188 protein-coding genes, 4 tRNA genes and 3 pseudogenes (1 of these 195 only partly in view) are annotated in these 189,422 nt (G+C 71.3%); 55 read left to right on the plus strand and 140 right to left on the minus strand.

Features of this window, described 5'->3' with window-relative positions; translation table 11 throughout:
• From rplQ to rfbB, 37 genes are all read right to left on the minus strand, one after another.
• Positions 1-216: the 5' end (the start) of a 50S ribosomal protein L17 gene (gene rplQ, locus ACWDAK_RS00965; protein WP_344634801.1), read on the minus strand. Its footprint begins 255 nt before the window's first position; 216 of the gene's 471 nt are visible here — the first part of the coding sequence; the start codon lies at positions 214-216; its stop codon lies beyond the left edge, outside the window.
• 125 nt (positions 217-341) lie between these two features.
• The gene (locus ACWDAK_RS00970; RefSeq protein ID WP_030263446.1) at positions 342-1,364 is read right to left on the minus strand and encodes a DNA-directed RNA polymerase subunit alpha; all 1,023 of its coding nucleotides are present in this window, start codon (positions 1,362-1,364) and stop codon (positions 342-344) included.
• 121 nt (positions 1,365-1,485) lie between these two features.
• A complete protein-coding gene (rpsK, locus tag ACWDAK_RS00975) occupies positions 1,486-1,893 on the minus strand; it encodes a 30S ribosomal protein S11 (protein ID WP_014136257.1) in 408 nt (135 codons plus the stop codon).
• A 72-nt stretch (positions 1,894-1,965) separates the two neighbouring features.
• The gene (gene rpsM / locus ACWDAK_RS00980) at positions 1,966-2,346 is read right to left on the minus strand and encodes a 30S ribosomal protein S13 (protein ID WP_344634802.1); all 381 of its coding nucleotides are present in this window, start codon (positions 2,344-2,346) and stop codon (positions 1,966-1,968) included.
• A 173-nt stretch (positions 2,347-2,519) separates the two neighbouring features.
• Positions 2,520-2,633: a 50S ribosomal protein L36 gene (gene rpmJ / locus ACWDAK_RS00985; RefSeq protein ID WP_003956441.1), complete on the minus strand. Its 114-nt coding sequence runs from the start codon at positions 2,631-2,633 to the stop codon at positions 2,520-2,522.
• Positions 2,634-2,668: 35 nt separating this feature from the next.
• Entirely contained in the window at positions 2,669-2,890 is a 222-nt protein-coding gene (infA, locus tag ACWDAK_RS00990; protein WP_003956442.1) for a translation initiation factor IF-1, read from the minus strand.
• Between the two features lie 171 nt (positions 2,891-3,061).
• Positions 3,062-3,487: a large conductance mechanosensitive channel protein MscL gene (gene mscL / locus ACWDAK_RS00995; protein WP_344634803.1), complete on the minus strand. Its 426-nt coding sequence runs from the start codon at positions 3,485-3,487 to the stop codon at positions 3,062-3,064.
• 108 nt (positions 3,488-3,595) lie between these two features.
• Positions 3,596-4,435 (minus strand): type I methionyl aminopeptidase, encoded by an 840-nt coding sequence (gene map / locus ACWDAK_RS01000; RefSeq protein ID WP_344634804.1) that lies wholly within the window; start codon positions 4,433-4,435, stop codon positions 3,596-3,598.
• Positions 4,436-4,568: 133 nt separating this feature from the next.
• Positions 4,569-5,228, minus strand: a complete 660-nt coding sequence (locus tag ACWDAK_RS01005; RefSeq protein ID WP_344634805.1) for an adenylate kinase — start codon at positions 5,226-5,228, stop codon at positions 4,569-4,571.
• A complete protein-coding gene (gene secY, locus ACWDAK_RS01010) occupies positions 5,228-6,535 on the minus strand; it encodes a preprotein translocase subunit SecY (RefSeq protein ID WP_344634806.1) in 1,308 nt (435 codons plus the stop codon). Before secY ends, ACWDAK_RS01005 begins: the two co-directional genes overlap by 1 nt.
• A 267-nt stretch (positions 6,536-6,802) precedes the next feature.
• The gene (gene rplO / locus ACWDAK_RS01015) at positions 6,803-7,255 is read right to left on the minus strand and encodes a 50S ribosomal protein L15 (RefSeq protein ID WP_344634807.1); all 453 of its coding nucleotides are present in this window, start codon (positions 7,253-7,255) and stop codon (positions 6,803-6,805) included.
• A 1-nt stretch (position 7,256) separates the two neighbouring features.
• Entirely contained in the window at positions 7,257-7,439 is a 183-nt protein-coding gene (rpmD, locus tag ACWDAK_RS01020; RefSeq protein ID WP_030300409.1) for a 50S ribosomal protein L30, read from the minus strand.
• Positions 7,439-8,059, minus strand: a complete 621-nt coding sequence (gene rpsE / locus ACWDAK_RS01025) for a 30S ribosomal protein S5 (RefSeq protein ID WP_045305885.1) — start codon at positions 8,057-8,059, stop codon at positions 7,439-7,441. Before rpsE ends, rpmD begins: the two co-directional genes overlap by 1 nt.
• Positions 8,060-8,107: 48 nt before the next feature.
• The gene (gene rplR / locus ACWDAK_RS01030) at positions 8,108-8,491 is read right to left on the minus strand and encodes a 50S ribosomal protein L18 (RefSeq protein WP_344634808.1); all 384 of its coding nucleotides are present in this window, start codon (positions 8,489-8,491) and stop codon (positions 8,108-8,110) included.
• Between the two features lie 3 nt (positions 8,492-8,494).
• On the minus strand, positions 8,495-9,034 hold the full coding sequence (gene rplF, locus ACWDAK_RS01035; RefSeq protein WP_344634809.1) for a 50S ribosomal protein L6: 540 nt from the start codon (positions 9,032-9,034) through the stop codon (positions 8,495-8,497).
• 22 nt (positions 9,035-9,056) lie between these two features.
• Positions 9,057-9,464, minus strand: coding sequence for a 30S ribosomal protein S8 (rpsH, locus tag ACWDAK_RS01040; RefSeq protein ID WP_344634810.1), 408 nt, complete (start codon positions 9,462-9,464; stop codon positions 9,057-9,059).
• A 267-nt stretch (positions 9,465-9,731) separates the two neighbouring features.
• Positions 9,732-9,917, minus strand: a complete 186-nt coding sequence (locus ACWDAK_RS01045; protein ID WP_344634811.1) for a type Z 30S ribosomal protein S14 — start codon at positions 9,915-9,917, stop codon at positions 9,732-9,734.
• A 4-nt stretch (positions 9,918-9,921) separates the two neighbouring features.
• Positions 9,922-10,491, minus strand: a complete 570-nt coding sequence (rplE, locus tag ACWDAK_RS01050) for a 50S ribosomal protein L5 (RefSeq protein WP_344634812.1) — start codon at positions 10,489-10,491, stop codon at positions 9,922-9,924.
• Positions 10,491-10,802 carry a 50S ribosomal protein L24 gene (gene rplX / locus ACWDAK_RS01055; RefSeq protein ID WP_344635089.1) on the minus strand — a complete coding sequence of 104 codons (312 nt, stop codon included), beginning with the start codon at positions 10,800-10,802 and terminating at the stop codon, positions 10,491-10,493. Before rplX ends, rplE begins: the two co-directional genes overlap by 1 nt.
• A gap of 15 nt (positions 10,803-10,817) precedes the next feature.
• Entirely contained in the window at positions 10,818-11,189 is a 372-nt protein-coding gene (gene rplN / locus ACWDAK_RS01060; protein ID WP_030232481.1) for a 50S ribosomal protein L14, read from the minus strand.
• 100 nt (positions 11,190-11,289) lie between these two features.
• Entirely contained in the window at positions 11,290-11,562 is a 273-nt protein-coding gene (rpsQ, locus tag ACWDAK_RS01065) for a 30S ribosomal protein S17 (RefSeq protein WP_014136278.1), read from the minus strand.
• On the minus strand, positions 11,562-11,786 hold the full coding sequence (gene rpmC, locus ACWDAK_RS01070; protein ID WP_045305889.1) for a 50S ribosomal protein L29: 225 nt from the start codon (positions 11,784-11,786) through the stop codon (positions 11,562-11,564). Before rpmC ends, rpsQ begins: the two co-directional genes overlap by 1 nt.
• Entirely contained in the window at positions 11,786-12,205 is a 420-nt protein-coding gene (gene rplP / locus ACWDAK_RS01075; protein ID WP_344634813.1) for a 50S ribosomal protein L16, read from the minus strand. The genes rpmC and rplP overlap by 1 nt, the downstream gene beginning before the upstream one ends.
• Positions 12,206-12,209: 4 nt before the next feature.
• Positions 12,210-13,031 carry a 30S ribosomal protein S3 gene (gene rpsC / locus ACWDAK_RS01080; RefSeq protein ID WP_344634814.1) on the minus strand — a complete coding sequence of 274 codons (822 nt, stop codon included), beginning with the start codon at positions 13,029-13,031 and terminating at the stop codon, positions 12,210-12,212.
• Positions 13,031-13,378 (minus strand): 50S ribosomal protein L22, encoded by a 348-nt coding sequence (gene rplV, locus ACWDAK_RS01085; protein ID WP_030232471.1) that lies wholly within the window; start codon positions 13,376-13,378, stop codon positions 13,031-13,033. The genes rpsC and rplV overlap by 1 nt, the downstream gene beginning before the upstream one ends.
• 69 nt (positions 13,379-13,447) lie before the next feature.
• The gene (rpsS, locus tag ACWDAK_RS01090) at positions 13,448-13,729 is read right to left on the minus strand and encodes a 30S ribosomal protein S19 (protein WP_110670521.1); all 282 of its coding nucleotides are present in this window, start codon (positions 13,727-13,729) and stop codon (positions 13,448-13,450) included.
• Positions 13,730-13,740: 11 nt separating this feature from the next.
• Positions 13,741-14,577 carry a 50S ribosomal protein L2 gene (rplB, locus tag ACWDAK_RS01095; protein ID WP_344634815.1) on the minus strand — a complete coding sequence of 279 codons (837 nt, stop codon included), beginning with the start codon at positions 14,575-14,577 and terminating at the stop codon, positions 13,741-13,743.
• Between the two features lie 43 nt (positions 14,578-14,620).
• Complete coding sequence (gene rplW / locus ACWDAK_RS01100) at positions 14,621-14,941, minus strand: 50S ribosomal protein L23 (RefSeq protein ID WP_344634816.1); 321 nt, start codon at positions 14,939-14,941, stop codon at positions 14,621-14,623.
• The gene (gene rplD / locus ACWDAK_RS01105) at positions 14,941-15,618 is read right to left on the minus strand and encodes a 50S ribosomal protein L4 (protein WP_344634817.1); all 678 of its coding nucleotides are present in this window, start codon (positions 15,616-15,618) and stop codon (positions 14,941-14,943) included. Before rplD ends, rplW begins: the two co-directional genes overlap by 1 nt.
• 4 nt (positions 15,619-15,622) lie before the next feature.
• Positions 15,623-16,270 carry a 50S ribosomal protein L3 gene (rplC, locus tag ACWDAK_RS01110; RefSeq protein WP_344634818.1) on the minus strand — a complete coding sequence of 216 codons (648 nt, stop codon included), beginning with the start codon at positions 16,268-16,270 and terminating at the stop codon, positions 15,623-15,625.
• A gap of 14 nt (positions 16,271-16,284) precedes the next feature.
• Positions 16,285-16,593, minus strand: a complete 309-nt coding sequence (gene rpsJ, locus ACWDAK_RS01115; protein ID WP_012785157.1) for a 30S ribosomal protein S10 — start codon at positions 16,591-16,593, stop codon at positions 16,285-16,287.
• 475 nt (positions 16,594-17,068) lie between these two features.
• The gene (locus ACWDAK_RS01120; protein WP_427392818.1) at positions 17,069-18,364 is read right to left on the minus strand and encodes a hypothetical protein; all 1,296 of its coding nucleotides are present in this window, start codon (positions 18,362-18,364) and stop codon (positions 17,069-17,071) included.
• A gap of 57 nt (positions 18,365-18,421) precedes the next feature.
• Positions 18,422-19,306 (minus strand): glycosyltransferase family 2 protein, encoded by an 885-nt coding sequence (locus ACWDAK_RS01125; RefSeq protein WP_344634820.1) that lies wholly within the window; start codon positions 19,304-19,306, stop codon positions 18,422-18,424.
• Complete coding sequence (locus tag ACWDAK_RS01130) at positions 19,307-20,110, minus strand: glycosyltransferase family 2 protein (RefSeq protein ID WP_427392817.1); 804 nt, start codon at positions 20,108-20,110, stop codon at positions 19,307-19,309.
• Complete coding sequence (locus ACWDAK_RS01135; protein WP_344634822.1) at positions 20,107-20,472, minus strand: DUF2304 domain-containing protein; 366 nt, start codon at positions 20,470-20,472, stop codon at positions 20,107-20,109. The genes ACWDAK_RS01130 and ACWDAK_RS01135 overlap by 4 nt, the downstream gene beginning before the upstream one ends.
• A 159-nt stretch (positions 20,473-20,631) precedes the next feature.
• Positions 20,632-21,495, minus strand: a complete 864-nt coding sequence (gene rfbD / locus ACWDAK_RS01140) for a dTDP-4-dehydrorhamnose reductase (RefSeq protein WP_344634823.1) — start codon at positions 21,493-21,495, stop codon at positions 20,632-20,634.
• Positions 21,492-22,475, minus strand: a complete 984-nt coding sequence (gene rfbB / locus ACWDAK_RS01145) for a dTDP-glucose 4,6-dehydratase (protein WP_344634824.1) — start codon at positions 22,473-22,475, stop codon at positions 21,492-21,494. The genes rfbD and rfbB overlap by 4 nt, the downstream gene beginning before the upstream one ends.
• Positions 22,476-22,571: 96 nt before the next feature.
• On the opposite strand from rfbB, the gene rfbA reads away from it, so the two are divergent.
• Together rfbA and rfbC are read left to right on the plus strand one after the other, a co-directional pair.
• Entirely contained in the window at positions 22,572-23,447 is an 876-nt protein-coding gene (gene rfbA, locus ACWDAK_RS01150; RefSeq protein WP_344634825.1) for a glucose-1-phosphate thymidylyltransferase RfbA, read from the plus strand.
• Positions 23,444-24,034 (plus strand): dTDP-4-dehydrorhamnose 3,5-epimerase, encoded by a 591-nt coding sequence (rfbC, locus tag ACWDAK_RS01155; protein WP_344634826.1) that lies wholly within the window; start codon positions 23,444-23,446, stop codon positions 24,032-24,034. Before rfbA ends, rfbC begins: the two co-directional genes overlap by 4 nt.
• A gap of 100 nt (positions 24,035-24,134) precedes the next feature.
• Here the strand turns inward: rfbC and tuf are convergent, their stop codons facing one another.
• From tuf to ACWDAK_RS01180, 5 genes are all read right to left on the minus strand, one after another.
• Positions 24,135-25,328, minus strand: a complete 1,194-nt coding sequence (tuf, locus tag ACWDAK_RS01160) for an elongation factor Tu (RefSeq protein ID WP_344634827.1) — start codon at positions 25,326-25,328, stop codon at positions 24,135-24,137.
• Between the two features lie 234 nt (positions 25,329-25,562).
• On the minus strand, positions 25,563-27,668 hold the full coding sequence (gene fusA / locus ACWDAK_RS01165) for an elongation factor G (RefSeq protein WP_344634828.1): 2,106 nt from the start codon (positions 27,666-27,668) through the stop codon (positions 25,563-25,565).
• A gap of 39 nt (positions 27,669-27,707) precedes the next feature.
• On the minus strand, positions 27,708-28,178 hold the full coding sequence (gene rpsG, locus ACWDAK_RS01170) for a 30S ribosomal protein S7 (protein ID WP_344634829.1): 471 nt from the start codon (positions 28,176-28,178) through the stop codon (positions 27,708-27,710).
• A gap of 2 nt (positions 28,179-28,180) precedes the next feature.
• Positions 28,181-28,552: a 30S ribosomal protein S12 gene (gene rpsL, locus ACWDAK_RS01175; RefSeq protein ID WP_014144289.1), complete on the minus strand. Its 372-nt coding sequence runs from the start codon at positions 28,550-28,552 to the stop codon at positions 28,181-28,183.
• A 379-nt stretch (positions 28,553-28,931) separates the two neighbouring features.
• A complete protein-coding gene (locus tag ACWDAK_RS01180) occupies positions 28,932-29,600 on the minus strand; it encodes a DUF1707 and DUF4190 domain-containing protein (protein ID WP_344634830.1) in 669 nt (222 codons plus the stop codon).
• Between the two features lie 296 nt (positions 29,601-29,896).
• On the opposite strand from ACWDAK_RS01180, the pseudogene ACWDAK_RS01185 reads away from it, so the two are divergent.
• A pseudogene (locus ACWDAK_RS01185) lies at positions 29,897-30,055 on the plus strand (ATP-binding cassette domain-containing protein); the annotation flags it as partial.
• Positions 30,056-30,216: 161 nt separating this feature from the next.
• Positions 30,217-31,500, plus strand: coding sequence for a DUF2786 domain-containing protein (locus ACWDAK_RS01190; RefSeq protein ID WP_427392872.1), 1,284 nt, complete (start codon positions 30,217-30,219; stop codon positions 31,498-31,500).
• An 87-nt stretch (positions 31,501-31,587) separates the two neighbouring features.
• On the opposite strand, the gene ACWDAK_RS01195 is transcribed toward ACWDAK_RS01190, so the two are convergent.
• The 18 genes from ACWDAK_RS01195 to ACWDAK_RS01280 form a co-directional block, all read right to left on the minus strand.
• Positions 31,588-32,592, minus strand: coding sequence for an ADP-ribosylglycohydrolase family protein (locus ACWDAK_RS01195; RefSeq protein ID WP_344635090.1), 1,005 nt, complete (start codon positions 32,590-32,592; stop codon positions 31,588-31,590).
• A gap of 12 nt (positions 32,593-32,604) precedes the next feature.
• Positions 32,605-33,813, minus strand: coding sequence for a cytochrome P450 (locus ACWDAK_RS01200; RefSeq protein WP_427392816.1), 1,209 nt, complete (start codon positions 33,811-33,813; stop codon positions 32,605-32,607).
• A 102-nt stretch (positions 33,814-33,915) separates the two neighbouring features.
• Positions 33,916-34,596, minus strand: a complete 681-nt coding sequence (locus tag ACWDAK_RS01205; protein WP_344634833.1) for a response regulator transcription factor — start codon at positions 34,594-34,596, stop codon at positions 33,916-33,918.
• Positions 34,597-34,645: 49 nt separating this feature from the next.
• Positions 34,646-35,863, minus strand: a complete 1,218-nt coding sequence (locus ACWDAK_RS01210) for a sensor histidine kinase (protein ID WP_344634834.1) — start codon at positions 35,861-35,863, stop codon at positions 34,646-34,648.
• Between the two features lie 97 nt (positions 35,864-35,960).
• A complete protein-coding gene (locus ACWDAK_RS01215; RefSeq protein ID WP_344634835.1) occupies positions 35,961-36,635 on the minus strand; it encodes a DUF4097 family beta strand repeat-containing protein in 675 nt (224 codons plus the stop codon).
• A gap of 236 nt (positions 36,636-36,871) precedes the next feature.
• Entirely contained in the window at positions 36,872-37,633 is a 762-nt protein-coding gene (locus ACWDAK_RS01220) for an SIR2 family NAD-dependent protein deacylase (protein WP_344634836.1), read from the minus strand.
• 98 nt (positions 37,634-37,731) lie between these two features.
• Positions 37,732-39,177: a WGR domain-containing protein gene (locus ACWDAK_RS01225; RefSeq protein WP_344634837.1), complete on the minus strand. Its 1,446-nt coding sequence runs from the start codon at positions 39,175-39,177 to the stop codon at positions 37,732-37,734.
• Between the two features lie 148 nt (positions 39,178-39,325).
• Positions 39,326-43,231 (minus strand): DNA-directed RNA polymerase subunit beta', encoded by a 3,906-nt coding sequence (locus ACWDAK_RS01230; RefSeq protein WP_344634838.1) that lies wholly within the window; start codon positions 43,229-43,231, stop codon positions 39,326-39,328.
• Between the two features lie 114 nt (positions 43,232-43,345).
• Positions 43,346-46,822, minus strand: coding sequence for a DNA-directed RNA polymerase subunit beta (rpoB, locus tag ACWDAK_RS01235; RefSeq protein ID WP_344634839.1), 3,477 nt, complete (start codon positions 46,820-46,822; stop codon positions 43,346-43,348).
• A 736-nt stretch (positions 46,823-47,558) separates the two neighbouring features.
• Positions 47,559-47,942: a 50S ribosomal protein L7/L12 gene (rplL, locus tag ACWDAK_RS01240; protein ID WP_344634840.1), complete on the minus strand. Its 384-nt coding sequence runs from the start codon at positions 47,940-47,942 to the stop codon at positions 47,559-47,561.
• Positions 47,943-48,054: 112 nt separating this feature from the next.
• On the minus strand, positions 48,055-48,618 hold the full coding sequence (gene rplJ / locus ACWDAK_RS01245; RefSeq protein ID WP_344634841.1) for a 50S ribosomal protein L10: 564 nt from the start codon (positions 48,616-48,618) through the stop codon (positions 48,055-48,057).
• A gap of 357 nt (positions 48,619-48,975) precedes the next feature.
• Positions 48,976-49,794, minus strand: coding sequence for a hypothetical protein (locus ACWDAK_RS01250; RefSeq protein ID WP_427392814.1), 819 nt, complete (start codon positions 49,792-49,794; stop codon positions 48,976-48,978).
• 31 nt (positions 49,795-49,825) lie between these two features.
• The gene (locus tag ACWDAK_RS01255) at positions 49,826-50,731 is read right to left on the minus strand and encodes a hypothetical protein (RefSeq protein ID WP_427392813.1); all 906 of its coding nucleotides are present in this window, start codon (positions 50,729-50,731) and stop codon (positions 49,826-49,828) included.
• 168 nt (positions 50,732-50,899) lie between these two features.
• A complete protein-coding gene (rplA, locus tag ACWDAK_RS01260) occupies positions 50,900-51,622 on the minus strand; it encodes a 50S ribosomal protein L1 (RefSeq protein ID WP_344634844.1) in 723 nt (240 codons plus the stop codon).
• Positions 51,623-51,734: 112 nt separating this feature from the next.
• Positions 51,735-52,169: a 50S ribosomal protein L11 gene (gene rplK, locus ACWDAK_RS01265; RefSeq protein ID WP_207809812.1), complete on the minus strand. Its 435-nt coding sequence runs from the start codon at positions 52,167-52,169 to the stop codon at positions 51,735-51,737.
• Between the two features lie 159 nt (positions 52,170-52,328).
• A complete protein-coding gene (gene nusG / locus ACWDAK_RS01270) occupies positions 52,329-53,180 on the minus strand; it encodes a transcription termination/antitermination protein NusG (RefSeq protein ID WP_344634845.1) in 852 nt (283 codons plus the stop codon).
• A gap of 207 nt (positions 53,181-53,387) precedes the next feature.
• Entirely contained in the window at positions 53,388-53,729 is a 342-nt protein-coding gene (gene secE, locus ACWDAK_RS01275; protein WP_344634846.1) for a preprotein translocase subunit SecE, read from the minus strand.
• 149 nt (positions 53,730-53,878) lie between these two features.
• Positions 53,879-53,951, minus strand: a tRNA-Trp gene (locus tag ACWDAK_RS01280).
• 260 nt (positions 53,952-54,211) lie between these two features.
• Here ACWDAK_RS01280 and ACWDAK_RS01285 point away from each other — a divergent pair.
• Positions 54,212-55,450, plus strand: a complete 1,239-nt coding sequence (locus ACWDAK_RS01285) for a pyridoxal phosphate-dependent aminotransferase (protein WP_344634847.1) — start codon at positions 54,212-54,214, stop codon at positions 55,448-55,450.
• Positions 55,451-55,541: 91 nt separating this feature from the next.
• Positions 55,542-56,561, plus strand: a complete 1,020-nt coding sequence (locus ACWDAK_RS01290; RefSeq protein WP_344634848.1) for an adenosine deaminase — start codon at positions 55,542-55,544, stop codon at positions 56,559-56,561.
• 34 nt (positions 56,562-56,595) lie between these two features.
• On the opposite strand, the gene ACWDAK_RS01295 is transcribed toward ACWDAK_RS01290, so the two are convergent.
• From ACWDAK_RS01295 to ACWDAK_RS01320, 6 genes are all read right to left on the minus strand, one after another.
• A complete protein-coding gene (locus ACWDAK_RS01295) occupies positions 56,596-57,636 on the minus strand; it encodes a UDP-N-acetylmuramate dehydrogenase (RefSeq protein WP_344634849.1) in 1,041 nt (346 codons plus the stop codon).
• Between the two features lie 199 nt (positions 57,637-57,835).
• Positions 57,836-58,258, minus strand: coding sequence for a MaoC family dehydratase (locus tag ACWDAK_RS01300; RefSeq protein WP_344634850.1), 423 nt, complete (start codon positions 58,256-58,258; stop codon positions 57,836-57,838).
• 5 nt (positions 58,259-58,263) lie between these two features.
• Positions 58,264-58,722, minus strand: a complete 459-nt coding sequence (locus ACWDAK_RS01305) for a MaoC family dehydratase N-terminal domain-containing protein (protein WP_344634851.1) — start codon at positions 58,720-58,722, stop codon at positions 58,264-58,266.
• 149 nt (positions 58,723-58,871) lie between these two features.
• The gene (gene rpmG, locus ACWDAK_RS01310; protein WP_006604855.1) at positions 58,872-59,036 is read right to left on the minus strand and encodes a 50S ribosomal protein L33; all 165 of its coding nucleotides are present in this window, start codon (positions 59,034-59,036) and stop codon (positions 58,872-58,874) included.
• A gap of 82 nt (positions 59,037-59,118) precedes the next feature.
• A tRNA-Met gene (locus ACWDAK_RS01315) sits at positions 59,119-59,191 on the minus strand.
• 43 nt (positions 59,192-59,234) lie between these two features.
• Positions 59,235-59,307, minus strand: a tRNA-Thr gene (locus ACWDAK_RS01320).
• A gap of 255 nt (positions 59,308-59,562) precedes the next feature.
• Between ACWDAK_RS01320 and ACWDAK_RS01325 the strand changes: the two genes are divergently transcribed.
• Complete coding sequence (locus tag ACWDAK_RS01325; protein WP_344634852.1) at positions 59,563-60,858, plus strand: amidohydrolase family protein; 1,296 nt, start codon at positions 59,563-59,565, stop codon at positions 60,856-60,858.
• Positions 60,859-61,236: 378 nt separating this feature from the next.
• Here ACWDAK_RS01325 and ACWDAK_RS01330 read toward each other — a convergent pair whose 3' ends face one another.
• The 4 genes from ACWDAK_RS01330 to ACWDAK_RS01345 all read right to left on the minus strand — a co-directional run bounded on the left by ACWDAK_RS01330 (position 61,237) and on the right by ACWDAK_RS01345 (position 66,750).
• On the minus strand, positions 61,237-63,231 hold the full coding sequence (locus ACWDAK_RS01330) for an APC family permease (RefSeq protein WP_427392871.1): 1,995 nt from the start codon (positions 63,229-63,231) through the stop codon (positions 61,237-61,239).
• Positions 63,232-63,540: 309 nt separating this feature from the next.
• On the minus strand, positions 63,541-65,412 hold the full coding sequence (locus tag ACWDAK_RS01335) for an APC family permease (RefSeq protein WP_344634853.1): 1,872 nt from the start codon (positions 65,410-65,412) through the stop codon (positions 63,541-63,543).
• A gap of 338 nt (positions 65,413-65,750) precedes the next feature.
• The gene (locus tag ACWDAK_RS01340) at positions 65,751-66,161 is read right to left on the minus strand and encodes a hypothetical protein (RefSeq protein ID WP_344634854.1); all 411 of its coding nucleotides are present in this window, start codon (positions 66,159-66,161) and stop codon (positions 65,751-65,753) included.
• Positions 66,162-66,171: 10 nt separating this feature from the next.
• Positions 66,172-66,750, minus strand: coding sequence for a universal stress protein (locus ACWDAK_RS01345; protein WP_344634855.1), 579 nt, complete (start codon positions 66,748-66,750; stop codon positions 66,172-66,174).
• A 426-nt stretch (positions 66,751-67,176) separates the two neighbouring features.
• On the opposite strand from ACWDAK_RS01345, the gene ACWDAK_RS01350 reads away from it, so the two are divergent.
• Positions 67,177-67,776 carry a superoxide dismutase gene (locus tag ACWDAK_RS01350; protein WP_344634856.1) on the plus strand — a complete coding sequence of 200 codons (600 nt, stop codon included), beginning with the start codon at positions 67,177-67,179 and terminating at the stop codon, positions 67,774-67,776.
• Between the two features lie 144 nt (positions 67,777-67,920).
• Here ACWDAK_RS01350 and ACWDAK_RS01355 read toward each other — a convergent pair.
• Positions 67,921-68,001 (minus strand) — tRNA-Tyr (locus ACWDAK_RS01355).
• A 236-nt stretch (positions 68,002-68,237) separates the two neighbouring features.
• Here ACWDAK_RS01355 and ACWDAK_RS01360 point away from each other — a divergent pair.
• Both ACWDAK_RS01360 and ACWDAK_RS01365 read left to right on the plus strand, forming a co-directional pair.
• Entirely contained in the window at positions 68,238-68,726 is a 489-nt protein-coding gene (locus tag ACWDAK_RS01360; RefSeq protein WP_344634857.1) for a YajQ family cyclic di-GMP-binding protein, read from the plus strand.
• A 98-nt stretch (positions 68,727-68,824) separates the two neighbouring features.
• Positions 68,825-69,139, plus strand: a pseudogene (locus ACWDAK_RS01365) (response regulator); the annotation flags it as partial.
• A 19-nt stretch (positions 69,140-69,158) separates the two neighbouring features.
• On the opposite strand, the gene ACWDAK_RS01370 reads toward ACWDAK_RS01365, so the two are convergent.
• Positions 69,159-69,632, minus strand: a complete 474-nt coding sequence (locus ACWDAK_RS01370; RefSeq protein ID WP_344635112.1) for a hypothetical protein — start codon at positions 69,630-69,632, stop codon at positions 69,159-69,161.
• Between the two features lie 166 nt (positions 69,633-69,798).
• Between ACWDAK_RS01370 and mug the strand changes: the two genes are divergently transcribed.
• Entirely contained in the window at positions 69,799-70,359 is a 561-nt protein-coding gene (gene mug / locus ACWDAK_RS01375) for a G/U mismatch-specific DNA glycosylase (protein WP_344634858.1), read from the plus strand.
• Between the two features lie 80 nt (positions 70,360-70,439).
• Here the strand turns inward: mug and ACWDAK_RS01380 are convergent, their stop codons facing one another.
• The 3 genes from ACWDAK_RS01380 to ACWDAK_RS01390 form a co-directional block, all read right to left on the minus strand.
• Positions 70,440-71,342, minus strand: a complete 903-nt coding sequence (locus ACWDAK_RS01380) for a phytoene/squalene synthase family protein (RefSeq protein WP_427392812.1) — start codon at positions 71,340-71,342, stop codon at positions 70,440-70,442.
• An 86-nt stretch (positions 71,343-71,428) separates the two neighbouring features.
• Positions 71,429-71,830, minus strand: a complete 402-nt coding sequence (locus ACWDAK_RS01385; protein ID WP_344634860.1) for a YccF domain-containing protein — start codon at positions 71,828-71,830, stop codon at positions 71,429-71,431.
• 147 nt (positions 71,831-71,977) lie between these two features.
• Positions 71,978-72,385 carry a BlaI/MecI/CopY family transcriptional regulator gene (locus tag ACWDAK_RS01390; RefSeq protein ID WP_344634861.1) on the minus strand — a complete coding sequence of 136 codons (408 nt, stop codon included), beginning with the start codon at positions 72,383-72,385 and terminating at the stop codon, positions 71,978-71,980.
• A gap of 370 nt (positions 72,386-72,755) precedes the next feature.
• Here ACWDAK_RS01390 and ACWDAK_RS01395 point away from each other — a divergent pair, with 370 nt between their 5' ends.
• The 5 genes from ACWDAK_RS01395 (at position 72,756) to ACWDAK_RS01415 (ending at position 76,829) form a co-directional block, all read left to right on the plus strand.
• Positions 72,756-74,321 (plus strand): LCP family protein, encoded by a 1,566-nt coding sequence (locus tag ACWDAK_RS01395; protein ID WP_427392811.1) that lies wholly within the window; start codon positions 72,756-72,758, stop codon positions 74,319-74,321.
• 219 nt (positions 74,322-74,540) lie between these two features.
• Complete coding sequence (locus ACWDAK_RS01400) at positions 74,541-75,116, plus strand: TerD family protein (RefSeq protein WP_344634863.1); 576 nt, start codon at positions 74,541-74,543, stop codon at positions 75,114-75,116.
• 65 nt (positions 75,117-75,181) lie between these two features.
• A complete protein-coding gene (locus tag ACWDAK_RS01405; protein ID WP_344634864.1) occupies positions 75,182-75,802 on the plus strand; it encodes a hypothetical protein in 621 nt (206 codons plus the stop codon).
• 64 nt (positions 75,803-75,866) lie between these two features.
• On the plus strand, positions 75,867-76,226 hold the full coding sequence (locus ACWDAK_RS01410; RefSeq protein ID WP_344634865.1) for a hypothetical protein: 360 nt from the start codon (positions 75,867-75,869) through the stop codon (positions 76,224-76,226).
• Between the two features lie 150 nt (positions 76,227-76,376).
• Positions 76,377-76,829, plus strand: coding sequence for a DUF7144 family membrane protein (locus ACWDAK_RS01415; protein ID WP_344634866.1), 453 nt, complete (start codon positions 76,377-76,379; stop codon positions 76,827-76,829).
• Positions 76,830-76,874: 45 nt separating this feature from the next.
• Here the strand turns inward: ACWDAK_RS01415 and htpX are convergent, their stop codons facing one another.
• The 11 genes from htpX to ACWDAK_RS01470 all read right to left on the minus strand — a co-directional run bounded on the left by htpX (position 76,875) and on the right by ACWDAK_RS01470 (position 87,926).
• A complete protein-coding gene (gene htpX, locus ACWDAK_RS01420) occupies positions 76,875-77,738 on the minus strand; it encodes a zinc metalloprotease HtpX (protein WP_344634867.1) in 864 nt (287 codons plus the stop codon).
• Between the two features lie 218 nt (positions 77,739-77,956).
• The gene (locus tag ACWDAK_RS01425) at positions 77,957-79,504 is read right to left on the minus strand and encodes an NADH-quinone oxidoreductase subunit N (protein ID WP_427392810.1); all 1,548 of its coding nucleotides are present in this window, start codon (positions 79,502-79,504) and stop codon (positions 77,957-77,959) included.
• 51 nt (positions 79,505-79,555) lie between these two features.
• On the minus strand, positions 79,556-81,127 hold the full coding sequence (locus tag ACWDAK_RS01430; RefSeq protein ID WP_427392809.1) for a complex I subunit 4 family protein: 1,572 nt from the start codon (positions 81,125-81,127) through the stop codon (positions 79,556-79,558).
• Positions 81,128-81,179: 52 nt separating this feature from the next.
• Positions 81,180-83,195 (minus strand): NADH-quinone oxidoreductase subunit 5 family protein, encoded by a 2,016-nt coding sequence (locus tag ACWDAK_RS01435; RefSeq protein ID WP_427392808.1) that lies wholly within the window; start codon positions 83,193-83,195, stop codon positions 81,180-81,182.
• Positions 83,192-83,560 (minus strand): NADH-quinone oxidoreductase subunit NuoK, encoded by a 369-nt coding sequence (nuoK, locus tag ACWDAK_RS01440; protein ID WP_344634870.1) that lies wholly within the window; start codon positions 83,558-83,560, stop codon positions 83,192-83,194. Before nuoK ends, ACWDAK_RS01435 begins: the two co-directional genes overlap by 4 nt.
• Before the next feature lie 6 nt (positions 83,561-83,566).
• Complete coding sequence (locus tag ACWDAK_RS01445) at positions 83,567-84,259, minus strand: NADH-quinone oxidoreductase subunit J family protein (protein ID WP_344634871.1); 693 nt, start codon at positions 84,257-84,259, stop codon at positions 83,567-83,569.
• Positions 84,256-84,810, minus strand: coding sequence for a NuoI/complex I 23 kDa subunit family protein (locus ACWDAK_RS01450; protein WP_344634872.1), 555 nt, complete (start codon positions 84,808-84,810; stop codon positions 84,256-84,258). The genes ACWDAK_RS01445 and ACWDAK_RS01450 overlap by 4 nt, the downstream gene beginning before the upstream one ends.
• On the minus strand, positions 84,810-85,763 hold the full coding sequence (locus ACWDAK_RS01455; RefSeq protein WP_344635093.1) for a complex I subunit 1/NuoH family protein: 954 nt from the start codon (positions 85,761-85,763) through the stop codon (positions 84,810-84,812). The genes ACWDAK_RS01450 and ACWDAK_RS01455 overlap by 1 nt, the downstream gene beginning before the upstream one ends.
• Positions 85,764-85,765: 2 nt before the next feature.
• On the minus strand, positions 85,766-86,881 hold the full coding sequence (locus tag ACWDAK_RS01460; protein WP_344634873.1) for an NADH-quinone oxidoreductase subunit C: 1,116 nt from the start codon (positions 86,879-86,881) through the stop codon (positions 85,766-85,768).
• Positions 86,878-87,459 (minus strand): NADH-quinone oxidoreductase subunit B, encoded by a 582-nt coding sequence (locus ACWDAK_RS01465; RefSeq protein WP_344635094.1) that lies wholly within the window; start codon positions 87,457-87,459, stop codon positions 86,878-86,880. Before ACWDAK_RS01465 ends, ACWDAK_RS01460 begins: the two co-directional genes overlap by 4 nt.
• A gap of 59 nt (positions 87,460-87,518) precedes the next feature.
• Positions 87,519-87,926: an NADH-quinone oxidoreductase subunit A gene (locus ACWDAK_RS01470; RefSeq protein ID WP_344634874.1), complete on the minus strand. Its 408-nt coding sequence runs from the start codon at positions 87,924-87,926 to the stop codon at positions 87,519-87,521.
• A 310-nt stretch (positions 87,927-88,236) separates the two neighbouring features.
• Between ACWDAK_RS01470 and ACWDAK_RS01475 the strand changes: the two genes are divergently transcribed.
• Complete coding sequence (locus ACWDAK_RS01475) at positions 88,237-89,436, plus strand: sensor histidine kinase (RefSeq protein WP_344634875.1); 1,200 nt, start codon at positions 88,237-88,239, stop codon at positions 89,434-89,436.
• A gap of 111 nt (positions 89,437-89,547) precedes the next feature.
• On the opposite strand, the gene ACWDAK_RS01480 is transcribed toward ACWDAK_RS01475, so the two are convergent.
• From ACWDAK_RS01480 to ACWDAK_RS01495, 4 genes are all read right to left on the minus strand, one after another.
• Positions 89,548-90,681: a S1C family serine protease gene (locus ACWDAK_RS01480; protein ID WP_344634876.1), complete on the minus strand. Its 1,134-nt coding sequence runs from the start codon at positions 90,679-90,681 to the stop codon at positions 89,548-89,550.
• Positions 90,682-90,869: 188 nt separating this feature from the next.
• The gene (locus tag ACWDAK_RS01485) at positions 90,870-92,012 is read right to left on the minus strand and encodes a glycosyltransferase family 4 protein (protein ID WP_344634877.1); all 1,143 of its coding nucleotides are present in this window, start codon (positions 92,010-92,012) and stop codon (positions 90,870-90,872) included.
• Complete coding sequence (locus ACWDAK_RS01490; RefSeq protein WP_427392807.1) at positions 92,009-94,915, minus strand: bifunctional glycosyltransferase/CDP-glycerol:glycerophosphate glycerophosphotransferase; 2,907 nt, start codon at positions 94,913-94,915, stop codon at positions 92,009-92,011. Before ACWDAK_RS01490 ends, ACWDAK_RS01485 begins: the two co-directional genes overlap by 4 nt.
• 252 nt (positions 94,916-95,167) lie before the next feature.
• A complete protein-coding gene (locus tag ACWDAK_RS01495) occupies positions 95,168-96,790 on the minus strand; it encodes a glycosyltransferase family 2 protein (RefSeq protein WP_344634879.1) in 1,623 nt (540 codons plus the stop codon).
• A gap of 208 nt (positions 96,791-96,998) precedes the next feature.
• Between ACWDAK_RS01495 and galE the strand changes: the two genes are divergently transcribed.
• Entirely contained in the window at positions 96,999-97,982 is a 984-nt protein-coding gene (gene galE / locus ACWDAK_RS01500; RefSeq protein ID WP_344634880.1) for a UDP-glucose 4-epimerase GalE, read from the plus strand.
• 49 nt (positions 97,983-98,031) lie between these two features.
• On the opposite strand, the gene ACWDAK_RS01505 is transcribed toward galE, so the two are convergent.
• Positions 98,032-100,314: an outer membrane protein assembly factor BamB family protein gene (locus ACWDAK_RS01505; protein WP_427392806.1), complete on the minus strand. Its 2,283-nt coding sequence runs from the start codon at positions 100,312-100,314 to the stop codon at positions 98,032-98,034.
• A gap of 338 nt (positions 100,315-100,652) precedes the next feature.
• Between ACWDAK_RS01505 and ACWDAK_RS01510 the strand changes: the two genes are divergently transcribed.
• On the plus strand, positions 100,653-101,294 hold the full coding sequence (locus tag ACWDAK_RS01510; protein ID WP_344634882.1) for a TetR family transcriptional regulator: 642 nt from the start codon (positions 100,653-100,655) through the stop codon (positions 101,292-101,294).
• Positions 101,295-101,474: 180 nt separating this feature from the next.
• On the opposite strand, the gene ACWDAK_RS01515 is transcribed toward ACWDAK_RS01510, so the two are convergent.
• From ACWDAK_RS01515 to ACWDAK_RS01540, 6 genes are all read right to left on the minus strand, one after another.
• Positions 101,475-102,416, minus strand: coding sequence for a beta-ketoacyl-ACP synthase III (locus ACWDAK_RS01515; protein ID WP_427392805.1), 942 nt, complete (start codon positions 102,414-102,416; stop codon positions 101,475-101,477).
• Between the two features lie 105 nt (positions 102,417-102,521).
• Positions 102,522-103,445: a L,D-transpeptidase family protein gene (locus ACWDAK_RS01520; protein ID WP_427392804.1), complete on the minus strand. Its 924-nt coding sequence runs from the start codon at positions 103,443-103,445 to the stop codon at positions 102,522-102,524.
• Positions 103,446-103,592: 147 nt separating this feature from the next.
• Positions 103,593-104,756 (minus strand): aminofutalosine synthase MqnE, encoded by a 1,164-nt coding sequence (gene mqnE / locus ACWDAK_RS01525; protein WP_344634885.1) that lies wholly within the window; start codon positions 104,754-104,756, stop codon positions 103,593-103,595.
• A 61-nt stretch (positions 104,757-104,817) separates the two neighbouring features.
• A complete protein-coding gene (locus tag ACWDAK_RS01530; protein ID WP_344634886.1) occupies positions 104,818-105,780 on the minus strand; it encodes a threonine ammonia-lyase in 963 nt (320 codons plus the stop codon).
• A 16-nt stretch (positions 105,781-105,796) separates the two neighbouring features.
• Complete coding sequence (locus ACWDAK_RS01535; RefSeq protein WP_344634887.1) at positions 105,797-106,258, minus strand: Lrp/AsnC family transcriptional regulator; 462 nt, start codon at positions 106,256-106,258, stop codon at positions 105,797-105,799.
• Positions 106,259-106,416: 158 nt separating this feature from the next.
• A complete protein-coding gene (locus ACWDAK_RS01540) occupies positions 106,417-107,058 on the minus strand; it encodes a UbiX family flavin prenyltransferase (protein WP_344634888.1) in 642 nt (213 codons plus the stop codon).
• Between the two features lie 104 nt (positions 107,059-107,162).
• On the opposite strand from ACWDAK_RS01540, the gene ACWDAK_RS01545 reads away from it, so the two are divergent.
• Positions 107,163-107,903, plus strand: coding sequence for a cyclase family protein (locus ACWDAK_RS01545; RefSeq protein ID WP_427392803.1), 741 nt, complete (start codon positions 107,163-107,165; stop codon positions 107,901-107,903).
• 89 nt (positions 107,904-107,992) lie between these two features.
• Here the strand turns inward: ACWDAK_RS01545 and ACWDAK_RS01550 are convergent, their stop codons facing one another.
• The 3 genes from ACWDAK_RS01550 to ACWDAK_RS01560 form a co-directional block, all read right to left on the minus strand.
• Positions 107,993-108,370: a VOC family protein gene (locus ACWDAK_RS01550; RefSeq protein ID WP_344634890.1), complete on the minus strand. Its 378-nt coding sequence runs from the start codon at positions 108,368-108,370 to the stop codon at positions 107,993-107,995.
• Between the two features lie 79 nt (positions 108,371-108,449).
• Entirely contained in the window at positions 108,450-109,352 is a 903-nt protein-coding gene (gene mqnP, locus ACWDAK_RS01555; RefSeq protein ID WP_425557531.1) for a menaquinone biosynthesis prenyltransferase MqnP, read from the minus strand.
• 67 nt (positions 109,353-109,419) lie between these two features.
• A complete protein-coding gene (locus tag ACWDAK_RS01560; protein WP_427392802.1) occupies positions 109,420-110,871 on the minus strand; it encodes a menaquinone biosynthesis decarboxylase in 1,452 nt (483 codons plus the stop codon).
• Between the two features lie 79 nt (positions 110,872-110,950).
• Here ACWDAK_RS01560 and ACWDAK_RS01565 point away from each other — a divergent pair, with 79 nt between their 5' ends.
• The 3 genes from ACWDAK_RS01565 (at position 110,951) to ACWDAK_RS01575 (ending at position 113,742) form a co-directional block, all read left to right on the plus strand.
• Entirely contained in the window at positions 110,951-111,352 is a 402-nt protein-coding gene (locus ACWDAK_RS01565; protein ID WP_344634893.1) for a PLD nuclease N-terminal domain-containing protein, read from the plus strand.
• 513 nt (positions 111,353-111,865) lie between these two features.
• Positions 111,866-113,467, plus strand: a complete 1,602-nt coding sequence (locus tag ACWDAK_RS01570) for an acyl-CoA carboxylase subunit beta (protein ID WP_344634894.1) — start codon at positions 111,866-111,868, stop codon at positions 113,465-113,467.
• A 62-nt stretch (positions 113,468-113,529) separates the two neighbouring features.
• The gene (locus ACWDAK_RS01575; RefSeq protein WP_344634895.1) at positions 113,530-113,742 is read left to right on the plus strand and encodes an acyl-CoA carboxylase subunit epsilon; all 213 of its coding nucleotides are present in this window, start codon (positions 113,530-113,532) and stop codon (positions 113,740-113,742) included.
• Between the two features lie 111 nt (positions 113,743-113,853).
• On the opposite strand, the gene ACWDAK_RS01580 is transcribed toward ACWDAK_RS01575, so the two are convergent.
• The 7 genes from ACWDAK_RS01580 to hemL form a co-directional block, all read right to left on the minus strand.
• Positions 113,854-114,204 carry a hypothetical protein gene (locus ACWDAK_RS01580; protein WP_344634896.1) on the minus strand — a complete coding sequence of 117 codons (351 nt, stop codon included), beginning with the start codon at positions 114,202-114,204 and terminating at the stop codon, positions 113,854-113,856.
• 164 nt (positions 114,205-114,368) lie between these two features.
• Positions 114,369-115,508: a c-type cytochrome biogenesis protein CcsB gene (gene ccsB / locus ACWDAK_RS01585; RefSeq protein ID WP_344634897.1), complete on the minus strand. Its 1,140-nt coding sequence runs from the start codon at positions 115,506-115,508 to the stop codon at positions 114,369-114,371.
• 3 nt (positions 115,509-115,511) lie between these two features.
• Positions 115,512-117,341, minus strand: a complete 1,830-nt coding sequence (locus tag ACWDAK_RS01590; RefSeq protein WP_427394658.1) for a cytochrome c biogenesis protein ResB — start codon at positions 117,339-117,341, stop codon at positions 115,512-115,514.
• A 3-nt stretch (positions 117,342-117,344) separates the two neighbouring features.
• Complete coding sequence (locus tag ACWDAK_RS01595; protein ID WP_344634899.1) at positions 117,345-118,145, minus strand: cytochrome c biogenesis CcdA family protein; 801 nt, start codon at positions 118,143-118,145, stop codon at positions 117,345-117,347.
• Positions 118,142-118,741 (minus strand): TlpA family protein disulfide reductase, encoded by a 600-nt coding sequence (locus ACWDAK_RS01600; RefSeq protein ID WP_344634900.1) that lies wholly within the window; start codon positions 118,739-118,741, stop codon positions 118,142-118,144. The genes ACWDAK_RS01595 and ACWDAK_RS01600 overlap by 4 nt, the downstream gene beginning before the upstream one ends.
• Before the next feature lie 145 nt (positions 118,742-118,886).
• Positions 118,887-119,534, minus strand: coding sequence for a histidine phosphatase family protein (locus tag ACWDAK_RS01605; protein ID WP_344635095.1), 648 nt, complete (start codon positions 119,532-119,534; stop codon positions 118,887-118,889).
• Between the two features lie 26 nt (positions 119,535-119,560).
• Complete coding sequence (hemL, locus tag ACWDAK_RS01610) at positions 119,561-120,895, minus strand: glutamate-1-semialdehyde 2,1-aminomutase (RefSeq protein WP_427394659.1); 1,335 nt, start codon at positions 120,893-120,895, stop codon at positions 119,561-119,563.
• 431 nt (positions 120,896-121,326) lie between these two features.
• Between hemL and ACWDAK_RS01615 the strand changes: the two genes are divergently transcribed.
• On the plus strand, positions 121,327-121,935 hold the full coding sequence (locus tag ACWDAK_RS01615) for a hypothetical protein (protein ID WP_425557532.1): 609 nt from the start codon (positions 121,327-121,329) through the stop codon (positions 121,933-121,935).
• 50 nt (positions 121,936-121,985) lie between these two features.
• Here ACWDAK_RS01615 and ACWDAK_RS01620 read toward each other — a convergent pair whose 3' ends face one another.
• The gene (locus ACWDAK_RS01620; RefSeq protein WP_427394657.1) at positions 121,986-122,501 is read right to left on the minus strand and encodes a GNAT family N-acetyltransferase; all 516 of its coding nucleotides are present in this window, start codon (positions 122,499-122,501) and stop codon (positions 121,986-121,988) included.
• Between the two features lie 224 nt (positions 122,502-122,725).
• Here ACWDAK_RS01620 and ACWDAK_RS01625 point away from each other — a divergent pair, with 224 nt between their 5' ends.
• Both ACWDAK_RS01625 and ACWDAK_RS01630 read left to right on the plus strand, forming a co-directional pair.
• Positions 122,726-124,930, plus strand: a complete 2,205-nt coding sequence (locus tag ACWDAK_RS01625) for an FUSC family protein (protein ID WP_344634902.1) — start codon at positions 122,726-122,728, stop codon at positions 124,928-124,930.
• Between the two features lie 45 nt (positions 124,931-124,975).
• Positions 124,976-125,866 carry a DMT family transporter gene (locus ACWDAK_RS01630; RefSeq protein ID WP_344634903.1) on the plus strand — a complete coding sequence of 297 codons (891 nt, stop codon included), beginning with the start codon at positions 124,976-124,978 and terminating at the stop codon, positions 125,864-125,866.
• Between the two features lie 36 nt (positions 125,867-125,902).
• Here ACWDAK_RS01630 and ACWDAK_RS01635 read toward each other — a convergent pair whose 3' ends face one another.
• The 3 genes from ACWDAK_RS01635 to lysA are packed head-to-tail and all read right to left on the minus strand — an operon-like array spanning position 125,903 to position 128,245.
• Positions 125,903-126,181 (minus strand): acylphosphatase, encoded by a 279-nt coding sequence (locus ACWDAK_RS01635; protein WP_344634904.1) that lies wholly within the window; start codon positions 126,179-126,181, stop codon positions 125,903-125,905.
• Entirely contained in the window at positions 126,178-126,957 is a 780-nt protein-coding gene (locus ACWDAK_RS01640) for a DUF72 domain-containing protein (protein WP_344634905.1), read from the minus strand. Before ACWDAK_RS01640 ends, ACWDAK_RS01635 begins: the two co-directional genes overlap by 4 nt.
• 19 nt (positions 126,958-126,976) lie before the next feature.
• On the minus strand, positions 126,977-128,245 hold the full coding sequence (lysA, locus tag ACWDAK_RS01645) for a diaminopimelate decarboxylase (RefSeq protein WP_344634906.1): 1,269 nt from the start codon (positions 128,243-128,245) through the stop codon (positions 126,977-126,979).
• Between the two features lie 395 nt (positions 128,246-128,640).
• Here lysA and ACWDAK_RS01650 point away from each other — a divergent pair, with 395 nt between their 5' ends.
• Positions 128,641-129,216: a DUF4291 domain-containing protein gene (locus ACWDAK_RS01650; protein ID WP_427394656.1), complete on the plus strand. Its 576-nt coding sequence runs from the start codon at positions 128,641-128,643 to the stop codon at positions 129,214-129,216.
• 175 nt (positions 129,217-129,391) lie between these two features.
• On the opposite strand, the gene ACWDAK_RS01655 is transcribed toward ACWDAK_RS01650, so the two are convergent.
• Positions 129,392-131,047 carry an RICIN domain-containing protein gene (locus ACWDAK_RS01655; protein ID WP_427394655.1) on the minus strand — a complete coding sequence of 552 codons (1,656 nt, stop codon included), beginning with the start codon at positions 131,045-131,047 and terminating at the stop codon, positions 129,392-129,394.
• A 328-nt stretch (positions 131,048-131,375) separates the two neighbouring features.
• Positions 131,376-131,615, minus strand: a complete 240-nt coding sequence (locus ACWDAK_RS01660; protein ID WP_344634909.1) for a chaplin — start codon at positions 131,613-131,615, stop codon at positions 131,376-131,378.
• Positions 131,616-132,159: 544 nt separating this feature from the next.
• On the opposite strand from ACWDAK_RS01660, the gene ACWDAK_RS01665 reads away from it, so the two are divergent.
• The 3 genes from ACWDAK_RS01665 to ACWDAK_RS01675 all read left to right on the plus strand — a co-directional run bounded on the left by ACWDAK_RS01665 (position 132,160) and on the right by ACWDAK_RS01675 (position 133,301).
• The gene (locus ACWDAK_RS01665) at positions 132,160-132,402 is read left to right on the plus strand and encodes a chaplin (protein WP_344634910.1); all 243 of its coding nucleotides are present in this window, start codon (positions 132,160-132,162) and stop codon (positions 132,400-132,402) included.
• Between the two features lie 95 nt (positions 132,403-132,497).
• Complete coding sequence (locus ACWDAK_RS01670; protein ID WP_344634911.1) at positions 132,498-132,785, plus strand: chaplin; 288 nt, start codon at positions 132,498-132,500, stop codon at positions 132,783-132,785.
• Positions 132,786-132,911: 126 nt separating this feature from the next.
• Positions 132,912-133,301 (plus strand): hypothetical protein, encoded by a 390-nt coding sequence (locus tag ACWDAK_RS01675; RefSeq protein ID WP_344634912.1) that lies wholly within the window; start codon positions 132,912-132,914, stop codon positions 133,299-133,301.
• Between the two features lie 71 nt (positions 133,302-133,372).
• Here the strand turns inward: ACWDAK_RS01675 and ACWDAK_RS01680 are convergent, their stop codons facing one another.
• A complete protein-coding gene (locus tag ACWDAK_RS01680; RefSeq protein ID WP_427394654.1) occupies positions 133,373-134,038 on the minus strand; it encodes a hypothetical protein in 666 nt (221 codons plus the stop codon).
• A 327-nt stretch (positions 134,039-134,365) separates the two neighbouring features.
• Here ACWDAK_RS01680 and ACWDAK_RS01685 point away from each other — a divergent pair, with 327 nt between their 5' ends.
• Together ACWDAK_RS01685 and ACWDAK_RS01690 are read left to right on the plus strand one after the other, a co-directional pair.
• Positions 134,366-134,710, plus strand: coding sequence for a rodlet layer protein (locus tag ACWDAK_RS01685; protein ID WP_344634914.1), 345 nt, complete (start codon positions 134,366-134,368; stop codon positions 134,708-134,710).
• Positions 134,711-134,823: 113 nt separating this feature from the next.
• Positions 134,824-135,171, plus strand: coding sequence for a rodlet layer protein (locus ACWDAK_RS01690; RefSeq protein ID WP_344634915.1), 348 nt, complete (start codon positions 134,824-134,826; stop codon positions 135,169-135,171).
• Positions 135,172-135,477: 306 nt separating this feature from the next.
• Here ACWDAK_RS01690 and hemB read toward each other — a convergent pair whose 3' ends face one another.
• The 6 genes from hemB to ACWDAK_RS01720 all read right to left on the minus strand — a co-directional run bounded on the left by hemB (position 135,478) and on the right by ACWDAK_RS01720 (position 142,379).
• The gene (gene hemB / locus ACWDAK_RS01695) at positions 135,478-136,458 is read right to left on the minus strand and encodes a porphobilinogen synthase (protein WP_344634916.1); all 981 of its coding nucleotides are present in this window, start codon (positions 136,456-136,458) and stop codon (positions 135,478-135,480) included.
• Between the two features lie 78 nt (positions 136,459-136,536).
• Positions 136,537-138,183: a bifunctional uroporphyrinogen-III C-methyltransferase/uroporphyrinogen-III synthase gene (locus ACWDAK_RS01700; protein ID WP_427394653.1), complete on the minus strand. Its 1,647-nt coding sequence runs from the start codon at positions 138,181-138,183 to the stop codon at positions 136,537-136,539.
• Entirely contained in the window at positions 138,183-139,178 is a 996-nt protein-coding gene (gene hemC / locus ACWDAK_RS01705) for a hydroxymethylbilane synthase (protein WP_344634918.1), read from the minus strand. The genes ACWDAK_RS01700 and hemC overlap by 1 nt, the downstream gene beginning before the upstream one ends.
• A gap of 40 nt (positions 139,179-139,218) precedes the next feature.
• Positions 139,219-140,721: a glutamyl-tRNA reductase gene (locus ACWDAK_RS01710; RefSeq protein WP_344634919.1), complete on the minus strand. Its 1,503-nt coding sequence runs from the start codon at positions 140,719-140,721 to the stop codon at positions 139,219-139,221.
• Positions 140,722-140,785: 64 nt separating this feature from the next.
• Positions 140,786-141,673, minus strand: a complete 888-nt coding sequence (locus tag ACWDAK_RS01715; protein WP_344634920.1) for a redox-sensing transcriptional repressor Rex — start codon at positions 141,671-141,673, stop codon at positions 140,786-140,788.
• Between the two features lie 421 nt (positions 141,674-142,094).
• Complete coding sequence (locus ACWDAK_RS01720) at positions 142,095-142,379, minus strand: glutaredoxin family protein (RefSeq protein WP_344634921.1); 285 nt, start codon at positions 142,377-142,379, stop codon at positions 142,095-142,097.
• Positions 142,380-142,488: 109 nt separating this feature from the next.
• On the opposite strand from ACWDAK_RS01720, the gene ACWDAK_RS01725 reads away from it, so the two are divergent.
• The 3 genes from ACWDAK_RS01725 to ACWDAK_RS01735 all read left to right on the plus strand — a co-directional run bounded on the left by ACWDAK_RS01725 (position 142,489) and on the right by ACWDAK_RS01735 (position 146,458).
• On the plus strand, positions 142,489-143,442 hold the full coding sequence (locus ACWDAK_RS01725; RefSeq protein WP_344634922.1) for an HAD family hydrolase: 954 nt from the start codon (positions 142,489-142,491) through the stop codon (positions 143,440-143,442).
• 747 nt (positions 143,443-144,189) lie between these two features.
• Positions 144,190-144,954 (plus strand): ECF subfamily RNA polymerase sigma factor, BldN family, encoded by a 765-nt coding sequence (locus ACWDAK_RS01730; protein ID WP_344635098.1) that lies wholly within the window; start codon positions 144,190-144,192, stop codon positions 144,952-144,954.
• A 250-nt stretch (positions 144,955-145,204) separates the two neighbouring features.
• A complete protein-coding gene (locus ACWDAK_RS01735; RefSeq protein ID WP_344634923.1) occupies positions 145,205-146,458 on the plus strand; it encodes a DUF5667 domain-containing protein in 1,254 nt (417 codons plus the stop codon).
• Positions 146,459-146,571: 113 nt separating this feature from the next.
• Here ACWDAK_RS01735 and ACWDAK_RS01740 read toward each other — a convergent pair whose 3' ends face one another.
• The 8 genes from ACWDAK_RS01740 to proC all read right to left on the minus strand — a co-directional run bounded on the left by ACWDAK_RS01740 (position 146,572) and on the right by proC (position 154,140).
• Positions 146,572-147,591: a lysophospholipid acyltransferase family protein gene (locus tag ACWDAK_RS01740; RefSeq protein ID WP_427394652.1), complete on the minus strand. Its 1,020-nt coding sequence runs from the start codon at positions 147,589-147,591 to the stop codon at positions 146,572-146,574.
• Between the two features lie 7 nt (positions 147,592-147,598).
• Positions 147,599-148,648, minus strand: a complete 1,050-nt coding sequence (locus tag ACWDAK_RS01745) for an NAD-dependent epimerase/dehydratase family protein (RefSeq protein ID WP_344634925.1) — start codon at positions 148,646-148,648, stop codon at positions 147,599-147,601.
• Positions 148,649-148,850: 202 nt separating this feature from the next.
• Entirely contained in the window at positions 148,851-148,967 is a 117-nt protein-coding gene (locus tag ACWDAK_RS01750) for a 30S ribosomal protein bS22 (protein ID WP_425311139.1), read from the minus strand.
• 102 nt (positions 148,968-149,069) lie between these two features.
• The gene (locus ACWDAK_RS01755; RefSeq protein WP_344634926.1) at positions 149,070-149,279 is read right to left on the minus strand and encodes a helix-turn-helix domain-containing protein; all 210 of its coding nucleotides are present in this window, start codon (positions 149,277-149,279) and stop codon (positions 149,070-149,072) included.
• A gap of 668 nt (positions 149,280-149,947) precedes the next feature.
• Complete coding sequence (locus ACWDAK_RS01760) at positions 149,948-151,147, minus strand: acetoin utilization protein AcuC (RefSeq protein WP_344634927.1); 1,200 nt, start codon at positions 151,145-151,147, stop codon at positions 149,948-149,950.
• A gap of 70 nt (positions 151,148-151,217) precedes the next feature.
• Entirely contained in the window at positions 151,218-152,438 is a 1,221-nt protein-coding gene (locus ACWDAK_RS01765; RefSeq protein ID WP_427394651.1) for an MFS transporter, read from the minus strand.
• 155 nt (positions 152,439-152,593) lie between these two features.
• The gene (locus tag ACWDAK_RS01770; protein ID WP_344634929.1) at positions 152,594-153,250 is read right to left on the minus strand and encodes an HAD family hydrolase; all 657 of its coding nucleotides are present in this window, start codon (positions 153,248-153,250) and stop codon (positions 152,594-152,596) included.
• 68 nt (positions 153,251-153,318) lie between these two features.
• Positions 153,319-154,140, minus strand: coding sequence for a pyrroline-5-carboxylate reductase (gene proC / locus ACWDAK_RS01775; protein WP_344634930.1), 822 nt, complete (start codon positions 154,138-154,140; stop codon positions 153,319-153,321).
• Between the two features lie 433 nt (positions 154,141-154,573).
• On the opposite strand from proC, the gene ACWDAK_RS01780 reads away from it, so the two are divergent.
• The 3 genes from ACWDAK_RS01780 to ACWDAK_RS01790 all read left to right on the plus strand — a co-directional run bounded on the left by ACWDAK_RS01780 (position 154,574) and on the right by ACWDAK_RS01790 (position 156,137).
• Entirely contained in the window at positions 154,574-154,960 is a 387-nt protein-coding gene (locus tag ACWDAK_RS01780) for a VOC family protein (RefSeq protein WP_344634931.1), read from the plus strand.
• Positions 154,961-155,112: 152 nt separating this feature from the next.
• A complete protein-coding gene (locus ACWDAK_RS01785; protein ID WP_344634933.1) occupies positions 155,113-155,562 on the plus strand; it encodes a hypothetical protein in 450 nt (149 codons plus the stop codon).
• Positions 155,563-155,714: 152 nt separating this feature from the next.
• Positions 155,715-156,137, plus strand: a complete 423-nt coding sequence (locus tag ACWDAK_RS01790) for an SCO2583/SCO2584 N-terminal domain-containing protein (protein ID WP_344634934.1) — start codon at positions 155,715-155,717, stop codon at positions 156,135-156,137.
• A gap of 29 nt (positions 156,138-156,166) precedes the next feature.
• On the opposite strand, the gene ACWDAK_RS01795 is transcribed toward ACWDAK_RS01790, so the two are convergent.
• The 9 genes from ACWDAK_RS01795 to ACWDAK_RS01835 all read right to left on the minus strand — a co-directional run bounded on the left by ACWDAK_RS01795 (position 156,167) and on the right by ACWDAK_RS01835 (position 168,137).
• Positions 156,167-156,712, minus strand: coding sequence for a hypothetical protein (locus ACWDAK_RS01795; RefSeq protein WP_344634935.1), 546 nt, complete (start codon positions 156,710-156,712; stop codon positions 156,167-156,169).
• A gap of 170 nt (positions 156,713-156,882) precedes the next feature.
• On the minus strand, positions 156,883-158,727 hold the full coding sequence (gene ilvD, locus ACWDAK_RS01800; RefSeq protein WP_427394650.1) for a dihydroxy-acid dehydratase: 1,845 nt from the start codon (positions 158,725-158,727) through the stop codon (positions 156,883-156,885).
• Between the two features lie 144 nt (positions 158,728-158,871).
• A complete protein-coding gene (locus ACWDAK_RS01805) occupies positions 158,872-159,654 on the minus strand; it encodes a class I SAM-dependent methyltransferase (RefSeq protein WP_344634937.1) in 783 nt (260 codons plus the stop codon).
• Positions 159,651-160,415 carry a class I SAM-dependent methyltransferase gene (locus ACWDAK_RS01810; RefSeq protein WP_344634938.1) on the minus strand — a complete coding sequence of 255 codons (765 nt, stop codon included), beginning with the start codon at positions 160,413-160,415 and terminating at the stop codon, positions 159,651-159,653. Before ACWDAK_RS01810 ends, ACWDAK_RS01805 begins: the two co-directional genes overlap by 4 nt.
• Before the next feature lie 31 nt (positions 160,416-160,446).
• Complete coding sequence (locus tag ACWDAK_RS01815) at positions 160,447-161,250, minus strand: sugar phosphate isomerase/epimerase family protein (protein ID WP_344635099.1); 804 nt, start codon at positions 161,248-161,250, stop codon at positions 160,447-160,449.
• Between the two features lie 743 nt (positions 161,251-161,993).
• Positions 161,994-162,950 (minus strand): Ppx/GppA phosphatase family protein, encoded by a 957-nt coding sequence (locus ACWDAK_RS01820; RefSeq protein ID WP_344634939.1) that lies wholly within the window; start codon positions 162,948-162,950, stop codon positions 161,994-161,996.
• 290 nt (positions 162,951-163,240) lie between these two features.
• Complete coding sequence (locus ACWDAK_RS01825; protein WP_427394649.1) at positions 163,241-164,554, minus strand: SUKH-4 family immunity protein; 1,314 nt, start codon at positions 164,552-164,554, stop codon at positions 163,241-163,243.
• Positions 164,551-167,631: a toxin glutamine deamidase domain-containing protein gene (locus ACWDAK_RS01830; RefSeq protein WP_427394648.1), complete on the minus strand. Its 3,081-nt coding sequence runs from the start codon at positions 167,629-167,631 to the stop codon at positions 164,551-164,553. Before ACWDAK_RS01830 ends, ACWDAK_RS01825 begins: the two co-directional genes overlap by 4 nt.
• Positions 167,632-167,777: 146 nt before the next feature.
• Positions 167,778-168,137 carry a WXG100 family type VII secretion target gene (locus ACWDAK_RS01835; protein WP_344634942.1) on the minus strand — a complete coding sequence of 120 codons (360 nt, stop codon included), beginning with the start codon at positions 168,135-168,137 and terminating at the stop codon, positions 167,778-167,780.
• A 187-nt stretch (positions 168,138-168,324) separates the two neighbouring features.
• On the opposite strand from ACWDAK_RS01835, the gene ACWDAK_RS01840 reads away from it, so the two are divergent.
• Entirely contained in the window at positions 168,325-169,251 is a 927-nt protein-coding gene (locus ACWDAK_RS01840; RefSeq protein WP_427394647.1) for a hypothetical protein, read from the plus strand.
• 134 nt (positions 169,252-169,385) lie between these two features.
• On the opposite strand, the gene ACWDAK_RS01845 is transcribed toward ACWDAK_RS01840, so the two are convergent.
• The gene (locus tag ACWDAK_RS01845; RefSeq protein ID WP_427394646.1) at positions 169,386-170,549 is read right to left on the minus strand and encodes an NADH-quinone oxidoreductase subunit D; all 1,164 of its coding nucleotides are present in this window, start codon (positions 170,547-170,549) and stop codon (positions 169,386-169,388) included.
• Positions 170,550-170,559: 10 nt separating this feature from the next.
• Entirely contained in the window at positions 170,560-171,567 is a 1,008-nt protein-coding gene (locus ACWDAK_RS01850; protein ID WP_427394645.1) for an SAM-dependent methyltransferase, read from the minus strand.
• A gap of 105 nt (positions 171,568-171,672) precedes the next feature.
• On the opposite strand from ACWDAK_RS01850, the gene ACWDAK_RS01855 reads away from it, so the two are divergent.
• The 15 genes and pseudogenes from ACWDAK_RS01855 (at position 171,673) to ACWDAK_RS01925 (ending at position 185,777) form a co-directional block, all read left to right on the plus strand.
• Positions 171,673-172,860 carry a sensor histidine kinase gene (locus tag ACWDAK_RS01855; protein ID WP_344634945.1) on the plus strand — a complete coding sequence of 396 codons (1,188 nt, stop codon included), beginning with the start codon at positions 171,673-171,675 and terminating at the stop codon, positions 172,858-172,860.
• 61 nt (positions 172,861-172,921) lie between these two features.
• A complete protein-coding gene (locus ACWDAK_RS01860) occupies positions 172,922-173,611 on the plus strand; it encodes a response regulator transcription factor (protein WP_344634946.1) in 690 nt (229 codons plus the stop codon).
• A gap of 157 nt (positions 173,612-173,768) precedes the next feature.
• Entirely contained in the window at positions 173,769-174,683 is a 915-nt protein-coding gene (locus tag ACWDAK_RS01865; RefSeq protein WP_344635101.1) for a Rossmann-like and DUF2520 domain-containing protein, read from the plus strand.
• On the plus strand, positions 174,683-175,591 hold the full coding sequence (panC, locus tag ACWDAK_RS01870) for a pantoate--beta-alanine ligase (protein ID WP_344634947.1): 909 nt from the start codon (positions 174,683-174,685) through the stop codon (positions 175,589-175,591). The genes ACWDAK_RS01865 and panC overlap by 1 nt, the downstream gene beginning before the upstream one ends.
• A gap of 94 nt (positions 175,592-175,685) precedes the next feature.
• Complete coding sequence (gene panD, locus ACWDAK_RS01875) at positions 175,686-176,159, plus strand: aspartate 1-decarboxylase (protein ID WP_344634948.1); 474 nt, start codon at positions 175,686-175,688, stop codon at positions 176,157-176,159.
• Between the two features lie 17 nt (positions 176,160-176,176).
• The gene (locus ACWDAK_RS01880) at positions 176,177-177,853 is read left to right on the plus strand and encodes an L-aspartate oxidase (protein WP_427394644.1); all 1,677 of its coding nucleotides are present in this window, start codon (positions 176,177-176,179) and stop codon (positions 177,851-177,853) included.
• 126 nt (positions 177,854-177,979) lie between these two features.
• Positions 177,980-178,948 carry a carboxylating nicotinate-nucleotide diphosphorylase gene (gene nadC, locus ACWDAK_RS01885; protein WP_344634950.1) on the plus strand — a complete coding sequence of 323 codons (969 nt, stop codon included), beginning with the start codon at positions 177,980-177,982 and terminating at the stop codon, positions 178,946-178,948.
• Between the two features lie 27 nt (positions 178,949-178,975).
• Positions 178,976-179,764 carry a type III pantothenate kinase gene (locus ACWDAK_RS01890; protein WP_344634951.1) on the plus strand — a complete coding sequence of 263 codons (789 nt, stop codon included), beginning with the start codon at positions 178,976-178,978 and terminating at the stop codon, positions 179,762-179,764.
• Between the two features lie 177 nt (positions 179,765-179,941).
• Complete coding sequence (locus ACWDAK_RS01895; protein WP_344634952.1) at positions 179,942-180,727, plus strand: hypothetical protein; 786 nt, start codon at positions 179,942-179,944, stop codon at positions 180,725-180,727.
• 216 nt (positions 180,728-180,943) lie between these two features.
• The gene (locus ACWDAK_RS01900; protein WP_427394643.1) at positions 180,944-182,374 is read left to right on the plus strand and encodes a hypothetical protein; all 1,431 of its coding nucleotides are present in this window, start codon (positions 180,944-180,946) and stop codon (positions 182,372-182,374) included.
• Positions 182,375-182,473: 99 nt separating this feature from the next.
• A pseudogene (lysX, locus tag ACWDAK_RS01905) lies at positions 182,474-184,039 on the plus strand (bifunctional lysylphosphatidylglycerol synthetase/lysine--tRNA ligase LysX); the annotation flags it as partial.
• Between the two features lie 5 nt (positions 184,040-184,044).
• On the plus strand, positions 184,045-184,221 hold the full coding sequence (locus ACWDAK_RS01910) for a hypothetical protein (RefSeq protein WP_344634955.1): 177 nt from the start codon (positions 184,045-184,047) through the stop codon (positions 184,219-184,221).
• 101 nt (positions 184,222-184,322) lie between these two features.
• Complete coding sequence (locus ACWDAK_RS01915; protein ID WP_344634956.1) at positions 184,323-184,763, plus strand: BlaI/MecI/CopY family transcriptional regulator; 441 nt, start codon at positions 184,323-184,325, stop codon at positions 184,761-184,763.
• Between the two features lie 9 nt (positions 184,764-184,772).
• The gene (locus ACWDAK_RS01920) at positions 184,773-185,309 is read left to right on the plus strand and encodes an amino-acid N-acetyltransferase (protein WP_344634957.1); all 537 of its coding nucleotides are present in this window, start codon (positions 184,773-184,775) and stop codon (positions 185,307-185,309) included.
• 114 nt (positions 185,310-185,423) lie between these two features.
• Positions 185,424-185,777 carry a histone-like nucleoid-structuring protein Lsr2 gene (locus ACWDAK_RS01925; RefSeq protein WP_344634958.1) on the plus strand — a complete coding sequence of 118 codons (354 nt, stop codon included), beginning with the start codon at positions 185,424-185,426 and terminating at the stop codon, positions 185,775-185,777.
• An 86-nt stretch (positions 185,778-185,863) separates the two neighbouring features.
• Here ACWDAK_RS01925 and ACWDAK_RS01930 read toward each other — a convergent pair whose 3' ends face one another.
• Positions 185,864-186,169, minus strand: coding sequence for a hypothetical protein (locus ACWDAK_RS01930; protein WP_427394642.1), 306 nt, complete (start codon positions 186,167-186,169; stop codon positions 185,864-185,866).
• A gap of 600 nt (positions 186,170-186,769) precedes the next feature.
• Here ACWDAK_RS01930 and ACWDAK_RS01935 point away from each other — a divergent pair.
• Positions 186,770-189,286: an ATP-dependent Clp protease ATP-binding subunit gene (locus ACWDAK_RS01935; protein WP_344634960.1), complete on the plus strand. Its 2,517-nt coding sequence runs from the start codon at positions 186,770-186,772 to the stop codon at positions 189,284-189,286.
• Positions 189,287-189,422: the final 136 nt, after the last annotated feature.

A 189,422-nucleotide genomic window follows, 5' to 3' on the forward strand; every position in this document is an offset into this window, starting at 1 on the left:
GTCGGTGATGGTCTTGCGGACCAGACGACGGTTGTGCAGGTCACCCTTCTTGGCCTTGGTGATCAGCTTCTCCGCCAGCGGGCGCAGGCGACGGGCCTTGGCCTCGGTGGTGGTGATGCGGCCGTACTGGAACAGCTCACGGGCCAGACCGGCGAGCAGCAGCGGCTCGTGGTGCGGGCCGCCGCCGAGGCGGGCACCCTTGGTGGGACGCGGCATGGAATTTCTCCTCGAATCTCCGACTGCGGCCGTACCAGGTACCGCAGCGGGCGTACGGGCACGGTGCCCGTACGACTTGCATGGAGCAGGGGCGACTCACGGGGAGCCGCCCCCACGACAAACTCTTAGTACTGCTCGGTCTCCGCGTAACCCTGGTCGTCCAGGTCGTCGGCGCCGAAGGCGTCGGCGGCAGCGGTCGGGTCGAACCCGGGCGGGCTGTCCTTGAGGGCCAGGCCCATGCCGGCCAGCTTCGCCTTGACCTCGTCGATCGACTTCGCACCGAAGTTGCGGATGTCGAGCAGGTCGGCCTCGGAGCGGGCGACGAGCTCACCCACGGTGTGGATGCCCTCACGCTTGAGGCAGTTGTAGGAGCGGACGGTGAGCTCCAGCTCCTCGATCGGCAGCGCCAGGTCGGCGGCCAGGGCGGCGTCCGTCGGGGACGGGCCCATGTCGATGCCCTCGGCGTCGATGTTCAGCTCGCGGGCGAGACCGAACAGCTCGACCAGGGTCTTACCGGCCGAGGCCATGGCGTCACGCGGGCGCATGGCGGGCTTGGTCTCGACGTCGACGATCAGCTTGTCGAAGTCGGTCCGCTGCTCGACACGGGTGGCCTCGACCTTGTAGGTGACCTTCAGCACCGGGCTGTAGATCGAGTCGACCGGGATGCGGCCGATCTCCTGGCCGGAAGCCTTGTTCTGCACGGCGGAGACGTAGCCGCGACCGCGCTCGACGGTCAGCTCCATCTCCAGCTTGCCCTTGCCGTTCAGGGTGGCGAGGACCAGCTCGGGGTTGTGCACCTCGACACCGGCCGGCGGCGCGATGTCGGCGGCGGTGACCACACCCGGACCCTGCTTGCGCAGGTACATCACGACCGGCTCGTCGTGCTCCGAGGAGACGACCAGCTGCTTGATGTTGAGGATGAGGTCGGTGACGTCCTCCTTGACGCCCGGCACGGTGGTGAACTCGTGCAGGACACCGTCGATCCGGATGCTGGTGACGGCGGCACCGGGGATCGAGGAGAGGAGCGTACGGCGGAGCGAGTTGCCGAGGGTGTAGCCGAAGCCCGGCTCCAGCGGCTCGATCACGAACCGCGAGCGGAATTCGTCGACGACCTCTTCGGTCAGCGAGGGACGCTGAGCGATCAGCATGAGAGGTGTTCCTCCAGTTGTCTTCGGCACCCACTATTTGATGCCGACAGGACCAAGAGTACGGGGTCCTGTGCGAGACAGGACCCCGTACCAGGTTCAGCGCGTGCCCGAAGGCGCTGCGTCAGACGCGGCGGCGCTTCGGCGGACGGCAGCCGTTGTGCGGGGTGGGGGTGACGTCCTGGATGGAGCCGACCTCCAGGCCGGTGGCCTGGAGCGAACGGATCGCGGTCTCGCGGCCGGAGCCCGGCCCCTTGACGAAGACGTCAACCTTGCGCATGCCGTGCTCCTGCGCGCGACGGGCAGCGGCCTCGGCGGCCATCTGCGCGGCGAACGGGGTGGACTTGCGCGAGCCCTTGAAGCCGACGTGGCCGGCGGAGGCCCAGGAGATCACGTTGCCCGACGGGTCGGTGATCGAAACGATGGTGTTGTTGAACGTGCTCTTGATGTGCGCGTGGCCGTGAGCGACGTTCTTCTTTTCCTTGCGGCGGATCTTCTTCGCGCCGGCAGCCTGACGACCCTTGGGGGGCATAAGTCTGTTCTCCTACTGAGGTGGTCGGTCCGCTAACCCGCGGGCCGGAGGGATGTCCGGTTGACGGGCGGACTACTTCTTGCCCGGCTTCTTCTTGCCGGCAATCGCGCGACGCGGGCCCTTGCGGGTACGCGCGTTGGTGTGGGTGCGCTGACCGCGGACCGGCAGGCCACGGCGGTGACGCAGACCCTCGTAGCAGCCGATCTCGACCTTGCGGCGGATGTCGGCGGCCACCGCACGGCGGAGGTCACCCTCGACCTCGAAGTTCGCGTCGATGAACTTCTGCAGCTTGACGAGGTCTTCCTCGGTGATGTCGCGGACGCGGACGTCCGGGTTCACACCGGTCTCGACCAGCGTCTGCTGGGCGCGGGTGCGGCCGATGCCGTAGACGTAGGTGAGGGCGATCTCGATCCGCTTCTCGCGGGGGAGATCAACGCCGGAAAGGCGTGCCATTGATGGCTCCTGTGGTTCTTCAGAGGTCTGACGTGCCGCCTACTCCGACACCTCACGGTGAGGGAGCCCCGGCCTCTGACCGGGGGTGGCAGTCCAGCCTGCGGCTGGATCGGACGGCCCGCTTATGACGTTTTCGCGTCGCGCGAAGTACTACGAGAAATGCTGGGGAGAGATCAGCCCTGGCGCTGCTTGTGGCGCAGGTTGTCGCAGATCACCATGACCCGGCCGTGACGGCGGATCACCTTGCACTTGTCGCAGATCTTCTTGACGCTCGGCTTGACCTTCATGGTTCAGGTTCTCCGGGTCTAGATCTGACAGTTGCTTACTTGTACCGGTACACGATCCGGCCGCGGGTCAGGTCATAGGGGCTGAGCTCCACCACGACCCGGTCGTCCGGGAGGATGCGGATGTAGTGCATACGCATCTTGCCGCTGATGTGCGCGAGGACCTTGTGACCGTTCTGCAGCTCGACCTTGAACATGGCGTTCGGAAGAGACTCGATCACGGTGCCCTCGATCTCAATGGCGCCTTGCTTCTTTGCCATGAACTGCGAGATCCACCTTCCGGGCCGGCTACCGCATGCGGCACGCTCGTGCGAGCCTGGGTCCACCCCACCCCTGCCAGAGGCTGAGCCCTGTGGGAAGAGGACGTGCCGAAGCACGCTACGAGTGAGCCGACGCACCATCGTAAACCAAGCACCGCGCCAAGGCGAAATTCACCACTGGGCGGCGGCCGCCGACGGCTCCACGTGAGCGGTGCAGGCCGAGCAGCGGCGGGCCGCCGCGGGGATCTCGGTCAGGCACTCCGGGCAGGGGCGCACGGCGGGCTTCGGCTTCTTGGGAAGGTAGCGGGCGGTCGCCCTGCTCACCGGGAGCACCACGAAGAAGTACAGCACCGCGGCCGTCATCAAGAAGGCGATCAGCACATTGAGGAACTGGCCGTACGGGAAGGTGACACCCGCCACGGTGAACCGGTAGCTGCTGAAGTCACCGGCCGCACCGACCACCACACCCACCAGCGGGGTGAGGAAGGCCGAGACGAAGCCGTTCACCACCGCGGTGAAGGCCGCACCGATCACGACACCGACCGCCATGTCGACCACGTTGCCGCGCATCATGAAGTCGCGGAAGCCCTTGAGCACCGATCTCCCCTTCGTCCTGTTGTCCAGACCAAGCCTGGGAGCCTATCAGCGCCAAATAGGACAAAGGGCCCGGTGGTCGGAACCGCCGGGCCCTGACCGGGTCTCAGCTCAGCCGAGCGGGTCCGGAGCGGCGGTGACGCCGAGCTTCGCCAGGGCGGCCTTGCCGCCGTCGAAGGCGGTGAGGACCAGCGGCCCCTGCTCGGTGATCGCCACCGAGTGCTCCCAGTGCGCGGCCCAGGTGCCGTCGTTGGTGACGACCGTCCAGTCGTCCTCCAGCACCGAGGTGTGCGGGGTGCCGAGCGAGACCATCGGCTCGATCGCCAGCACCGTGCCCGGGACCAGCTTGACGCCCTTGCCCCGGCGGCCCTCGACGTAGTTCAGCACGTGCGGCTCCATGTGCATCGCGGAACCGATGCCGTGGCCGCCGTACCCCTCGGTGATGCCCCACTTGCCCTTCGGGGGCAGCGGCTGACGGCGGATGAAGCCCTCGATCGCCTTGGAGACGTCGACCAGGCGGTTCCCCTTCTTCATCTGGGCCACACCGGCCCACATCGAGCCCTCGGTGACCTGGCTGAGCATCGCGACCTCGGGACGGACCTCGCCGACCGGCACCGTGATGGCCGCGTCGCCGTGCCAGCCGTCCACGATCGCACCGCAGTCGATCGAGATCAGGTCGCCCTCCATCAGCACCCGGTCACCGGGGATGCCGTGGACCACCTCGTCGTTGACCGAGGCGCAGATCACACCGGGGAACCAAAGACCGCCGTGGTGGGCGCGGAAGTTGGAGGTGGCACCGTGCGAGGTGATGACCTTGTCCGCGATGTCGTTGAGCTCGCCCGTGGTGATGCCGGGGGCGACCGCCTCCCGGCAGGCCTTGAGCGCCTCGGCGACGACCAGCCCGGCCGTCCGCATCTTCGCGATCTGCTCGGGGGTCTTGATCTCCACCATCTGGTCACGCCTTCCACTGTTCGTCGCGCGCCCGGTCCTTGCCGGGCGGCCGTGCACTCATACCACCGTACGACGCCGTACGGCCGCGGTTCCCCACCAGGGGCTCCGCGGCCGTACGGACCGTTGCGAACGGTCAGCCGTTCTTCTTCTGCTCCAGGGCGGCGACCGCGCGCTCGGTCACCTCGTCCACCTTGCCCAGCGCCGAGATGGTCACCAGGAGGCCCTGGTCCGCGTAGTAGCCGATGATCGGCTCGGTCTTGGAGTGGTACTCCTCCAGGCGGACCCGGACGGCCTCCTCGGTGTCGTCCGAGCGCTGGTAGAGCTCGCCACCGCACTCGTCGCACACGCCCTCGACGGCCGGCGCGTTGTAGGCCACGTGGAACACGTGGGCGCCGTCCTTGCGGCACAGCCGGCGGCCGGCGATCCGCTTGACGACCTCGTCCTCGGGGACCTCCAGGTCGAGCACGCCGTCCAGCGCGATGCCCTGCTCGGTCAGGAACTCGTCCAGCGCCTTGGCCTGGCCCAGGTTCCGCGGGAAGCCGTCCAGCAGGAAGCCGTCGGCGGCGTCCGGCTGCAGCATCCGGTCCTTGGCCATGCCGATGGTGACCTCGTCCGGCACGAGCCGGCCCTCGTCCATGTACGCCTTGGCCTCGAGCCCCAGCGGGGTGCCCTGGCTGATGTTGGCGCGGAACAGGTCACCGGTGGAGATGTGGGGGATGGACAGGGTCTTGGCGAGCACGTGCGCCTGAGTACCCTTCCCGGCCCCGGGAGGTCCGACGAGGACGATACGCATCAGCGGAGGAACCCTTCGTAATTACGCTGCTGGAGCTGGCTCTCGATCTGCTTGACAGTTTCGAGTCCGACGCCGACGACGATGAGGACGCTGGTGCCGCCGAACGGGAAGTTGGTCTGCTGTCCGAAGGCGACCAGGGCGATCATCGGGATCAACGCGATCAGGCCCAGGTAGAGCGCACCCGGCCACGTGATACGGGTCAGCACGTAGTTAAGGTACTCGGCCGTCGGACGGCCGGCCCGGATACCCGGGATGAACCCACCATACTTCTTCATGTTGTCGGCAACTTCTTCGGGGTTGAAGGAGATGGCGACGTAGAAGAAGGCGAAGAACACGATCAGTACGAAGTACGTGACCATGTAGATCGGGTGGTCACCCTTGACGAAGTTCGTCCGGATCCAGGTCGCCCAACCCGCCTGGCTGTTGGTCAGCTGGACCACCAGCGCCGGAATGTAGAGCAGCGACGAGGCGAAGATGACCGGGATGACACCAGCCTGGTTCACCTTCAACGGGATGTAGGTCGAGGTGCCGCCGAAAGCCCGGCGGCCGATCATTCGCTTGGCGTACTGAACCGGAATCCGGCGCTGGGCCTGCTCGACGAAGATCACCAGGACCACGACGACGATGCCCACGGCGATGACGCTGAAGAACTCGCCCCAGCCGCCGAACAGCTTGCCCGACTGCTTGATCGCCCACATCGAGCCCGGGAAACCGGCCGCGATGGAAGTGAAGATCAGGATGGACATGCCGTTGCCGATACCACGGTCGGTGATCAGCTCACCCAGCCACATGATCACGGTGGTGCCGGCGGCCATGGTGATGACCATGACGGCGATCCGGAAGACCGACTGGTCCGGCACGATCTGGTTGGCGAGCGGGCAGCCCGGGAAAAGCGCGCCGCTGGAGGCCGTCGCCACGATGCCGGTGCCCTGCAGCACGGCCAGCGCGATGGTCAGGTAGCGGGTGTACTGGGTGATCTTCGCGGTGCCGGCCTGGCCCTCCTTCTTCAGCGCCTCGAGCCGCGGGATCACCACGGTGAGGAGCTGGAGGATGATGCTGGCCGTGATGTACGGCATGATGCCGAGCGCGAAGATCGTCAGCTGGAGCAGAGCTCCACCGCTGAAGAGGTTGACCAGGCCGAACAGACCCGAGGTGGTCTGCTTGTAGCACTGGTTGACCGCGACGAAGTTGACGCCCGGCACGGGGATGTGTGCGCCCAGCCGGAACAGCACCATGATGCCCAGCGTGAACAGCAGCTTTTTGCGCAGGTCGGGCGTCTGGAACGCCCGCGCGAACGCACTGAGCACGGTGCCTCCTGCGCCTCCCGCGCGCTGTCGGCGGGAGGGTCGGTCCTGATGGGGGGAGATGAACAATCCCCTCGGCGGCTGGCGCAGGCAAAGCTCGCGCCAGCGTACAAGGGAACTCCACGGACTCTAACAGTGTGTGGCCACTCGGAAAAAGCAGATGTGGCCGCTCCCCTACTTATGGGGTACGGGATGCCCGTATTTGACACACAAAGAGAACGGGCCCGGTACCTCCCTTTCGGGAGGTACCGGGCCCGTGAGTCACCGGTCTCAGATGAGCTCGGTCACGGTGCCGCCCGCGGCGGCGATCTTCTCGGCGGCCGAGGCGGAGACGGCGTCGACCGTCACCTGCAGCGCCACGGAGATCTCGCCCTGGCCCAGGACCTTGACGAGCTCGTTCTTGCGAACGGCGCCCTTCTCGACCAGGCCGGCGACGGTGACCTCGCCACCCTGCGGGTAGAGCTCGGCCAGCTTGTCCAGGTTCACGACCTGGAACTGCTTGTGGGCCGGGTTCTTGAAGCCCTTCAGCTTCGGCAGGCGCATGTGGAGCGGCATCTGGCCACCCTCGAAGCGCTGCGGAACCTGGTAGCGGGCCTTGGTGCCCTTGGTACCACGACCGGCGGTCTTACCCTTGGAGCCTTCACCACGACCGACACGGATCTTGTCGGTCTTGGCACCCGGGGCGGGACGCAGGTTGTGGATCTTGATCGGCGAGTCCGCCATGTCAGTCCACCTCCTCGACCGTGACGAGGTGACGCACGGTCTGGGCCATCCCGCGGATCTCGGGACGGTCCTCCTTGACGACCACATCGTGCATGCGCTTCAGACCCAGCGAGCGCAGCGTCTCGCGGTGGTTCTGCTTGCTGCCGATGTAGGACTTGGTCTGCGTGATCTTCAGGCGAGCCATCAGGCGCTCACCCCGGCAGCACGAGCCCGCAGCAGAGCGGCGGGAGCGACGTCCTCCAGCGGCAGGCCACGACGGGCGGCGATCTCCTCGGGGCGGACGAGGCCCTTCAGAGCAGCCACGGTGGCGTGCACGATGTTGATCGCGTTGTCCGAGCCGAGCGACTTCGACAGGATGTCGTGAACGCCGGCGCACTCCAGGACGGCACGCACCGGACCACCGGCGATAACACCGGTACCGGGGGACGCCGGCTTCAGCAGCACGACGCCGGCGGCCTTCTCGCCCTGGATGGGGTGCGGGATGGTGCCCTGGATGCGGGGAACCTTGAAGAAGTTCTTCTTGGCCTCCTCAACGCCCTTGGCGATGGCGGCCGGAACCTCCTTCGCCTTCCCGTAACCGACACCCACGGTGCCGTCACCGTCGCCCACCACGACCAGCGCGGTGAAGCTGAAGCGACGACCACCCTTGACAACCTTGGCGACACGGTTGATCGCGACGACGCGCTCGACGTAAGCGGTCTTCTCGACAACCTGGGCAGCGCCCCGGTCGTCACGCTTACGGTCGCGCCGCTCGCCGCCGGTGCCGCCGCCGGCGCCGCTGCCGCGGCGCTGGGGTCCAGCCATTGGAATTACCTCTCTCGTTTACGTCCGTCGACAGAGCCGACGAGCGGCTTAGAAGTCGAGCCCGGCCTCACGGGCCGCGTCCGCCAGGGCGGCGATGCGGCCGGCGTACCGGTTGCCCGCGCGGTCGAAGACGACCGCCTCGATGCCGGCGGCCTTGGCGCGCTCGGCGACCAGGCTCCCGACCTTCTTGGCCAGCTCGGTCTTGTCGCCCTCGGTGCCCTTGATGGACACGTCGAGGGTGGACGCCGACGCCAGGGTGTGACCCTTGGCGTCGTCGATGACCTGGGCGACCATGTGGCGGTTCGAGCGCGTCACAACGAGGCGCGGACGCACCTCGGTGCCGACGACGCGCTTGCGAACGCGGATCGCGCGGCGCTTGCGAGCGGCGCTCTTGTAGGCGTTACCCTTGCCGATCTTGACAGAGACGCTCATCGCTTACTTACCACTCTTTCCGACCTTGCGGCGGATGACCTCGCCCGCGTACTTGACGCCCTTGGCCTTGTACGGGTCGGGCTTGCGCAGCTTGCGGATCTTGGCAGCGACCTCGCCGACCTTCTGCTTGTCGATGCCGTCCACGTGGAACTTGGTGGGCGACTCGACGACGAAGGAGATGCCCTCCGGGGCCTCGACCAGGATCGGGTGGCTGTAGCCGAGCGAGAACTCCATGTTGGAGCCCTTCGCCGCGACACGGTAACCAACACCGCTGATCTCCAGCGACTTGCGGTAGCCCGCGGTCACGCCGGTGATCATGTTCGCCACCAGCGTGCGGGTCAGGCCGTGCAGGGCCTTCGACATACGCTCGTCGTTCGGGCGGGTGACGAGCACAGTGCCGTCCTCGCCCTTGCCGATCTCGATCGGCGCGGCGACGACGTGGGTGAGGGAGCCCTTGGGGCCCTTCACCGAGACCGTCTGGCCATCGATGGTGACGTCCACGCCGGCGGGAACCGGGATGGGCAGCCGTCCAATGCGCGACATTGCTGTACCTCCGTTTCCCGAATTACCAGACGTAGGCGAGAACTTCTCCGCCTACGCCCTTCTTGGCAGCCTGCTTGTCGGTCAGGAGGCCGGACGACGTGGAGATGATCGCCACGCCCAGGCCGCCGAGAACCTTCGGCAGGTTGGTGGACTTTGCGTAAACACGCAGACCCGGCTTGCTGATGCGCTTGATGCCGGCGATGGAGCGCTCACGGTTGGGGCCGAACTTGAGCTCGACGGTCAGCTTCTTGCCGACCTCGCCCTCCGCGGGCTCCTCAACCTTGTAGGAGGAGATGTAACCCTCCTGCTGCAGGATCTCGGCGACGTGCGCCTTGATCTTGCTCGACGGCATCACGACGGTGTCGTGGTACGCCGAGTTCGCGTTACGCAGACGCGTGAGCATGTCTGCGATCGGGTCGGTCATGGTCATGGTGGCCTCAGGCCTCTCTCGCCGTGGTTTCTCCGCACCAGGTCCCCCTCCCGCACTCGGTGGGAGTGCGGGAGGGGCACAAGCGCAGGGGACCTGCGACGTAGTAAGACTGGGTTGCGAGCCCTCACAAGAGAGCCGCGAGCATCCATGGGGAATGCCGCGGCAGGGGGCCCGACCCCACCACCTTACGGGATTCCTAACGGAAGCCCAAAAGTGGGAGGCCGGGCACCTCTGCTTCGCCTAATGCCCAGAGCTAACGGCAGTTGATTACCAGGAGCTCTTGGTCACGCCCGGCAGCTCGCCGCGGTGGGCCATCTCACGGAGGCACACACGGCACAGGCCGAACTTGCGGTACACCGAGTGCGGGCGGCCGCAGCGCTGGCAGCGGGTGTAGGCCCGGACAGCGAACTTCGGCTTGCGCTCGGACTTAGCGATCAGGGACTTCTTCGCCATTGGCTCACGCCTCCTTGAACGGGAAGCCCAGAGCGCGCAGCAGCGCCCGGCCCTCGTCGTCGGTCTGAGCGGTGGTCACGACGGTGATGTCCATACCGCGCTGACGGTCGACCTTGTCCTGGTCGATCTCGTGGAACATAACCTGCTCGGTCAGACCGAAGGTGTAGTTGCCACGGCCGTCGAACTGCTTGGGGGAGAGACCGCGGAAGTCACGGATACGCGGCAGAGCCAGCGAAACCAGACGGTCCAGGAACTCCCACATGCGGTCACCACGGAGGGTGACGTGGGTGCCGATCGGCTGGCCCTCGCGCAGCTTGAACTGCGCGATGGACTTGCGAGCCTTGGTCACGGCCGGCTTCTGACCGGTGATCGCGGTCAGGTCGCGGATCGCGCCCTCGATCAGCTTGCTGTCACGGGCAGCCTCGCCGACACCCATGTTGACCACGACCTTGACCAGGCCGGGGGTCAGCATGACGTTCTCGTACTTGAACTGCTCCTGCAGCTGACCCTTGATCTCGGAGTTGTAACGCTCCTTGAGACGCGGGGTCACCTTCTCAACAGTCGTCTCAGACATCAGATGTCCTCACCGGTTCGCTTGGCAACACGGATCTTGTTGCCCTCGTCGTCGAAGCGGTACCCAACGCGGGTGACGACCTTCTTGCCGTCCTTCTCCACGACCAGCTGGACGTTGGAGACGTGCACCGGGGCCTCGACGGTGACGATGCCACCCTGAGTGCCCGGGCCCGGCTTGGTGTGCTTCTTGACCCGGTTCACACCCTCGACCAGGACCTTCTGCTCAGCCGGCATGGCCTTGATGACCTTACCCTGCTTGCCCTTGTCCTTGCCGGTGATGACCTGAACCAGGTCACCCTTCTTGATCTTCATGCTGTTCGCCATGGGTTAGAGCACCTCCGGCGCCAGCGAGATGATCTTCATGAACTTCTTGTCACGCAGCTCGCGGCCCACGGGGCCGAAGATGCGGGTACCACGGGGGTCACCCTCGGTGTTCTTGAGGACGACGGCGGCGTTCTCGTCGAACCGGATGTAGGAACCGTCCGGACGACGGCGCTCCTTCACGGTGCGGACGACGACGCACTTGACGACGTCACCCTTCTTCACCGAACCACCGGGGATCGCGTCCTTGACGGTCGCGACGATGACGTCCCCGATACCGGCGTAGCGGCGACCGGAGCCACCGAGAACGCGGATGCAGAGGATCTCCTTGGCACCCGTGTTGTCGGCGACACGCAGTCGCGACTCCTGCTGGATCACAGTTACTCCTGATCGTCAACGAGAGTTGACGGGCCGGCCGCTGCTCACACCGGCGTCCCTGGGGACCCGTTGCACATACGGCCGTACCGCATCGACTTCGTTACTTGGCCTTCTCGAGGATCTCGACGACGCGCCAGCGCTTCGTCGCGGACAGCGGGCGGGTCTCCATCAGGAGAACCCGGTCGCCCACGCCGCACGCGTTCTGCTCGTCGTGCGCCTTCAGCTTGTTCGTACGGCGGATGACCTTGCCGTACAGAGCGTGCTTGACGCGGTCCTCGACGGCGACGACGACGGTCTTGTCCATCTTGTCGCTGACGACGAGACCCTCACGGGTCTTGCGGAAACCGCGCGTCTCGTTGGTGTTCTCAGTCATCAGGCGTTCTCCACCGTCTCGATGCCCAGCTCGCGCTCGCGCATCAGGGTGTAGATCCGCGCGATGTCCTTACGGACGAGCTTGAGCCGTCCGTGGTTGTCGAGCTGCCCGGTCGCCGCCTGGAAGCGGAGGTTGAACAGCTCCTCCTTGGCCTCGCGCAGCTTGGCAACGAGGGCCTCGTTGTCCAGCTCGCGCAGCTCAGCAGCCTTGGTGCCGGCCGACATCAGCTCTCACCGTCCTCGCGCCGGACGATCCGGCACTTCATCGGCAGCTTGTGCGCGGCGCGGGTGAGCGCCTCGCGAGCCACCTTCTCGTTCGGGTACGACAGCTCGAACATGACCCGACCCGGGTGCACGTTCGCGATCCACCACTCCGGCGAACCCTTACCGGAACCCATGCGGGTCTCGGCCGGCTTCTTGGTGAGCGGGCGGTCCGGGTAGATGTTGATCCAGACCTTGCCACCACGACGGATGTGACGGGTGATCGCGATACGAGCGGACTCGATCTGACGGTTCGTCACGTAAGCCGGGGTCACAGCCTGGATGCCGTACTGGCCGAACGCCAGCTCGGTGCCACCCTTGGCGGCGCCACCACGCTTGGGGTGGTGCTGCTTGCGGTGCTTGACCCTACGAGGGATCAGCATGGGGTCAGGCCTCCGTTCCGGTGTTCTCGGCAGCCGGCGCCTCGGTCACCTGGGCCGGAGCCTCGGTGGCGGCGGGACGACGACCGCGGCCACCGCGCTCGCCACCACGGCGCTCGCCACCGCGGGCGGGACGACCACCCTCGGGACGGGCCGGGCGGTTGCCCGAGCGGGCAGCGGCGTTCTCAGCGCGGACCTCGGCGATGTTCTTGACGTCGCCCTTGTAGATCCAGACCTTCACGCCGATACGGCCGAAGGTGGTCTTGGCCTCGAAGAAGCCGTAGTCGACGTTCGCACGCAGGGTGTGCAGCGGCACGCGACCCTCGCGGTAGAACTCCGAACGGCTCATCTCGGCGCCGCCGAGACGACCGGAGCACTGGACCTTGATGCCCTTGGCGCCGGACTTCATGGTGCCCTGCATCGACTTGCGCATGGCACGACGGAAGGAGACGCGGGAGGACAGCTGCTCCGCGACGCCCTGAGCCACGAGCTGGGCGTCCAGCTCGGGGTTCTTGACCTCGAGGATGTTCAGCTGGACCTGCTTGCCGGTCAGCTTCTCGAGGTCGCCGCGGATGCGGTCGGCCTCGGTGCCACGGCGACCGATGACGATGCCGGGGCGGGCGGTGTGGATGTCAACGCGGACGCGGTCGCGGGTGCGCTCGATCTCGACCTTGGAGATGCCGGCGCGCTCCATGCCCTTCGTCATCATGCGACGAATGGCGACGTCTTCCTTGACGTAGTCCTTGTACAGCTTGTCGGCGTACCAGCGGGACTTGAAGTCCGTGCTGATGCCGAGGCGGAACCCGTGCGGGTTAACCTTCTGGCCCATTACCGGGTCCCTTCCTTGCTGCTGACGACCACGGTGATGTGGCTGGTCCGCTTGCGGATCCGGTAGGCACGGCCCTGGGCGCGCGGACGGAACCGCTTCAGGGTCGGGCCCTCGTCAACGTACGCCTCAGAGATGTAGAGGTCGTCCACGTTGGAGTGGTTGTAGTTGTGCGCGGCGTTGGCAATGGCGCTGTCCAGCACCTTGCCGACCGGCACGGTGGCGGCCTGCGGAGCGAAACGCAGGACGGCCTGGGCCTCCGTGGCGTTCAGGCCACGGATGAGGTCCACCACGCGGCGGGCCTTCATGGGCGTGACGCGGATGTACCGCGCCTGGGCCCTGGCTTCCATGGTTGTCCCCTTAATGGAGTAAGTCACTTAGTCGTTCTGGCGCTCAAGCTCGAAGCTTGAAGTGTCGGACTAGCGACGCTTCGACTTGCGGTCTTCCTTCACGTGCCCCTTGAAGGTGCGCGTGGGAGCGAACTCGCCGAGCTTGTGGCCGACCATCGACTCGGTGACGAACACCGGGACGTGCTTGCGGCCATCGTGAACCGCGATCGTGTGACCGAGCATGCTCGGGGAGATCACGGAACGACGGGACCAGGTCTTGATGACGTTCTGGGTACCGGCTTCGTTCTGAGCGTCCACCTTCTTGATGAGGTGGCCGTCGATGAAGGGGCCCTTCTTAAGACTGCGCGGCATCTGACCTGCTCCTAGCGCTTCTTGTTGGTCTTGCGGCGGCGCACGATGAGAGCGTCCGACGCCTTCTTCGGGCGACGGGTACGACCCTCCTTCTGGCCCCACGGCGAGACCGGGTGGCGACCACCAGAGGTCTTACCCTCACCACCACCGTGCGGGTGGTCGATCGGGTTCATGGCGACACCACGCACGGTCGGGCGGACGCCCTTCCAGCGCATACGGCCGGCCTTGCCCCAGTTGATGTTCGACTGCTCGGCGTTGCCGACCTCGCCGACGGTGGCGCGGCAGCGCGCGTCGACCAGGCGGATCTCGCCGGAGGGCATGCGCAGGTGCGCCATGCGACCCTCACGGGCGAGCAGCTGGATGCCGGAACCGGCGGAGCGGGCCATCTTGGCACCGCCACCGGGACGCAGCTCCACCGCGTGGATGGTGGTACCGACCGGGATGTTGCGCAGCGGCAGGTTGTTGCCGGGCTTGATGTCGGCAGCCGGACCGTTCTCGATCCGGTCGCCCTGAGCAACACCGCGCGGGGCGATGATGTAGCGCTTCTCGCCGTCCGCGTAGTGCAGGAGCGCGATGCGCGCGGTGCGGTTCGGGTCGTACTCGATGTGAGCGACCTTCGCCGGCACGCCGTCCTTGTCGTGACGACGGAAGTCGATCACGCGGTAGGCGCGCTTGTGACCGCCACCCTGGTGGCGAACGGTGACACGACCGGTGTTGTTACGGCCGCCCTTGCTGTGCAGCGGGCGAACCAGCGACTTCTCCGGAGTGGACCGCGTGATTTCGACAAAGTCGGCCACGCTGGAGCCACGACGGCCCGGCGTAGTCGGCTTGTACTTGCGGATGCCCATTGGCTTCTCTCGTCCTCGTCCTTATCGACGATCACGTTCTCCGTCAGGCGGAGACCGGACCACCGAAGATGTCGATGCGGTTGCCCTCGGCCAGGGTCACGATGGCGCGCTTGGTGTCCTTGCGCTTGCCGAAACCGGTGCGCGAGCGCTTGCGCTTGCCCTGCCGGTTGATCGTGTTGACCGCCTCGACCTTGACCGAGAAGACCGCCTCGACGGCCTGCTTGATCTGGGTCTTGTTGGCGCCCGGCGACACGATGAACGTGTACTTGTTCTCGTCGAGGAGCGCGTAGCTCTTCTCGGAGATGACCGGCTTCACCAGGACGTCACGGGGGTCCGTGTACGTCTTGCTCGTAACGTCGCTCATCAGGCGGCGCTCCCTTCGAGCTCGCCCTCAGCGGCAACGGCCTTGGCGGACGCGGCCGGACCGGCCACGAAGCGCTCGAAGGCGGCCTGGGTGAAGACCACATCGTCGGAGACGAGCACGTCGTAGGTGTTCAGCTGACCGGCGTCCAGGATGTGGACGTTCGGCAGGTTGCGAGCGGACTTGAGGCCCAGCTCGTCCTCGCGCTCGACGACCAGGAGGACGTTCTTGCGCTCGGTGATCTTGCCGAACAGGCCCTTGGCGGCCTTGGTCGACGGCGCCTCGGTCGCGGTCACGGCGGTGATCACGTGGATGCGCTCGTGGCGGGCCCGGTCGGTGAGCGCACCGCGCAGAGCGGCGGCGATCATCTTCTTCGGGGTCCGCTGCGAGTAGTCACGCGGCACGGGACCGTGCACGACGCCACCACCGGCGAACTGCGGCGCGCGGGTCGAGCCCTGACGGGCGCGGCCGGTGCCCTTCTGGCGGTACGGCTTCTTGCCGCCACCACGGACCTCGCCACGGTTCTTGACCTTGTGAGTGCCCTGACGGGCCGCAGCGAGCTGCGCCACGACGACCTGGTGCATCAGCGGAACGCTGACCTTGGCGTCGAAGATCTCGGCGGGCAGCTCGATGCTGCCGGCCTTGTCGCCGTTCGGCGACAGGATGTCAATGGTGCTCATTTCCTCACAGCCCCTTCGCCGCGGTGCGGACGAGGACGAGGCCGCCGTTCGGACCCGGGATTGCGCCCTTGATGAGCAGCAGGCCCTTCTCCGCGTCGACCGCGTGCACGGTCAGGTTCTGGGTGGTCACACGCTCGTGGCCCATCCGACCAGCCATGCGCAGGCCCTTGAACACGCGGCCCGGGGTGGCGCAGCCACCGATGGAACCGGGCGAGCGGTGCTTGCGCTGGGTGCCGTGACCGGCGCCGAGGCCCTTGAAGTTGTGACGCTTCATGACACCGGCGAAGCCCTTGCCCTTGGAGGTGCCGGTCACGTCGACCTTGACACCCGCCTCGAACAGCTCAGCGGTGATCTCCTGGCCCAGGGTGTACTCGGAGGCGTCCGAGGTACGCAGCTCGACCAGGTGGCGGCGCGGGGTGACACCGGCCTTGGCGAAGTGGCCCGCGAGGGGCTTGTTCACCTTGCGGGGGTCGATCTCGCCGAAGCCGATCTGGACGGCGTCGTAGCCGGCCGGGCTGTCGGCGGTGTGGACCTGGGTCACGACATTGGGCCCGGCCTTGACGACGGTCACCGGGACGACCCGGTTGTTCTCGTCCCAGACCTGGGTCATGCCGAGCTTCTCGCCCAGGATGCCCTTAATCTGCTTAGCCATCTTCGGTGCGCCTCTCAGAGCTTGATCTCGATGTCGACGCCGGCCGGCAGGTCGAGACGCATCAGCGAGTCAACCGTCTTCGGCGTGGGGTCGAGGATGTCGATCAGACGCTTGTGAGTACGCATCTCGAAGTGCTCGCGCGAGTCCTTGTACTTGTGCGGCGAGCGGATGACGCAGTACACGTTCTTCTCAGTGGGCAGCGGCACCGGGCCCGCGACCTGCGCACCAGTACGAATCACCGTCTCGACGATCTTCTTCGCCGAGGAGTCGATGACCTCGTGGTCGTAGGCCTTGAGCCGGATGCGGATCTTCTGTCCCGCCATGGCTACTCAGTAGTCCTTTGTGTCGTCTGCTGCTTCCACGACCGGATTCGTCCGGGTGGACTGGTCCGGCGGCACCTCCGGGTGGCTGCTTCTCCGACCCACGCGGTCGGGCGTGTCGCCCTTCCGCTTGCAAAAAACCGGACAAGATGCCTTCTTGTTCGGATTTCGCTCTCGATCGGTGAGGCCTTGCACCCACCAGGCGCCGGGTCGAGGCCCCGCCCACGCTTCCCGGAAGATTCCCGTACTTTCGCCCCGCAGCTGCCGCGGTGTCGCTTACACACCACTGCATTCACATACCGCACGTGAACACATGAACGGCCATCACGGGAACGACGAGTACATGGGACTCGCTTCCGGTCCTCCCGGCGGGAGGCGCGCAGCATCGGCACTCAACCGAGCAACTTGGACATACTGCCACAGGAGTGCACCGGAACGCCAATCGGGGTCCGGAAGAGTACCCAGGCGGCACAGGCCGTCAAACCGCGTCGAGCGTCCGGGGTGCCTCACCAGCCCGCTCCGGCGCCCCGGGGCGGCGGAGCAGGCCCAGCAGCATCCCGGCGACGGTGGCGGCCGTCCCGGCGGCGTACGCCAGGCAGACCAGGGTGGCCAGTCCGCCAGGGAGCAGGGTGACTGCGACCAGGACGGCGGTGCCCAGGGCCCAGCAGGCGAGCTGGACGCGGTGCCGGTGCAACACGATCAGGCCCTGGCCGAGCACCATCGCCAGCAGGTAGCAGAACGTGCCCAGCGCCAGCCAGAGGAAGTCCGCCCTGGTCAGCACGGACGGGGCGGCGAACAGCAGCCGGATCAGCCAGGGGCCGAGCGCGAGCGCGGGCAGGCCCAGGGCGAGCGCGAGCAGGGCGACCGCCAGGGCGGCCCGGCGCAGCAACGCGGTGAAGGCGGCGTGCTGCCCCTGCGCGGCCCAGGAGGCCAGCCCGGAGAGCAGGGAGGCCTGCAGTGCGCCGAAGACGAAGATCGGGACCCGGGCCAGCACCAGGGCGCTGAGCAGGGCGGCGATCAGGTCGACGTCGGCCGCGTCCAGTAGCTGCACGCTGACCACCGCGGCGCTGACCATCCACTGCGCGAGCAGCGTCGAGCAGATCAACAGGCCGAGACCGCCCAGGAGGCGGGACCAGCCGATCGGCGGCCCCGGCCGGGCCGCGCGGACGGTGACCGGCAGGGTGGCGAGCAGGGCGAGCAGCGGCGCAGCCGTCAGGACCAGGCTGAACGCGAGCGCGGAGTGCGGCCCGGCGACGGCGAGGCCGACGGCGAGCAGCACTCTCAGCGACCCGTCGAGGCCGAGCTGGGTTCCGTACGCGCCGAAGCGGCCGAGACCGGCCAGGATGCCCCTGGTCAGGTAGCAGCAGGCCATCGCGGCGAAGGCGGCGCCGAGGGCCGCGAGCAGGGCGCGGTCGCCGTGGAAGAGCAGGCCGGCCAGCGGCCGGGCGGCTGCGGCCATCAGACCGAGCACGGGGACGAGTACACCGGTGGTGAGCAGCGCCGCGCGGCGCAGCACCGGCCCCGCGCCCTGCCCGCGCACCGCGCGGGCGGCGACGATCCGGGTGAGCTCCTGCTCGATCGGGAAGAACAGGCCGATGCCGACCGACATGAGAATGGTCCAGAGCACCGAGACGCCTGCCATGTCCCGGGTGGGCAGGCTGTGCCCGGCGAGGGCGAGGTGCAGGTAGGAGGCCCCGCCGAGCACCACTGTGCCGGCGGCCACGGCCTGGGTTCCCGGCGGCAGCGCGCCGCGCAGCGCGACAGCCCGACTCATCCGCGACTCCACCGCAACTCCCTTGCTGTCAGCGGCTGTTGAGAAGCTCACGAGCTGTCACCGGAAGACGTGCCGGAGCATCGCCGCCGCCCCCGGGGCGCCGGCGTGGCGGGTGGCGGCGGGCAGCAGGGTGAGGGCGTGCAGGCGGGAGGAGAGGTGGCGGCGGGAGACCCGGGCGGCGTGCGGCCAGCCGAAGGCGGTGAGCCGGTCGGCGGTCTCCCGGAAGAAGCGCTTGGCCTCCTCGAAGCGGCACCCGGTGTAGGCGGTGGCCGAGGACTCGCTGGCCGCGTGCCGCCGGTACTTGAAGCAGACCTCCGGGGTGACGGCCAGGCGCTCCCCCGCCACCAGCAGGTCGATCACCAGCGCGAGGTCCTGGATCACCCCGAGGTCGGGGCGGAAGCCGAAGCGCCGCACGGCCTCGGTCCGCCAGCAGACGGACGGGAAGTAGAGCCAGTTGCCGCGCAGCAGGCTGACGGCCAGCGGCTCGCCGTCGAGCACGGCGCGCTCGGGCCCCCTGGGGGCGTACAGCAGTCGCTTGGTGCGGTCGGCGAGGGTGTCGTACGGGAGTCCGTCGCTGCCGATCACCTGGACGCCCGGCTGGATCATCGCGGCCCCGGGCTGCCGCTCGGCGGCCCGGCGGACGACGGAGAGGTAGTCGGGGTGCATCAGGTCATCGCTGCCCATCAGCACCAGGTACTCGTACTCGGCCAGCTCGACGCAGCGGTTGAAGTTGCCGGTGACGCCGAGGTTCCGCTCGTTCCGGTAGTACCGGACCCGGGGGTCGGCGAGGCGTTCGAACCACCCGGGGACATCCGGTTCCCGGCCGTCGTCCACCACGGTGAGCCGCCAGTCGTCGCCGTCCTGGGCGAGCACGCTTCGGACGGCGTCCTGCATCAGGGCGACGTCGCCGTAGTAGGGCAGGGTGATCTCGAAGCGCGGCACTCAGCCCTCCGTGGCCAGTGAGCGGCGGGCCGACTGTTCCGCCAGGTAGGCCTCGTAGGCCGGGGAGCCGGGCGCAAGCTCCCTGAGCTCGGCGGGCATCCGCCGGATCACCGCGAGCAGCAGCACCAGACCCGCGCGGACCAGGTAGATCATCGCCTTCACCGGCGAAGCGCTCGGCCGTCCGGCGGCACGGGCCCGCATGGCCACCGGTACCTGGCAGACCGCGAAGCCGCAGCGGGCCGCGCCGACCAGGCTCTCCACGGTGTCGCCGAGGTACTCCACGGGGTACCAGCGCGCGAAGAACTCGATCATCGGTCGGTTGCAGGCGCGGAATCCGGAGGTGGTGTCGGTGAGGCGGGTGCGGGTGAGCCTGGAGAGGATCAGCGAGAGCAGTGCCATCGCCCACCGCCTCGGGCCGTGCACCCGGTACTCGCCCTCGCCGCAGAACCGGGCGCCGATCACCAGGTCGGCCTCGTCGAGCCGGGCCAGCAGGGCGGGGACGTAGGACGGGTCGTGCTGGCCGTCCGCGTCCACCTGGACCGCGACGTCGTAGCCGTGCTCGCGGGCGTACCGGTAGCCGAGCCGCATCGCACCGCCGACCCCGAGGTTGAACGGCAGCCGGGCGACCGCCGAGCCGGCCGCGGCGGCGACCTCGGCGGTCCGGTCGGTGGAGCCGTCGTCCACCACCAGGGTTTCCACGTACGGCAGTTGCTGCTTGATCTCGCCGAGTACGGCCAAGAGCGCGTCGGCCTCGTTCCAGGCCGGGAGGATGAGCAGGACGCGCCGGCCGTCGGGGGTGGTCATCGGGTGTCCCCCTCGCCACCGGGCCCGGGGAGCTCGGTGAGCCGGGAGCGGATCAGCGCGATGTCCTCCGCCAGCGTGCGGGTCCTGGCCTCCAGTCGGCTGGCCTCCCAGCTGAGGTGGAGGCTGACCAGCAGCACCAGGACGAACCCGGCGAACAGCACCAGGCTCACCCCCGAGGCCACTCCGACACTGCGGGCGGTGGAGTCCAGCAGCGACGGGAAGAAGCCGAGCGGGGCCACCACCAGGCCGATGCAGAGCCAGATCGCCGCGTACTTCTCGCGCAGCTGCTGCCTGCGGAGGAGCTCCAGGATGTAGGCCAGCACCACGATTCCGGTGATCGAGGTGACGGTCGAGAGTTGCACAGCGGTTGACGCCTTCCGTGGCCAGGGCGGTCCCTGCCAGGAGAACGGCGGCCGTCACCGCGGGGTGACGCGGCGAACGGGTGAAACCGCCGGGAGCCCCGCGAAGGCACCCGCGGTCCTTCGCAGTGGGCTCCCCGCACCCCGGAGCCAGCCCCTGAGCTAGCCCTTGAACGCTCCGAAGGCCGCCTGCTCCATCGCCTCGGTCAGCGAGTCGCGCCAGTGCGGCAGCGGGGGCAGCCCGGCCGCCGACCAGCGGGCGTGACCGAGGACGCTGTAGCCCGGCCGGGCGGCCGGGCGGCGGAACGCGGCCGAGTCCGTCGGACGCACCCGCTCGGGATCCAGCCCGGCCAGTTCGAACGCGGCGCGGGCCAGCTCGAACCAGCTGGCCCGCCCCGAGGCGGTGCCGTGGTAGACCCCGGGCGGAGCACTCCGCGAACGACCCAACTCGGCCAGCCGAAGTGCGAGTTGGTAGGACCAGGTGGGCTGCCCGTACTGGTCGTCGACGACCTGGACGGTCTCCTGCCGGGCGGCCAGCGAGAGCATCGTGGCGACGAAGTTCCGCCCGTGCTCCCCGTACAGCCAGGCGGTCCGCACGATGTACCCGGCCTCGGGCAGCAGCCGGGCGACCGCGTGCTCCCCCACCAGCTTGCTGCGCCCGTACGCGTTGACCGGCCCGGTCGCCGCGTCCTCGGTGTACGGCCGCGAGGCGTCACCCGGCAGTACGTAGTCCGTCGACACCTGCAGCAGCCGCGCCCCCCTCTCCGCGCAAGCCCGGGCCAGATGTCCGACCGCCGTACCGTTCACGGCGGTTGCCGCGTCCTCCGCGCTCTCGGCGCCGTCCACGTCCGTCCACGCAGCGCAGTTGACCACCACGTCGTGCCCCGCCACAGCGGCCCGGACCGCCTCGGCGTCGGTGATGTCGAGCGCGGCCCGGTCGGGCGCGGTGACCTGCTCCCCGGACAGCACGTCCAGCAGATCCCGGCCGAGCATCCCGCCCGCGCCGGTCACCAGCCAGCGGGTCACGCCGTCACCGCGGGCCCCAGGCCCGCCTTGAGCGGCTCCCACCAGGCCCGGTTCTCCCGGTACCAGTCGATGGTCGCGGCCAGCCCGTCGGCGAAGGAGACCTGCGGCTCGTACCCCAGCTCAGCACGGATCTTGCTGATGTCCAGCGAGTAGCGCAGGTCGTGCCCCTTGCGGTCGGGCACCCGCTCGACCATGTCCCAACCGCAACCGACCGCCTCCAGCAGCAGGCCGGTCAGCTCCTTGTTGGTGACCTCGGTGCCGCCGCCGATGTTGTAGACCTCGCCCGCCCGGCCGCCGCGCAGGACCAGGTCGATACCCCGGCAGTGGTCCGAAACGTGCAGCCAGTCACGGATGTTGGTGCCTTCGCCGTACAGCGGCACCTTCTGACCGTCGATCAGATTGGTGGTGAACAGCGGGATGACCTTCTCCGGGAACTGGTAGTGCCCGTAGTTGTTGGAGCAGCGGGTGACCACCACGTCCATGCCGTGGGTCCGGTGGTAGGCCAGCGCCAGCAGGTCGCTGCCCGCCTTCGAGGCGGAGTAGGGGGAGTTGGGGGCCAGCGGCCACTCCTCCGTCCAGGAGCCCTGGAGGATCGAGCCGTAGACCTCGTCGGTGGAGACGTGCACGAAGCGCGCCACTCCGTGCTTCCTTGCGGCGTCCAGCAGGACTTGAGTCCCAGTCACATTGGTCCGCACGAACGGGCCGGCTCCGGCGATCGACCGGTCCACATGGGACTCGGCCGCGAAGTGCACCACCGCGTCATGACCGGGCATCACCGAGTCGACCAGCTCGGGGTCGCAGATGTCGCCCCTGACGAAGGTGTAGCCCGGATGGCCGGCGACCGGGGCCAGATTGGCCTCCACGCCCGAGTAGGTGAGCTTGTCGAGGACGGTGATCCTGACCCCACCGTCCGCGCCGAGCTGCGACCGGACGAACTCCGAACCGATGAACCCGGCACCGCCGGTTACGAGGATGCGCATAGTGCGTGCAGCTTACCTCCCGGTACGGAGCGGCCCGGGGAAGATCGGCGAAATCAAGCCGGGACTCTTCGGTCCCGAACGCATAATCTGCCTCACATGCGAGGAATTCTCCTGGCGGGGGGCACCGGCTCACGGCTGTGGCCGCTCACCCGCGCGGTTTCGAAACAACTCCTGCCGGTGTTCGACAAGCCGATGATCTACTACCCGCTCTCCACCCTGGTGATGGCGGGGATCACCGAGATACTGATCGTCACCACCCCGCAGGACCAGGCCCAGTTCCGCCGACTGCTCGGCGACGGCTCCCAGTTCGGGCTGAGACTGGAGTACGCCGTCCAGGAGCGCCCGGAGGGGATCGCCCAGGCATTCGTCCTGGGCGCGGAGTTCATCGGCGACGAGTCGGTGGGCCTGATCCTGGGCGACAACATCTTCCACGGCACCGGGCTCGGCACCCGGCTGGCCGACCACACCGACCTCACCGGCGGGCTGGTCTTCGCCTACCCGGTCGCCGACCCGCGCGCCTACGGCGTGATCGAGTTCGACCAGGACGGGCAGGCGATCTCCATCGAGGAGAAGCCCGAGTTCCCCAAGTCCCGCTACGCCGTGCCAGGACTGTACTTCTACGACAACCGGGTGGTGGAGATCGCCCGGGGCCTGCACCCCAGCGCACGCGGCGAGTTGGAGATCACCGCGGTCAACGAGGCCTATCTCAAGGCCGGCGAACTGCACGTCACCAAGCTCGACCGGGGCACCGCCTGGCTGGACACCGGCACCTTCGTCTCGCTGATGCAGGCCTCCGACTTCGTCCAGGTGATCGAGGAACGGCAGGGCATGAAGATCGGCTGCCTGGAGGAGACCGCCTGGCGCGCCGGACTGATCGACGACGACCAGCTCCGCACGCTGGCCGAGCCACTGCTCAAGAGCGGGTACGGCCGGTACCTGCTCGATCTGCTCGACGAGGAGAGTTCCCAGTGAAATTCCGCGAGTTGGCCATCGAAGGCGCCTTCGAGGTCACTCCGCAGCTGCACGGCGACCCGCGCGGCCTGTTCACCGAGTGGTACCGCTTCGACCGGCTGGCCGAGGTGGTCGGGCACCCGCTGCGGCTCGCCCAGGCCAACCTCTCGGTCTCGGCCCGCGGGGTGGTGCGCGGTGTCCACTTCGCCGACGTGCCGCCGGGGCAGGCCAAGTACGTGACCTGCGTCCGGGGCGCGGTGCTGGACGTGGTGGTGGACCTGCGGGTCGGCTCCCCCACCTTCGGCCGGTGGGAGGGGGTGCGGCTGGACGACGTGGACCGCCGCGCCGTCTACCTCTCCGAGGGACTCGGCCACGGCTTCTGTGCGCTGACCGACGATGCCACGCTCAGCTACCTCTGCTCCGAGACCTACAACCCGACCGGCGAGCACGGCGTCCATCCGCTCGACCCCGAGCTGGCGATCGAGTGGCCGGCCGGGGCGCCGCAGCTCTCCGCCAAGGACGAGACCGCGCCCAGCCTCGCCGAGGCGCTGGCGAGCGGACTGCTCCCCTCGTACGAGCACTGCAGGGCCTACACCCGGAGCCGCTAGGGCAGGCCCCGGGGAAAGCGAGAGGGCCCTCCCCGTCCTGGCGGACGGGGAGGGCCCTCTCGTATGAGCCTGCGGTGCAGAGCTCAGGTCAGAGCATCAATTACTTGATGATCTTGGTGACCTGGCCGGCGCCGACGGTGCGGCCACCCTCGCGGATGGCGAACTTGAGGCCCTCCTCCATGGCGATCGGCTGGATCAGCTGAACCGTCATGGCGGTGTTGTCGCCCGGCATGACCATCTCGGTGCCCTCGGGGAGGGTCACAACGCCGGTCACGTCCGTGGTACGGAAGTAGAACTGCGGGCGGTAGTTGTTGAAGAACGGGGTGTGGCGGCCACCCTCGTCCTTCGACAGGATGTAGGCCTGGGCCTCGAACTCGGTGTGCGGGGTGACCGAACCCGGCTTGATGATGACCTGGCCGCGCTCGACGTCCTCGCGCTTGATGCCGCGGAGCAGCAGACCGACGTTCTCACCGGCCTGGCCCTCGTCGAGCAGCTTGCGGAACATCTCGATGCCGGTGACCGTGGTGGTGGTCTTGGCTTCCTTGATGCCGATGATGTCGACGGTCTCGTTGACCTTCAGGACACCACGCTCGATGCGGCCGGTGACGACGGTGCCACGACCGGTGATCGTGAAGACGTCCTCGATCGGCATCAGGAAGGGCTGGTCGACGGCGCGCTCCGGCTCCGGGATGTTCTCGTCGACAGCCTTCATCAGGCCGAGGAGCTTCTCGCCCCACTCCTTGTCGCCCTCCAGCGCCTTCAGCGCGGAGACGCGGACGACCGGCAGGTCGTCGCCCGGGAACTCGTACTCGGAGAGCAGCTCACGGACCTCGAGCTCGACGAGCTCCAGGATCTCCTCGTCGTCGACCATGTCGGCCTTGTTCAGGGCGACGACGATGTAGGGGACGCCGACCTGGCGGGCCAGGAGGACGTGCTCCTTGGTCTGCGGCATCGGGCCGTCGGTGGCGGCGACGACGAGGATCGCACCGTCCATCTGGGCCGCACCGGTGATCATGTTCTTGATGTAGTCCGCGTGACCCGGGCAGTCAACGTGGGCGTAGTGACGCGCCTCGGTCTGGTACTCGACGTGCGCGATCGAGATGGTGATACCGCGCTGACGCTCCTCCGGCGCCTTGTCGATCTGGTCGAACGGCGTGAAGGGGTTGATCTCCGGGTACGCGTCGTGCAGCACCTTGGTGATGGCCGCGGTCAGCGTGGTCTTGCCGTGGTCAATGTGACCGATGGTGCCGATGTTGACGTGCGGCTTCGTCCGCTCGAACTTCGCCTTCGCCACTTCAGTCCTCCTGAGGACAGTTCTGTACGCCGTACGACGTCAGTTGGTCTGGATCGGGTTTGGGAACGGGGCGCTGGTCGCGCCCCATGCCGTCCCGCGGGTGGGGTGCCGGAGGGCCTGGAGGGATCTGGGCAGATCCCTCCAGGTTTGCCTCCTAATAGCCTAAGGGGTCTGATTCGTCCCGAAAGACGGGACTAGTCGGACCTTTGGCAAGGACTCGGCTTGCGCCGGTCCTTACTCGCCCTTGGCCTTGGCGATGATGTCGTCCGCCACGTTCCGCGGAACCTCGGCGTACGAGTCGAACTGCATCGAGTAGCTTGCGCGACCAGAGGTCTTGCTGCGCAGGTCACCGACGTAGCCGAACATCTCGGACAGCGGAACCAGCGCCGAAACGACGCGGGCACCGTGACGCTCGTCCATCGACCGGATCTGGCCACGACGAGAGTTGATGTCGCCGATCACGTCGCCCATGTAGTCCTCGGGGGTGGTGACCTCGACGGCCATCATCGGCTCGAGCAGAGCCGGGCCGGCCTTCTTGGCACCTTCCTTGAACGCCATGGAACCGGCGATCTTGAACGCGAGCTCGGAGGAGTCGACGTCGTGCGAGGCACCGTCGAGCAGGGTCACGCGGACACCCTGGAGCGGGTAGCCGGCGAGCACACCGAACTCCATGGCCTCCTGGCAGCCGGCGTCGACCGAGGGGATGTACTCCTTCGGCACGCGGCCACCGGTGACCTTGTTGACGAACTCGTAGCCCTCGCCGCTCTCCAGAGGCTCGATCGCAATCTGGATCTTGGCGAACTGGCCGGAGCCACCGGTCTGCTTCTTGTGCGTGTAGTCGATGCGCTCGACGGTCTTGCGGATCGTCTCGCGGTACGCGACCTGCGGCTTGCCGACGTTGGCCTCGACCTTGAACTCACGCTTCATACGGTCGACCAGCACCTCGAGGTGCAGCTCGCCCATACCCGCGATGATGGTCTGGCCGGTCTCCTCGTCCGTGTTGACCTGGAAGGACGGGTCCTCCTCGGCGAGACGCTGGATGGCGACACCCAGCTTCTCCTGGTCACCCTTGGACTTGGGCTCGATCGCGACGCGGATAACCGGGGCCGGGAAGTCCATGGACTCCAGGATGACCGGGTTCTTCTCGTCGGACAGCGTCTCACCGGTGGTGGTCTGCTTCAGGCCCATGACGGCGATGATGTCGCCGGCGCCGACCGAGTCGATCTCCTCACGCTTGTTCGCGTGCATGCGGTAGATCTTGCCGATGCGCTCCTTCTTGCCCTTGACGGAGTTCAGCACCGAGGTGCCGGACTCCAGGCGACCGGAGTACACGCGGACGAAGGTCAGCTTGCCCAGGTGCGGGTCAGACATGATCTTGAACGCGAGGGCGGCCAGCGGCTCGTCGTCGGAGGCCTTGCGGGCGATCTCCACCGACTCGTCGCCGGGCTTGTGGCCCTTGATGGACTCGATGTCCAGCGGCGACGGCAGGAACTTCACGACGGCGTCGAGCAGGGGCTGAACGCCCTTGTTCTTGAACGCGGTGCCGCAGAAGATCGGGGTGAAGTCCGAGTTCAGCGTGCCCTGGCGGATCGCGGCGATCAGCAGCTCCTCGGGGATGTCCTCGCCCTCGAGGGCGAGCTCCATCACCTCGTCGCTGATGTTCGACACGGTGTCGATCAGCGCCTCGCGGTACTCGGCGGCCTGCTCGGCCAGCTCGGCCGGGATGTCGACGACGTCGTACATCTCGCCCTTGGTGGCCTCGGGCGACCAGACCAGAGCCTTCATCTTCACCAGGTCGACGACGCCGACGAAGTCGGACTCCGCGCCGATCGGGAGCTGCATGACCAGCGGGGTGGCGCCGAGGCGGTCCACGATGGTCTGGACGCAGAAGAAGAAGTTCGCGCCCGTGCGGTCCAGCTTGTTGATGAAGCAGATGCGCGGGACGCCGTAGCGGTCAGCCTGCCGCCACACGGTCTCGGACTGCGGCTCGACACCGGCGACACCGTCGAACACCGTCACGGCACCGTCGAGGACGCGCAGCGAACGCTCCACCTCGACGGTGAAGTCGACGTGACCCGGGGTGTCGATGATGTTGATGGTGTGGTCGCTGCCGTCCAGCGTCCAGTGGCAGGTCGTCGCGGCCGACGTGATCGTGATGCCGCGCTCCTGCTCCTGCTCCATCCAGTCCATGGTGGCAGCGCCATCGTGGACCTCACCGATCTTGTACGAGACACCGGTGTAGAACAGGATCCGCTCGGTGGTGGTGGTCTTGCCCGCGTCGATGTGCGCCATGATCCCGATGTTGCGGACCTTGGCGAGGTCAAGGGAGGTTGCAGCCATGGTGGCTCGTTCTCTCTCTGTCTAGTGACGGGGTACGGACTACCAGCGGTAGTGCGCGAAGGCCTTGTTGGACTCGGCCATCTTGTGGGTGTCCTCGCGACGCTTGACCGAGGCGCCCAGACCGTTGCTGGCGTCCAGGATCTCGTTCAGCAGACGCTCGGTCATGGTCTTCTCGCGACGGGCGCGCGAGTAGCCGACCAGCCAGCGCAGCGCCAGGGTGTTGGCGCGGCCCGGGCGGACCTCGACCGGCACCTGGTAGGTGGCGCCACCGACACGGCGGGACTTGACCTCGAGGGTCGGCTTGACGTTCTCCAGAGCGCGCTTCAGCGCGACCACCGGGTCAGCACCGGTCTTCTCGCGGACGCCCTCGAGGGCGCCGTACACGATCCGCTCGGCGGTGGAGCGCTTGCCGTGCAGCAGGATCTTGTTGACCAGCGAGGTCACCAGCGGGGAGCCGTAAACCGGGTCGACGATGACCGGGCGCTTCGGGGCGGGGCCCTTACGAGGCATTCTTACTTCTCCTTCTTGGCGCCGTAGCGGCTGCGGGCCTGCTTGCGGTTCTTGACACCCTGGGTGTCGAGGGAACCGCGGATGATCTTGTAGCGGACACCAGGAAGGTCCTTCACACGTCCACCGCGGACCAGCACGATGGAGTGCTCCTGCAGGTTGTGGCCCTCGCCCGGGATGTAAGCGGTGACCTCGATCCCGCTGGTGAGGCGCACACGGGCGACCTTACGGAGAGCCGAGTTCGGCTTCTTCGGGGTGGTCGTGTACACACGCGTGCAGACACCGCGGCGCTGAGGGGAGCCCTTCAGTGCGGGAGTCTTGTTCTTCTCGACCTTGTCCTGCCGGCCCTTTCGGACCAGCTGCTGGATCGTAGGCACCGTTTCTCCGTTTTCTGTGTGCCAAGGCTGCGTCAAACTAACCTGCGGTGATCCCAACCCGCCGACCCACGCGGTCGGGCGTGTTGAGCCTCTTTGATGGAGGAATCGCGGAATCCCATGATGCTGATGTGCAGCGACGGCGCTCGCGCGAACAGAGCGTGTTGCGACGCTCCGGTGTCGGCGCGGCGGCCGGTGTGCATGCACGCACAAGGACCCGGGGACACCCCAGGCACAGGGTCAGAGCGTACCTAGCGCATCGGCGCCGGTCAAAACAAATGCAACGCCGCAGCTCAGCCCTGAACGGGCCGATACACCCGCTCGGCGTAACCTGGCTCTGCCGTCATACCACAGATGGGCGAACGCCGCGAGCCGCGACTTCTCAGGCCGGGTGGGAGCTGCCGGCCGCGGCGACCAGGACCGCGAGGATCATCGCCAGCCAGCCGGCGGTCACCAGCCAGCCGAGCACCAGGCCGACCGTGGCCATCCCGTCGCCCTGCTCACCGCGGCGGCGCAGCTGCGCCCGGGCGACATGGCCGGTCACCACGGCCGGGACCGCAGTCGTCCCCATGGTCGGGATGGCGAGCAGCCCGAGCACCATCGAGGTGACCGCCAGCGGGTTGGCGCGCGGCTTGGGCGGTACCAGGTTCGGCGGCGCCAGGAAGGTGGGCGGCACGGCGGGGCCGGAGACCTGCGCCGGGGCCACGAACGGCCCGGACGGCAGGTCGGCCACCAGCCGGCTCAGCTCCCCGTACGTCTTCGCCCGGTTCGCCGCCTCGAAGCGCTGCCCGTACTCCTCGGCGTCCAGCCGCCCCTCCGCGTAGGCCGCCTTCAGCACGTCCACCGTGCGCTCGCGGTCGGTGTGCGCGGCACGCATCGCGGCCTGCGCGGTGTGCGCGGCCTGCGGTCCGTCCGGATACCCGGCGGGTACGGGCGGTACGGCGGGCTGCCAGCCGTGGGAGAGCCTGGACGGGGGCCCGGACGGCGAGGGCCGCTGCCCGGCGAAGGGCCCGTCGGCCGACTGCTCCATCTGCCACGGCTCCCCGGCCATCCGGCCACCTCCCGACACCCGGCGCGCTTGTCACCGCGCGCTGTCACCGCGCACTGCTCCGTCACTGAGCCAGACGAACCGGAGCGCGTACTAGTTGCCGATCTGCGGGCCCAATGTGGAGGAGGGTCCCGGAATACCACTCATTCGGCCTAGAAACGCCCGATTCGCAGGCTCTCTGGGCCAGTTATCCCGAAAGTGAGAGGCTGACGGCACCCACATACCCATGCACCGCAGGAGCCCTCGCGATACAGGCGTCCGCCCTGGAGTAAGCGCCGTCCGATCCGCCCGTCTCCGCGGTGAGCATCCGCGGTCCGTGGAAGACCTTCGGCCATCAGGCCGCGGCGGCCGACCTCGACCTCGAACTGCCGGCCGGCTCCTTCATCGGCCTGGTCGGCCCCAACGGCGCGGGCAGGACCACCATGCTGTCGATGGTCACCGGGCTGCTCCGCCCGGACCCTCGGTCCACGTCGCCGTCGAGCGCGGAGCACCCCCGCCGGGGTCCCGGGGCCCGTGGCCCGCCCCGCCCCGCCGGCGGTCCGGCATCATGGGTCGGAGGTTCGGACTAGACAGAGGCAGGGACACCGTGGGCAGGCGCAAGGGCGAGCGGGGTCCCGGCATGGACGGCCTGGTGGAGCAGGCCGCCCACCAGGTGATCGGCGCCCCCGAGGAGGAGCTCGATCTGGCGCTGGACACCGGGGCCTCGCTGCTGGCGGCTTCGGCCGAGCAGTGGCCCGAGGTCAGCCGGGCGGTGCTGGTGTTCGCGGAGCGTACGGTCGCGCGGGCCTGGGCCGGCGGCTGGCGTCCGGCGGATCTGGCCCGGGTGGTGCGGCGCCGGCTCGGCCCGGTGCACCAAGCGCTGGCGGTGGACCTGGTCGCCGCCGAGGGGCGCCGGCACCCGGCCGCCACCCTGGACCGCCGCTGGCAGGAGCAGCTGCACGAGCTGTCCACCGAGGTCTGGTGGGAGGGGGACGACCGATTCCTGGCCGACTTCGCCCAGCGCCACCGGCTGGACCGGTTCGCCCTGGCCACGGCCGTGCTGGAGCTGCTGCGGACCTGGAGCCACCTGCCGCCGATCGCACCGGTCGGGCCCGTCCCGGGTGCCGCGCCGCAGCGAGGGGCCGGGGCGGGGCGGGGTGAGTCGAGGATGCTCTCGCGGATCCGGGCGCTGCTGGCGAAGGCGGAGTCCACGGAGTACCCCGAGGAGGCCGAGGCGCTGACCGCCAAGGCGCAGCAGCTGATGGCCCAGCACAGCATCGACGAGGCCCTGCTGGCGGCCGCGCGCCCGGCCGAGGACGCCCCGGCGGCGCTGCGGATCGGGGTGGACAACCCGTACGAGGGCCCCAAGACGATGCTGCTGGACGCCGTCGCGGCGGCGAACCGGTGCCGCGTGGTGTGGGCCAAGGAATTCGGCTTCTGCACCGTCGTCGGCTTCGATCCGGACCTGGACTCGGTCGAGTTGCTGTACACCTCGCTCCTGGTGCAGGCGACCTCCGCCATGCAGCCCCGCCAGACCGGCCGCTCCCGCCACCCGGGCACGGCCGACGGCGGCCGGCACCCGGAGAGCGCCTCCCGTACGAAGTCCTTCCGGCAGTCGTTCCTGGTCGCGTACGCCGCCCGGATCCGGGAGCGGCTGACGGCCGCGACCGAGCAGACCACCAGTGACGCGGCCGCCGGCCGGCACCTGCGCGAGGACGGCAGCTGCGAGCAGCTGGTGCCGGACGAGCGGCTGCTGCCCGCGCTCGCCGCCCGCGAGGAGGCGGTGGACGACACGGTGGGCCGGATGTTCCCCAAGCTGACCTCCCAGCGGGTACGGGTCAGCGACGGCGAGGGCTGGGCGGCCGGCCGCGCCGCCGCCGACCGCGCCTCGCTGCACGGCCGCGCGGGTGCCATCCCGCGCTGAGCCGCCACCTGGACGCGGCCGGTCCGGCTTCTGCCGACCCAAGGCCCGTGCGCCGGCCCGCCTCGGCCGGGGCGGGTCAGGAGCGGGTCAGCAGCGGTCCCAGAGCGAGCCGAGGGCGAGCAGTTCGTCGCGGTACTCGATGCGCTCGGTCCACTCCGACGGCCAGGCCGGATCACCGTGGCGGGCACCGGCGAAGGCGCCGGTGAGACAGGCGATGGAGTCCGAGTCACCGGAGCTGTAGGCGGCCCGGCGGACGGCGGCCACCGGGTCGTCGGGGAATAGCAGGAAGCACAACAGGCCGGTGGCGAAGGCCTCCTCGGCGATCCAGCCCTCACCCGTGATCTCGCACGGATCGGTGTCGTACGACGGCCTGGCCAACGCGGCGTCGAGGCGGTCGAGGACGAACAGGCACTCGTCCCAGCCGCGCGCCGTGAAGTGCTCCGGCGTGGGGTCATGGGCCAGCGCGGCGAGGTCGCCGAGCCACCGCTCGCGGTAGCGGGTACGGTTCGCGTGCGCGTACTGCCGAAGCAGGGCGGGGAGTTCACCCGGCTCGGTGCCCTCGGCGAGCAACCGCACGGTGCGCGCGGTGAGGTCGCTCGCGGCCAGTGCGGTGGGGTGGCCGTGGGTGAGCGCGGACTGCAGCTGCGCGGCACCGGAGCGCTGCTCGTCGCTCAGCCCGGGGATCAGCCCGATCGGGGCGACCCGCATGTTGGCGCCGCAGCCCTTGGAGCGGACCTCGCTGGCCTCCTGCCAGCGCAGCGCCGGCTTGCTCAGGCGCCAGCAGGCCGCAAGGCAGGTCTGGCCGGGCGCGCGGTTGTTCTCCTCCGAGCGGTACCACGCCGCGAACTCGGCCCGCACCGGCGGCTCCAGGCTCGCCGGGGTGAGCGGGCCCGCGGCCAGTGCGGTCTGCAGACCCCGGGCCAGGGCGAGCGTCATCTGGGTGTCGTCGGTTACCAACGCGGGCTCGGGCAGGGGGAGTTCACGCCAGTCCCGGCACCAGGCGGCGATGTGCTCGATCTCGTCGAACTCCGTCCGGTGTCCCAGGGCGTCGCCGATCGCGAGACCCAGCAGTGCTCCCGTCGCCCGGCCCATGCCCGTCACCCCTCACACCTCGACGATCAGCTCCCGCAACCCCCGGATGACGTACCCGGGCCGCCACTCGGGCTCGCGGACCAGCCGCAGCCCGGGCGCCCGGCGCAGCAGCGCACCGTAGGACTCGGTGAGCTCCAGTCTGGCGAGCGGAGCGCCGAGACAGAAATGAATTCCCGCGCCGAAGGTGATGTGCGGGTTGTCGGTGCGGCCCAGGTCGAGGCGGTCGGGGCCGGTGAAGCGGGCCGGGTCGCGGTTGGCCGAGCCGAACAGCAGGGCCACCTCGGCACCGCGCGGGACGGTCACCCCGGCGACCTCGATGTCCTCCAGCACCCAGCGTTCGAACATCTGCAGCGGGGTGTCGTAGCGCATCAACTCCTCGACGGCGGTGGGCAGCAGTTCGTCCACCGCGCCGCGCAGCCGGGCGAGTTCACCGGGATTGCGCAGCAGCGCCAGCCAGCCGTTCCCGGTGGTGTTGACGGTGGCCTCGTGCCCGGCGTTCAGCAGCAGGACGCAGGTCGAGACCATCTCCTGCTCGCTCAGCGCGTCGGAGCCGTCGGCGACCTGGACCAGTGCGCTGATCAGGTCCTCGCCCGGTGCGGCCCGCCGCTCGGCGATCAGCTTGCGCAGGTACTCGGAGAACTCGACGCTCGCCCGCACCGCCCGCTCGGCCGCCCCGGCCGAGGGGTTGAGCTCGAACATCCCGGTGATGTCGGCCGACCAGGGCCGCAGCAGGTGCCGGTCGTTCCCGGGGACGCCCAGCATCTCGGCGATCACCGCGACCGGCAGCGGTTCGGCGACCTTGGCGATCAGGTCGCCGCCGCCGTCCGCCAGCAGTCCGCCGACCAGTTCGTCCGCGAGCCGGGCCACTGTGGGCCGCAGCGACTCCACCATCCGTGGGGTGAATGCCTTGGACACCAGCCGCCGGATCCGGGTGTGGTCCGGAGCCTCCAGGTCGAGCAGTCCGTGGTCGTTGAGGGTGTGGAAGGGTTCCAGCGCGGGGTCGGGCGCCGGGCGGCCGAACTCCTCGTGGCTGTAGCGGTGGGTGTGGGTGCGGCCCAGGCGGCGGTCCCGCAGCAGCGCGCTGACGTCCTGGTACCGGGAGATCAGCCACTGGCCACTGGGCTCGTAGTAGCTGACCGGAGCCTGCTCGCGCAGCACCGCGTACGCCTCGTAGGGGTGCGCCACGAACTCGGCGGACCACGGGTCGAACTGAGCAGTCATGATCACTCCTGCCGGTCGGGGGGGCCATCGTATTCAGGCCCGGGCCGGCCGCGGGAGGGTGGCTCCTCGCCCGGGCCGTCCCCTCGGCACGCCGGACAGGCCCTACGCCTCCCCCGCCACCACCGCCCCCGCCTCGTAGGCGAAGACCACCGCGTGCACCCGGTCGCGGAGCCGGAGCTTGCTCAGCACATTGCTGACGTGCGTCTTCACCGTGTGCTCGCTGACCACCAGTTCGGCCGCGATCTCGGCGTTGGACAGGCCCCGGGCGAGCAGCCGCAGCGTCTCCTGCTCGCGGACGGTCAGCTGGTCGAGCAGCTTGGAGGGCTCGCGCACCGAGGCCGCCGGCCCGGCCGGCCTGCGGGCGGTGAACTCGCCGATCAGCCGGCGCGTCACGGATGGCGCCAGCAGCGCCTCGCCGGAGGCCACCATCCGCACGCCGTGCGCGAGGTCGTCCCGGCGGACGTCCTTGAGCAGGAAGCCGCTGGCCCCCGCGTAGAGGGCGTCGTAGACGTAGTCGTCGATGTCGAAGGTGGTCAGCATGATCACCTTGGTTCCGGGGAACTCGGCGCAGACCCGGCGGGCGGCCTCCAGGCCGTCCATGACGGGCATCCGGACGTCCAGCAGCAGCACGTCGGGGCGGTGCTCCCGGACCGCCTCGACGGCCTGGGCGCCGTCCGCGGCCTCGGCGACCACCTCGATGTCCGGCTGGGCGTCCAGGATCATGCCGAACCCCGCCCGCACCAGCTCCTGGTCGTCGGCGACCACCACTCGTATCGCATCCATGCTCACAACTCCCCTCTCCCGGCCGGGCCGTACGGTACCCGGCCGGCCCTCACCGTACGGCCCCGCCCAGCGGCAGTTCCGCGCTGACCAGGAACCCCCGGCCCGCCGGCCCCGGGCCGGCCGTCGCGCTGCCGCCGCAGGCCGCGGCGCGCTCGCGGATACCGAGCAGCCCGCGCCCGCCCGACCAGCCGTCCGCCGACCCGCCCCGGCCGGTCCGCTCTCCGGCGGCCGCGCCGTTCCCGTTGTCGGACACCTCGATCTCCAGGGTCCGGGCGACCTGGGCGACCCGGATCACCGCGCGGTCCGCCCCGGAGTGCTTGACCACGTTGGTCAGCGCCTCCTGGACGATCCGGTACGCCGCCGCCTCGACGTCGGCCGGCACCGGACGTTCCGGCGCGGCCAGCTCCAGCTCCACCTGGATGCCCGACTGCCGCACCCGCTCGACCACGGCCGGCAGTTCGGCCAGCCTGGGCTGCGGGGCGAGTTCGGGGCCCGCGCCCTCCTCCTTGAGCACCCCGAGCACCCGGCGCAGCTGCACCATCGCGTCGCGCCCGGAGTCGGCGATGGTGTCGAAGGTCCGGATCGCCCGCTCCGGGTCCCGGTGCACCATCAGCGGGCCCGCCTCTGCCTGGATGACCATCAGCGAGACCGCGTGAGCCAGGATGTCGTGCATCTCGCGGGCGATCCTGGCGCGCTCCTCGGCCACCGCGCGGGCGGCCTCGCTCGCGGTCTGCAGGCCCAGCTGATGGGCGCGTTCGGCCTCCGACCTGGCCAGCGCGCGCCAGTCGCGGACCAGCGCGCCGAAGACGAAGCTACCGATCGACATGATCAGGCTGAACAGCATGCCGTTCGGCGAGTGGGTGCCGATGATGTTGGCGGCCACGGTGACCACCAGCAGCGGCCAGCGCTGCCAGTCCCGGCCCCGGTCGGCCAGGCTGTACATCGCGAGCACGGCGGAGATCGAGACCTGCGGCGTCGCCGAGTGCGCGACGTAGGACAGCACCAGCGCCGGCAGCCCGGTGAGCAGGTAGACACTGCCCGGATGGCTGCGCCGCCAGGGCAGGGCGAGGCTGTTGGAGACCGCCAGCAGATAGACCCACCAGGGCCAACCCTTGTTGTCGTAGACCACCGCCCAGGCCGAGACCAGGGCCGAGAACACCGTCAGTGCGATGTCCAGCGCGATCGGGTCGATCCGGCCGAAGCGGCCGCCGTGCCATCGCTGCCCGAGCGCGATGATCCGCGCCTGCGCCCGCGTGATCCGCTCCACGTCCGTTCCTCCCCCGAAGCTCTCCGGGGGATGATCTTGCCTTAACCGCAGGAGCAACGCGCCGCCCGGGAGCCGCCCCCGGCCCCCACCGGGGTGTTCACGCATTGCCGATCCGGACATCGCCGGTGTTGGTGGTGGCGACGATGCTGTGGGCGGCGCCCGGCTGCTGGGCGATCCGCTGGTCGACCGTGCCGGTGTCGCTCGTGGCGGTGACGGCGTACGGGTCCCCGGTGGGCACCTTCACGGTCACGTTGCCGGTGCTGGTGGTGGCCTTGAGCGTGTGCGGCTGGGTGGTGAAGACGGTCGAGACGTCGCCGGTGCTGGTGCTCAGGCTGGCCCGGTCGCTGCTCATCCGCTTGGCGTCGATGCCGCCCGTACCGGTCTGTGCCTCGACCTCGCCGCTCAGACCGGAGAGGTGCACGTTGCCGGTGCCGTCCTTCACCCGCACCCGGGTGCCGGCCGGGACCTCCACCTCGTACCCGATGCCGCAGTCGCCGTCCGGGCACTTGTAGCTCAGGGTGAGCGTGCCGGCGGAGGTGCTGTGCTCGGCGGCGGGCGCGGTGGAGCGGTAGGTCTGGTGCTCCGTCACCCGGACCCCGGTGCCGCCGCCGACCACCCGGATGTCCCCGGTACCACCCTCGATCACCAGGGAGTTCACGGTCTCCGGAACCTCGTAGCCCACGGTCCTGGTCTGGTCGTCCTGGAAGCAGCCGGACATCCCGCCCACGATCGCGACGGTGATGGCGGTGTAGGCCAGCACTCGAAAGGACACCCGGTTCATCGCAGTTCTCCCCGCTCGGCCGTTCGAACCGGCCTCCCCGATCCGACAGGTAGAAGACTGCCCGAGCACCCCCGCCCTCCGGATCGCCCGGCCGAGCGGTCTGTCCGACTCCCCCGCCAGGGGGATCACCCCCCTCGCCCGGGCGAGCCCGGACCCACGCCTGCGCGGAATCCCCCGCGTGCTCCCCCGTACGAGGGAGCACCTCCCCCTGGCGAGCGGGCCCGGCCTCACCCCTCCCCGGAATCCCCCGCGAACTCCCCCGCGATGATCCGCCGAACCAGCGCCGGCAGTGCGAGTGAGATGGGCTCCCGGATCACCTCGTGCGCCACCGGGTCGTACGGCGTGGGCTCACCGTTGACGATCACCAGCCGGGCCCCGGCCTCCAGCGCCAGCTGCGGCAGGGCGGCCACCGGATGCACCTGCAACAGCGTCCCGACCGCCACGAACAGATCGCACGCCTTGGCGATCGCCTCCGCCTGGTCCAGCACCACCGGGTCCAGCGCCTCGCCGAACATCACGGTGCACGGCTTGAGCACGCCCCCGCACTCCTCGCACACCGGATCCGGCTCCCCCGCCGCCACCCGCTCCAGCGCCCGCGCCATCGGACCGCGCACCCGGCACCTGACGCACTGCACCCGCTGCGCCGTCCCGTGCAGTTCCAGCACCTTCCGCTCGGGCAGTCCCGAACGCTGGTGCAGCCCGTCCACGTTCTGCGTCAACACCCGCACCGGCAGCCCGCTGCGCTCCAGCGCCACCAGCGCCAGGTGCCCGGCGTTCGGCTCAGCCCCGAGGGCCCCGACGTCCCGCCGCATCAACCAGGACCGGCGCCGCACCTCGGGATCGGCCAGGTACGGCCCGATCGTCACCAACTCCTGTGCCTTAGGGTCGCGTTGCCACAGCCCCTTGGGCCCCCGGTAGTCCGGAATCCCCGAGTCGGTCGAGATCCCCGCCCCCGTCAACACCGCGATCAGCGGCCGCTTCGCTCCCATGCCCGGACGGTACGGGCCGCCGCCCGTCCCACGCCACCGAAAATCCGAGCCGTCACGGGGCCGGGCGAAGCCCCCGGGAGCTCGGCTCCCGGGCCGCCTCACAGCAGGCGCTTGATCTCGCCCCTGGCCCGGTAGAACCCGCCCGACGCCGACTCCAGCACCTCGGCCACCAGGTACCGTGCCCCCGGCACCCGGATGTCCTTGGGGAACTGCACCCGCCGGGACGGGTCGAAGCCCGCCGAGAGCACCCGGACCCTCATCCGGCCGCCCTCCTGCACGCACTCGACCTCGACACCCGCGCCGGCCGCCACCGTGCTCACCGTCTCCAGCGCCGCGCCGGCCCGGACCGGCTCCCAGCCCGTCGCCTTGATGTCGGCCGTCTTGGGCAGCTCCCCGCCCTCGGCGGCACGCACGGCGCTCTCACTCGCGTCGATGCAGGCCAACGAGCCGTCCGTGGTCACGATGTAGAGCCGCCCGGCCCGGTACTGCATGCTGTACGCCGAGCCGCATCCGGTGCCCAGCTTCCACAGCCGGGTGCCGTCCGCCGCGAAGCAGTACACCGAGGAGTGGTTGTCGCCGGCGAAGACGTACCGCCCGTCGGGCGAGGTGGCGCAGGAGAACACCGCCGCGTCGCAGCGGTACCGGGCGGCCTCCGCCCCGTCCGCCTTGGCGAGCCGGTGGACCCAGCCCTTCCCGGTGCCGGCGAAGACCTCGTCCCGCTCCTGCCAGCCGAAGAGGACCGCGCCCTCCGTCCGCACGTGCCATACCCGCTCGCCGCCGCGGGCCGCGTAGCGCGACACGCCGGCCGTGTGGCCGTGGAAGACGCCGTCCTGGTCGCAGCGCACCATCCAGCCGGAACTGCCGGGGGCGGAGCGCCGCCACTGGAACTCGTCCTCGTGGTCCACGGTGGTGATCCCGCCCTGGGCGTCGGAGACACCGAGCACCCCGTCGTGGATGTCCATCCAGTAGATGTCGACGTCGGCGGCGATCTCGTACGCCACCCTGGGCACCTTCCCGCCCAGGTCGTAGACCCGGCCGTCGTCACAGCCCGCGTAGATCCAGTAGTCGTCGGCGACGATGCACTTCACCCCGTCCGGCAGACCGTAGCGGCCGGTCACCTCGCCGTCGTGGGTGAGGGTGTAGACGTCGCCGGCCTGGTTGCCCACCCAGGCGTGCTCCTCGCCGACGAAGATCCCGAACGCGGCGGCACCCGACCTGAACCGCCACAGCACCGGCGCCTGACGAGCCGTCGACCGGCTGCTGACGATCTCCCGCCGGGTCACCGCCCGGTGCTGCCGCACCCCGCGCACCGCCGGCGCGTACCCCTTGCGGACCTTCTCCCCCACCTTCTTGGCAGCGGCCGCCGCGGCCTTCTCCGCCGACGGGTACGTGGTCGCCTTCGCCTGCCCGCCGTCCCCGATCCGGCCGTACGTGACCGTCACCTCGGCCCCGACCAGCCGTACCTCGTAGAACTTGTGCGCACCGCTCCCCTCCTCGGAGAGCTCCAGGTAGGTGACCTGCTCGTCAACGGCGGCAGTGGACATGGAACGGCCCTTCGGACGGTCGAAAACCTGTTGGCACCAAGCTAGTTGCCGCCACTGACAACCGATCAGGCCCGCCACCGGACCAGAAACGCCGCAGGGCGGCCACCCCGTGAGGGGTGACCGCCCTGCGGCGTTGCGGAAACGACCGTCAGCCGGTGTACGGGCCGTAGTCGTAGTCGTCCAGCGGAACCGCCTGGCCGGAGCCGGCGCCGAAGGGCGACATGTCGTAGTCGTCGTAGCCGACGGCCGAGTACATGGCGGCCTTGGCCTCCTCGGTCGGCTCGACCCGGATGTTGCGGTAGCGGGGCAGACCCGTACCGGCCGGGATGAGCTTACCGAGGATGACGTTCTCCTTGAGGCCCAGCAGCGGGTCCGACTTGGCGTGGATCGCCGCGTCGGTGAGGACCCGGGTCGTCTCCTGGAAGGAGGCGGCCGACAGCCAGGACTCGGTGGCCAGCGAGGCCTTGGTGATACCCATCAGCTGCGGACGACCGGAGGCGGGGTGGCCGCCCTCGGAGACCACGCGGCGGTTCTCCTGCTCGAAGCGGCCGCGCTCGACGAGCTCGCCCGGAAGCAGCTCGGCGTCGCCCGACTCGATGATCGTCACGCGGCGGAGCATCTGCCGGATGATGATCTCGATGTGCTTGTCGTGGATCGACACACCCTGCGAGTTGTAGACCTTCTGGACCTCGGCGACCAGGTGGACCTGGACGGCGCGCTGGCCCATGATGCGCAGGACGTCGTGCGGGTTGGTCGCACCGACGGTCAGCTTCTGGCCGACCTCGACCGCCTCGCCCTCGCTCACCAGGAGCTTGACACGCTTGGAGACCGGGTAGGCGATCTCGTCGGTGCCGTCGTCCGGGGTGATGACGATCTTGCGGGTCTTCTCGGTGTCCTCGATGCGGACCCGGCCCTGCGCCTCCGAGATCGGGGCCACACCCTTGGGGGTACGGGCCTCGAAGAGCTCGACGACACGCGGCAGACCCTGGGTGATGTCGTCACCCGCCACACCACCGGTGTGGAAGGTACGCATGGTCAGCTGGGTACCGGGCTCACCGATGGACTGGGCGGCGATGATGCCGACCGCCTCACCGATGTCGACCAGCTTGCCGGTGGCCAGCGAGCGGCCGTAGCAGTGGGCACAGGTACCCACGGCCGACTCACAGGTCAGGATCGAGCGGACCTTGACCTCGGCGATGCCGTGGCGGATCAGCTCGTCGATCAGGACGTCACCGAGGTCGGTGTTGGCGGTGGCGACGAGCTTGCCGTCCACCGTGATGTCCTCGGCCAGCATGCGGGCGTAGACGCTGGTCTCGACGTCGTCGGCCTTGCGCAGCACGCCGTCCGCGCCGACCGAACCGATCGACAGCTTCAGGCCGCGCTCGGTACCGCAGTCCTCCTCGCGAATGATGACGTCCTGGGAGACGTCGACCAGACGACGGGTGAGGTAACCGGAGTCGGCGGTACGCAGGGCGGTGTCCGCGAGACCCTTACGGGCACCGTGGGTGGAGATGAAGTACTCCAGCACGGACAGACCCTCACGGAACGACGCCTTGATCGGCCGCGGGATGGTCTCGTTCTTCGCGTTCGACACCAGACCACGCATACCGGCGATCTGGCGCATCTGCATCATGTTTCCTCGAGCACCCGAGTCCACCATCATGAAGATGGGGTTGGTCTTCGGGAAGTTCGCGGCCATGGCCTCGGCGACCTCGTTGGTCGCCCGGGTCCAGATGCCGATGAGCTCGCTCTTGCGCTCGTCGTTGGTGATCAGACCGCGCTCGTACTGACGCTGGACCTTCTCCGCCTGCGCCTCGTAGCCCTCCAGGATCTGGGGCTTGCTCGGCGGGACGATGACGTCCGAGATCGAGACGGTGACACCGGAACGGGTCGACCAGTAGAAGCCGGCCGCCTTCAGGTTGTCGAGCGTCGCGGCGACGACGACCTTCGGGTAGCGCTCGGCCAGGTCGTTGACGATGGCCGACAGCTGCTTCTTGCCGACCTCGTAGTCGACGAACGGGTAGTCCTCGGGCAGCAGCTCGTTGAAGAGCGCGCGGCCCAGGGTCGTGGTGAGCCGGAAGGACTCGCCCTCGGTCCAGCTCGCCGGCTGACCGTCGGTCCACTCGGGGTCGACCGGCGCCGTCCAGCCGCGCGGCGGCACGGTGCCGACCGGCAGACGCAGGTCGATCGAGGCCTGGACGTCCAGCTCGCGGGCGTCGAAGGCCATGATCGCCTCGGCGGTGGACGAGAAGGAGCGGCCGGCGCCCTTCACGTTCTCGCGGTCCGAGGTGAGGAAGAACAGACCCAGCACCATGTCCTGGGTCGGCATGGTGACGGGGCGACCGTCGGCCGGCTTCAGGATGTTGTTCGAGGACAGCATCAGGATGCGGGCCTCGGCCTGCGCCTCCGCGGAGAGCGGCAGGTGGACGGCCATCTGGTCACCGTCGAAGTCCGCGTTGAACGCGGTGCAGACGAGCGGGTGGATCTGGATGGCCTTGCCCTCGACCAGCTGCGGCTCGAAGGCCTGGATGCCGAGGCGGTGCAGGGTGGGCGCACGGTTCAGCAGAACCGGGTGCTCGGCGATGACCTCTTCGAGGACGTCCCACACGACCGGACGGGCACGCTCGACCATGCGCTTGGCCGACTTGATGTTCTGCGCGTGGTTCAGGTCGACCAGGCGCTTCATCACGAACGGCTTGAAGAGCTCCAGCGCCATGGCCTTGGGCAGACCGCACTGGTGCAGCTTGAGCTGCGGGCCGACGACGATGACCGAACGGGCCGAGTAGTCGACTCGCTTGCCGAGCAGGTTCTGGCGGAAGCGACCCTGCTTGCCCTTCAGCATGTCGGAGAGCGACTTCAGCGGACGGTTGCCGGGGCCCGTGACCGGGCGGCCGCGGCGGCCGTTGTCGAAGAGCGCGTCGACGGCCTCCTGGAGCATGCGCTTCTCGTTGTTCACGATGATCTCGGGCGCGCCGAGGTCGAGAAGCCGCTTCAGGCGGTTGTTGCGGTTGATCACACGGCGGTACAGGTCGTTCAGGTCGGAGGTCGCGAAGCGGCCACCGTCCAGCTGCACCATCGGACGCAGGTCCGGCGGGATCACCGGGACGCAGTCCAGCACCATGCCGTTGGGCTTGTTGCTGGTCTGCAGGAAGGCGGAGACGACCTTGAGGCGCTTGAGCGCACGGGTCTTCTTCTGGCCCTTGCCGGTACGGATGATCTCGCGGAGGCGCTCGGCCTCCTCCGACAGGTCGAAGGTCTCCAGGCGGTCCTTGAGGGCCGCCGCACCCATCGAGCCGGAGAAGTAGGTGCCGAAGCGGTCGCGCAGCTCGCGGTAGAGCAGCTCGTCGCCCTCGAGGTCCTGGACCTTGAGGTTCTTGAAGCGGGCCCAGACCTCGTCGAGGCGGTCGATCTCGCGCTGCGCACGGTCGCGCAGCTGCTTCATCTCGCGCTCGGCGCCCTCGCGCACCTTGCGGCGGACGTCGGCCTTGGCGCCCTCGGCCTCCAGCTCCGCCAGGTCGGTCTCGGCCTTCTTGGCGCGGGCCTCCAGGTCGGCGTCGCGGCGGTTCTCGATCTGCTGGCGCTCGACGGAGACGTGCGCCTCCAGCGACGGCAGGTCGCGCTGACGGCGCTCGTCGTCAACCCAGGTGATCATGTAGGCGGCGAAGTAGATGACCTTCTCGAGGTCCTTCGGCGCCAGGTCCAGCAGGTAGCCCAGACGGGACGGGACACCCTTGAAGTACCAGATGTGGGTGACCGGGGCGGCCAGCTCGATGTGGCCCATCCGCTCACGGCGCACCTTGGCGCGGGTAACCTCGACGCCACAGCGCTCGCAGATGATGCCCTTGAAGCGGACGCGCTTGTACTTACCGCAGTAGCACTCCCAGTCCCGGGTGGGGCCGAAGATCTTCTCGCAGAAGAGGCCGTCCTTTTCGGGCTTCAGGGTGCGGTAGTTGATGGTCTCCGGCTTCTTGACCTCGCCGTGCGACCACTGGCGGATGTCGTCGGCCGTGGCCAGGCCAATGCGGAGCTCGTCGAAGAAGTTGACGTCAAGCACTGGTCGTCAAGCCCTCTTTCGTAAGTCGAGGTTGATCTGTGGTCTGAGGGGGCCTGGGGGCGGGCCGGCCCGGGCAGCTTCTAGATGTCGCTGGCCGGGCCGGCCCAACCTCCGTCAGACCTCTTCGACGCTGCTCGGCTCGCGCCGGGACAGGTCGATGCCGAGCTCCTCGGCAGCGCGGAACACGTCTTCGTCGGAGTCCCGCATCTCGATGGACTGGCCGTCCGAGGACAGCACCTCCACGTTGAGGCAGAGCGACTGCATTTCCTTGATGAGCACCTTGAAGGACTCGGGAATGCCGGGCTCGGGGATGTTCTCGCCCTTGACGATGGCCTCGTAGACCTTGACTCGGCCGAGGACGTCGTCGGACTTGATGGTGAGCAGCTCCTGCAGCGCGTACGCGGCACCGTACGCTTCCAGGGCCCACACCTCCATCTCACCGAAGCGCTGACCACCGAACTGCGCCTTACCACCCAGCGGCTGCTGGGTGATCATCGAGTACGGACCGGTCGAGCGGGCGTGCAGCTTGTCGTCGACCAGGTGGTGCAGCTTGAGGATGTACATGTAGCCGACCGAGATCGGCATCGGGAACGGCTCGCCGGAGCGGCCGTCGAACAGCCGGGCCTTACCGGTGGAGTTCACCAGGCGCTCACCGTCACGGGTGAGGGTGGTGTTGTCCAGCAGGCCGGTGATCTCGTCCTCGCGGGCGCCGTCGAAGACCGGGGTGGCGAGGTTGGTGCCACCCACGACCGTGTCGGCGCCGATCGCCTGCAGGCGCTTGGCCCACTCGTCGGCGAGGCCGGAGACGTCCCAGCCCTGCTTGGCGAGCCACCCGAGGTGGATCTCCAGGACCTGTCCCGGGTTCATTCGGGACGGGACACCCAGCGGGTTGAGGATGATGTCGACCGGGGTGCCGTCCTCGAGGAACGGCATGTCCTCGACCGGGAGGATCTTGGAGATGACACCCTTGTTGCCGTGGCGGCCGGCGAGCTTGTCACCGTTGGTGATCTTGCGCTTCTGCGCCACGTAGACGCGGACCAGCTGGTTCACGCCCGGGGGCAGCTCGTCGCCCTCTTCGCGGTCGAAGACGCGGACGCCGATGACCTTGCCGGACTCACCGTGCGGCACCTTCAGCGAGGTGTCGCGGACCTCACGGGCCTTCTCACCGAAGATCGCGCGGAGCAGGCGCTCCTCGGGGGTCAGCTCGGTCTCACCCTTCGGGGTGACCTTGCCGACCAGGATGTCGCCGGTGACGACATCCGCACCGATCCGGATGATGCCGCGCTCGTCGAGGTCGGCGAGGACCTCCTCGGAGACGTTCGGGATGTCCCGGGTGATCTCCTCGGGGCCCAGCTTGGTGTCACGGGCGTCGACCTCGTGCTCCTCGATGTGGATCGAGGAGAGGACGTCGTCCTGCACGAGGCGCTGCGACAGGATGATCGCGTCCTCGTAGTTGTGGCCCTCCCACGACATGAACGCCACGAGGAGGTTCTTGCCGAGCGCCATCTCGCCCTCGTCCGTGCAGGGGCCGTCGGCCAGAACCTGGCCGGCCTCCACGCGGGAGCCCTCGTCCACGAGCACCTTCTGGTTGAAGGAGGTGCCCTGGTTGGAGCGGGTGAACTTGGCGGCGCGGTACGTGGTGTAGGTGCCGTCGTCGTTGGCCACCGTGACGTAGTCGGCGGAGACCTCCTGGACCACACCGGCCTTCTCGGCGGTGATCACGTCGGCGGCGTCGACCGCGCAGCGGTACTCCATGCCGGTACCGACCAGCGGAGCCTCGCTCTTCAGCAGCGGCACCGCCTGGCGCATCATGTTCGAGCCCATGAGCGCGCGGTTGGCGTCGTCGTGCTCGAGGAACGGGATCATGGCGGTCGCGACCGACACCATCTGGCGCGGCGAGACGTCCATGTAGTCGATCTCGGAGCCCGGGATGTAGTCGATCTCACCGCCACGGCGGCGGACCAGGACGCGCGGCTCGGCGAAGTGCAGGTCGTTCGTCAGCGGGGCGTTGGCCTGCGCGATGACGAAGCGGTCCTCCTCGTCGGCCGTCAGGTAGTCGACCTGCTCGGTGACGACACCGTCGACGACCTTGCGGTACGGGGTCTCGATGAAGCCGAAGGCGTTCACCCGGCCGTACGAGGCCAGCGAGCCGATCAGACCGATGTTCGGGCCTTCAGGGGTCTCGATGGGGCACATGCGGCCGTAGTGCGAGGGGTGCACGTCACGGACCTCGAAGCCGGCGCGCTCACGGGAGAGACCACCGGGACCGAGGGCGGACAGACGGCGCTTGTGGGTCAGGCCCGACAGCGGGTTCGTCTGGTCCATGAACTGCGACAGCTGGCTGGTGCCGAAGAACTCCTTGATGGAGGCGACGACCGGCCGGATGTTGATCAGGGTCTGCGGCGTGATCGCCTCGACGTCCTGGGTGGTCATGCGCTCGCGCACGACGCGCTCCATACGGGCGAGACCCGTACGGACCTGGTTCTGGATCAGCTCGCCGACGTTGCGCAGGCGACGGTTGCCGAAGTGGTCGATGTCGTCGACCTCGACCACGATGTCGCGGCCCTCGTCGTCACGCCAGTCGACCTCGCCGGCGTGCAGCTTGACCAGGTACTTGATGGTGTTGATGATGTCCGGCTCGGTGAGCACGCCCGAGTCCAGCGACTCGGCGTTGCCCAGCTTCCGGTTGACCTTGTAGCGGCCGACCTTGGCGAGGTCGTAGCGCTTCGGGTTGAAGTACAGGTTCTCCAGCAGCGTCTGCGCGGCCTCACGCGTCGGCGGCTCGCCCGGGCGCAGCTTGCGGTAGATGTCGAGGAGTGCGTCGTCCTGGCCCTGGGTGTGGTCCTTCTCCAGGGTGGCGCGCATCGACTCGTACTCGCCGAACTCCTCGAGGATCATCTCGTTGGTCCAGCCGAGCGCCTTGAGCAGGACGGTGACCGACTGCTTGCGCTTGCGGTCGATGCGGACACCGACCATGTCGCGCTTGTCGATCTCCATCTCCAGCCAGGCACCGCGGGAGGGGATGATCTTGGCGGAGTAGATGTCCTTGTCGGACACCTTGTCCAGCGTCGAGTCGAAGTACACGCCGGGGGAACGGACCAGCTGCGACACGACGACGCGCTCGGTGCCGTTGATCACGAACGTGCCCTTGTGGGTCATGAGCGGGAAGTCGCCCATGAAGACCGTCTGAGACTTGATCTCACCGGTCTCGTTGTTGGTGAACTCGGCGGTGACGAAGAGCGGAGCCGCGAAGGTGAAGTCGCGGTCCTTGCACTCGTCAATGGAGTTCTTCGGCGGCTCGAAACGGTGGTCGCGGAAGGTCAGCGACATCGACCCGCTGAAGTCCTCGATCGGGGAGATCTCCTCGAAGATCTCCTCCAGTCCGGACTTGGTGGGGACGTCCTGACCACTCTCCAGCGCCGCCTCGACCCGGGCCTTCCAGGCCGCGTTGCCGAGCAGCCAGTCAAAGCTCTCGGTCTGCAGGGCCAGGAGGTTCGGGACCTCAAGGGGCTCCTTGATCTTCGCGAACGAGACGCGGAGCGGGGCGGTGGATGCGGCGGAATTGTTCGAGGCGTTGCGCGAGGCGGCCAAGAGGGGGGTCCTTCCGAGGGCTCGGAGCTCACTACGCGCGTACCAGCCGGGCCTGGAAAGGCTTGGAACCACCTCCGGCGCCGAGGGTCCCAGCCGGGAATAAATCCCAGGTCAGAGCCGCTTTGCGGAGGCGGTGCCAGACCCCTTCAGGGGAACGCAGACTCCGGGCGACGAGTCACGGAGCAGCTAACAGGCAGCGCAAAGGGACAGTGTAGCCAAAAGGCACACTGCTGACAAGCCCTGATTCGGAGACCGAATCGGACGCTCCCTCCGGTAGCCGTCCACCGGCCCGACCCCGCCCCGGGAGCCGTGCCGCAGGGCGGCGCCTGCCTCGCACAACCTTGGCCCGGACTACGCCGGGCCACCGCACCTCACATGCAGTCACTTCCCGTCGGGGCCACTGAATATGCATTCAGGGCGCTCCGACTTGGAGCGTGCTCTCCATGCTGGGCGCGCGCCTTGAGAATCGCGCGCCCGGTGCCGTTCGTCAAGGCCCGCGCCGGAGCGTGGACCTCGCACCACCCATCGTTCGACACCGCCGGGACGTTACAGAACCCGTGGTGGCGGCCGTCTGCGATGACAGCGATCACCATACCGGTCCACACCGACAGTAGCCGAGTGCGTGCCGTTCCGGGGCTGCCAGCGCCCGCCTGGAGGCCGGAACGAAACAGGCCGGGCCGACCACCCACAAGGGTGATCGGCCCGGCCCGTGAGCCCCCTCAGAGGGGGCGCGGGGTCACTTGACGACGACCTTGGCGCCGGCACCCTCGAGGGCAGCCTTGGCCTTCTCGGCAACGTCCTTGGCAACCTTCTCCAGGACAACCGCGTTGGCGGTGTCAACGAGGTCCTTGGCCTCCTTCAGGCCGAGGGAGGTCAGGGTGCGCACCTCCTTGATGACCTGGATCTTCTTGTCGCCAGCGCCCTCGAGGATGACGTCGAACTCGTCCTTCTCCTCGACGGCCTCGACCGGGGCGCCCGGGACACCGGCGGCGGCAACGGCGACCGGAGCAGCAGCGGTGACGTCGAACTTGTCCTCGAAGGCCTTCACGAACTCGGAGAGCTCGATGAGGGTCATCTCCTCGAACTGCGCGAGCAGCTCGTCCTGGGTCAGCTTCGCCATGATGGCGTCCTTCCACTAAATCGGCAGGTGGTGCCGGATGTACGGGGTTGGCGGGCGCGGGCCCGCTGCGAGGGCGTAGACCGCCCCACGCCCCAGCGGGGCGTGGTGCGCCTTACTCGGCGGCGGCGTCCTCGGCGGCGGGAGCCGGCGTACCGGCACCGCCCTGCTCGACCTTGTCGCGCAGCGCGTCCACGGTGCGGACGAGCTTCGACGGCAGGGCCTGGAAGACCGCGGCAGCCTGGGACGGCTTGGCCTTCAGGGCACCCGCCAGCTTGGCGAGCAGCACCTCGCGGGACTCGAGGTCCGCGAGCTTCTTGATCTCATCGGCGGACAGCGCCTTGCCATCAAGGACACCGCCCTTGATGATCAGAGCGGGGTTCTCCTTGGCGAAGTCACGCAGAGCCTTCGCCGACTCCACCGGGTCACCGGTGATGAAGGCGACAGCCGTCGGACCAGCGAACTGGTCGTCGAGCTCGGTGATCCCGGCCTCGTTGGCAGCGATCTTGGTCAGCGTGTTCTTCACCACGGCGTACTGGGCGTTCTCACCCAGCGAGCGACGCAGAGTCTTCATCTGCTTCACCGTGAGACCGCGGTACTCGGTCAGCACGGCCGCGTTGGACGCACGGAACTTGTCCGTGATCACCGCGACATCAGCCGCCTTGTCAGGCCTTGCCATGGGCTTACGCCTCCTTCCGTGATGTCGAAGTCGGGCCGACCGTGAAGTCGACCATTCAACGCCGCGAACCGGCTGGCCGGGAAGGAAGCCCTGCAGAAACAGTGAGAGCCCCAGTGCGCAGTCGCACGGGGCTCAGTACAGACCTCGACGACCGCACGGCAACGCATGCGGACGGAAGTCCAAGCTCCAGACACTCCTGCGCGGGCCGTCCGCGAAAACGCGGATCCTTCGGTTGCGCCGCTCCCTCGCGGAAACAGTGCAACAACCAGCGGTCTTTGGCAGGGACTACCGTACTCGACCGCCCGAAAACCACCAAATCGATGGTGGTGCCGCCGCGCCTCGGGCGCTGCCGTCCGACTACGGCGCCAGCGGCGGCAGGCTCTTCGTCCCGGCGTCCGCGGTGTCGCCGTCCGCCGGGGCCTGCACCGAGAGCGCGCCGCCGAACTCGCTGTACCGGACGGTGTCGTCGACCGGGCCGGCGGGACCGGTCCCGGTGCGGTGCACCTCGGCCAGCTGGTCCTTGTCGTTCAGCAGCAGGTCGAGCACCAAAGGGCCGGGCCCGAGCGCCGCCCTGAGCGCCGCCCGCCGGTCGGCGCTCAGCTGGGTCTGGGCGGCGGTGTACGCGTCCGCGGTCAGGCTCACCCGGTAGTGCTGGAACGTTCCGTCGGCGGTCTGCTGCTCGCCCACCAGGGCCGGGTCCGGGGCCGCCACCGCCGCGGTGAGCGCCACCATCGGGTTGAGCCGGTCCACCATGGCGGAGTACGGGACCTCGCGCCGGCTGGCCGGGCCGGGGGCGGTGGCGAACTTCTCCCAGTGCCGGCCGCCCAGCCGGGCCGCGGTGGCCGGGTCGCCGCCCAGGTAGGCGGTGGTGTCCAGCACTATCACCCGCTCCGGGGCGCCGAGCCGGTCGAGCACCAGGACGGTCTTCGGCGCCCAGAACAGCATTCCGGTCGCGCTCTGCGTCCCCAGCCGGTAGCTGAACTTCGCCCGGCGGGCGGTGTCCATCTGAAGTTTCGCGGAGAGCAGTACCCCGTGCGGCGAGCGGTCGGTGGGCGTGGCGGACGGGCTGGCGGCCGTGGCGGGCGGCGAGGACTTCCCGTCCCCGCCGCCGCTGCCGCACCCGGCCAGCAGGCAGGCGGCCAGCACCGCGATCGCCGCCCGCCGCGCCACGCTCATCCCCGTACTCCTCCGCTTCCCGGTGATCCGGTCAGTTCTTCAGCATGTCCGCGAAGTCCATGACCTCGCTGTCGGCGGGTGCCTTGGCCTGCGGGGCGCTGCCGATCTCGGTGTACTTGAAGGTCTGCGGGCCGTCGAGGCCGATGCCCGTGTTGGTGGTGGTCTGCTGGAGCAGCTCGCCCTTGCCGTTGATCCAGAAGTCGACCGTGGAGTTGTCGCCGTCCTTCTTCAACTGGTCGGTCACCAGCTGCCGCTGGCCGTCCGGGATCGGCAGCAGCTTGGCCAGCTGCTCGATCGGGGCCTCGCTGCGGTAGTGGACGGTGTCCACCCCGTCCACCTTCTCCTCGCCGACCCGGCTCAGCTTGCCCGCGTCGGCGTTGGCGGACAGCTGGGCGGCGGGCTGGAGCGCCACCAGCACCGCCGCGATCGAACCGTAGTCCTCGGCACCGCCGGCCTTGCCGCCGCCGGCCGACCCGGGGGCCAGCTTCAGCCACTTCTTGCCGTCCATCAGCGCGGCCGTCTCGGCGTCCAGGCTGGTGTAGAGCCCGCTGCCGACCGCGAGCATCCGCCTCTCCCCGCCCTTGTCCTTCAGCGACAGCTCCAGGGCGGGGGCGTCCCGGTTCCACGAGTACGAGCCGGAGCCGCCGTCCCCGGTGGCCCGGGTCAGCCTGGCGCCGCGGGCCTTCTCCATGACCGCGGCCGAGGCCAGCAGGGCCGCCTTCGGATCCGCCTTCGCATCGGGCTTCGGCGCCCCCGCCGCGCTGCCGCCGCCCGAGGCGGCCCCGCCGCCGCCCGGGGCGGCGGAGGAGGGCGTGGCTCCGGCGGACGCGGCGGCGTCCTTGGCGGTGTCGCCGCTGCCGCCACTGCTGCAGGCGGTCAGCCCGCCGAGCAGGAGCGCGGTCGCGGCAACGGCTGAGGCAAGGCGCGGGGTGCGCACAGGAGTCCCCCCTCATATGTCGTGCTCATCAGATTTTCTCGGACTCTAATCGATCGCCCCGAGGCCTGGACAAGGGGTACGACGACGGGCCCGCACCCCCGAGGGGGTACGGGCCCGTCGTACGGACTTCAGTCGCGCCCAGGACGCGGTCGCAGTGCGAGCTCAGGCTCAGACGGCGGCCGGGTCCTCCTCGACCATGAGGTTGCGGGTGCGGTTCGGGTCCACCTGGACACCGGGGCCCATGGTGGTCGAGAACGCGATCTTCTTGATGTAGCGGCCCTTGGCGGCGGCCGGCTTGGCCCGCAGGACCTCCTCGAGGGCGGCGGCGTAGTTCTCGACCAGCTGCTCGTCGGTGAAGGAGGCCTTACCGATGATCAGGTGCAGGTTCGAGTGCTTGTCGACGCGGAACTCGATCTTGCCGCCCTTGATCTCGTTCACGGCCTTGGCCACGTCCGGGGTCACGGTGCCGGTCTTCGGGTTCGGCATCAGGCCACGGGGGCCGAGGACGCGACCGAGGCGGCCGACCTTGCCCATGAGGTCCGGGGTGGCGACGACGGCGTCGAAGTCCAGACGGCCCTTGGCGACCTCGTCGATCAGCTCGTCCGAGCCGACGATGTCGGCGCCCGCAGCACGCGCGGCCTCGGCACGCTCGCCGGTCGCGAAGACCAGGACCCGAGCGGTCTTACCGGTGCCGTGCGGGAGGATGACGGTGCTGCGGACCATCTGGTCGGCCTTGCGCGGGTCGACACCCAGGCGCATGGCGACCTCGACGGTGCCGTCGAACTTGGTGGTGGAGGTCTCCCGGGCGAGGCGGACGGCCTCGAGCGGGGCGTAGATCCGGCTGCGGTCGACCTTGGCGTCCGCGGCCTTGAGAGCCTTGCTGCGCTTCACTGCTTCTCCTGAAGGTTGGGCCCCTCCTGCCGATAGGCGGGCCAGGAGGGTGGAGGAGTCGTGGTGTCAACGGGCCGCGCTGGCCCTACCACGGGGGGAACGACTAGGACTTTCAGCCCTCGACGGTGATGCCCATCGACCGGGCGGTGCCGGCGATGATCTTCTCCGCCGCGTCCAGGTCGTTGGCGTTCAGGTCGGGCATCTTGGTGGTGGCGATCTCGCGGACCTGGGCGCTGGTGAGCTTGGCGACCTTGGTCTTGTGCGGCTCGCTGGAGCCCTTGTCGATGCCCGCGGCCTTCAGGATGAGGCGGGCGGCCGGCGGCGTCTTCGTGATGAAGGTGAAGGAGCGGTCCTCGTAGACCGTGATCTCCACCGGCACGATCATGCCGCGCTGCGACTCGGTCGCGGCGTTGTAGGCCTTGCAGAACTCCATGATGTTGACGCCGTGCTGACCCAGCGCCGGGCCGACCGGCGGGGCCGGGTTGGCCGCACCAGCGTTGATCTGGAGCTTGATAAGCCCCGTGACCTTCTTCTTCTTGGGAGGCATGTCTCTCCGGGTCCTTCCGAGAGGTGGTTGCTGGTGTGTACGGGCCGGGGCGACACCCGGCCGGGAGTACACACATCGGACCAGGCTAACGCGGATGCGCCGCCTGGCCAAAACGGGTCCGGGGCAGAGCCGAAGCCCCGCCCCGGACCCGAAGACCTGTTAGTTCTTCTGGATCTGGTCGAAGGACAGCTCGACCGGGGTCTCCCGGCCGAAGATCTCGACCAGGCCCTTGACCTTCTTCGAGTCGGGGTTGATCTCGTTGATGGTCGCCTGCAGGGTCGCGAACGGGCCGTCGGTGACGGTGACCGAGTCACCGACCTCGAAGTCCAGCACCTGGACCTCGACCGGGCGGACCGGCGAGGCCTTGCCGGCCTCCTTGGCCGCCTTGCGCTCCACGTCGGGGGCGAGCATCTTGACGACCTCGTCCAGGGTCAGCGGGTACGGGTCGTACGCGTTGCCGACGAAGCCGGTGACACCCGGGGTGTTGCGGACGACGCCCCAGGACTCGGGGGTCAGGTCCATGCGCACCAGGACGTAGCCGGGGAGCTTGTTCTGGCGGATGGTCTTGCGGTCGCCGTTCTTGATCTGGACGACCTCCTCCTGCGGCACCTCGGCCTGGAAGATGTACTCCTCGACGTTCAGCGAGACCGCGCGCTGCTCCAGGTTCTGCTTGACCCGGTTCTCGTAGCCCGCGTAGGTGTGGATGACGTACCACTCGCCCGGCATGAACCGCAGCTCCTCGCGGAACTTGGCGACCGGGTCGACCTCGGCGGTCTCGACCTCGACCTCGGCTACGGCCTCGGCGAACGCCTCGTCCGCCGCAGCCTCGTCCGCGGACACCTCGTGCATCGCGGCGCTCTCGGCCGGCACGCCCGCCTCGGACTCGTCCGCAGCCTCGACCTCGTCCGCATCGGCGTCCGCCGCGTCGAGGATCTGCTCGGCAGCCTCGTCAGCCTCGGCGGCGGCGGCCGCGTCCAGCTCGGCGGCGTCGTACAGGGGGGACTCAGACACGGTGGCTGCTTCTTTCCTGGGATGTGGAGATGGAACGGCTCCGGAGCCACCCGGCGCCCTCGCGGGCCCGTGTGGATGAAGTCTCGGATACCTCAACAGTACCGAGTCAACGGTAGCGGGCTCCTGCGGTCGGCGCCGACAGCTCGACCCGGGCACCCAGCGCGATGGCGGGTGACCCGGGTCGGAGGTGGTTCGGGGAGGTGCGGATCAGCCGAAGATCCAGAAGGAGAGCTTTCCGAAGCCGGTGTCGAGGCCGTACACCAGGCCCATGATCACGACCACGAAGGTCACCACGACGCTGGTGTACTGGATCAGGTCGTTCCGGCTCGGCCAGACGACCTTGCGCAGCTCGGCGATGATCTGCCGGTAGAACAGCCCCATCCGGGCGAACACGCCCTTCTTGGCCCGCTTGCCGGACTTCTCGCCACCGGCCGCCTTGTTGGCCCGCTTGCGCTCACGCCGCGAGAGCGCCTTGTCCTCGGCGGCCGCGGTCTCGTTCGCGGGGTTGCCGCTCTCAGGCGTTGCGGTGGAGCCCGTGGTCTCGGTCACTCGTCCTCACCTGAATTCGGATCCTGCCGAACCTCGCTTGCGTGCCTGTGCAACACGGGCGATCCGGCGAAAGCAGTGCTGATCGGGGCCCTCTCCGCATCAAGCCCGCTCGCTCTGCGGAGCGAACGGGCTTACGTCGGATCAAGCAGCAGGGCAAGAGGGACTCGAACCCCCAACCGCCGGTTTTGGAGACCGGTGCTCTACCAATTGAGCTATTGCCCTACGGTGCCTCGCGGCTCCGGAGATGTCCCCAACCTACCGCATCCGGACCGCTGCGTGCTGTACGCCTCGGCGGATCCGCAGTTCGGGAGCCATCGAGCGATGAGTGTACGGGTTCTTCGGCGATTGGTCGAACCCCTTCCCCGCCACCCCCTCCGAAGCCCCGTCAGACGGCTCCCCCGCGGCGCACACATCGTGGACGGAGCGGTACGCATGCTGGAACCGCCGTGCCCGGCCCCCGCCGACTCTGCCACGATGCTGGTATGAGCGCTTCCACCCCCGCCACCATTCGTCCCGCAGACCGCCGCGTCTCCGCCCGCATCGGCGCCATCGCCGAGTCCGCGACCCTCGCGGTGGACGCCAAGGCCAAGGCCCTCAAGGCGGCCGGCCGCCCCGTGATCGGCTTCGGCGCGGGCGAGCCCGACTTCCCGACCCCCGACTACATCGTCGAGGCCGCCGTCGCCGCCTGCCAGGACCCGAAGAACCACCGCTACACCCCGGCCGGCGGCCTGCCCGAGCTGAAGGCCGCGATCGCCGCCAAGACGCTGCGCGACTCCGGCTACCAGGTGGAGGCCTCGCAGGTCCTGGTCACCAACGGCGGCAAGCAGGCGATCTACAACGCCTTCGCCGCCATCCTGGACCCGGGCGACGAGGTGATCGTCCCGGCGCCGTACTGGACCACCTACCCGGAGTCGATCCGGCTCGCCGGCGGTGTCCCGGTCGAGGTCGTCGCGGACGAGACCACCGGCTACAAGGTCTCGGTGGAGCAGCTGGAGGCCGCCCGCACCGAGAACACCAAGGTGGTGCTGTTCGTCTCGCCGTCCAACCCGACCGGCGCGGTCTACACCGAGGCCGAGGCCCGGGCGATCGGCGAGTGGGCGCTGGAGCACGGCCTGTGGGTGCTCACCGACGAGATCTACGAGCACCTGGTCTACGGCGGCGCGAAGTTCACCTCGCTGCCCGCGCTGCTGCCCGCCCTGCGCGACAAGTGCATCGTGGTCAACGGCGTGGCCAAGACCTACGCCATGACCGGCTGGCGGGTGGGCTGGCTGATCGGCCCCCAGGACGTGGTCAACGCCGCCGCCAACCTGCAGTCGCACGCCACCTCCAACGTCTCCAACGTGGCCCAGCGCGCCGCCCTGGCCGCCGTCTCCGGCGACCTGGACGCCGTCGCCGAGATGCGCACCGCCTTCGACCGCCGCCGCCAGACCATCGTCCGGATGCTCAACGAGATCGACGGTGTGTTCTGCCCCGAGCCGCAGGGCGCCTTCTACGCCTACCCGTCCGTCAAGGGCCTGCTGGGCAAGGAGATCCGCGGCAAGCGCCCGCAGACCTCCGCCGAGCTGGCCGCGCTGATCCTCGACGAGGCCGAGGTCGCGGTCGTCCCCGGCGAGGCCTTCGGGACCCCGGGCTACCTGCGGCTGTCCTACGCACTCGGCGACGCCGACCTGGTCGAGGGCGTCAGCCGGATGCAGAAGCTGCTGGGTGAGGCCCGCGACTGACGGTCCCTCGCGCGTGGCGCCCCCTTCACCCCTTCGAAGGACCTGAAGGGGGCGCTTCCCGTTCCCGCCCTCGATGCGGCAGGATTCGTGAATGGATCCCCTGCGCGACGTACGGGCGCTTCCCAAGGCCCACCTGCACCTGCACTTCACCGGCTCGATGCGGCCCGCGACCCTGCTGGAACTGGCCGCCAAACACCGCGTCCGCCTGCCCGAAGCGCTGAGCTCGGGCCGGCCGCCGAAGCTGCGGGCCACCGACGAGCGCGGCTGGTTCCGCTTCCAGCGGCTGTACGACACCGCCCGCTCGGTGCTGCGCGAGGAGGAGGACATCCGGCGGCTGGTCCTGGAGACCGCGGAGGACGAGCGCCGGGACGGCTCCCGCTGGCTGGAGATCCAGGTCGACCCGACCTCGTACGCCCCGCGCCTCGGCGGCCTGATCCCGGCCCTGGAACTGATCCTGGACGCCGTCAAGGACGCCTCCGAGCGGACCGGGGTGGGAATCCGGGTGCTGGTCGCCGCGAACCGGATGAAGTCGCCGATGGACGCCCGTACCCTCGCCCGGCTGGCCGTCCGATACGCCGACCGGGGCGTGGTCGGCTTCGGCCTCTCCAACGACGAACGGCGCGGTCTGGCAAGGGACTTCGACCGGGCCTTCGCGATCGCCCGCAAGGCCGGGCTGCTGGCCGCCCCGCACGGCGGCGAGCTCGCCGGACCCGAGTCCGTCCGGGACTGCCTGGACGACCTGGGCGCCGGCCGGATCGGCCACGGCGTCCGGTCGGCCGAGGACCCCCGGCTGGTGCAGCGCCTGGCCGACCGCCAGATCACCTGCGAGGTCTGCCCCGCCTCCAACGTCGCGCTCGGCGTCTACGAGCACGCCGAGCAGGTCCCGCTGCGACGGCTCTTCGACGCCGGCGTCCCGCTCGCCCTCGGCGCCGACGACCCCCTGCTGTTCGGCTCCCGCCTGGCCGACCAGTACGAACTGGCCCGCACCGCCCATGGTTTCACCGACCAGGAGCTCGCCGAGCTGGCCCGCCAGTCCGTCCGCGGCTCGCGCGCTCCCGATGACGTCCAGAAGGTGCTGCTTGCCGACATCGACGCCTGGCTGACCCAGTAGCGGCCGGCGGCCGTGCCGGCCGCCGGAGCACCCGCTACAGGCTCACACCCACCATCACCGGCTCGTTGACCAGCTCCACGCCGAAGGCGTCCCGCACGCCGTCCCGGATCGCCCGCGCCAGCGCCAGCAGGTCCTCGGTGGTCGCGCCGCCCCGGTTGGTCAGCGCCAGGGTGTGCTTGGTGGACAGGGTGGCCGGCCCGCTGCCCCAACCCTTGCCGAAGCCGGCCTGGTCGATCAGCCAGGCGGCGGAGGTCTTGGTGCAGCCGTCCGGCGCGGGGTAGGCGGGGGCGGTGCGCCCGTCGAGCCGGGCCCGGAACGCGGCGAGCTGATCGGCCGTCAGGATCGGGTTGGTGAAGAAGGAGCCGGCCGACCAGGTGTCGTGGTCCGCCGGGTCCAGCACCATGCCCTTGCCCGCCCGCAGCCGCAGCACCGCCTCGTACGCCGTCCGCAGGTCGACCCGCTGCTCGGCCTCGACCCCCAGGGTCTTCGCCACCTCGGCGTACTTCACCGGCGAGGACTGCCCGGCGGCGTCCTCCAGGGCGAACCGCACCCGGAGCACCACGTAGCGGTCGGGCTGCTCCTTGAAACGGCTGTGCCGGTAGGAGAAGGCGCACTCGGCGCCGCTCAGCGTGACCGTCTCACCGGCCGCGCGGTCGTACGCGACGACCTCGGTGATGCTGCTGGCCACCTCCTGGCCGTACGCGCCGACGTTCTGCACCGGGGTGGCCCCGGCCGAGCCGGGGATGCCGGCCAGGAACTCGATGCCCGCCAGCCCCTTGTCGACGGTACGGGCCACGGCGTCCGCCCAGACCTCGCCGGCGGCGAGCTCCAGGGTGGCGCCGTCCAGCTCGAAGCCGCCGGTGGCGATCCGCAGCACGGTGCCGTCGAACCCGGCGTCCCCGATCACCAGGTTGGAGCCGCCGCCGATGACCAGCAGCGGCTCACCGGCTTCGTCGGCCTCCCGGACGGTGGCGATGACCTCGGCGTCGGTGGTGGCGGTGACCAGACGGCGGGCCGGGCCGCCGAGCCGGAGGGTGGTCAGCGGGGCGAGCGGGGCGTCGTGTTCTACAAGCACGCGCTCCAGACTACGGGGTGCCCCCGGGCTGCTCGCCCGGCCTCCGCCCGTCCGGACGCGGAGCCCGGACGGTGGCACAGCCGCCCGCCGCGGCGGGTGCGGCACCGCTCGGCCGCGGCTCGGTGGCGGTGGGCACGCCGGACGGCACCGGGGCCCGGGGAGGCGGTGCAGCGTCCCCGGGCCCCGGCCTGCGCCCCGGTCAGCCGAGCTGGACCACGGCCCGGGACATCCCGAGCACCTTCTGGCCGCCGCTGGTCGCCACCAGGTCGACCCGCACCCGCCGGTCGTCCAGCAGGGCCGCGACCTTGCCGGTGACCTCGATCACCGCGCCGACGCCGTCGTTGGGCACCGGCACCGGCCGGGTGAACCGCACGCCGTACTCGACCACCGCGCCCGGGTCGCCGACCCAGTCGGTGATCACCCGGGCGGCCTCGGCCATGGTGAACATGCCGTGCGCGATGACGTCGGGCAGGCCGACCTCCAGCGCGAACTTCTCGTTCCAGTGGATCGGGTTGAAGTCGCCCGAGGCGCCCGCGTAGCGGACCAGGGTGGCCCGGGTGACCGGGAAGGACCGGGCCGGCAGCTCGGTGCCGACCGCGACCTCGTCGAAGCTGATCGCCATGGCTGCTACTCCCCCGCCTCGTCCGCGGCCCGCGCCACCAGCGTCATGAACGCGGTGACCACGTGCTCGCCACTGTCGTCGTGCACCTCGCCGCGGACCGACAGGACGTCGTTGCCCGCCAGCGACTTGATCGAGTCGATGGTCACGGTGACCGCCAGCCGGTCACCGGCCCGCACCGGGCGGGTGTAGGCGAACTTCTGGTCGCCGTGGACCACCCGGGAGAAGTCCAGACCCAGCTCCGGATCGTTGACCACCTGCGCCGCGGCCTGGTACGTGATCACGAACGGGAAGGTCGGCGGGGCGATCACGTCCGGGTAGCCGAGCGCCTTGGCCGCCTCGGGGTCGGTGTAAGCCGGGTTGGCGTCGCCGATCGCGACGGCGAACTCGCGGATCTTCTCCCGGCCGACCTCGTACGGCGGGGTGGGCGGGTACGTCCGCCCGATGAACGAGGGGTCGAGCGCCATGGGCAACTCCTCCGACTACTGATCAGAACTTTTCACGACCTGTGGGGGCCGTGCGGGAGCAACGCAAAAAGCTCCAGGCCGCGCCCCTTGCGGGATGCGGCCTGGAGCCAAGAGCCTTTGTCACACAGGCCCGACGACGCCCTGCTGGGTCAGCGGGTCTCGCGGTGCGCGGTGTGCGAGTTGCAACGGGGGCAGTGCTTCTTCATCTCAAGACGGTCCGGGTCGTTGCGCCGGTTCTTCTTGGTGATGTAGTTCCGCTCCTTGCACTCCACGCAGGCCAGCGTGATCTTCGGGCGGACGTCGGTGGCAGCCACGGGAGTGCCTTCCTTGGACAACGAATAAGAACACAACAAGAGTAGCCGATCGGGAGTTCGATCTCCCGATCGACTACGCGGGTAGCGGTGACCGGACTTGAACCGGTGACACAGCGATTATGAGCCGCTTGCTCTACCAACTGAGCTACACCGCTTAGATGATCAGATCTCACACCGAGGCGTGAGTCCTCTCACCAGAGCCCCCAAACGGAATCGAACCGTTGACCTTCTCCTTACCATGGAGACGCTCTACCGACTGAGCTATAGGGGCGAACGAGGAAGACATTACACGGTTCCGGGCCAGAGGTGAAATCCGCATCCGACACGGAAGATCCCAGGTCGACGCTCCGGACGGACGCTTCGATCCCAGACTCGCATTCGAGCGCCGCCTGGGAACCCACGGCCCGACCCGATACGACTTTTGCCCGCCTCCGAGCGCCCCGGCGCCACTCCCCATAGGCTCGACCCCCAGTGATCTTGCGGCTCGCGGGGCGCCCTGGGCCGCCGGACAGCGAGGAGCCGGCCGATGAGCGCTGACAGCACACCCGCCGACGGCCCCGGGGCCGGGCGGGCCGGTCAGCCGCCCTCCTCCCCCCGCCCCGGGCCCGAGGGACCGCTCAGCCACGGCCCGGTCCTGCTGCTCACCGGCGCCAAGCTGGCCGACGGCCGGGTCGTGGACGTGCGGATCAGCGGCGACCGGATCCAGGCCGTCGGCACCAGCGGCAGCCTCGGCCCGCTCCCCGCCCTCCCGGGCGCCCCGACCGCCACCACCGGCGCCCGGATCGACCTGGGTGGCTATGTGCTCCTGCCCGCCCCGGCCGAGGCGCACGCCCACCACGACGCCGCCTTCTCCGCCGCGCCGACCGCCCCGCCCCCCGAGGGATCGGCGGCCCTGGTCCGCCGGGTCACCGAGGCCGCCCTCACCTCGCTCGGCTACGGCGCGACCGCGCAGCGCACCCACGTCCGGATCGGCGACGTCCACGGCCTGCGCCGGTTGGAGGCCGTCCTCGCCGCCCGGCAGGCCCTGCGCGGGCTCGCCGAACTCCAGACGGTCGCCATGCCCCGGCTGCTCACCGGCCTCGCCGGGGCCGACGGACGCGCCCAACTGCGCGAGGCCCTCAGGCTCGGCGCCACCGCCGCCGGGGGCTGCCCCGACCTCGACCCCGACCCCGTCGGCTACGTCCAGGTGCTGCTGGAGGCCGCCCGCGAGGCCGACTGCCCGGTCGACCTGCACACCGCCGCCGCCGACACCGCCCAACTCGCCCGGATCACGGGCCTGTTGGCCCCCCTGCGGCCACGGGTCGCGCTCGGTCCGTGCAGCGCGCTGACACCCGGCGCGTCCACCGTGCTGGCCGCCGGCGGCATCCGGCTGGTCTGTCTGCCGCAGAACGGCTGCTGCTCCGGGCTCGAAGGCCCGCCGACCGGACTGCGCCCTTCACTGGTACGGGAGTTGACCGATGCCCGGATCCCGCTCACGGCCGGCAGCGGCGCCCTGCGCGACCTCAGCAATCCGGTCGGCCGGGCCGACCCGCTGGAGTCCGCGTACCTGCTCGCGGCGGGTGGCACGCTCGATGCCCAGGCCGCGTACGAGGCGGTCAGCAACCAGGCCAGGATCACCCTCGGGCTGCCTCCGGTACGGGTGGACGCGGGCTTCCCCGCCGAGCTGCTCGCGGTGCGCGGCGACAGCGTCGCCGGGGCGCTGGCCGGTGGGCACAGCCGTCTCGTGGTGCACTGCGGACGGATCGTCAGCCGCACCAGCGCGGTCCGCGAGTTCGCGGACACCGTGGCCCTCGCGCTGCCCCGCCAGTGCGGCCCCGGCTGACCGCCGGCACCGGGAGACGGCTGTGCCCACCGGCCAGCGCCCCGGCGCGCGCACGGCTCCTCACGCCGCCGGAATGCGCCCTGGAGGCGCCGGCCCGGGCAGCCGCCGTACGCGTGACTCGTCTCCCCGGTACGGCGGCGCCCTCAACTGCCCGAACGGGCATCGCGGCCGGTGGGCCCCCACGCCCACCGCGCGGCCGGCTGCGGCACCCCCACGGAGCAGCGCCGGCTCTCGGCCACGAGGCTATCCGCCGACAGGGCCCGCCACCGGCCGCGCTGACGCGCTCTTGGCGGGCAACGGCCCGCTCTTGACGCATCGTTGACGAACGAAGCCCCGACCGCTCACGCGGTCGGGGCTTCGCGGGCCCTGCGCCGCGCCTCAGGCGTTCTCGGGGGCCGGGAGCTCCTCGTGCTCGGACCGCACCGACGGCTCGCCGCGGCGGACCGCGCCGGGGGCGCGGCGGGTCGGGTGGTAGGCCCGCCCGGCCGAGGTGAGCTGCCACGGGACGCTGATCACCATCACACCGGGGGTGAACAGCAGCCGGCTCTTCAGCCACAGCGCCGACTGGTTGTGCAGCACGTGCTCCCACCAGTGGCCGACCACGTACTCGGGGATGAAGACCGCGACGGCGTCCCTGGGGGTGGTGCGGCGGATCGAGCGGACGTACGCGACGACCGGCTTGGTGACCTCGCGGTACGGGGAGTCCAGCGCCTTCAGCGGGACCTCGATCCCGTACTCCTCCCACTTGGCCTCCAGCTCCTCGGTGTCGTCCTTGTCGACGGCCACCGTCACGGCCTCCAGCACGTCCGGGCGGAACGCCTCGGCGTAACCGAGGGCGCGCAGCGTGGGCCGGTGCAGCTTGGAGACCAGGACGATGCCGTGGACCTTGGACGGACGGACCGCCTCCTCGCGGGGGTCGTCCACGGCCAGCTCCTCGGCGACCGAGTCGTAGTGCTTGCGGATGCCGCGCATCATCGCGAACAGCACGAGCGCCGCCACCACGGCGAGCCAGGCGCCCTCGGTGAACTTGGTGGCCATAACGATCACCAGCACCAGGCCGGTGGTGAGCGCGCCGAAGGCGTTGATCACCCGGGAGCGCTGCGCCGAGCCGCGCACCGAGGGGTCGGTCTCCCCGTCCAGGACCTTGTTCCAGTGCCGGACCATGCCGATCTGGGACAGCGTGAAGGAGGTGAACACACCCAGGATGTACAGGTGGATCAGGTTGTTGACGTTCGCCTTGTAGGCCCACAGCAGCGCGATGTTGACCACGGCCAGTGCGATGATGCCGTTCGAGAAGGCCAGCCGGTCGCCCCGGGTGTGCATCTGCCGGGGCAGGTAGCTGTGCTGGGCGAGGATCGAGCCGAGCAGCGGGAAGCCGTTGAAGGCGGTGTTCGCGGCCAGGACCAGGACCAGCGCGGTGGCCGCCTGGATCACGTAGAACAGGATGCTGTGGTCGCCGCCGAAGACCGCGGCGGCCAGCTGGGCGATCACGGTCGGCTGGGAGTAGCTGTGGCAGTCGCCGACGTACCCGATCAGCTGGCAGCTGTCGTCGGTCTTGTGCACCTTGGCGACCAGTGCCAGCACGGTGACGCCGACGAACATCAGCACGGCGATCAAGCCCATCGCGCTCATGGTCCGGGCGGCGTTCCTGGCCTTCGGCTCGCGGAAGGCCGGCACGCCGTTGGAGATCGCCTCGACCCCGGTCAGCGCGGTACAGCCGGAGGCGAAGGCGCGCAGGCCGAGCATCAGCAGACCGATGCCCTTGAGGGTGTCGTTGTGGTCGATCGGCGCGATGCCGTACTGGGCGCTGGCGGCCACCGGGGCGTGCCCGAAGGCCATCTTGATCACGCCGGTCACGATCATCAGCAGGATGCCGCCGATGAACAGGTACGTCGGCGCGGCGAAGGCCTTGCCCGACTCCCGCACTCCGCGCAGGTTCATCGCGGCGAGCAGCGCCACGAAGGCGACGGCCATCGGGACCCGGTAGTCGTCGATGCCCGGGAACGCCGAGATGACGTTGTCCACGCCGGAGGCCACCGACACCGCGACGGTCATCACGTAGTCGACCAGCAGTGCCGCCGCCACCACCAGGCCCGGCTTGGCCCCGAGGTTCCTGGTCACCACCTCGTACGAGCCGCCGCCCCCCGGATAGGCGTGCACCACCTGGCGGTAGGACATCACCACGACCGCCATCAGCGCGACCACGGCCGCCGCGATCCACGGGGTCAGGTACAGGAACGCGGTGCCACCGACGGTGAGCACCAGCAGGATCTCCTCGGTGGCGTAGGCCACCGAGGAGAGCGGGTCGGAAGCGAAGATCGGCAGGGCGAGGCGCTTGGGCAGCAGCGTCTCGCCCAGTTCCTCGCTGCGCATGGCCTTACCGATCACAAGGCGCTTGAGCGCCTGGGGCACGTTGAACACAGCAGCGAGCGTAAGACGCTCTAACGAGGTCTTAATGGGCCCATACGACCCCCGACACGCCACCCACTCACCCGGCTGGAGCAGCGTTTACCCAGGTCGGAGTAGTTGGCGCGAGCGTCTCGCGCCGGGCCCGCAGTGGTCTGCGGGCCCGGCGTTAAGGGTCCGTCAAGATGTCGAGCTGTAATCGGGATATGGGGCAACGGTTACCTTTCAGCCGGTTCACAGCCCGTTCACAGCCCGTTTCCAGCTACGCCGCCCGCGCTACATCCGAAGCCGCAGCCGGCAGACCGCGGCGTCGGTCCGGCGGCGCAGCGCCCGGTCGATCACCGCGCCGCGCTGGTTCTGCAGCGCGCGCTGCCAGAACTTGGCGGGCTCGACCTCGGGGATCAACACGGTGATCCGCTCGTAGGAGCGTTCGACGCTGAGCTCGTTGACGTACGCCGCCAGCGGAGCGCCGAGCCTGCGGTGCGCGTCCGGCACCTCGACCAGCGGGACGCCCGGCTCCCACAGCTCCCAGTCGCGGCGCAGCGCCTCGGCGGCCTGCCTGTCCTCGGCGTCCGGGCTGGTGTGCACCACGGTGACGGCCATGACCTCGTCGCCGAGCGAGACCGCGGCCGTCAGGGCGTCCCTGGTCAGCCGGGAGATCGCGGTGACCGGGACGAGGACCAGCGAGCGCTGCCGGGTCACCGGGCCCGGCAGGCGGCCCAGCTCCAGCCGCTCGCCGATCCGGTCGTAGCTGCGGTGCACCAGCTCGAACAGCGCGACCAGCAGCGGCAGCGCGAGGCAGATGCCCCAGGCGCCCTCGGTGAACTTGGTGCCGGTGACCACGACGGTGGCGGTGCCGGTGAGCACCGCGCCGAAGCCGTTGAGCAGGGCCTTGCCGCGCCAGCCGGACCCGCGCTCGCCCTTCCAGTGCCTGACCATGCCCACCTGGCAGATGGTGAAGCCGACGAAGACGCCGATGGAGAAGAGCGGCACCAGGCTGTTGACGTCACCGCCGGAGCCGACCAGCAGCACCGCCGAGGCCAGCGAGAGGAAGAGCACGCCGTGCCGGTGCACCTGGTGGTCGGCGCGCAGCGCGAAGACGTGCGGCAGGTTGTTGTCCCGGGCCAGCAGGTGCATCAGCACGGGCAGTCCGCCGAAGGAGGTGTTGGCGGCCAGTCCCAGCAGGATCACGGTGGAGAACTGCACCAGGTAGAAGCCGAAGCCGTGGCCGAGCGAGGCGTCCGCCAACTGGGCGAGCACGGTGACGCCCTCGACCGGCTGGAGGTGGAACCGGCCGATCAGTACGGCCAGGCCGATCAGCATCACGCCGAGCAGCGCGCCGAGCGCGACCTCGGTGTGCTGGGCGCGTCTGACCCTGGGCGTACGGAACGACGGGACGGCGTTGGCCACCGCCTCGACGCCGGTCAGCGCCGAGCAGCCGGCCGCGAAGGCCTTGAGCAGCAGCAGCGCGCCGACCGTGGTGGCGTTGTCCGCCAGGGAGGAGGCGTGCCCGGCAGCGGCCGCGGTGCTGGCGGGCGCGGACCGGAACAGTCCGGCCACGATGATCGCCAGGATGGAGAGCACGAAGACGGCCGTCGGGGCCATGAACCACCGGGCCGACTCGGCGACCCCACGCAGGTTCACCGCGGTGACCAGGGCCAGTACGCCCAGGCAGAGCCAGACCCGCTGGTCGTACAGCTCGGGCACGGCGGAGGTCAGCGCGGCGACGCCGGCGGTGACGGAGACCGCCACGTTCAGGATGTAGTCGATGACCAGCGAGGCGGCCGCGGTCAGCGCGGCCCGACGGCCGAGGTGCGCCTTGGCGACCGCGTACGAGCCACCGCCGTCCGGGAAGGCGGCGATCACCTGCCGGTAGGAGGCCACCAGCACGGCCAGCAGCACGGCGATGGCGACGGTGACCGGAAGCGTGAACCCGAGGCCGTACGCCCCCGCGGCGGCCAGCACCAGCACGATCGACTCGGGACCGTACGCCACCGAGGCCATCGCGTCCAGCGACAGGGCTGCCAGGCCGCCGAGGACGGTCAGCTTGTCGCGGGAGTGCGCGTCCTCGTGCGGGGCGCCGGTATCAGGTGGCTCCTCATCCACGGCGAGGAAACCCGCCGGGCGCTCCATGTCGGTGCCGGGCATCGGCCTGACCTCCATTGTTCGGTGTGCTCCGATCGTGGCCGGGGCCGGGGCGCGGACAGCTTCTCCTGACGCCTTCTTGACGCTCCGACCGGGCGAACTGACGCGGTGTTGACGGCGTGTCCGCTCGCGCGCCGGCGGCGCGCCTCGACGCGCGAGCGGACGTGCCGTCAGGGGCGCGGTGCGCAAGGAGTGGGCGGGGCGCAGGACGGGGGAGCCGGACGGGCGCCTGCGCCGGGCCGGAGCGGAGCACAGCAGAGCGGAGCTCGTCCAAGTTCGAGGAGGCGAGCGGGAGGCCCCGCCTCGGCGCACCCCCGAGGCTTCCGCTCGCCCCGCCGGACCTACACGGGCGGGGCGAGCCGGGTGACGCGTATCCGGCGCCGCGGGAGGGCGGCCGGGAGCGAGCCGGCCAGGGCGGCGGCGGTGAGGAGCGCGAAGCGGGCCGGTTCGACCCCCAGGCCCGCCCAGCCGAGCTCGGCGAAGCGGTGGACGACGAAGCCGTCGTAGAACAGCCAGCCGGCTCCGGCGATCATCGGCGCTGCCAGCGGGCGCGAGACCGTACCGAGTACGCCGCAGAGCACGGCGTACGCGCCCAGCGCGAACCAGCTCGGCCGCAACTCCCCCACCCCGGCGAGCGTCCCGGCCAGTGCGGCACCGCCGACAAGCCCGAGCGCCATCGACATGTCCGGCGCCAGCCGGAAGGTGACCGGACGGTACCAGTGGCTACCGGGCCTGGCCCGGTACAACCGCACGGCACGCCCCTCAGCGCCGGAAGGCGAGTTCGAGGTCCTCGACCGTTTCGGGCGTCCGCGGGTGCCAGAGCGCACGGAGGTCGCCGAGGCCGCGGAGCGGCCAGTACCGACGGTGCTCCAGTTCGCGCTGGAGCTCGGGCCTGGGCACCGCGAGCACCGGGCAGGTGGCGTGCCGCAGGCAGTACCGGGCGACCGAGGGGCGCAACCGGCTGCCGTGTCCGGCGCCGATCACCAGGACGTCGCCCGGCCGGTCCGCCAACCGCACCAGGGCGAAACCGGGTTCACTGCGGACGACCTCGGACTGGAAGCGCGCCCCGAGGTCGGCAGGCGCACCGCCGAAGGCCTCGTCCAACGCGGTGCGCAGCCGGTCGACCGCGGCGGCCCGGACGGCCGAGAGCAGCGGTGGACAGGGCGAGCGCCGGTACCCGTGCTCCCCGCCCGGCGGCTCCCAGACCAGGACGGCGAGCACCTCGGCATCGGTGCGGCGGGCTTCGGCGACGGCCTGGTGCAGCGCGGCCAGGCTGCCCAGAGATCCGCTGACGCCGACCACCAGACGGCGCTGCGCGCCGTACTCCCGGCTGTGCTCCATCTCCGCCCTCCACTCGCTCCGGCCCGGCCTTCCGGCTCGGTCCCTCCCAGCGAAGCAGCGGCGACGGGCGGCGCGATCGCCCTTGACGAAGCCCTGACGGGGCGGCGGGGGATCCCTACGCGGCCCTGACGGGGCGTGGACGGATCGGCGTCGACGGCGGACCCCGGGGAGCGCGCACCGGGTGCGGGGGCGAGCGGCCGGGTGTCCCGGCGGGCGCCGGTTGGGAAGACGATCAGCTCTGGCGAAGGCCCCCGGCAGTACTCCGGAACGATCTTCAGCGGGGAGGCTGACTGGCCGCCCACCCCCCGGAGCAACACTGTGCTGCCATTCAGATGCAATTGCAAGCCATACGCAATAGTGTTGCCCGGGCACGGCGAACACCTGTGCAGCACAGCTGAACCACAGCGACTAGGAGCTCTCTCAACCATGGCTCAGTACACGCTCCCCGACCTTCCGTACGACTACTCCGCGCTGGAGCGCGCGATGTCGGCGGAGATCCTCGAACTGCACCACTCCAAGCACCACGCCGCCTACGTCAAGGGCGCCAACGACACCGTCGAGCAGCTCGCCGAGGCCCGCGACAAGGAGCAGTTCGGCGGCCTGGTCGGCCTGCAGAAGACGCTCGCCTTCCACCTCTCCGGCCACGTCCTGCACTCGCTCTTCTGGCAGAACCTCTCCCCCGAGGGCGGCGACCGCCCCGACGGCGCCCTCGCCGACGCCATCACCGAGCACTTCGGCAGCTTCGAGGCCTTCCAGAAGCAACTCACCACCGCCACCGTCGGCGTCCAGGGCTCCGGCTGGGGCATCCTCTCCTGGGAACCGCTCGGCCAGCGCCTGATCGTCGAGCAGGTCTACGACCACCACGGCAACGTCGGCCAGGGCACCACCCCGCTGCTCGCCTTCGACGCCTGGGAGCACGCGTACTACCTGCAGTACCGGAACGTCCGCCCGGACTACGTCACCCGCCTCTGGGACGTCGTCAACTGGCAGGACGTCTCCGCCCGCTTCGCCGCGACCCAGGCCTGACCCTCCCCGGCCGGGAGCCGCCACCCGGCGCGGCCCCGGCCCCGAGCACCTGCCGCGACGGCCTTCACGACGGCACGACGCGGCACGACGAAAAACGGCCCCTGATCTGCGTTTCCGCAGATCAGGGGCCGTTTCTCTATCCTGTGGCTGGTGCAGGGTTCGAACCTGCGTAGCTTGCGCGACAGATTTACAGTCTGCTCCCTTTGGCCGCTCGGGCAACCAGCCAGGATTTTGGCCTCCCGGGGTTTGCCCCGTTCGACTTGGTAAACCATACCTGATGGATGGGGGTGGTTCGCCACTCGGTAGGCGGCCGCCGGGAACCCGGCGGACCCGGAAGCGATCCCGGGCACCGCGTGGCTGTCGCGGGCGGGCGGGTACGGCGCTGGATAGGCTTGGGCGGCACCTGCTCCGTGCGGGCGGGGGCGGACCGTGAAGCCAGAGCATCAAGGAGACCAACACACATGGCCGACTCCAGTTTCGACATCGTCTCGAAGGTCGAGTGGCAGGAGGTCGACAACGCGATCAACCAGACCTCCCGCGAGATCGCCACCCGCTTCGACTTCAAGAACGTCGGCGGCGAGATCAGCCGGTCGGGCGAGAAGATCGAGATGAAGGCCAACGGCGAGGAGCGGGTCAAGGCCATCCTGGACGTGCTCCAGAGCAAGTTCATCAAGCGCGGGCTCTCGCTCAAGGCGCTGGACGCGGGCGACCCGCAGCTCTCCGGCAAGGAGTACAAGATCTTCGCGAACGTGAAGGAGGGCATCTCCCAGGACGATGCCAAGAAGGTCGCGAAGATCATCCGCGATGAGGGCCCCAAGGGGGTCAAGGCTCAGGTTCAGGGCGACGAGCTGCGGGTCACCTCGAAGAGCCGGGACGACCTGCAGGCGGTCCAGGCGCTGCTCAAGGGCAAGGACCTCGACTTCGCGATCCAGTTCGTGAACTACCGCTAAACAGGCCCTGGGCCTGCGAAAACGCTGGTTTTCGCAGGCCAGGGCACACGAGGGCGCAGTGCTGACCACAGCCTGCGCCCTCGGTGTTGCCCACCCTCTTGCGGCCGGGCGCCGGGCACGGCACGCTCCTGCTCGCGGACGACCAAGCCATTGTCCGCGGCGGCCTGCGGCTCACCCTGGAGGACCGGGACGACATCACCGTGGTCGGCGAGGTCGCCGACGGCGCCGAGGCGGTGGACCTGGCCCGGCGGCTACGCCCGGACGCGTGCCTGGTCGACATCCGGACACCGGGACCGGACGGCATCGGGGCCACCCGCGCCCCGGCCGGGCCCGGGGTGGCCGCCCCGCTGCGGGTGGTGATCGTCACCACCTTCGACCTCGACGAGTACGTCTACGGGGCGCTGCACGCCGGGTGGACCGCCGCCGGCCGGGTCAGCGCTCCAGCCAGCCCTCCGTGTGCCGGTGCCTGCCGAGGCCGACCGCCTCGAACTCGTCCTCCCCGTACGGGCGGTGGGCGCCGAGGCGGCGCAGCACCTGGGATATCGGACTGCCTTCGGCCGGGAAGGACTCACCGACCGCGACACCGACCGGGCCGAGTGCGATCTTCCCGTCCAGCCAGACCGCGCCCTGCTGGCTACCCCGGCCACCGAAGTAGTCGGCCTCGACATAGGCGATCGGGCCGGCCTTGGACCACGCGTTCAGCCTGCGTTCGAACCCCCGGGGGAAGAAGGTGAAGCCCGCCACCACCGCGCCCTCGTGCTGGTCGAGAGAGTCGAGGAGTTCGGCGGTCAGCGGGATCAGGGCCAGCTCCTGCTGCAGCTGCACAGCCCGCGCGAGCCGGACCTCCGCGGCCACCACATTGGCCAGTTCGACCGAGGCGATCAGCGCTCTGAGTTCGTACGACACTCAGTCATTCTGCGCTACTTATGGCATACCGGGCCACAGGAATATTCGAACTGACTATTTATTAGATCTTCTGCCAAGTTCCGGCCGGGTCAGGACGGCCGGAACCGAGTCCCGGGAATGCGGGACCGCTTGGCGGTGCCGGGTCCCGGCCCGGCAGACTGACCGGATGACCAAGCCGATCCGCCCCACCCCCGAGCAGCTCGCCGCCGCCCAGGGCACCACCATCCCGGACGTCACCGCTCCCGGACTGCGGGTGCTGTTCTGCGGGATCAACCCCGGTCTCTGGTCGGGCGCCACCGGTCACCACTTCGCCCGTCCCGGCAACCGGTTCTGGCCGGCGCTGCACCGCTCGGGATTCACCCCGCGCCAGTTCCGGCCGGACGAACAGCGGGAGTTGCTCGCACTCGGCCTGGGCATCACCAACGTCGTCGCGCGCACCACGGCCAAGGCGGACGAACTGACCGCCGAGGAGTACCGGCAGGGCGGCGCGGGGTTGGTGGAACGGGTGGAACGCCTGCGGCCCCGGGTACTGGCCGTGCTGGGGATCGGCGCGTACCGGACCGCCTTCGGCAGGCCGCGCACCCGGATCGGCCGGCAGCCGGAGCGGATCGGCGACACCGAGGTGTGGGTACTGCCCAACCCCAGTGGCCTGAACGCCCACTACACACTGGACGGGCTGGCGGCGGAGTTCCGCGCGCTGCGCGAGGCACTGCCGCCCGCCGACTGACGCCCCGCGACGGGGAGTTCGGCCGACCGGGGTGCCCAGTACGGGGCACGGACGGGCGGGCGAATGCGGGGTGCCGACGCTCACCGGGAGGTTCGCCGCGCCCGCGCCAGCACCCGCAGCGGCGCCACCACCCCGTACCCCACGTCCCGTCGGAGCGCCCCCGCCCCCGCGCGCTCGACCGCACGCAACTGGCACTCCATCAACTCGATCATCGCTCGCCCCACCGGCCGCAGTCCGGGCGCGCTGAGCCCGACCACGTCCCGCGCCGCGTCCAGCGCCGTTCCCGCCTGCCCGCGCAGCTCGGCCAGCAGCGCCCGCACCGCGCCGCTGTCCACGCCCTGCTCCAGTTCGGCCCGGGTGACCTTGTGCCGGTCCAGCTGATCGCGCGGGATGCAGAGCCGGCCCTCCCGCAGGTCCCCGGCGAGGTCGGCCAGGAAGTCCACCCGTTGCGCCGCGTCCACGAACCGCCGCCAACCGGCCGCCTCCTGCGCGCCCGGCCCGCCCTGGTACTGCAGCCCGGCGAAGACCAGCAGCCCCGGGCAGGCGTAGTCGTCCAGGTACGCCTGGTAGTCACCCTCGGTGCCGAAGCCGGCGAAGGACGCCTCGACGGCGGCCGCCCCGTCCAGGAAGGCCGACACCCAGGAGGTCGGCAGCCCCCGCTCGGCCACCGCGTGCGCGTATGCCGTCAGCACCGGCTCCGTGCTGTGCCCGCAGGACAGCGCCCGCATCGTGCGCTCGCTCAACTCCCGGAGGTTTCCGGCCCGTTGTTCGACTGGGCCGCTCTCGGCCACGTCGTCCACCAGGTTCATGAACGCCAACCCGGCCACCAGGTGCGGCACCAGCGCGGGTTCCGCCAGCAACCGCAGTGCCAGGTAAGGGGCCTGTTCCCGTCGCACCACCCGCCGGGCGGCGGCGGTGTAGACCGCGCGCACCGGCGCCTCGGTGATGCCAGCGGCCGTCAGCGTACGGCGCCAGGTGGGCACGACGGCGTCTTCTTCCTTCGGTGGAACGGGGCGCCCCACCGTACCGAACCCGCTCCGGGCGGCCCCGGTGCCCCCGGCCCGCCGCCTCAGCGCCCGCCGAAGCGCTCGTCGGTGGAGACCACCTCGCGCCCGAGCGGCATCAGCGAGATCGGGATCAGCTTCAGGTTGGCCCAGCCGAACGGGATCCCGATGATCGACAGGAACAGCGGGATGCTGGTCACCAGGTGCCCGATCGCCAGCCACCAGCCCGCGAAGACGAACCAGATCACATTGCCGATGAACGACCCCGCCCCGGCGTCGGGCCGCTCCACCGTCGTCCGCCCGAACGGCCACAGCACGTACCCGGCTATCCGGAAGCTGGCGATGCCGAACGGAATGGTCACGACGAGCACGAAGCAGACGATCCCGGCGACGGCATAGCCGATGGCCATCCAGATCCCGCAGAAGACCAGCCAGAGCACATTGAGCACGAAATCGATGAGCTTCACACCGTCCAGCTTCCCACGTGGCGCCCCGCCGAAGCGCCCGCCCGGCCGCGCACACCACGGGCCCGCGACACCCGCCGAGCGCCCCACGGGCCCGAACGAGCCGTCAACGGCCGTGCGACGCACAGGAGTGCGGGCGGTTCGCCCCGCTCAGCCGGTGCCGTCCTCCGCGGCACTGTCGAGCAGGGCCCTCAGCAGGTCCTCGTCGTGCGGGAGGAGGGCACTAACGAAGCTGGCCAGCACCGCGTCGCGATCGTCCTCGCCGTCGAGCACCCTGCGCATCCGCAGCGCGGCGAGTCCGGCGGCGTCGGCGGAGGCGAGCCAGCGGTAGGAACGCCCGGACCTGGTGCGGGAGACGGCGTCCTTGGCGTGCAGCCGGGAGAGGATGGTCATCACCGTGGTGTAGGCGAGGTCCCCGTCGAGGCGTTCCTGGACCCAGCTCGCGGTCGCGGGGCCCGGCGCCTCGCGCAGGACGGCGAGCACCTGGGCCTCCAGTTCGCCCTGCCCCCGACGGCGCACCCTGGGGTCCCTCGCCGGTGCGTTCAGCTCCTCGTCCATGGCGATGACCTCATCCCTCCGCCGCCGCGGCGCCGCCGGGCGGGGCGCGGCCTTCATCCTACTGAGCGGGCTCGGACCATGAGTCGACCCGGAGCCCGGGCGGGCGGCCCCGGAGCCCGGCGCGCGGTGGGGCCGGGGCTGCCCGCTGCGGCACCCGACGCCGGGTCACACCCCTTGGCGGAACCGGCAGGGGTGACTTCACCGTGTCGGCTTTGTATGCTTCGCTCGTCTTCTACACCACTGTAGAAGACAATCGGGGGGCCCATCGTCGAGCCTGCCCGCCACCCTCGCCCGTCCGCACCGCGCCGGCCACGCCTGCGCGCCGCCCGCGCGGCGATTCACTCCGCACCCGCCGCGAAAGGTTGCGCGCATGACCGGCTCGGATTCGCGTACGCCTCCACGCAGCCGACCCGCCCCCGAGGGCCGTCCCGGGATACCCGACGGCCCGGCCCCGAAGCCACGGCGCGGCAAGAAGAAGATCGCCCTGTGGGCCGGCGCCGCGACGCTCTCGCTGGTGATCCTCGGCACCGCCGGGGTCTACTACCGGCTGAACGCCAACATCAACACCTTCGACGGCGGCGGCCTCAGCGCGGACCGCCCGCCGGCGGCCGCCCCGGACGCCAACGGCAACACCCCGGTGAACGTGCTGCTGATCGGTTCGGACTCGCGCGACGGCGGCAACAAGGACCTCGGCGGCGGCGGGGACATCGGAGCCCGCTCGGACACCACGATCCTGTTGCACGTCTACGCCGACCACAAGCACGCGGTGGGCGTCTCGATCCCGCGCGACTCGCTGGTGGACATCCCGCCGTGCAAGGCGGACGGGAAGTGGACGGCACCGCAGACCAACGCCATGTTCAACAGCGCCTTCGCGGTGGGCGACACCGCGCAGGGCAACCCGGCCTGCACCCAGAACACCATCGAGAAGCTGACCGGCCTGCGGATGGACCACACCGTGGTGGTGAACTTCACCGGGTTCGCGGCGATGACCAGCGCGGTCGGCGGGGTGAACGTCTGCGTCCCGAGCGACGTCTACGAGGGCGACCTCAACCCCAACCTGGGCCACAAGGGCAAGCAGATCTTCGCCAAGGGTCCGCAGAAGGTGTCGGGTCAGCAGGCACTGGACTACGTACGGGTGCGGCACGGCATCGGCGACGGCTCGGACATCGGCCGGATGCAGCGTCAGCAGGCTTTCCTCTCCTCGCTGGCCAAGACCGTGAAGAGCCAGGGGATGAACCCGACCACCCTGCTCCCGCTCGCCGACGCGGCCACCAAGTCGCTGACCGTGGACCCGGGGCTCGGCTCGGCGGACAAGCTGCTCGCCTTCGCGATGTCACTGAAGGACATCGACCTGAAGAACATCAAGTTCCTCACCGCCCCGTGGAGATACAACGGCGCCCGGGTCTCGCTGGTGCACCCCGACATCGACCAGCTCTGGGCGGCGCTGAAGGCCGACCGCACGCTCGACGGCCAGGACGCCGGCGGCGGCGCGTCGAGTTCTCCCGGCCCCGGGGGCACCCCCACCGCATCGCCCGCGGCCGCCGCGCCCGCCGCGAAGGGCACGGGGATCGCGGTCGCCGTCTACAACGGCACCACCGCACCGGGTCTGAGCACCAAGGCCGCGAGCCTGCTGGAGGGGGCCGACTTCACGGTCACCGGCAAGGCCAACGCCGCCGACCGGGACCACGCCACCACCACGGTCGAGTACGGCAGCGGCGAGAAGGACGGGGCGCAGACGGTGGCCCGGCTCTTCCCCGGTTCCCGGCTGGAGGCGGTCGGCCGCCCGGGCATCAGCCTGGTCCTCGGCCAGGACTTCGCCTCCTCGGACGGCGGGGACAAGAGCGCCGCCGTTCCGCCCGGACCGCTGCCGACCAGCGTCAGCGACGCGGCCCGCTCCGCCGACGACGACCCGTGCAGCAAGCTGTCGTACGGCTGACGCCCGCCGCCTGGTCGAGGCCCGCCGTGCGGCCTGCCGGGCGCCTCCGACCAGGGCCGACACCGCCCCAAGGTCCGGCAAAACAATTCTCCCGTCGTTGCATTCTCGCTATCTCTACACTGATGTAGATTCATTGACCAGGTCGGCCGTTCCAGGACCGGCCGCACCGCCGAGGTCCGCGCCTGCCGGACCGAGGCCAGGAACTCCAGGAGGGGCATCATGGGAGTCACGCTCTCCAAGGGCGGCAACGTCTCGCTGACCAAGGAGGCCCCGGGCCTGACGGCCGTCATCGTCGGCCTCGGCTGGGAGGTCCGCTCCACCACCGGCGCCGACTTCGACCTCGACGCCAGTGCGCTGCTCTGCACCGAGGCCGGCCGGGTGCTCAGCGACCAGCACTTCGTCTTCTTCAACAACCTGCGCAGCCCCGAAGGTTCGGTCGAGCACAGCGGCGACAACCTCACCGGCGGCGGCGGTGGCGACGACGAGCAGATCAAGGTCGACCTGACGGCCATTCCGGCCGGGGTCGCCAAGGTCGTCTTCCCGGTCTCCATCTACGACGCCGACACCCGCGGGCAGAACTTCGGCCAGGTCCGCAACGCCTTCATCCGCGTGATCGACCAGGCCACCGGCAGCGAGATCGCCCGCTACGACCTGACCGAGGACGCCTCCACCGAGACCGCGATGGTCTTCGGCGAGCTGTACCGCCTCGGCGCCGACTGGAAGTTCCGCGCCATCGGCCAGGGTTACGCCTCCGGCCTGCGCGGCATCGCCCTGGACTACGGCGTCAACGTCTGAGCTGCCCGGCGGGCCAGGACAGGCCGACGGTCACTCCCTTCACCTCCATGACTTCGGGGGAACGCATGGACCGACTCAACCGCCCGCCACAGCTGAGCAACCTGTCCCAGCAGGACCGGGCCGACTTCGAACTGGCCCTCCGCCAGGCCCTGGCCCGACCGGAGATCCGGGACGCGCTGCAACGGAACCCGGACCTCTGCCCAGAGCAGCTCCAGGCCCTCGCCCGGACGGCGACCGGCGAGATCGCGGCCGCCGCCGCCGACGAGTACCTGGAGTACCTCCGGGTGCGCGGCGCGGCTGGAAGCCCCGCCTACGACTCCCCGCGCAGCATCGACCAGGACTGGGCGGGTGGCCTGATGGGCGTACTCGCCGTCCTGGTCCCCCTGCTCACCGGCACCGCCGCGGCGATCCTGCTGCTCCTCGGGTACGCGCTGGGACTGGCCAAGTCCCAGCGCCACCTGGCCGACTCGCTGCTCACCGCGGGCTGGGCGACCGCCGTGGTCGCCGGCATCTGCGTCATCGGCGGAGTCGTCGGACTGCTCACCACCGCGGCCCGGCGCCGGGCCGCCCAGTCGGACACCCCGGCGGCGGGCCGACCCGAGGAGCTCAAGCGGGCCCGCGAGGCCTGGCGGACCGCTCTGCTGGAACGTGGACTGCTGCCCTACCTCCACCTCCGTCTCCAGTAGCCTCGGGCCGGACCGGCCGGAGAGCCGGTCCACCGACGCGTACGAAGGACCTGAGGAAGAGATCGTGAACATACGCCGCATCGCAGGGGCCGTGCCCGCTCTGCTGCTGGCCGCACTGCTGCTGGGCCAGCAGACCGCGGCCCAGGCCGCCCCCGTGACGGTCCGTACGGTGGCCGCCGCGCCCGCCACGCCCGCCGCCGCCGGGGACACCGCCCGGACCCAGGCGCCGACCCAGGCCCAGGAGCAGCAGCGGACCCGGCAGCTCGCCGCCGGAAAGGACACCAGGACCACCAAGAAGAAGGGCGGCTTCTTCAAGAAGCTCGGGATCGCGGTGATCGTGGTGATCCTGCTGATCGTCCTCTTCGCGATCGGCCTGATCGTCGCCATCGTGTTCGCGCTCAAGCGGATCTTCCGTCGACGATAGCCGTCGGCGGCCGGCCCGGCCACTCCGGTCGTCCGGGTCTCCCGGGCCGCTCCGGCCCGACGAGTTGCGAGGTCGCGGACGCCTCCTACGCTGCAACTGACGGACGCCTCACCGAATGTCGAAGCGTCCCGCAGCCGCAGGGAGGCAGCCATGTCCCAGGCTTCTGGTCCGCTCCACAACCCGTCGGGCCCCGTCCCGGCCGCGCACCAGCCCCGGCTGGACAGCCCGGAGGCCGTCGCCAGCGTGGTGCTGTTCGCCGGCGTGTTGATGCTGGTCAACGGGGTGTTGGGGATCCTCCAGGGCATCGTCGCGCTGTCCAGGAACAGCATCTACGTGACCAGCCCGCACTACACCTTCGAGTTCAACCTCACCGCGTGGGGCTGGATCCACATCGTGTGGGGCCTGGCCATCGCCGCGATCGGCTACGGCGTGGTCAAGGGCGCCGCCTGGGCCCGGGTGCTCGCCATCCTGGTGGTCGCCGTCGGCCTGGCACTGAACTTCATCTTCCTGCCGTACTACCCGCTCTGGTCCCTGGTGATCATCGCGATCGACGGCTTCATCCTCTGGGCGCTGTGCACGTACCACTCGCAAACCGCCGACTGATCCGCGGTCGCGGTGCCCCGCGACCGCGTGCCCGGCGGTGGCCGATCAGCGGTGGTAGCCGGCCAGCTGCTCCAGCCGGGCGACCCGCTCGGCCATCGGCGGGTGGGTGGAGAACAGCCGGGTACCGGCCTCGCCCAGGCGGAACGGGCTGGCGATCATCATGTGGCTGGCCGTCTGGAGCTGCGGCTCCGGCGGCAGCGGCGCCCGCTGGGTGCCGATCTCCAGCTTGCGCAGGGCACTGGCCAGGGCGAGCGGGTCGCCCGTGATCCTGGCGCCGTCCGCATCGGCCTGGTACTCGCGGGAGCGGCTGACGGCCAGCTGGATCAGGGTGGCGGCGAGCGGGCCGAGGATCATGATGAGCAGCAGCCCGATCAGCCCGGGCCCCTCGTCGTCCTCGTCCCGCCCGAACGGGATCAGCCAGGCGAAGTTCACCAGGAACATGATCACGGAGGCCAGTGCCCCGGCCACCGAGGAGATCAGGATGTCCCGGTTGTAGACATGGCTGAGCTCATGGCCGAGCACCCCGCGCAGCTCCCGCTCGTCCAGCAGCTGCAGAATGCCGTCGGTGCAGCAGACCGCCGCGTTGCGCGGGTTGCGGCCGGTGGCGAAGGCGTTCGGCGCCGGGGTCGGCGAGATGTACAGCCGGGGCATCGGCTGGCGGGCCGAGGTGGAGAGCTCGCGGACGATCCGGTACAGCTGCGGCGCCTCGATCTCGCTCACCGGGCGGGCCCGCATCGCGCGCAGGGCCAGCTTGTCGCTGTTCCAGTACGCGTACGCGTTGGTGCCGAGGGCGACCAGCAGGGCGACCACGAAGCCGGTGCGCCCGAAGAAGCTGCCGATCACCAGGATCAGCGCGGACAGGCCGCCGAGCAGCGCGGCCGTTCTCAATCCGTTGTGCCGGCGGTGCACGGCAGGCCCTCCAAATGGTGCGGTGGGAAGCCTTCGGTTCACATCCCTCTGCCCGATCAACGGCGGAACGCGCCGACTTCGTTCCCTTGTGCACTCCGCCCCACCAGGATCGGGGCGGGGCCGCGGAGGCTTCCGCCTGCCGGTACGGCGGAGGGCGCGGGCACCCGTGCGGTGCCTCGCGCCCTCCGATGGGCCTCCCCGGTCCGGCCGGGTGCGGCTCAGAACAGGCTGCCGCCCGCGACCTGGAGGACCAGTTGCGGGGCCACCGAGAGCACGGCCGCCACGACCGCGGTCACGCCCAGGGTGGCCGCCAGCGGGGTCGGAAGGCGGCCGTCGGTGACCACCCGCTCCGCCGGGGCGAACAGCTTCGCGGTCCACAGCAGGTAGTAGTACAGCGCGATCACGACGTTGACCGCCATCACCACGGCCAGCCAGCCCAGGCCCGCGTCCACGGCCGCCCGGAAGACCACCACCTTGCCGAACAGGCCGACCACGCCCGGCGGCAGACCGGCCAGGCAGAGCAGGAAGAAGGCCATCGCGAGCGCCGTCCAGCGGCGCCGGGCGAACAGGCCCGCGTAGTCGTCCAGCCGGCTGCCGGCGCTGCGGCTGACGGCGGCGACCACGGCGAAGGCACCGAGGTTCACCACGCCGTAGATCAGCGCGTACGCGGCGGTGGCCCCGATCGGCTGGTCCGTGCCCGCGTAGCCGGCGGCCGCCAGCGGGACCAGCAGGTAGCCGGCCTGGCCGATCGAGGACCAGGCGAGCAGCCGGACGGCGCTGTGCGCGGTGTTCCCGCGCTGGCGCAGCGCGGCCACGTTGCCCGCCGTCATGGTCAGCGCGGCGAGCACGGCCAGCGCCAGGCCCCAGGTGTGGCCGTACGGGCGGAAGGCGATGGTGGTGGCCAGGACCAGGCCGGAGAGGCCGGCCGCCTTGCCGACCACGGACAGGTATCCGGCGACCGGGACCGGGGCGCCGGTGTAGGTGTCGGGCAGCCAGAAGTGGAACGGGACGGCGGCCACCTTGAAGGCGAAGCCGACCAGGGTGAGCGCGGCGCCCGCCTCCGCGAGCGGCTTCAGCTGCGCCGGGGCGTGGCCCAGGCCGTCGGCGACGGCGGCCAGGTGCAGGCTGCCGGTGGCGGCGTAGACGAAGCTGATGCCGAGCAGCATCACGGCCGTCGCGGTGACCGAGGAGAGGAAGAACTTCAGCGCGGCCTCGGCGCCCCGGCCGTCCCGGCGCAGGGCGACCAGCGCGAAGGCGGGCAGCGAGGCCACCTCAAGCGCGATGACCAGCGTCGCCAGGTCGCGGGAGGCGGGCAGCAGGGCGGCGCCGGCGGCGCTGCTGAGCAGCAGGAACCAGTACTCGCCGCCCGGGAGCCGCTCCTCGTCCACGGTGTGGACGGACAGCAGGGCCGCGATCAGCGCACCGCCGAGTGCCAGCAGCTGGAAGACCAGCGCGAAGTGGTCGGCGACGTAGGAGCACAGCGGATTGTCGGTGGCGCCAGCTACGTTCCGCAGGCAGAAGGTCGACCGGGTGTTACCGCGCGCCAGTGGGAGGAGTGCGATGAGGGCGAGGGCGAGTCCGCCGGCGGTGAGCCGGCCGAGGGCCTTCTTCTTCCCCGCCGGGAGGAAGAGGTCCGCGAGCAGCACGCCGATCGCGGCCAGGGCGGCGATCAGCGGGGGCGCGATCGCGAGCCAGTCGATCGACTGCACGAGCATGCCCGGGTTGGCGACGGCCAGCGAGGTCACATCAGGCGCGGACAGGGTCATGGCGGGCTGCCCCAGGAGGAGGTGAGAGCCGAGCGGGGTACCGGGCATCGGTCAGCCACCCCCGAGGAGGTGCTTGACCGCGGGGTCGGACAGGCTCAGCAGGAGGGCCGGCCAGAGCCCGGCCACCACGGTGAGCGCGGCGAGCGGGGTCCAGCTGACGGCCTCGTACGGGCGGATGTCGGGGATCTCGGCGACCACGGCGGGCTGCTTGGGGTCACCCATGCAGACGCGTCTGACCACGACCAGCAGATACGCGGCGGTGAGGAGGGTGCCGAGTCCGGCGATCACCATGTAGGTCACGAAGGCGGGGCGCGAGAGCCCGGCGGCCGGATCGAAGGCGCCGAACATCGCGAGCAGCTCGCCCCAGAAGCCCGCCAGCCCGGGGAGGCCGAGGCTGGCGACGGAGGCGAAGGCGAGCAGCGCGCCGATGCGCGGTGCCCGACCGTAGAGGGCGGCGCCGGTGGCACCCGAGATGGTGTCCAGGTCGGCCGTGCCGTAGCGGTCCTTGACGGCGCCGACCAGGAAGAACAGCAGGCCGGTGATCAGGCCGTGGGCGATGTTGGCGAACAGCGCGCCGTTGACGCCCGTCGGGGTGAGGGAGGCGATGCCCAGCAGCACGAAGCCCATGTGGCCGACGGAGGAGTAGGCGATCAGACGCTTGAGGTCGCCCTTGGCGCCGGAATCGGCGGTGGGCGACGGGAGGGCCAGAGCGAGGCAGGCCAACGAGCCGTAGACGATGCCGACGGCCGCCAACGCGCCCAGGTAGGGGGCGAAGGTGGCGGTGCCGTCCGGCACGATCGGGAGTAGGACGCGGACCAGGCCGTACGTACCCATCTTCAGCAGCACACCGGCGAGCAGCACCGAGCCGACGGTGGGGGCCGAGGTGTGCGCGTCCGGGAGCCAGCTGTGCAGCGGCCAGGCGGGGGCCTTCACCGCCAGGCCGGCCAGGATGGCCAGCGCGGCGATCACCTGGGTGGTGTGGCTGAGCCCCTTGCCGTGGGCGGCGGCAAGCTCGGTCATGTCGAACGTGCCCGCCTGGGTGCCGACCAGCAGGAAGCCGAGCAGCATCACGGCCGAGCCGAGCAGCGTGTAGAGGATGAACCGGTTGGCGGACATCACCCGCTGCCCGTTCCCCCACCGGGCGATCAGGAAGTACATCGGGATCAGCACGATCTCGAAGGCCAGGAAGAACAGCACCAGGTCGAGCACCGCGAAGGTGGCCAGCATGCCGACTTCGAGGAGCAGCAGCAGCCCGGTGAAGGAGCGGGCGCTCGGGGTGCCCTCCCCGTCCGGCAGCCGCTTGGTCGAGTACACCGCGCACAGGAAGGTGAGCAGGGCGGTCAGCACGATCAGCGGCAGCGAGATGCCGTCCACCCCGAGGTGGAAGCGGACTCCGATGGCCGGGATCCAGCGCAGGTCGGTGACGGCCTGCATCCGGCTCGGCGCGCCGCGGTCGAAGCCGGTCGCGAGCACGACGGTGAGCAGCAGGACGACGCCGGTGACGGCCGTACCGAGCCGGAGTGCGCGCCGGTCGGCGGCTGCGGGGTCCGCGCCGAGCGGCGCGAGGGTGGCGGCGGCGCCGAGCAGGGGCAGCAGCAGGAGGGCGATGAGGACTGCGTTCATCGGGGGCTCCAAGGACATGCTGCGGCGGACGGGCGGGAGGGGGGTGTACGGGTCATGTGCCGACCGCCACCAGGACGGCGAGCAGGACGACACCGGCGAGCAGGGCACTCACGTAGGCCTGCGCGTTGCCGTTCTGCGCCCGCCGGACCAGCCAGCCGAGCAGATTGGCGCCGCCGCCCGTGCCGCGGACGTAGGTCTCGATGACCTCGCGGTCCAGGAAGCGGACCAGCTGCGCGGCCGCGGTCGTCGGGCGGACGAACAGCGCGCTGTAGAGCCGGTCCACGTGGAATCCGTGCTGCGCGGGGCCGAAGAGCGGGCCGAGCAGGGTCCGACCGGGGTCGGCGGCGGCGCCAGCCGCCGCCTGGCCGGCCGGTACCGTACGGGCGGCCGCCGCGGCGCGGGCGGTGCCCGAGCGCCAGGCCGCGTACGCGACCAGGATCCCGGCCAGGGCGAGCGCGGTACCGATCACCGCGGTGCCGGTTGAGGGCCGCAGCGAGCCGCCGTCCAGCAGGCTCGGCAGCCAGTCGGGGCGCAGTCCGGCGACGCCGAATCCCATGGTGGGGACGGCGAGCACCCACAGCGGCCAGCGCATGGCGTGCGGTTCGAGCTGCGTCCCGGCCTCGTCGATCTCGGGCGAGTACGGCGCGCCCTCGGCGTGCCCGTTCGCCTGCCCCGGCTCCGGGGCGGCCGGGGCGGCCGTCGCCTGCGCGTGGAATGCGACCAGCCAGAGCCTCGTCGCGTACGCCGCGGTGAGCAGTGCGGTGAACGCACCGGACACCAGCACGATCCAGCCGCCGGCGGCGGGCACCGCTGAGGCGGGCCCGAGTCCGTTGGTGATCGCCTCGCCGGTCGCGGCGTGCTCGGCGGCGGTGAGCACCGCCTCCTTGCTGAAGAAGCCGCTGAAGGGCGGCAGTCCGACCAGGGCGACCAGGGCGATGCCCATCGTCCAGTAGGCGTCGGGGACGCGCCTGCGCAGGTCCGGCATCCGGGACATGGCGGAGATGGAGTTGGTGTGCGCGGCGTGGATCACCACGCCGGCGGTGAGGAACAGCAGGGCCTTGAAGGCGCCGTGGCTGATCAGGTGGAACACGGCCGCGTCGCGGTCGCCGCTGGCCAGCGCACCGGCCATGTAGCCGAGCTGGCCTACGGTCGAGTAGGCGAGCACCCGCTTGAGGTCGTCCTGGGCGAGCGCGCACAGCGCGGACCCGACCATGGTGACGGCCGCCATCACCGAGAGCACCAGCAGCGCGGCGCCGGAGAGCAGGAAGACCGGCAGCAGCCGGGCGACCAGGTAGATGCCGGCGGCGACCATGGTGGCGGCGTGGATCAGCGCGGAGACCGGAGTCGGACCGGCCATCGCATCGGGGAGCCAGGTGTGCAGGGGGAACTGCGCGCTCTTGCCGGCGACCCCGGCGAGCAGCAGCAGCGCGATCAGGGTCGGGTGGCCGAGCCTGCCGCCGGCCGCCGCCTCCAGCACCCCGCTGATCCGGAAGGTACCGGCGTCCGACCCCAGCAGGAGGATCCCGAACAGGAAGGGGATGTCACCGAGCTTGGTGACCAGGAACGCCTTGAGCGAGGCCGAGCGGGCGTCGGCGCTCTCCCAGTGGTGGCCGATCAGGAAGTACGAGCAGATGCCCATGATCTCCCAGCCGACCAGCAGCACCACCAGGTCGCCGGAGTACACGACCAGGAACATCGCGGCGGTGAAGAGTGAGACCAGCGCCGCGTACGAGGGGTAGCGCGGGTCGTCCTTCAGGTAGGCCGTGGAGTAGACCTGCACACAGGTCGCGACCAGGCCGACCAGCAGGGAGATCAGCGAGCTGAAGCCGTCCAGGTGGATGGCGAGCGAGATGTCGGGGCCGCCGGTCGGGGTGAGCCGGGTGGCGGCGTCCAGGCTCTGGCCACCGCCCAGCTGGAGGGCGACGACCAGGGCGAGCACGGCCGAGGCGGCCACCGGGAGGATGGCCAGCGGCCGGGCGAAGCCGGGGGCGCGGCGGCCGGTGGCCAGGGTCGCGGCGGCGCCGAGCGCGGGCAGCGCGGGGACCAGGGCGGGGAGGGCGAGGTTCATGCGGCGGCCCTGTCGTTCGGCACGGCGGCCTCCGCAGCGGCCTCGGCGGCGTCCTCGTTCGGGTCACCGAGCGCGGTGAGCCGGTCGATGTCCGCCGTGCCCCTGTTCCGGAAGACCAGCAGGACGATGGCGAGGCCGAGGCCGATCTCGGCGGCGGCGACGGTGATGATGAAGAGCGTGAGCGCCTGCCCGGCGTGCAGCGAGTCACGCAGCCAGGCATCGAAGGCGACCAGGTTCAGGTTGACGGCGTTGAGCATCAGCTCGACGGACATCAGCACCAGGATGGCGTTCCGCCGGGCGAGCACGCCGTAGACGCCGACGCTGAACAGCAGCGCGGCGAGGACGACTGGGTACACGAGGTGCATCGGCGGTCAGTTCTCCTGCGCAGGGGTCGTCGGGGCGGCGGCGCCCGCACTGCCGGCCCGGGCGGCGGTCGCACTCGCGCGGCCGTTGGTACCGGCCGGCTTGCCCGCGCGCAGCTTCCCGGCGCGCGGCTTCGGCAACCGTCCGCCGCCGTCGCGGGAGAGCACGATAGCGCCGATCAGCGCGGCCAGCAGCAGCACGGACAGTGCCTCGAAGGGCAGCACCCAGTGCCGGAACAGGTAGACACCGGTCACCTTGGCGCTGCCACCGCCGGCCCCGAGGTCCAGCCAGGAGGTCCGGAAGGCGTCCACGACCAGGGTGACCAGGGTGCCCGCGGCAGCCAGGGCCACGCCGAGCGCCACCCAGCGGTTGCCGGAGTTCGCGTCGGGCGAGCGGCCGATCGGCGCCTTGGTGAGCATCAGTCCGAAGAGCACCAGCACGATCACCGAGCCGAGGTAGATCAGCACCTGGACCCAGGCGATGAACTCGGCCGTCAGCAGCAGGAACTCGATCGCCAAGCCGCCGAGCGCGACGACCAGCCAGAGCGCGGCGTGCACCAGCTGCCTGGTGGTCACCGAGATGACGGCGGAGCCGAGCACGGCGATGCCGACCAGCAGGAAGACGACCTCCACACCGGTCGGGGAGAGGAAGGAGCGGGCGGCCGGGTCCAGCGGACCCGCCGCGGCGAGCAGGGCGGTCACTCGGCCCCACCCCCGGCGGCCTCGGCGGCGGCCGCGGCCGCCAGCTTGTCGGCGGCCTTGCGGGCCATGGCGATCTCCTTGGGCTCCTCGGCCCCCGGGTCGAGCGCGGGCGGCGGCGGCACCGTCCACATCCACTCCCGCAGCCGGTCCCGCTCGTGGGTCAGCTCCAGGATGTCGGTCTCCGCGTACTCGAACTCCGGCGACCAGAAGAGCGCGTCGAACGGGCAGACCTCGATGCAGATGCCGCAGTACATGCAGAGCGAGAAGTCGATCGCGAAGCGGTCCAGCACGTTGCGGGTGCGGGCGCGGGCGTTCGGGTCGGCCGCGGGCAGCGTCTCCTTGTGGGAGTCGATGTAGATGCACCAGTCGGGGCACTCACGGGCGCAGAGCATGCAGACCGTGCAGTTCTCCTCCAGCAGCGCGATCACACCGCGGGTACGCGGGGGCAGCTCGGGCTGCACGTCCGGGTACTGCGCGGTGATCGACCGCTTGGTCATCGTCCGCAGGGTGACGGCCAGGCCCTTGGCCAGGCCACTGCCTGGAATGTTCATCAGGAGATCGCCACCTTGACGACGCCGGTGATGGCCAGCTGGAGCAGCGCGAGCGGGATCAGGCAGGTCCAGGCGAAGCGCATCAGCTGGTCCTCGCGCAGCCGGGGGTAGGTGACCCGGAGCCAGATCACCACGAAGGCCAGTGCGAAGGTCTTGAGCAGGGTCCACAGCCAGCCGAGGCTCTCCGGCAGCGGGCCGTGCCAGCCGCCGAGGAAGAGCACCGTGGTCAGTGCGCAGATCACCAGGATGCCCGCGAACTCGGAGAGCAGGAAGAACGCGAAGCGCAGCCCGGTGTACTCGGTGTACGCGCCGAAGATGATCTCCGAGTCGGCCACCGGCATGTCGAACGGCGGACGCTGCAGCTCGGCCAGCCCGGCCGTGAAGAAGACGAACGCGCCGATCAGCTGCCACGGCACCCACCACCAGTGGAAGGCGTCCACGATGCCCGGCAGCGAGAGCGTGCCCGCCGCCATCGCCACCGAGGCGGCGGCGAGCAGCATCGGCAGCTCGTACGACATCAGCTGGGCGGCCGTCCGCAGACCACCGAGCAGCGAGAACTTGTTGGCGGACGCCCAGCCGGCCATCAGCGAGCCGAGCACGCCGATGCCCATCACGGCCAGGACGAAGAACAGGCCGGCGTCCACCGCCTGGCCGACGAAGCCGTTCGGTCCGACCGGGACCAGCAGCAGCACGATCAGGTACGGCAGCAGGGCGACGACCGGCGCCGCCTGGAAGACCCGGCGGTCCGCGTCGAGCGGTACCACGTCCTCCTTCTGCGCGAACTTGACGCCGTCGGCGACCAGCTGCGCCCAGCCGTGGAAGCCGCCCGCGTACATCGGGCCGAGCCGCCCCTGCATGTGGGCCATCACCTTGTGCTCGGTCTGGCCGATGATCAGCGGGAAGACCAGGAAGACGATCAGGACCGCGACGCAGCGCAGCAGCGTGTCGAGCAGGTTCACGTGCTGTCTCCGTTCTGGGCGGGCTTCCCGGTGGGGTTCTCGGCGGGCTGCTTGCCGGGGGTCTCGGCAGGGGCCTGGGCGGCGCTCTCGGCGGGCGCGCCCGCTTCGTCACCGGCGGGCGTCTCATCCCCGGCCTGCGACGCCTTCGGCGGAGCCTCCCCGGCGGGCTCGGGTCCGGTGGCGGGCACCGGGGAGTGCCAGGGCGCGTCCGAGGACTGGGTACGGGCCACAGCCGGTCGTGCGGGCGCCTCCTGCTTCGGTGCCGACGCACTCCCGGCGGCCTCGGCACTCTCGGCGCCGCCGGCCGCTTGGCTCACCGACCCCTCGCTCACGCTACGCGTCCGACGCACCCGAACCGGCGGCGCCGCGCTCTCGGCGGCCTCCGCACCCTCCGCCGCCTGGCTCACCGAACCCTCGCTGATGCTGCGGGTCCGCCGCGGCCGGTCGGCCCGCGCGGCGGGTCCGCCCTCTGCACCGGCTCCGGCCGCCGCCGCGCGCGGCCCACGGGCGGCGCGAGCCGGACGCTCGGCGGCAGGCGGCAGGGTGCCCTTGAGCGGGCCCCACTCGTTGGGGTCGGGCACACCGGCGGGCTGCATCTTGCGCCGGGCCGGACCACCGCCGTGGTCGCTCTCCCCCGGTTCCTTGGCGCCGGGCCAGTCCTTGGCGACCCGGGCCGCCAGCACGAACTCCTTGCGCAGCGGGTGGCCCTCGAAGCCGTCCGGTAGCAGCAGGGTGGCCAGGTGCGGGTGGCCCGTGAAGTCGATGCCGAACATCTCGTGGGTCTCCCGCTCGTGCCAGGCGGCACCGGCGTAGACCCCGACGGCGCTAGGCAGCGCGGCGGCGGCGCGCGGGATTCGGGTCCGCAGCACCAGGTGCCGTACCCCGGGCGCACCGGGCGCGGCGAGGTGGGCGGCCACCGAGAAGCCCTCGGACAGCTCGTCCACCGCGCTCAGCCAGTCGAAGAAGCCGAGCCCGAGCACGTCCCGGGCGCTGGTGAGCGCCTCGATCCAGTGCTCGGCCGGGACGTCCACGGTCAGCAGCTCGTACGCCTCGGCGGCGGTGGCCCACTCGCCGAACGCGGCCGCCACCTCTTCGGCGCTGCGCGGGATCACTGCTCGCCCCCCGGGGTCTGCGCGGGCGCGGGGACCAGCGGACGGCGCAGCGCGGAGGCGGGCGCCGCGTACCGTGCGGGCAGCGACTCGGCGGCGATCTTCTCCTGCAGCTTGAGGATGCCCTGGAGCAGCGCCTCGGGCCGCGGCGGGCAGCCGGGCACGTAGACGTCTACCGGGATGATCTGGTCCACGCCCTTGGTGACGGAGTACGAGTCCCAGTACGGGCCGCCCGAGTTGGAACAGGCACCGAAGGAGATCACGTACTTGGGCTCGGGCATCTGCTCGTACAGGCGCTTGACGGCCGGGGCCATCTTGTCGGTCACCGTGCCCGAAACGATCATCAAATCGGCCTGGCGCGGGCCCGGCGCGAACGGAATGACACCCATCCGGATGAAGTCGTGCTTGGCCATCGACGCCGCGATGAACTCGATCGCGCAGCAGGCGAGACCGAAGTTGAAGCACCAGAGGCTGTAGCGGCGCCCCCAGTTGAGCACCACCTTGACCGGGTCCGGGGCGAGCCGGGCCAGCGGGCCGAGCCGGCGTGGCTCGACCGCGCCCGGACGCGCCGGGTCGGGCATGCCGAGCACGATCGGCCCGTCGGCGGAGCCGTGCGAGTGGTTGTGCGTCACGTTGCGGGTCACGTCCATTCCAGAACGCCCTTCCTCCAGGCGTAGAGCAGCCCGATTGCGAGGAAACCGATGAAGACGAACATCTCCACCAGGGTCGTCATACCGAACCCAGCGGCGGCGAAGACCGTCGCCCAGGGGAAGAGGTAGATCGCATCGACTGCGAAGATCACGTACAGGAAGGCGTAGATGTAGTACCGGACCTGGGTGTGCGCCCAGTCCGCGCCGACCGGATCGACGCCGCACTCGTAGGTGAGCAGCTTCTCCGGCGAGTACACCACCGGCCGCAGCAGCCGGTTGGCGGTGAAGGACACCGTGACGAAGAGCACGCCGACGACGGCCAGCAGGCCCACCGCGGCATACGCGTCGAAGTAGCCGCCGCCCACGGCGGGGTCGGCAGCAGCCAGCGGCCCCTCCATACTTCTTCGCCTCCAGATCGGCCGCGGCCCCACCGTTCCCGGCGGGCTCTCCCGGCCTCATTTTTACGCGCACATAACCATCGCTACGGCGCGAGTCTAAGCGCAGCGGTGTACTCTCCCCACACCCTGCCCGACCTTCAAGACGTCCGGTGGACAAGTAGCGGGAGTACGCCTCCTCCCGGCCCGGCCGCGTCAGGCCTGCCCGGGGGTGGGGATAACCCCCTGCCTCGGACGCCGATCACCCCCATGGCCCAGGGCTGCGCCGACCCGGAATGCTGGAGCCCGACAGTCCACCGAGAGGGCCAAGACCATGAACGACGCACCGCCGGGCCGACGGCCGGCCGCTCCGCCGCTGTACGGGGCGACGATGTGGCGCCAGGTGCAGCACCTGCTGCTCAACCTACCGCTCGGCGTCGGTGCCTTCGTCTTCACCGTAGTGACGCTGGCCGCCGGCCTGGGGCTCTCGATCACCGTGATCGGAATGCCGCTGCTGGCCGGCGGGCTGGCCGGCTGCCGGGCGCTCGGCTCGCTGGCCCGCCGCCGGGCGCGGACCGGGCTCGGCCTCGACCTGCCCGATCCGGGGCCGGTGGTGGTCTCCCGGCCGGGCCGGGCGGGCTGGGTGATCGCCGTCCTGACCGACTGGCTGAACTGGCGCTGTGCACTCTACGCGTTCCTGCTGCTGCCCTGGGGCGTGCTCAGCTTCGCCCTGACCCTGGTCCTGCTGATCGTCGGCTGGCCGGTGCTGCCCTGGGCGATGCGCTTCCTCGGCACGGTGGACGGGATGCTGATCGGCAGCCTGCTCGCCCCCGGCGCGCTCACCGAGCGGGTGAAGGAGTTGGAGGAGGACCGGGGCGCGGTGGTCGACACCGCCGCCGCCGACCTGCGCCGGATCGAGCGGGACCTGCACGACGGCGCGCAGGCCCGGTTGGTCGCCCTCGCCATGGACCTGGGCCTGGCCAAGGAGAAGCTGGCCGACTCGGTCGAGGACTCGGATGCCGAGGGCGTCCAGGCCGCCGCGAAGATGGTGGGCGCCGCGCACGGCGAGGTGAAGCTGGCCCTCCAGGAGCTGCGCGACCTCGCCCGGGGGATCCACCCGGCCGTGCTGACCGACCGCGGCCTGGATGCCGCGCTCTCCGCGGTCGCCGCCCGCTGCACCGTCCCCGGCGGGGTCAGGGTGAACGTGGACCTGTCCCGACCGGACGGCACCGTGCAGCGGCCGGACTCGGCGGTGGAGGGGATCGCGTACTTCACGGTCAGCGAACTGCTGACCAACATCTCCAAGCACTCCGGCGCCCGCACCGCCTCGGTGGAGGCCTGGCGGGCCGGCGACCGGCTGATGGTGGTGGTCCAGGATGACGGCACGGGCGGTGCGGCCGCCTACCCGGGCAGCGGCCTGGCCGGTCTGGGCGAGCGGGTCGGCGCGGTGGACGGGGTCTTCGTGGTGGACAGCCCGCCGGGCGGACCGACCGAGGTCACGGTCGAACTCCCGTGGCGGACCAGGTCCCGCTGACCCGGTACGGACACGGCCGGGCCCGGCGGCCGCCACCCTTGCGCGGTGCGGCCGCCGGGCCCGGGGCCGTGGCGGGGGCTCGGCTCCCGACGGCCCTCGGGGCCGTCGGGCTCAGGACTCCAGGGTGCCGAGGGTGACGTCGGCGGTCTTGCGCTGGCCGTCCCGGACGAAGGTGACGGTGACCTTGCCGCCCGGCTGGAGCGAGGCCAGCGCGGTGGTCAGCGCGCCGAGCGAGTTGATGTCGGTGTCGCCCAGCTTGGTGATCACGTCGCCCACCTGCAGCCCCGCCGCGGCGGCCGGGCCGCCCTGGGTGGTGCTGACCACCACCGCGCCGGCCGGCTGGAATTTGGAGTTGAAGTACGTCCGGGCGGTGATGCCGAGGGCGGCCCGGCCCGAGTTGGTGACCTTGCCCTGCTTGATCAGCTGGTCGGCGATGTTGGTGACGGTGGCGGCCGGGATGGCGAAGCCGATCCCCTGGGCGGCGCCGCCGTTGGTCTCCTGGTCCACCGCGGCCAGGGTGTTGATCCCGATCACCTGGCTGTTCAGGTTGACCAGCGCGCCGCCGCTGTTGCCCGGGTTGATGGCGGCCGAGGTCTGCACCATGTTCCCGATGGTGGCTCCCGGGGCCCCCGGACTCCTCGGCTCGGTGACGGTCCGGCCGGTGGCCGAGACGATCCCCTGGGTGACGCTGGAGGAGAGCCCGAGCGGGCTGCCCATGGCCAGGGTGATCTGGCCGACCTCGACCTTGGTGCTGTCCCCGAAGGCGGCCGGCCTGAGGCCGTCCGGCGGGCTGGCCAGCCTGATCACCGCGAGATCGGACTCCGGGTAGCTGGCGACCAGGGTGGCGTCCAACGTCTTGGTGCTGTTGGCCAGGCTGACGGCGAAGGTCTGGGCGGCGCCGACCACATGGGCATTGGTGACGATGTTGCCCTTGGTGTCGTACACGATCCCGGAGCCCAGACCGTTCGGGGTGGTGATCTGCACCACCGAGGGCAGCACGTTGGAGATGACCCGCTGGTAGTCCTCCTGCAGCTGCAACCCGCCGTTGCCGGGGGGGATGGCGGAGCCCGAGGGGCTGGGCGAGGCGGTGGAGGTGGAGGCGGTCGAGGAGGACGAGGGGCCGCTGGTGCAGCCGCTCACCAGCAGGCCGGCCAGCGTGAGGGCGGCCCCGGGGAGCAGCAGCCTCGGACCGTTGGGCCGGGGGCCTGCCGGGATCGGGCGGGTGGGTTCCTTCTTGGGGTGCACCTTGAGCTGCCTCCGGTTCCGGACACGGTGAGACCTCGGCAAACAGCCGACACTTTGTCAGGATTCCACCGGTATGTCCGTTTACCTGTGCGACGCGCCAACACCCCGGCGCCGATGGGAGCGGGGAGGGACCCCCCGGGGGTGCGGGGAAGCGGCCCTGCCGCACGGCTCCCCGCACCCGGGCGGCCCTATGCGTCCAGGAGGTCGAAGAGCTGCTCCCAGCGCGCCGTCACCTGCTCCGGCGAGTAGCGGACGATCGCCTCGCGCGCCTTCTTCGCCATGGTGTCGCGCAGCTCCCGGTCGTCCATCAGACGACCGAGCTGCCTGGCCAGGGCGGTGGTGTTGCCGGTCGGCGCGAGCAGGCCGTCCTCGCCGTCCCGGATGATCTCGCGGACGCCCGGCGCGCAGTCGAACGACACGCACGGCACGCCGCAGGCCATCGCCTCCATCAGCGAGATCGGGAAGCCCTCGCCGCGCGAGGACATGGCGAACACCGCGGCCCCGGCCAGCGCGCCCGGCACGTCGTCGGTCCGTCCGGGGAGCTCCACCGAGCCGTCCAGGCCGAGCTCGGTGCACCGGGCCCGCAGCGCCTCCTCCTCCTCGCCCAGGCCGTAGATCTTCAACTGCCAGCCGGGCCGCCGCTCGACCGCCAGGGCCCAGGCCTCCAGCAGCAGGTCGTAGCCCTTCTCCTGAGCCAGTCGCCCGATGCTGACCACGGTCTTCGTGGCCGGCTGCACCGTCTCGGGCAGCGGGAAGGGCAGCGGGTTGGGGATGCCGCAGGTGCTGTTCATGCCGTCGCGGATCCAGGCGTCGGCGTCCTCCTCGGTGAGCGCCACCAGCCGGTCCACGTCCGCGTAGTAGCGCTTGACCCGGCCGTACCGGGAGGTGGCCCGGCAGGTCTCGTACGACTCATGGGTCATGCCGATCACCAGCAGGCCCTTGAGGTCGGCCTGCGCCACCCACTCCATCGCCCAGACCTGGGTGACGATCACCACCGCACCCGGGCCCGCGTCCTGGAACATCCGGCTCATCCGGGCGGCCGCCTCGCGCACCCCGGCCACCCGCTTCGCCTCCCGGCGGCGGGCCCCGACGTCCAGCTGCTGCCAGGGGTAGCGCGGGGTCCAGGCGGACGCCGGGCGCTCCTGGTACAGGGTGGTCATGCCGTACGACAGGTCGTCACCGAAGTCCTTGTGCAGGACGGCGGGCGCGATGCCGACCAGCTGCACCCGGTGACCCCTGGCGCTGAGCAGCTCGGCCATCCGGTGCGACCAGCTGGAGACGCCGCCCAGCTCGTCCACGCTGTTGCTGACGATGAAGATGTCGCGGCTCATCGACCGGCCTCCTGCTCAGTCCCGTCGGCTGCGCCGAACATCAGATCGGCGATCCTCGCCGCCGCGTCGCCCCGGTCGTACTCGCCGTACTCGGCCACGAACCGCTGCCTGGCCTCGGTGTACTCCTTGCCGACCAGGTCCAGGTCGCCGAGCGCCTCGTAGAGCTCCCCGGCGTCGCGCAACACCGGGCCGGGCGCCTCCCCCAGCAGGTCGAAGTACGTGCCGCGGAGGTCGTCGGCGTACTCCTCCCAGTCGTAGGCGAAGAACAGCATCGGCCGGTCCAGCAGCGCGTAGTCGAACATCAGCGAGGAGTAGTCGGTGATCAGCGCGTCCGCCATCAGGTAGAGCGGGGTGACCTCCTGGATGTCGGAGACGTCGATCACCTTGCCGGCCACCGAGGGCGGCAGCACCACCCGGTTGAGGTAGTGGCAGCGCACCAGCAGGGTCATCCGGTCGCCGAAGCGCTCGACGAACTCCTCCACGTCAAAGGGGAGTTCGAAGGTCCGCACCCGCCCGGAGGCGTCCGCTCGGAAGGTCGGCGCGTACAGCACCACCGGCTTGGTCAGGTCGATCCCGAGCTCGCCGGCCAGCTGACGGTCCTTGGCCGCACCCTCGTCGCGCAGGACGTCGTTGCGCGGGTAGCCGGCCCGCAGCAGCCGGTCCTCGCCGATCCGGTACGCGGGCGCCAGGGTCCGCACGTCGTGCTCGGAGCGGACCACGAAGTGGTCGAAGCGGTTCAGCCCTGCCAGGTACAGGGCCTGCTGCTCGGGGGTCTGCCGCTTGAGCGAGGCCAGGTCGAAGCCCATCTTCTTGAGCGCCGAGCCGTGCCAGGTCTGGATGTAGGTGGTCTCGGGCCGCTTGCGCAGCCGGTACGGGAAGCCCTGGTTGTCCACCCAGAACTCGGCCTGGGCGAGCGCCCGCAGGTACTGCCAGGACCAGCGCTTGACCAGCGTGGCACCCGACGGGAAGCCCGCCGCACTGCCCGCGTACGACCAGACGGCCTTCATCGGCGCGCCGCGCCGCAGCAGCTCTTCGTAGATCGCCCGCGGGTTGTCGCTGTACTGCTTGCCCTGGTGGCTCTCGAACACCACCTGGCCCTTGACCACCGGCAGCCGGTGCAGCAGCTGGTGGTAGACCTTCAGCTTGGTGTCGCCGTTGTTCAGCTGCCGCTTGAGCCTGAGCGCACCGCGCAGGGTGCGCCGGGCGCGGTCCATCGCGGTGTTGGCGACCGGACCCGCCTCGCCGCGCACGGCGCGCTCGATCAGGTCGGTGCCGCGGCGGGCCAGGCCGCCCTCGGCGGCCAGCTCGAAGGCCAGGTGGCCGCGGACCGAGCGGTGCGGCTCCATGCGGTCGCCGGTCAGGCGGGTGAGCCGGGGCCGGACCGCCGGGGTGGGCGGCGCCGCCAGGTCCAGGTCCCCGACGGTGAGCCGGGTGGTGGTGCGCTCGCCGTTCACCGTGAACACGCAGCGGACGTCCCAGACGTCGTCCAGCACACCGAGCGGCCGCAGTGCCTTGGTCAGGTCGGCGGTCGCGGACCAGACGATGCCGTCGGCGTCGTGCCGGACCTCGCGGACCGGGAAGGCGAACTTGGACTTGATCGTCTTGCGGCGGGCGGTGAACTCCAGCTTGGCGGAGATCTTCGCGTCGGCCGCGATCCGGCCGAGCGGGTTGACGACCCGGCCGGCCAGCTCGACGCCGCCCGGGCCGACGGCGTAGCGGGTGAGCTGGTTGCGCAGGAAGAGCTGGCCGAGCGCCTTGGAGTGGTAGCCGTGGGCGGTGACCTCCAGCACCCGGCGGCCCTCGGGGTCGTCCAGGTGCTCGCCGCACCAGAAGATCCGCCCGTCCCGCTCCACCAGCGGGCTGGAGAGCTTGTCCCGGTTGAGCAGGGTGTCGATGGCCGGGAGCAGGTTCTCCCAGTCGTCCCGGGTGAGCAGGTAGGCGCAGATCCGCTGGATGAAGGGGCTCTCCGCGACCGCCTCCGGGTCCAGACCGGCCAGGTAGCCGCGGGCGTGCCCGGCGAACTCCTGGCGGAAGTCCTCCGGCAGGAACGGCAGGTCACGCAGGTGCAGCACCAGGTCGTGCTTGAGGAACTTCAGGTCCTTGCGGTACTTGAGCTCGGCCATGTCGCGGTCGGCGAGCATCACGTCGATCCGGCGGTGGATCTCCAGCCGGTCGGTGAAGTTGCGGATCTCGTGGCGCCGGTTGGAGAGCGAGGCACCGCCCTTGTCCTTGGCCTGCGGCCACTGGTCCCAGTAGTAGACCCGGTTGGGGATCAGGGTGATCCGCTCGGCGGCCAGGTACGCCTGCGCCGAGAAGAGCAGGTCCTCGTAGAGGATGCCGAGCGGGAACTGAAGCCCGGTGCGGGTCAGGAAGCTCCGCCGGTAGGCCTTGTTGGTCGAGAGGGTGTCCCAGACCAGCAGGTCGGGCAGCTCGGACACGGAGTCCAGGGTCCGGGTGCGCGAGTAGATCCAGGGGTACCAGCGGTCGGTCTTGCCGTTCCGGTTGCCCACGAAGCGGCGCACGCTCAGGCCCGAGACCAGCTCCGCACCGGTCCGCTCCCCCGCCTCGTAGAGGTTGCGGCAGGCGTGGTCGTCCAGCTCGTCGTCGCTGTCCAGGAACATCACGTACTCGCCCCGGACCTCGGTCATGCCGAGGTTGCGCGGGCCGCCGCAGCCGCCGCTGTTCTCCGGCAGGCGCAGCGCCCGGACCTGCCCGGGGTACTCGGCCGCGAGCCGCTGGGCGACCGAGAAGCTGTCGTCGGTGGAGCAGTCGTCCACGATCAGTGCCTCGACACCGCGCAGCGACTGGCGCAGTACGGAGGCGACCGCCCGCGGCAGCCGGTCCGCGTCGTTGTAGACGATCACGATGACGCTGACCAGCGGCTTCGCCTGGCTGGAGGGCATGGAGCGAGGGTCCTTGTCGTCGGTGAGCTCAGCTCCCGGCAGCGCCGGGACCTCGGGCGTTTGTCGCCCCGGCGGCGGACCACCGGGCGATGTCCGCTTGGCAGGACATAGCGGATCGCGGTAACGGAATCCCATAAATTCTGCCATCCGCCGGACCCACCCCCGGCCACCGGTCACCGGCTGCCCGGCCCGGCCCGGACGGCGGCGGGCCCGGACACGAGCGCGCTCCCGCAGGTCTCGGACCGACCCGTCTCAGCCCCGACGGGCCAGCGCCCGGCGCAGCCGGCTGCGGACGACCTCCCAGCCGCCGCGGACGCCGTCGGCGACCCGCAGGCCCAGCTCGCCGTTCCCGGTCTCGTACACCTGCACCAGGGCGATCCTCAGCGGCGGGCGGAAGACCACGTGCCGCTTGGCCGGCGTCGCCGAACGGACCGCGGTGATGGCGCCGCTGCCGTCGGCGTAGCGCACCTTGACCCGCATCGCCCAGGCGGTCATCTCGCCGACGTCCCGCAGCTCGAAGGCGTCCACCGAGGTGGTGGCGATCCAGCCGTCCTCGGGGTGCTCGGTCAGCTGCAGCGGGTGGCGCAGGGTCAGCGGCGGCCCGACCCGGGTGCGCAGCTCCAGGGTGGCGCCGACCGGCTCGGCGGCGGAGACCAGCCCGTACGCGTCGTGCACCCGCAACCGTACGGCGCACGAGGAGGCGAGCCTGACGACGCCGTCCACGGCCAGCGGGAGCTGGGCCGGTGGCAGCTCGGTGAGGCCGGTCAGCGGCACTCCGGCGGCCAGCTCCGGACGGCCCTCTGCGTCGACCGGGTACGGCGGGGCGAGCCTGGGCGGGTTGGCGGCGAGCTCACCCATCCGGCGCAGCTCGGCGCCGGTCACCGGCTCGGGACGGGCCAGCAGCAGTTCGGCGACCCAACGGCCCGCCGGGGTGGCGGCGGCCAGCGCGGCGGGCTCGAAGGAGCTCAGGTGGGCCCGGGCGATCTGCCACCACTCGGCCCGGTAGGAGGGGGGCTTGTGGCGGAGCTCACGGACGTACATCCGCAGGTCGTGGTCGACGAACTTGGTCCGGGCCGCCCGGGCCAGTTCGGGCTGGTCGGAGTCGAGCAGGATCCGGACCACCTCGGTGTGCGCGTCCACCCGGTCCTGCCAGTTGCGGACCTCGTCCCGGCGGAGCGAGATCGACTGCCGCCCGGCGGCCCGGCGGACGTGCCAGAGGTACACGGTGTCGGGGATCGCGACCAGCCTCGGCCGGGCGGCGTAGAGCAGGGCGGTGAAGACGAAGTCCTCGTAGTGCACCGCGCCCTCGGCGAAGCGCACCTGGTGGCGGTCGAGGAAGTCGCGCTCGTAGAGCTTGTTGACGCAGAGCGTGTCACGCAGGAACTCGGGCCGGCCGCCGATGCCGTCGTAGCGCTCGGGCGGGGCGCCGTCGGCCGGGAACAGGTCGCGCTGCCAGGGCGAGTCGGTGCCCGCGGGCAACTCGCGGCGGACGCAGACGCCGGCGACCACCTCGGCCTGCTCGGCGACGGCGGTGTCCAGCAGGGTGCGGGCGGCGTCGGGGGGCAGCACGTCGTCGCTGTCCAGCAGCATCACGTACCGCTCGCGCGCGGCGTTCAGGCCCTGGTTGCGCGGGGTGCCGCAGCCGCCGCTGTTCTCGGTCCTGGTGATCACCCGCACCCGGCCGTCCGCGGCCGCCAGCCGGGCCAGCCGTTCCGGAGTGGCGTCGGTGGAGGCGTCGTCGACCACGACGACCTCGCCGACCGCGTCACCCTGGGAGAGCGCGGACCGCACGGCGGTGGCGATCCGCTCGGCGTCGTTGAAGACGATCACCACAACGCTGACCCGAGGAGGTTCGCCGAAATTGCTACTGGCCATTCGGGCCCCTACCCCCTCCATCACAGCCATTATCCGCGTCACTCAGGGGAAGGGACGGGCCGCCCGGTGATCCCAGTAATCGCTTGCGATCGTACCGGACCGTCCATGTCAGCCGTCCGATTCCCCCGAGGTGCCCGACGCGCCAGGCCCGCCGCCCGGTTCGCTCGTGGCCGGTCCAGCCGCCGCCACCTGGCATAGGATTCCCGCCATGACATGGTTGATCACCGGCGGAGCCGGCTACATCGGCGGACATGTGGTGCACCAACTGGTCGCAGCCGGCGAGCGGGTCGTGGTTCTGGACGACCTGAGCAGCGGCTCCCGTGACCGGCTGCCCGAAGGCGTGCCCCTGGTGACCGGCTCGGTCCTGGACCGGGCGGTCCTCGACGAGGCGCTCCGCGCCCACCAGGTCACCGGGGTGCTGCACATCGCCGCGAAGAAGCAGGTCGGCGAGTCGGTGGCCGAGCCGCTGCACTACTACCACGAGAACGTGGAGGGCCTGCGCACCGTCCTGGCCGCCGCGGTCGCCGCCGGTGTGAAGAAGGTGCTGTTCTCCTCCTCCGCCGCCGTGTACGGCATGCCGGACGTGGACCTGGTCACCGAGGACACGCCCTGCGCCCCGATCAACCCGTACGGCGAGACCAAGCTGGTCGGCGAGTGGCTGCTGAACGCCTCCGCCCAGGCGTACGGCCTCTCCACGGTGTCGCTGCGCTACTTCAACGTCGCGGGCGCGGCCTCGCCGGTGCTGGCCGACGACGGGGTCACCAACCTGGTCCCGATGGTCTTCCAGCGGCTCACGGACGGGCTGCCGCCGCTGATCTTCGGTGCCGACTACCCGACTCCGGACGGCACCTGCATCCGCGACTTCATCCACGTCTCGGACATCGCCTCCGCCCACGTCGCGGCCGTGAAGCGGCTCGACGCGGCCGACGGGCCGGTCTCGCTGACCCTCAACATCGGGCGCGGCGAGGGTGTGTCGGTCAGCGAGATGCTCGCCGTGATCGCCCGCGTCACCGGGCGGGACATCGCCCCCGAGGTCACCCCGCGCCGTCCGGGTGACCCGGCCCGGGTGGTCGCCGCCGCCGACCTGATCCGCAAGGAGCTCGGCTGGAGCGCCGAGCACGACGTCGAGGCCATGGTCGCCTCCGCCTGGGAGGGCTGGCTCACCCGCCACCCGGAGGCCCGCCGGGGCTGAGCCCGGCAACCGCCCGGCCCGGGCGCGGGACCCCCGCGCCCCGGCCGGCTCACCCCTGCGGGACGGCGGTGCCGTAGAAGGCGTCGAGGGCGTAGACGCAGCGGTCCTTGCTGCCGACGAAGACCCTGCCGCCGACGGCCACCGGGGAGCCGGTCAGTTCGCCCTTGGTGCCCAGCTGCCAGCGCAGGCGTCCGGAGGCCAGGTCCAGGGTGTGCAGCGAGTGGTCCCGGCTGCCGAGGTGGACCAGGCCGTCCGCCGCGGCCGGGGAGCCGACGATCTCGCCCCTGGCGGTGTAGCGCCAGCGCTCCCGCCCGGAGGCGGTGTCGAAGGCGTGCAGCGTGTTCCCGGCCCCGACCAGGGCGGTGCCGTCGGCGACCACCACCGGCTCGGCCCCCTGCCGGCTGCCGGTCCGGCCGCGCCAGCGCTCCAGCCCGGTGGCGGCGTCCAGCGCGTACACGGTGCCCAGGTAGTCGGCGACGTACACCGAGCCGCCGTCCAGCGCGGGCGGGGTGAAGAGCACCACGGCCGCGTCGAACCGCCAGTGCTCGCGGCCGCTGGCGGCGTCCAGCGCGTGCACCCGGTGCCCGGCCGTGACGAACAGCACCCCGCCGCGCTCCACCGGCCTGGACGGCACGTCCTCGCCGACCGGCACCGACCAGCGCTCCCCGCCGCCGCGCGGGTCGGCGCAGTGCAGTCGCCCGCCACCGTGGTAGTACACGGCACCGGCCACCAGTGCGGGGCCGGACTGCGGGCTCTCGTAGTCCTGCTGGGCGTCGTCGGCGCGCCACAGCTCGGCGCCGGTGGCCGCCGAGCGCAGCTGCACCCCGCCGCCCCTGATGCCGCAGCAGAGCACCCCGTCGGCGGCGTCCAGCGAGTAGACCCAGCCGTCCAGCGCGTGGCGCCAGCGCTCGGTGCCGTCGGCGACGTCCACGGTGTACAGGTGGGGGCCGTCGGCGGCGTGGACCCGGCCCGAGTCCACGGTGAGCGCCCAGGCCACGTCACGGGTCTTGTAGCGGCGCTGCCCGGAGCCGATGTCCAGGGCGTGCACCTCGAAGCTGGAGACGAACAGGGTGCCGTCGGCGACCAGCGGGGTGCCCCAGACGTCGTTGGACATCCGGAACCGCCAGGGCCGCCAGCGGGCGGCCTGCGGCGGGACGGCGCGGCGCACCCAGTCCGTACCGGCCGCCGCCCCCTCGGCCGGAGGCGTCAGGTCGGCCCGCGGGCCCGGCCCTATCCGTACGGCCGCGCCGGAGAGCTGCACCTCGGCCGAGCCCTGGCCGACCGGCGTGCGGCGGCGGGCGGCCAGCTTCTCGGTGGCCAGCTCCTCGTCGAGGACGCCGCTGCGGGCGGGCGGCACCACGGGCGCGGCGGGAGGGGCGGCCGGCGGCGCGGCCGGCCGCGGCGGCACCACAGGGGCCGGCGGCGGGGTCGGTGCGGCCGGGCGGCGGCCGCGCTTGTGTTCGATCAGGGCGATGGCGCTGGCCGGCAGCCAGTCCCCCGCCTCGCCGGAGGCGTCGTCCCGGGAGAACAGGTGCGGAGCCAGCTCGGACTGGATCTGAGCGGGCGTCGGCCGGTGCTCGGGCGCGGGCCGCATGCAGGCCCGGACCAGATCCATCAGCTCGACCGGCAACCCGGAGAGGTCCGGCTGGTCGCGCAGCAGCTGAAACACCGTCTCGACGGGGTTGCCGCCCCGGTAGGGCGGGTGGCCGGTGGCGCAGAAGACCAGCAGCGATCCGAGCGAGAAGACGTCGCTGGCACCGGTCACGCTGCGGCTGTCCCTGGCCTGCTCGGGAGACATGTAGGCGGGGGTGCCGACGGCCACGTTGGTCATGGTGAGCCGGGCGCTGGAGACCCCGGCGGCGATCCCGAAGTCGATCACGCGCGGGCCGTCCTCGACCACCAGCACGTTGGACGGCTTGAGGTCGCGGTGCACCAGGCCGGCGGTGTGGATCGACTGCAGCGCCTCGGCGATCCCGGCGATCAGCCAGCGGACGGCGTCCACCGGCAGCGGCCCGCACTCGGTGACCAGGTCCTCCAGCGAGGGCGCGGGCACGTACGCGGTGGCCAGCCACGGCACCGGAGCGTCCGCGTCCGCGTCCACCACGGCCGCCGTGTAGAAGCCGCCGACCGTCTTGGCGGCGGCGATCTCGCGGGCGAAGCGGACCCGGAACAGCTCGTCCTCGGCCAGTTCGCCCCGGACGGTCTTGATGGCCACCCGCCGCCCGGACGCCGACCGCGCCAGGTAGACCAGGCCCATTCCGCCCGCACCGAGCCGCCCCAGCACCTCGAAGGGCCCGATCCGCCTCGGATCGTGCGCCGTCAGCTGGTCCACTCCGCTGCCTCCTCCCCGTCTGCGGCGACCCTGGCCGGGCCGCCGCCCCGATTCTCCAATGCCCGCGCCGCCGGATCCAATCTCCCCCGCCAGGGACACGCCCGGGCCACCGTGACCCGGCCACCGCCCGGAGCCCACGCTGACGATCACTCTGCGCAACCCGATCACCCCTCAGCCAACCTTCCGTCACGCTGTGGGGTCATCAGCACACGGGGGGGCTTCGGATGCGCTCGGAATATCACTCCGAGCGCCCTGATGAACGCCGCGAACCACCCCCGGGCGGAGTAATAGTCGCATCACCGAATCGCGACAAGATCGTGCCACGGTAAGCTGACGGCATGACAGGACAAGTTCGCACCGTCGACGGTCGCGTCGCCGGGCGACGTGGACAGGAGACGCGGCAGAAGCTGCTCGACTGCCTCCGCGAGATGCTCAGCACGTCGCCTTACCGGGACGTCAAGGTCATCGACGTCGCCCGTATGGCGGGTACCTCCCCCGCGACCTTCTACCAGTACTTCCCGGATGTCGAGGGCGCAGTCCTCGAGATCGCCGAGGAAATGGCCGAGGACAGCGCCGGGCTCAAAGAGCTCGTCGACGTAAAGTCCTGGGCGGGAAAGCCCGGTTACACCGCTTCGGAAGAACTGGTGGACGGATTCCTCGCCTTCTGGCGCAAGAACGACGCCATTCTCCGAGTCGTTACTCTCGGTGCAGCCGAGGGGGACAAGCGGTTCTTCAAGATCCGCATGAAGGTCCTCAACTCGGTGGCGTCGGCCCTGACCGAGGCCGTGAAGGTGAACCAGGCCAAGACCGACAAAACGGTCGATCCGGCAGCCATCGCCGGCGCCCTGGTCTCGCTGCTTGCCTCGGCAGCGGAGCATTCCAAGGCATTCACCTCTTGGGGCGTCAAGGTCAAGGACCTCAAGCCGAATCTGGCTCTGCAGGTCTACCTGGGCGTCACCGGTAAGAAGCCGCCCAAGTAGTAACAAGCATCTGTCCCACCATCCACTCAGCGCGCAGCTCCGGCCTCCTGTCCGGGGTGCGTCGGACGGCGGTTGTGTCCTCGGGGGAGGTTCGCCGACGTGCCGCGACGCGCTGGAGACCACTGTGGGGCGGCCGGAATCGACTGATTCCGGCCGCCCCACAGCCGTGTCCGGGGCCCGTTACGGGCAGCGCACGACCTGCCCCGCGTAGGCGAGACCGCCGCCGAAGCCGAAGAGCAGCACCGGATCGCCCGAGTGCAGCTCACCGCGCTCCACCAGCTTGCTCAGCGCCAGCGGGATGGAGGCCGCCGAGGTGTTGCCGGAATCCACCACGTCGCGGGCGATCACCGCGTCGTGCGCCCCCAGCTTGTTCGCGATGGCGTCGATGATCCTCAGGTTGGCCTGGTGCGCGACGAAGCCCTTCAGCTCGGACGGGTCCAGACCGGCCTTCAGGCAGGTCTCCCGGGCCAGCGGAGCGATCTTCGTGGTGGCCCAGCGGAAGACCGCCTGGCCCTGCTGGCTGATGGTCGGGTCCCAGCCGGTGATCACCACCGCGTCGGTCTTCTCCGGCTCGGTGCCCCAGACCACCGGGCCGATCCCGGCCTGCTCGTCGGGGACCGCCTCGACCAGGGCCGCGCCCGCGCCGTCACCGAAGATCACGCAGGTGGTGCGGTCGGTCCAGTCGATGGTGTCCGACATCCGCTCGGCCCCGATCACCAGCGCCCGCCGCGCCGCCCCGGCCCGGATCGCGTGGTCGGCGGTCGCCAGCGCGTACGAGAAGCCCGAGCAGACCGTGTTGATGTCGTACGCGGCCGGCGCGGTCATGCCCAGCCGGGCGGCGACCGAGGCCGCCGTGAACGGGCTGCGCTCCACGGCGGTGCAGGTGGCCACCACCACCAGGTCGACCTCGGCGGCCTGCCGGCCGCCGTTCGCCAGTGCCTTCTGGGCCGCCTCGGTGGCGAGGTCGACCAGGGTCTCCTCGACCGCGATGTGCCGGGTGCGGATGCCCACCCGGCTGCGGATCCACTCATCGTCGGTATCGACCAGCTTCGACAGGTCCTCGTTGGTGAGGACCTTCGGCGGCTGGTAGTGGCCGAGCGAAATGATTCTGGAGCTGGTCATATTGCCACTCAACCCGGTTACCGACCGGTCAGGTGCTCACGCCCGGGTACAACGTCCCAGGCCGGAACCTGTAGGGGCCGTACAACGCCCCTTGCGGCACAAGGGTCAGGTGGCCAGGGTCGCGGCGTCCGCCATGGCGATCATCGGATGCGCCGCCGGGTCCAGGGTCTTGAGCAGCTCGATCATCTGGTCCTCGGGCAGCGAGACGCAGCCGTGGGTGGGACCGCCGTGGTCCACGTGCAGCCAGATGCCACCGCCCTTGGACTTGCCGTCGGGGAAGCGGTTGTCGAGCGGCGAGACGCCCTGCACCCGGTTGTAGTTGATCGCCACCACGTAGTCGAAGGACCCGGCCAGTTGCTCGCCCTTGAAGCCGGTGCCGCCGACCACGAAGTGCGAGTCCTGGTCGTACGGGAGCTTGGCTCCCGGGTCGGGCATCCGGCCGCCGGCATCGGACAGCGAGAAGACCCCGATCGGGCTGTGCAGGTCGTCCGCGTGCTTGTCGGTGGTCCAGCCCTTGTACGCGTTGTGGCCCTGCCAGGCGGCGCCGGGCTTCCAGCGGTTGTCGGGCGTGCGGGTCCACAGGGTGACCGTGGTGTCGGAGGAGTTGCGGTCCTTGCCGGAGGCCACCACCAGCTGGCGGGTCTGTGCCGGGATCTTCGCGCTGAAGCTCGGGCCCAGGCCCGGTATGGCCGCGTAGGTGCCGTCGGCTCGGTCCGAGCGGTTGGCCGCGGCCGAGTCGCTGCGGATCGCCTGCGCGGCGTTGACACCGGCCGACGCCGGGTCAGCCTCCGGCTTCTCGGGTGCCGCCGCGGACGGGTGCGCGGAACTCCCGGCGCTCTGGCCCACCGTGAACCAGCCCGCGGTGGCCGCCAGCAGCACCGCCGTACCGCCCATCAGCGCCTTGCCCCGGCGCTTGCGCGGCTTGCGCCGGTGCCCTCTCGGGCGGCGCGCCTCACCTCCGTCGCCGTGGACTGCCGGGGGCTGGACCTCGGCGTAGGGCTGGACGGTGACACGATGGGAACCGGACATGCTGACGATCCTTCCAAAGCCAGCGGGGTGATCGGAACCCGTGGCGTGTGGTGAGCCTGTGAGCATCGGCACACCGCGAGTGCGCCGGATGCCGTGGCCGAAGACGCCGCGCGCCCCGGGACGGTTGGGGGGTGCGCGGCGCTGTGATCAGAGTCGCATCGCCTGCGGCGTCTCCCGACGCTGCAGGTCAGGGCCGTCGTACTCGCGGATGACCTCGTAGCGGGTGTTGCGCTCGACCGGGCGGAAACCAGCGTCCCGGATCAGGCCGAGCAGGTCCTCGCGGCCGAGCTTGTTCGGGGTGCCGAAGTTGTCCGCGTCGTGGGTGATCTTGTACTCGACCACCGAGCCGTCCATGTCGTCCGCGCCGTGGCTGAGCGCCAGCTGGGCGGTGGCGATGCCGTGCATCACCCAGAAGACCTTGACGTGCGGGACGTTGTCGAACAGCAGCCGGGAGACCGCGAAGGTCTTCAGCGCCTCGGCGCCGGTGGCCATCTCGGTCCGCTCCATCAGCCGGTTGCGGACCACGCCGTCCTTGGAGTCGTGGAAGTCGTGCTGGTAGCGCAGCGGGATGAAGACCTGGAAGCCGCCGGTCTCGTCCTGCAGCTCACGCAGCCGCAGCACGTGGTCGACCCGGTGGCGCGGCTCCTCGATGTGCCCGTACAGCATGGTGCACGGGGTCTTCAGGCCCTTGGAGTGCGCCAGGCGGTGGATCCGCGACCAGTCCTCCCAGTGGGTGTCGTGGTCGACGATGTGCTGACGGACCTCCCAGTCGAAGATCTCGGCGCCGCCGCCGGTCAGCGACTCCAGGCCGGCGTCGATCAGTTCGTCCAGGATCTCGGCTGCCGACAGGCCGCTGATCTTCTCGAACCAGTGGATCTCGGTGGCCGTGAACGCCTTCAGCGAGACGTTCGGCAGCGCCGCCTTCAGCTCGCGCAGGCTGCGCGGGTAGTACCGCCAGGGCAGCGTCGGGTGCAGGCCGTTGACGATGTGCAGCTCGGTGAGGGAGTCCACCTCCATGGCCTTGGCCAGGCGGACGGCCTCCTCGATCCGCATGGTGTACGCGTCCTTCTCGCCCGGCTTGCGCTGGAACGAGCAGTACGCGCAGGAGGCGGAGCACACGTTCGTCATGTTGAGGTGGCGGTTGACGTTGAAGTGGACGACGTCGCCGTTCTTCTCCGTCCGCACATGGTGGGCGAGACCGCCGAGCCAGGCCAGATCGTCGCTCTCGTAGAGCGCGATGCCGTCCTCGCGGGTCAGCCGCTCACCCGCGTAGACCTTCGCCTCCAGCTCGCGCTTGAGCCCTGCGTCCATGCGGTGACCCGCCTCCTCGATCCGACTGACCGCAACACACGGTCTGTTTACCGGAACGAGACTACGCCTGGAGCAGCTCGGCCAGGAGCCTGGGTTCGACGTTGCCGCCGCTCACCACCGCCGCGAACACCCGGCCGGCCAGCTCATCGGCCCGGTGGAAGTACCCGGCCGCCGCCACCGCGCCCGAGGGCTCGGCGACCAGCCGGCCCCGGCGCGCCAGCAGGGCCACCGTGTCGCGGATCTCCTGCTCGGAGACCGTCACGATGTCGTCCACGTACGCCTGGAGGTGCTCGAACGGCAGCTCACCGACCGAGGGCGTGCGCAGCCCGTCCGCGATCGTCCGGTAGGTGTCGGCCACCGGCCAGGCCGTCAGCCGGCCGCTGCGCAGGCTCGCCTGAGCGTCCGCCGCCAGCTCCGGCTCGACGCCGATCACCCTGACGCCCGGGCAGGTCAGCTTGATCGCCGCCGCCGCACCGGAGATCAGGCCGCCGCCGCTGACCGGGACCAGCACGGTGTCCAGCTGGTCCGGGGCGTCCTCCGCGATCTCCAGGCCGACCGTGCCCTGACCGGCGATGATGTGGGGATCGTCGTACGGCGGCACCCAGACGTAGCCGTGCTCGTCCGCCAGCTCACCGACGAAGGTGTCCCGCTCGCCCGGGGCGACCAGGATCACCTCGGCGCCGAACGACCGGGTGTTCTCGACCTTCACCGCGGGCGAGGTGTCCGGCATCACGATCACGGCCTTGAGGCCGAGCAGCCGCGCCGCGTAGGCCACCGCCTGGGCGTGGTTCCCACTCGACTGGGCGACCACGCCGCGGGCCCGCTCGGCGTCGCTCAGCGCGGCCAGCCGGTTGTAGGCGCCACGGATCTTGAACGCCCCGGTGGGCTGCAGGTTCTCCGGCTTGAGCCAGAGGGTGCGAGCACCGTCGGCGGCCCATGGGCACGGGATCAACGGAGTCCGTACCGCCACTGCGGCGATCCGCTGCTGCGCGGCGCGCAGCTCCTCCAGGCCGACCAGTGCCATGGGCCCCTCCCCGTCCCTAGTCCAAGGCGTCCAGCGGGAGTTCGCTCACCCGGTTCTCCCACTTGGTGGAGAGTACAACCGTGGTCCTGGTGCGGGCTACGCCCTTCGTGCCGGAGAGCCGCTTGACCACCGACTCCAGGCCCTCCACGTCCGGCACCCGGACCTTGAGCATGTACGAGTCGTCACCCGCGATGAACCAGCAGTCCTCGACCTCGGCGAGGTCCTTCAGCCGGTGCGCGACGTCCTCGTGGTCCGCCGCGTCGGTGAGTTGAAGGCCGATCAGCGCGGTGACCCCGAAACCCAGCGAGGCCGGGTTGACCGTGGCCCGGTAGCCGGTGATCACACCGGCCTGCTCCAGCCGGTTGATGCGGTCCGTCACGCTCGGGCCCGACAGGCCCACCAGGCGTCCCAGCTCGGCGTACGAAGCCCGGCCGTTCTCCCTCAGCGCCTGGATGAGCTGTCTGTCAACCGTGTCCATATATCCGCCCGCGTCCTTCCGAACCGCTACAGACCCACAGATCATTATCCGGAATCAAAGGCGCCGTGCGCGGATCAACCCGGATATCGCAAAGAACATACTCTCCCGGGCTGCGAGGCTTTACTCGCCCTTGCCGCTGAGGCCCAAAGGCCCCGGGATCACGCCGTCTTGCCGCCGGACCCGAGCTCGCCCTCCCAGCGCCGGTACAGCCCGTGCCGCACCCCGACCGCGTCCAGCACCCGGCCCGCCACGAAGTCCACCAGCTCACGGGCGGTCGAACCGCCCGCGTAGAAGCCCGGCGAGGCGGGGAGCACCACGGCGCCCTGGGCGTCCAGCTCCACCAGGTGCTTCAACGTCACCCCATCGAGTGGCGTCTCGCGGACGCAGACGACCAGCGGGCGGCGCTCCTTCAGGGTCACCGCGGCGGCCCGCTGCAGCAGGTCCTTGCTCAGCCCGAGCGCGATCCCGGCCACCGCGCCGGTGGTCGCCGGCACCACCAGCATCCCCTTCGCCGGGTAGGAGCCGCTGGACGGGCCGGCCGCGAAGTCGCCCGCCGACCAGTAGCGGACGTCGCTCAGGTCCTCGACGCCGGTCCACGCCGCCAGGTCCTCCTGCCAGTGCGCGTCGCGGAAGGACACCCCGGTCTCGTCCAGGATGGTCAGCCGGGCCGCCCGGCTCACCACCAGGTCCACCGCCTCGCCCGCCGCCAGCAGCGCCCGGATCACCGAGGCCGCGTACGGCGTTCCCGACGCGCCCGAGACTCCGACCACCCACGGCTGACGTGCGCTCTGCTGCTCCATGACTCCGCACCATAACCCCGCCCCCTCGGGGCGGAGGGGCGACCCCGGAAACCCGGGAAGCCCCGCGCCGCCCGGGCCTCGCCCGGCTGCGCGAAGATGGGTGCATGGCGCCGACGTTGATCGACCTCACACATCCGGTCACCACGGGCATGCCCGTCTACCCCGGGGATCCGGAGGTCGAACTGCGGCCCGCGCTCACCACCTCCACCGCCGGGGTCAACGTGCTTGGCCTGCACCTGGGTTCGCAGTCGGGCACGCATGTGGACGCCCCGTACCACGTGGACGTCACCTGGCCCACCCTGGACGGGCTGCCGCTGGAGCTGTTCACCGGGCCGGCCGTGCTCGCCGACCTTCGCGGGCTCGCTCCGCGCACCGGCGTGACACCCCAACTGCTCGCACCGGCACTGGAGTTCGCCGCCCCTGGGACGATCCTGCTGCTCGCCACCGGCTGGCCGAGGCACTGGGGCACCGACGGCTACCTCGCCCACCCCTGGCTCACGCCCGAAGCGGCGGAGGCGATCGTCGCGGCAGGCGTCCGCACCGTCGGCGTGGACGCCCTGAGCATCGACCCCACCCCCGACCCGGGCCCGGGCGATGTCGCCGTCGCCGCACTGCTCGCCGATCTCTCCGACGAGCACGACCCCGCCGCCGAGCCCGCCACGCTGGCCGCGCACCGGATCCTGCTCGGCTCCCCCGGCGGAGCGGTGATCGCCGAGAACCTCACCGACCTGACCCCGCTGCTCGACGCGCAGGCGGCGGGCCGCCCGATCGAGCTCTCGCTGTTCCCGCTCCGCCTGGTCGCCGCCGACGGCGCTCCGATCCGCGCGGTCGCCCGGCTGGGTTGATCCACCCCGGGCTGACCAACCCGCTGGGCACCGCCCGTCGCCGACCCGGACGCCGGTGTGAGCCCCGAAGGGCCCGCAGCGGTGCCGGCCTAGGAGACGGCGCGCTGGAGGAGGCAGAAGGGGTGCCCAGCCGGGTCCAGGTAGACCCGCCAGCCCGTCTCGACGTCCTTGAGTTCCGCGCCGAGAGCCAGCACCCGTTCCTCGGCCTCGGCCAGGTCCTCCACCTCGATGTCCAGGTGGAGCTGCTGCGGGTGGGCCGGGTCCGGCCACATCGGCGGGCGGTAGTCCTCGACGCGCTGGAAGCCCAGCACCATCCCGTCGGGCAGGTGGACGGTCGACCACTCGTCGTCCACCGACCACCTCGGGTCGGGGCGGCCGATCTCGCCGCCCAGCAGGGTGCCGTAGAAGTGCGCCAGCCCGGCCGGGTAGTGGCAGTCGAGCACCACGCACTGCAACTTGCCGATCATCGTTCCTCCTCGCCGACCGCACCTGCCCCTCTGCTCGGCAGCATAGGCACTGCCCGCGACAGGTGCGGCCGGAACGGAGTCAGCCGCCCAGACCCCGGATGACCAGGTCGAGCAGGGCGAACACGAAGAGCGAGATGCCGACGAAGCCGTTGGTGCTGAAGAAGGCCCGGTTGAGCCGGGAGAGGTCGCCGGGCCTGACGATGGTGTGCTCGTAGACGAAGGCGCCGGCCACCACCGCCAGGCCGGTCCACATGGCCGGGCCGGCATGGGTGCGGACGGCGAACCAGACCAGCAGACCGGTGGTGACCAGGTGGCAGACCCGGGCGCCCCGCACCGCGGCGGCGACGCCGAAGCGGGCGGGCACCGAGCGGACCCCGTCGGCGCGGTCGGATTCGACGTCCTGGCAGGCGTAGATCAGGTCGAAACCGCCGATCCAGATGCCGACGGCGAGGCCGAGCACGACCGCGTCCCAGGACCAGGTACCGGTGACGGCCAGCCAGGCGCCGACCGGGCCCATGGCCTGGGCGAGGCCGAGGATCGCCTGCGGGAAGTCGGTGAACCGCTTGCCGTACGGATAGACCACCATCGGGACGACGGCGATCGGCGCGAGCACCAGGCAGAGCGTGTTGAGCGCGGCGGCGGCGCCCAGGAAGACCAACAGGGCGATCGCCGAGCCGGTGTACGCGGTGCGCACCGAGACCGCGCCGGTGACCAGCTCGCGGCCCGCGGTGCGGGGGTTGCGGGCGTCGATCTCCCGGTCGATGATCCGGTTGGCGGCCATCGCGAAGGTGCGCAGGCCGACCATGCAGATGGTCACCAGCACCAGCTCGGCCCAGTGCATCCGGCCGTCGTCCAGGAACATCGCGGTGAGCGCGGCGATGTACGCGAAGGGCAGGGCGAAGACCGAGTGCTCGATCATCACCAGCCTGAGGAAGGCCCGGGTCTTGCTCTGCGGGACGGCGGCCGTGGTCACAGTTCGCACTCCGGATCGACCCCGCGAGCGCGGGGACGGACCCCGGGCTCCTCCGGCACCATCGTGACAGGCTTCATCACAGTCCGTACTCCTTCCAGCGTCGGGTCACCCGTTCGGCGGTGGCCGGGTCCGAGCTGACCATCTCGGGCCAACCGCCGTCGCGGGTGTAGCCCTCCTCGGGGAGCTTGCGGGTGGCGTCGATACCCGCCTTCCCGCCCCAGAACTGCTGGTAGGAGGCGTGGTCCAGATGGTCGACCGGCCCCTCGACCACGGTGAGGTCGCGGCTGTAGTCGACGTTGCCGAAGGCGCGCCAGGCGACCTCGTGGTAGTCGTGCACGTCGCAGTCGGAGTCCACCACGATGATCAGCTTGGTCAGCGACATCATGTGGGCGCCCCAGATGGCGTGCATCACCTTCTGGGCGTGCTTGGGGTACTTCTTGTCGATCGAGACGATCACGCAGTTGTGGAAGCCGCCGGCCTCGGGCAGGTCGTAGTCGACGATGTCCGGAATGATCACCTTCAGCAGCGGCAGGAAGAAGCGCTCGGTGAACTTGCCGAGCGGTCCGTCCTCGGTCGGCGGGCGGCCGACCACGATCGACTGCAGCAGCGGCCGGCGGCGCATCGTGACGCAGTCGATCCTCAGCGCCGGGAACGGCTCCTGCGGCGTGTAGAAGCCGGTGTGGTCGCCGAACGGGCCCTCCGGCAGCATCTCGCCGGGCTCCAGCCAGCCCTCCAGGACCACCTCGGCGTCGGCCGGGACCTGGAGCGGGACGGTCTTGCAGTCCACCATCCGCACCCGCTCGCCGGCCACGAAGCCCGCGAACAGGTACTCGTCGATGTCGCCGGGCAGCGGGGCGGTCGCCGCGTAGGTGACGGCGGGCGGGCAGCCGAAGGCGATCGCGACCGGGAGCTTCTCGCCCCGCCTGGCGGCGACGGCGGCGTGGTTGCGGCTGTCCTTGTGGATCTGCCAGTGCATGCCGACGGTCCGCTTGTCGTGCCGCTGCAGGCGGTACAGGCCGAGGTTGCGGATGCCGGTGTCCGGGTCCTTGGTGTGGGTCAGGCCCAGGTTGAAGAAGGAGCCGCCGTCCAGCGGCCAGGTGAACAGCGCGGGCAGCCGGTCCAGGTCGACGTCGTCGCCGGTGAGCACGACCTCCTGGACCGGGGCGTCCTTGACGTTGCGCGGCGGCACGTGGGCCATCGAGGCGAGCTTGCCGAAAGCGTCCCGGAAGCCGGTGAAGCCCTGTGGGAGCTCGGGCCTCAGCAGTCCGGCGATCTTCTCCGAGATGTCGTCGGGCGACTTCAGGCCGAGCGCCTTGGCCAGCCGGCGCTCGGTGCCGAAGACGTTCATCGCCAGCGGCATCGAGGAGCCCTTGACGTTCTCGAAGAGCAGCGCCGGGCCCTTGGCCTTCTGCACGCGGTCGACGATCTCTCCGATCTCCAGATAGGGGTCGACCTCGACCTTGATGCGCTTGAGGTCGCCCTCTCGCTCCAGCGCCCGGAGAAACGAACGGAGATCGTCGTATGCCATACGTGTCAGTATCCGACACCGACTAGCCTGGGCCCGCAAAGAGGGCCCCACCTGTCATCGCCCGGGGGAGAACGCCGCTGTGCTGAGGATTCTGCCGCCGCTGCTCGTGCTCGCCCTGTGGATCTGGGCCTTCATCGACTGCCTGACCACTCCCGAGGAGGAGGTCCGCCACCTACCGAAGGCGGCCTGGGTGATCATCGTGCTGCTCTTCCCGCTGGTCGGCTCGGTCGCCTGGCTGGCGGCGGGGAGGTGGCGCGGCCGGGCGGCTGCCCGGACGGCGAGCGGCCCGGACGGCGCCGGGCGGACCCGCCCGATGGCCCCGGACGACGACCCCGAGTTCCTGGCCTCCCTCGACAAGGAGACTCCCCACAAAGAGGACCGGCGGCACGAGGACATGCTCAGGCGGTGGGAGGCTGACCTGTGCCGCCGCGAGGAGGAGCTGCGGCGCAAGGGCCACCCGGAGGACGGCGGCCCCGCCTGACCGGTCCCGGCCCCGGTGATCCGCCCCGCGAGGGGTCGGCCAAGGGCCGTGAGCAGGGCGTGCCGACACGCGGACGGCCCATGGGAACCACCCATTCGGACCTCCGGGCCCGGCACTCGGGCGCGGGGCACCGCTTTGGTACATCCCTACCATCCGCTGCCGCCGCCAGGGCGTTCCCGGGCGCCGCCCCCGCTTCCCGCACCGCCTCGCCGGACATCCGTCCGAACCTCCGTCGCGCGCCCGGCCTGCCACGCTGACCTGCGGAATCGGTGCATCACACCGATCATCCGCCACATCCCCCGGTAGCCGACCCCGAGCTATGGGTGAGCGGTACGCCGCTCATGCTTTCTGTACGGCTTTCACATGTTCTCGGGCCCGACCTTGTACGGAATCGACGCCGAAACCCGGGCCCGAACCCTCGTAGTGTCGTAGGTGAAGAAGTGTTCGCAGCAGCAGCCGCCGCCACCGCAGGCCGGCTGTCGGACAGTTCCCTCACACTTGGAGTGGTTCGAGATGACGGTTCTGCACGAGGCGCCGGTCGGCGACGAGATCCCCGAGATCCCGGCCGATGCGCGCGGGCGGGTGGCCGAGCTGCACGATCTCCGGGAGAAGGTCCGCCGGGGCCCGAGCGAGAAGGCCACCGAGGCGCAGCACGCCAAGGGGAAGCTGACGGCGCGCGAGCGGATCGATCTGCTGCTGGACGAGGGCTCGTTCCGCGAGGTCGAGCCACTGCGCCGGCACCGGGCCAGCGGGTTCGGCCTGGAGGCGAAGAAGCCGCACACCGACGGTGTGATCACCGGCTGGGGCACCGTGCACGGCCGGACGGTCTTCACCTACGCCCATGACTTCCGGATCTTCGGCGGCGCACTGGGCGAGGCCCACGCGCAGAAGATCCACAAGATCATGGACATGGCCATCGCGGCCGGCGCGCCGCTGGTCTCGCTGAACGACGGCGCCGGCGCCCGGATCCAGGAGGGCGTCACCGCGCTGGCCGGCTACGGCGGCATCTTCCAGCGCAACACCAAGGCCTCCGGTGTCATCCCGCAGATCTCGGTGATGCTCGGCCCGTGCGCGGGCGGTGCGGCGTACTCGCCGGCGCTGACGGACTTCGTGTTCATGGTCCGCGAGACCTCGCAGATGTTCATCACCGGCCCGGACGTGGTCCAGGCGGTGACCGGCGAGAAGATCAGCCAGAACGGGCTCGGCGGTGCCGACGTCCACTCGGGTGTCTCCGGCGTGTCGCACTTCGTGTACGACGACGAGCAGTCGTGCATCGAGGAGGTGCGCTACCTGCTGTCGCTGCTGCCGCAGAACAACCGGGAGATGCCGCCGGCCGCGGTGAACGACGACCCGGTCGAGCGGCGCTGCGAGGCACTGCTCGACCTGGTGCCGGTGGACGGCAACCGCCCGTACGACATGCGCAAGGTCATCGAGGAGGTCGTCGACCACGGCGAGTACCTGGAGGTCCACGAGCGGTGGGCGACCAACGTGCTGTGCGTGCTGGCGCGGATCGACGGCCACGTCACCGGGATCATCGCCAACCAGCCGCAGTCACTGGCCGGCGTGCTCGACATCAACTCCAGTGAGAAGGCCGCGCGTTTCGTGCAGATGTGCGACGCGTTCAACATCCCGCTGGTCACCCTGCTGGACGTGCCGGGCTTCCTGCCCGGTGTGGACCAGGAGCACGGCGGCATCATCCGGCACGGCGCCAAGCTGCTGTACGCGTACTGCAACGCCACCGTGCCGCGGATCTCGCTGATCCTGCGCAAGGCGTACGGCGGCGCCTACATCGTGATGGACTCCCGCTCGATCGGCGCGGACCTGTCCTACGCCTGGCCGACCAACGAGATCGCGGTGATGGGCGCCGAGGGCGCCGCCAACGTGATCTTCCGCCGGGACATCGCCGCGGCAGAAGACCCCGAGGCGATGCGCGCGCAGAAGATCAAGGAGTACAAGGACGAGCTGATGCACCCGTACTACGCGGCCGAGCGCGGCCTCGTGGACGACGTCATCGACCCCGCCGAGACCCGCACCGTGCTGGCCTCCGCCCTCGCCATGCTCCGCACGAAGCACGCCGACCTGCCCAGCCGCAAGCACGGCAACCCGCCGATGTAACAGGCCGCCCAGGCCCGTCGGTCCCACACCAGACTTCTTGATCCGGGGGAGAAACCACAACCATGAGCGCTTCCGCCGAACCCCTCGTACGCATCGTCCGCGGCTCCCTCACCGACGAGGAACTGGCCGCCCTCACCGCCGTCCTGATGGCCCGTGCGGCCGCCGCCCAGGCCGCCGCCGTCCAGACCGCCGTGGTCGAGCCGATCGCCAACTGGCAGCGCCTGGAGCGCCGCCCGGCGTACTTCTCCCCGGTCAGCTGGCAGCAGGCCGCCTGACGGTCCTGCAGGCCGCCTGTGGCGAGCGCCCGCCCTGCGGCCGTACTCCGAGGAGTGCGGCCGCAGGGCGGGCGCCGTCGTCGTCCGGTCCGGGGCTCGGCCCGGATGCGTTCAGGCGGCGGCCAACGCCGCCGGGCGCCCGGCGTGCATGACGGCGAGGTTGGTGGCCAGGCGCTGCGGGTCCTGGGAGAGCCAGAGGCGGACGGCGGCGCCGAGCATGGCGCAGGCGGAGTCGAGCCGGACACCGGTGGACTGGGCGACCCGGCCGGCGGCCAGCACGAGCAGGTCGGCCAGCGGGGCGGGGAGCCAGACGGTCTGGGCGCAGGGGGCCGGCTGGGTCAGTGCGCCGAGCAGGCGGTAGGCGTCGGCGGTGCAGTGCAGGGTGGGCAGGACGTCCAGCAGCCCGTCGGCGACGACCTCGGAGACGTCGCTGCGGTGGCCCTGCGCGAGCCGACGGAGCAAGGCTCTCTCCGTAGCGGTGATTCGGACGGTCAGCATGACCTCATCGCACTCCATCGTGCGGCCCTCCTCGCGGCCTTGGGACGGGTAAGAACAACTGAGAACGGAAAGTACTGGTACGAACCGCCCTGCCGCCGAGCGAGCGGCAGGGCGGGTGGGACGGACGGTCAGCCGACACCGGCGTAGGAGTGCTTGCCAGTGATGAAGATGTTGACGCCGTAGAAGTTGAACAGATAGAAGCTGAAGGCCAACAGGGCCAAATAGGCCGCCTTCCGGCCCTTCCATCCGGCCGTGGCCCGGGCGTGCAGGTACGCGGCGTAGGCCACCCAGGTGATGAACGACCAGGTCTCCTTCGGGTCCCACTCCCAGTACTTGCCCCAGGCCGCCTCGGCCCAGATCGCGCCCGCGATGATGGTGAAGGTCCACAGCGGGAAGACCATCGCGTTGATCCGGTACGAGAGCCTGTCCAGCGAGGAGGCGGCGGGCAGCCGCTGCCAGACCGAGGCCGGGGTGCCCAGCGGACCGGTGGTCAGGCCCTCGGCGGCGCGCTGGTCGTAGCGGTCCTTGCCCAGGTAGAGCAGGGTGGTCACGAAGGCCGCGTACAGGAAGCCGCCGCAGATGATCGCGGTGGAGACGTGGATGGCCAGCCAGTAGGAGTGCAGGGCCGGGACGAGCTGCTCGGAGTCGGTGTACAGCACGCTCACCGCGAGGCCGAGGGTGAGCAGCACCGCCAGCATGACCGGCAGGCCGAGCCAGCGGGCCTTCTTCTTGGCGACCAGCAGACCCAGGTAGGCGAGCACCATGGTGAGGCCGAAGGCGCAGGAGAACTCGTACATGTTGCCCCACGGCCAGCGCATCACCGAGAGGCCGCGGCTGACCACGGCACCGGCGTGCAGCAGGGCGCCCAGGACGGTCAGCGAGACGGCCATCCGACCGACCAGGTCGCCCTTCTCGCTGGTGCCGGCGGCGCCCGGGCCGTCGACCGCATCGGCCTCGCCACGGCCGCTGGTGACCACGGTGGCGCCGGCGTCGGCCAGTGCGGTGCGGGTCAGGGTGGTGGTCCCGCCGTTCGCCGAGGCGACCGTGACGGTGACCCGCTTGGCCGCCTTGACGGGCTCGTTCGCGGCCGCCACGGTCTCGGCCAAACTGGCCTGCTCGACGGAGCGGACGGCGACCGCCCCCTTGCTGCCGAACGTCCACTCGAACATGTAGGCGAACATCGCGATCAGGTACACGGCCATCGCCGAGTAGATCAACTTATTGGAGAGGTCGGCCAGCTGGAGGTCGACTCCCGAGGCGAGATGCACCGTCTACTCCTTGGAGCTCGGGTCGGCGGGGGATGTGGGGCCTGACGGTTTGTCCGACACGACTGCTTCGTCCGAAGCGGGGGTGGACTCGGCGGTGAGGGCTTCCTCGGCGTCCGACGCGTCCTCGGCCCGCGCTTCGGGCTTCGCGGCGGGCTCGGACCCGGGCTCGGTCGCCGACTCGGACTCGGACTCGGTCGCCGGGGCGTCGTCCTGGAGGTCGACGGCGAGTTCGGCGAGCTCCTCCGCGATCTTGGCGGACTCGCTCCTGGCCAGTCCGGCGGCCTCGACCAGGGTGCGGCCGTCGGGGGTGGTGACCGCCCGGACCCAGATCCGGCGGCGCTGCACGAACAGCGAGCCGATCAGACCGAGGATCGCGCAGACCGCACCGGTCAGGGCGATCGCGTTGCCCGGCCGGTGGGAGACGGTGAAGCTGGCCCACTCCTGGTAGCCGTCGAAGGTGACGGTGCCGTAGCCGTCCGGGAGGCTCCAGCCCTGACCGGGCTTCAGCCGGGCCCTGGCGATGTCGCCGTCCTGCTTCAGCTGGGTCAGGTGCTGGGTGTTCAGCTGGTACACGTTCTGCGGCAGGCCGGAGTCGGTGCCCAGGTCTCCCGCGTACGCGGTGAGCACCAGCATCGGCTCGGCCGCGGCCGGGAAGAGCGAGACCGGCCCGGTCTGCTCGAAGTTCACCGGCGCGGTCGGCAGGAAGTAGCCCTGGAAACCGAGCTGGGTCTTCTTGCCGTCCTTCTCGCCGTAGTCGTTGACCTTGACGACACCGGTGGAGGTGAGGTTGCCGTCCTGCGGGAGGAAGGCGGTCGGGCCCGCGTACACGGTCTCGCCCTTGGCGTTCTTGACCGTGACCACCGGGGCGTAGCCGTGGCCGATCAGGAAGACCTTGCTGCCGCCGATCTCCAGCGGGTGGTTGACCTCGATGTCGGCCTTGGTCAGCTTGGTCTCGTCGGAGCCGGTCCAGTACCGGATGTGCGCCGCGTACTCGCGGGGGGTGCCCATCTGGTCGCCGCCGGTCTGGTACTCGGCGGTGAAACCGTCCAGCTTGAAACCGAAGGGGTCCAGGTCGTCGCTGGTGTAGAAGGCCGAGCCGGTGAAGTCGTCCAGCTGGGTGGTGGTGTTGGAGTAGCCCTGGCCCACGATCACCAGCTTGCCGCCCTGGCCGCTGGCCAGGCTGGCCCAGGCGAAGCCGGCGAGCAGCGCGAACAGCGAGAAGTGGAACAGCAGGTTGCCGACCTCGCGCAGATAGCCCTTCTCCGCGGCGACCGCGCCCGCCTCTTCCATGTGCACCCGGAAGCCGCGCTTCCTCAGGCGCTGGTACGCGGCCCGGTTGACCGCCTCGGGGTCGGCGTCGGTGTGCCAGGCCGCGTAGACCGGCATCCGGGTGAGGTTGCGCGGCGCGGCCGGCGGCTTGGCGCGCAGCACTCCGACGAACTGCCAGGTACGCGGGATGATGCAGCCCGCCAGCGAGACGAACAGCAGGATGTAGATCGCCGAGAACCAGACCGAGCTGTAGACGTCGAACAGCTGGAGCTTCTCGTAGATCGGCGTGAGCGACTTGTGCGCGGCCTTCCAGGTCTCGACCTTGAAGGAGTTCTGGCTGGTCTGCGGGATCAGCGAGCCGGGGATGGCGGCCAGCGAGAGCAGGAACAGCAGGATCAGCGCGACCCGCATCGAGGTCAGCTGACGCCACATCCAGCGGAACCAGCCGAGCACTCCTATGCCGGTCGGCGAGTCCGTCTCGGCGGGCGCGCTGCTGAGCCGCTCGGCCTCCGCGTCGGTGACGTCCTCGGGGCCCTCGGGTGCGCGGGTTCGGGTGTCGCTCACGGGTCAGATTCCGATCGAGAAGTTCTGGGTGGCGTACTGGAGCTGGTTCACCAGCGCGTCCCAGCCGCCGGTGACCAGCAGCAGGCCGACCGTGACGAGCATGCCGCCGCCGATCCGCATCACCCACTGGTAGTGCTTTTTGATCCAGCCGAAGGCGCCGAGCGCCTTGCGGAAGGCGAGCGCGGCCACGATGAACGGTACGCCGAGGCCGAGGCAGTACATGGACATCAGCAGCGCACCGCGCCCGGCGTCGGCCTGGCTGAGCGACAGCGTCTGGATCGAGGCCATGGTCGGACCGATGCAGGGCGTCCAGCCGACCCCGAAGACGATGCCGAGCAGGGGTGCGCCCACCAGTCCGACTGCGGGGCGGCGGTGCGAGCGCAGTTCGCGCATCGAGAAGCCGGGCAGCAGACCCATGAAGGCCAGGCCCATCACGATGGTCACCACGCCCATCACGGTGTTGATGGTGTGCCGGTGGTCGAGCAGGGTACGGCCGAAGAAGCCGAAGAGCGCACCCCCGGAGACGAACACCGCGCTGAACCCGAGCACGAACAGCAGCGAGCCGAGCAGCATCCGGCCGCGCCGCGAGCCCCTGGCGTCCGCCAGGTCGGCGGCGGAGAAGCCGGTGACGTAGGAGAGGTAGCCCGGGACGAGCGGCAGCACGCAGGGCGAGAAGAAGGACACCAGCCCGGCGGCGAGCGCGATCGGGACTGCGAGCAGGATGGCCCCGCCGGCCACCGTCGCGTTGGTCTCCCCCAGCGCGAGCGGTACCTGCGGCACCTGCGTGAGGAGGGCCGCGCTCACTGGGACTTCTCGTCGACGACGGGCTGCAGCAGCGACTCCAGGTCGTCCGAGGAGATCGCGTGCAGCGACCGGGCGGCGAGCCGGCCCTCGCGGTCCACGATGATCGTGGTCGGGATCGACTGCGGGTTCAGGCTGCCCTTGGGGAACTTCAGGATCTGGGTGCCCTCGGGGTCGTAGATGCTCGGGTAGGTCACGCCGAAGTTCTGCTCGAAGCGCACCGCGAGGGACGGGTCGGTGTCACGGGTGTTGATGCCCAGGAACTGGACGCCCTTGTCCTTGTACTTCTGCGAGACCGCCTGGAGGCCTGCGGCCTCGGCCCGGCAGGGGCCGCACCAGGAGCCCCAGATGTTGAGGACCACGACCTTGCCCTTGAAGTCGGCGAGCGACGCGTTGCCGCCGTCCAGGGTCTTGCCCGAGATTTCCGGGGCCGCCCCGCGGTCGGCCGCCGGGGCGGTCTCCAGACCGCCCTTGCCGCTGACGAAACCGGTCTGTCCTCCGCTGCTGGACGAGCCAGAGCTGCAGCCGGTGAGGGCGAGTGCGGCGACGGCGCCGAGGGTGGCGGCGAGGCGGATACGGCGGCGGGGCGTCCCAGACATGTGAAAAGTTTCGCATGGGACTTCAGGTGGTTTCAGGGGGGTCCGGCCTTGCCTGCCGGACCCCCTCTGACCTGCTGTTCCTGCACTTATGATCCGCTTATTTCGGGCAATGTCCGATTGGATCTTCCGAACAGCGGGCCGGCCCTCAGGCGCCGAAGCTCTTGCCCACCGGCTTGCCCTTGCCGCCCTTGCCGACCAGGTGGGCCGGCAGCAGGTCGCGGGCCGGCTCCCGGTAGCCGATCGAGACGATCCGGTCGCCCTCGTAGGTGAAGCTGGTGAGCGAGGCCAGCGAGCACTGCCGGCGGCGCGGGTCGTGCCAGAGCCGGCGGCGCTCGGCGAACGAGCGGACGATCCAGATCGGCAGCTGGTGGCTGACGCAGACCGCCTCGTGCCCGCGCGCGGCGTCCCGGGCCGCGGCGAGCGCGCCCATCATCCGGACCACCTGCTCCAGGTACGGCTCGCCCCAGGACGGCTTGAACGGGTTGGTCAGGTACTTCCAGTACGCGGGGTTGCGCAGCGATCCGTCGCCCACGCCGAAGGTCTTGCCCTCGAAGACGTTCTCCGCCTCGATCAGCCGCTCGTCCACGGCCACCTCCAGGCCGTGCACCTTGCCGATCGGCTCGGCGGTCTCCTGCGCGCGGGTCAGCGGCGAGGCCACCACGTGGGTGATGTCGCGGTCGGCCACGTAGTCGGCGACCCGGTCGGCCATCTGCCGGCCCAGCTCCGAGAGGTGGTAGCCGGGGAGGCGCCCGTACAGGATGCCCTCCGGGTTGTGCACCTCGCCGTGCCGCATCAGGTGGACGACGGTGGTCTCCTTGGTCACTTGCTTCCCTCCGTGGGCTGGGCCTGGGCCGCCGCACGGGCGGCCGCAGGCAGGGCGGCGGCGATCCGCTCGATCGCCCGCTCGTCGTGCGCGGCCGAGACGAACCAGGACTCGAACGCCGACGGCGGCAGGTAGACGCCCTGGCTGAGCATCGAGTGGAAGAAGCCGTTGAAGCGGTACGCCTGCTGGCGCCTGGCCTCGTCGTAGTTGGTGACCTGCTCGTCGGTGAAGAACACCGAGAACATGTTCCCCGCCTTCTGCAGGCGGTGGACCACGCCCTCCTTGGCCAGCGCCTCCGCCACCAGCCCGGAGACCTCGGCGGCCACCCGGTCGACGGTGGCGTACACCTCGTCGGTGCAGCCGCGCAGCTGGGCGAGGCCGGCCGCGGTGGCGACCGGGTTACCGGAGAGGGTGCCGGCCTGGTAGACCGGGCCGGCCGGGGCCAGCTGGGCCATCACGTCGGCGCGGCCGCCGAAGGCCGCCGCCGGGAAGCCGCCGCCCATCACCTTGCCGAAGGTGAGCAGGTCGGGGGCCCAGCCCTCGTGAGCCGCCTCCAGGCCGTACCAGCCCGCCCTGGAGACGCGGAAGCCGGTCATCACCTCGTCCGAGATGAACAGCGCGCCGGCCGCCCGGCAGAGCTCGGCCAGCCCCTTGTTGAAGCCGGGCAGCGGAGGGACCACGCCCATGTTGCCCGGGGACGCCTCGGTGATCACACAGGCGATCTCACCCGGGTGCGCGGCGAAGGCCGCCCGGACCGCGTCCAGGTCGTTGTAGGGCAGGACGATGGTGTCACCCGCCTGGGCTCCGGTGACACCCGGCGTGTCCGGCAGGCCGAAGGTCGCGACGCCGGAACCGGCGGCGGCCAGCAGCGCGTCCACATGTCCGTGGTAGCAGCCGGCGAACTTGATCACCTTGGCGCGGCCGGTGAAGCCGCGGGCCAGCCGGATCGCCGACATGGTCGCCTCGGTGCCGCTCGACACCAGCCGGACCTGCTCGACCGGGGCCACCCGGGCCACGATCTCCTCGGCCAGCTCGACCTCGCCCTGGCCGGGCGTGCCGAAGGAGGTGCCGCGGGACACCGCCTGCTGGACGGCGTCGATCACCGCCGGGTACGCGTGCCCCAGGATCATCGGCCCCCAGGAGCACACCAGGTCGACGTACTCGCGGCCGTCTGCGTCGGTCAGGTAGGGGCCGGTGCCGGACACCATGAAGCGCGGGGTGCCGCCGACGGCGCGGAAGGCGCGCACCGGGGAGTTGACGCCGCCGGGGGTCACGACCGAGGCGCGGTCGAACAGCGACTGGGACTGAGGTGCCTCGTACGGGTAGCTCATCGGGTTGGTCACCCGGACATGGTCTCAAATCGTGTCCTTTACCTCCGCATGTCGGGCCCGATCATCTGGAACGATGATCCGTGTACTGCGACCGCCCCGGCGGACGGCCCCTCCTTCCCCTCGGCGGGCGGGAAGGGACGGTGTCCCGCTCAGGACGCCGATCTGACGGGAGATCCCGTCCGGATGGGCCGAACAGCCTGTACGGTCTGTAGGGTTTGTAGGGTTTGTGCGGTTATCCGTACTACCACCGCGCCGTGCAGGCGGCACAGGGCGCGGGACACCTCTCGCGGACGACGGCCGCGGCGGGTGCGGACAGCGCAGGTGCGCGCGGGGCAGCTGACGCGTGTACGGCGACGCAGGACGGGTAAGGGGCACGTTCGGAGGACGCCGAGCGTGCGGGGGTCTGTCGATTCCGGCGAATTCCGGTGAGGATGGTCCGAGTGTCCGAGACGCAGGACGGTTTCGAGGAGGCCGCGGGTGCATCCCGCCGGTCCACCGGGGCCGCGGGCGGGGGAACGGGTGCGGGCAGGGGAAGGCGGGGCGAGGGCAGAGTGGGGGTCACCTACAAGTACTTCGGGGCACCCGACCGAGCCACCGCCGCCAGAGTCCCGACCGCGCTCGGCCCGGGCGGTCTCGGCCTCGAAGCCGGGGAGCTCGGCTCCCTCGGACGCCTCGGCGACCTGATGGAGACCAGCGGCTCCCCCAACGGCCACCTCTCCACCAAGATCAAGCCGGAGACCATGAGTGCCATGGTGCTCACCGGCATCAAGGGCGTCCCGCTCCACCAGGTCCCGCCGCTCGAACTGGTCGTGCTCCACCCCGACTACGCCGTGGTCCAGCTCCCGCACACCGTGGTCGAACCGCTGCGGAAGGCCGACGAGACCGAGCTCGGCGCCGCCGCCTTCATCTGGTCCACCGTTCCCGACCGGCGGGGCCCGCGCGACGCGTTCGTGATCTACACGATGCTGCACGAGTGGCAGGACTTCGCCAACCGGCTGCACGAGGCGGGGCACCAGCTGTACTGCCTGGTCTGGCCGTGAGCTCCGGCGGGCCGTCAGGCGCGTGACGGCCGGCCGGAGCTCTCCGGCCGTCAGATGCGGTCGGTGCGGTGGCCGGTGCGGGTCAGGACGTGCACGGTGAGCGGGCGGCCGGCGAGTTCGTCCTCGCGCAGCGGGGTGAAGCCGAGACGTCGGGCGACGGCGGTCGAGCCGTGGTTGCCGTGGTGGATCATCGCCGTGATCCGGGGCAGCGCGAGGGGGCCGAAGCCCCAGTCGAGCACGGCACGGGCGGCCTCCGTCGCGTAGCCGTGGCCCCAGTGGGCGCGGGCAAGGGTCCAGCCGGCCTCGGTCTCGTCGAACTGCTCCCACCAGAACAGGCCGGCCCGGCCGATCGTCTCACCGGTCGCCGCCAGTTCGATCGCGCACAGGCCGTGGCCGCGCCGCTCCCACTGCTCCTCGATGCCGCGCAGCCGGGCTTCGGCCTGCTCCCGGGTGTAGCTGCCGACGAAGCGACCCACCTCGGGGTCGGCGTGCAGCCGCACCCACCAGTCGGTGTCGGCCGTGGAGAGCGGGCGCAGCCGCAGGCGGTCGCTGGTGACTACGTACATTCGGTCCTCGTCCCGGGTCGTGGGGATACCGGTGGGTGGAGGCCCGGACGGGCACTCCGTGATCTCGCAACGTCGGGGCCGCGCGGTTCGCTCCGGGCTGTCACGGGTCTTTCGGCGCACCGTGCGGGGGGATCCGGGCGGTGCCATGCTGGAGCGCGGGGGCAGCAGGAGCGCAGAGGCCCATGGAGAGCTCACCCCCTGGTCGAAGTCCCGGAGGCGGGGCGGTGCGGTCGCTGCTTCCCGGCGTCCTCTCCAGTGCCCCGGCGGCTCCCGTCGCGCGGAACGCGGCGCGGGTGACGCTCGCCGCCTGCGCCGGCTTCTATCCCTGCCTGTACCTGCTGGAGAAGCCGGTGACGGCGACCTACGCGCTGTTCGCCGCCGTGGCGATGGGCTCACTGTCCCGGATCCCCGGCACCGGGCGGCAGCGGGCGGCGGTGATCGCCCGCGCCCTGCCGGTCGGGTGGGCACTGGTGACCGCCGGCACCCTCCTGGCCGTCAGCACCTGGGCGGCCGTCGCGGGCACCCTGGCGGTCAGCTTCGTGCTGGCCTTCGCGGCGGCGGCCGGGCCGCGGCCCGCCGGGGCGGCTCCCGGGCTGCACCTGCTCTACATCCTGCCGTGCTTCCCGCCGTTCGCACCGCAGACCCTGGAGCAGCGGCTCGCCGGGGTGACGCTCGGGGTGGTGCTGCTGGTGGCCGCAAACGTGCTGCTCTTCCGCGACCCGCCGCCGGTCGGGTACCGGACACTGCTGGCCGACGCGACGGCCGTCGCGGCCGGCTGCGCCGACGAGCTGGCCCGCGGGGTGGACGCCCGGGCGGGCCTGCGGCCGGACACGCGGGAGCGGGCCTGCCTGGCGGGCCAGGCGCTGAGTCCCGGCACGGTGCCGCCGGCGGAGCGGCCGGCCGGCCCCTCGCGGCACGACCGGGCGCTGGCCTACGCCGGTGGTTCGGTACGGCAGCTGCTGGCCCGGCTGTCGGCCCTGCCGTCGCCGCAGCCCGGCTGGGGGCAGGAGGCGACCGAGCGGCGGTTGCTGGCGGGGATCGGCGCGGTCGTGGGGCGGGCCGCCGAGGCGCTGCGGGCGCCCGGGCCGGTGACCGCGGCACCACCCGCGTCCGCACTGGACGGTGCCCTGCGGGACTTCCGGCGCGAGCGGGTCTGCTGCGGCTCGGGTCACGCCGACCGGGCCGCCCTGCGGGCGGCGATGCTCCGCCAGGCCGCGCTGGTGGAGGCCGGGGAGGCGGCCAGGACCCTGCTGGGGGCGATCACCGTGGCGACCGGCGGGAGGGAGCTGCCCGCGGACCTCGCGGCCGGTCCGCTCTGGTTCGCCCGACTGCCCGGCTGGCGGCTGTGGGGGCTGCGGCTGACCGGGAACTTCAGCCGACGGTCCGTGTTCTTCCAGAACGCCGCCCGGACCAGCCTGGGTCTGGCGGCGGCGCGGGCGGTCACCGGAGTGATCGCCATCCCGCACGGCTTCTGGGCCCTGCTCGCCGCGCTGACCCTGACCCGTACCAGTAGCGCCCAGACCGGTGCGACGGTCCGCCGGGCGCTCGTCGGCAGCCTGGTCGGTGCGCTGGCCGCGGCGTTCCTGCTGGTGGCCATCGGGCAGCACCGGGGCGCGTACGCGGCCGGCCTGCCCGTGGTGATGCTGGCGGCCTTCCTGCTCGGGCCGCTGCTGGGAGTCGGCTGGGCGCAGGGGCTGTTCACCGTGGTGGTGTCCATGGTGTTCGCCCAGCTGGCGCCGGCGAGCTGGCAGCTGGCCGAGAGCCGGTTCGTAGCCGTCCTCACCGGCAGTCTCATCGGTCTGCTGTGCGGGCTGTTCGCCTGGCCGCACGGGGTGCGCGGCGAGCTGCGGCGCGATGTCGCCACCGTGCTGCGGATCATCGCCTCGACGGTCACCGACACGGTCCAGGCGGTGACCGGCCACCGGTCGGAACCCGGGCTCTCCCAGGCCCGGGTGATCCACACCCTGACCCTGGCCGAGGCCTCGTACGCCCAGTGCCTGAGCGAACCGGGCGATCTGCGGGCGGACGGCGTCGACTGGCAGGCCGCGCTCATCGCGGGCCACCACGCGGTGCGCGGCTCGAACCGGCTGCTCGGTGCCCGGACGGCCGAGGACGGATCCGTCAGTGAACGGCCCGGCAACGGACTGCGCGAGACCTCGGCCCGGCTGGCCGGCGAGTACCTGGCCCTCGCCGAACGGCTCGCCCCGCTGCGAGAGTGCTCCGAACACGAGAAGCGGCTGCGCACCGACCCGCGCGGCCTGGCGGGGGCCGGCCCGCGGCCGGTGCCGGTGGACCGGCCCGGCGACGGGGCGGACGGCGTACCGGCCGGGCGCCTGCTGCTGTTCGACACCGGGGTCTGGCTCCAGGGGTTGGCACTGGATCTGGACCGGATCCGGGCCGAAGCGCCGGGGTGGCCCGGGGCGGCGTGAACGGCCGGGGTTGCGGGACGCGGCGGGTGGGAGCAGAACAGGAGCATGCAGGTGCTGCTGCCCGTCCTGTTCGCGCTGTGCGCCGCCTTGAGCAATGCCTTGGCCGTGGTGCTGCAGCGGGTGGCCGCGCTCTCGGTGCCGCGCTCGGAGCGGTTCCGGCTGGGGCTGATGTGGGACCTGCTGCGGCGCCCGGTCTGGCTGGGCGGCATCCTGGCGGTGATCGCCGCCGCCGTGTTCCAGGCCTCGGCGCTGGCCACCGGGGCGATGACGGTGGTCCAGCCGCTGTTCGTGGTCGAGCTGCCGCTGGCGTTGATCATCGCCTCCCGGGTCCTGCACCGCCGGATGCCGCCGCGTGGCTGGATGGCGGTGGGGTGCGTGGTGGCCGGTCTGGCGGTGGCGATGGTCGCGCTGTCGCCGAGCGCCGGGGTCCCGCACGCGCCGATGGTCCGCTGGGTGCCCGCGCTGGTCGGTTGCGGCGGGGCGGTGGTCCTGCTGTCGCTGGTCGCGCTGCGACGTCCGGTGGGCCGGGTCAGGGCGGGCTGCCTGGGTGCGGCGGCGGCGATCGGTTACGCGCTCACCGCGGCTCTGATGAAGTCGGCGATGTACGTCCTGGGCGAGGACGGCGTCTCCGCGTTCTTCCTGGCCTGGCAGACCTACGCCTTCGCGCTGGCGGGCGTGTCGGCGCTGTTCCTGTTCGAGAACGCGATGCAGGCCGGGCCGCTGGTGGCCTCGCAACCCGCGCTGACTCTCGGGGACGCGCTGGTGAGCCTGGCCCTCGGGGTGACGCTGTACGACGAACGGGTGCGCGGCGGCTGGTGGTTGGCGCCCGCGCTGCTGGGGGCCGCGCTGGTGGCGGTGGCCGCCGTCACCCTGGCGCGGATCCCGCTGACCGGACTGGTCGTCGCGGCGGAGCCGGCGAAGGCCGGGCACCGCTGAGGCGGGGTTCTTGAGGGAGCGGGGAACCGCGCACCGCTACCAGGGGGTCGGGTGGATCTCGAAGGTGATGAGGCCCTCGGGGGCCTCCTCGTGCCGGCGGACTCCGTCGACGACCGCCGCCTCCGGGCCGTGCTGGGCCCACCTGAGGAGTTCGGCGACGGCCGCGGACGGGCCCTCGAAGACGGCCTCGACGGTGCCGTCCGGCAGGTTGCGCACCCAGCCGGCCACGCCGTGCCGCTGCGCGACCTGGCGGCAGGTGTCGCGGAAGAACACGCCCTGGACCTGGCCCGAGACGATCACCCGGCTGCGGATCATGCGTACCTCGCTGGAACGGTGGCAGGGGTACGGCTGACTGTACGGCCTGCCGAGGCCGCGGCGGCGGCGAACACGGTCGCGTCGAGGACGGCCGCACCGCCGAGGTCGTTGTTGAAGTACACGTAGACGTCGTCGTAGTCGTCCGGCCAGGACTCGGTCAGCCGGGCCAGCCAGTGGGTGAGGCACTGCTTGCCGTACCTGGGGAAGGGCTGCGCGAGGCCGGCGTGGAAGCGCAGGTAGCCCCAGTCGGCGGTGCGCCACAGCGGGGCCACCGGGCGGGCCCGGCGGTCGGCCCAGCAGAGGGCGGCGCCGCGCCGGGTGAGGACGTGGCGGATCTCGGGCGTCCACCAGGACTCGTGGCGCATCTCGACCGCCACCCGGGTGCCGGGCGGGAAGCAGCCGAGGCAGGTGTCGAGGAGTGCGGGGTCGGCCCGCAGGGTGGGCGGGAGCTGGAGCAGGATCGGGCCGAGCCGCGGGCCGAGTCCGGTGGTGGCCGTGCAGAGCCGCTGGACCGGCTCCTGCGGGTCGTGCAGGCGCTTGATGTGGGTGAGGTAGCGGCTCGCCTTGACCGCCATCACGAAGTCGTCGGGGACGCGGGAGCGCCACTCGGCGAAGGTCTCGGGCGGTGGCAGCCGGTAGAACGCGTTGTTGTTCTCCACCGTGCCGAACCGCCGGGCGTACTCCTCCAGCCAGAGCCGCCGCGGCGTCTCCTTCGGGTAGAGGCGGCCGCGCCAGTCGTCGTACTGCCAGCCCGAGGTGCCGACGAACAGGGCCATATCTCCATGGAAGCACGCCCTATCCGGGAAGGTCCGCCTCCAGCGCGAGGAGGTCCGCGACGTTCTGGCGGCGGCGGATCAGCCGGGTGTCGGCGCCGTCGGTGAGGATCTCCGGGATCAGCGGCCGGGAGTTGTAGGTGGAGGACATGCTGGCGCCGTACGCGCCGGTGTCATGGAAGACCACCAGGTCGCCGATCTCGGCGGCGGGCATCGGGATCGGCTCGACGTCGCCGTCCGGGGCCTGGGTGAAGACGTCACCGGACTCGCACAGCGGCCCGGCCAGCACGGTGTCGCGGCCCTGGGCGAGCCGGGGCTCACCGGACGGGTCGAGCACGGTGACCCGGTGGCTGCTGCCGTACATCGCGGGCCGCATCAGGTCGTTGAAGCCCGCGTCGACCAGAACGAAGTGGTTGCCGCCGACCGGCTTCTGCGCCCGCACCTCGCTCAGTAGCACGCCGGAGGAGGCCACCAGGAAGCGGCCGGGCTCGATCTCCAGCCGTACCGGGTGGCCGAGTTCGGCAGCGAGCTCGCGGCGGGCGGAGTCCCAGAGCCGGAAGTAGCGGTCGGTGTCGACCTCGGGCTGGCCGGGCGCGTACGGAACGGAGAGGCCGCCGCCCGCCGAGATGGCGCGGATGTCGTGGCCGGACAGCCGGACCTGCTTGACCATGGTCTCGCAGACCGCCTCCAGGTGGCCGTAGTCCACCCCGGAGCCGATGTGCATGTGGAAGCCGATCAGGTCCAGGCCGTACCGGTCGACCAGGGCGAGGCTCTCGGCGAGGTGCTCGTGCCAGATGCCGTGCTTGCTCTGCTCGCCGCCGGTGTTGGTCTTGCGGCTGTGTCCGTGGCCGAAGCCGGGGTTGATCCGGATCCAGACCGGGTGGCCGGGGGAGGTGCGGCCGAGCTGGTCGAGCATCTGCGGCGAGCCCGCGTTGACCGGGACGCCGAGTTCGGTCACCCGGCGCAGGGTCGGCCGGTCGAGCAGGTCGGCGGTGAAGACGACGGGCTCATCGGGGCCGTCGGGCTCGAACCCGGCGGCCAGGGCGCGCTCCAGCTCACCGAGCGAGACGGCGTCCACCGCGACGCCGTGCTCGCGCATCAGCCGCAGGATGTGGATGTTGGAGCAGGCCTTCTGCGCGAACCGGATCTGGTCGAAGACGCGCAGCCTGGCGATCTGGGAGCGGATCGGCTCGGCGTCGTAGACCCAGGACGGCGTGCCGTACTGCTCGGCGATCCGGGCGAGCCGGGGGCCGTCGAGGGAGCCGGGGAAGGCAGGGGCAGAGGTCGTCATGGTCCGGTCCGTCTCTCACGCCGGTAGGAGTTGCTGCACCGCAATCCTGCTTGAGAAGGGCCGTTGATCGCAGGGCTGTCCACGCCTCGGAAGCCCCGCGACCGGGACTCGGGATGGGCGAAACACCCTGTTCAGAAGGGGTGCTGGAAACCTTTCGGCGACGTCTCGGTGACGGCGCAGGGTTTCTTGCCCAGCCGGTGGCAGCCCTGAAAAACCGGGGCCACAAGCGCCGCCGGCGGCTGTCCGGAGGCGGACCGCGGAAGGCGCCGTCCGACCGGCCAGGAGAGCACGCCGACGGGGGACGCCCGGCCGGCGGTGCGCTCTCGGGGGTGACACGGGGCCGGGCCCCGACTGAAGACCTGCGGCCGGGCGGGCGGGTAGGGAAGGATCGCCCCATGCGCACGCCGAGCCGTCAGATCCGCGCCGCCTACACCGACGAGACGATCACGGTCTACCAGGCGTTCTCCCCCGAGATCGCCGAGCCGGCCGCCGCAACCGGGCGCTTCCCCGAGACTTTCAGGACGGAGCGGATGACCTGGATCAAGCCGTCCTTCCTGTGGCTGATGCACCGCAGCGACTGGGCCCGCAGCGCCGGGCAGGAGCGGGTCCTGGCGATCGACATCCGGCGGGACGGCTTCGAGTGGGCACTGGCCAACTCCGCGCTCAGCCCGTACGACTCCCGGGTGCACCGCTCGCGCGACCAGTGGCGGCGCGAGGTGCGCAGGAGTCCGGTGCGGGTGCAGTGGGATCCGGAGCGGGGTCTCGGTCTGCAGCCGCTGCCCTGGCGCGCGCTCCAGGTCGGACTGCGGGGCGAGGCGGTGCGGCGCTACGTCGGCGGGTGGATCACCTCGATCACGGACGTGACGCCGCTCGCCGAACGGCTGCGGCGCGAACGGGAATCCGCGCTGCTGCCGGCCGAGCGCCCGTACCCGCTACCGGACGGCCTGGCCGCGCGGATCGGGGCCGACTGACCACCCGTCGCACCGGCTGGCAACTCACCGGCGGTGCGGGGAACTTGACGGCCGTACGCCTCAAAGGAGCGCTGCGCCTCCGGACGGCACGGAATCCGGGACGCCCCACGAACGCACCTGGCGGTCGCACCACTCCCCGCGCCCCTTGAGGAGTTGTGCGACCGCCCGGCCGGTCTCAGCCGTGCACGTAGACGATGCCGAGCTTGGTGAGCTGCCAGGACTGGGCGGCCGCGCCGGCGTCCTCGGCCAGCACGACCTGCGGGTTGCCCTGGGCGTCGAGCTGGTTCGAGGCGGTGGCGACCACGCCCGGGGCCTGGGAGTCGGCCAGCCGGTAGCTGCCGTCGGCGCCCGGCTTGAAGATCCAGCGCTGGTTGCCGCCGCCGTTGCAGCCCCACTGCTGCAGCCGGGTACCGGGCGCGGTGGAGGCCGCGTTGGCGTCCAGGCACATGTTGCGGTTGCCGCTGAAGTCCAGCTCGAAGCTGCCGCCCGGCTTGGCCTCCAGCACGAAGGACTGGTTCAGCCCGCCGGTCGCGGAATAGGTGATCGCGCCGCGCCCGTTGGTGCTGTCACCGTAGGTCCCGCCGCCCGAGAGGTCGAGCACCTGGCCGGTGGCGGTGTTGGTGAGCTGGTACCAGGCGCCGTCCTCGGGCTTGTCGGGGAAGGGCCGGCCGGGGGTCAGCGGTTCGATCGAGGTGGCGTTCTGCTGGTTCAGGGTGCAGAACGCCTCCTGCTGGCCCGGCAGTTGGTAGAACTGGGCCAGGCAGCGCGCCTCGGCCGCATAGCCGGCCACCCGCAGGTGGTACGACTGGCGCACCATGTTCATGCAGACGCCCGGGATGCTGATCTGCGAGTCGCAGCCGTTGCGGGTCTTCTCCGAGAGGTCGATGACGTCGCCGTTGGCGTACTCGTACGGTGAACTCGTCCACTCCGCGCAGACCTCGTGGCCGTAACTGACCCGCCGCTGGTCCAGGTAGCGCACGCCGGACACCTGGGAGGCCGCCTGCCGCAGGGCGTCGCTGAAGGTGGGCACCACCAAGTTGTGACCCCAGGCGAGGTCCTCGGGGAAGGCCGGGCAGCCATCGGCGATCTTGCCGATGTAGTCGTTGCGCCGGATGTCCGGGGTGATCGGGGTGAAGTAGGACTGGTGGACCAGCTGGTACGAGGAGTCCGGATAGCCCGCGCCCCGCATGGCGCCTCGGACGCTGGTCAGCGCGGCCACCACCTTGGGGATGACCTTGACCGCGCGCTGCCGGATCGCGTCGCTGCCGATGGTGTCGCGGCAGCCCTGCGACTTGGGGATCGGGAAGTACTGGGCCAGGCAGCCGAGCATGATGCCGCTGAAGTCGAAGTCGTCGTTGGCGCCGATCGTGACGACCACCATCTTGACGTTGTACCTGCTTGCCACGTCGGCGAGTTGGACGTCCTGCTTGGGCTCGCCGAAGTCCCCGCTGCCGCCTCCGGTGATCTTGGCCAGCTCCGGGTCGCTGACCAGGTCGCCGGTCTGGGCACCGGAGCAGGCCAGGTCGATCGGGGTGACGTCGGGCAGTCCGGTGACGAAGATCTCCGACTTGTCGTGCCGGTGGCAGTAGTCGGTGGGGGTGTCGGTGCCCGAGACGTAGGCGTCGTTGGTGTCGGTACCCGCGCCCTCACCGGAGATGGCGCTGTCGCCGAGGGCGACGATGGCGGCCGGCTTGTCGGCGTGCGGGGCCGCGGGCGCGGCGGCGAGGGCCCCCGGGGCGCCCGCGAGGGTGAAGGTCGCGATCAGCCCAGCGGCGGCCAGCAGGGCCGCCGGCCGGTATCTGCCCGCACCTAACAGGTGTGACCTGGTCACGCATGACTCCTTGGAGGGTGGGGGACCGTCCGGCGTGCGCCGGACGGCGCGGAGCATGGAGCGTGTTCCGCCGTCCGGGACCTGGGGGCGTACGGGAGTCCGGACGGCAGAAGGTGAGTCGGCCTCACATGTTAGGTACTGACAAGTAGCTCAACAAGGGTCAGAACGGACTTCGCCGCAGGCCGTCAAGGCCGCCCGGGAACGCGGCGGAGCCGCCACCCTGCACGCCCCAGGAGGGGTAAGGCGGAGGGTGGCGGCTCCGAGTGACGAACCGACCGGAGGAAGCACGAAGTCCCCGGGCGGTTGCGCCGGACGTCGGCGGGTGGTGTCAGCCGGCGTTCGCGCAGTTGTTGCCGAAGGCCGGGTTCAGGATGCCCACGACGTCGATCGAGTTGCCGCAGACGTTGAGCGGGATGTGCACCGGCACCTGGACGTTGTTGCCGGAGGCGACACCGGGGGAGTTGGTGGCGGCACCCTCGGCGCCGGCGCTCGCCATGGCGGTACCGGCCCCGGCCGCGACCATGCCGACCACGGCGGCGCCGACGGCGGCGGCCTTCTTGATGCTCATATTGGGTCTCCTCGTTGAATCAGATCTTCCAAGCGCCGCCGCGGAATTGGGCCACGACCTGGGAAGCGCACAGGCGTGCGTCTGTCCCAACGAGACCTCCACAGTCCGGTTGCGCGCCCTCGTCCACATTCACCCGTTGGCACTAATGAACGGCGTTCGGGTGATCGCGAAATCCGCCCGTTTCCCACCGCCCGCCCCGTCGTTCTTACTGGCGAAACACGCTCCACTCACCAAGGCAGGATCCGCAGAAAAAACCTGCACCAAGCCCCATGAACTCCCGAGGAGGGCGGCCCGCCACCGGATTTCGGTCCGCTGCGCGGCCTTCCCCGGATGCCCCGCTGAACGCCTGTTCCCGGCCGTGCGAGAACAGGGGGCGGGGCGCTGAACAGAGCGGCCGGGAAACGCCCGAGCCACGGGCGGCCCGCACGTCTTCGGCCGCGTGAACGAAAGCCACGGCCCAACCGAAAACCAACGGGCGATGGTTCCGATTCGCCCGGTACCCCGACCGTCAGACGTCGGGCAGACAAACGGAGGAAAGCCCACCATGCGCAACGTCAAGAAGGTTGCCGTTCTCTCGATCGCCGCCGCCGGCCTGGTCCTGGGCACCGCCGGTGCCGCCAGCGCCAGCGCGGGTGCCCAGGGTGCCGCCGCCGGCTCGCCCGGCGTGCTCTCCGGCAACCTGGTCCAGGTCCCGGTGCACGTCCCGGTGAACCTGTGCGGCAACACCGTCGACATCGTCGCCCTGCTCAACCCGGCGTTCGGCAACTCCTGCGCCAACGCCGGCTGAACCGGCCGCGGCCGAGTCGGCTGCGTCCGTGCCGCGCCCGGTCCCGTCCGGGCGCGGCACGCCCCTCCCGTGTGTGATCTAGGAGATCGACCCCCATGCAGAACGTGAAGAAGGCCGCTGTCCTGACCGGCGCCGCCGCCGGCCTGGTGCTGGCCGGTGCCGGTGTCGCCAACGCGAGCGCCGGCGCCGAGGGCGCCGCCGCGGGCTCGCCCGGCGTGCTCTCCGGCAACGCGGTCCAGGTCCCGGTGCACGTCCCGGTGAACCTGTGCGGCAACTCCATCGACATCGTCGGCCTGCTGAACCCGGCGTTCGGCAACTCCTGCGCCAACGTGGACGCCCCGATGGGGCAAGCGCAGGCCACGCCCACCAGCGGCGACTGCTGAGACCTCCCCAGCCGTGCCCCAGCTGCCCCTCGGCCCTCGGCCGGGGGGCAGTTCGCTTGGACCCCGCCCCGCTCCCGGCGGCCGGGCCCGAACACCCGATCCCACCGACCCGAAGGACTCGTCCCCATGCCTCGAATCACCGCCGGCGCCGGTCTGTTGACCGCACTGGGCGCGGCGCTGCTGCTCGCCTCCGCCGCACCGGCCGCCTCCGCCGCGCCCGCCACCACCGGCAAGGCCCCGTCGGAACCCTCGACCGAGCTGCAGAAGGTCGAGGTCGACCCCGCCCTGGCCGGCACCACGGGGGCGCTCACGTACGCCCTCAAGCCCGCCAAGGAGCTGCGGCTCGACCCCTGGGCGAACTCCGGGGCCGATGTGTTCGACAACGGCGTCTCGGTGGAACCCGACCAGGGCCTCAGGCCCGTCCAGAGCTCCGCGCTGACCGGCCCGCTGAGCGCCGGCGGCGGCCCGAAGGACCTGGCGGGGGTCGGCCCGCTGCTCGGCGTCCTTCCCGGCTGACAGCGCCGGACACGCGGCGGAGCCCGGCACCTCGCGGGAAGTGCCGGGCTCCGCGCCGCTCCGGGCGGCCGTCAGAAGTCGGCCTGGTTCAGCGCCTCGGCGACCGTGGCGGTGCCGGTCACGGTCAGGTTCCGCGCCGCATCGGTGACCGAGAGCCGGTCGTCCTGCCCACCGAGGGAAGCCTTGGCGCCCGGGATGGCCTGCACCGGCTTGGTGATCAGCTGCGGCTTGATCTCGCCGAACTCCATCTGTCCGCTGGTCAGCTCGTCGCTGGTGCCCTCGCCATAGGTGACCGGCTGGTCGAGCCCCAGCGCCGGACCGGCGGTCTTGATCGGGATCGCCGGGACGTCCGCCGCCAGGTCCCCGAGCTTGGCGGACTTGTCGGCGGTGGGCAGCGGCAGGTCGGCGTTGAGGGCGGGGCCGACCCGGCCGACGGTGAGCGAGGGAACGACTTCCTCCGGGAGCACGTGGCCCTGCGGCCGCTCCTCGGGCACCGGCGGCATCACCAGCGAGCTCGGGATGCCGCCGCTGACCTTCCCGCCCTCGGGCAGCAGCGGGAGGCGGTCGGTGGCCGCGCCGAGCGGGATCTCGAAGGGCACCTCCTGGGTGGACAGCTGGCCCTCCAGGGCTGACACCTGATTCGGCGTCATCGTTTCGGCGGCAGCCGCGCCCTGCGCCGTCAGGACACCGGCACCGGCCGCCAGCAGCAGTGCACCGGCCCGCTTCGAGAGCTTCATGCTAATTCACCGTTCTCTGGGGAGTCTCGCTGTAATCTGCCTAAACGAACCACCCCGGCCCGGGTAATGCCCGAGTTAACCAGCATGGCCTAATAATCCGACCGGCCGGCAGAGCCGCATGACCCCCTGAATAGTCCTCGAAGAATCTCCGTAACTTTTCCGCCCGCCGTTCTTTGATCTGAACGTCGCAGCCACGACGGCGGCAGGATCCGGGAATCCGCCCTGACGGGCTAACAACCGAAAGCCAGCCGAGGTCGTTGAAGACAACGACGGGTTGGCCAGACGAACAAGACGGCGAATCTCCAAGAATTTCAGAGAGGCACCCCCATGCTCAAGAAGACTTTCGCGACCATCGGCCTGGCTGCCGCCGCCGTGGCTGCGGCGTCCACCCCCGCCGTCGCGATCGGCGACTCGGACGGCCACTCCGCCTCGATGCAGGGCAACGGCGGCACCAACGCCACCGGCACCGTGGGCAACCACAGCCCGAACTTCCACTTCATGGACAACCCGAACGTCTGCCTGCCCGAGATCGACAACGTCGCGGTCGCGGTGCTCGGCGTGGCCGTCCCGGTCAAGGTGGACGCCCTCAACACCAACCCGAAGCAGACCTGTGTCGTCGGCCAGGGCACCCAGGGCAGCGGCGACGGCGGCGTCGGCCACCTGATCGGCTGATCACCCCGCCCCCGCACCGCACGCGCACCACCCGAGGCGGCTGGGCCGCCTGCTCCGCCGCCTCGGCAGCTCAACGGCTTCACCCACACCATCAGATCCGCGAAGGAACAGAGATGATCAAGAAGGCTCTCGCCACCCTCGGCGCCGCCGCTGCCGGCCTCGCGATGGCCGCCTCCCCGGCCATGGCCATCACCGACTCGGACGGCTCCTCCGCCTCGGTCCAGGGCAACGGCGGCACCAACGCCACCGGCACCACCGGCAACCACAGCCCGAACTTCCACACCCTCGACAACCCGAACCTCTGCCTCCCCGAGATCGACAACATCGGCGTCGGCGCGCTCGTCGGCATCGCGATCCCGGTCAAGGCCGGTGTCCTCAACACCAACCCGCAGCAGACCTGCGACATCGGCCAGACCACCCAGGGCAGCGGTGACGGCGGCGTCAGCCACCTGATCGGCTGATCACCCGGCAGCACCTGACCGCCGGGTCCGGGGGGAGCGTCTCCTCCCGGGCCCGGCGGCCTCTTGCGAGCACGGCGCGACACACCCACCCGTTCGACTGCGGTGCGTCCGGGTGTGACAGAGCGTCGGTCCGGCGTCCGCACCACCAGGTAGAGCCCACGTCTCACAGTCCGTCGGCACCGTCCGCAGGGCGCCGAGGGTCCATCATCCACGTCGGCTGGGCCCAGGACGGAACGGCGCGAGGCCGGGCCACGGAGTGTTCCGCGGCCCGGCCTCGCGCCGTCCGGCTGCCCGAGCGGGCGCCGGCTACTTGAGCATCCGGGCGGCCTCGACGGCCCAGTAGGTGAGGATCGACTCGGCGCCCGCACGGCGGATCGAGGTCAGCGTCTCCATGATCAGGCGCTCGCGGTCCACCCAGCCGTTGGCGGCGGCGGCCTCGACCATCGCGTACTCGCCGGACACCTGGTACGCGGAGACCGGCACCGGGGAGGCGTCGGCGACCTGCCGCAGGATGTCGAGGTAGGCCATGGCGGGCTTGACCATCACCATGTCGGCGCCCTCGGCGAGGTCCAGCTCCAGCTCGCGCAGCGCCTCGCGGGCATTGGCCGGGTCCTGCTGGTAGGTCTTGCGGTCGCCCCGGAGCGAGGAGCCGACCGCCTCGCGGAACGGGCCGTAGAAGCCGGAGGCGTACTTGGCGGTGTAGGCGAGGATGCCGACGTCCTGGTGGCCCGCCTCGTCCAGCGCCCGGCGGATCACGCCGATCTGGCCGTCCATCATGCCGGACGGGCCGACCAGGTGGACCCCCGCCTCGGCCTGGACCAGGGCCATCTCCCGGTAGCGTTCCAGGGTGGCGTCGTTGTCGACGCTGCCGTCCTCGGCGAGCACTCCGCAATGGCCGTGGTCGGTGTACTCGTCCAGGCACAGGTCGGACATCACCACCAGGGCGTCGCCGACCTCCGAGACCACGTCCCGGATCGCCTGCTGCAGGATGCCGTCCGCCTTGGTGCCCTCGCTGCCGACGGCGTCCTGCACCTCGGGCACACCGAACAGCATGATGCCGCCGAGGCCCGCCTCCGCCGCCTCGACGGCGGCCTTCCGCAGGGTGTCCCTGGTGTGCTGGACCACGCCGGGCATCGAGGTGATCGGCCTCGGCTCGGCGATGCCCTCGCGGACGAAGGCGGGCAGGATCAGCTCGGCCGGGTGCAGACGGGTCTCGGCGACCAGTCGGCGCATCGCCGGGGTCGAACGCAGCCGGCGCGGGCGTACGTACGGGAATTCAGCGGACACGGGACATCTCCGAACGGGTGCGGAAGCCCGGGAGGGCGACGACGACCTCCCGGGCGGGGGTTGGGCCGCCCGGCAGTCCTAGCGGGCGGCCTTGCGGCGCGAGCCGGGACGGCGCTCGCTGGGACGGTACACCGGTTCACCGGCCGCGAGGGCGGTGTCCCGGCGGGCGGCGCCGAAGTCGGCCAGGGCCTGGGCCAGCGCGGAGGCGGACGGCGCGGGCGCCATCACGTCGACCCGCAGGCCGTGCTCCTCGGCGGTCTTGGCGGTGGCCGGACCGATACAGGCGATGATCGTCACATTGTGCGGCTTGCCCGCGATACCGACCAGGTTGCGCACGGTCGAGGACGAGGTGAAGAGCACCGCGTCGAACCCGCCGCCCTTGATCGCCTCGCGGGTCTCGGCCGGCGGCGGCGAGGCGCGCACGGTCCGGTACGCCGTCACGTCGTCCACCTCCCAGCCGAGTTCGACCAGGCCGGCCACCAGGGTCTCGGTGGCGATGTCGGCCCGCGGCAGCAGCACCCGGTCGATCGGGTCGAAGACCGGGTCGTAGGGCGGCCAGTCCTCCAGCAGGCCGGCGGCGGACTGCTCGCCGGACGGCACCAGGTCGGGCTTCACCCCGAAGTCCACCAGCGCCTGGGCGGTGGTCTCGCCGACCGCGGCGACCTTGATCCCGGCGAAGGCGCGGGCGTCCAGGCCGTACTCCTCGAACTTCTCCCGGACCGCCTTGACTGCGTTGACCGAGGTGAAGGCGATCCACTCGTAGCGGCCCGTCACCAGGCCCTTGATCGCACGCTCCATCTGCTGCGGGGTGCGCGGCGGCTCCACCGCGATGGTGGGCACCTCCTGCGGCACCGCGCCGTACGAGCGCAGCTGCTCGGAGAGGCCGTGCGCCTGCTCCTTGGTGCGCGGGACCAGGACGTTCCAGCCGAACAGCGGCTTGGTCTCGAACCAGGAGTGCGAGGAGCGGTGCGCGACCTGCTCGCCCACCACGGCTATGACCGAGGTCGCCGGGTCGACCGGGGCCGACACCGGGGACGGCAGCACCCGGGCCGCCTTCAGCTCGGCCGCGATGGTGGCCAGGGTGGAGGTGAAGGTGCGCTGGCGGGTGGTGGTGCCGGACAGCGTCGCGGAGAGCGCCGCGTCGGGCTTGCGGCCGCCTGCCACCAGGGCGCTGGCGGTGGCGGGAAGCTGGCCCAGGGTGGTGCGGACCACCAGCGTGGTCTCGGGGGCGCCGAGGTCCACCGGGCCGCCGGCCAGCAGGGACGGGCCGTCCACGAAGCGGACGTCCGCCCCCTGGCGGCCGCGCAGCGGGACACCCGCGTACGCCGGGACGCCGACCGACTGGGCGACGCCCGGGATCACCTCGAACGGGACCTCCGACTTGGCGCAGCGCAGCATCTCCTCGGCGGCGCAGCCGTCCAGGCCGGGGTCGCCGTCGACGGTACGGACCACGTGCTTGCCCGCCCGCACGGCCTCGGCGACCAACTTGGCCACGTCGAGGTCGCTCTCCTCGGCCGGGTTGTGCACCTGGACGCCCTGCGGGCAGTGGGTGCGCACGGCGGCCGCGGTGAGCGGGTCGGCGATCAGGATGTCGGCGGAGGACAGCTCGTCGACCGCGCGCAGGGTGAGCAGCCCGGGGTCGCCGGGGCCCGCCCCCAGGAAGGTGCAGCGCCCGGTCGGGGCGGCCGGGACGGCAGCGGCGGACGGACTAGTGGCGGGGCTCATCAGGCTCGCTCCCCCATCAGGTTGGCCGCTCCCGCGTCGAGCAGCCGGGCGGCGAGGGCGCGACCGAGGGCCGTCGTCTGCTGCTCGGCGGTCTCGTCGAGGACGAGCGGACCGTTGGCGGTCATTCTCAGCAGGGTGGCGCCGTCGACGGTGCCGACCACGCCTTCCAGCGTCAGTTCCTGGCCGTCCCAGGTCGCGAGTGCCGCGACCGGGGCGGAGCAGCCGGCCTCCAGGGTGGCCAGCAGTGCGCGCTCGGCGACCACGGCGGCCCGGGTGGGGGCGTGGTCCAGGGCGCGCAGCTCGGCGGCGAGGCCGGCGTCCACGCACTCGACGGCGAGGGCGCCCTGCCCGGGGGCCGGGAGCATCAGCTCGGGGTCGAGGTGCTCGGTGATCTCGTCGGCGCGGCCGAGGCGGTTGAGGCCGGCGGTGGCCAGGACCACGGCGTCCAGCTCGCCCTTCTCGACGTAGCCGATCCGGGTGTCCACGTTGCCGCGGATGGCGACGGTCTCCAGGGCGGCGCCGCGGGCCGCGGCCCAGGCGTTCAGCTGGGCCATCCGGCGCGGGGAGCCGGTGCCGATCCGGGCCGGGCGCCCGGTGCCGGCGAGCTTCTCGACCAGCTCGGACAAGGCGAGGCCGTCGCGGGCGACCAGTGCGTCGCGGACGTCCTCGCGCTCGGGGACGGCCGCCAGCAGCAGGCCCTCGGGGGCTGCGGTGGGCAGGTCCTTGAGCGAGTGCACGGCGAGGTCGATCCGGCCTTCCAGGAGCGCGTCGCGCAGGGCGGAGACGAAGACGCCGGTGCCGCCGATCTGGGCCAGCGACTCGCGCGACACGTCGCCGTAGGTGGTGATCTCGACCAGCTCCACAGGGCGCCCGGTGACCCGGGTCACCTCGCGGGCCACCATGCCGGACTGGGCCATGGCGAGCGCGCTGCGGCGGGTGCCGAGGCGCAGGGGTTGTGCCGACTCGTCCTGAGTGGTGCTCAGTTGACCATTCATGAGGTGATCGTCCCGGTCGTGCTGATGGGATGGTGGGGGTTCATCGAGCCGCTCCGGTGGTCGGAGCGGCACCGGCCTGTGCCGCGGGGATGCCTCCGGCGGGAACGCTGGCACCGGCCTGCGTCCCGATCGGGGTGCCGGAGACAGCGTGCACCGCCGCCGGGTCCAGGTCGAACAGTTCGCGCAGGGCGTCGGCGTAGCCGGCTCCGCCGGGCTCGGCGGCGAGTTGCTTGACCCGGACGGTCGGCGCGTGCAGCAGCTTGTCGACCACACGGCGGACGGTCTGGGTGATCTCCGCCCGGGACCGGTCGTCCAGGTCGGGCAGCCTGGCCTCCAGGCGGGCGAGTTCGCTGCTCACCACGTCGGAGGCCATGGCCCGCAGGGCGACCACGGTCGGGGCGATCCGGGCGGCGCGCTGGGCGGCGCCGAACGCGGTCACCTCGTCGGAGACGATACCGGTGACGGCGTCCACGTCCCCGGCGCCGGGAGTGGCGGCGTGGGCGTGGGAGAGGCTCTCCAGGTCGACCAGCAGGGCGCCGGGCAGCTCGTGCACCGCGTGGTCCACGTCGCGCGGCATGGCCAGGTCGAGGAAGGCGAGCGGGGCTCTCCTCTTCAGGGCTCGGCTCGCTTCCGGGCGCTCGTACCCGGCGTCGACGCTCTCCCCCAGCCTTGGCGGTTGGGAGGTGCCCCCCGCTCCGGCGCGCCCTTCGGCTCGCTCGCCAGCTCCGGCGCTTTCGCGGGCGGCGACGGCGGCCTCGACCACGGCGGCCGGGATGACCACCCCGGCGGCGCCGGTGCAGGAGATCACCAGATCGACGTCGGCCAGCGCCTCGGGCACCTTGGCGAAGTCCACCGTACGGGCGCCCAGGTTGGCGGCCAGCCGCTCGGCGCGCTCGGGCGTGCGGTTGGCGATCAGGAGGTCGGCGACGCCGGCGCGGACCAGGGTGGCGGCGGCCAGCGAGCTCATCGAGCCCGCGCCGACCACCAGCGCCCGCTTGCCCGCGATCTCCCCGATCACCGCGGCGACCTGCTCCAGGCCGAAGGTGACCAGCGACTGCCCGGCCCGGTCGATCCCGGTCTCGCTGTGGGCGCGCTTGCCGACTCGCAGGGCCTGCTGGAACAGCTCGTTGAGCCCGCGTCCGGCGGTGTGCTCCTCCTGCGCCTTGGCCAGCGCGTCGCGCAGCTGGCCGAGGATCTGGCCCTCGCCGACCACCATCGAGTCCAGGCCGCAGGCCACCGAGAAGAGGTGGTGGACGGCGCGGTCCTCGTAGTGGACGTACAGGTGGGCGGTCAGCTCCTCCAGGTCCACCCCGCTGTGCTGGGCGAGCAGCTGGGAGAGTTCGGCCACGCCCGCGTGGAACTTGTCCACGTCCGCGTAGAGCTCGATCCGGTTGCAGGTGTTGACCAGGGCGGCCTCACCGACCATCGCCGACGCGGCGGCGTCGTGCAGCAGACGGGTGGGGACGTCACCGGTGAGCGCGGCGCGCTCCAGCACCTGCACCGGCGCCGTCCGATGGCTCAGCCCAACGACGAGAAGACTCATGCCCGCCCCTTGCGCGTCCGGATGCCACAGCTGCTGGTGCCGCTGCCGCGGGTGTCGATGCCGCTCATGCCGGCATCACCGCGGAGAGATCGCCGTCGGCGCCCTTGGGCGCGGACTTGCCGCCGTTCGCCGCCTCGGACCGGTCCGCGCGCTCGGCCTTGCCGGAACCGCCGGCGGCGCGGCGGAGCTTGGCGGCGGCTGCACGCACCGGACCGGGGGCCCGGTCCAGCATCGAGTCGCCAGGCGAGGGTTCGTCGCCGGCCTTGCGCTGCTCGTGGAAGGCCAGGATCTGCAGCTCTATGGAGAGGTCCACCTTGCGCACGTCCACACCGTCCGGAACGGTCAGCACGGTCGGCGCGAAGTTCAGGATGCTGGTGACGCCCGCCTCGACCAGCCGGTCGCAGACCTGCTGCGCGGCGCCCGGCGGGGTGGTGATCACACCGATGGAGACCTGCTGGCTCTCCACGATGGATTCGAGTTCGTCCATGTGCCGCACCGGCAGTCCGGCGGCGGTGCTTCCCACCACGGCGGGGTCGGCGTCCAGCAGGGCCGCCACCCTGAAGCCACGGGAGGCGAAGCCGCCGTAGTTGGCCAGCGCGTGCCCCAGGTTTCCGATGCCGACGATGACGACCGGCCAGTCCTGGGTGAGGCCCAGCTCCCGGGAGATCTGGTAGACGAGGTACTCCACGTCGTAGCCGACCCCGCGGGTGCCGTAGGAGCCGAGGTAGGAGAAGTCCTTGCGCAGCTTCGCGGAGTTGACCCCGGCCGCGGCGGCGAGCTCCTCGGATGAGACGGTAGGAACCGAACGCTCGGAGAGGGCGGTCAGCGCACGCAGGTACAGCGGGAGTCGGGCGACCGTCGCCTCCGGGATGCCCCGGGCGCGCGAGGGTCGTCGCGCGGCGCCCTGGTCGGGCGTCTGCGAACTGCTCTGGTTGGATCGGCCGATTGCCACGGTGCTCCTGTAGGTGAAGCTGGGCTTTGGCAGCCAGGCTATGCGTTTGTGAACGTGTGCACAAAGATGGTGTCCGATTTGTCCCCGCACAGTGATGCGCATCACGTCGTGCGCGGCGGCCTGCACCACTCGCCGCCCGACCCGGTGCGGACCGGCTCCGGCCACGGCGCGCCCGGCGATCAAGGCCCGGACCGGACTTCCCCGGGCACCGGCGGCGACTGCTCCGAACGGCGGCGCGGCGGCACCCGTTTCCGCCCCGGACGCGACCTCGCGGCCGGCTCCCGCAGCGGGCCCGCGCGAGAACACCCGGACGCGGCGTCGCGGCGGGCCGGTACGGACGGGTTCACCCTCCGGACGCCGCCGGCCCGCGCCCGGGCCGACCGGACGGACCGCAGCCGGGGAAGGCGGCGACGACTCGGACTCAGGCGCCGAGCGCGGTGCGCAGGCGGCGTTCGTCCACGCGCCAGAAGTCGTGCTGGCGGCCGTCGATCAGGGTGACCGGGATCTGCTCGGCGTACTTGCGGTGGAGCTCGGCGTCCTGGGTGATGTCCTGCTCCTCGAAGGACGCCCCCAACTCGCCGGCCACCCGCAGGATCGTCTCGCGGGCGTCGTCACACAGATGGCAGCCCGGCTTGCCGATCAGGGTGACGGTACGGTCGGCCGGATTCTTGGGGGCACGTCGCAGCAGTGGGCTCACCCGGCCCATTGTGCTCCCCCGTCGCACCGGCCGGGCAATGGGGCGGACGAGCGGCGTTAACCCGCCCTGCACACCACCGTCACGGGAAGAGACGGCCCGGCTGACTATGCTCGGTGCCATGGCCGCGCTACGAAGGCTCCACCAGGCAGGGCGTACCCCCACCGAGCGGACCGCCCTGGCGGGCGAGGCCGCCGCCGACGCTGCCGCCGCCGACCTCGAGCGGGCCACCAAACCCGCCGAACCGAAGCGCGCCAAGCCCCCGAAGGCCCCCGTCGAGGACCACACCCCGACCCCGGGCGACCTGCAGGCCGCCGCCTTCTTCGACTGTGACAACACCATCCTGCGCGGCGCGGCGATCTTCTACCTGGGCCTGGGCCTGTACCGGCGCAGGTTCTTCACCCACCGCGACGTGGCCCGCTTCGCCTGGCAGCAGGCGTGGTTCCGGCTGTACGGCGCCGAGGACCCCGGTCACATCTCGGACGCCCAGGACACCGCCCTCGCCCTGGTCTCCGGGATGCGCACCGCCGACCTGGAGCAGATCTGCGAGGAGATCTTCGAACCGGTCATCGCGGAGAAGATCTGGCCGGGCACCCGGGCGCTGGTGCGACTGCACCAGGATGCCGGCCAGCAGGTCTGGCTGGTCACCGCCGCTCCGCAGGAGGTGGCCCGGATCATCGCCCGTCGGCTCGGGATGACCGGCGCACTGGGCACCGTCGCCGAGACGGTGGACGGCGTCTACACCGGCCGCCTGGTGGGCGGACTGCTGCACGGCCCGGCCAAGGCCGCGGCGGTCGGCGCGCTGGCCCGTCGCGAGGGGCTCGACCTGTCCCGCTGCGCGGCGTTCAGCGACTCGGCCAACGACATCCCGATGCTGACCCTGGTCGGCCATCCGTACGTGGTGAACCCGGACGCCGCGCTGCTGCGGCACGCCCGCGCGAACGGCTGGCGGGTCCGGGACTTCAGGACGGGGCGCAAGGCCGCGAGGGTCGGCCTGCCGGCCGCGGTCGTACTGGGCGTACTGGCGGGAGCGGCGGCGGGCGCCGTCGCGGCCCGCCGCAGGCAGCACGCCTGACCCCGCCGCCCCGCACCTCCCGGCCCCGCGGCCGACACACCCCGCAGCCCTGCCGCGCACCGCCTCCCGCGCCCGCGGCCGGTGCTGCCCGCCGCCCCGCCGCGAGCCCGCGCCGGACGCCATCTCCCGCACGCACGGCTGACGCTGCGTCATCTCGCCGGTGCGCACACCACCGCCGGGGTGTCACCCGCAGGCGTCATCCTGCGAGTTGGCGCGGCGAGCCGATCACGCTCCCGGGTTAACCGCGGTCACTGTGCGCAGCCTCCGAACCGGTTCGACCGTGACCGGATCCGATCGTTCGGCATCTCGGGAAAGTCTGGGGTTGCCGCGGCCTGGAGCCGGGAAACCCCGCCCCCCGTCCATGAATTGGTCACTTCGTGTGCACGGCTGGTCACATTGAGCCGGGCGACCGGCGGGACGTTCGGTCAGTTCCAGCTGAATATGCGCGAGAAGCGGATCCCAAACGACCACTTCGGCCACAGGGTGTAGCTGTCATTGCACAAAGCGTTATTCTCTCCTGGATGCACACCACCCATGCGTCCCGTGTGACGGCTGCCCAGGGAGATGTGCGCTCCGCGCAGGCGGAGGTGATCCGTCCACAGTTCTGCCTCTGGGAGTCCCGTGTACCCACCCGTCCGGAACGACGCGCCTGCCACCTCCCGCCCGTCGTCCGCCAACCTGCGCCCCGGTTCCGGCTCCAGTACGCACGGCTGGCCCAGCAGGCAGCTCGACCGACTCTGGGGCGCGATCCGCGAGTTCGAGCTCCACCTGCCTGGGCCGGCGCTCGCCGGCGCCGCGTTGGCGCCCCACCCCGCCCCGGTCGTCGCCGGGGCCGCCGCCCGTCGACCCGGCACACTGCTCCGCTCCGCCGCCACCAGCGGGCCCGGTACCCGCAGCCGCACTGCCCTCGGCGGCACCGGCCGCAGCCGCGCAAGGACCGCGCCCAGCACCGGCGTCGAGACCGAGCACAACCCGATCATGGACCTGGTCGAACGGGCCCAGAACGGCGAGAGCGAGGCGTTCGGCCGGCTGTACGACCACTACGCGGACACCGTCTACCGGTACATCTACTACCGGGTCGGCAGCCGGGCCACCGCCGAGGACCTCACCAGCGAGACCTTCCTGCGAGCGCTGCGCCGGATCGGCACCTTCACCTGGCAGGGCCGGGACTTCGGCGCCTGGCTGGTGACCATCGCCCGCAACCTGGTGGCCGACCACTTCAAGTCCAGCCGGTTTCGGCTGGAGGTCACCACGGGCGAGATGCTCGACTCCAACGAGTGCGAGCGCAGCCCCGAGGACTCGGTGCTGGAGTCGCTCTCCAACGCCGCGCTGCTGGACGCCGTCCGGCGGCTCAACCCGCAGCAGCAGGAGTGCGTCACGCTCCGCTTCCTGCAGGGGCTCTCGGTCGCGGAGACGGCCCGCATCATGGGCAAGAACGAGGGCGCGATCAAGACCCTCCAGTACCGCGCGGTACGCACCCTCGCCAGGCTGCTTCCCCCCGACGCACGGTGAGCCCGTCCGCCGCCCCGGGCGGACCGTCAGCAATCGCGTGGCACCCCGGACACGTCCGGGTGAATGGGTCGTCACATGATCAGCCGCGCGTAACCGACCCCCGGCACTGCTCGTTGGCCAGCGTGCAAACCCCCACCGGGCCCACGGTCAAGCAAGTTCAGGCCTCGTCACCCGATGGAGTGTTATTGGCTCGCCGTGGCAACCGTCCGGCAGGCCGGGGTGTCGACAACGACGAAGGGAGGTGTGGCCCGTGACGGCAAACGTGCTGGAGCACCGACGGGCGAGGGCCTTCGCCGAGGCGCTGGAGGCCCACCGAGCGGAGGCCAGACCCAGCAGCGGCGCAGCCGGTGGCCCGCTGAGCAGCGGTGCGCCGGACAGCAGCCCCGAACGCGGTTCCACCGCGATGGCAGAGCTGCTCGACCTGGCGGGGGCGCTCGGCTCGCTGCCCGCGCCCGAGCTGAGCGGTGAGGCCAGATCGCTCCAACGCGCCCAGCTGATGGCCGCGTTCGAGCGGGAGTGGGCCGGCGGCGCGGCGCAGGACGGACTCGCGGCCCGGGTGCCGCAGCAGCGGCGACACCGGGCGGTCAGGGCGCTGCGGGGCAGCCGCTGGGGACGGCGGCTGGTGATCGGCGGACTGGTCGCGGGAGTTGCGGTCGGCAGCCTCGCCGGCGCCGCCGCCGCGAGTTCCAACGCCCTTCCGGGAGACGCGCTGTACGGGATGAAGCGCGGCCTGGAGGGCATCCGGCTGGACTGGGCCGACTCGGACACCGAGCGCGGCTCGCTGCTGCTGGACCAGGCGTCGACCCGCTTGGCGGAGGCGCAGGGTCTGCTCGGTCGGGCGGGTCCGACGTCCGGGCTGAGCACCGGCACGGTCGAACAGCTCCGCCGGGCGCTGGACGACATGCACGCCGAGGCCATCCGCGGAAGGGAGTTGCTGCGCGCGGTGTACCGCAGCAACGGTTCGCTGACCCCGATGCGCACGCTGGCCTCCTTCGCGGACGACGAGGACGAGCGTTGGGCCGCCCTGCAGAGCCGGCTCCCGCAGCAGCTCACCACCCAGGCGAGCAAGGTGGATTCGCTCTTCGACGAGATGAGCGAGGACGTCGCCCCGCTCCACCTGGAGCAGCCGGCCGTCAGCCACTCCACCGGCACCGGCGCCACCACCAGTGGCACGGGGCTGCACTCCCCCGGCGGTTCGCCCGCCGACCCGGCTCAGGGCGGCGTCGGACAGGGTCCGGCCGGCCGGCCGAGCGGTTCGGGCACGGGGGCGGCCGCGTCGAAGCCGAGCCCGGCTCCCGGCACGGTCGGCGGTCTGGTCGACAACCTGACCAGCGGCCTCACCGGACACGGGTCCTCGCCCACCGCCCCGGCCGCCGGTCAGCCCACCAGGCCGGCCGGTACGCCCACGCCGTCGCAGTCGACGACGGACGGCGGTTCCGACGGTCAGGGCCTCGACATCCCTCCGCTCCTGCCCAACCTCCTGCCGGGCCTGAAGCTGGGCTGAGGCCGGAACCCTCGGCGGGTGGCCGTGAGTTGGCGCACTCACGGCCACCCGCCGCCGTTTCAGAACCGCCGGGCCGCCCGAGCCCTCGGCGTCGGCCCTTCCCCGGCCAGGGGTCAGAAGAAGACCGAACGCCGCTGGACCAGGAGCTTGTACAGGGTGTGCTGGATGGTCTCGCGGACCTGGTCGGTCAGGTTGAAGACCAGCATCGGGTCGTCCGCCGCCTCCGGCGGGTGGCTGTCGGTCGGGATCGGTTCGCCGAACTGGATGGTCCACTTGGTGGGCAGCGGCACCGCCCCCAGCGGCCCGAGCCAGGGGAAGGTCGGCGTGATCGGCAGATACGGCAGCCCGAGCAGCCGGGCGAGCGTCTTGGCGTTGCCGATCATCGGGTAGGTCTCCTCGGCCCCGACGATCGAGCACGGCACGATCGGCACCTGCGCCCGCAGCGCCGAGGCTACGAACCCGCCGCGCCCGAACCGCTGCAGCTTGTACCGGTCCGCGAACGGCTTGCCGATCCCCTTGAAGCCCTCGGGCCAGACGCCGACCACCTCGCCGCGCTCCAGCAGCGCCTGGGCGTCCTCGTTGCAGGCGAGGGTGTGCCCGGCCTTCCGGGCGAGTTCGTTCACCACCGGAAGCACGAAGACCAGGTCGGCGGCGAGCATCCGCAGGTGCCGCTGCCTGGGGTGGTGGTCGTGGATGGCGACCTGGGTCATCAGGGCGTCCAGCGGGACGGTGCCCGAGTGGTTGGCGACGATCAGTGCGCCGCCCTCGCTCGGGATGTTCTCGATGCCCCGCACCTCGACCCGGAAGTACTTCTCGGCGAGCGGGCGCAGCGCCGAGAGGAAGACCTCCTCGGTGAGTTCGCGGTCGAAGCCGAACTCGTCCACCTCGTAGTCGCCGGTGACCCGCCGGCGCAGGAAGGCGAGGCCGCCCGCGGCGCGCTGCTCCCAGCCCTTGCCGAGGACCCGGGTGGCGGCGGTGCCGAGCTTTCCGGCGAGGGCGCCGCCGACGGCCTCGGCGACGCGGTCCGCGAACCGCTCCGTCGCCGCGCTGCTGCGGTCGCCGTGCCAGCTGGGCGCGGACTCGATCGGGATGACCTTGGCCTCGGTGCCGGCGTACTCTCTCGCGGCGGTCATGGTGGCCTCAGCTCCTCGGGGCGTCGGGGTGGTCGGTGCCGAGCAGCCCGGCCAGCCGGTCGGTGACGGCGGCGAGCCGTTCGGGCGGCAGGAGTCCGGGCGACTGCGCGGCGGCGAAGTCGGCGAAGGCCTCCGGAGTGGTGAACTTCGGTACGTACCCGAAGGTTTCGCGCAGCTGCGTGGTGTCCACCACCCGGCCGTGGGTGAGTAGCCGGATCTGTTCGGGCGAGATGTCGGCGAGCCGGGTCTGCCGGACGATGCCCGCGACCAGGCCGAGGGCGGGCAGCAGCAGCGGCACGGTCGGCCGGCCGAGGCGGCGGGCGCACTGGGAGAGCAGCAGCACGCCCTCGCCGGCCACGTTGAAGGTGCCGGTGTTGGTGGTCCCGGGCCGGGCCGGGCCCGCGGCCAGCCGCAGTACCTCGACCGCGTCGTCCTCGTGGATGAACTGCAGCCGGGGGTCGTGCCCGAGCGCGGTCGGCAGGACGGGCAGTGCGAAGTACTCGGTGAGCGGGGTGTCCCCGGCCGGGCCGACGATGTTGGCGAAGCGCAGCACGGTGACCGCGACGTCGGGGCGGCGGCGGGCGAACCCGCGTACGTATCCCTCGACTTCGGCGGCGTCCTTGGCGAAGCCGCCGCGCGGCAGGTCCTTGGGCTGCATCCGCTCGCCGAAGACGGCGGGGTCGCGGGGTGCGGAGCCGTACACGCCGGTGGTGGACTTCACCACCAGGCGCTGCAGGCCCGGGGCCTTCTGGCAGGCGCCGAGCAGCTGCATCGTGCCGATGACGTTGGTCTCCTTGACCACGGCGCGGCCGCCCGGGCCGGTGGCGCTGACGGTGAGGTGGACCACCGTGTCGACGTCGTGTTCCGCCATCACCCGCGCGACGGACGGGCGGCGCAGGTCGACCTGGACGAACCGGCAGTCGTCCGGCAGCTCGCGCTGCGGCGGGCGGACGTCCACGCCCACCACCAGGTCCACGTCGGGATCGCGGCTGACCTCCGCCGCGAAGCGGGCACCGAGATGGCGTGCCACGCCGGTGACGAGCACGACCCTGCCCACAGCCTCGTGTCCTCCTCGCCGTCGCACGCGGGGCTCCAACCCCTGACTGCACCGTACCGTGCGGCTGTTTCCGCGCCGAAAACGCCACCACCCGCCCGGACGGAAATTCGTCTGGGCGGGCGGTGGGCACACCTGGTGCGCGGGGCGTCCCGGAGGTCGGCTGACCCTCGCCGAGGCGAGGAAAGCGCGCAGCCGTGTGGTGTTACTTCTTGTTGCGACGCTGAACGCGAGTCCTCTTCAGAAGCTTGCGGTGCTTCTTCTTGGCCATACGCTTGCGACGCTTCTTGATGACAGAGCCCACGGAACAACCCTCGCTCACTCAGACTCTCGCCCGTGAGAGACGGAGTCCATACGACTGACGGACGGCCTAGCCTACCGTCCGCACGCCCAGCACCGTAATCGGCGTCCGTCGGTGTCGTGCCTACGCGCTCTCAAGGCGCACGTAGGACTCCTTCAAGTACTCGTGGACCGCCTGTTCGGGCACCCGGAAGGAGCGGCCGACCCGGATGGCCGGAAGCTCTCCGCTGTGCACGAGGCGGTAGACCGTCATCTTCGACACCCGCATCACCGCGGCGACTTCCGCCACGGTCAGGAAGACGACCTCCTGCAGGGGGCGTTCGCCAGCACTCATGACCTCACCCGACCCTTACCCGTGTGCTAGGCACCGGCTTCCCCTCCGGTGACTCCACCGGCACACGTGTATCCCCAGAGTAGTTATGGGTGGTACCAGTGGGAAGAGGGGGAAGCCCAGTCTCCGTACGGTGCGAGATCACATCGTTGCAGTACGTAGTCGCTCCGCGCTCTGTAGCAGTCCGGGTGCGCACCGCCGTCCACCGGTGCGCCGCCGCAACCACTGCCCCGGCCTTCCCGGCGAACGGCGCCGGGTCGTCAAGGTCCGCGAAGCCCGTCGGCTGCGATGCCCGGCCGGCCGGGACCGCGGGGCCGGCCGTGGCCGCCGCCCCAGGTCAGGCGGCGCTTGACCGGCTGCGGCAAGGGCGCTCGGCGCCGGCCGTACCGGCTGCGCGGAGTGGTGCACGGCAGCCTGCCGCCGGTACTGGCAGTGATTCTTCCGCTTCGGTCGGGCGCACCGTCAAGAGATCTGACCACGGCCACTGGTCCGGGGTGGTCGAGTTCGTAGGTGCGGCTCCGGCCGGGAGCGGGCTCACGGAAGCGCGCACCCCGCGCTGGGGTGAACACGGGCGCACCCGAATGCCTCCAGTACCCCGGCGAGCGCCCCGTGGCGGCCCGGCGGCCTGCGGTGGCATGGCAGGTGGGCCTCGGACCCCACCCCGGCGTCGGTCACGGCAGCAGGCCGTGGTGCGGGTAGACCGCCCGCCTGGCCGCCAGGATCGCCTGGTCGAGGCGGTCGGCGGGGTCGTAGCCGCTTTCCTGGAAGTCCCGCCAGTGGGGCCCCGCGCCGTCGGTCATCCGCAGCGGGGCCTGCTGCCTGGTACGGCGGTACACCTCCGCGCGCCAGCTCTCCGGGGTTTCGGCGGCGGGGTCGATCGGGTGACCCGCCGCGGTGGCGACCAGATGAGTCCAGGCGCGCGGGACCACGTCCACCACCGCGTAGCCGCCCCCGCCGGTGGCGATCCAGCGGCCTTCCGCGTACCGGTGGGCGAGTTCGTGCATCGACTCGGCGATCATGCGCTGGGCGTCCACCGTCACGGCCAGGTGCGCGAGCGGGTCCTCGACGTGGGTGTCGGCGCCGTGCTGGCTGACCAGCACCTGGGGGCGGAAGGCGGCGAGCAGTTCGGGGACCAGGGCGTGGAAGGCACGCAGCCAGCCGCTGTCGCCGGTGCCCGCGTGCAGCGGGAGGTTGGCCGCCGATCCCGGCGCGTCGGGGCCGCCGGTCTCGGTGGACCAGCCGGTCTCCGGGAAGAGCGTGGACGGGTGCTCGTGGATCGAGACGGTCAGCACCCTGGGGTCGTCCCAGAACGCCTGCTGCACACCGTCCCCGTGGTGCACGTCCACGTCCACGTACGCGACGCGTTCGGCGCCCAGCTCCAGCAGGCGGGCGATGGCCAGCGCCGGGTCGTTGTAGACGCAGAAGCCCGAGGCACCGGCCGGCATCGCGTGGTGCAGCCCGCCGGCGAAGTTGACGGCGTGCGGGGTCTCGCCGTTCCACACCGCCTCGGCGGCGGCCACCGACTGACCGGCGATCAGCGCCGAGGCGGTGTGCTGGGCGGCGAACGCCCAGTTGTCCGCGGTGCCCAGGCCGTGCCGCAGATCGGTGGTGGTCGGGTCCGCGGCGACGCGTCTGACCGCCTCGATGTACTCGGCGCTGTGCACCAGGCCCAGGGTGGAGTCGCCGGCGGGCGGGGCGGACCGCACGGTCACGCCGGGCGCGGTGGTCAGGCCGAAGGCCTCGACCAGTCGCATGGTCAGCGCCAGCCGGGTCGGGTCCATCGGGTGGCCGGGACCGAAGTCGTAGGCGGTGACGGCCTCGTCCCAGTAGAGGTGCAGGCCACAGGAGGTGTCACGCTCGGCTTCGGGCATGATCCCAAGGTAGTGCACCGGCTCGGCCCGACCCGAGCCGAAGGGCGCGGCGGGGCCGGTGGCCGGCGGCTCAGTGCCCCGGTGCGGTGGGCTGTACGCGCCGCTCCCCGTGCTCCCGGTCGCCGGGGCGGCCGGGGGCGAAGTGGCCGGCCAGCGGGGCGATCAGGAGGATCAGGACGAGCGGGGCGAGCAGGGCGATGCGGTAGGAGGCGGCGTCCGCGAGGGCGCCGACCAGGGGCGAACCCAGAAGGAAACCCACGTAGTTGAAGAGGTTGAGCCGGGCGACCGCGGCATCGGAGTCCTCCGGGAAGAGCCGTCCGCCCGCCGCGAAGACCTGCGGGATGATCGCGCAGATGCCGAAGCCGAGCAGGGTGAACCCGGCGATGCCGACCGCCGGGCCGGGCGCCGCCGCCGCGAGGGCGAACCCGAGTGCGGCCAGCGCGGCCCCCGTCCGGACCACGGCCACCGCGCCCCACCGCTGCACCGCCCGGTCACCGAGGGCGCGGCCCAGCAGCATGGCGACCATGTAGCCGAGGTAGGAGAACTTGGCCACGTCACCGGCGCTGTGCAGCCCGTCGGTGAGGTACTTGACGCTGTAGTTGGAGACCGAGGCGTCCGCGATGTAGGCGGCGGCCATCGCCGTGCAGAGCGGCAGCAGCGGCCGCCAGGGGATGGACCTGGCCGCCGCCTCGGCCGCTTCCCGTACCGCGTCGCCGAGTTCGGCCCGCCCGGGGAAGCGGGTTCCGGCCAGCAGCGCCAGCGGTGTGAGCACCGCCGCGGTGGCCCCGAACAGGGTGGGCAGTCCCGAGTCGTCGTGCGCACCGAGCCAGGCGATCGAGCCGCCGAGAATGCCGCCCAGGCTGAACGCGGCGTGGAAGCCGAGCATGATGCTGCGCCCGTAGCGGCGCTGGAGGCCCACCCCGAGCATGTTCATACTCGCGTCCAGCGCACCGACCAGCAGGCCGAACAGACCCAGCGCGACGGCCAGTTGCCAGAGCCTCTCGCCCAGCCCGACCGCGGCGAGGGTGAGGCAGACGGCGGGCTGGACGGCCCGCAGCACACCGCGTGCGCTGCTGCGCTTCACCAGTTGCTCGGAGCCGATCGACCCGACGCCGGCCAGGACCGGCACCGCCGCCAGGAACACCGGCAGCATCGCGTCGCTCAGCCCGTACCGGCGCTGGATCTCGGGTATGCAGGTCACCAGCAGCGCGAAGGCGGTGCCCTGCAGCAGGAAGCCGACCGCCAGCGCCGCCCGCGACCGGCGCAGTCCCGCGTCCACGGCTTGCCGCATGGCCGCCCCCGATCCCCCCGGCACTACTGGCCGGTACGAAAGATGTTGGCCGCGAGCGTAGGTGCTGCGGGGCGGTTGCGGGAGGGGTTGGACCGGACTCTCTTCCGCGAAGCCGCTCCGGGCGCCGGGTACGGGTCAGGGCCGCTCGGCAGCCGTCAGGCAGCGGCCACCAGGTCGAGCAGCTGCGGGAGTTCGGTGATCAGGCCGGTCGCCCCGGCACCGGTGAGCTTGGCCGGGTCGGTGAGGGCCGCGTAGCCGTACACGTCCATTCCGGCGGCGCGGGCGGCCAGCACGCCGTTGCGGCTGTCCTCGACCACCAGGCAGCGCGCGGGGTCCACGCCGAGGGTGCGGGCCGCGTGCAGGAAGAGGTCGGGCGCGGGCTTGCCGATGCCGACGTCCTGGGCGCTGAAGATCCGTTCCTCCGCGTGGTAGCCGCGAAGGCCGGCGAGGTCGAGTGCGGTGCGGATCCACTCGTGGTGCGCGGAGGACGCCAGGCAGTACGGGACCCGGGACCGCCTGAGGGTCTCCAGCACCTGCCCGGCGCCGCGCACGGCGGTGAGCTCGGCCCGGAAGGCGGCGAACACCCGGTCGTGGAAGAGCCGGTCGAAGCCCTCGGGCAGCCGCGCCCCGTACCGCTCGCCGATGACGTCGTGCACGGTGTGCGCGGCGCAGCCCATGAAGTCCCGGTAGGAGTCCTCGACGGCGGTGGGGTAGCCGAGTTCGGTCAGGTACTCGGCCAGCACCCGGTTGGATATCGGCTCGCTGTCCACGAGCACACCGTCATTGTCGAAGATCACCAGGTCGTAACTCACCGGCCCCAGGCTACTGGCCGCCCGTCGGGCGGCGGCCGCTCACCTGCCCCGGCCCGCCCACCGGACGCTCACTTGCCGCCACCCGCCAGCTCGCGGGACCGGTCACGGGCCGCCTCCAGCGCGCCCAGCAGCGCGGCCCGGACCCCGTGGTTCTCCAGCTCGCGGATGGCCGCGATGGTGGTCCCGGCCGGCGAGGTGACCGCCTCGCGCAGCTTGACCGGGTGCTCTCCGGAGTCGCGCAGCATCACCGAGGCGCCGACCGCCGACTGCACGATCAGGTCGTGCGCCACCTGCCGGGGCAGGCCGAGGAGGATGCCCGCGTCGGTCATCGCCTCCACCAGGAAGTAGAAGTAGGCCGGGCCCGAACCGGACAGCGCGGTGGCCGCGTCCTGCTGGGACTCCGGCAGTCGCAGCACCTTGCCGACCGAACGGAAGATCTCCTCCGCCCACTCCAAGTGCTCCTCCTGGGCGTGCGAGCCGCCGGAGATCACGCTCATGCCCTCGTCCACCAGCACGGGCGTGTTGGGCATCACCCGGACCACCGGCGTGCCCGCCGCCAGCCGCGCCTCGAACCAGGCGGTCGGAATGCCGGCGGCGGCCGAGACCACCAGCCTGTCGGCGGCGATGTGCGGGGCGAGTTCGTCCAGCAGGGTGCCCATGTCCTGCGGCTTCACCGCCAGGATCAGGGTGTCGGCGACCTTGGCCGCCTCGGTGTTGGAGACCGCGGTGACCCCGTAGCGGGCGGCGAGTTCGGCCGCGCGCTCCGGGCGGCGGGCGGTGATCAGGACGTCCGCCGGGTCCTTGCCCGCCCGCAGCAGGCCGGAGAGCAGGGCCTCCCCGATCTTGCCGGTGCCGAGGAAGGCGATCTTCTGTCCGTGTGCGCTGCTCATGGCCGCTCCTTACGTACCGTGTCCGGCCATCCTCGCACTTCGGGCGGCCCCTGCGGGGCCCTGTCCGGCTTTCGGGACCGGCTCCGCCGCGCGGGCCGACCGGAGCGCCTACCGTCAACAGCCATGCGGCTTGTGATGGTCCGTCACGGCGAGTCCGTCCACTCCGGGCTCGGCCTGGTCGCGGGTGAGCACGGCTGTCCCGGGCCGACCCGGACTTCACCTCCGCCACCGACTGGGACTTCGACGAGAGCAAGGGCGTCTGGCGGCTGCTCTCCTTCAACGACCGCGCCCACCTGACGGATGGCTTGGCGGACATGAGCCCTCGACGGTGAGCGGCGGGGCTGCTTAGGATCGCCAGTGCGGCATCGCGTGTCGGTCACCGGCCGGGTGAGGCATGGAGGTAGCCGCAGATGCCTTCTGGAGGCATTCGATCATGTCAGTCGAACTGAACCACACCATCATCCACTCCCGGGACAACCGGAGTTCCGCCGAATTCCTGGCGGGCGTCCTGGGCCTCGAGGTCGGAGCGGAGTGGGGCCCGTTCATACCGGTCGCCACCGACAACGGGGTCACCCTGGACTTCGCCACCATCCCCGCCGAGTCGATCACCCCGCAGCACTACGCCTTCCTGATCTCCGAGCAGGAGTTCGACGCCGCCTTCGAGCGGATCAAGCAGGCGGGGATCACCTACTACGCCGATCCGCACCAGAAGCAGCCGGGCGAGATCAACCGCAACGACGGCGGGCGCGGCCTGTACTTCATGGATCCGGCCGGCCACGGCATGGAGATCCTCACGGTTCCGTACGGCGGCTTCCGGTAACCCCAAGTCACCCGTGATCCTGGGCAGTTGATCCGTGCCGCCCGGCTTCCCCCGACGCCGGGGCGACCAACCCCGAGGAGCCGCCTCCCTTACGGGAAAACTCAGGGTCGGCCGCTCTGGCGTCCCGGGCCGGCGCGGCGCACCGTTGAGTCATGGGACACGCAGATTTGTCGCGAAGTGAGACCAGACAGCTCGCCGTCGCGTCGGCGACGCTCGGGCCCTGGCGGACGGCCGCGGCCGTCGGTGCGCTGGCCGGCGGGGCAGCGCTGGGGATCGACGTCGTCACCGGTCACTGGTCCATGGACATCCTGGCCGGACCGGTCGGCCTGGCCCTGTTCTTCTTCTTCCTGGTCGGCACGGTGGGCGGCAAGCTCCGCCGGGACACCGCCGACCGGCGGCTGGCCCGCTGGGCCGACGAGCACCCGTGGCGGTCGGCGCTGCCCGCGGCGGGCGCACTGCTGGTGCTGAACACGCTGGCGCTCACCCTGCTGGGTAGCTGGGGGCTGTTCGGCGCGCTCTTCACCTCGCTGCTGCCGGCAGGCATTCTGCTGGTGGTCGCCGGGGTGGTCGGCTCGGTGAAGCGCGCCAGGCGCGGCGCCTAGCGGCCCGGCGTTCGGTGCCGTCCTTCCGCGCCAGCCGCGCGCGGGCACGGCGGACGCAACAGACGCACTGACCCCACCGGGGCGGTCACGATTCCTGCACAACCGGCCGCCCCGGCCGCATGTTCACCCTCCCGGGTCGACATACTGACCGTGTGCCGACAGCCGAAGACCCCCAGCCGCGCCCCGGGGACCAGCCGCAGCGCGATCCCTTCGAAAACCTGGTCCTGGACGAGGAGTTCATCCGGGCCGCGACCGTGCAGGAGCAGTCCGGACGGGCCCGGATGCTCGCCGCCAAGTGGAAGCGCGAGCCGCCGGAGCCCGACCCGCCCGGCGCCCGGGTAGGACGGCTGCCGGGCCGCCGCAGCCGGCTGCGGGCCCGGATCGGCAGGCGGTGGCAGTCCTGGCTGATCATCGCGGTGGTGATCGGCCTGGCAGCGCTCAGTTTCCGGCTCGCGACGGGCGACCGCCCCACGCCACCCCCTCCGGTCATCGAGCAGACCCGGACCAAGGCCCCGCCGAGCGCGAGCCCGGCCCCGAGCAGCCCGGTGGCCCACCCGATCCGCTGGACGGGGTGACCCGGCGGCGCTTTCCCCCGCGGTGGTCTTCAGGACGCGGAGCGAGGGCTTCGCGACGGGCGGCCCGCGCCCTTGGTGTTCTCCCGCTTGCGCTTGACCGCACCGCGGCGCTCGTAGTGCATCCGCGCCTGGTCGTAGCCGGCCCGCTTGACGCCTTCGCCGGGCGCCTCGACCAGGCTGCGGACGAAGTACGCGACGAGCGCGCCCACCGCCCCGATCAGCCAGACCGCGCCGAGCGACCTGTCCTCGGCCATCCAGCCGGCGAGCGACTCCCGGCCCTCGGTCAGCAGCTTCCAGTTGCGTACGGCGGCGAGGCAGGAGCAGACGGCGATGGCCGCGATCAGCAGACCGTTGACGAACCCGCCGGAGTCGGACAGCCGGACGCCACCGACGGCGAAGCGCAGCACCAGCGCACCGGCGGCGGCGCAGAGCAGCGCACCGATCGGGACCACGACCCGGCGCGCCCAGTAGCCGGTGCCACGGTCGACCCAGCTGGTACCGAAGAAGCGGATGGGCTCCGGCTCGGGGGCCCGGGACTGGGGCGTGCTGGGGGAGGTGCGCTGCTGCTTGGTCACGAGTCCGATTGTGACTCCTCCCTCCGGGGAAGTGCGGCGGGCCTCTCCGGCCGGCATCCCCCACCGCCCCGGGAAGGCCGCCGGGCCCCCCGGAGCCGCGAGGCGGAACGGCGGAGGGGACCGCCCGTGCGCCGGAAGCGGTCCCCTCGCCCGGAACCTGCCCGAAGGCGTCAGCCGAGCTTGCTCACGTCCCGGACCGCGCCCTTGTCAGCCGAGGTGGCCATCGCCGCGTACGCCCGCAGTGCGGCGCTGACCTGCCGCTGGCGGGACTTGGGCCGGTAGCCGCCGTCGGCCTCCAGCCTGCGCCGCCGCTCCTGCAGTTCCTCGGCGGAGAGCTCCAGGTCGATCCTCCGGTTCGGGATGTCGATCGAGACGATGTCGCCGTCCTCGATCAGCGCGATGGCGCCGCCGGAGGCCGCCTCGGGCGAGATGTGGCCGATCGACAGGCCCGAGGTGCCGCCGGAGAACCGGCCGTCGGTGATCAGGGCGCAGGCCTTGCCGAGGCCGCGGCCCTTGAGGAAGGAGGTCGGGTAGAGCATCTCCTGCATGCCCGGGCCGCCCTTGGGGCCCTCGTAGCGGATGACGACGACGTCGCCCTCCTTCACCCGCTTGGCGAGGATCGCCTCGACCGCGTCGTCCTGGGACTCCACGACCACGGCCGGGCCCTTGAAGGTCCAGATGGACTCATCCACGCCCGCGGTCTTCACCACGCAGCCGGCCTCGGCGATGTTGCCGTACAGGACCGCCAGGCCGCCCTCGACGGAGTAGGCGTGCTCGATGTCCCGGATGCAGCCGCGCGCCGCGTCGGTGTCCAGCGTCTCCCAGCGCTCGGACTGCGAGAAGGCGGTGGCGGAGCGGACGCAGCCGGGGGCGGCGTGCCACAGCTCGACGGCCTCGGCGGAGGGCGAACCGCCGCGCACGTCCCAGGTCTTGAGCCACTCGGCGAGCGAGTAGGAGTGGACGGTGTGGACGTCCTCGTTGAGGAGCCCGCCGCGGTAGAGCTCGCCCAGGATGGCCGGGATGCCGCCGGCCCGGTGGACGTCCTCCATGTAGTAGCTGCCGTTGGGAGCGACCTTGGAGAGGCAGGGCACCTTGCGCGAGACTGCGTCGATGTCGCGCATGTCGAAGTCCAGCTCGGCCTCCTGGGCGGCGGCGAGCAGATGGAGGATGGTGTTGGTGGAGCCGCCCATGGCGATGTCCAGGGCCATGGCGTTCTCGAAGGCGGCCCGGGTGGCGATGTTGCGCGGCAGGACGGAGGCGTCGTCCCCACCGTAGTACCGCTGGGCCAGCTCGACCACGGTGCGGCCGGCCCGCTCGTACAGGGCCCTGCGGGCGGTGTGGGTGGCCAGCACCGAGCCGTTGCCGGGCAGCGAGAGGCCGATCGCCTCGGTGAGGCAGTTCATCGAGTTGGCGGTGAACATGCCCGAACAGGACCCGCAGGTCGGGCAGGCGTTCTCCTCGATGATCGCGATGTCCTCGTCGGAGACGTTCTCGTTCACCGCCTGCGAGATCGCGTCGACCAGGTCGAGCTTGCGGACCGTGCCGTCGACCAGGGTGGCCTTGCCGGCCTCCATCGGGCCGCCGGAGACGAAGACGGTCGGGATGTCGAGGCGCAGCGCGGCCATCAGCATGCCCGGGGTGATCTTGTCGCAGTTGGAGATGCAGATCAGCGCGTCCGCACAGTGCGCGTTGACCATGTACTCGACCGAGTCGGCGATCAGGTCGCGGGAGGGCAGCGAGTAGAGCATGCCGCTGTGGCCCATGGCGATGCCGTCGTCCACCGCGATGGTGTTGAACTCGCGCGGGATGCCGCCCGCCTCCTTGATCGCCTCGGAGACGATCCGGCCGACCGGCTGGAGGTGGGTGTGGCCCGGCACGAACTCGGTGAAGGAGTTGGCCACCGCGATGATCGGCTTGCCGAAGTCCTCACGGGCTACGCCGGCGGCCCGCAGAAGCGCCCGGGCGCCCGCCATGTTGCGACCGTTGGTGACCGTACGGGACCTCAGCTCGGGCATTCGCTCCACTCCTTCGGCGGCTGCGCGCGGCCCGCTGCTTCGGTTGAGAGGGTGCGGGGCCGCTTTAGTTACCGAGCGTACGCCGTCGGTCCGGGCGGACGCACGGCTCGTCCGGAATGCGGTCAGCTGGCGGGTGCCGTGCCGTCAGGCGGCCTTGACGCCCACCGCCAGTCGGACCGTGAAGGGCTCGGAGAGCAGCCCGGCCGGGAACTCGGCCAGCAGCGCGGCCCGTTCGGCAGCCAGCACGGCCTCCCGTTCCCGCTCGGACAGCACCGCGATGAAGGACTTGGAGCGCAGGTCGTCGAGCACCGTCTCCACCGGCACCTCGCGCTGCCAGGTGATCTCCGCACTGCCCGCCCGCAGGCCGTACTCGGCCAGCAGCTCGCCGACCTCCGCGATGTCGACCCGCTCGGCGCCCGTGGGCAGCACGCTCAGTGAGGAGACCCCGGCCAGCAGCCGCCCCAGCTGGGCGGCGATCCAGGGGGTCCGGTTGTCCCGGTCGTTGCGCCACACCGCCAGTGCGCCGCCGGGGCGCAGGACGCGGATCGCCTCCGGGACGGAGCGGTGCGGGTCGGTCCAGTGGAACGCCTGCGCATAGGTGACCAGGTCCACCGTCGAGTCGTGGAACGGCAGCTCGTCACCGCCCGCCTTCACCAACGGGACCTCGGGACTCACCTCGTGCAGCCGGGCCGCCATCCCCGCACTCGGCTCGACCGCGGTCACCCGCGCACCCCGACCCGCCAGCAACCGCGTCGCGATCCCCGTACCCGCACCCACGTCCAGCACCACCGCACCCCGCAACCCCCGCCCGGACAACCGCTCCACCTCGTCGAACAGCGCATCCGGATACGACGGCCGAGCCGCGTCGTAGTGCCCCGCGACCGCACCGAAGGAGGCGGCCCGCTGCTGCCAGTCCGGGGCCGTCATGCCGGGGTCGCCGCGACGACGAGCTCCAGGACGTAGGGCTCGGTGACCGTGCCGTCCGGGAACTCGGCCAGCAGCGCGGCCCGCTCGGCGGTCAGCACCGGCTCCCGCTGCTCGGCCGGCAGTACGGCGAAGTACGACTTGGAGCGCATGTCGGTGATCACCGTGTCGACGTCGATCCGGCGTTCCCAGCGCAGGCGGGCGGTGCCCAGGCGCAGGTCGTAGGCGTTCAGCGGTTCGGTGACCACGTTCACCGCGCCGGAGTAGCGGTAGGTGGGCAGGGCGGCCTTCAGCCGGTCCTCCTGGGCCGCGACCCAGGGGGCCGCGCGGTCCTTGAGGTTCCACCACAGGGCCAGTGCGCCGCCGGGGCGCAGGACGCGGATCGCCTCCGGGACGGAGCGGTGCGGGTCGGTCCAGTGGAACGCCTGCGCATAGGTGACCAGGTCCACCGTCGAGTCGTGGAACGGCAGCTCGTCACCGCCCGCCTTCACCAACGGGACCTCGGGACTCACCTCGTGCAGCCGGGCCGCCATCCCCGCACTCGGCTCGACCGCGGTCACCCGCGCACCCCGACCCGCCAGCAACCGCGTCGCGATCCCCGTACCCGCACCCACGTCCAGCACCACCGCACCCCGCAACCCCCGCCCGGACAACCGCTCCACCTCGTCGAACAGCGCATCCGGATACGACGGCCGAGCCACGTCGTAGTGCCCCGCGACCGCACCGAAGGACTCCGCGTGCTCGCGATGCTGAAGATCCGTCACGTCCCGCCCCCGGTCTCGCGTGTGCCTGCGGTCAGCGTACGCGCGCCGGGGTGGCCAGGTGCAGACGGGTGAACGCCAGCGCCTCGGCGAGGTCGGCCTCGCGTTCGGCGGGGGACGTGGCGCGGCGGGTGTTGACCTCCAGCACCACGTGGCCGCCGAAGCCGGTCCGGGCGAGGCGCTCCAGCAGCTCGGCGCAGGGCTGCTTGCCGCGGCCCGGGATCAGGTGCTCGTCCTTGCCCGACCCGGAACCGTCGGCCAGGTGGACGTGGGCCAGCCGGTCACCCATCCGGTCGACCAACGCGAAGGTGTCGATCCGCGAGGTGGCGGCGTGCGAGAGGTCGATGGTGAAGTGCCGGTACTCCTCGTCGGTGACGTCCCAGCCGGGCGAGTAGGCCAGCACCTCACGGTCCCGGTAGCGCCACGGGTACATGTTCTCCACCGCGAACCGGACGTCGGTCTCGCCCGCCATCCGGCCGATGCCCTCGACGAACTCCCGGGCGTACTGGCGCTGCCAGCGGAACGGCGGGTGCACCACCACGGTGTCCGCGCCCAGCTTCTCGGCGGCGGCGCGGGCCCGGACCAGCTTGGTCCACGGGTCGGTCGTCCACACCCGCTGGGTGATCAGCAGGCAGGGGGCGTGCACCGCCAGGATCGGCATCCGGTGCTGGTCGGAGAGCCTGCGCAGGGCCTCGATGTCCTGGCTGACCGGGTCGTTCCAGACCATCACCTCGATGCCGTCGTAGCCGAGCTTGGCGGCCAGCTCGAAGGCGGTGGCGGTGGTCGCGGGGTAGACCGAGGCGGTGGAGAGCACCACCTTGGTGTCCGGGACGTGCAGCTCGGGGTGCGGCGGGAGCACCAGGCGGTCGGTGGTGCGCAGCAGGGGGGCGGGCTCGGGCGCCTTGCGGCGGGAGGGCTTCACGGCCTTGGCCCGTTTGGCGGTCTTGGCGGGCGCGCCGGTCTTGGCGGCCGCGCCGGTCTTGGCGCCTGCGGGGGGCTTGGCAGCTGTGCCGGGCTTGGCGGCCGTACCGCGTTTGGCGGCTGTGGCAGGCTCGGCGGCCTTGCCGGGCTCGATGGTCGTGGCCTTCCGCTGCCGGGTGGACTTGGCGGCCTTCGCGGCGGTCGCCGACTTCACCGCCTTGACCGCCTTGACCGCCTGGGCGACCTTGGCAACTTTGGCGGCCTTCGCAGCCTTGGCGGCCTTCGCACTCCTCGACTCCGGGCTCCCGGCTGCCTCCGCGGGCCGGTCCGCCCGGGAGTCGCTGTCCGGTTCGCCCTGCCCGGGCGCCGGTGTCCGCTTGGGCGCGGCGCTCGCCCTGGCCCGGCGCGGCCTGCCCGGCCGCGGCTGCCCGGCGTCCTCACCAGCAGCGCGGCCCGCCTGCGTACCGTCCTCGTCCGCTGGTTCCGCCACGGGAGACAGCGTAAGCGGCCCGGCAACCGAATGGGGCCCGGTCCCGCCCGGGTGTGGGCGTGCTCACCTCGTACCGCTCCGCCCGAAGGCGGCACGAGGCAGGGCGGCGGCGGGAAGCTCCGCCGGGCTGCCGGGCACGTCCCGCTCCGCTCCGCCTTGCGCCGAAGGGTTCACTGCGTGAGGGCGGGGCGGCGGTCGACCGGGCTGTCCATCGCGTCCAGGCGGCGCAGGATGATGCCCTCGCGCAGGGCCCAGGGGCAGATGTCGAGCCCGTCCAGGCCGAAGAGGTCCATGGCCGCGTCGGCGACCAGCGCACCGGCCAGCAGCTGCCGCGCCCGCCCCTCCGAGACGCCGGGGATCCGGGCGCGCTCGGCGACGGTCATCCCGGCCAGCCGGGGCACCCAGGCGGACAGACCGGATCTGGTGAGCCTTCGCTGCACCAGCGGCCCGTTGTCGGCGGGGGCGGCACCGGTCATCCGAGCCAGCTGCTTGAAGGTCTTGGAGGTGGCGACCGCGTGGTCCGGGGTGCCCAGCCGGGCGAACTCGCCGACCGCCTGGGCGATCTCGGCCCGGATCTGGCGCCGCAGCTCCCGTACGTCGTCCGGGTCGGCGATGTCCCCGGGGAGCTGGGCGGTCAGCCGACCGGCGCCGAGCGGGAGGGAGCAGGCGACGTCGGGCTGCTCGTCCAGGCCGCAGGCGATCTCCAGCGAACCGCCGCCGATGTCGAAGTTGAGCAGGCGCCCCGAGGACCAGCCGAACCAGCGGCGAACCGCGAGGAAGGTGAGCCGGGCCTCGTCCTGGCCGGACAGGACCCGCAGTTCCACCCCGGTCTCCTCGGCGACCCGGCGCAGCACGTCCTCGCCGTTGGCGGCCTCCCGGACGGCGGAGGTGGCGAAGGGCAGCATGTCCACCACGCCCTTGTCCTCGGCCACCCTTATCGAGGAGGCCACCATGCCGACCAGCTTGTCCACGCCGGCCTTGGTGATCGCACCCTCCGTGTCGAGCAGTTCGGCGAGGCGGAGCTCGGCCTTGTGGGAGTACGCGGGTAGCGGGGCAGCACCGGGGTGGGCGTCCACCACGAGGAAGTGGACGGTGTTGGAACCTACGTCGAGCACACCGAGTCGCATAGCCCTCAACGCTACGCGATACCCGCCCGCGGCCTGGCACGCATGCCCAGCCGACGACCGGGAGCAGGGCCTGACCGACAGTCAGGACGATGCCCGGCAGGAGCGGCGTGATCGACGGACCCCGGGTCGATCCTCCGCAACTGCGAATCCTGCAAGGCTAGTTCAGCGCTCGGGAGAGGCACTTTCCTCAAAGCCCGACCGGAGCGGAGAACGTCACCGTGCTCGGCGGCGGTCGCACCACGGCGGTCGGGCTCTGACCGCCGCCCGGCGACCGCCGACCGCCGTCACCGTCACAGGACTCCGTGCCAGAGCTGTTCCACCACAACCGACCACCAGTTCTCCGGGTCGGTGAACACCGTGCGGTCCATGGCGGCCAGGCCCCACTGGAGTTCGGCGACCACCGGGCCCGCCGCGTAGGGCGGGAGGCCGCTCAGCCGGGGCAGGAAGTCGGCGAGGAGGGCGAGGGAGCGGATGAAGGCGGTGAGGTCGGTGTTGCAGTGGCGCGCGCTCGCACTGTCGGGGTCGATCGCGCGGACCCGGCCCTGGGCGGAGTCCACGGTCATCAGCGCCCAGCCGTCGGTGCCGACGACGCGCTGCCCGAGCAGGTTCCGCCGGGCGGCCTCGGTGGCCCGCAGGCCGCGTCCGAGCTCGGCCAGGTGGTCGGCCGCATCGGGCAGCGCCGTCTGGGTCCGGGTGCCGTCCAGGACGCCGTCGGCCACCGGGCGGAGCAGGGTGAAGAAGCCCTCGACCGCCACCGGCAGGCCGATGTCGATCAGCGGCACGGCCGTCGAGTCCGGCAGATCGGCCGCCAGCACCTCCTCGGCCTCGAAGCGCTGGACCCCCTCGGCTCCGAACCGCTCCACGAGCCTGGCGGCGAGCGCCTGCGCGCTCTCCGGGAGCGCGGGCGGCACGGCGGCCGGGAAGGGCATCCGGTTGGGCCTGGGCGCGGCCGGCCGCCCGTCGGGCCCGTCGGCCGGGATCCGGGCGGCCGACTCCCGTACCGCCTCCGCCCGGTGGTCGAAGTGCGGCCCGTAGCGCAGCTCGTGGCTGAACCGCGCGGACGGCAGCTCCTCGGCGAGCGCCTGCGCGACGTACCCGCCGGGCAGCATGGCGAGGCTCAGATCGGTGTGGACCGACACCACGTCCTCCGCGCGGACGCCCTGTTGCTCAAGCTGCCGCCAGGCGCGCAGCGCGGGGTGTGGACGGCCCGCGACCGAGTGCATGACCAGGGTCTGCGACTCGCCGTGCTCGTCGCGCCAGGTCACCTCGGCGCGCACCCCGGGGCCGGTGACGGGCGGCAGCGCGGGCTCGTACTGGCCGGCGCCCAGCTTGTCGCGGTAGAGCCGGATCACCTCGGTGACCGGGACGGACGGCCAGACGCTCAGCTCGCCCGTCGCGCGGTCCACCACCGCGCAGGCCGCGCCGATCTCCTCGGGTGCCCGGCGCGCACCGGTCAGCGGATCCACCTGCACGGGGGCGGGCGCGGGCCAGAGCACCCAGCCGAGGTCGAACTCGAAGGACTGGACCGGGCGGGCCGCCTCCTGCGGCAGATCGCCGTTGATCCAGCGGTGGGCGGCGTCGATCGCCTGTTCGCGGGTGGTCATCGCTTGGCGCTCCTCGCGCTGGTGCCTGCGGGGGCTCGGTGGATGGTCAGCCGCGAGCGCGGCGGCGCGGGCTGCTCCGGGACGGCGGGCTCCTGCTCGGCCTGCGGGGCGGGCACGGGATCCGGTGCGGCCTCGGGTTCCGGCTTCGGTTCCGGGGCCGCGAGCTGGATGTCCGACAGGTCGAGCGGGCGGCAGTCGCCGTCCACCGCGATCGCCCACAGGCCGTGCTCCGCGCCGTAGAGCGGGGCGGCCGACCGGCGGCCGGTCTGGTGGTCCAGGTAGCTGAGCGTGCCCTCGCACACGGCGGCGTTCCAGGTGTGCGACCGGCCGAACTCGTCCATGGTGAGCAGCACCGCCTGCGCGCCGTGCCCGGTGCGAAGCAGCACCTCGGCCAGCCGCCGGTGCGCCTGCTCGCCGTCGCCCAGGTCGCGGAACTGGGTGCCGAGTTCGCGTTCGGCCCGGTCACGGCCGCCGCGCTCCCCGGCCGGGCCGTCCGGCAGCCGCGGGGCGCCGCAGGTGGGGTGCCCGGCGTAGCTGTCCAGGCCGGAGAGTGAGAGCTCGACGCAGTTGTTGGCCCGGCCCTGCTCGCGGTAGCCGCCGCCGTTGAGCACCTCGGTCCAGGTCCCGCGACGCGGGTCGGAATGCGGTACGGCGAAGCCCTCCGGCGTTACGGGGAACCGGAGTTCGGCCTCGGCCTGGTGCGCGGGGTCGACCGGGCCGAGACCGCCGGGGACGCCGTACGGGCGGCTGTCGGCGATGGTGCGCACCTGCTCGAGCTCGCCCTGCGGCGGCACACCCTGGCGGCGTCCGGCCCGGACCAGCAGGAAGGCGGCGCCGAGCTCGCCGGCGGGTACGGCGCTCCAGGCGGACGTCCCGTGTGCGTCGGTGGGCAGCAGCTGGTCGGGACGGACGCGGAAGTCGGCGACCGGGCCGAGGGACGACCGCAGTGGCGCGGGTACGCCCGGGTTCGCGCCGAGGCCCGCGGCCGGCAGGGGGGTGCCGACGGGCATCCGGGGCACCGCCGCGCCGGATCGGCCGTCCTGCGGAGTGATGCCCACGCCGACGCCGATCGCACCGCCGACCGGCTGGCCGGCCGCACCCGGCGCGCCCGCGCCGATCGGACCGCCCACCGGACCTCCGGGCGCGCCGGGGATGCCGGGGGTGCCGGGGGTGCCGGACACCCCGGGGGTACCGCCGACCGGGCCGGTGACGACCGGGCCACCGCCGATCGACCCGCCGACCGGGCCGCCCACCGGGCCGCTGGCCGCCGGACCGCCGCCCACCGGACCGGTGACCACCGGTACGCCGGTCGAGCCGCCGACCGGAGCTCCGCCGACCGGCCCGTAGCCGCCGGTGGCCGGTATCGACGGCACGGATCCGCCCGACGGGTCGGGACGCCAGCCGCCGCCGGAGGAGCCGCTGCCCGCCGACGGCACGTCGCCGCCACCGGAGCCGTAGCCCGAGCCGTAGCCGGACCCGGATCCCGAGCCCGGGCCGGACCCGCCCGAGGAGCCGTAGTCCGAGCCCGTCTGCGGCGGCTCGACGAAAACGGAGTCGGTCTGCAGCGAAACCGGCCCGGTCCGCAGCGAAGTGTGGTGCGTGACCGGCGGGTTGCCGTAGTCGGAGTAGTCCGCGGAGTCGTAGCCGCCCTGGCCGCCGCCGTCCTCGAACGGGTCCTGCCGGTGCCGGTACCCGCCGCCGCCCGTACCGGAGTGCCCCGACGAGCCCGCGTAGGAGGAACCGCCCCCGTAGCCGTCGGAGCCGTCGCCCGCTCCCGAGCCGTAGCCGTCCCCGTCGCCGAGCCCGACCTGAACTCCTGTACCGGCCGGTGCGGTTCGCAGTCCGATGCCGGCCGCCGTCGACCGCTCGCTCACGTCGGCGTCGGCGCCGGCGCCGGCGCCGGCCGAGAGATCGGTCGGCAGCCCCGCCGTCTGCACGCCGGCCCGCAGCCCGAGCTTCTGGTCCGGCCCCGGCAACTGCTGCCCGTCCGGGCCGAGCACCACCGGACGGCCGTCCGTGCCGACCAGCGGCGCGCCGTTCTCGTCGAGCGCCACCGACAGCTTGCTGTCACCGAGCCGGCCGTCGACGCCGACCGTGACAGGGTTGCCCCGGGCATCGGTGAGCGGCTTGCCGTCCACCCCGACGGCCACGCCGACCAGCGGCTTGCCGTCCGTACCGAGGACCTCGACCTTGCCGTCGGCGTCGACCACCGGCTTGCCGTCCGGGCCGACCGGGACGGTGACGCCGTCGACCCCGGCCACCAGCTTGCCGTTCTGGTCGCGGAGCAGCGGGTGTCCCTCGTCGTCCGTGATCAGCCGGCCGTGCGAGTCCACGGCGGCGCTCAGCGCACGGACGCCGCCGACCGCCGCCGACCCGGCGGCCGCGCCCGCCAACGGGCCGGTCGACTGCCCGCCGATCCCGGCCCTGGCGCTCAGCGCGATCGCATCGTCCGAGCCGCCGCGCGCCTTGCCGTTCGCGCCGGCCAGGCGCTCCAGCGCGATCACCGCGGGCTCCTGCAGCGCGGTCTGCAGGCCGTGCTTCATGGCGCGGCCCAGTTCCTCCAGCAACTCGCCGATCTTGATCTTGGCGGCCACGAGGTCGACCGCCTCGCCGGCCTCGGCGACGACGGTGTCGACCGCCTTGGTGACGGCGCCGGCCAGTCCGCCGCCGTGCTCCGCCTTCGCCTTGGCCTCGGCGGCCTCGGCCGCCTTGAGCTTCTCGGCCAGTTCGGTGAGTTCGGCGACCATCGCCGACTTGCAGGTGTCGGTGGCCTCGGCGGCGCCGTCGAAGGCCTTGGCGACCAGTTCGGCGGCGCCGGTCGCATCGTCCAGATAACCGCGGCCGCCGCCCGAGAAGTCGGTCCAGTGCCGGCCGAAGGCCTCCATCGCGGGCCCCGAGTTCTCCTCGGTGACCCGCTGCGCGGACTCCCGGCCCCGGCGGCTCAGCTGCTCGGCCTCGGTGCCGAACTCCCGCCACAGCGAGGCGGCGCGGCGCAGGCCGTCCTCGTCGGCCTCGGGCCAGTGGTGGCCGACCTTGGCCAGGACCGGAACCAGTTCCTCGGGCAACTTCCGGGACACGCGGTCCCCCCTTCGCGCTCTACGGATTGAACGCCGTCGCGGTTCCGACGCCGCGGGCGGTCCGCCCGCCCGGGACGGGGCCGCGCCCGGCGGCCGGTACGGCATGAAGCTCGGTCCGCCCACCGGCGGATGCCCCCCTCGGGGACTCAGACCACCTGCCGCCCCGCAGCGGTTCCGCCGGGGTGCTGCCGGTTGAAGTCGGCCGCGATGTCCTGCTCGGTCTGGCTCGCCTGGTCCGCCATGGTGTGCAGTCCGGCGCCGATCCCGGCCAGCCGGTCGGCCAGGCCGTTCAGACCGGCCAGCACTCCGTGCTGCGCCTCGTCGTACTCCTGGCCGAAGCCCGAGCCCGGGTCGTCCTTGCCCCAAGGACTGCCGAGCCCTGCCATGCCCTGCTCCAGCGCCAGCGCGGCCCGGGCGAAATCGTTGGAGAGCTGCTCGAACTCCCGCCCCTCGCCGTGCACTTCCCACGGTTTGATCCGGAACTGGTCCGATCCACCCGCTGCCATCGCCGTTCCCCCGTCCTGCCAGGTCCACCGAAACCGTCGCGCCGACCGCCCCGTACATGCCCAGCGGCGCCGCCATCCTAGGGCCCGGATCGGAACCCTCCGCAGCGCCTCTGGACGTTTCTCACCTCAACTTCACACCCCCGCACGGGCCACGCCCCTTGCCGGGCGGAGGCCATACCCTTGCTGAGTGGCAGCAGAAACTCCCAAGAGCACCAAGAAGACCAAGCACCCCGCCGGCGGCGGCGAGGCCAAGACCAAGGACGCCAAGCTCGCCAGGTCCGCGACGCCGGTCGACCTCCCGATGCCGACCGTGGGCCCGGCGCCCGAGGTCGGGCTCGACTTCCCGCGCGCCTGGGTCGAGTTCGCCGACCCGGCCGACGACGAGCAGGTCTTCCGCTGCGACCTGACCTGGCTGACCTCCCGCTGGACCTGCATCTTCGGCAAGGGCTGCCAGGGCATCCGCGAGGGCCGGGGCGAGTCCGACGGCTGCTGCACGCTCGGCGCCCACTACTCGGACGAGGACGACGAGAAGCGGATCGCCGAACACGCGGCCCGGCTCACGCCCGAGACCTGGCAGCTGTACGAGCACGGCACCGACGCCAAGGGCCGGATCAAGCTCGACGGCGGCATCACCATGCTCGACGAGGACGGCGACCGCCAGACCCGCCGGGTGGACGGCGCCTGCATCTTCCTCAACCGCCCGGGCTTCCCCGGCGGCCACGGCTGCGCCCTGCACACCCTCGCCCTGCAGGAGGGCAAGGAGCCGCTGGAGACCAAGCCGGACGTCTGCTGGCAGCTGCCCGTCCGCCGCACCTACGACTGGATCGACCGCCCGGACGACACCCGCTACCTCCAGGTCACCATCGGCGAGTACGACCGCCGTGGCTGGGGCCCGGGCGGCCACGACCTGCACTGGTGGTGCACCAGCAGCCCCGACGCCCACACCGGCGCCGACCCGGTCTACATCAGCTACCGCCCCGAGCTCACCGAGCTGATGGGCCCGGCCGGCTACGCGGTCCTCGCCGACCTCTGCGAACAGCGCATCGCCGCCAAGGGCCACCGGAAGTTCGCGCCCCACCCGGCGGACCCGCGGCCCAAGGGCAAGCGGGGGTAGCTCCTCAAGGGACTTCCGCCTGCGTCGGACCGCGAAAGCCGGCGTCCCGGGGTGGATTCCGGCTGCCCACGGCACGGCCCCGGCCGCCCGCCCGGTACGGGCTGGCGGCCGGGGCCGTGAGCGGATTCGAGCCGCTACTTGTCGATGTCGCCGACCACGAAGAACATCGAGCCCAGGATCGCCACCATGTCCGCCACCAGCGTCCCCGGCAGCAGCTCGGTGAGCGCCTGGATGTTGTTGTAGGAGGCCGACCGCAGCTTGAGCCGCCAGGGCGTCTTCTCGCCGCGCGACACCAGGTAGTACCCGTTGATCCCGAGCGGGTTCTCGGTCCACGCGTACGTGGTCCCCTCCGGCGCCTTGAGCACCTTGGGCAGTCGCAGGTTGACCGGCCCCGGGGCGAACTGCGCGAGCCGGTCGAGGCAGGCCTCGGCGAGCTCCAGCGAGTTGGCGGTCTGCTCCAGCAGGCACTCGAAGCGCGCCAGGCAGTCGCCCTCCTCCCGGGTGACCACGGTGAGCACGTCCTGCAGCTCGCCGTACGCGAGGTAGGGCTCGTCCCGCCGCAGGTCGAAGTCGACCCCGCTGGCCCGCGCGATCGGTCCGCTGACCCCGTACGCGTGGACGTGCTCGCGCGAGAGCGCGCCGACCCCGGCGGTACGGCCGCGGAAGATCTCGTTGCCGAGCACCAGGTCCTCGAAGACCGTCAGCTGCGAGCGGACCGTCGCGACCGCCGCGCGCACCCGCCCCAGCCACCCGGCCGGCAGGTCCTCCTTCAGGCCGCCGACCCGGTTGAACATGTAGTGCATCCGGCCGCCGCTGGCCTCCTCCAGCACGTGCTGGAGCTCCTCGCGGCCGTGGAAGGCGTGGAAGATCGGGGTGATGCCGCCGAGTTCCAGCGGGTACGAGCCGAGGAACATCAGGTGGTTGAGGACCCGGTTGAGCTCGGCGAGCAGGGTGCGGATCCACACCGCCCGCTCTGGGACCTCCATGCCGAGCATCCGCTCGACGGCGAGCACCACACCCAGCTCGTTGGAGAAGGCGGAGAGCCAGTCGTGCCGGTTGGCCAGCATGACGATCTGCCGGTAGTCCCGGGCCTCGAAGAGCTTCTCCGCGCCCCGGTGCATGTAGCCGATGATCGGCTCGGCGGAGACGATCCGCTCACCGTCCAGCACCAGCTTCAGGCGCAGCACACCGTGGGTGGACGGGTGCTGCGGGCCGATGTTGAGCACCATGTCGCTGGTGCCCAGCTCGCCCGTGAGCTCTTGCGCGCCTGCGCCGATGCCGACCGTGGTCTCCCTCATGGCACAGAGGCTACCTAGTCCGCCAGGTACCCAGGCCCGCCAGGCCCGACGGTTCCGGCATCCGGACGGCCTGGACCAGCCAGCCGAAGCCGCCCAGGCCGGCGGGGTCGGTGAGTTCGGCGGCCTCCCCCGCGCGGCCCAGGGCGCGCAGGTACTCCGCCGGGTCGCTCGCGGCGAGCGAGAGCGGCGGGCGGGTGCCGCTGACACCGAGGGCCCGCAAGGCGTCCCGCTGCGTCGTCCACAGGCTGTGGAGACCGGGCACCGCAGCCGAGTCCAGGGCCACGTGCGCGGTGATGTCACAGGAGCCGTCGGGCACCGGCGGCACCTCGCGGCCCGCCCGGAAGCCGGTCAGCGTACCGAACGGCGGCCGCCCGGCCCGGACGTGCGCGTAGTCCACGGCGACCGCGAGCCCGCTCGACAGCGCGCCGACCGCCGCTGCCCAGGCCGCGTCCCGGCCGGTGCCCAGCTCCACCCGCTCGCCGGGCTCCCCGGCCGGCCACCAGTCGGCCGCCCAACGGGCGTCGGCCTCGTCCAGCTCCCCGCCCAGGCGCTCCTCGCCGTCCGGCGCGACCTCGACGTAGCGCAGCACCCCGTGCTCGTCCACCTCGGCGACGTCCAGCGGCACGTTGTCCAGCCACTCGTTGGCGAACAGCAGGCCGCTGACGCCCTGCGGCACCCGGTCCGTCCACACCACCGACCCGGGCAGCCCGGCGGGCCGGTCGGCGAGCTCCACCGCGTACGGACGCAGCCGTCCGGCCAGCGCCGGTTCGACGGCCGCGAGCACTCCGGTGAGCAGTTCGCCGCGCCCGGCCCCGACGTCGATCAGGGCCAGCTCCGCCGGACGGCGGAGGGCCTCGTCCACCTCCTGGAGAAGGCGGGCGACCGCCCCGGCATACCGAGGCGATGCGTGCACGGAGGTCCTGAAGTGCCCGGCCGGGCCCTCCGGCCTGCGGTAGAAGCCGCCGCTCTCGCCGTAGAGGGCCCGGTCCATGGCGGGCCGCCACCGCATCCAACTCATGTGGGGGACGTTACCGCCGGTAGGGGGCATCTCCACCCTGCGGAGTAGACAGGATCGCTCCTACGGCTGACCTGAGCAGGTGGACCCGCTGCCTAGGCTGGAGACGTGCATCGACTCAACGCCTGGCTCCGACGACACCCGATGGCGGTGGACTCCGTCTGGGCGCTGCCGGTCTTCCTCATCGGCCTGCTCTCGGCCGTCGAGCAGGCTCGGACGGCGGGCGGCGTGCTGATGGCCGTGCTGCTCCCGCTGCTAATGGTCTTCCGGCGGAGCCGTCCGAACCTCACCACCGTCACCGCCGTCGCCCTCGGGCTGATCCAGGTCGCGCTCGACATCCCGCCGAACGCCTCCAGCGTCGCGTACCTGGTCTTCGCCTACACCGGCGCGGCCTTCGGCACCGAGTGGATCTCGCGCCTGGCGCTGACCGGCGGGGTGCTGGCCGGGCCGCTGACGCTCTGGCGGTTCGACCAGGGCCCGCACGAGGTCCTCAACTGGCTTCGGGTGATCTTCCTCGCCGGACTGATGGCCACCCCCTTCATCCTCTGCTGGGCCTGGGGCCGGCTGACCAGGGTCCGGCGCGCCTACCTGATCGAGCTGGAGGACCGGGCCGCCCGGCTGGAGCGCGAGCGGGACGCCCAGGCCAAGGTCGCGGTCGCCGCCGAACGCGCCCGGATCGCCCGCGAGCTGCACGACGTGGTCGCCCACAACGTCTCGGTGATGATCGTCCAGGCCGACGGCGCCGCGTACGTCCTGGACCACTCGCCGGAGCAGGCCAAGGAGGCGCTGGGCACCATCGCCAGCACCGGACGGCAGGCCCTGGTCGAGATGCGCCGCCTGCTCGGCGTGCTGCGCACCTCCGACACGGCGGAGGAGTACGTGCCGCAGCCCGGCGTGGAGGAGCTGCCGGAGCTGCTGGAGCAGGTGCGCACCGCCGGTCTGCCGGTCGAGTACACCCGCACCGGCGAGCCCACCGACCTGCCGCGCGGCGTCGAGCTCACGGTCTACCGGATCGTCCAGGAGGCGCTGACCAACGTCCGCAAGCACGGCGGCCCCGACGCCCGGGCCAAGGTCGCGATGGACTTCCGCGACCACGACCTGGAGGTGCTGATCGAGGACGACGGCCGCGGCACCACCGCCGAGCAGCTGGCCGCCGGCGGAGCCGACGGACAGGGCCACGGTCTGATCGGCATGCGCGAACGGGTCGGCATGGTCAGCGGCAGTCTCGACATCGGCCCCCGCCCCGGCGGCGGCTTCCGGATCCGGGCGGTACTCCCGCTCAGGACCGCCAAGTAACGTCCTCGCACCGGACCCCCGGCCCGCTGGACCCCCGACCACGGCGACAACAGGAGTGACATTGACCATCCGGGTGATGCTGGTGGACGACCAGGAGCTGCTCCGCACGGGCTTCCGGATGATCCTGCAGTCCCAGGGCGACATCGAGATCGCCGCCGAGGCGGGCGACGGCCAGCAGGCCCTGGCGATCCTGGAGACCACACCGGTCGACGTGATCCTGATGGACGTCCGGATGCCCCGGCTGGACGGCGTCCAGGCCACCCGCCGGATCTGCCTCGACGCCGACGGCACCCCGCTGCCGGGTGCGCCGCACGTGCTCATCCTGACCACCTTCGACCTGGACGAGTACGCCTTCGCCGCGCTCAAGGCCGGGGCGAGCGGGTTCCTGCTCAAGGACGTGCCGCCGACCGAGCTGGTCGCGGCGATCCGGGCGGTGTACGGCGGGGACGCGGTCGTCGCGCCGACCACCACCCGCCGCATGATCGACCGTTTCGCGGAGGTCCTGCCCAACCCGCGGACCGCACCCGGCGCGACCGTGCTGGCCCCGCTCACCGACCGCGAACGCGAGGTCTTCCTGCTGGTCGCCCAGGGCCTGTCCAACGGCGAGATCGCCGCCAGGCTGATCCTCTCCGAGGCCACCGTCAAGACCCACGTCGGCCGCATCCTCGCCAAGCTCAGCCTCCGCGACCGCGTCCAGGCCGTCGTCCTCGCCTACGAGGCCGGCCTCATCCGCGCGGGCTCCACCGACTGACCGGGCGGCCCCGGGGCCGGGGCCGCCGTCCCTGAAGGGTTCCCCGGGAGCCGCCCGTAGAATGGGTCGGTACGTCTGGTACCCACGGAGGACCGGAACGGAGAGTTAGGACGAAGGCCGAGCCGTGAGCACGTCCGACCACGCAGACTTCGGTGTTCTGACCGACCCCTTCGGCGACCCTTCCGACCCCGGCAACCGCCCTGCGCGGCTGGCCGTCGGCGTGGTCGGCACCGGCCGCGTGGGCCCGGCCCTGGGGGCCGCCCTGCAGCTGGCCGGCCACCGGGTGGTGGCGGCCTCGGGGGTGTCGACGGCGTCCAGGCGGCGCGCCGAGGCCATGCTGCCCGGCGTACGGCTGGTGAGCCCCCCTCAGGTGATGGCCGCCGCCGACCTGGTGCTGCTGACCGTCCCTGACGACGCACTGGCCGAGCTGGTGGCCGGCCTGGCCGCGACCGGCGCGGTACGTCCCGGGCAGATAGTCGTCCACACCTCGGGGGCGCACGGTGTCGCGGTGCTGGAGCCCGCGACCAGAGCCGGCGCGCTGCCCCTGGCGCTGCACCCGGCGATGACCTTCACCGGCACCTCCGTCGACCTGGACCGCCTGGCCGGCTGCCCGTTCGGGGTGACCGCGCCCGAGGAGCTGCGGCCGGTGGCGGAGGCCCTGGTGGTGGAGATGGGTGGCGAGCCGTCCTGGATCCCCGAAGAGGTCCGCCCGCTCTACCACACGGCACTGGCACACGGGGCGAACCACCTGGTCACCCTGGTCGCGCAGGCCCTGGAGCTGCTGCACACGGCGGGTGTCGCCGCTCCCGGGCAGATGCTGGGCCCGCTGCTGGGCGCGGCACTCGACAACGCACTGCGCTCCGGCGACGCGGCCCTCACCGGCCCGGTCGCCCGGGGCGACACGGGCACGGTGAACCGGCACCTGGGCCAGCTCCGCACCGCCGCCCCGGACATCGAGCAGGCGTACCGCGCGATGGCCCGGGCCACGGCGCAGCGGGCGGTCCGCAACGGTTCACTCAAGGAAGAAGCGGCGGCGGCGCTGCTGGACGTACTGAACGAGGAGACACACTGATGGCGGGCAAGTACCAGCGAGGCAAGCAGCAGGCCAAGGCCCCGAAGGCCCGCAAGGTGGAGCTGACCCACACGGTGGCCGACTTCGAGGCCGCGTTCTGGCCGGACGAGCAGCCGGTGGACAACGCCGTGGTGATGACCATGGGCGCGCTGCACGAGGGCCACGCCTCGCTGATCCGGGCGGCCCGCAAGCAGGTCGGCCACGACGGCCGGGTCGCGGTGACGGTCTTCGTGAACCCGCTGCAGTTCGGCGCGGGCGAGGACCTGGACCGCTACCCGCGCACGCTGGCCGAGGACGTGAAGCTGGCCGAGGCCAACGGCGCCGACGTGGTCTTCGCCCCGTCGATGGAGGAGGTCTACCCGAACGGCGAGCCGCAGGTGCGCCTGAGCGCGGGTCCGATGGGCGAGGGCTTCGAGGGCACCTCCCGCCCCGGGCACTTCGACGGTGTGCTGACCGTGGTGGCCAAGCTGCTGCACATCACCGACCCGGACTTCGCCTTCTTCGGCGAGAAGGACGCCCAGCAGCTGGCGATCGTCCGGCGGATGGTCGCCGACCTGGACTTCGACGTCGAGGTCATCGGCGTGCCGACCCTGCGCGAGGAGGACGGCCTGGCCATGTCCTCCCGCAACCGCTACCTCTCCGAGACCGAGCGCACCCAGGCGCTCGCCCTCTCCCGGGCGCTGTTCGCCGGCCGTGACGCGGCCGCGAAGGGCCCGAAGGCGGTGCGCGAGGCGGCGGCCGCCGTCCTCGACGGCGCCGACGGCGTCACCCTTGACTACCTCGCCCTGATCGACCCGGACGCCTTCACCGAGGCCCCGGACGACTTTCAGGGCGAGGCTGTGCTGGCCGTCGCCGCGAAGGTGGGCTCGACCCGCCTGATCGACAACGTCCACCTCATCTGCCGCTAGGCGGATGGGCTGCCGGCACGGAACCGTCCGGTAACGGACTGCCCGGTTATCGAAGCAACCACTGGCATGCACTCACCTCTGGAGGCGTGACCCCATGCTCCGCACCATGCTCAAGTCGAAGATCCACCGCGCCACCGTCACCCAGGCCGACCTGCACTACGTCGGTTCGGTGACGGTCGACGAGGACCTGCTCGACGCCGCCGACCTGCTCCCCGGCGAGCTGGTCCACATCGTGGACATCAACAACGGCGCCCGCCTGGAGACGTACACCATCGCGGGCCCGCGCGGCTCGGGCGTGATCGGCATCAACGGCGCCGCGGCCCGCCTGGTCCACCCGGGCGACCTGGTGATCCTGATCGCCTACGGGCAGATGGAGACCGCCGAGGCCAAGGCCTACCAGCCCAAGGTCGTCTTCGTGGACGGCGACAACAAGATCACCGGTTTCGGCTCGGACGCCGCCGAGGCCCCGGAGGGCTCCGGCCTGGTCCGCGGCGACCTGGGGGCACCCCCGGCCGCCAGGGCCGAGGGCGCGTACGGTGGGGCCGACCGCGCGGCCGCCGCGCACTGAAGGAGCAACTGTTCGCCATGCCCGTCTCTCATCGTCTGACCGCCCCCGCTCCCGGCTGGACCTCGACCACCGACGTCGTCGTGGTCGGCTCTGGCGTGGCCGGGCTGACCGTCGCGCTCAACGTCCGGAAGGCCGGCCTGCGGGCCACGGTGGTCACCAAGGCGATGCTGGACGACGGATCCACGCGCTGGGCCCAGGGCGGCATAGCCGCCGCCCTGGGCGAGGGCGACACCCCCGAGCAGCACCTGGACGACACCCTGGTCGCCGGTGCCGGGCTCTGCGACACCGAGGCCGTGCGCACCCTGGTCACCGAGGGCCCGGACGCGGTCCGCCGGCTGATCGGGGTCGGCGCGGCATTCGACCTGGACGCCGAGGGCGGGATCCTGCTGACCCGCGAGGGCGGCCACCACCGCCGCCGGATCGCGCACGCGGGCGGCGACGCCACCGGCGCGGAGATCTCCCGTGCGCTGGTGGCGGCCGTGCGTGACGACCCGGGCATCGAGCTGATCCAGCACGCGCTGGTGCTCGACCTGCTCACCGACTCCGAGGGCCGCGCGGCCGGGCTGACCCTGCACGTGATGGGCGAGGGCCGGCTGGACGGCGTCGGTGCGATCAAGGCCCGCGCGGTGGTGCTGGCCACCGGCGGCATGGGCCAGGTCTTCTCGGCCACCACCAACCCGGCGGTCTCCACCGGCGACGGCGTCGCGCTGGCGCTGCGCGCCGGGGCCGAGGTGACCGACCTGGAGTTCGTCCAGTTCCACCCGACCGTGCTCTGGCTCGGCCCGGAGGCCGAGGGCCAGCAGCCGCTGGTCTCCGAGGCGGTCCGGGGCGAGGGCGCGTACCTGGTGGACGCGGACGGCAACCGCTTCATGGTCGGGCAGCACGAGCTGAACGAGCTCGCGCCGCGGGACATCGTCGCCAAGGCGATCACCCGGCAGATGCAGCTCAAGGGCACCGAGCACATGTACCTGGACGGGCGGCACTTCGGCGCCGAGATGTGGGAGACCCGTTTCCCGACCATCCTGGCCTCCTGCCGCACGCACGGCATCGACCCGGTGACCGAGCTGATCCCGGTCGCCCCGGCCGCCCACTACGCCTCCGGCGGCGTCCGCACCGACCTGCGCGGCCGGACCACCGTGCCCGGCCTGTACGCCTGCGGCGAGGTCGCCTGCACCGGGGTGCACGGCGCCAACCGGCTGGCCTCCAACTCGCTGCTCGAAGGCCTGGTCTTCGCCGAGCGGATCGCCGCCGACCTCGACGAGCTGCACCGCGCGGGCGAACTGCCCGAGCGGACGGTGGACGTGGCAGCCGCCCGGGCGGCGCACGCCGTACCGCTGCCGGCGCCCGAGGCGCGAGCCGAGATCCAGCGGCTGATGTCGCGCGGCGCGGGCGTGCTGCGCTCGGCCGAGTCGATGGCCAAGGCCGCCACCGGACTGGCCGGGCTCGCCGAGCAGGCACGGGCGCACGTCGCCGAGGACAAGCCGGCCGACCCCCGGGTGGAGACCTGGGAGGCCGCCAACCTGCACCTGGTGGCCTCGGCGCTGGTGGCGGCCGCCGCACGGCGCGAGGAGACCAGGGGCTGCCACTGGCGCGAGGACTTCCCCGAGCGCGACGACGCCGCCTGGCAGCGCCACCTGGTCACCACCCTCACCCCCGACACCGGAACCCCCGTCGCCGCTTCGGCCGACCGGTAACCGCGCCGGGCCCGGCCGCGCGAGCGACCGGGCCCGGCGGCACCGGCCGAAGCGCAACCCAGCACGTCCGGTTGGAACGTCCAGCCCGAGACTCCCGGCGCCGCCGGGGTACGCAAGGAGCAACTGATGACCCACTCCCACGAGGAACTCCCGCTGGCCTCCTCCGGCGGCTGCGGCGACGGCTGCGCCTGCGGGGACGGCGAGGCGTACGAGACCGGGCTCGACCCGGCGCTGGCCGAGCTGCTCGAGGCGGCCGGCCTGGACCCGGTCGAGATCGAGGACATCGCCACCCTGGCCCTGGCCGAGGACCTGGCCGGCGGCGAGGACGTGACCTCGGTCGCGACCGTCCCGGCGGACGCCGTCGCCACCGCCGACTTCACCGCCCGCCAGGCTGGTGTGGTGGCGGGTCTTCGGGTCGCCGAGGCCGTGCTCTCGCTGGTCTGCGAGGAGGAGTTCGAGGTCGAGCGGCACGTCGAGGACGGCGCCCGGGTCGAGGCCGGCCAGGTGCTCCTCTCGGTCCGCAGCCGTACCCGCGACCTGCTGACCGCCGAGCGCAGCGCGCTCAACCTGCTCTGCCACCTGTCCGGTATCGCCACCGCGACCCGCGCCTGGGCGGACGCCCTCGCGGGCACCGGCGCCACCGTCCGGGACACCCGTAAGACCACGCCGGGCCTGCGCTCGCTGGAGAAGTTCGCGGTCCGCTGCGGCGGCGGCGCCAACCACCGGATGGCGCTCTCGGACGCCGCGCTGGTGAAGGACAACCACGTGGTGGCCGCGGGCGGAGTGGCCGAGGCGTTCCGCGCGGTGCGCGCGGCGTACCCCGAGCTGCCGGTCGAGGTCGAGGTGGACACCCTGGAGCAGATCCCGCCGGTGCTGGAGGCCGGGGCGGACCTGATCCTGCTGGACAACTTCTCGGTCGACCAGCTGAAGGAGGCCGTCGCACTGGTGGCGGGACGGGCCAGGCTGGAGGCTTCCGGCGGCCTGACTCTGGCCACCGCGCGCGAGGTCGCCGAAACTGGTGTCGACTACCTCGCCGTCGGGGCTCTGACGCACTCCTCGCCGATCCTGGACATCGGCCTGGACCTCCGCGCCTGATCCCCCTTTCCTCACAGAAAGCGCCTCATGCTCCTCACCATCGACGTCGGCAACACCCAGACCACGCTCGGCCTGTTCGACGGTGAGGAGATCGTCGAGCACTGGCGGATCTCCACCGATCCGCGCCGCACGGCGGACGAACTGGCCGTGCTGATGCAGGGCCTGATGGGCTCGCACCCCATCGTCGAGGCCGCTGACCGGGTGGAGGGCCTGGCGATCTGCTCCTCGGTGCCCGCCGTGCTCCACGAGCTCCGCGAGGTGACCCGCCGCTACTACGGCGACGTCCCCGCGGTGATCGTGGAGCCGGGGGTGAAGACCGGGGTGCACGTCCTGATGGACAACCCCAAGGAGGTCGGCGCCGACCGGATCGTCAACGCGCTGGCCGCCAACCACCTGTACGGCGGGCCGTGCATCGTGGTGGACTTCGGCACCGCCACCACCTTCGACGCCATCAACGAGCGCGGCGACTACGTCGGCGGCGCGATCGCCCCCGGCATCGAGATCTCGGTGGAGGCCCTCGGTGTCCGGGGCGCCCAGCTGCGCAAGATCGAGCTGGCCCGCCCCCGCAACGTGATCGGCAAGAACACCGTCGAGGGCATGCAGTCCGGCATCCTGTACGGCTTCGCGGGCCAGGTGGACGGCCTGGTCGAGCGGATGGCCAAGGAGCTCGCCAAGGACCCCGAGGACGTCCAGGTGATCGCCACCGGCGGGCTCGCCCCGCTGGTCCTCGGCGAGGCCACCGCGATCGACGTGCACGAGCCCTGGCTCACCCTGATCGGCCTGCGCCTGGTCTACGACCGCAACCGGCCCAGCTGACCGCCGAGTTGGCGCGACGGCACGACCTCGGCCCGCCGGTCCGGCGGCGCCGCGGTGCGACCCCGCACCGGCAGGCCGGCGTGCCGATCACGTGTCAGATGAGCACCAGATAGGCCAATCGGTACAGACACGACATCAATCGTCATAAATCAGACGTACGCCACGTAATGTCAAGCCATGCCTACGCCACACGGGTCGCGCGGCGGCATGGCCTTCAGCGCCGATGAAGTCCGCGTGCTGCGCCGCGCCCTCGCCCAAGCCCTCCACCCGGCCCACTCGCCGCACCCGACCCCGCTCGGGGAACTGTGGGCCGAGGACGTCCAGGAGGCACTGCGCCTCGCCGAAGCGGTCGACGAGGCGGTCAGGGAGGGCGGCAGGCTACGCGCCTTCCTGCTGGCCGATCTGGCCCGCTACCGCGCCGCACTCCCCGGCAGTGCCTCCGGCTACCTGGAACGCCTGGAGGGGGCCGTCTGCGACGGCTACCTCCCGACTCCCGAGGACCTGACCGCCCTGCGCTCGCTCTCCCGGCTGCCCTGCGGCAGCGCCGAACGCTCTCGCCGCTCCCGGCTCTCCGGCCGCTGCCACGCCATCGCCGAGGCCGAGGTCCGCGAGCGCCTCGCACTCGGCTCCGGCCAGCGCCACCTCATGGCCGTGCCGAGCCCGGCCGCCGAGCCAACCCCCGCCGTGTCAGTGACCCCCATCCCAGTTGGAGGACGGATCCCGATGAGCAACGCCGCCGGTGCCCCCACCCCGAAGGCCTCCCCCGCCACCGACCGCGCCCACCAGCCACAGAAGGCCCACCAGCCGCAGAAAGCGCAGAAAACACAGAAGACGCAGGCCCACCAGGATCGCCGGATGCCCACCCCCGCCGAGCTGTTCGGCCGCCGGCCCCGGCCGCAGACCCAGCCGCAGCCCCCGCTCCCCGCCGACGAGGACGTCGAACTCGCCACCGGCACCGGTTGATCCGTCCGCCAGGGGGAGGCCGCTCCGGTCGGCCTCCCCCATCGACTTGTCGACTCCCTGATGGTGAATCAGGAACACCTGATCAAGTCTTGGCAAATTCCGTCGCCATAACCGACGCACCTGTCCCGAACTGTCCGATTGATTTCCCGGCACCGCCTCCGGCACCGCCCTATGTTCTGCACGAAATCTCGACACCCGGACCATCGAAGGGCCATCGTGCGGACCACTCGTGTACTGCGCTCGGGAACTCTGGCCACGGCGGCGGCGATCGCCGCGCTCACCACCTCGGCCGGGCCGGCCGGCGCGGCGACCACGCCGACGCCGACGCTGAAGCTCGGCGCACCCTCCTCGCTGGCGCTCCGCCCGGTGGCGGCGGACGACGACTCCGCGCCCCAGGTGCGACTGCAGCTCACCCTCACCAGGACCGGCGCCGCCGCTCCCGACCGGACCCGGCTGACCATCGACACGACCCAGCTGGCCGGCGTCGCCGACTTCGCCTCGCTCGACGCCGGACCGTCGTCCTGCACCGCCACCGGCCGGGTCTTCACCTGCGACGTCGAAAGCCTCCCCTGGTGGGGTCCCGGCGGCGGGCTCGGCCTCACCGTGAACCTCACCACCGCCAAGGGCGCCCCCATCGGAACCTCGGGCTCGCTCGCGGTCACCGAGACCACCGCGGACGGCACCAGTTCCGCGGCCCTCACCCGTGTCGTCATCGGCGGCACCGGCCTGAAGCTCCAGCCGGTCGAGGGGCAGCCCGACCTGAAGGTCAACGGGACCTTCACCCGCGACCTGCGGGTCGCCAACCAGGGCCAGCTCACCGCACCCCGCCTGGTGGTGGTCTTCACCGCGACCACCGGTCTGCTGTTCCCGAAGTACGGCAACTGCGAGTACGGCGACCGGATCGAGGCCGACCGCGGTCCGGCCACCTTCCACGCCGCGGTCTGCACCGTCGACACCGCGCTCGCCCCCGGCCAGAGCGCGCACCTTTACCCCGTCACCTTCACTGCCGGGCGCACCGCGCTGGCGGACTCCATGGACATCCAGGTCGCCCCCGGCGAGAGCGACGCGGTGAAGCGCATCCGCCAGGACTACCGGCTGGTCCGGGGGAAGGGGCCGCTGCTCACCGTCGAAGGCGGGCCCGGGCACCCCGCTCCCGCCGCCGGGCCGGTCACCGACGTCAACCCCTCCGACGCCTACGTGAGCCTGGACGCCCACACCGCCAACACCGCCGACTTCCAGGCGGTGGCCCACTGGAAGGCCGATGCCACCAAGAAGGCCGGCACCCTCCAGGTCGGCCTGTCCAACCGCGGGCCCGCCTCCTTCAATGACTTCCGCAGCGGTGGCGAGGGCGAGACCTTCGTGGACGTGGCCCTGCCCAAGGGCGTCACCGTCACCAAGGTCCCGGCAGGCTGCCAGCAGCTGGTCAAGGCATCGAACCACTACAGCTGCGGCACCGGCCTGTGGCTGGCCTCCGGGAGCAGGCACCTCTTCGACTTCGGGCTGGCACTCGACCCGGGCACCGGCAAGGTCCCGGTTCCGGTCTCGCTCCAGGACCAGGGGAGCTACATCGAGAAGAAGCCCTTCGCCGTCAAGCCCTTCGACCCGAACCCGCGCGACAACCTGACCACGGTCACCATCGGCTCGTAGCACCCGGGGCCGCCCGCCTTCCCCGCGCCCGCCCGGAGCCGACCAGCCGGGCGCGGGGAAGGTGTGAGCGGTGGCTACTCTGGTGGGGTGAGCGATCAGATCCCCGCCATTCCCGCGACCGACGACCTTCCTGAGCAGATGCGCGTCCGGCGCGAGAAGCTGGACCGGCTTCGGGCGGCCGGCGTCGACCCGTACCCGGTCGGCTTCCCCCGTACTTCCACCATCGCCGACCTGCGTGCCAAGCACCCCGACCTGGAGCCGGACACCGCGACCGGCGAGCGCGCCGGCATCACCGGCCGGGTCGTCCTGGCCCGCACCGGCGGCAAGCTCTGCTTCGCCACCCTGCGCGACGGCTCCGGCGACCTCCAGGTGATGCTCTCCCTGGACAAGCTGGGCGAGGAGCGGCTGGCCGCCTGGAAGTCCGACATCGACCTCGGCGACCAGGTGGGCGTCGAGGGCGAGGTGATCACCTCCCGGCGCGGCGAGCTGTCCGTGATGGTGGACCGCTGGGAGCTCACCGCCAAGTGCCTGCGCCCGCTGCCGGACAAGCACAAGGGCCTGACCGACCCGGAGGCCCGGGTCCGTCAGCGGTATGTCGACCTGATCGTGAACCCCGAGGCGCGGGAGATCCTGCAGCTGCGCAGCAAGGTGGTCCGCTCGATCCGCCGCACCTACGAGGAGCGCGGCTACCTCGAGGTCGAGACCCCGATGCTGCAGCCGGTGCACGGCGGCGCCAACGCCCGCCCGTTCACCACCCACATCAACGCCTACGACATCGACCTCTACCTGCGGATCGCCCCCGAGCTGTACCTCAAGCGGCTGGTGGTCGGCGGCGCGGAGAAGGTCTTCGAGATCAACCGCAACTTCCGCAACGAGGGCGCGGACTCGACCCACAACCCCGAGTTCACCTCGCTGGAGTCGTACGAGGCGTACGGCGACTACGACACCCAGGCCGAGCTGATCCGCGCGACCATCGTCAACGCCGCCCGGGACGCCCTCGGCACCACCGTCGTCAGGGGCATCGGCCCGGACGGCGAGGAGCACGAGATCGACCTGGCCGAGCCGTGGGCGGAGGTCTCGGTCTACCCGGGCATCTCCGAGCACCTGGGCACCGAAATCACCCCGGAGACCGGCGTCGAGGAGCTGCGCCGCCTCGCCGACGGGGCCGGCATCCCCTACGAGAAGGAGTGGGGCCACGGCCAGATCGTCCTGGAGATGGTCGAGCGGCTGCTGGAGCACCACGCGATCAAGCCGACCTTCATCAAGGACTACCCGACCGAGGTCTCGCCGCTGACCCGCCAGCACCGCTCCGTCCCGGGCGTCGCGGAGAAGTGGGACCTGGTGATCTTCGGCACCGAGATCGGCACCGCCTACTCCGAGCTGATCGACCCGGTCGAGCAGCGCGCCCGCCTCACCGCCCAGTCGCTGCTGGCGGCCGGCGGTGACGTCGAGGCGATGCAGGTGGACGAGGACTTCCTGCGCGCCCTGGAGTACGCGATGCCGCCGACCGGTGGCCTGGGTCTGGGCGTGGACCGCCTGATCATGCTGCTGACCGGCAAGAACATCCGCGAGACCGTGCTCTTCCCGCTGGTGAAGCCCGAGGCGAAGACCGCCAAGGCCGAAGCGGGGACCGAGAGCGAAACCGAGTCGGACACCGAGGAGTGATCTGAATGGATTACGTCGCAGCTATCGTGCCGCCGCTGGTCATGGCGATCGCCTTCGGCTTCCTGGTGCGGGCCATCATCCGCACCCAGGGCGGCGCCATGAAGGGCAAGGAGGACGCCGCGGCCGAGCTGCTCGCCGGCCGTGCCACCGCCGCCACCACGGCCGCCCCCGCTGCCGAATAGGACCCGACGACCGGCGCGCCGTCACCCCACCGGGTGGCGGCGCGCCGGTTTGCTGGTTAATCGCGAATTTTGTCCGAATCAGTTCCTATCCTGGCCGGACTATGGTGCGGCAACTCGGAGAACTTGAGAACGACATCATGACCAGGGTCTGGCAGTGGAACCGCCCGGTCACCGTTCGCGAGGTTCTGCAGGATCTGCAGTCGGAACGCGATATCGCGTACACCACTGTCATGACGGTGCTCGACAAGCTCTACAGAAAGGGCTGGCTGCGCCGGGAGCAGGTGGGGCGGGCGTATCGATATGAACCCGTCTCCTCACGCGAGGCATACACCGCCGCCCTGATGAACGATGCGTGGGCGACCAGCGACAATCCGGCTGCGGCCCTGGTCCACTTCTTCGGGCTGATGTCGCCCGAGCAACGCGAGGCACTGCGCGACGCACTGCGGGTGGCCGCCCTGTTCCCGGGTCCGGAACCCGAACCGGACCGACTTCCCGATCCGCATCCCGATACCGGTGGGACCCCGGGGCCTTCGGCACGATAACGTCCCGCCATGGAGGTCACCATCCGCCGGGCGCGGACCACTGACGTGCGGGCAGTACGACGGCTCATCGACGCCTACTCGCGCGACGGCATTCTGCTCGACAAGCCCACCGTGACGCTGTTCGAATCCGTGCAGGAGTTCTGGGTCGCCGAACGCGACGACAACGGCGCGGTGGTGGCCTGCGGCGCGCTGCACGTGATGTGGGAAGACCTGGCCGAGGTGCGCACCCTTGCCGTGGATCCGAGCTGTACCGGCCACGGTATCGGCCACCAGTTGCTGGAGAAGCTGCTGCAGACCGCACGCTGGCTGGGCGTACGTCGGATTTTCTGCTTGACGTTCGAGGTGCCGTTCTTCGCGAAACACGGTTTCGTCGAGATCGGTGAGGTTGGCGAAACCGACGATGGTACGACAGACCCGGCGGCCATCGCTACGGATGTCTATGAGGAACTTCTGCGTTCGTACGACGAAGGCGTCGCCGAGTTCCTCGACCTGGAGCGAGTGAAGCCCAACACCCTGGGCAACTCACGCATGCTGCTGCACCTCTGAACGGAGCTTGTGGCGACGGGAGTGGAGCACACGACCGGCAAGGGTTTGTGTTTTCCGGGAAAAGGCGGTTTCCTTTCCTTAGGCAATGGATCGTTTACGCGGAAAGGGAAGCCCGTGGCACAGAGGGTGCAGGTCATTCTTGAAGACGATCTCGAAGGCGGTTCGGCGGACGAGACCGTGACGTTCGCTCTCGACGGCGTTGCCTACGAGATCGACCTGAAGAGCACCAACGCGGACAAGCTCCGCGGTCTGCTGGCTCCGTACGTCGAGAAGGGTCGCAAGCAGAGCGGCCGCCTCACCACCGCCCGTCGCGGCACCGGCCGCGGCGCGGGCCGCCCGGCGGCGGCCGGCGCTCCGGACACCGCGAAGATCCGCGCGTGGGCCAAGGAGAACGGCTACGAGGTCAACGACCGCGGCCGGGTGCCGAGCAACGTCCGAGAGGCGTACGAGGCGGCCAACGCCTCCTGACCGGGCCGTCAGCGGGCCGGCGCCGGACCCTGCGGGTCATTGGCGCTGGCGTCCGCCAGGCAGTCCGGCGGGCACGGCGGATGGGGCTAGCGCGGGCCCGGCCCCGGGCCGTGCTGCCCGCGTCGCGGCCGGACGGCCTGCGGCCGGGTCGACCGCCGTTCGGGGCGCGGGGAGACCTCCGCGCCCCGCTGCCATGACAGCCGCACGCCGGCGGCCGCACGGGCGCCGGCGTGCACGGTGAGGTCCGGATCCGGCTCGACGCCCCGGCCGGGCCGGTGCAGCGGTCCGGGGACGGCCTCGCCGGCCCCCTGGGCGAGTGGGAAGGCCGCCGGGTGGCCCACGGCCACCACGGACCCGCAGGGGCACCGCAGGTGGCCTGGGCGCCGCAGCACGGCCGGCACCACCGGTCGACGCGGCTCGATCCGGTCCGCGGCCGGCAACGCCGTCGCGAGATCCGCGGCCGGGCCGGGGCGCGGGTGCGGACCGGTGCCGGCGGGGGGGCGTCCGGGGCGGCACGGCGGTCATGGACCGGGCAACGCTGGACGTACCGGGCGGTCACGCCGCGCCACCTGAACGGCGGCCGCTGATCCACCGTCACTTCGGGCGGATCCCAGCGAGGCGTCCGTCGGCAGACTTCTCGCGAGGCGAACACGGCCGATGCGGAAACTGCGCGAATCTCGCCGGAACACCGGGTATGAATGCAGGTGGACGGGGCCATGTGGTGCCGCCCGTGCGATCTGTCAAGACCGGTTGCTCCGCCCGCGGCAGGCTCTGTTCGCCGATGGCGTAGCGATAACCGGTGCAATGGGCCCACCTGTGGGAACACCGTCTCCCAGCATCGGGTTGGGAATGGTGTCGGCTGGTCGCGCAGCAGTTGCTCCCACACAAGTAGGAGCAGTCCGTGAGCCGCGCCGCTGAGCGGGACTAGCATGCGGAAGGACAGGGCGGGGACAGTCCCCGAACTGCCCGACCGCTCTGAGGAGCGATAAACGATGTTCGAGAGGTTCACCGACCGCGCGCGGCGGGTTGTCGTCCTGGCTCAGGAAGAAGCCCGGATGCTCAACCACAACTACATCGGCACCGAGCACATCCTCCTGGGCCTGATCCACGAGGGTGAGGGTGTCGCCGCTAAGGCCCTGGAGAGCCTCGGGATCTCGCTTGAGGCCGTCCGCCAGCAGGTCGAGGAAATCATCGGCCAGGGCCAGCAGGCCCCGTCCGGTCACATCCCCTTCACCCCCCGGGCGAAGAAGGTGCTGGAGCTGTCGCTCCGCGAGGCCCTCCAGCTCGGCCACAACTACATCGGCACCGAGCACATCCTGCTCGGCCTGATCCGCGAGGGCGAGGGCGTCGCCGCCCAGGTCCTGGTGAAGCTGGGCGCCGATCTCAACCGGGTGCGGCAGCAGGTCATCCAGCTGCTCTCGGGTTACCAGGGCGGTGGCAAGGAGTCGGCCACGGCCGGCGGCCCCGCCGAGGGCACCCCGTCCACCTCGCTGGTCCTGGACCAGTTCGGCCGCAACCTCACCCAGGCCGCCCGCGAGGCCAAGCTCGACCCGGTCATCGGGCGCGAGAAGGAGATCGAGCGGGTCATGCAGGTGCTGTCCCGCCGCACCAAGAACAACCCCGTGCTGATCGGTGAGCCCGGCGTCGGCAAGACCGCCGTGGTCGAGGGCCTGGCCCAGGCGATCGTCAAGGGCGAGGTCCCCGAGACGCTGAAGGACAAGCAGCTCTACACCCTGGACCTCGGCGCCCTGGTCGCGGGCTCCCGCTACCGCGGTGACTTCGAGGAGCGCCTGAAGAAGGTGCTCAAGGAGATCCGCACCCGCGGCGACATCATCCTGTTCATCGACGAGCTGCACACCCTGGTCGGCGCGGGCGCCGCCGAGGGTGCCATCGACGCCGCTTCGATCCTGAAGCCGATGCTGGCCCGTGGCGAGCTGCAGACCATCGGTGCCACCACGCTGGACGAGTACCGCAAGCACCTGGAGAAGGACGCCGCGCTGGAGCGCCGCTTCCAGCCGATCCAGGTCGCCGAGCCCTCGCTGCCGCACACCATCGAGATCCTCAAGGGTCTGCGCGACCGGTACGAGGCGCACCACCGCGTCTCGATCACCGACGCCGCCCTGGTGGCCGCCGCCACCCTGGCCGACCGGTACATCTCGGACCGCTTCCTGCCGGACAAGGCGATCGACCTGATCGACGAGGCCGGTTCCCGGATGCGCATCCGCCGGATGACCGCGCCGCCGGACCTGCGCGAGTTCGACGAGAAGATCGCCGAGGTGCGCCGGGAGAAGGAGAGCGCGATCGACGCGCAGGACTTCGAGAAGGCCGCGTCCCTGCGTGACGACGAGAAGCAGCTGCTGCAGGCCAAGTCGAAGCGTGAGAAGGAGTGGAAGGCCGGCGACATGGACGTCGTCGCCGAGGTGGACGAGGAGCTCATCGCCGAGGTCCTGGCCACCGCCACCGGCATCCCGGTCTTCAAGCTCACCGAGGAGGAGTCCTCCCGCCTGCTGCGCATGGAGGACGAGCTGCACAAGCGCGTCATCGGCCAGGAGGACGCCATCAAGGCGCTCTCCCAGGCGATCCGCCGTACCCGTGCGGGCCTCAAGGACCCGAAGCGCCCGGGCGGTTCGTTCATCTTCGCCGGCCCGTCCGGTGTCGGTAAGACCGAGCTGTCCAAGACGCTGGCCGAGTTCCTGTTCGGCGACGAGGACGCCCTGATCTCCCTCGACATGTCGGAGTTCAGCGAGAAGCACACCGTCTCCCGGCTGTTCGGCTCGCCCCCCGGCTACGTCGGCTACGAAGAGGGCGGCCAGCTCACCGAGAAGGTGCGCCGCAAGCCGTTCTCCGTGGTGCTCTTCGACGAGGTGGAGAAGGCCCACCCGGACATCTTCAACTCGCTGCTGCAGATCCTGGAGGACGGTCGCCTGACCGACTCCCAGGGCCGCGTGGTCGACTTCAAGAACACCGTCATCATCATGACGACCAACCTCGGCACCCGGGACATCTCCAAGGGCTTCAACCTGGGCTTCGCGGCCACGGGTGACACCCAGACCGGGTACGAGCGGATGAAGGCGAAGGTCGGTGAGGAGCTCAAGCAGCACTTCCGTCCCGAGTTCCTCAACCGTGTCGACGACATCGTGGTGTTCCACCAGCTGACCGAGGACAACATCATCGAGATCGTCGACCTGATGATCGACAAGGTGGACGGCCGCCTCAAGGACCGCGACATGGGCCTGGAGCTCAGCGTCGAGGCCAAGAAGCTGCTGGCGAAGCGCGGTTACGACCCGATCCTGGGTGCCCGTCCGCTGCGTCGCACCATCCAGCGCGACATCGAGGACCACCTCTCGGAGAAGATCCTCTTCGGCGAGCTGCGGGCCGGCCACATCGTGGTCGTCGGCGTCGAGGGCGAGGGCAAGGAAGCCAAGTTCACCTTCCGGGGCGAGGAGAAGTCCCCGGTTGCGGACACCCCGGCGGCGGTCGCCTCGACCGGTCCGGACCTGACGAAGTAACAACGCACCAAGGGCCGCGGCCCCCGACCTTCGGGTCGGGGTACGTCCCCGCCCTGCTGGCCCGGCTCGACGAGGCCGACCTGGTGATCGGCGCCCGGTTCTGCGGCGAGGGCGAGTACCGGGTGCACGGCCCGAG

It is taken from the genome of Kitasatospora sp. NPDC001175 (genome assembly GCF_053598215.1).

Excerpts from the sequence above, each read along its gene's own strand:
- ACWDAK_RS01550 (WP_344634890.1), bottom strand. The coding sequence starts at position 108,370 with ATGATCGGCAAGTTGCAGTGCGTGGTGCTCGACTGCCACTACCCGGCC.
- ACWDAK_RS01415 (WP_344634866.1), top strand. The coding sequence starts at position 76,377 with ATGTCCCAGGCTTCTGGTCCGCTCCACAACCCGTCGGGCCCCGTCCCG.
- ACWDAK_RS01200 (WP_427392816.1), bottom strand. The coding sequence starts at position 33,813 with ATGACTGCTCAGTTCGACCCGTGGTCCGCCGAGTTCGTGGCGCACCCC.
- ACWDAK_RS01345 (WP_344634855.1), bottom strand. The coding sequence starts at position 66,750 with ATGGAGCACAGCCGGGAGTACGGCGCGCAGCGCCGTCTGGTGGTCGGC.
- hemL (WP_427394659.1), bottom strand. The coding sequence starts at position 120,895 with ATGAGCTACCCGTACGAGGCACCTCAGTCCCAGTCGCTGTTCGACCGC.
- ACWDAK_RS01450 (WP_344634872.1), bottom strand. The coding sequence starts at position 84,810 with ATGAACATTCCAGGCAGTGGCCTGGCCAAGGGCCTGGCCGTCACCCTG.
- ACWDAK_RS01475 (WP_344634875.1), top strand. The coding sequence starts at position 88,237 with ATGAACGACGCACCGCCGGGCCGACGGCCGGCCGCTCCGCCGCTGTAC.
- ACWDAK_RS01360 (WP_344634857.1), top strand. The coding sequence starts at position 68,238 with ATGGCCGACTCCAGTTTCGACATCGTCTCGAAGGTCGAGTGGCAGGAG.
- rplP (WP_344634813.1), bottom strand. The coding sequence starts at position 12,205 with ATGCTGATCCCTCGTAGGGTCAAGCACCGCAAGCAGCACCACCCCAAG.
- ACWDAK_RS01495 (WP_344634879.1), bottom strand. The coding sequence starts at position 96,790 with ATGGCCAGTAGCAATTTCGGCGAACCTCCTCGGGTCAGCGTTGTGGTG.
- rpsJ (WP_012785157.1), bottom strand. The coding sequence starts at position 16,593 with ATGGCGGGACAGAAGATCCGCATCCGGCTCAAGGCCTACGACCACGAG.
- lysA (WP_344634906.1), bottom strand. The coding sequence starts at position 128,245 with ATGACGACCTCTGCCCCTGCCTTCCCCGGCTCCCTCGACGGCCCCCGG.
- rpmJ (WP_003956441.1), bottom strand. The coding sequence starts at position 2,633 with ATGAAGGTCAAGCCGAGCGTCAAGAAGATCTGCGACAAGTGCAAGGTG.
- ACWDAK_RS01400 (WP_344634863.1), top strand. The coding sequence starts at position 74,541 with ATGGGAGTCACGCTCTCCAAGGGCGGCAACGTCTCGCTGACCAAGGAG.
- rfbB (WP_344634824.1), bottom strand. The coding sequence starts at position 22,475 with ATGCGCATCCTCGTAACCGGCGGTGCCGGGTTCATCGGTTCGGAGTTC.
- rplB (WP_344634815.1), bottom strand. The coding sequence starts at position 14,577 with ATGGGCATCCGCAAGTACAAGCCGACTACGCCGGGCCGTCGTGGCTCC.
- nadC (WP_344634950.1), top strand. The coding sequence starts at position 177,980 with ATGACCCACTCCCACGAGGAACTCCCGCTGGCCTCCTCCGGCGGCTGC.
- ACWDAK_RS01120 (WP_427392818.1), bottom strand. The coding sequence starts at position 18,364 with ATGAGTCGGGCTGTCGCGCTGCGCGGCGCGCTGCCGCCGGGAACCCAG.
- ACWDAK_RS01425 (WP_427392810.1), bottom strand. The coding sequence starts at position 79,504 with ATGACCCTGTCCGCGCCTGATGTGACCTCGCTGGCCGTCGCCAACCCG.
- panC (WP_344634947.1), top strand. The coding sequence starts at position 174,683 with ATGGCGGGCAAGTACCAGCGAGGCAAGCAGCAGGCCAAGGCCCCGAAG.
- ACWDAK_RS00970 (WP_030263446.1), bottom strand. The coding sequence starts at position 1,364 with ATGCTGATCGCTCAGCGTCCCTCGCTGACCGAAGAGGTCGTCGACGAA.
- proC (WP_344634930.1), bottom strand. The coding sequence starts at position 154,140 with ATGAGCAGCGCACACGGACAGAAGATCGCCTTCCTCGGCACCGGCAAG.
- ACWDAK_RS01680 (WP_427394654.1), bottom strand. The coding sequence starts at position 134,038 with ATGAAGCTCTCGAAGCGGGCCGGTGCACTGCTGCTGGCGGCCGGTGCC.
- ACWDAK_RS01285 (WP_344634847.1), top strand. The coding sequence starts at position 54,212 with ATGAGCGCTTCCACCCCCGCCACCATTCGTCCCGCAGACCGCCGCGTC.
- map (WP_344634804.1), bottom strand. The coding sequence starts at position 4,435 with ATGGTGGAGATCAAGACCCCCGAGCAGATCGCGAAGATGCGGACGGCC.
- ACWDAK_RS01920 (WP_344634957.1), top strand. The coding sequence starts at position 184,773 with ATGGAGGTCACCATCCGCCGGGCGCGGACCACTGACGTGCGGGCAGTA.
- ACWDAK_RS01630 (WP_344634903.1), top strand. The coding sequence starts at position 124,976 with ATGCAGGTGCTGCTGCCCGTCCTGTTCGCGCTGTGCGCCGCCTTGAGC.
- ACWDAK_RS01435 (WP_427392808.1), bottom strand. The coding sequence starts at position 83,195 with ATGAACCTCGCCCTCCCCGCCCTGGTCCCCGCGCTGCCCGCGCTCGGC.
- ACWDAK_RS01535 (WP_344634887.1), bottom strand. The coding sequence starts at position 106,258 with ATGGACACGGTTGACAGACAGCTCATCCAGGCGCTGAGGGAGAACGGC.
- ACWDAK_RS01390 (WP_344634861.1), bottom strand. The coding sequence starts at position 72,385 with ATGGACGAGGAGCTGAACGCACCGGCGAGGGACCCCAGGGTGCGCCGT.
- ACWDAK_RS01720 (WP_344634921.1), bottom strand. The coding sequence starts at position 142,379 with ATGGGCCGGGTGAGCCCACTGCTGCGACGTGCCCCCAAGAATCCGGCC.
- ACWDAK_RS01325 (WP_344634852.1), top strand. The coding sequence starts at position 59,563 with ATGAGCGCTGACAGCACACCCGCCGACGGCCCCGGGGCCGGGCGGGCC.
- ACWDAK_RS01660 (WP_344634909.1), bottom strand. The coding sequence starts at position 131,615 with ATGAGCATCAAGAAGGCCGCCGCCGTCGGCGCCGCCGTGGTCGGCATG.
- ACWDAK_RS01835 (WP_344634942.1), bottom strand. The coding sequence starts at position 168,137 with ATGGCAGCGGGTGGATCGGACCAGTTCCGGATCAAACCGTGGGAAGTG.
- rplW (WP_344634816.1), bottom strand. The coding sequence starts at position 14,941 with ATGAGCGACGTTACGAGCAAGACGTACACGGACCCCCGTGACGTCCTG.
- nuoK (WP_344634870.1), bottom strand. The coding sequence starts at position 83,560 with ATGCACCTCGTGTACCCAGTCGTCCTCGCCGCGCTGCTGTTCAGCGTC.
- ACWDAK_RS01935 (WP_344634960.1), top strand. The coding sequence starts at position 186,770 with ATGTTCGAGAGGTTCACCGACCGCGCGCGGCGGGTTGTCGTCCTGGCT.
- mug (WP_344634858.1), top strand. The coding sequence starts at position 69,799 with ATGACCAAGCCGATCCGCCCCACCCCCGAGCAGCTCGCCGCCGCCCAG.
- ACWDAK_RS01430 (WP_427392809.1), bottom strand. The coding sequence starts at position 81,127 with ATGAACGCAGTCCTCATCGCCCTCCTGCTGCTGCCCCTGCTCGGCGCC.
- ACWDAK_RS01670 (WP_344634911.1), top strand. The coding sequence starts at position 132,498 with ATGCAGAACGTGAAGAAGGCCGCTGTCCTGACCGGCGCCGCCGCCGGC.
- ACWDAK_RS01675 (WP_344634912.1), top strand. The coding sequence starts at position 132,912 with ATGCCTCGAATCACCGCCGGCGCCGGTCTGTTGACCGCACTGGGCGCG.
- ACWDAK_RS01485 (WP_344634877.1), bottom strand. The coding sequence starts at position 92,012 with ATGAGCCGCGACATCTTCATCGTCAGCAACAGCGTGGACGAGCTGGGC.
- ACWDAK_RS01180 (WP_344634830.1), bottom strand. The coding sequence starts at position 29,600 with ATGGCCGGGGAGCCGTGGCAGATGGAGCAGTCGGCCGACGGGCCCTTC.
- ACWDAK_RS01560 (WP_427392802.1), bottom strand. The coding sequence starts at position 110,871 with ATGGCATACGACGATCTCCGTTCGTTTCTCCGGGCGCTGGAGCGAGAG.
- ACWDAK_RS01890 (WP_344634951.1), top strand. The coding sequence starts at position 178,976 with ATGCTCCTCACCATCGACGTCGGCAACACCCAGACCACGCTCGGCCTG.
- panD (WP_344634948.1), top strand. The coding sequence starts at position 175,686 with ATGCTCCGCACCATGCTCAAGTCGAAGATCCACCGCGCCACCGTCACC.
- ACWDAK_RS01395 (WP_427392811.1), top strand. The coding sequence starts at position 72,756 with ATGACCGGCTCGGATTCGCGTACGCCTCCACGCAGCCGACCCGCCCCC.
- ACWDAK_RS01490 (WP_427392807.1), bottom strand. The coding sequence starts at position 94,915 with ATGCCCTCCAGCCAGGCGAAGCCGCTGGTCAGCGTCATCGTGATCGTC.
- ACWDAK_RS01685 (WP_344634914.1), top strand. The coding sequence starts at position 134,366 with ATGCTCAAGAAGACTTTCGCGACCATCGGCCTGGCTGCCGCCGCCGTG.
- rplE (WP_344634812.1), bottom strand. The coding sequence starts at position 10,491 with ATGTCTGAGACGACTGTTGAGAAGGTGACCCCGCGTCTCAAGGAGCGT.
- ACWDAK_RS01250 (WP_427392814.1), bottom strand. The coding sequence starts at position 49,794 with ATGAGCGTGGCGCGGCGGGCGGCGATCGCGGTGCTGGCCGCCTGCCTG.
- ACWDAK_RS01515 (WP_427392805.1), bottom strand. The coding sequence starts at position 102,416 with ATGACCAGCTCCAGAATCATTTCGCTCGGCCACTACCAGCCGCCGAAG.
- rpmD (WP_030300409.1), bottom strand. The coding sequence starts at position 7,439 with ATGGCTCGCCTGAAGATCACGCAGACCAAGTCCTACATCGGCAGCAAG.
- rplD (WP_344634817.1), bottom strand. The coding sequence starts at position 15,618 with ATGAGCACCATTGACATCCTGTCGCCGAACGGCGACAAGGCCGGCAGC.
- ACWDAK_RS01350 (WP_344634856.1), top strand. The coding sequence starts at position 67,177 with ATGGCTCAGTACACGCTCCCCGACCTTCCGTACGACTACTCCGCGCTG.
- rplJ (WP_344634841.1), bottom strand. The coding sequence starts at position 48,618 with ATGGCAAGGCCTGACAAGGCGGCTGATGTCGCGGTGATCACGGACAAG.
- ACWDAK_RS01615 (WP_425557532.1), top strand. The coding sequence starts at position 121,327 with ATGGTCCGAGTGTCCGAGACGCAGGACGGTTTCGAGGAGGCCGCGGGT.
- ACWDAK_RS01825 (WP_427394649.1), bottom strand. The coding sequence starts at position 164,554 with ATGACCACCCGCGAACAGGCGATCGACGCCGCCCACCGCTGGATCAAC.
- ACWDAK_RS01880 (WP_427394644.1), top strand. The coding sequence starts at position 176,177 with ATGCCCGTCTCTCATCGTCTGACCGCCCCCGCTCCCGGCTGGACCTCG.
- ACWDAK_RS01600 (WP_344634900.1), bottom strand. The coding sequence starts at position 118,741 with ATGTCTGGGACGCCCCGCCGCCGTATCCGCCTCGCCGCCACCCTCGGC.
- ACWDAK_RS01520 (WP_427392804.1), bottom strand. The coding sequence starts at position 103,445 with ATGTCCGGTTCCCATCGTGTCACCGTCCAGCCCTACGCCGAGGTCCAG.
- ACWDAK_RS01005 (WP_344634805.1), bottom strand. The coding sequence starts at position 5,228 with ATGCGTATCGTCCTCGTCGGACCTCCCGGGGCCGGGAAGGGTACTCAG.
- ACWDAK_RS01700 (WP_427394653.1), bottom strand. The coding sequence starts at position 138,183 with ATGAGCCCCGCCACTAGTCCGTCCGCCGCTGCCGTCCCGGCCGCCCCG.
- rplO (WP_344634807.1), bottom strand. The coding sequence starts at position 7,255 with ATGGCGGACTCGCCGATCAAGATCCACAACCTGCGTCCCGCCCCGGGT.
- ACWDAK_RS01405 (WP_344634864.1), top strand. The coding sequence starts at position 75,182 with ATGGACCGACTCAACCGCCCGCCACAGCTGAGCAACCTGTCCCAGCAG.
- ACWDAK_RS01915 (WP_344634956.1), top strand. The coding sequence starts at position 184,323 with ATGGTGCGGCAACTCGGAGAACTTGAGAACGACATCATGACCAGGGTC.
- rplV (WP_030232471.1), bottom strand. The coding sequence starts at position 13,378 with ATGGAAGCCAGGGCCCAGGCGCGGTACATCCGCGTCACGCCCATGAAG.
- ACWDAK_RS01305 (WP_344634851.1), bottom strand. The coding sequence starts at position 58,722 with ATGGCGCTCGACCCCTCGTTCATCGGGCGGACGTACCCGCCCACCCCG.
- ACWDAK_RS01910 (WP_344634955.1), top strand. The coding sequence starts at position 184,045 with ATGGATTACGTCGCAGCTATCGTGCCGCCGCTGGTCATGGCGATCGCC.
- galE (WP_344634880.1), top strand. The coding sequence starts at position 96,999 with ATGACATGGTTGATCACCGGCGGAGCCGGCTACATCGGCGGACATGTG.
- ACWDAK_RS01205 (WP_344634833.1), bottom strand. The coding sequence starts at position 34,596 with ATGGATGCGATACGAGTGGTGGTCGCCGACGACCAGGAGCTGGTGCGG.
- rpmC (WP_045305889.1), bottom strand. The coding sequence starts at position 11,786 with ATGTCGGCCGGCACCAAGGCTGCTGAGCTGCGCGAGCTGGACAACGAG.
- ACWDAK_RS01290 (WP_344634848.1), top strand. The coding sequence starts at position 55,542 with ATGGATCCCCTGCGCGACGTACGGGCGCTTCCCAAGGCCCACCTGCAC.
- ACWDAK_RS01755 (WP_344634926.1), bottom strand. The coding sequence starts at position 149,279 with ATGAGTGCTGGCGAACGCCCCCTGCAGGAGGTCGTCTTCCTGACCGTG.
- ACWDAK_RS01130 (WP_427392817.1), bottom strand. The coding sequence starts at position 20,110 with ATGACCACCCCCGACGGCCGGCGCGTCCTGCTCATCCTCCCGGCCTGG.
- ACWDAK_RS01470 (WP_344634874.1), bottom strand. The coding sequence starts at position 87,926 with ATGGAGGGGCCGCTGGCTGCTGCCGACCCCGCCGTGGGCGGCGGCTAC.
- ACWDAK_RS01540 (WP_344634888.1), bottom strand. The coding sequence starts at position 107,058 with ATGGAGCAGCAGAGCGCACGTCAGCCGTGGGTGGTCGGAGTCTCGGGC.
- rpsQ (WP_014136278.1), bottom strand. The coding sequence starts at position 11,562 with ATGACTGAGAACACCAACGAGACGCGCGGTTTCCGCAAGACCCGTGAG.
- rplX (WP_344635089.1), bottom strand. The coding sequence starts at position 10,802 with ATGAAGATCAAGAAGGGTGACCTGGTTCAGGTCATCACCGGCAAGGAC.
- ACWDAK_RS01570 (WP_344634894.1), top strand. The coding sequence starts at position 111,866 with ATGACGGTTCTGCACGAGGCGCCGGTCGGCGACGAGATCCCCGAGATC.
- ACWDAK_RS01605 (WP_344635095.1), bottom strand. The coding sequence starts at position 119,534 with ATGCGGCACGGCGAGGTGCACAACCCGGAGGGCATCCTGTACGGGCGC.
- rplR (WP_344634808.1), bottom strand. The coding sequence starts at position 8,491 with ATGAGCGTCTCTGTCAAGATCGGCAAGGGTAACGCCTACAAGAGCGCC.
- hemC (WP_344634918.1), bottom strand. The coding sequence starts at position 139,178 with ATGAATGGTCAACTGAGCACCACTCAGGACGAGTCGGCACAACCCCTG.
- rplC (WP_344634818.1), bottom strand. The coding sequence starts at position 16,270 with ATGGCTAAGCAGATTAAGGGCATCCTGGGCGAGAAGCTCGGCATGACC.
- ACWDAK_RS01300 (WP_344634850.1), bottom strand. The coding sequence starts at position 58,258 with ATGGCGATCAGCTTCGACGAGGTCGCGGTCGGCACCGAGCTGCCGGCC.
- ACWDAK_RS01710 (WP_344634919.1), bottom strand. The coding sequence starts at position 140,721 with ATGAGTCTTCTCGTCGTTGGGCTGAGCCATCGGACGGCGCCGGTGCAG.
- ACWDAK_RS01045 (WP_344634811.1), bottom strand. The coding sequence starts at position 9,917 with ATGGCGAAGAAGTCCCTGATCGCTAAGTCCGAGCGCAAGCCGAAGTTC.
- ACWDAK_RS01220 (WP_344634836.1), bottom strand. The coding sequence starts at position 37,633 with ATGGGAGCGAAGCGGCCGCTGATCGCGGTGTTGACGGGGGCGGGGATC.
- ACWDAK_RS01665 (WP_344634910.1), top strand. The coding sequence starts at position 132,160 with ATGCGCAACGTCAAGAAGGTTGCCGTTCTCTCGATCGCCGCCGCCGGC.
- rplK (WP_207809812.1), bottom strand. The coding sequence starts at position 52,169 with ATGCCTCCCAAGAAGAAGAAGGTCACGGGGCTTATCAAGCTCCAGATC.
- ACWDAK_RS01760 (WP_344634927.1), bottom strand. The coding sequence starts at position 151,147 with ATGCCCGAAGCCGAGCGTGACACCTCCTGTGGCCTGCACCTCTACTGG.
- ACWDAK_RS01195 (WP_344635090.1), bottom strand. The coding sequence starts at position 32,592 with ATGGGCCGGGCGACGGGAGCACTGCTGGGTCTCGCGATCGGCGACGCC.
- ACWDAK_RS01850 (WP_427394645.1), bottom strand. The coding sequence starts at position 171,567 with ATGAGTTGGATGCGGTGGCGGCCCGCCATGGACCGGGCCCTCTACGGC.
- ACWDAK_RS01190 (WP_427392872.1), top strand. The coding sequence starts at position 30,217 with ATGGACGGCCTGGTGGAGCAGGCCGCCCACCAGGTGATCGGCGCCCCC.
- ACWDAK_RS01575 (WP_344634895.1), top strand. The coding sequence starts at position 113,530 with ATGAGCGCTTCCGCCGAACCCCTCGTACGCATCGTCCGCGGCTCCCTC.
- ACWDAK_RS01805 (WP_344634937.1), bottom strand. The coding sequence starts at position 159,654 with ATGACGGCCCCGGACTGGCAGCAGCGGGCCGCCTCCTTCGGTGCGGTC.
- ACWDAK_RS01510 (WP_344634882.1), top strand. The coding sequence starts at position 100,653 with ATGACAGGACAAGTTCGCACCGTCGACGGTCGCGTCGCCGGGCGACGT.
- rpsK (WP_014136257.1), bottom strand. The coding sequence starts at position 1,893 with ATGCCCCCCAAGGGTCGTCAGGCTGCCGGCGCGAAGAAGATCCGCCGC.
- rpsM (WP_344634802.1), bottom strand. The coding sequence starts at position 2,346 with ATGGCACGCCTTTCCGGCGTTGATCTCCCCCGCGAGAAGCGGATCGAG.
- fusA (WP_344634828.1), bottom strand. The coding sequence starts at position 27,668 with ATGGCTGCAACCTCCCTTGACCTCGCCAAGGTCCGCAACATCGGGATC.
- ACWDAK_RS01690 (WP_344634915.1), top strand. The coding sequence starts at position 134,824 with ATGATCAAGAAGGCTCTCGCCACCCTCGGCGCCGCCGCTGCCGGCCTC.
- infA (WP_003956442.1), bottom strand. The coding sequence starts at position 2,890 with ATGGCAAAGAAGCAAGGCGCCATTGAGATCGAGGGCACCGTGATCGAG.
- ACWDAK_RS01225 (WP_344634837.1), bottom strand. The coding sequence starts at position 39,177 with ATGTCCACTGCCGCCGTTGACGAGCAGGTCACCTACCTGGAGCTCTCC.
- ACWDAK_RS01620 (WP_427394657.1), bottom strand. The coding sequence starts at position 122,501 with ATGTACGTAGTCACCAGCGACCGCCTGCGGCTGCGCCCGCTCTCCACG.
- ACWDAK_RS01650 (WP_427394656.1), top strand. The coding sequence starts at position 128,641 with ATGCGCACGCCGAGCCGTCAGATCCGCGCCGCCTACACCGACGAGACG.
- ACWDAK_RS01780 (WP_344634931.1), top strand. The coding sequence starts at position 154,574 with ATGTCAGTCGAACTGAACCACACCATCATCCACTCCCGGGACAACCGG.
- ACWDAK_RS01545 (WP_427392803.1), top strand. The coding sequence starts at position 107,163 with ATGGCGCCGACGTTGATCGACCTCACACATCCGGTCACCACGGGCATG.
- mqnE (WP_344634885.1), bottom strand. The coding sequence starts at position 104,756 with ATGGACGCAGGGCTCAAGCGCGAGCTGGAGGCGAAGGTCTACGCGGGT.
- rfbA (WP_344634825.1), top strand. The coding sequence starts at position 22,572 with ATGCGAGGAATTCTCCTGGCGGGGGGCACCGGCTCACGGCTGTGGCCG.
- ACWDAK_RS01845 (WP_427394646.1), bottom strand. The coding sequence starts at position 170,549 with ATGAGGGAGACCACGGTCGGCATCGGCGCAGGCGCGCAAGAGCTCACG.
- ilvD (WP_427394650.1), bottom strand. The coding sequence starts at position 158,727 with ATGCCCGAGCTGAGGTCCCGTACGGTCACCAACGGTCGCAACATGGCG.
- ACWDAK_RS01765 (WP_427394651.1), bottom strand. The coding sequence starts at position 152,438 with ATGCGGCAAGCCGTGGACGCGGGACTGCGCCGGTCGCGGGCGGCGCTG.
- rpsH (WP_344634810.1), bottom strand. The coding sequence starts at position 9,464 with ATGACCATGACCGACCCGATCGCAGACATGCTCACGCGTCTGCGTAAC.
- ACWDAK_RS01725 (WP_344634922.1), top strand. The coding sequence starts at position 142,489 with ATGGCCGCGCTACGAAGGCTCCACCAGGCAGGGCGTACCCCCACCGAG.
- rpsG (WP_344634829.1), bottom strand. The coding sequence starts at position 28,178 with ATGCCTCGTAAGGGCCCCGCCCCGAAGCGCCCGGTCATCGTCGACCCG.
- ACWDAK_RS01820 (WP_344634939.1), bottom strand. The coding sequence starts at position 162,950 with ATGCGACTCGGTGTGCTCGACGTAGGTTCCAACACCGTCCACTTCCTC.
- ACWDAK_RS01895 (WP_344634952.1), top strand. The coding sequence starts at position 179,942 with ATGCCTACGCCACACGGGTCGCGCGGCGGCATGGCCTTCAGCGCCGAT.
- ACWDAK_RS01465 (WP_344635094.1), bottom strand. The coding sequence starts at position 87,459 with ATGCCCGACCCGGCGCGTCCGGGCGCGGTCGAGCCACGCCGGCTCGGC.
- rpsC (WP_344634814.1), bottom strand. The coding sequence starts at position 13,031 with ATGGGCCAGAAGGTTAACCCGCACGGGTTCCGCCTCGGCATCAGCACG.
- rplL (WP_344634840.1), bottom strand. The coding sequence starts at position 47,942 with ATGGCGAAGCTGACCCAGGACGAGCTGCTCGCGCAGTTCGAGGAGATG.
- ACWDAK_RS01635 (WP_344634904.1), bottom strand. The coding sequence starts at position 126,181 with ATGATCCGCAGCCGGGTGATCGTCTCGGGCCAGGTCCAGGGCGTGTTC.
- ACWDAK_RS01530 (WP_344634886.1), bottom strand. The coding sequence starts at position 105,780 with ATGGCACTGGTCGGCCTGGAGGAGCTGCGCGCCGCGCAGCAGCGGATC.
- rpsE (WP_045305885.1), bottom strand. The coding sequence starts at position 8,059 with ATGGCTGGACCCCAGCGCCGCGGCAGCGGCGCCGGCGGCGGCACCGGC.
- ACWDAK_RS01640 (WP_344634905.1), bottom strand. The coding sequence starts at position 126,957 with ATGGCCCTGTTCGTCGGCACCTCGGGCTGGCAGTACGACGACTGGCGC.
- ACWDAK_RS01335 (WP_344634853.1), bottom strand. The coding sequence starts at position 65,412 with ATGCCCGGCACCGACATGGAGCGCCCGGCGGGTTTCCTCGCCGTGGAT.
- ACWDAK_RS01785 (WP_344634933.1), top strand. The coding sequence starts at position 155,113 with ATGGGACACGCAGATTTGTCGCGAAGTGAGACCAGACAGCTCGCCGTC.
- rplF (WP_344634809.1), bottom strand. The coding sequence starts at position 9,034 with ATGTCGCGCATTGGACGGCTGCCCATCCCGGTTCCCGCCGGCGTGGAC.
- rpsS (WP_110670521.1), bottom strand. The coding sequence starts at position 13,729 with ATGCCGCGCAGTCTTAAGAAGGGCCCCTTCATCGACGGCCACCTCATC.
- ACWDAK_RS01330 (WP_427392871.1), bottom strand. The coding sequence starts at position 63,231 with ATGCGCAGCGAGGAACTGGGCGAGACGCTGCTGCCCAAGCGCCTCGCC.
- ACWDAK_RS01740 (WP_427394652.1), bottom strand. The coding sequence starts at position 147,591 with ATGACCGCCGCGAGAGAGTACGCCGGCACCGAGGCCAAGGTCATCCCG.